243 protein-coding genes, 5 tRNA genes, 1 other RNA gene and 2 pseudogenes (1 of these 251 cut by a window edge) are annotated in these 216,484 nt (G+C 67.2%); 145 read left to right on the forward strand and 106 right to left on the reverse strand.

Going from position 1 to position 216,484, the window contains the following annotated elements:
• From V7672_RS03375 to V7672_RS03390, 4 genes are all read left to right on the forward strand, one after another.
• Positions 1–844, forward strand: an 844-nt coding sequence (locus tag V7672_RS03375) for an RHS repeat-associated core domain-containing protein (protein ID WP_335623284.1), incomplete at its 5' end; no start/stop codon positions are given.
• 539 nt (positions 845–1,383) lie between these two features.
• Positions 1,384–2,586: an RHS repeat-associated core domain-containing protein gene (locus V7672_RS03380; protein ID WP_335623285.1), complete on the forward strand. Its 1,203-nt coding sequence runs from the start codon at positions 1,384–1,386 to the stop codon at positions 2,584–2,586.
• Positions 2,565–3,095, forward strand: coding sequence for a hypothetical protein (locus tag V7672_RS03385; protein WP_335623286.1), 531 nt, complete (start codon positions 2,565–2,567; stop codon positions 3,093–3,095). The genes V7672_RS03380 and V7672_RS03385 overlap by 22 nt, the downstream gene beginning before the upstream one ends.
• 36 nt (positions 3,096–3,131) lie before the next feature.
• Positions 3,132–3,416, forward strand: coding sequence for a hypothetical protein (locus tag V7672_RS03390; protein WP_335623287.1), 285 nt, complete (start codon positions 3,132–3,134; stop codon positions 3,414–3,416).
• 176 nt (positions 3,417–3,592) lie between these two features.
• On the opposite strand, the gene V7672_RS03395 is transcribed toward V7672_RS03390, so the two are convergent.
• Positions 3,593–3,667 (reverse strand) — tRNA-Val (locus tag V7672_RS03395).
• A 22-nt stretch (positions 3,668–3,689) separates the two neighbouring features.
• Complete coding sequence (locus V7672_RS03400) at positions 3,690–4,409, reverse strand: HAD hydrolase-like protein (RefSeq protein WP_335623289.1); 720 nt, start codon at positions 4,407–4,409, stop codon at positions 3,690–3,692.
• Positions 4,410–4,473: 64 nt separating this feature from the next.
• Between V7672_RS03400 and glmU the strand changes: the two genes are divergently transcribed.
• From glmU to gor, 4 genes are all read left to right on the forward strand, one after another.
• Positions 4,474–5,838, forward strand: coding sequence for a bifunctional UDP-N-acetylglucosamine diphosphorylase/glucosamine-1-phosphate N-acetyltransferase GlmU (gene glmU, locus V7672_RS03405; protein WP_335623290.1), 1,365 nt, complete (start codon positions 4,474–4,476; stop codon positions 5,836–5,838).
• A 140-nt stretch (positions 5,839–5,978) separates the two neighbouring features.
• Entirely contained in the window at positions 5,979–6,662 is a 684-nt protein-coding gene (gene rpiA / locus V7672_RS03410; protein ID WP_335623291.1) for a ribose-5-phosphate isomerase RpiA, read from the forward strand.
• Positions 6,659–7,045, forward strand: a complete 387-nt coding sequence (locus V7672_RS03415; protein ID WP_335623292.1) for a hypothetical protein — start codon at positions 6,659–6,661, stop codon at positions 7,043–7,045. Before rpiA ends, V7672_RS03415 begins: the two co-directional genes overlap by 4 nt.
• Positions 7,046–7,277: 232 nt before the next feature.
• Positions 7,278–8,678, forward strand: coding sequence for a glutathione-disulfide reductase (gene gor, locus V7672_RS03420; protein WP_335623293.1), 1,401 nt, complete (start codon positions 7,278–7,280; stop codon positions 8,676–8,678).
• Positions 8,679–8,682: 4 nt separating this feature from the next.
• Here the strand turns inward: gor and V7672_RS03425 are convergent, their stop codons facing one another.
• The 3 genes from V7672_RS03425 to rnr form a co-directional block, all read right to left on the reverse strand.
• A complete protein-coding gene (locus tag V7672_RS03425) occupies positions 8,683–10,557 on the reverse strand; it encodes a sulfotransferase (protein ID WP_335623294.1) in 1,875 nt (624 codons plus the stop codon).
• 63 nt (positions 10,558–10,620) lie between these two features.
• Positions 10,621–11,325 (reverse strand): NUDIX hydrolase, encoded by a 705-nt coding sequence (locus V7672_RS03430; protein WP_335623295.1) that lies wholly within the window; start codon positions 11,323–11,325, stop codon positions 10,621–10,623.
• Positions 11,322–13,607 (reverse strand): ribonuclease R, encoded by a 2,286-nt coding sequence (rnr, locus tag V7672_RS03435; RefSeq protein WP_335623296.1) that lies wholly within the window; start codon positions 13,605–13,607, stop codon positions 11,322–11,324. Before rnr ends, V7672_RS03430 begins: the two co-directional genes overlap by 4 nt.
• A gap of 102 nt (positions 13,608–13,709) precedes the next feature.
• Between rnr and V7672_RS03440 the strand changes: the two genes are divergently transcribed.
• The 3 genes from V7672_RS03440 to V7672_RS03450 all read left to right on the forward strand — a co-directional run bounded on the left by V7672_RS03440 (position 13,710) and on the right by V7672_RS03450 (position 16,712).
• Positions 13,710–14,066, forward strand: a complete 357-nt coding sequence (locus V7672_RS03440; RefSeq protein ID WP_335623298.1) for a hypothetical protein — start codon at positions 13,710–13,712, stop codon at positions 14,064–14,066.
• A gap of 74 nt (positions 14,067–14,140) precedes the next feature.
• Positions 14,141–15,544, forward strand: coding sequence for a cystathionine beta-synthase (locus V7672_RS03445; protein ID WP_335623299.1), 1,404 nt, complete (start codon positions 14,141–14,143; stop codon positions 15,542–15,544).
• 4 nt (positions 15,545–15,548) lie between these two features.
• Positions 15,549–16,712 carry a cystathionine gamma-synthase gene (locus V7672_RS03450; RefSeq protein ID WP_335623300.1) on the forward strand — a complete coding sequence of 388 codons (1,164 nt, stop codon included), beginning with the start codon at positions 15,549–15,551 and terminating at the stop codon, positions 16,710–16,712.
• Positions 16,713–16,721: 9 nt separating this feature from the next.
• Here the strand turns inward: V7672_RS03450 and V7672_RS03455 are convergent, their stop codons facing one another.
• The 4 genes from V7672_RS03455 to V7672_RS03470 form a co-directional block, all read right to left on the reverse strand.
• Positions 16,722–16,949: a hypothetical protein gene (locus V7672_RS03455; protein ID WP_335623301.1), complete on the reverse strand. Its 228-nt coding sequence runs from the start codon at positions 16,947–16,949 to the stop codon at positions 16,722–16,724.
• A gap of 29 nt (positions 16,950–16,978) precedes the next feature.
• The gene (locus V7672_RS03460; RefSeq protein WP_335623302.1) at positions 16,979–17,677 is read right to left on the reverse strand and encodes a TorF family putative porin; all 699 of its coding nucleotides are present in this window, start codon (positions 17,675–17,677) and stop codon (positions 16,979–16,981) included.
• Positions 17,678–17,741: 64 nt separating this feature from the next.
• Complete coding sequence (locus tag V7672_RS03465; RefSeq protein WP_335623303.1) at positions 17,742–18,251, reverse strand: hypothetical protein; 510 nt, start codon at positions 18,249–18,251, stop codon at positions 17,742–17,744.
• Positions 18,252–18,279: 28 nt separating this feature from the next.
• Complete coding sequence (locus V7672_RS03470; protein ID WP_335623304.1) at positions 18,280–19,206, reverse strand: NAD(P)H-dependent flavin oxidoreductase; 927 nt, start codon at positions 19,204–19,206, stop codon at positions 18,280–18,282.
• Between the two features lie 584 nt (positions 19,207–19,790).
• Between V7672_RS03470 and queF the strand changes: the two genes are divergently transcribed.
• Positions 19,791–20,252, forward strand: coding sequence for a preQ(1) synthase (queF, locus tag V7672_RS03475; protein ID WP_335623305.1), 462 nt, complete (start codon positions 19,791–19,793; stop codon positions 20,250–20,252).
• A 16-nt stretch (positions 20,253–20,268) separates the two neighbouring features.
• Here the strand turns inward: queF and V7672_RS03480 are convergent, their stop codons facing one another.
• Together V7672_RS03480 and V7672_RS03485 are read right to left on the reverse strand one after the other, a co-directional pair.
• The gene (locus V7672_RS03480) at positions 20,269–21,057 is read right to left on the reverse strand and encodes an SDR family oxidoreductase (protein WP_335623306.1); all 789 of its coding nucleotides are present in this window, start codon (positions 21,055–21,057) and stop codon (positions 20,269–20,271) included.
• Complete coding sequence (locus V7672_RS03485) at positions 21,054–21,383, reverse strand: nuclear transport factor 2 family protein (protein ID WP_335623307.1); 330 nt, start codon at positions 21,381–21,383, stop codon at positions 21,054–21,056. Before V7672_RS03485 ends, V7672_RS03480 begins: the two co-directional genes overlap by 4 nt.
• Positions 21,384–21,529: 146 nt before the next feature.
• Here V7672_RS03485 and V7672_RS03490 point away from each other — a divergent pair, with 146 nt between their 5' ends.
• Complete coding sequence (locus tag V7672_RS03490) at positions 21,530–21,850, forward strand: winged helix-turn-helix transcriptional regulator (RefSeq protein ID WP_335623308.1); 321 nt, start codon at positions 21,530–21,532, stop codon at positions 21,848–21,850.
• Here V7672_RS03490 and V7672_RS03495 read toward each other — a convergent pair.
• Positions 21,847–22,545, reverse strand: coding sequence for a TorF family putative porin (locus tag V7672_RS03495; RefSeq protein WP_335623309.1), 699 nt, complete (start codon positions 22,543–22,545; stop codon positions 21,847–21,849). The genes V7672_RS03490 and V7672_RS03495 overlap by 4 nt on opposite strands.
• Before the next feature lie 125 nt (positions 22,546–22,670).
• On the opposite strand from V7672_RS03495, the gene V7672_RS03500 reads away from it, so the two are divergent.
• Together V7672_RS03500 and V7672_RS03505 are read left to right on the forward strand one after the other, a co-directional pair.
• Positions 22,671–24,284, forward strand: coding sequence for an ATP-binding protein (locus tag V7672_RS03500; protein WP_335623311.1), 1,614 nt, complete (start codon positions 22,671–22,673; stop codon positions 24,282–24,284).
• A 78-nt stretch (positions 24,285–24,362) separates the two neighbouring features.
• On the forward strand, positions 24,363–25,220 hold the full coding sequence (locus V7672_RS03505; RefSeq protein WP_335623313.1) for a DUF817 domain-containing protein: 858 nt from the start codon (positions 24,363–24,365) through the stop codon (positions 25,218–25,220).
• On the opposite strand, the gene V7672_RS03510 is transcribed toward V7672_RS03505, so the two are convergent.
• On the reverse strand, positions 25,217–25,810 hold the full coding sequence (locus V7672_RS03510; RefSeq protein ID WP_335623314.1) for a nitroreductase family protein: 594 nt from the start codon (positions 25,808–25,810) through the stop codon (positions 25,217–25,219). The two genes, V7672_RS03505 and V7672_RS03510, sit on opposite strands and share 4 nt — an antisense overlap.
• Positions 25,811–25,911: 101 nt before the next feature.
• Here V7672_RS03510 and cysE point away from each other — a divergent pair, with 101 nt between their 5' ends.
• Together cysE and V7672_RS03520 are read left to right on the forward strand one after the other, a co-directional pair.
• Positions 25,912–26,739: a serine O-acetyltransferase gene (gene cysE, locus V7672_RS03515; protein ID WP_335623316.1), complete on the forward strand. Its 828-nt coding sequence runs from the start codon at positions 25,912–25,914 to the stop codon at positions 26,737–26,739.
• A gap of 71 nt (positions 26,740–26,810) precedes the next feature.
• A complete protein-coding gene (locus V7672_RS03520) occupies positions 26,811–27,020 on the forward strand; it encodes a DUF3126 family protein (RefSeq protein ID WP_123286339.1) in 210 nt (69 codons plus the stop codon).
• Positions 27,021–27,092: 72 nt separating this feature from the next.
• On the opposite strand, the gene V7672_RS03525 is transcribed toward V7672_RS03520, so the two are convergent.
• On the reverse strand, positions 27,093–27,656 hold the full coding sequence (locus tag V7672_RS03525; RefSeq protein ID WP_335623317.1) for a hypothetical protein: 564 nt from the start codon (positions 27,654–27,656) through the stop codon (positions 27,093–27,095).
• A gap of 85 nt (positions 27,657–27,741) precedes the next feature.
• On the opposite strand from V7672_RS03525, the gene V7672_RS03530 reads away from it, so the two are divergent.
• From V7672_RS03530 to V7672_RS03560, 7 genes are read left to right on the forward strand one after another with little or no spacing between them, the layout of a single operon-like run.
• Positions 27,742–28,611: a 50S ribosomal protein L11 methyltransferase gene (locus V7672_RS03530; RefSeq protein ID WP_335623318.1), complete on the forward strand. Its 870-nt coding sequence runs from the start codon at positions 27,742–27,744 to the stop codon at positions 28,609–28,611.
• Positions 28,612–28,665: 54 nt separating this feature from the next.
• Positions 28,666–29,130, forward strand: a complete 465-nt coding sequence (locus V7672_RS03535) for a hypothetical protein (protein ID WP_335623319.1) — start codon at positions 28,666–28,668, stop codon at positions 29,128–29,130.
• 47 nt (positions 29,131–29,177) lie between these two features.
• A complete protein-coding gene (locus V7672_RS03540; RefSeq protein ID WP_335623320.1) occupies positions 29,178–30,989 on the forward strand; it encodes an aminopeptidase P family protein in 1,812 nt (603 codons plus the stop codon).
• Positions 30,974–31,969: a DUF2272 domain-containing protein gene (locus V7672_RS03545; protein ID WP_335623321.1), complete on the forward strand. Its 996-nt coding sequence runs from the start codon at positions 30,974–30,976 to the stop codon at positions 31,967–31,969. The genes V7672_RS03540 and V7672_RS03545 overlap by 16 nt, the downstream gene beginning before the upstream one ends.
• 55 nt (positions 31,970–32,024) lie before the next feature.
• Entirely contained in the window at positions 32,025–33,014 is a 990-nt protein-coding gene (locus V7672_RS03550) for an aldo/keto reductase (RefSeq protein ID WP_335623322.1), read from the forward strand.
• Between the two features lie 57 nt (positions 33,015–33,071).
• The gene (locus V7672_RS03555; protein ID WP_335623323.1) at positions 33,072–33,917 is read left to right on the forward strand and encodes a TrmB family transcriptional regulator; all 846 of its coding nucleotides are present in this window, start codon (positions 33,072–33,074) and stop codon (positions 33,915–33,917) included.
• Complete coding sequence (locus V7672_RS03560; protein ID WP_335623324.1) at positions 33,914–35,734, forward strand: aspartyl protease family protein; 1,821 nt, start codon at positions 33,914–33,916, stop codon at positions 35,732–35,734. The genes V7672_RS03555 and V7672_RS03560 overlap by 4 nt, the downstream gene beginning before the upstream one ends.
• On the opposite strand, the gene ligA is transcribed toward V7672_RS03560, so the two are convergent.
• Positions 35,728–38,070 carry an NAD-dependent DNA ligase LigA gene (gene ligA, locus V7672_RS03565; RefSeq protein ID WP_335623325.1) on the reverse strand — a complete coding sequence of 781 codons (2,343 nt, stop codon included), beginning with the start codon at positions 38,068–38,070 and terminating at the stop codon, positions 35,728–35,730. The genes V7672_RS03560 and ligA overlap by 7 nt on opposite strands.
• Before the next feature lie 132 nt (positions 38,071–38,202).
• Here ligA and V7672_RS03570 point away from each other — a divergent pair, with 132 nt between their 5' ends.
• Together V7672_RS03570 and V7672_RS03575 are read left to right on the forward strand one after the other, a co-directional pair.
• The gene (locus tag V7672_RS03570; RefSeq protein ID WP_335623326.1) at positions 38,203–39,162 is read left to right on the forward strand and encodes a M28 family peptidase; all 960 of its coding nucleotides are present in this window, start codon (positions 38,203–38,205) and stop codon (positions 39,160–39,162) included.
• A 19-nt stretch (positions 39,163–39,181) separates the two neighbouring features.
• Positions 39,182–39,766, forward strand: coding sequence for a hypothetical protein (locus V7672_RS03575; RefSeq protein WP_335623327.1), 585 nt, complete (start codon positions 39,182–39,184; stop codon positions 39,764–39,766).
• A gap of 30 nt (positions 39,767–39,796) precedes the next feature.
• Here V7672_RS03575 and V7672_RS03580 read toward each other — a convergent pair whose 3' ends face one another.
• Complete coding sequence (locus tag V7672_RS03580) at positions 39,797–40,261, reverse strand: peptidylprolyl isomerase (protein ID WP_335623328.1); 465 nt, start codon at positions 40,259–40,261, stop codon at positions 39,797–39,799.
• A gap of 64 nt (positions 40,262–40,325) precedes the next feature.
• Between V7672_RS03580 and V7672_RS03585 the strand changes: the two genes are divergently transcribed.
• Positions 40,326–41,045: an RlmE family RNA methyltransferase gene (locus tag V7672_RS03585; protein WP_335623329.1), complete on the forward strand. Its 720-nt coding sequence runs from the start codon at positions 40,326–40,328 to the stop codon at positions 41,043–41,045.
• 12 nt (positions 41,046–41,057) lie between these two features.
• Here V7672_RS03585 and V7672_RS03590 read toward each other — a convergent pair whose 3' ends face one another.
• Positions 41,058–41,597 (reverse strand): DUF2061 domain-containing protein, encoded by a 540-nt coding sequence (locus V7672_RS03590; RefSeq protein ID WP_335623330.1) that lies wholly within the window; start codon positions 41,595–41,597, stop codon positions 41,058–41,060.
• A 150-nt stretch (positions 41,598–41,747) separates the two neighbouring features.
• On the opposite strand from V7672_RS03590, the gene guaB reads away from it, so the two are divergent.
• Genes guaB through guaA form a run of 5 tightly spaced genes read left to right on the forward strand, consistent with a single transcriptional unit; the run spans position 41,748 to position 47,142 of the window.
• The gene (gene guaB / locus V7672_RS03595) at positions 41,748–43,205 is read left to right on the forward strand and encodes an IMP dehydrogenase (protein ID WP_335623331.1); all 1,458 of its coding nucleotides are present in this window, start codon (positions 41,748–41,750) and stop codon (positions 43,203–43,205) included.
• A gap of 15 nt (positions 43,206–43,220) precedes the next feature.
• On the forward strand, positions 43,221–43,619 hold the full coding sequence (locus V7672_RS03600; RefSeq protein ID WP_335623332.1) for an MAPEG family protein: 399 nt from the start codon (positions 43,221–43,223) through the stop codon (positions 43,617–43,619).
• A gap of 9 nt (positions 43,620–43,628) precedes the next feature.
• Positions 43,629–44,888: an RsmB/NOP family class I SAM-dependent RNA methyltransferase gene (locus V7672_RS03605; protein WP_335623333.1), complete on the forward strand. Its 1,260-nt coding sequence runs from the start codon at positions 43,629–43,631 to the stop codon at positions 44,886–44,888.
• A complete protein-coding gene (locus tag V7672_RS03610) occupies positions 44,885–45,586 on the forward strand; it encodes a 5'-methylthioadenosine/S-adenosylhomocysteine nucleosidase (protein WP_335623334.1) in 702 nt (233 codons plus the stop codon). Before V7672_RS03605 ends, V7672_RS03610 begins: the two co-directional genes overlap by 4 nt.
• Positions 45,583–47,142, forward strand: a complete 1,560-nt coding sequence (guaA, locus tag V7672_RS03615; RefSeq protein ID WP_335623335.1) for a glutamine-hydrolyzing GMP synthase — start codon at positions 45,583–45,585, stop codon at positions 47,140–47,142. The genes V7672_RS03610 and guaA overlap by 4 nt, the downstream gene beginning before the upstream one ends.
• Positions 47,143–47,144: 2 nt before the next feature.
• Here guaA and V7672_RS03620 read toward each other — a convergent pair whose 3' ends face one another.
• From V7672_RS03620 to V7672_RS03630, 3 genes are all read right to left on the reverse strand, one after another.
• Positions 47,145–47,939 (reverse strand): sulfite exporter TauE/SafE family protein, encoded by a 795-nt coding sequence (locus V7672_RS03620; RefSeq protein WP_335623336.1) that lies wholly within the window; start codon positions 47,937–47,939, stop codon positions 47,145–47,147.
• 10 nt (positions 47,940–47,949) lie between these two features.
• Positions 47,950–48,357 carry a TIGR01244 family sulfur transferase gene (locus tag V7672_RS03625; RefSeq protein ID WP_335623337.1) on the reverse strand — a complete coding sequence of 136 codons (408 nt, stop codon included), beginning with the start codon at positions 48,355–48,357 and terminating at the stop codon, positions 47,950–47,952.
• Between the two features lie 115 nt (positions 48,358–48,472).
• Positions 48,473–49,420 carry an MBL fold metallo-hydrolase gene (locus V7672_RS03630; protein WP_335623338.1) on the reverse strand — a complete coding sequence of 316 codons (948 nt, stop codon included), beginning with the start codon at positions 49,418–49,420 and terminating at the stop codon, positions 48,473–48,475.
• A gap of 102 nt (positions 49,421–49,522) precedes the next feature.
• On the opposite strand from V7672_RS03630, the gene V7672_RS03635 reads away from it, so the two are divergent.
• Positions 49,523–49,876, forward strand: a complete 354-nt coding sequence (locus tag V7672_RS03635) for a metalloregulator ArsR/SmtB family transcription factor (RefSeq protein WP_335623339.1) — start codon at positions 49,523–49,525, stop codon at positions 49,874–49,876.
• Here the strand turns inward: V7672_RS03635 and V7672_RS03640 are convergent.
• Positions 49,864–50,355 carry a VOC family protein gene (locus V7672_RS03640; RefSeq protein WP_335623340.1) on the reverse strand — a complete coding sequence of 164 codons (492 nt, stop codon included), beginning with the start codon at positions 50,353–50,355 and terminating at the stop codon, positions 49,864–49,866. The genes V7672_RS03635 and V7672_RS03640 overlap by 13 nt on opposite strands.
• A gap of 409 nt (positions 50,356–50,764) precedes the next feature.
• Here V7672_RS03640 and V7672_RS03645 point away from each other — a divergent pair, with 409 nt between their 5' ends.
• Positions 50,765–51,922, forward strand: a complete 1,158-nt coding sequence (locus V7672_RS03645; RefSeq protein WP_335623341.1) for an alpha-hydroxy acid oxidase — start codon at positions 50,765–50,767, stop codon at positions 51,920–51,922.
• Positions 51,923–52,112: 190 nt separating this feature from the next.
• Here V7672_RS03645 and V7672_RS03650 read toward each other — a convergent pair whose 3' ends face one another.
• Positions 52,113–52,400 carry a hypothetical protein gene (locus tag V7672_RS03650; protein ID WP_335623342.1) on the reverse strand — a complete coding sequence of 96 codons (288 nt, stop codon included), beginning with the start codon at positions 52,398–52,400 and terminating at the stop codon, positions 52,113–52,115.
• 116 nt (positions 52,401–52,516) lie between these two features.
• Here V7672_RS03650 and V7672_RS03655 point away from each other — a divergent pair, with 116 nt between their 5' ends.
• From V7672_RS03655 to V7672_RS03670, 4 genes are all read left to right on the forward strand, one after another.
• Positions 52,517–52,864 (forward strand): ArsC family reductase, encoded by a 348-nt coding sequence (locus V7672_RS03655; RefSeq protein WP_335623343.1) that lies wholly within the window; start codon positions 52,517–52,519, stop codon positions 52,862–52,864.
• 93 nt (positions 52,865–52,957) lie between these two features.
• The gene (locus V7672_RS03660; RefSeq protein ID WP_335623344.1) at positions 52,958–53,362 is read left to right on the forward strand and encodes a hypothetical protein; all 405 of its coding nucleotides are present in this window, start codon (positions 52,958–52,960) and stop codon (positions 53,360–53,362) included.
• Positions 53,363–53,383: 21 nt separating this feature from the next.
• Positions 53,384–53,926 (forward strand): RNA polymerase sigma factor, encoded by a 543-nt coding sequence (locus V7672_RS03665; protein WP_335623345.1) that lies wholly within the window; start codon positions 53,384–53,386, stop codon positions 53,924–53,926.
• Positions 53,913–54,212: a hypothetical protein gene (locus V7672_RS03670; RefSeq protein WP_335623346.1), complete on the forward strand. Its 300-nt coding sequence runs from the start codon at positions 53,913–53,915 to the stop codon at positions 54,210–54,212. The genes V7672_RS03665 and V7672_RS03670 overlap by 14 nt, the downstream gene beginning before the upstream one ends.
• Here V7672_RS03670 and V7672_RS03675 read toward each other — a convergent pair.
• The gene (locus V7672_RS03675; RefSeq protein WP_335623347.1) at positions 54,199–55,014 is read right to left on the reverse strand and encodes an endonuclease/exonuclease/phosphatase family protein; all 816 of its coding nucleotides are present in this window, start codon (positions 55,012–55,014) and stop codon (positions 54,199–54,201) included. The genes V7672_RS03670 and V7672_RS03675 overlap by 14 nt on opposite strands.
• A gap of 138 nt (positions 55,015–55,152) precedes the next feature.
• On the opposite strand from V7672_RS03675, the gene V7672_RS03680 reads away from it, so the two are divergent.
• From V7672_RS03680 to V7672_RS03715, 8 genes are all read left to right on the forward strand, one after another.
• The gene (locus V7672_RS03680; protein WP_335623348.1) at positions 55,153–55,554 is read left to right on the forward strand and encodes a DUF6249 domain-containing protein; all 402 of its coding nucleotides are present in this window, start codon (positions 55,153–55,155) and stop codon (positions 55,552–55,554) included.
• Positions 55,555–55,580: 26 nt separating this feature from the next.
• On the forward strand, positions 55,581–56,141 hold the full coding sequence (locus tag V7672_RS03685) for an RNA polymerase sigma factor (protein WP_335623349.1): 561 nt from the start codon (positions 55,581–55,583) through the stop codon (positions 56,139–56,141).
• Positions 56,131–56,550, forward strand: coding sequence for a hypothetical protein (locus V7672_RS03690; protein WP_335623350.1), 420 nt, complete (start codon positions 56,131–56,133; stop codon positions 56,548–56,550). Before V7672_RS03685 ends, V7672_RS03690 begins: the two co-directional genes overlap by 11 nt.
• Positions 56,551–56,629: 79 nt before the next feature.
• Positions 56,630–57,466, forward strand: coding sequence for a 3-methyl-2-oxobutanoate hydroxymethyltransferase (panB, locus tag V7672_RS03695; protein ID WP_335623351.1), 837 nt, complete (start codon positions 56,630–56,632; stop codon positions 57,464–57,466).
• A gap of 117 nt (positions 57,467–57,583) precedes the next feature.
• Positions 57,584–58,357 carry a tetratricopeptide repeat protein gene (locus tag V7672_RS03700; protein WP_335623352.1) on the forward strand — a complete coding sequence of 258 codons (774 nt, stop codon included), beginning with the start codon at positions 57,584–57,586 and terminating at the stop codon, positions 58,355–58,357.
• Between the two features lie 23 nt (positions 58,358–58,380).
• Positions 58,381–59,757, forward strand: a complete 1,377-nt coding sequence (locus V7672_RS03705; RefSeq protein WP_335623353.1) for an outer membrane protein assembly factor BamB family protein — start codon at positions 58,381–58,383, stop codon at positions 59,755–59,757.
• A 40-nt stretch (positions 59,758–59,797) separates the two neighbouring features.
• Complete coding sequence (der, locus tag V7672_RS03710) at positions 59,798–61,423, forward strand: ribosome biogenesis GTPase Der (RefSeq protein ID WP_335623354.1); 1,626 nt, start codon at positions 59,798–59,800, stop codon at positions 61,421–61,423.
• An 11-nt stretch (positions 61,424–61,434) separates the two neighbouring features.
• Positions 61,435–62,109: a hypothetical protein gene (locus V7672_RS03715; protein ID WP_335623355.1), complete on the forward strand. Its 675-nt coding sequence runs from the start codon at positions 61,435–61,437 to the stop codon at positions 62,107–62,109.
• Here the strand turns inward: V7672_RS03715 and V7672_RS03720 are convergent.
• The 10 genes from V7672_RS03720 to rpsF all read right to left on the reverse strand — a co-directional run bounded on the left by V7672_RS03720 (position 62,081) and on the right by rpsF (position 71,764).
• Positions 62,081–62,821, reverse strand: coding sequence for an SDR family NAD(P)-dependent oxidoreductase (locus tag V7672_RS03720; protein ID WP_335623356.1), 741 nt, complete (start codon positions 62,819–62,821; stop codon positions 62,081–62,083). The two genes, V7672_RS03715 and V7672_RS03720, sit on opposite strands and share 29 nt — an antisense overlap.
• 3 nt (positions 62,822–62,824) lie before the next feature.
• Positions 62,825–64,330, reverse strand: a complete 1,506-nt coding sequence (gene purF, locus V7672_RS03725; RefSeq protein ID WP_335623357.1) for an amidophosphoribosyltransferase — start codon at positions 64,328–64,330, stop codon at positions 62,825–62,827.
• 33 nt (positions 64,331–64,363) lie between these two features.
• Entirely contained in the window at positions 64,364–64,957 is a 594-nt protein-coding gene (locus V7672_RS03730) for a CvpA family protein (protein WP_335623358.1), read from the reverse strand.
• Positions 64,958–65,120: 163 nt separating this feature from the next.
• Positions 65,121–66,497 carry a DNA repair protein RadA gene (gene radA, locus V7672_RS03735; RefSeq protein WP_335623359.1) on the reverse strand — a complete coding sequence of 459 codons (1,377 nt, stop codon included), beginning with the start codon at positions 66,495–66,497 and terminating at the stop codon, positions 65,121–65,123.
• 74 nt (positions 66,498–66,571) lie between these two features.
• A complete protein-coding gene (alr, locus tag V7672_RS03740; protein WP_335623360.1) occupies positions 66,572–67,606 on the reverse strand; it encodes an alanine racemase in 1,035 nt (344 codons plus the stop codon).
• 48 nt (positions 67,607–67,654) lie between these two features.
• Positions 67,655–68,773: a hypothetical protein gene (locus V7672_RS03745; protein ID WP_335623361.1), complete on the reverse strand. Its 1,119-nt coding sequence runs from the start codon at positions 68,771–68,773 to the stop codon at positions 67,655–67,657.
• A 94-nt stretch (positions 68,774–68,867) separates the two neighbouring features.
• Positions 68,868–70,349, reverse strand: a complete 1,482-nt coding sequence (locus tag V7672_RS03750) for a replicative DNA helicase (protein WP_335623362.1) — start codon at positions 70,347–70,349, stop codon at positions 68,868–68,870.
• A gap of 155 nt (positions 70,350–70,504) precedes the next feature.
• Positions 70,505–71,089, reverse strand: a complete 585-nt coding sequence (gene rplI / locus V7672_RS03755; protein ID WP_335623363.1) for a 50S ribosomal protein L9 — start codon at positions 71,087–71,089, stop codon at positions 70,505–70,507.
• Position 71,090: 1 nt separating this feature from the next.
• Positions 71,091–71,378, reverse strand: a complete 288-nt coding sequence (rpsR, locus tag V7672_RS03760; protein WP_123286383.1) for a 30S ribosomal protein S18 — start codon at positions 71,376–71,378, stop codon at positions 71,091–71,093.
• A gap of 11 nt (positions 71,379–71,389) precedes the next feature.
• Positions 71,390–71,764, reverse strand: coding sequence for a 30S ribosomal protein S6 (rpsF, locus tag V7672_RS03765; RefSeq protein ID WP_335623364.1), 375 nt, complete (start codon positions 71,762–71,764; stop codon positions 71,390–71,392).
• Between the two features lie 254 nt (positions 71,765–72,018).
• On the opposite strand from rpsF, the gene V7672_RS03770 reads away from it, so the two are divergent.
• From V7672_RS03770 to V7672_RS03780, 3 genes are all read left to right on the forward strand, one after another.
• Entirely contained in the window at positions 72,019–73,392 is a 1,374-nt protein-coding gene (locus tag V7672_RS03770) for a class II 3-deoxy-7-phosphoheptulonate synthase (RefSeq protein ID WP_123286385.1), read from the forward strand.
• A 7-nt stretch (positions 73,393–73,399) separates the two neighbouring features.
• Complete coding sequence (locus V7672_RS03775; protein ID WP_335623365.1) at positions 73,400–73,951, forward strand: prephenate dehydratase domain-containing protein; 552 nt, start codon at positions 73,400–73,402, stop codon at positions 73,949–73,951.
• A gap of 237 nt (positions 73,952–74,188) precedes the next feature.
• On the forward strand, positions 74,189–74,938 hold the full coding sequence (locus tag V7672_RS03780) for a chorismate mutase (RefSeq protein ID WP_335623366.1): 750 nt from the start codon (positions 74,189–74,191) through the stop codon (positions 74,936–74,938).
• 9 nt (positions 74,939–74,947) lie between these two features.
• On the opposite strand, the gene panC is transcribed toward V7672_RS03780, so the two are convergent.
• Positions 74,948–75,808 (reverse strand): pantoate--beta-alanine ligase, encoded by an 861-nt coding sequence (panC, locus tag V7672_RS03785; RefSeq protein WP_335623367.1) that lies wholly within the window; start codon positions 75,806–75,808, stop codon positions 74,948–74,950.
• A gap of 77 nt (positions 75,809–75,885) precedes the next feature.
• Here panC and V7672_RS03790 point away from each other — a divergent pair, with 77 nt between their 5' ends.
• The 3 genes from V7672_RS03790 (at position 75,886) to V7672_RS03800 (ending at position 77,739) form a co-directional block, all read left to right on the forward strand.
• Entirely contained in the window at positions 75,886–76,545 is a 660-nt protein-coding gene (locus V7672_RS03790) for an SPOR domain-containing protein (RefSeq protein ID WP_335623368.1), read from the forward strand.
• A gap of 103 nt (positions 76,546–76,648) precedes the next feature.
• Positions 76,649–77,476: a division plane positioning ATPase MipZ gene (locus tag V7672_RS03795; protein ID WP_335623369.1), complete on the forward strand. Its 828-nt coding sequence runs from the start codon at positions 76,649–76,651 to the stop codon at positions 77,474–77,476.
• Positions 77,473–77,739 (forward strand): hypothetical protein, encoded by a 267-nt coding sequence (locus V7672_RS03800; protein WP_335623370.1) that lies wholly within the window; start codon positions 77,473–77,475, stop codon positions 77,737–77,739. The genes V7672_RS03795 and V7672_RS03800 overlap by 4 nt, the downstream gene beginning before the upstream one ends.
• Here the strand turns inward: V7672_RS03800 and V7672_RS03805 are convergent.
• Positions 77,736–78,227: an FKBP-type peptidyl-prolyl cis-trans isomerase gene (locus tag V7672_RS03805; protein WP_442888815.1), complete on the reverse strand. Its 492-nt coding sequence runs from the start codon at positions 78,225–78,227 to the stop codon at positions 77,736–77,738. The two genes, V7672_RS03800 and V7672_RS03805, sit on opposite strands and share 4 nt — an antisense overlap.
• 40 nt (positions 78,228–78,267) lie before the next feature.
• Positions 78,268–79,611 carry a D-alanyl-D-alanine carboxypeptidase gene (locus tag V7672_RS03810; RefSeq protein WP_335623371.1) on the reverse strand — a complete coding sequence of 448 codons (1,344 nt, stop codon included), beginning with the start codon at positions 79,609–79,611 and terminating at the stop codon, positions 78,268–78,270.
• Positions 79,612–80,382: 771 nt separating this feature from the next.
• Here V7672_RS03810 and V7672_RS03815 point away from each other — a divergent pair.
• Both V7672_RS03815 and V7672_RS03820 read left to right on the forward strand, forming a co-directional pair.
• Positions 80,383–81,330, forward strand: a complete 948-nt coding sequence (locus V7672_RS03815) for an IS1595 family transposase (RefSeq protein ID WP_335623372.1) — start codon at positions 80,383–80,385, stop codon at positions 81,328–81,330.
• A 232-nt stretch (positions 81,331–81,562) separates the two neighbouring features.
• On the forward strand, positions 81,563–81,859 hold the full coding sequence (locus tag V7672_RS03820) for a hypothetical protein (protein ID WP_335623373.1): 297 nt from the start codon (positions 81,563–81,565) through the stop codon (positions 81,857–81,859).
• A gap of 87 nt (positions 81,860–81,946) precedes the next feature.
• Here V7672_RS03820 and V7672_RS03825 read toward each other — a convergent pair whose 3' ends face one another.
• Entirely contained in the window at positions 81,947–82,090 is a 144-nt protein-coding gene (locus V7672_RS03825) for a hypothetical protein (protein ID WP_335623374.1), read from the reverse strand.
• Here V7672_RS03825 and V7672_RS03830 point away from each other — a divergent pair.
• Positions 82,089–82,730 carry a hypothetical protein gene (locus tag V7672_RS03830; RefSeq protein WP_335623375.1) on the forward strand — a complete coding sequence of 214 codons (642 nt, stop codon included), beginning with the start codon at positions 82,089–82,091 and terminating at the stop codon, positions 82,728–82,730. The genes V7672_RS03825 and V7672_RS03830 overlap by 2 nt on opposite strands.
• 105 nt (positions 82,731–82,835) lie before the next feature.
• Here the strand turns inward: V7672_RS03830 and V7672_RS03835 are convergent, their stop codons facing one another.
• The gene (locus tag V7672_RS03835; RefSeq protein WP_335623376.1) at positions 82,836–83,336 is read right to left on the reverse strand and encodes a hypothetical protein; all 501 of its coding nucleotides are present in this window, start codon (positions 83,334–83,336) and stop codon (positions 82,836–82,838) included.
• Between the two features lie 956 nt (positions 83,337–84,292).
• On the opposite strand from V7672_RS03835, the gene V7672_RS03840 reads away from it, so the two are divergent.
• The 3 genes from V7672_RS03840 to clpA all read left to right on the forward strand — a co-directional run bounded on the left by V7672_RS03840 (position 84,293) and on the right by clpA (position 87,610).
• Positions 84,293–84,763, forward strand: a complete 471-nt coding sequence (locus V7672_RS03840) for a phasin family protein (protein ID WP_335623377.1) — start codon at positions 84,293–84,295, stop codon at positions 84,761–84,763.
• A 180-nt stretch (positions 84,764–84,943) separates the two neighbouring features.
• Positions 84,944–85,273, forward strand: a complete 330-nt coding sequence (gene clpS, locus V7672_RS03845; protein WP_335623378.1) for an ATP-dependent Clp protease adapter ClpS — start codon at positions 84,944–84,946, stop codon at positions 85,271–85,273.
• A 15-nt stretch (positions 85,274–85,288) separates the two neighbouring features.
• Positions 85,289–87,610 carry an ATP-dependent Clp protease ATP-binding subunit ClpA gene (gene clpA / locus V7672_RS03850; RefSeq protein WP_335623379.1) on the forward strand — a complete coding sequence of 774 codons (2,322 nt, stop codon included), beginning with the start codon at positions 85,289–85,291 and terminating at the stop codon, positions 87,608–87,610.
• A 76-nt stretch (positions 87,611–87,686) separates the two neighbouring features.
• Here clpA and V7672_RS03855 read toward each other — a convergent pair whose 3' ends face one another.
• Both V7672_RS03855 and V7672_RS03860 read right to left on the reverse strand, forming a co-directional pair.
• Entirely contained in the window at positions 87,687–88,007 is a 321-nt protein-coding gene (locus V7672_RS03855; protein ID WP_335623380.1) for a CsbD family protein, read from the reverse strand.
• A gap of 96 nt (positions 88,008–88,103) precedes the next feature.
• Positions 88,104–88,547: a MarR family winged helix-turn-helix transcriptional regulator gene (locus V7672_RS03860; protein WP_335623381.1), complete on the reverse strand. Its 444-nt coding sequence runs from the start codon at positions 88,545–88,547 to the stop codon at positions 88,104–88,106.
• Between the two features lie 48 nt (positions 88,548–88,595).
• Between V7672_RS03860 and V7672_RS03865 the strand changes: the two genes are divergently transcribed.
• Positions 88,596–89,246 carry a glutathione S-transferase family protein gene (locus V7672_RS03865; RefSeq protein WP_335623382.1) on the forward strand — a complete coding sequence of 217 codons (651 nt, stop codon included), beginning with the start codon at positions 88,596–88,598 and terminating at the stop codon, positions 89,244–89,246.
• A 53-nt stretch (positions 89,247–89,299) separates the two neighbouring features.
• Positions 89,300–89,824: a dihydrofolate reductase family protein gene (locus V7672_RS03870; protein WP_335623383.1), complete on the forward strand. Its 525-nt coding sequence runs from the start codon at positions 89,300–89,302 to the stop codon at positions 89,822–89,824.
• Here the strand turns inward: V7672_RS03870 and V7672_RS03875 are convergent.
• Complete coding sequence (locus V7672_RS03875; RefSeq protein ID WP_335623384.1) at positions 89,809–90,597, reverse strand: pseudouridine synthase; 789 nt, start codon at positions 90,595–90,597, stop codon at positions 89,809–89,811. The genes V7672_RS03870 and V7672_RS03875 overlap by 16 nt on opposite strands.
• Before the next feature lie 266 nt (positions 90,598–90,863).
• Here V7672_RS03875 and V7672_RS03880 point away from each other — a divergent pair, with 266 nt between their 5' ends.
• Positions 90,864–91,361 carry a hypothetical protein gene (locus V7672_RS03880; RefSeq protein ID WP_335623385.1) on the forward strand — a complete coding sequence of 166 codons (498 nt, stop codon included), beginning with the start codon at positions 90,864–90,866 and terminating at the stop codon, positions 91,359–91,361.
• 23 nt (positions 91,362–91,384) lie between these two features.
• Here V7672_RS03880 and V7672_RS03885 read toward each other — a convergent pair whose 3' ends face one another.
• Positions 91,385–92,011: a DUF938 domain-containing protein gene (locus tag V7672_RS03885; RefSeq protein WP_335623386.1), complete on the reverse strand. Its 627-nt coding sequence runs from the start codon at positions 92,009–92,011 to the stop codon at positions 91,385–91,387.
• 216 nt (positions 92,012–92,227) lie between these two features.
• Here V7672_RS03885 and V7672_RS03890 point away from each other — a divergent pair, with 216 nt between their 5' ends.
• From V7672_RS03890 to V7672_RS03900, 3 genes are all read left to right on the forward strand, one after another.
• Positions 92,228–94,075, forward strand: coding sequence for a phosphoenolpyruvate carboxykinase (GTP) (locus V7672_RS03890; protein ID WP_335623387.1), 1,848 nt, complete (start codon positions 92,228–92,230; stop codon positions 94,073–94,075).
• A 48-nt stretch (positions 94,076–94,123) separates the two neighbouring features.
• Positions 94,124–95,092, forward strand: a complete 969-nt coding sequence (locus tag V7672_RS03895) for an NAD(P)/FAD-dependent oxidoreductase (protein WP_335623388.1) — start codon at positions 94,124–94,126, stop codon at positions 95,090–95,092.
• Between the two features lie 61 nt (positions 95,093–95,153).
• Positions 95,154–95,294: a hypothetical protein gene (locus tag V7672_RS03900; protein WP_335623389.1), complete on the forward strand. Its 141-nt coding sequence runs from the start codon at positions 95,154–95,156 to the stop codon at positions 95,292–95,294.
• Positions 95,295–95,363: 69 nt separating this feature from the next.
• Here V7672_RS03900 and V7672_RS03905 read toward each other — a convergent pair whose 3' ends face one another.
• Positions 95,364–96,104, reverse strand: a complete 741-nt coding sequence (locus V7672_RS03905) for an energy transducer TonB (protein ID WP_335623390.1) — start codon at positions 96,102–96,104, stop codon at positions 95,364–95,366.
• Between the two features lie 149 nt (positions 96,105–96,253).
• On the opposite strand from V7672_RS03905, the gene V7672_RS03910 reads away from it, so the two are divergent.
• Together V7672_RS03910 and V7672_RS03915 are read left to right on the forward strand one after the other, a co-directional pair.
• Complete coding sequence (locus V7672_RS03910) at positions 96,254–97,042, forward strand: transglycosylase SLT domain-containing protein (protein WP_335623391.1); 789 nt, start codon at positions 96,254–96,256, stop codon at positions 97,040–97,042.
• A gap of 98 nt (positions 97,043–97,140) precedes the next feature.
• Positions 97,141–98,286: a DUF2336 domain-containing protein gene (locus V7672_RS03915; RefSeq protein WP_335623392.1), complete on the forward strand. Its 1,146-nt coding sequence runs from the start codon at positions 97,141–97,143 to the stop codon at positions 98,284–98,286.
• 78 nt (positions 98,287–98,364) lie between these two features.
• On the opposite strand, the gene V7672_RS03920 is transcribed toward V7672_RS03915, so the two are convergent.
• From V7672_RS03920 to V7672_RS03930, 3 genes are all read right to left on the reverse strand, one after another.
• Complete coding sequence (locus V7672_RS03920) at positions 98,365–98,841, reverse strand: Hpt domain-containing protein (protein WP_335623393.1); 477 nt, start codon at positions 98,839–98,841, stop codon at positions 98,365–98,367.
• A gap of 62 nt (positions 98,842–98,903) precedes the next feature.
• Positions 98,904–99,686: an NAD kinase gene (locus tag V7672_RS03925; protein WP_335623394.1), complete on the reverse strand. Its 783-nt coding sequence runs from the start codon at positions 99,684–99,686 to the stop codon at positions 98,904–98,906.
• A 57-nt stretch (positions 99,687–99,743) separates the two neighbouring features.
• Entirely contained in the window at positions 99,744–100,883 is a 1,140-nt protein-coding gene (locus V7672_RS03930; RefSeq protein WP_335623395.1) for a DUF2336 domain-containing protein, read from the reverse strand.
• 180 nt (positions 100,884–101,063) lie between these two features.
• Here V7672_RS03930 and V7672_RS03935 point away from each other — a divergent pair, with 180 nt between their 5' ends.
• The 4 genes from V7672_RS03935 to V7672_RS03950 all read left to right on the forward strand — a co-directional run bounded on the left by V7672_RS03935 (position 101,064) and on the right by V7672_RS03950 (position 106,991).
• Complete coding sequence (locus V7672_RS03935) at positions 101,064–101,828, forward strand: class II aldolase/adducin family protein (RefSeq protein ID WP_335623396.1); 765 nt, start codon at positions 101,064–101,066, stop codon at positions 101,826–101,828.
• Positions 101,829–101,848: 20 nt separating this feature from the next.
• On the forward strand, positions 101,849–102,613 hold the full coding sequence (locus V7672_RS03940; RefSeq protein ID WP_335623397.1) for a hypothetical protein: 765 nt from the start codon (positions 101,849–101,851) through the stop codon (positions 102,611–102,613).
• A gap of 116 nt (positions 102,614–102,729) precedes the next feature.
• On the forward strand, positions 102,730–103,824 hold the full coding sequence (locus tag V7672_RS03945; protein ID WP_335623398.1) for an efflux RND transporter periplasmic adaptor subunit: 1,095 nt from the start codon (positions 102,730–102,732) through the stop codon (positions 103,822–103,824).
• Entirely contained in the window at positions 103,824–106,991 is a 3,168-nt protein-coding gene (locus V7672_RS03950) for an efflux RND transporter permease subunit (protein ID WP_335623812.1), read from the forward strand. Before V7672_RS03945 ends, V7672_RS03950 begins: the two co-directional genes overlap by 1 nt.
• Before the next feature lie 3 nt (positions 106,992–106,994).
• Here V7672_RS03950 and V7672_RS03955 read toward each other — a convergent pair whose 3' ends face one another.
• Positions 106,995–107,480, reverse strand: a complete 486-nt coding sequence (locus tag V7672_RS03955) for a c-type cytochrome (RefSeq protein ID WP_335623399.1) — start codon at positions 107,478–107,480, stop codon at positions 106,995–106,997.
• A 168-nt stretch (positions 107,481–107,648) separates the two neighbouring features.
• Between V7672_RS03955 and V7672_RS03960 the strand changes: the two genes are divergently transcribed.
• Genes V7672_RS03960 through V7672_RS03970 form a run of 3 tightly spaced genes read left to right on the forward strand, consistent with a single transcriptional unit; the run spans position 107,649 to position 110,455 of the window.
• Complete coding sequence (locus V7672_RS03960; RefSeq protein ID WP_335623400.1) at positions 107,649–107,927, forward strand: FeoA family protein; 279 nt, start codon at positions 107,649–107,651, stop codon at positions 107,925–107,927.
• Positions 107,928–107,935: 8 nt separating this feature from the next.
• Positions 107,936–109,783, forward strand: a complete 1,848-nt coding sequence (gene feoB / locus V7672_RS03965) for a ferrous iron transporter B (protein ID WP_335623401.1) — start codon at positions 107,936–107,938, stop codon at positions 109,781–109,783.
• Between the two features lie 12 nt (positions 109,784–109,795).
• Positions 109,796–110,455, forward strand: a complete 660-nt coding sequence (locus V7672_RS03970; RefSeq protein WP_335623402.1) for a prepilin peptidase — start codon at positions 109,796–109,798, stop codon at positions 110,453–110,455.
• On the opposite strand, the gene V7672_RS03975 is transcribed toward V7672_RS03970, so the two are convergent.
• The 3 genes from V7672_RS03975 to V7672_RS03985 all read right to left on the reverse strand — a co-directional run bounded on the left by V7672_RS03975 (position 110,442) and on the right by V7672_RS03985 (position 111,678).
• Positions 110,442–111,068 (reverse strand): TetR/AcrR family transcriptional regulator, encoded by a 627-nt coding sequence (locus V7672_RS03975; protein ID WP_335623403.1) that lies wholly within the window; start codon positions 111,066–111,068, stop codon positions 110,442–110,444. The two genes, V7672_RS03970 and V7672_RS03975, sit on opposite strands and share 14 nt — an antisense overlap.
• A gap of 26 nt (positions 111,069–111,094) precedes the next feature.
• A tRNA-Thr gene (locus V7672_RS03980) sits at positions 111,095–111,170 on the reverse strand.
• Between the two features lie 64 nt (positions 111,171–111,234).
• Positions 111,235–111,678, reverse strand: a complete 444-nt coding sequence (locus V7672_RS03985; protein WP_335623404.1) for an HIT family protein — start codon at positions 111,676–111,678, stop codon at positions 111,235–111,237.
• Positions 111,679–111,801: 123 nt separating this feature from the next.
• Between V7672_RS03985 and V7672_RS03990 the strand changes: the two genes are divergently transcribed.
• The 11 genes from V7672_RS03990 (at position 111,802) to gmk (ending at position 120,852) form a co-directional block, all read left to right on the forward strand.
• On the forward strand, positions 111,802–112,155 hold the full coding sequence (locus tag V7672_RS03990) for a phage holin family protein (RefSeq protein WP_335623405.1): 354 nt from the start codon (positions 111,802–111,804) through the stop codon (positions 112,153–112,155).
• A 55-nt stretch (positions 112,156–112,210) separates the two neighbouring features.
• Positions 112,211–112,726: a DUF2059 domain-containing protein gene (locus tag V7672_RS03995; protein WP_335623406.1), complete on the forward strand. Its 516-nt coding sequence runs from the start codon at positions 112,211–112,213 to the stop codon at positions 112,724–112,726.
• Positions 112,723–113,997 carry an Nramp family divalent metal transporter gene (locus tag V7672_RS04000; protein ID WP_335623407.1) on the forward strand — a complete coding sequence of 425 codons (1,275 nt, stop codon included), beginning with the start codon at positions 112,723–112,725 and terminating at the stop codon, positions 113,995–113,997. Before V7672_RS03995 ends, V7672_RS04000 begins: the two co-directional genes overlap by 4 nt.
• 81 nt (positions 113,998–114,078) lie before the next feature.
• A complete protein-coding gene (gene fabD / locus V7672_RS04005) occupies positions 114,079–115,029 on the forward strand; it encodes an ACP S-malonyltransferase (protein ID WP_335623408.1) in 951 nt (316 codons plus the stop codon).
• Positions 115,030–115,032: 3 nt separating this feature from the next.
• Positions 115,033–115,647: a hypothetical protein gene (locus V7672_RS04010; protein WP_335623409.1), complete on the forward strand. Its 615-nt coding sequence runs from the start codon at positions 115,033–115,035 to the stop codon at positions 115,645–115,647.
• Positions 115,648–115,679: 32 nt separating this feature from the next.
• Positions 115,680–116,420 carry a 3-oxoacyl-[acyl-carrier-protein] reductase gene (fabG, locus tag V7672_RS04015; RefSeq protein WP_335623410.1) on the forward strand — a complete coding sequence of 247 codons (741 nt, stop codon included), beginning with the start codon at positions 115,680–115,682 and terminating at the stop codon, positions 116,418–116,420.
• A gap of 181 nt (positions 116,421–116,601) precedes the next feature.
• Positions 116,602–116,841, forward strand: coding sequence for an acyl carrier protein (locus V7672_RS04020; RefSeq protein WP_092312098.1), 240 nt, complete (start codon positions 116,602–116,604; stop codon positions 116,839–116,841).
• Between the two features lie 107 nt (positions 116,842–116,948).
• Positions 116,949–118,229, forward strand: coding sequence for a beta-ketoacyl-ACP synthase II (gene fabF, locus V7672_RS04025; RefSeq protein ID WP_335623411.1), 1,281 nt, complete (start codon positions 116,949–116,951; stop codon positions 118,227–118,229).
• 1 nt (position 118,230) lies between these two features.
• Positions 118,231–119,337 carry an endolytic transglycosylase MltG gene (mltG, locus tag V7672_RS04030; protein WP_335623412.1) on the forward strand — a complete coding sequence of 369 codons (1,107 nt, stop codon included), beginning with the start codon at positions 118,231–118,233 and terminating at the stop codon, positions 119,335–119,337.
• The gene (locus V7672_RS04035; RefSeq protein ID WP_335623413.1) at positions 119,334–120,221 is read left to right on the forward strand and encodes a YicC/YloC family endoribonuclease; all 888 of its coding nucleotides are present in this window, start codon (positions 119,334–119,336) and stop codon (positions 120,219–120,221) included. Before mltG ends, V7672_RS04035 begins: the two co-directional genes overlap by 4 nt.
• Positions 120,211–120,852: a guanylate kinase gene (gene gmk, locus V7672_RS04040; RefSeq protein ID WP_335623414.1), complete on the forward strand. Its 642-nt coding sequence runs from the start codon at positions 120,211–120,213 to the stop codon at positions 120,850–120,852. The genes V7672_RS04035 and gmk overlap by 11 nt, the downstream gene beginning before the upstream one ends.
• A gap of 4 nt (positions 120,853–120,856) precedes the next feature.
• Here the strand turns inward: gmk and V7672_RS04045 are convergent, their stop codons facing one another.
• The 4 genes from V7672_RS04045 to V7672_RS04060 are packed head-to-tail and all read right to left on the reverse strand — an operon-like array spanning position 120,857 to position 122,613.
• Positions 120,857–121,285 carry a VOC family protein gene (locus V7672_RS04045; protein WP_335623415.1) on the reverse strand — a complete coding sequence of 143 codons (429 nt, stop codon included), beginning with the start codon at positions 121,283–121,285 and terminating at the stop codon, positions 120,857–120,859.
• A 17-nt stretch (positions 121,286–121,302) separates the two neighbouring features.
• Positions 121,303–121,779 (reverse strand): SRPBCC family protein, encoded by a 477-nt coding sequence (locus V7672_RS04050; RefSeq protein ID WP_335623416.1) that lies wholly within the window; start codon positions 121,777–121,779, stop codon positions 121,303–121,305.
• Between the two features lie 2 nt (positions 121,780–121,781).
• Positions 121,782–122,282, reverse strand: a complete 501-nt coding sequence (locus tag V7672_RS04055) for an SRPBCC family protein (protein ID WP_335623417.1) — start codon at positions 122,280–122,282, stop codon at positions 121,782–121,784.
• Complete coding sequence (locus V7672_RS04060) at positions 122,266–122,613, reverse strand: ArsR/SmtB family transcription factor (RefSeq protein ID WP_335623418.1); 348 nt, start codon at positions 122,611–122,613, stop codon at positions 122,266–122,268. Before V7672_RS04060 ends, V7672_RS04055 begins: the two co-directional genes overlap by 17 nt.
• A gap of 152 nt (positions 122,614–122,765) precedes the next feature.
• Between V7672_RS04060 and V7672_RS04065 the strand changes: the two genes are divergently transcribed.
• From V7672_RS04065 to V7672_RS04090, 6 genes are all read left to right on the forward strand, one after another.
• On the forward strand, positions 122,766–123,260 hold the full coding sequence (locus V7672_RS04065; RefSeq protein WP_335623419.1) for a nuclear transport factor 2 family protein: 495 nt from the start codon (positions 122,766–122,768) through the stop codon (positions 123,258–123,260).
• Entirely contained in the window at positions 123,260–123,991 is a 732-nt protein-coding gene (gene recO, locus V7672_RS04070; RefSeq protein WP_335623420.1) for a DNA repair protein RecO, read from the forward strand. The genes V7672_RS04065 and recO overlap by 1 nt, the downstream gene beginning before the upstream one ends.
• 51 nt (positions 123,992–124,042) lie before the next feature.
• Positions 124,043–125,692: a M20/M25/M40 family metallo-hydrolase gene (locus V7672_RS04075; RefSeq protein WP_335623421.1), complete on the forward strand. Its 1,650-nt coding sequence runs from the start codon at positions 124,043–124,045 to the stop codon at positions 125,690–125,692.
• 90 nt (positions 125,693–125,782) lie between these two features.
• A complete protein-coding gene (parC, locus tag V7672_RS04080) occupies positions 125,783–127,984 on the forward strand; it encodes a DNA topoisomerase IV subunit A (RefSeq protein WP_335623422.1) in 2,202 nt (733 codons plus the stop codon).
• Between the two features lie 94 nt (positions 127,985–128,078).
• A complete protein-coding gene (locus V7672_RS04085; protein ID WP_335623423.1) occupies positions 128,079–128,648 on the forward strand; it encodes a LemA family protein in 570 nt (189 codons plus the stop codon).
• A gap of 5 nt (positions 128,649–128,653) precedes the next feature.
• The gene (locus V7672_RS04090; RefSeq protein WP_335623424.1) at positions 128,654–129,667 is read left to right on the forward strand and encodes a M48 family metallopeptidase; all 1,014 of its coding nucleotides are present in this window, start codon (positions 128,654–128,656) and stop codon (positions 129,665–129,667) included.
• Here V7672_RS04090 and V7672_RS04095 read toward each other — a convergent pair.
• Both V7672_RS04095 and V7672_RS04100 read right to left on the reverse strand, forming a co-directional pair.
• A complete protein-coding gene (locus tag V7672_RS04095; protein ID WP_335623425.1) occupies positions 129,664–130,398 on the reverse strand; it encodes an arginyltransferase in 735 nt (244 codons plus the stop codon). The two genes, V7672_RS04090 and V7672_RS04095, sit on opposite strands and share 4 nt — an antisense overlap.
• 139 nt (positions 130,399–130,537) lie before the next feature.
• The gene (locus V7672_RS04100) at positions 130,538–131,437 is read right to left on the reverse strand and encodes a flagellar motor protein MotB (RefSeq protein ID WP_335623426.1); all 900 of its coding nucleotides are present in this window, start codon (positions 131,435–131,437) and stop codon (positions 130,538–130,540) included.
• 103 nt (positions 131,438–131,540) lie between these two features.
• On the opposite strand from V7672_RS04100, the gene V7672_RS04105 reads away from it, so the two are divergent.
• Positions 131,541–132,047 (forward strand): flavin reductase family protein, encoded by a 507-nt coding sequence (locus tag V7672_RS04105; protein ID WP_335623427.1) that lies wholly within the window; start codon positions 131,541–131,543, stop codon positions 132,045–132,047.
• Positions 132,044–132,910, forward strand: coding sequence for an NAD(P)-dependent oxidoreductase (locus V7672_RS04110; RefSeq protein ID WP_335623428.1), 867 nt, complete (start codon positions 132,044–132,046; stop codon positions 132,908–132,910). Before V7672_RS04105 ends, V7672_RS04110 begins: the two co-directional genes overlap by 4 nt.
• Here the strand turns inward: V7672_RS04110 and V7672_RS04115 are convergent.
• On the reverse strand, positions 132,907–133,617 hold the full coding sequence (locus V7672_RS04115; RefSeq protein WP_335623429.1) for a carbonic anhydrase: 711 nt from the start codon (positions 133,615–133,617) through the stop codon (positions 132,907–132,909). The genes V7672_RS04110 and V7672_RS04115 overlap by 4 nt on opposite strands.
• Positions 133,618–133,697: 80 nt before the next feature.
• Positions 133,698–134,702 carry a porphobilinogen synthase gene (gene hemB / locus V7672_RS04120; protein ID WP_335623430.1) on the reverse strand — a complete coding sequence of 335 codons (1,005 nt, stop codon included), beginning with the start codon at positions 134,700–134,702 and terminating at the stop codon, positions 133,698–133,700.
• Positions 134,703–134,812: 110 nt separating this feature from the next.
• Between hemB and V7672_RS04125 the strand changes: the two genes are divergently transcribed.
• From V7672_RS04125 to V7672_RS04205, 17 genes are all read left to right on the forward strand, one after another.
• Positions 134,813–135,952 (forward strand): isobutyryl-CoA dehydrogenase, encoded by a 1,140-nt coding sequence (locus V7672_RS04125; protein ID WP_286691834.1) that lies wholly within the window; start codon positions 134,813–134,815, stop codon positions 135,950–135,952.
• A gap of 8 nt (positions 135,953–135,960) precedes the next feature.
• Positions 135,961–137,022: an enoyl-CoA hydratase/isomerase family protein gene (locus V7672_RS04130; RefSeq protein ID WP_335623431.1), complete on the forward strand. Its 1,062-nt coding sequence runs from the start codon at positions 135,961–135,963 to the stop codon at positions 137,020–137,022.
• A 30-nt stretch (positions 137,023–137,052) separates the two neighbouring features.
• The gene (locus V7672_RS04135) at positions 137,053–137,847 is read left to right on the forward strand and encodes a class I SAM-dependent methyltransferase (protein WP_335623432.1); all 795 of its coding nucleotides are present in this window, start codon (positions 137,053–137,055) and stop codon (positions 137,845–137,847) included.
• A 58-nt stretch (positions 137,848–137,905) separates the two neighbouring features.
• Positions 137,906–138,676: a class I SAM-dependent methyltransferase gene (locus V7672_RS04140; RefSeq protein ID WP_335623433.1), complete on the forward strand. Its 771-nt coding sequence runs from the start codon at positions 137,906–137,908 to the stop codon at positions 138,674–138,676.
• A gap of 73 nt (positions 138,677–138,749) precedes the next feature.
• The gene (gene mmsB / locus V7672_RS04145; RefSeq protein WP_335623434.1) at positions 138,750–139,655 is read left to right on the forward strand and encodes a 3-hydroxyisobutyrate dehydrogenase; all 906 of its coding nucleotides are present in this window, start codon (positions 138,750–138,752) and stop codon (positions 139,653–139,655) included.
• A 128-nt stretch (positions 139,656–139,783) separates the two neighbouring features.
• Positions 139,784–141,010 carry a 5-aminolevulinate synthase gene (gene hemA / locus V7672_RS04150; protein ID WP_335623435.1) on the forward strand — a complete coding sequence of 409 codons (1,227 nt, stop codon included), beginning with the start codon at positions 139,784–139,786 and terminating at the stop codon, positions 141,008–141,010.
• Positions 141,011–141,032: 22 nt separating this feature from the next.
• Positions 141,033–141,191, forward strand: coding sequence for a DUF6898 family protein (locus V7672_RS04155; RefSeq protein ID WP_335623436.1), 159 nt, complete (start codon positions 141,033–141,035; stop codon positions 141,189–141,191).
• A gap of 66 nt (positions 141,192–141,257) precedes the next feature.
• Positions 141,258–142,541 (forward strand): serine hydroxymethyltransferase, encoded by a 1,284-nt coding sequence (glyA, locus tag V7672_RS04160; protein WP_335623437.1) that lies wholly within the window; start codon positions 141,258–141,260, stop codon positions 142,539–142,541.
• 7 nt (positions 142,542–142,548) lie between these two features.
• Positions 142,549–143,034 (forward strand): transcriptional regulator NrdR, encoded by a 486-nt coding sequence (gene nrdR / locus V7672_RS04165; RefSeq protein ID WP_123286476.1) that lies wholly within the window; start codon positions 142,549–142,551, stop codon positions 143,032–143,034.
• A complete protein-coding gene (gene ribD / locus V7672_RS04170) occupies positions 143,031–143,663 on the forward strand; it encodes a bifunctional diaminohydroxyphosphoribosylaminopyrimidine deaminase/5-amino-6-(5-phosphoribosylamino)uracil reductase RibD (protein ID WP_335623438.1) in 633 nt (210 codons plus the stop codon). Before nrdR ends, ribD begins: the two co-directional genes overlap by 4 nt.
• On the forward strand, positions 143,664–144,254 hold the full coding sequence (locus V7672_RS04175; RefSeq protein ID WP_335623439.1) for a riboflavin synthase: 591 nt from the start codon (positions 143,664–143,666) through the stop codon (positions 144,252–144,254).
• A complete protein-coding gene (gene ribB / locus V7672_RS04180; RefSeq protein WP_335623440.1) occupies positions 144,251–145,384 on the forward strand; it encodes a 3,4-dihydroxy-2-butanone-4-phosphate synthase in 1,134 nt (377 codons plus the stop codon). Before V7672_RS04175 ends, ribB begins: the two co-directional genes overlap by 4 nt.
• Positions 145,381–145,842, forward strand: a complete 462-nt coding sequence (gene ribH / locus V7672_RS04185) for a 6,7-dimethyl-8-ribityllumazine synthase (RefSeq protein ID WP_335623441.1) — start codon at positions 145,381–145,383, stop codon at positions 145,840–145,842. The genes ribB and ribH overlap by 4 nt, the downstream gene beginning before the upstream one ends.
• Positions 145,839–146,363, forward strand: a complete 525-nt coding sequence (nusB, locus tag V7672_RS04190) for a transcription antitermination factor NusB (RefSeq protein ID WP_322260280.1) — start codon at positions 145,839–145,841, stop codon at positions 146,361–146,363. Before ribH ends, nusB begins: the two co-directional genes overlap by 4 nt.
• On the forward strand, positions 146,363–147,352 hold the full coding sequence (gene thiL, locus V7672_RS04195; protein WP_335623442.1) for a thiamine-phosphate kinase: 990 nt from the start codon (positions 146,363–146,365) through the stop codon (positions 147,350–147,352). Before nusB ends, thiL begins: the two co-directional genes overlap by 1 nt.
• A 41-nt stretch (positions 147,353–147,393) precedes the next feature.
• Positions 147,394–147,819, forward strand: coding sequence for a hypothetical protein (locus tag V7672_RS04200; protein WP_335623443.1), 426 nt, complete (start codon positions 147,394–147,396; stop codon positions 147,817–147,819).
• Between the two features lie 171 nt (positions 147,820–147,990).
• Entirely contained in the window at positions 147,991–150,150 is a 2,160-nt protein-coding gene (locus tag V7672_RS04205) for a sodium-translocating pyrophosphatase (protein ID WP_335623444.1), read from the forward strand.
• A gap of 195 nt (positions 150,151–150,345) precedes the next feature.
• On the opposite strand, the gene V7672_RS04210 is transcribed toward V7672_RS04205, so the two are convergent.
• Entirely contained in the window at positions 150,346–150,822 is a 477-nt protein-coding gene (locus V7672_RS04210; protein WP_335623445.1) for an outer membrane protein assembly factor BamE, read from the reverse strand.
• Between the two features lie 88 nt (positions 150,823–150,910).
• Here V7672_RS04210 and V7672_RS04215 point away from each other — a divergent pair, with 88 nt between their 5' ends.
• From V7672_RS04215 to V7672_RS04245, 7 genes are all read left to right on the forward strand, one after another.
• A complete protein-coding gene (locus V7672_RS04215; RefSeq protein ID WP_335623446.1) occupies positions 150,911–151,441 on the forward strand; it encodes a ubiquinol-cytochrome C chaperone family protein in 531 nt (176 codons plus the stop codon).
• Positions 151,438–151,962: a YceD family protein gene (locus tag V7672_RS04220; RefSeq protein ID WP_335623447.1), complete on the forward strand. Its 525-nt coding sequence runs from the start codon at positions 151,438–151,440 to the stop codon at positions 151,960–151,962. The genes V7672_RS04215 and V7672_RS04220 overlap by 4 nt, the downstream gene beginning before the upstream one ends.
• A gap of 81 nt (positions 151,963–152,043) precedes the next feature.
• The gene (gene plsX, locus V7672_RS04225; protein WP_335623448.1) at positions 152,044–153,126 is read left to right on the forward strand and encodes a phosphate acyltransferase PlsX; all 1,083 of its coding nucleotides are present in this window, start codon (positions 152,044–152,046) and stop codon (positions 153,124–153,126) included.
• Positions 153,123–154,100: a beta-ketoacyl-ACP synthase III gene (locus V7672_RS04230; RefSeq protein ID WP_335623449.1), complete on the forward strand. Its 978-nt coding sequence runs from the start codon at positions 153,123–153,125 to the stop codon at positions 154,098–154,100. Before plsX ends, V7672_RS04230 begins: the two co-directional genes overlap by 4 nt.
• A gap of 74 nt (positions 154,101–154,174) precedes the next feature.
• Positions 154,175–154,477 carry an integration host factor subunit alpha gene (locus V7672_RS04235; protein ID WP_335623450.1) on the forward strand — a complete coding sequence of 101 codons (303 nt, stop codon included), beginning with the start codon at positions 154,175–154,177 and terminating at the stop codon, positions 154,475–154,477.
• Positions 154,478–154,491: 14 nt separating this feature from the next.
• A complete protein-coding gene (locus tag V7672_RS04240; protein ID WP_335623451.1) occupies positions 154,492–154,920 on the forward strand; it encodes a MerR family transcriptional regulator in 429 nt (142 codons plus the stop codon).
• Positions 154,921–154,992: 72 nt separating this feature from the next.
• A tRNA-Pro gene (locus V7672_RS04245) sits at positions 154,993–155,069 on the forward strand.
• A 193-nt stretch (positions 155,070–155,262) separates the two neighbouring features.
• Here the strand turns inward: V7672_RS04245 and V7672_RS04250 are convergent.
• The 4 genes from V7672_RS04250 to V7672_RS04265 form a co-directional block, all read right to left on the reverse strand.
• Positions 155,263–155,811: a hypothetical protein gene (locus V7672_RS04250; protein WP_335623452.1), complete on the reverse strand. Its 549-nt coding sequence runs from the start codon at positions 155,809–155,811 to the stop codon at positions 155,263–155,265.
• Positions 155,812–155,991: 180 nt separating this feature from the next.
• Complete coding sequence (locus tag V7672_RS04255; RefSeq protein WP_335623453.1) at positions 155,992–156,255, reverse strand: DksA/TraR family C4-type zinc finger protein; 264 nt, start codon at positions 156,253–156,255, stop codon at positions 155,992–155,994.
• A 79-nt stretch (positions 156,256–156,334) separates the two neighbouring features.
• Positions 156,335–156,541, reverse strand: coding sequence for a DUF2842 domain-containing protein (locus V7672_RS04260; RefSeq protein WP_335623454.1), 207 nt, complete (start codon positions 156,539–156,541; stop codon positions 156,335–156,337).
• Positions 156,541–156,792: a transglycosylase gene (locus V7672_RS04265; RefSeq protein ID WP_123286493.1), complete on the reverse strand. Its 252-nt coding sequence runs from the start codon at positions 156,790–156,792 to the stop codon at positions 156,541–156,543. Before V7672_RS04265 ends, V7672_RS04260 begins: the two co-directional genes overlap by 1 nt.
• A 133-nt stretch (positions 156,793–156,925) precedes the next feature.
• Between V7672_RS04265 and V7672_RS04270 the strand changes: the two genes are divergently transcribed.
• On the forward strand, positions 156,926–158,026 hold the full coding sequence (locus tag V7672_RS04270; protein ID WP_335623455.1) for a COX15/CtaA family protein: 1,101 nt from the start codon (positions 156,926–156,928) through the stop codon (positions 158,024–158,026).
• On the opposite strand, the gene V7672_RS04275 is transcribed toward V7672_RS04270, so the two are convergent.
• The 6 genes from V7672_RS04275 to V7672_RS04300 form a co-directional block, all read right to left on the reverse strand.
• The gene (locus V7672_RS04275; RefSeq protein ID WP_335623456.1) at positions 157,995–159,377 is read right to left on the reverse strand and encodes an alkaline phosphatase PhoX; all 1,383 of its coding nucleotides are present in this window, start codon (positions 159,375–159,377) and stop codon (positions 157,995–157,997) included. The genes V7672_RS04270 and V7672_RS04275 overlap by 32 nt on opposite strands.
• Positions 159,378–159,457: 80 nt before the next feature.
• On the reverse strand, positions 159,458–161,539 hold the full coding sequence (gene parE, locus V7672_RS04280; protein WP_335623457.1) for a DNA topoisomerase IV subunit B: 2,082 nt from the start codon (positions 161,537–161,539) through the stop codon (positions 159,458–159,460).
• Positions 161,540–161,543: 4 nt separating this feature from the next.
• Positions 161,544–162,812, reverse strand: coding sequence for an O-antigen ligase family protein (locus V7672_RS04285; RefSeq protein WP_335623458.1), 1,269 nt, complete (start codon positions 162,810–162,812; stop codon positions 161,544–161,546).
• A 108-nt stretch (positions 162,813–162,920) separates the two neighbouring features.
• The gene (locus V7672_RS04290) at positions 162,921–163,199 is read right to left on the reverse strand and encodes a type II toxin-antitoxin system RelE/ParE family toxin (RefSeq protein WP_335623459.1); all 279 of its coding nucleotides are present in this window, start codon (positions 163,197–163,199) and stop codon (positions 162,921–162,923) included.
• A 5-nt stretch (positions 163,200–163,204) separates the two neighbouring features.
• Positions 163,205–163,510, reverse strand: coding sequence for a hypothetical protein (locus V7672_RS04295; RefSeq protein ID WP_335623460.1), 306 nt, complete (start codon positions 163,508–163,510; stop codon positions 163,205–163,207).
• Between the two features lie 69 nt (positions 163,511–163,579).
• Entirely contained in the window at positions 163,580–165,889 is a 2,310-nt protein-coding gene (locus tag V7672_RS04300) for an ATP-dependent helicase (RefSeq protein WP_335623461.1), read from the reverse strand.
• Positions 165,890–166,008: 119 nt separating this feature from the next.
• On the opposite strand from V7672_RS04300, the gene V7672_RS04305 reads away from it, so the two are divergent.
• Positions 166,009–166,356: a DUF4282 domain-containing protein gene (locus V7672_RS04305; RefSeq protein ID WP_335623462.1), complete on the forward strand. Its 348-nt coding sequence runs from the start codon at positions 166,009–166,011 to the stop codon at positions 166,354–166,356.
• A gap of 66 nt (positions 166,357–166,422) precedes the next feature.
• Positions 166,423–166,641: a hypothetical protein gene (locus V7672_RS04310; RefSeq protein ID WP_335623463.1), complete on the forward strand. Its 219-nt coding sequence runs from the start codon at positions 166,423–166,425 to the stop codon at positions 166,639–166,641.
• A gap of 28 nt (positions 166,642–166,669) precedes the next feature.
• On the opposite strand, the gene V7672_RS04315 is transcribed toward V7672_RS04310, so the two are convergent.
• Together V7672_RS04315 and V7672_RS04320 are read right to left on the reverse strand one after the other, a co-directional pair.
• Positions 166,670–167,389 (reverse strand): SIMPL domain-containing protein, encoded by a 720-nt coding sequence (locus V7672_RS04315; protein ID WP_335623464.1) that lies wholly within the window; start codon positions 167,387–167,389, stop codon positions 166,670–166,672.
• A 49-nt stretch (positions 167,390–167,438) separates the two neighbouring features.
• Entirely contained in the window at positions 167,439–167,675 is a 237-nt protein-coding gene (locus V7672_RS04320; RefSeq protein ID WP_335623465.1) for a ribbon-helix-helix domain-containing protein, read from the reverse strand.
• A 75-nt stretch (positions 167,676–167,750) separates the two neighbouring features.
• Here V7672_RS04320 and V7672_RS04325 point away from each other — a divergent pair, with 75 nt between their 5' ends.
• Positions 167,751–168,518: a Coq4 family protein gene (locus V7672_RS04325; RefSeq protein WP_335623466.1), complete on the forward strand. Its 768-nt coding sequence runs from the start codon at positions 167,751–167,753 to the stop codon at positions 168,516–168,518.
• Here V7672_RS04325 and V7672_RS04330 read toward each other — a convergent pair.
• Positions 168,515–169,057: an OmpA family protein gene (locus tag V7672_RS04330; RefSeq protein ID WP_335623467.1), complete on the reverse strand. Its 543-nt coding sequence runs from the start codon at positions 169,055–169,057 to the stop codon at positions 168,515–168,517. The genes V7672_RS04325 and V7672_RS04330 overlap by 4 nt on opposite strands.
• Positions 169,054–170,919, reverse strand: a complete 1,866-nt coding sequence (locus V7672_RS04335) for a cation:proton antiporter (RefSeq protein ID WP_335623468.1) — start codon at positions 170,917–170,919, stop codon at positions 169,054–169,056. The genes V7672_RS04330 and V7672_RS04335 overlap by 4 nt, the downstream gene beginning before the upstream one ends.
• Before the next feature lie 185 nt (positions 170,920–171,104).
• On the opposite strand from V7672_RS04335, the gene V7672_RS04340 reads away from it, so the two are divergent.
• The gene (locus tag V7672_RS04340) at positions 171,105–172,016 is read left to right on the forward strand and encodes a DMT family transporter (RefSeq protein ID WP_335623469.1); all 912 of its coding nucleotides are present in this window, start codon (positions 171,105–171,107) and stop codon (positions 172,014–172,016) included.
• A gap of 8 nt (positions 172,017–172,024) precedes the next feature.
• Here the strand turns inward: V7672_RS04340 and V7672_RS04345 are convergent, their stop codons facing one another.
• Positions 172,025–172,165 carry a hypothetical protein gene (locus V7672_RS04345; protein WP_335623470.1) on the reverse strand — a complete coding sequence of 47 codons (141 nt, stop codon included), beginning with the start codon at positions 172,163–172,165 and terminating at the stop codon, positions 172,025–172,027.
• Entirely contained in the window at positions 172,158–172,343 is a 186-nt protein-coding gene (locus V7672_RS04350) for a DUF4169 family protein (RefSeq protein WP_335623472.1), read from the reverse strand. The genes V7672_RS04345 and V7672_RS04350 overlap by 8 nt, the downstream gene beginning before the upstream one ends.
• Positions 172,344–172,413: 70 nt before the next feature.
• Here V7672_RS04350 and V7672_RS04355 point away from each other — a divergent pair, with 70 nt between their 5' ends.
• The 3 genes from V7672_RS04355 to V7672_RS04365 all read left to right on the forward strand — a co-directional run bounded on the left by V7672_RS04355 (position 172,414) and on the right by V7672_RS04365 (position 173,455).
• Positions 172,414–172,815, forward strand: coding sequence for a YccF domain-containing protein (locus tag V7672_RS04355; RefSeq protein ID WP_335623473.1), 402 nt, complete (start codon positions 172,414–172,416; stop codon positions 172,813–172,815).
• A gap of 83 nt (positions 172,816–172,898) precedes the next feature.
• Positions 172,899–173,126 carry a DUF2171 domain-containing protein gene (locus V7672_RS04360; RefSeq protein ID WP_335623474.1) on the forward strand — a complete coding sequence of 76 codons (228 nt, stop codon included), beginning with the start codon at positions 172,899–172,901 and terminating at the stop codon, positions 173,124–173,126.
• A gap of 89 nt (positions 173,127–173,215) precedes the next feature.
• A complete protein-coding gene (locus tag V7672_RS04365; RefSeq protein WP_335623475.1) occupies positions 173,216–173,455 on the forward strand; it encodes a DUF2188 domain-containing protein in 240 nt (79 codons plus the stop codon).
• A 14-nt stretch (positions 173,456–173,469) separates the two neighbouring features.
• On the opposite strand, the gene fumC is transcribed toward V7672_RS04365, so the two are convergent.
• On the reverse strand, positions 173,470–174,867 hold the full coding sequence (fumC, locus tag V7672_RS04370) for a class II fumarate hydratase (RefSeq protein ID WP_335623476.1): 1,398 nt from the start codon (positions 174,865–174,867) through the stop codon (positions 173,470–173,472).
• Positions 174,868–174,986: 119 nt separating this feature from the next.
• Between fumC and V7672_RS04375 the strand changes: the two genes are divergently transcribed.
• Both V7672_RS04375 and V7672_RS04380 read left to right on the forward strand, forming a co-directional pair.
• The gene (locus tag V7672_RS04375) at positions 174,987–175,589 is read left to right on the forward strand and encodes a peptidylprolyl isomerase (RefSeq protein ID WP_335623477.1); all 603 of its coding nucleotides are present in this window, start codon (positions 174,987–174,989) and stop codon (positions 175,587–175,589) included.
• Entirely contained in the window at positions 175,586–175,969 is a 384-nt protein-coding gene (locus V7672_RS04380) for a RusA family crossover junction endodeoxyribonuclease (RefSeq protein WP_335623478.1), read from the forward strand. Before V7672_RS04375 ends, V7672_RS04380 begins: the two co-directional genes overlap by 4 nt.
• Here V7672_RS04380 and V7672_RS04385 read toward each other — a convergent pair.
• The 7 genes from V7672_RS04385 to ssrA form a co-directional block, all read right to left on the reverse strand.
• The gene (locus tag V7672_RS04385) at positions 175,942–176,349 is read right to left on the reverse strand and encodes a GFA family protein (protein WP_335623479.1); all 408 of its coding nucleotides are present in this window, start codon (positions 176,347–176,349) and stop codon (positions 175,942–175,944) included. The genes V7672_RS04380 and V7672_RS04385 overlap by 28 nt on opposite strands.
• A 72-nt stretch (positions 176,350–176,421) precedes the next feature.
• Complete coding sequence (locus V7672_RS04390; protein ID WP_335623480.1) at positions 176,422–177,180, reverse strand: C13 family peptidase; 759 nt, start codon at positions 177,178–177,180, stop codon at positions 176,422–176,424.
• Between the two features lie 98 nt (positions 177,181–177,278).
• Positions 177,279–178,175 (reverse strand): 2OG-Fe(II) oxygenase, encoded by an 897-nt coding sequence (locus V7672_RS04395; RefSeq protein ID WP_335623481.1) that lies wholly within the window; start codon positions 178,173–178,175, stop codon positions 177,279–177,281.
• A gap of 112 nt (positions 178,176–178,287) precedes the next feature.
• Positions 178,288–179,202: an endonuclease/exonuclease/phosphatase family protein gene (locus V7672_RS04400; protein WP_335623482.1), complete on the reverse strand. Its 915-nt coding sequence runs from the start codon at positions 179,200–179,202 to the stop codon at positions 178,288–178,290.
• Positions 179,203–179,323: 121 nt separating this feature from the next.
• The gene (locus tag V7672_RS04405) at positions 179,324–180,436 is read right to left on the reverse strand and encodes a hypothetical protein (protein ID WP_335623483.1); all 1,113 of its coding nucleotides are present in this window, start codon (positions 180,434–180,436) and stop codon (positions 179,324–179,326) included.
• 35 nt (positions 180,437–180,471) lie between these two features.
• A complete protein-coding gene (locus V7672_RS04410; protein WP_335623484.1) occupies positions 180,472–180,963 on the reverse strand; it encodes an SspB family protein in 492 nt (163 codons plus the stop codon).
• A gap of 79 nt (positions 180,964–181,042) precedes the next feature.
• Positions 181,043–181,406, reverse strand: a transfer-messenger RNA (tmRNA) gene (ssrA, locus tag V7672_RS04415).
• Positions 181,407–181,488: 82 nt separating this feature from the next.
• Here ssrA and V7672_RS04420 point away from each other — a divergent pair.
• Both V7672_RS04420 and V7672_RS04425 read left to right on the forward strand, forming a co-directional pair.
• Positions 181,489–182,055 (forward strand): hypothetical protein, encoded by a 567-nt coding sequence (locus V7672_RS04420; RefSeq protein WP_335623485.1) that lies wholly within the window; start codon positions 181,489–181,491, stop codon positions 182,053–182,055.
• A 25-nt stretch (positions 182,056–182,080) separates the two neighbouring features.
• On the forward strand, positions 182,081–182,950 hold the full coding sequence (locus tag V7672_RS04425; protein WP_335623486.1) for a hypothetical protein: 870 nt from the start codon (positions 182,081–182,083) through the stop codon (positions 182,948–182,950).
• Here V7672_RS04425 and miaA read toward each other — a convergent pair.
• On the reverse strand, positions 182,916–183,884 hold the full coding sequence (gene miaA, locus V7672_RS04430) for a tRNA (adenosine(37)-N6)-dimethylallyltransferase MiaA (RefSeq protein WP_335623487.1): 969 nt from the start codon (positions 183,882–183,884) through the stop codon (positions 182,916–182,918). The two genes, V7672_RS04425 and miaA, sit on opposite strands and share 35 nt — an antisense overlap.
• On the opposite strand from miaA, the gene V7672_RS04435 reads away from it, so the two are divergent.
• Together V7672_RS04435 and V7672_RS04440 are read left to right on the forward strand one after the other, a co-directional pair.
• Positions 183,862–184,935: an Mrp/NBP35 family ATP-binding protein gene (locus tag V7672_RS04435; RefSeq protein WP_335623488.1), complete on the forward strand. Its 1,074-nt coding sequence runs from the start codon at positions 183,862–183,864 to the stop codon at positions 184,933–184,935. The genes miaA and V7672_RS04435 overlap by 23 nt on opposite strands.
• Positions 184,936–185,017: 82 nt before the next feature.
• Positions 185,018–186,115, forward strand: a complete 1,098-nt coding sequence (locus V7672_RS04440) for an NADH:flavin oxidoreductase (RefSeq protein ID WP_335623489.1) — start codon at positions 185,018–185,020, stop codon at positions 186,113–186,115.
• 91 nt (positions 186,116–186,206) lie between these two features.
• On the opposite strand, the gene V7672_RS04445 is transcribed toward V7672_RS04440, so the two are convergent.
• The 5 genes from V7672_RS04445 to V7672_RS04465 form a co-directional block, all read right to left on the reverse strand.
• A complete protein-coding gene (locus tag V7672_RS04445; protein ID WP_335623490.1) occupies positions 186,207–186,527 on the reverse strand; it encodes a YbjQ family protein in 321 nt (106 codons plus the stop codon).
• On the reverse strand, positions 186,524–187,045 hold the full coding sequence (locus tag V7672_RS04450) for a dihydrofolate reductase (RefSeq protein ID WP_335623491.1): 522 nt from the start codon (positions 187,043–187,045) through the stop codon (positions 186,524–186,526). The genes V7672_RS04445 and V7672_RS04450 overlap by 4 nt, the downstream gene beginning before the upstream one ends.
• The gene (locus tag V7672_RS04455) at positions 187,042–187,344 is read right to left on the reverse strand and encodes a phosphoribosyl-ATP pyrophosphohydrolase (RefSeq protein ID WP_335623492.1); all 303 of its coding nucleotides are present in this window, start codon (positions 187,342–187,344) and stop codon (positions 187,042–187,044) included. The genes V7672_RS04450 and V7672_RS04455 overlap by 4 nt, the downstream gene beginning before the upstream one ends.
• Positions 187,344–188,198 carry a thymidylate synthase gene (locus V7672_RS04460; RefSeq protein ID WP_335623493.1) on the reverse strand — a complete coding sequence of 285 codons (855 nt, stop codon included), beginning with the start codon at positions 188,196–188,198 and terminating at the stop codon, positions 187,344–187,346. The genes V7672_RS04455 and V7672_RS04460 overlap by 1 nt, the downstream gene beginning before the upstream one ends.
• A gap of 452 nt (positions 188,199–188,650) precedes the next feature.
• The gene (locus V7672_RS04465; RefSeq protein WP_335623494.1) at positions 188,651–189,193 is read right to left on the reverse strand and encodes a DUF924 family protein; all 543 of its coding nucleotides are present in this window, start codon (positions 189,191–189,193) and stop codon (positions 188,651–188,653) included.
• Between V7672_RS04465 and ilvC the strand changes: the two genes are divergently transcribed.
• Positions 189,192–190,208 carry a ketol-acid reductoisomerase gene (gene ilvC / locus V7672_RS04470; RefSeq protein WP_335623495.1) on the forward strand — a complete coding sequence of 339 codons (1,017 nt, stop codon included), beginning with the start codon at positions 189,192–189,194 and terminating at the stop codon, positions 190,206–190,208. The genes V7672_RS04465 and ilvC overlap by 2 nt on opposite strands.
• A 58-nt stretch (positions 190,209–190,266) precedes the next feature.
• On the opposite strand, the gene V7672_RS04475 is transcribed toward ilvC, so the two are convergent.
• Positions 190,267–190,343, reverse strand: a tRNA-Pro gene (locus V7672_RS04475).
• 175 nt (positions 190,344–190,518) lie between these two features.
• Between V7672_RS04475 and V7672_RS04480 the strand changes: the two genes are divergently transcribed.
• Positions 190,519–190,592: transfer RNA gene (locus V7672_RS04480), tRNA-Gln, on the forward strand.
• 181 nt (positions 190,593–190,773) lie between these two features.
• On the opposite strand, the pseudogene V7672_RS15320 reads toward V7672_RS04480, so the two are convergent.
• From V7672_RS15320 to V7672_RS04490, 3 genes and pseudogenes are all read right to left on the reverse strand, one after another.
• Positions 190,774–191,808 (reverse strand): annotated as a pseudogene (locus V7672_RS15320) (tyrosine-type recombinase/integrase); the annotation flags it as partial.
• Positions 191,753–192,004 carry a helix-turn-helix domain-containing protein gene (locus tag V7672_RS04485; RefSeq protein WP_003167202.1) on the reverse strand — a complete coding sequence of 84 codons (252 nt, stop codon included), beginning with the start codon at positions 192,002–192,004 and terminating at the stop codon, positions 191,753–191,755. The gene V7672_RS04485 and the pseudogene V7672_RS15320, both read right to left, overlap by 56 nt.
• Positions 192,005–192,306: 302 nt before the next feature.
• Positions 192,307–194,658 carry a heavy metal translocating P-type ATPase gene (locus V7672_RS04490; RefSeq protein ID WP_054765645.1) on the reverse strand — a complete coding sequence of 784 codons (2,352 nt, stop codon included), beginning with the start codon at positions 194,656–194,658 and terminating at the stop codon, positions 192,307–192,309.
• A 58-nt stretch (positions 194,659–194,716) separates the two neighbouring features.
• Between V7672_RS04490 and V7672_RS04495 the strand changes: the two genes are divergently transcribed.
• Positions 194,717–195,016 carry a metal-sensitive transcriptional regulator gene (locus tag V7672_RS04495; protein WP_174523843.1) on the forward strand — a complete coding sequence of 100 codons (300 nt, stop codon included), beginning with the start codon at positions 194,717–194,719 and terminating at the stop codon, positions 195,014–195,016.
• Between the two features lie 181 nt (positions 195,017–195,197).
• Here the strand turns inward: V7672_RS04495 and V7672_RS04500 are convergent, their stop codons facing one another.
• From V7672_RS04500 to V7672_RS04520, 5 genes and pseudogenes are all read right to left on the reverse strand, one after another.
• Positions 195,198–195,533 (reverse strand): RidA family protein, encoded by a 336-nt coding sequence (locus tag V7672_RS04500; protein ID WP_335623496.1) that lies wholly within the window; start codon positions 195,531–195,533, stop codon positions 195,198–195,200.
• Positions 195,437–196,360 (reverse strand): 3-hydroxyacyl-CoA dehydrogenase, encoded by a 924-nt coding sequence (locus V7672_RS04505; protein WP_335623497.1) that lies wholly within the window; start codon positions 196,358–196,360, stop codon positions 195,437–195,439. Before V7672_RS04505 ends, V7672_RS04500 begins: the two co-directional genes overlap by 97 nt.
• 49 nt (positions 196,361–196,409) lie before the next feature.
• Positions 196,410–196,856, reverse strand: a pseudogene (locus tag V7672_RS04510) (acyl-CoA thioesterase); the annotation flags it as partial.
• Positions 196,853–197,476, reverse strand: a complete 624-nt coding sequence (locus tag V7672_RS04515) for a TetR/AcrR family transcriptional regulator (RefSeq protein ID WP_035285090.1) — start codon at positions 197,474–197,476, stop codon at positions 196,853–196,855. The gene V7672_RS04515 and the pseudogene V7672_RS04510, both read right to left, overlap by 4 nt.
• A gap of 363 nt (positions 197,477–197,839) precedes the next feature.
• The gene (locus tag V7672_RS04520) at positions 197,840–198,028 is read right to left on the reverse strand and encodes a hypothetical protein (protein WP_003169318.1); all 189 of its coding nucleotides are present in this window, start codon (positions 198,026–198,028) and stop codon (positions 197,840–197,842) included.
• Between the two features lie 476 nt (positions 198,029–198,504).
• Here V7672_RS04520 and V7672_RS04525 point away from each other — a divergent pair, with 476 nt between their 5' ends.
• Positions 198,505–199,758, forward strand: a complete 1,254-nt coding sequence (locus V7672_RS04525) for a tyrosine-type recombinase/integrase (protein ID WP_054765656.1) — start codon at positions 198,505–198,507, stop codon at positions 199,756–199,758.
• Here the strand turns inward: V7672_RS04525 and V7672_RS04530 are convergent.
• Positions 199,715–199,915 (reverse strand): helix-turn-helix transcriptional regulator, encoded by a 201-nt coding sequence (locus V7672_RS04530; protein ID WP_430641175.1) that lies wholly within the window; start codon positions 199,913–199,915, stop codon positions 199,715–199,717. The two genes, V7672_RS04525 and V7672_RS04530, sit on opposite strands and share 44 nt — an antisense overlap.
• 224 nt (positions 199,916–200,139) lie before the next feature.
• Here V7672_RS04530 and V7672_RS04535 point away from each other — a divergent pair, with 224 nt between their 5' ends.
• Genes V7672_RS04535 through arsH form a run of 5 tightly spaced genes read left to right on the forward strand, consistent with a single transcriptional unit; the run spans position 200,140 to position 203,164 of the window.
• On the forward strand, positions 200,140–200,475 hold the full coding sequence (locus tag V7672_RS04535; protein WP_003169314.1) for an ArsR/SmtB family transcription factor: 336 nt from the start codon (positions 200,140–200,142) through the stop codon (positions 200,473–200,475).
• A 7-nt stretch (positions 200,476–200,482) separates the two neighbouring features.
• Entirely contained in the window at positions 200,483–200,908 is a 426-nt protein-coding gene (gene arsC, locus V7672_RS04540; protein WP_003169312.1) for an arsenate reductase (glutaredoxin), read from the forward strand.
• A complete protein-coding gene (gene arsB, locus V7672_RS04545; RefSeq protein ID WP_054765657.1) occupies positions 200,905–201,993 on the forward strand; it encodes an ACR3 family arsenite efflux transporter in 1,089 nt (362 codons plus the stop codon). Before arsC ends, arsB begins: the two co-directional genes overlap by 4 nt.
• Complete coding sequence (locus V7672_RS04550) at positions 201,993–202,412, forward strand: GNAT family N-acetyltransferase (RefSeq protein WP_003169309.1); 420 nt, start codon at positions 201,993–201,995, stop codon at positions 202,410–202,412. The genes arsB and V7672_RS04550 overlap by 1 nt, the downstream gene beginning before the upstream one ends.
• Entirely contained in the window at positions 202,409–203,164 is a 756-nt protein-coding gene (gene arsH / locus V7672_RS04555; RefSeq protein WP_003169308.1) for an arsenical resistance protein ArsH, read from the forward strand. The genes V7672_RS04550 and arsH overlap by 4 nt, the downstream gene beginning before the upstream one ends.
• A 186-nt stretch (positions 203,165–203,350) precedes the next feature.
• On the opposite strand, the gene V7672_RS04560 is transcribed toward arsH, so the two are convergent.
• The 7 genes from V7672_RS04560 to lspA form a co-directional block, all read right to left on the reverse strand.
• Complete coding sequence (locus V7672_RS04560; protein ID WP_003169307.1) at positions 203,351–204,460, reverse strand: Fic family protein; 1,110 nt, start codon at positions 204,458–204,460, stop codon at positions 203,351–203,353.
• 228 nt (positions 204,461–204,688) lie between these two features.
• Positions 204,689–206,620, reverse strand: a complete 1,932-nt coding sequence (locus tag V7672_RS04565) for a cytochrome c/FTR1 family iron permease (protein ID WP_003169303.1) — start codon at positions 206,618–206,620, stop codon at positions 204,689–204,691.
• Positions 206,621–206,783: 163 nt separating this feature from the next.
• Complete coding sequence (lpdA, locus tag V7672_RS04570; protein ID WP_335623498.1) at positions 206,784–208,184, reverse strand: dihydrolipoyl dehydrogenase; 1,401 nt, start codon at positions 208,182–208,184, stop codon at positions 206,784–206,786.
• A 72-nt stretch (positions 208,185–208,256) separates the two neighbouring features.
• The gene (locus V7672_RS04575; protein ID WP_054765659.1) at positions 208,257–209,516 is read right to left on the reverse strand and encodes a cytochrome P450; all 1,260 of its coding nucleotides are present in this window, start codon (positions 209,514–209,516) and stop codon (positions 208,257–208,259) included.
• Between the two features lie 163 nt (positions 209,517–209,679).
• Positions 209,680–210,114, reverse strand: a complete 435-nt coding sequence (locus V7672_RS04580; RefSeq protein WP_054765660.1) for a MerR family transcriptional regulator — start codon at positions 210,112–210,114, stop codon at positions 209,680–209,682.
• A gap of 54 nt (positions 210,115–210,168) precedes the next feature.
• Positions 210,169–210,711, reverse strand: coding sequence for an MAPEG family protein (locus V7672_RS04585; RefSeq protein WP_054765661.1), 543 nt, complete (start codon positions 210,709–210,711; stop codon positions 210,169–210,171).
• A complete protein-coding gene (gene lspA / locus V7672_RS04590; RefSeq protein ID WP_335623499.1) occupies positions 210,708–211,232 on the reverse strand; it encodes a signal peptidase II in 525 nt (174 codons plus the stop codon). The genes V7672_RS04585 and lspA overlap by 4 nt, the downstream gene beginning before the upstream one ends.
• Before the next feature lie 157 nt (positions 211,233–211,389).
• On the opposite strand from lspA, the gene V7672_RS04595 reads away from it, so the two are divergent.
• The 6 genes from V7672_RS04595 to V7672_RS04620 form a co-directional block, all read left to right on the forward strand.
• A complete protein-coding gene (locus tag V7672_RS04595) occupies positions 211,390–212,040 on the forward strand; it encodes a cation transporter (RefSeq protein ID WP_054765662.1) in 651 nt (216 codons plus the stop codon).
• A complete protein-coding gene (locus V7672_RS04600) occupies positions 212,037–212,687 on the forward strand; it encodes a class I SAM-dependent methyltransferase (RefSeq protein ID WP_054765663.1) in 651 nt (216 codons plus the stop codon). The genes V7672_RS04595 and V7672_RS04600 overlap by 4 nt, the downstream gene beginning before the upstream one ends.
• Before the next feature lie 68 nt (positions 212,688–212,755).
• Entirely contained in the window at positions 212,756–213,085 is a 330-nt protein-coding gene (locus V7672_RS04605) for a hypothetical protein (RefSeq protein WP_066624846.1), read from the forward strand.
• 53 nt (positions 213,086–213,138) lie between these two features.
• Entirely contained in the window at positions 213,139–214,395 is a 1,257-nt protein-coding gene (locus V7672_RS04610) for a TolC family protein (protein ID WP_054765665.1), read from the forward strand.
• Positions 214,395–215,582 carry an efflux RND transporter periplasmic adaptor subunit gene (locus V7672_RS04615; RefSeq protein WP_066624849.1) on the forward strand — a complete coding sequence of 396 codons (1,188 nt, stop codon included), beginning with the start codon at positions 214,395–214,397 and terminating at the stop codon, positions 215,580–215,582. The genes V7672_RS04610 and V7672_RS04615 overlap by 1 nt, the downstream gene beginning before the upstream one ends.
• An 8-nt stretch (positions 215,583–215,590) precedes the next feature.
• Positions 215,591–216,484 carry the 5' end (the start) of an efflux RND transporter permease subunit gene (locus V7672_RS04620; protein ID WP_054765667.1) on the forward strand. The gene runs 2,328 nt beyond the window's last position, so 894 of the gene's 3,222 nt are visible here — the first part of the coding sequence; it begins with the start codon at positions 215,591–215,593; its stop codon lies off the right edge, out of view.

Genomic DNA, 216,484 nt, shown 5'->3' on the forward strand with positions numbered 1-216,484 from the left:
CGCCTCGACCTACACCAGCCGGTTCCAGTACACGGGCCAGATGTGGTTGCCGGATGCGGGGCTCTACCACTACCGCGCCCGGGCTTATGACCCCAACCTCGGCCGGTTCCTGCAGACCGACCCCATCGGCTATGCGGCGGGGGCGAACCTCTATGCCTATGTGGGCGGGGATCCGGTGAACCGGGTGGATCCTTCGGGACTGGATCCTTGTCTAGAAGTTCCCGCTACTGGCACCCTCCCGAATGAGGTTAATGGGGTCCTCTGTAACTGGATGGGCACCCGTCTAAGCCCGTATGGCCCGTCCACCGGCGGCCTTCTGAGCCGCGTGAATTGGAACCTCCCGCCGGGTTCGGGAGGGGGCAGTGGGCGTCAACCGGTGCAGTGCGAGGCGGGCAACCGAGCACGGGGCATTGCTACTGCGACCGAATATGGAGGCTACGGGCACGGAGCCATGGCAGAGTTCGCCGAGCGAATGTCCGGCCCAGAAGCCGGGCGATTTGCGGCCCGCGCATTCGCTCCGCTTTCGATTGGCCTAACGGCCACCAACACAGTATCAACGTTCTTCGCCAGCCAACAGATTGGTGAGCCTTGGGACGTCTCATTGGTCAGAGCCGCCGCACCTCTCGTCGGCAGTTTAGGTCTGGGCGCTGCGGGCGGAGTGGCCGGAACGGCACTTGGAGGCGTTGCTGGAACCGCTGTCGGTGGTCCTGTAGTAGGTACAGGAGTAGGCGCGGCACTTGGGGGTGCGGCCGGGGCGACCGGCGGCGCTTTCGTCGGAGAACGAGCAGGGAGTTTTGTTGGTGACCTCTACACTTCAGCGCGAGGCTATCAAGGCTGTGACTGAAAAACTCAGACCTATAGCGTACTACTCGCGCCTGCGAACGATCGCCTCAACACTGGTCCTTGCTGCGATTAGCTGGGGGCTTGTAGATCCACGCCTCGCAAGATATGCCGTCTACACGCGCGCGATGGACAATGAGCTCATAGTAGTCAAGTATATTATACTTATTATATTAATAGTGGGACTCATAATGTTTACTCCTGCTTTAATTAGAGCTCTAATTGGCCTTCCAGCCCTAGAGGCGTCTCCTAATAAGCTGCGAATACATGTAACTTGGACGCGCGAGGTTGATTTGTCACTGGAAGTGAAATCTCGCCTTAGATCAAGCCGCTCGTTCGGGCTGCCAATGAGTCTTTACCGAGATCGCGAGCGTGTGACGTCAGAGCTGCGCCATATTCTGCGAGAGTAAAATCGATGACACTGTCAGCCCAAACTGATTGCGGGCCGAACACGGGACCGTAGCGTCTCCGAATGGCCAACCCGACGAAACGGCAATGTCAGCCCGAACTGATTGCGGGTCCCGCCCCGCGACCGTAGCGTCCGTGGACGGCCTGAACCGGGTGACCCAGGCGGGCAGCACCTCGGTCACCTATGACACGCGGGGCAACATCACTGCGGGGCCGGGTGGCAGCTATGGCTATGACACGCAAAACAACCTGACCTCGGCGGGCGGAGCGACCTTCACCTTCGATCCGCTGAACCGGCTTGAGCGCGCGGCCGGCACCGCCACGACCCGCTTCCTCTACGACGGCTTGCAGGTGGTGGGTGAATACCCCGCGACCGGCTCGACCCCGTCGACCCGCTATGTGCCGGGCGTGGGGCTGGACGATGTGGTGGTCTCCTATGCGGGCTCGGGCACCAGCACGCGCATCTGGCTGCTGGCCGACGAGCGCCAGTCGGTGATCGGCCTGGTCGACGGGTCTGGGGCTGCCAGCGTCCAGGCCTATGATGAATACGGCGTCCGCGCCGGCGCCTACACCAGCCGGTTCCAGTACACGGGCCAGATGTGGTTGCCGGATGCGGGGCTCTACCACTACCGCGCCCGCGCCTATGACCCCAACCTCGGCCGGTTCCTGCAGACCGACCCCATCGGCTATGCGGCGGGCGCGAACCTCTATGCCTATGTGGGTGGGGATCCAGTGAACCTTACGGATCCGCTGGGGTTGGATCCGGACGCCCCCCCGACAACTCGGGTCGATGAAATCATCGTGATAGGGCCGCAAGATCCGTGCGCCCAGATTGGCGGCTGTCTAACGCTAGCGCAGTTGCAAGAGTGGGTTGAGCGGACTCTCCCTGGATACACGATCTGTCGTCCGCAACGGTTTCGAATCACAGGAATTGGTCCGACCCAAGCACCCGGAACGACCGCTATAAGCTTTCAGCCGCGAGCAGAGATTCCAAGGAACGGCGTCGCGATTAATCCAGCTCAGTTTGGAGTGCGCTTGCGCGGCAACCCAGCGGAAGCTGGAACGGTGAGGAACGTATTAGGCCGCGTTGTGCTTTATCCTGTATGGCGCGAAGCTGAGCGCCCCTCAAACAACGCGCCTGCAGTTCCACCTGGCCTGCCGACAGCAGGATGGCTTAGGCCGGTCGATTCTATTAGCCCTGTCCCATCCGAACTTTCCATCGACGTTTATGGCTATACAAGCCAAAGTCAGGCCTACGCATCCACTAGATATCTGGATGTTGTTGTAGCGATACCCCCGAACAGTGCAGGTGTAAGATGTCCCGCTGGATCCAATTAGCTGCTATTTTTGCTTGCTCATGTTCATCGGCAACTGATGAATGGATTACAGTTTTTCCAGAGAAACAATATAACATTGACCAAGGCGATTATAGAATTGGTATCCGACCTATTGACGGGATATTCAGTGAAATATGTCTATATGGATACGATCGGGTGATGTGCGAGAAGGTGGGGTTGCCTAGCCAAATTAGCCCGTATTTTTCCGGCGGGCATGTTCTCATTAATGACAGTCGCGGATCATCGCAGAGTTCTAGAGCAAAGATTTTAGCGCTTTCCGGCACCCTTGATATTCACAGCGAGGCCGCTAATGAGCCGGAGGTGATAGCGGCACTTCAAGAATGCGACCTGACTAATGACGACATAAATTCTTATATCGTTCGCTCTTCTTATCAAGAACAGGTAGTGCGGTTCTACATCGCCCCGAGACGATACTGTCCTACCTTTAGTCAAGATGGGATCGAGGTTTCGATGAGTTTGAGTCTAGATGGCACTGTCAGACCAAACTGATTGCGGGCCCGGCCCCGCGACCGTAGCGTCTCCCGCATGGCCAAATCGACGAACCCGTTCCGGTACTTTGACAGCTCGCCTGAGGTGATCCGCCTCGTGGTGATGATGTACGTGAAATACCCGCTGTCGCTCCGTAACGTGGAGGACCTGCTGGCCGAACGCGGCATCGACATCTGCCACGAAACCGTGCGCCTCTGGTGGAACCGGTTCGGCCCGATGTTCGCCGCGGCGATCCGCAGGAAGCGGGTTCAGAAGATGCGCGCCTACACACACTGGCGGTGGCATCTCGACGAGGTCTACGCGACCCGAAGGGCGGCGTAGCCAACATCAACGGCGAGATGCCCAACGTTCAGCCGCCCTGGCTGAGTGGAGGAACCTTGCCGTCCGAGGCCTGTCGTTCCCGCCCCCGCCGTTGGACTGACTGCATCGCGATCAGCGTTTCTGGGGGTATATCTGGGGAGGCAGAACCGCCTAGCTCGCCAAGTCCCTGAAAGAAATGGTGGATGCGACAGGGATTGAACCTGTGACCCCCTCGGTGTGAACGAGGTGCTCTCCCGCTGAGCTACGCATCCGACCGGTCAGGAGGCGGGGTGTTTAGCCCGCCGATCCGGCAAGGGCAAGGGCCTGTTCGGTCTCGGCCACACAGCGCGTCACCAGCGCCGGAAAGGCGTCGTAATGGTCCAGCACCGCCCACGGCCTCATCCCGGGAATCGCCATGTCGGCATAGCCGAAGCTGACTGCCACGAACGGCAGGGCCGCGGCATGGGCGGCGCCCGCATCCAGACTGCTGTCGCCGACCATCAGGGCGCGATCGGCCCGTCCGCCGCTGGCGGCGATCGCCTCGAGCAGATGGGCGGCCTCCGGCTTCCGTGCCGACACCCGGTCCGGCCCGTACACACAGGCGAACAGGCTGGTCAGCCCCAGCGCATCCGTCAGGGCCAGCGACAGGTCCGTGCGCTTGTTGGTCGTCACCGCCAGGGTAAAGCCCTCGGACTTCAACGCGGTCAGCGCCTCGACACAGCCGGGGTAGGGCCGGGTCAGATCGGCGATTCGCCCGACATACAGATCGAGGAACAGGCTAAACCGCACGTCCAGGGCCTCGGCCGAAAGCGGCGCCCCCGCCGTCTCATATCCGCGCCGCAGCAGGGCCCGCGCCCCGTGGCCGATCAGATCGCGTCCCTGCGCCAGCGGCAGGGCCGCAAGGCCATCGGTCGCCAGCACCGCGTTCAGGGTGCCGATCAGGTCCGGCGCGGAATCCACCAGCGTCCCGTCAAGGTCGAACAGCAGCGTCCATCCATTCGCCTTTACGGACATATAGCCTCCCCTTATTCCGTCTCATGCGTTATGCCGCCCGGACGACTAGACGAGGGACGATGACGTGACCACCCACAGCCATACCGGGCCCGCACGCGCGGCCGTTATCCTTGCTGCCGGGCAGGGCACCCGCATGAAGTCCCGCCTGCCCAAGGTCCTGCACCCCGTCGGCGGGCGCGCCATGCTGGACCACGCCATCGACGCGGCCGAGGCGCTGGGCTGTGAACGGATCGTCGTCGTCGTCGGCAATCACTCGCCCGAAGTTCGCGCCCATGTCGTCGCCCGGCTGGGCGAGGCCGCCATCGCGGTCCAGGATCCGCCCATGGGCACCGGCCACGCCGTCCTGTGTGCGCGCGAGGCGCTGAACGGCTTCGACGGTCAGGTCGTCATCACCTATGGCGATGTGCCCCTGCTCAAGGCCCACGACATCGCCCCCGTGTTCGAGGCCGCCGACGCCCTGTCGGTGATCGGCTTCGAGGCCCGCGACCCCGGCGCCTACGGGCGTCTGGTGATTGAGGGCGGCGAACTGACCGCCATTACCGAGGCCAAGGAGGCCTCGGCCGAGGTGCTGGCCATCCGCACCTGCAACTCGGGGGTCATGTCGGCCCCGGCCCGCGTGCTGTTCGACCTGCTGGACAAGGTCGGCAACGATAATGCCAAGGGCGAATACTATCTGACCGACGTCGTCCAGCTGGGCCGCGAGGCCGGTGTGCCCACCCGCGCCGTCATGGCGTCCGAGGATGCTGTGATGGGCGTCAACGCCCAGTCCGAACTGGCCGAGGCCGAGGCCCTGTTCCAGAAGGTCCAGCGCGAGACCTTCCTCGCCCGCGGCGTCACCATGCCCGCGCCCGACACGGTTCATTTCGCGTGGGACACCGATCTGGAAGCCGGCGTGGTGGTCGAGCCCTATGTCGTCTTCGGCCCCGGCGTCCACGTGGCTTCGGGCGCCCGAATCCGCAGCTTCAGCCATCTGGAAGGTGCCGACGTCGGCGAGGGCGCCATCGTCGGTCCCTATGCCCGCCTGCGTCCCGGCGCCCGGCTGGAGCGCGACGTCCACATCGGCAATTTCGTCGAGGTCAAGAACAGCCATATCGGCGAGGGCGCCAAGGCCAACCACCTGTCCTACCTTGGCGATGGCCAGGTCGGCCCGCGCGCCAACATCGGCGCCGGCACCATCTTCTGCAACTATGACGGCGTGTTCAAACACAAGACCACAGTGGGCGAGGGGGCTTTCGTCGGTTCCAACAGCTCGCTGGTCGCCCCCGTCACCATCGGCGCCGGGGCCATGACCGCCTCCGGCTCGGTCATCACCGAAGACGTCCCCGACGGCGCCCTCGCCCTCGGCCGCGCCACCCAGACCGTCAAGGACGGCTGGGCCGCCCGCTTCATGCAGATGATGACCGCCAAGAAGGCGAACCAGAGAAAATGATCCTCCCCCGACGCGCAGCTTCGGGGGAGGGGGACCGCCGAACGGCGGTGGAGGGGGCGAATACCAGACGCCACCTCCTGACCCTTGCCCCCTCCCCCCCTCCGGGGTCCCCCTCCCCCGCAAGCAGGGGAGGAGCTTAGATGTCCGATTCCCAAAAGCGCCTCGCTGGCGAGGCCGCCGCCCTTCGGGTCGAGGCGGGCATGAAGGTCGGGCTCGGCACCGGCTCGACCGCCGCCTGGTTCGTCAAGGCGCTGGCGGCCCGTAACCTGCCGGACTTGCGCTGTGTGCCGACGTCGGATGCGACCGCCGATCTGGCGCGCGAACTGGGCCTGCCACTCTCGACGCTGGAGGACACACCGCGCCTCGATCTGACCGTCGACGGCGCGGACGAGGTCGGACCCGGTCTGGCCCTGATCAAGGGCGGTGGTGCGGCCCTGCTGCGCGAGAAGCTGGTGTGGGAGGCCTCGGACCGCTGCCTCGTCATTGCCGACGAGGCCAAGGTGGTGAAGACGCTGGGCGCCTTTCCCCTGCCGATCGAGGTCGTCGCCTTCGGGCACAAGACCACCGGCAACCGCATCGCCGATGTGCTGGCCGACCACGACATCGCCATGCCCGCCCGCGTCCGCACCGCCGAGCGCGGTCTGGTGCGCACCGACGGCGGCAATCTGATCTACGACGCGAAATGCGGCGCCATCACCGACCCCAGCCGCCTCGCCGACGACCTGAAACTGATCACCGGCGTCGTCGAACACGGCCTGTTCCTCGACCTCGCGGACGAGGCGATCATCGGCACGGATGACGGGGTTGAGGTGCTGGTGCCGTGAAGGTTCCCACGCTCACGGGCATTACCTTCGTCACCCGCGACAAGGGAGGCTTTGCCTTGTCGCTCGATCACCCAACCCGCGCAGACTTTGAGGCGCTGCTCCACTGGCTGCCCGAGGGCTGGGAGGTGGACTTCCACGATCCCTATTTTCCGCAACTCAGTGATCCAGGGGCCTATGTCCTGATCCAGAGACGGGGTGATCGGTTTCTTCACCGGCTCGGCAACCACGGCTGGTTGAACCAGTGGACCCATCAAAGCCCTGATCTGCTGGCTGCCTATCTTCAGCTTGTCGCAGACTATCCGGGCGAGAGGACAGCTTTTGACGGGCCGATCATGGTCAAGCCCGCCTATCGCTCCGCGTGGGACGATCAAGGTCCGGACTGATCAAGGACGGGCGCGCCTTGCCCCTCCCACCCCTGATCCCTAAGTCCCTGACGCGGCGGGTGCTATGCGTACCCGACCCGTGCCTGCCCTCAGTTCGCCGGAGCGGATTTCAGACCCTTCAGACGGTTCAGACGGTCTAATTTCACCGTCTGAATTCCGGACCGCCCCCGGTTTCAGACTATTCAGACCATTCAGACGGTCTTTTTCCACCGTCTGGGTTCAGGAGCCCCGAATGCCCACGACCTACGACTACGACCTCTTCGTCATCGGTGCGGGCTCGGGCGGGGTGCGGGCGGCGCGGCTGACGGCCCTGTCGGGCAAGACGGTCGCCGTGGCCGAGGAGCATCGCGTCGGCGGGACCTGTGTCATCCGCGGCTGTGTGCCCAAGAAATTCATGGTCATGGCCTCCGAGGTCAGCCACGCGCTGGAAATTGCCGAGGGCTATGGCTGGGACATCGAGGGCGCGACCTTCGACTGGAAGCGCTTCCTCGAGGCCAAGGACGTCGAGATCGCCCGGCTGTCCGGCATCTATGTCGCCAATCTGGGCAAGGCGGGCGCCGAACTGATCCACGGCCGCGCCCGGCTGAAGGACGCCCATACGGTCGAGGTGCTGAAGAAGGACGGCTCGGTCGATCGCACGGTCACGGCCGAAACCATCCTGATCGCCACCGGCGGTCGCCCCTGGGTGCCCGAAGACCTGCCGGGCATCGAACACGCCATCACCTCGGAAGAGGCCTTCCACCTGCCGGAACTGCCGAAGAGCATCCTGATCGCGGGCGGCGGCTATATCGCGGTCGAATTCGCCGGCATCTTCGCGGGGCTGGGTGTCGAGACCACCCTGGTCTATCGCGGTCCGAATATCCTGCGCGGCTTTGACGATGACGTCCGTGCCCATCTGGCGGGCGAGATCGAGCGGCGCGGCATCAAGGTGGTGCTGGGCTGCCAGCATGCCTCGATCGAAAAGACGGCCGAGGGTCTGGTCAGCCACCTCGAGAATGACATGAGTCTGACAACCGAGGCCGTCATGTTCGCCACGGGCCGCACGCCCTACGTCAAGGGTCTGGGGCTGGAAGAGGCCGGGGTCGAGCTGACCGAGGGCGGCGCCATCAAGGTCGACCAATACTCGCGCACCAGCGTCGACAACATCTGGGCCATCGGCGACGTCACGGACCGGATCAATCTGACCCCCGTGGCCATCCGCGAAGCCGTGGCCTTCCATGAGACCCGCTACAAGGACAATCCCTCGTCGTTCGACTATGAGGCCGTCGCCACCGGCGTCTTCAGCCAGCCGCCGGTCGGCGTGGTCGGCCTCAGCGAGGCCGAGGCCCGGCGTCATTGCGCGAAGGGGGTCGATGTCTATCTGACCCGCTTCCGGCCCATGAAGACCGTGTTCGTCGGCTCGGACGAGCGGGTGCTGATGAAGCTGGTGGTCGATGCCGACACCCAGCGCGTCGTGGGCGTCCATATCGTCGGCCCCGAGGCGCCCGAGATGATCCAGCTGGCCGCCATTGCGGTGAAGGCCGGCCTGACCAAGGCCCAGTGGGACGCGACCTGCGCCGTTCACCCGACGCTGGCCGAGGAACTGGTCACCCTGAAGGACAAGCAGTCGGTCGCCGCGACCGCCGCCGAATAGGGGCTCAGAAGCCTTCCAGCCGGTCCCGGATCGGCTTCAGGCCCGCCAGCAGGGGCTCGATCTCCGCCGCATTCTTCTTCCACTTGTCGGGCGCGGGCGGGGTCAGGGTGTGGCGGGACTCCGGCAGCTTGCCGCCGGTCCGCTCTTCGAGCGCCGCGTCGAACTCAAGGTCGGCGAAGTCACAGATGCCGCGCATCACCGCCGCCGGATCGGCGACGAAGTCGGCATAGCGGACCACGTGGCGCCGGTCGGCGGGCAGGGCCGACAGGTCGTCCATGATGGTCTGGTTGGTGGTCGCCCACTGATAGGCCGCGATCTCGGGCAGGGGCTTGCCCTTCAGGCCCTGCCAGCCCTGCGGCAGCAGCAGCGACCAGGGGCCTTCCCAGCCGGGCAGCTGCGGATAGGTCACCCAGCCGCCGGCCCGCCAAGCGTCGATGATGCTGGAGACGTTCTCCTCCGGCTCGCGCCACAGGAAGACGAACCGGGCGTCCGGGAACAGGGCGTTGAAGAAGGGGATCCGCAGGGCGTTCTTGGGCGTCTTCTCCAGCAGGCGGACGCTGTCCTGATTGGCGAACGGCCGCTCGGCCCCGTCACGCAGCTTCTCGGCCAGCCGGGCCTTCATCGCCAGACCGATCTGGTCGCTGTAGTGCTCGCCCGTGACCCGGTTGGAGTCGATGCCCGGAGCGCCAGGCCGCAAGGCCTTGAAGCCCTCGACCAGCCAGTGGGCCTCGCCGCCCACCGTGTGTAGCTGGGACGTCACCGCCAGCGTCTCGAACAGGGCCGTGCTGCCCGAGCGGGGCGCGGCCACGATGATCACCGGGCGATCATAGTCCGGCGTCTGCATGACCGCCGCAGGGCGGGCTGGTGCCGGGCTCGCGGCGGCCGCTGCCGGTGCCTGCCCGACCATGCCGGTCGGCGCGCCGCCGCCCATCGGCGCCACGCCCGGGTTGACGCCATAGGCGCCGATCCGCTGCCGGACGACCGCAGGCACCGGCATCATGTTGGAGCTGACCCTCAGGTCGTCACCCAGCGCCGTCACCTGCTGCATCAGCAGATGCAGCCGCTTCTGGTAGTGGGGGATGCCCCGGTCGGTGTCGGCGAACAGCGACCACAGCTGGCGCCAGTCCTGCCGGAAGCCGTGCATCAGCCGCGCAAACTGCTGCAGATGCGCCCGGCCCTCATCGCCCTGACGGACCGACCCGGTCTCGGCCACCAGGTCGCCCAGCAGCTCGTCGACCTCGGACGGGGGCATGACGCGGTAGATGTTGTACTGCTCGACCGCCAGCGGCGCCCGCTGGCCGGGCCGGAACGGGATCGGCGTCTCGGGCAGGGACTGGGTGGCCGCGGCCTCCGCGAGGTCCCAGAAGCGGCCGTTGCCCGTCGTGTCCGCCACCAGGTGCACGCGCGAGATGTCCGACCCGTTGTCGACCTTGTGGATCCGCCAGTTGTCGAAGATCCACGCCTCCCCCGGGGCCATGTGGACCACCTCGCCGTCGCAGTGGAAGCGCACGTCTGGCGTCGTCACGATCGGCACATGCAGCCGCACCCGGTGGAACCAGTGATAGTTGATGTCGGTGTGCTCGGGCACCGAAGACCCCGGCCCCAGCCGCATCAGCCGCGAGCGGCTCCACACCACGCCGAAGTGGCTGAGCACCTGCTGGATGTAGGGCGAGGACTGCAGGTGCGGGGTCGGCGCCATGGCCCCGGCGACGTCGTCGTTCTCGGTCCCGCCGACCGTGATCAGGCGCAGGGCGCTGTTGCCCGGGATGTTGTTCGGGTGCTTGGCCCAGGCGTCTTCGGGGAAGGCCTCGACCTCGCGCCGCAGCTGGTCCACGTCAAAGCGGAAGGGCAGCTTGATGAAGGGGCGGGACAGTTTCACGCGATCAGGACCGATACTCGATGACAGGGCAAGCCCCACAGATACGCCCCGTCCGGGAGGGGGTCAAAGCCGATCGATCTTGTGCTGGCCATGCAGCTGGCGAATGAAGGGGCGCCCGGGATCCCGTCCCGTGAGCCGTTCCCGGACCTCGCCGACCACGAACCGGGTGATGGCGGGCAGGGCCAGGTCTTTCAGATCGTCCAGTGGGATCCAGGCCACGCGCTCCAGCTCGTCCCCGTGGTCGGTGCGCGCCGGCAGGTCCATGGCGTCCGCATCGGCCAGGAAGAAGCGGGCATCGAAGCGGCGCGGCCTGCCGGGAGGCGTGATTGCCCGGGCGATGTAGCGCAGACCCGCCAGATCCGCCTGATGCCCGGTCGACAGGAAGTTGCGCCACGGCCCGGCCAGACTGCGCGCCGGAGCGGGACGGCCGACGATGACGCCTGTCTCTTCATGGGTCTCGCGGACCGCGGCGAGTGCCAGGGCACGGGCGCGCCGCTCGGGCATTTCGCGCTCCAGCAAGGCCAGTTCGGCGGCAGGCAGGTCTGTGGCGAAGGGCGCAGTATAGTCACCGCGCTCGACCCGCCCGCCGGGAAACACCCACTTCGACGCCATGAAGACATGGCCCGGGGCGCGTCGGCCCATCAGGACTTCGGGACGCGCCTCCCGGGTGCGCGTCAGGATCAGGGTGGCGGCGTCCCGGGGCCGGACGCGGGCACCGATATCCGGCGAATCGGCCAGATCCGCCCGCGCATCGAACGGCTGGCTCATTTGCGACGCCGCGGCCCTTTCGGCTTGCCGGACGATGACAGCTTGCCACCGCGCGGACCCTTGCCGCCCCGGGGAGGGCCACCGCGCGGGCCGCCCCGGCCTCCGGAGTTACCGGGCGGCTTGCCCTCTTCGGCATCCGACAGCATCTCCAGCACCAGACCGCCGGTGAGGGGCGTGGCCTCCACCAGCTTGACCTCGACCGTTCGGCCCAGCGTCCAGCGGTCGCCGCTGCGCTGACCGATCAGGGCGTGGGCCGCCTCGTCGTGCTGGAAGTAGTCCCGGCCCAGCGACGAGATGGGGATCAGGCCATCGGCGCCGGTCTCCTGCAGCCTGACGAACAGGCCGAACCGGGTGACGCCGGTGATCCGTCCCTCGAAGGTCGCGCCGACCCGCTCTTCCAGGAAGGCGGCGACATAGCGATCCGTCGCATCGCGCTCGGCCGCCATAGAGCGTCGCTCGGTCATGACCAGATGCTCGGCGATGGCCGGCAGTTCCGACACCTCGCGGTCGGTCAGGCCGTCCTTGCCCAGCCCCAGTGCGCGGATCAGGGCCCGGTGGACGATCAGGTCGGAATAGCGCCGGATCGGCGAGGTGAAGTGGGCATAGCGGTCCAGGTTCAGCCCAAAGTGGCCGATGTTGTCCGGCGTGTAGATGGCCTGCATCTGGCTGCGCAGAACGACCTCATTGACGATCTCGGCGTGGGGCGTGTCGCGCATGCTGTCGAGCAGGGCGTTGAGCTTCTTGGTGGTCGGCGGCTCGCCCTTGTTCCACGGGCGGCCCAGAGTCTGCAGGAAGTCGGCGAGGTTGAAGACCTTTTCCTGACTGGGGGTGTCGTGCACCCGATAGATCAGGGGGGTGCGCTTCTGCTCCAGCGTCTCGCCCGCCGAGACATTGGCCTGGATCATCATCTCCTCGATCAGCCGGTGGGCCTCCAGCGAGACGCGCGGCTCGATCGAGATGATCTCGCCCTTCGGCGACATGTTGATCTTGCGCTCCAGGCTCTCGATGGCCAGCGGCGCGCGCTTCTTGCGGCCCTTCAGCATGGTGCGATAGGCGGCCCACAGGGGCTTGAGGATGACGTCGACGATGGGGCCGGTCACATCATCGAACCGCCCTTCGGAGGCGGCCTGCGCCTGCTCATAGGACAGGCTGGCGTGCGAGCGCATCAGGCCACGGACGAAGCGATGGCTGCGCTTCTTGCCGTCGGCGTCGAACACCATGCGCACGGCCAGACAGGCGCGGTTCTCGCCGACCTTGAGGCTGCACAGCCCGTTCGACAGTACCTCGGGCAGCATGGGCTCGACCCGGTCGGGGAAGTAGGTGGAGTTGCCCTTGTCGCGGGCCTGCTGGTCCAGCGCCGTGCCGGGGCGGACATAGGCGGCCACGTCAGCGATGGCGACCCAGACGATCCAGCCGCCCGGGTTGTTGGCGTCCTCGTCCGGTTGGGCAAAGACGGCGTCGTCGTGATCCCTCGCATCGGCCGGGTCGATGGTGATCAGCGGCAGGTCGCGCAGGTCCTCCCGTCCCTTGAGCGACGGCAGGGCCTGATCTTCCGCCTCGGACTCGACCGTCTCGGAGAAGCCCGTCGGCAAGCCATGGCTGTGGATGGCGATCAGCGAGGCGGCGCGCGGGTCATCCTCGCGGCCCAGTTTCTCGAGCACCTTGCCGCGTTTTGGGCCGTGGCGGTCGCTGCCCTTCTCGACCGCGGCCAGCACCAGATCGCCGTCCTTGAGACCCTCGACCTGGCTTTCGGGCACGATCAGTGTGTCCTTGGCGCGGCGGTCGACCGACTCGATCCGGACCTGACGCGCCGATCGGCGGATCACGCCCAGCACCCGGTCGGCCCCCGTGTCCAGCTTCTTGATCAGCCGCGCCTCCCAGCCGTTGTCGCCGCGCGCGAACCGCACCAGCAGCCGATCGCCCATGCCGGGCGCTGGCCCCCGATCCTTGCGATCCGGCATCAGCACGGCGGAGGGTGCATCGTCCGACGCATCGACCAGCCGCACGATCATCTCGCCGTCGACATCGCGCTCGACGACGTCGGCCACGCCCACCGGCGGCAGGCCTCCGGCCTCGCTCAGCCCCTTGCGACCGCGCCGACCGAGGCGACCTTCGTCCTCCAGTTCGCGGATCATCTGGCGCAGCGCGCGGCGGTCTGCACCCTTCAGGCCGAAATGCTGGGCGATTTCGGTCTTCTGGGCCGAGCCGGTCTCGCGCAGGAAGGCGAGCAGGGTGTCCTTGTCCGGAAGTCCGGCGGGGGGGCGGCGAGGGGGTTTTGTCATCATCTTTCCATAACGCGCTTCGGACCGCTTTGTCGTCAGGTTCCGATGGTATGTCGCCGGGGCGGGGCCGGGCATTCTGCGCTCACCGCTATGGAGCCAGCCATGTTCATCACCGCCGTTGCGTTGTCATTTGCCCTGTCGACCACTGCCCAGGAGCCGCAATCCCACCAGCAGGCCGTCAACTGCACCGGCGTGTTCCTGTACACTGCCGTTCTGGCAGCCCAGGCAGCCGAGGCGGATCCGTCGACCGAGAATCAGGAAACCGCCGAAATGGCCGGCACCCTGCTCAAGGCCGCTGACGCCGGCCGTCTGGCCGCTGCCGCGCGCGAAGGCTTGTCGACCGACGCCAGTGGCGCGGCCCTGAACGCCTGGATCGAAGCCACCAGCGAAGATGCCGAGGGGGTCATCGAGCGTGAGCTGGAGCCGTGCCTCAATACCTATGCCTACGCCCTCGACTAGGTGTCGGCCAGGCAGGCGGGTTGACCTGAGCGGGCGACCGGACCAGCTTCCGGTCCAAACCTCAGGAGTTCTGGATGTCGCTTGCCCCCCAACCGGTCCTTGCCGGTCCCACCGCCTCGCTACTCGACCTGATCGGCAAGACGCCTATGGTCGAGGTCAGCCGCATGGACACCGGCAAATGCCGCCTGTTCCTGAAGTTGGAAAGCCAGAACCCCGGGGGCTCGATCAAGGACCGGATCGCCCTGTCGATGATCGCGGCGGCCGAGAGGGAAGGCTGGTTGAAGCCCGGCGGCACGATCGTTGAAGCGACGGCAGGCAATACCGGTCTGGCCCTGACGCTGGTGGGACAGGCCAAGGGCTACAAGGTCCTGCTGGTCATCCCGGACAAGATGTCCAAGGAGAAGATCCAGCACCTGCGCGCCATGGGGGCCGACGTCCGGCTGACCCGCTCCGATGTGCCGCACGGCCACCCTGAATACTATACCGACATGGCCGAGCGGCTGGCCCAGCAGATTCCGGGCGGCTACTACGTCAACCAGTTCGCCAATGACGCCAACTCGGCCGCGCATTTCGAGACCACGGGCCCGGAGATCTGGGAGCAGATGGGCGGCGAGGTCGACGCCTTCGTCGCCGGCATCGGCTCGGGCGGGACCATCACCGGCATCGGCCAATTCCTGAAGTCAAAGGGATCAAAGGCCCAGATCATCCTGGCCGATCCGGTCGGCTCGACGCTGGCGGGCATCGTCAATGAGGGAGTCCCGGGGCCGGAGGGCAGCTATACGGTCGAGGGGATCGGCCAGAATTTCGTGCCGGAAACGGCCCATATGGACCTGATCGACAAGGCCTACTCCATCCCGGATGCCGAGGCGATCGCCACCGTTCGCGAGTTGCTGCTGAAGGAAGGTATCCTGGCCGGCTCGTCGTCGGGCACCCTGATCGCCTCGGCGCTGCGCTGGTGCCGCGAGCAGACCGAGGCCAAGTCCTGCGTGACCTTCGTCTGCGATACCGGGGCCAAGTATCTGTCCAAGGTCTATAACGACGCATGGCTGGCCGATCAGGGGCTGGGCGAGCGCGAACTGCACGGCGACCTGTCGGACCTGATCACCCGCAAATACGAGGACGGCGCCGTGGTCTTCGCCGGGCCGGACGACACGCTGGACACGGTGTTCAAGCGGATGCGCGGGGCGGACGTCTCCCAGCTTCCGATCTTCAGCGAGGGACGGCTGGTCGGGATCGTCGACGAGAGCGATCTGGTCCACACGATGAACACGGACGCGATCACCCGGGAGGAGCGGTTCAAACTGCCGGTTTCCAAGGTCATGACGCGCGATCTGGACACGGTTCAGGTCAATGAGCCGCTGGACGCCCTGGTGCCCCTGTTCGACCGGGACCGGGTGGCCATCGTGCTGGACGGCGAACGGTTCGTGGGCCTGATCACCCGCACCGATCTGATCAACCACCTGAGCCTGAACCGGTAAGCCCATGACTGACCGCAAGAACCGCCCGGGCTTTTCCACGCGCGCCATCCACGCCGGTCAAAAACCGGACCCAACGACCGGGGCGGTGATGACGCCGATCTACGCCACCTCGACCTATGCCCAGGAAAGCCCGGGGGTGAACAAGGGCTATGAGTATGCGCGGGGCAAGAATCCGACGCGCGAGGCGTTCGAGGCCTGTATCGCCGACCTTGAGGGCGGCACGCACGGCTTCGGCTTTGCCAGCGGCATGGCGGCCACCTCGACGGCGCTGGAGCTTCTGGATGCTGGCAGTCACATCGTCACGGGCGACGACCTTTACGGCGGCTCGTGGCGGCTGTTCGAGCGGGTCCGGCGTCGGTCGATGGGCCTGGACTTCGCCTATGTCGATCTGGGCGACGTCGCGGCGGTCGAGGCGGCGATCACCCCGAAGACGAAGATGCTGTGGGTCGAGACCCCGACCAATCCGCTGATGAAGCTGGCGGACATCGCGGCGCTTTCGAAGATTGCCAGGGCCCACGGCCTGATCCTGGTGGTCGACAACACCTTCGCCACGCCGTTCTGCCAGCAGCCGATCGCCTTGGGCGCCGACATCGTCATGCATTCGGCGACCAAGTATCTGAACGGGCACTCGGACATCGTCGGCGGGGTGCTGGTGACGGCAAACGCGGAGTTGGCGACGCAGCTGAAGTTCCTGCAGAACTCGGTCGGCGGGATCATGGGGCCGTTCGACGCCTTCCTCGCCAATCGCGGGCTGAAGACGCTGGGCCTCCGGATGAAGGCCCATTGCGAGAACGCTCTGGCGGTGGCCCGCTGGCTGGAGACGCGCAAGGGCGTGGCCAGGGTCATCTATCCGGGCCTGATCAGCCATCCGGGGCATGAGCTGGCGGCGCGCCAGATGACCGGCGGCTTTGGCGGCATGGTCAGCGTGGTCATCGACGGCGATCTGGACCGCACCCGCAAGGTGCTGGAGCGGGTCGAGGTCTTCACCCTGGCGGAGTCGCTGGGCGGGGTCGAAAGCCTGGTGAACCACCCGGCCATCATGACCCATGCCTCGGTGCCGAAGGAGGTCCGCGAGGCCGGGGGTGTCACCGACAGCCTGATCCGCCTGTCGGTCGGGGTCGAGGACGTCGAGGACCTGATCGCCGACCTGGACCGGGCGCTGGGCTAGGCCTTGGGGTTAGGCGGGGCCCTCAGCCTCGGCCGGGCCGTCCGCCTCGGCCGGCGCAGCGTAGTGCTCGCGGCACAGCTCGCGCAGGGCGGCGTTGAGGGTGCCGCCGTAAAGCGACTCGCGGATGCGCTCGTAGCCCTCGATCTTCAGCTGGATCTTGATGTCGCCGACGGTGCGGCAGCGGCCCTCGCGCGCCAGTTGATAGGCGCGCTCGAGTGTCGTGGGTCGAAAGGTCATGCCCCCTATATAGGGGCTACGGCCAAGGTTTAGAAGTAGAAGCCGACGTTGGCGACCACGGCCGAGCCGTACTGGTCGCCGAACAGGGACGGGTCGGCGTCGGTGTCGTGATAGCGGACATCGAGGTCGATCGCGGGCGTCAGCTGCCAGGTCACGCCCGCGTCCCAGCCCGTGTAGTCGACCGACAGGTCCTGTTCGCGGCGCCCGATCCCGGCCGAGATCGCGGTGGTGAGGGTCAGGTCCCAGCTGGCGCGCGCCTCGACCCAGGTCCAGGTCTCGGTCGAGCCGGTGCCGTCCGGCGAGTACTGCAGGCGCAGCTTGCCCTTGGCCGGGCCGATGGCGCGGCTGACGTCGGCGGTGAACTCCCAGGCGTCGTCGTCCGTGCCCGGATTGGCATCGACGCGCCATTTGTGCGTGGCGTTCAGGTCGAAGTCGAAGCCGCCCCACTGGGGCCGGATGCCGACGCCCGCCTCGATCTCCAGATTCGAGCCCGAGCTGTCGATCGTTTCGGCCCCCGCACCCGTGTAGAAGAAGCCGTCGCCGCTGGTCCATTCCGCGAGCGCCCAGCCATAGGCGTCCGTACCGGACTTGGAGACGTCCTTGGACCGGTTGTCGGTGCCGGCGCCGACGCCGAAGGCCCAGTCGCCACCGGCCATGCTCTGGGCAGCGGCCGGGGTCGAGACGGCCAGAAGGGTCAGGGCCGAAAGGCCGGTCAGGAGGGCGCGCATGATGGCTCCGTATAAGGACGAATCCGGGGGGAGCCGCCCCCTTAGCCGAAGTTGTCGCCGGGGTCTAATCGGCCCGGCGCAGGGTGTAACGGCCCGGCTCTGCCTGGCCGTCGGGCCCCAGATAGACCTCCGAACGGACAAGGGCACCGTCGTCCGAAGGCGAGAACGCCAGGTCGTGCTGGTAGCTTTCACCCGGGTCGAGGTCGGTCACATCGCAGTAGCCGAACCGGATGTCCGGACCGTCCGAGCCGTGTGACACGAGGCGCGGCTGGTTGCCCTGGGGGCAGTAGTGGGTCGCGACCAGGGCGTCGCCATCCATGTGATAGACGGTCATGGAGTGCAGCCCGTTCGGCGTTTCCCAGCGCTCGACGATGGTACGGCCGTTGGCCGTGCTCTCGAAGACGATGGTCAGGACTTCGGCCTCGTCCACCCGCCAGCGCCCGATCCATTGCGAGATCTGTTCGAACTGCTGTGCAGCCGAGTGGGGGTCATGAGACGGGGCTGGCGGGAGGGGCGCCGCGCCGGAACTCAGCGCCATACACACGACCCCGAGCGAAACGGTAGCGAACTTCATGGGGCCTCCGTTGCCGCGCCTGCCGGCCTCAGCCGTAGCGCTTGTGGACGTTCGAGAGCGCGGTGCTGAACTCACCGGAGAGACGCTGGACCAGCTCGGCGGCCGGCACAACATCGTGGATCGAGCCGGCGCCCTGACCGGCGGACCAGACGGTCTTCCAGGCCTTGGCTTCATCGGCCATGTCCAGCTTGTGCTCGGGCAGGGTCTTGGGGTCGATGCCGTTCTCGATCAGCGACGGGGTGAGGAAGTTCGCCGGGATGCCCGAGACGGCCGGGGTGTAGGTGATGTCCGAGGCACCGGAGTCGACGATCATGGCCTTGTACGCATCCTGCGCCATGGCTTCGGTCGTGTTGATGAAGCGGGTGCCCATATAGGCGAAGTCGGCCCCCAGGGTGATGGCGCCGGCGATGTCCTGACCCGTCGACAGACAGCCGGACAGGATGATGGTGCCGTCGAAGAAGGACCGCACCTCATTGATCAGGGCGAAGGGGTTGATGATCCCCGCGTGACCGCCCGCGCCGTTGGCCACGAGGATCAGGCCGTCGACGCCCGCCTCGGCCGCCTTGCGGGCATGGCGGACATTGGCGATGTCGTGGAACACTACCCCGCCATAGCCGTGCACCGCATCAACGACATCGCGCACGGCGCCCAGCGAGGTGATGATCAGGGGCACCTGTTCCTCGACCGAAACCATCATGTCGGCCATCAGGCGCGGATTGGTCGGGTGGACGATATGGTTGACGCCAAAGGCGGCGGCATCGGGCTTGAGGCGGGCCTTGATGTCCTTGAGCCACTCCCGATAGCCCTCGGTGGTGCGCTGGTTCAGCGAAGGGAAGGTGCCGATGACGCCGGCATTGCAGGCCTCGACCACCAGATCCGGTCCAGAGACCAGAAACATGGGCGCCGCGATCACCGGCAGTTTCAGCCCCTTTTGCAGGGACGCGGGAATGGTCATGGACGGCTCCTCCGTTGTCTTTCGCTACGGATAGACGGATGTCGCCGGGGAAGGCAACGGGGGAAGGCGCTGCCGTGAGCGCGAAAAATACCGTCTGAATCGTCTGAATGGTCTGGCATGGATCCCTCCCATCGGGGGGCAGAGGCGGGCGGGTGCATGCGGTAATCTCTCTGAAGGTTGCGGTGCCCCCACCACCCCAGCGCTGCGCGCTGCGGTCCCCCTCCCCCGGTGGGGGAGGAATAAGACCGTCTGAACCGTCTGAATGGTCTGAAATCATGGCCGCGTCCCTCCGGTGGCTTTGGCAACCGGACAGTATCGGTCATCCGCGAGCCAGGGCGGGAAGAACGGTGCGAGAAGCGGTGGGGGTGTTGATAGGGTGGGGGAATTCGGGTGCGGCTTTGATAGCAACAGCCGCTGGACCATCGTCATCCTCCGACTTGATCGGAGGATCGGCCCATCCAGACCGTCTCCCGTCGCGGGCGGCACCGATCCTCGGGTCGAGCCCGAGGATGACGAACGTTCTGTGTTCTCCATCGCCTAACCCCGCCATTTTCACGCTGCCCGCAACCCGCTAAAGGCCTCCCATGACCACCGACACCTCCGGCCTGAGCCAGCTGGGTGCGCAGACGCACCAACCGACCGATCCCGACTCCGCCCATCTGGAGCGGGTGCCCAATCCGCATGCGGACACCCTGTATGTGGCGCGCTTTTCCGCGCCTGAATTCACCAGCCTGTGCCCGGTGACGGGCCAACCGGACTTTGCCCATCTGGTGATCGACTATGTGCCGGGAGAGTGGCTGGTCGAGTCCAAGAGCCTGAAACTGTATCTGACCAGTTTCCGCAATCACGGCGCCTTCCACGAGGATTGCACCGTGGCCATCGGCAAGCGGCTGGTGGCCCTGCTGGACCCCAAATGGCTGAGGATCGGCGGCTACTGGTATCCGCGCGGCGGTATCCCCATCGACGTTTTCTGGCAGACCGGGGTGGTGCCCGAGGGTGTGTGGCTGCCGGATCAGGGCGTGCCGGGGTATCGCGGGCGGGGGTAGGACAGACAGGCCCCGGTCAGACCGTGGGGATCGTGCCGCCGTCGATCACATAGTCGCCGCCATGAATGGCCGAGGCGCGCGGGGAGGCGAGGAAGGCGATCAGTTCGGCGACCTCCTCCGGTTCGGCCGCGCGTCCCAGCGGGATGCCGCCGAGAGCCGCAAGCACGCTCTGTCGTGCGTCTTCCAGTGTGCCGCCCCTGCCGTCGGCGATCCGCTTCAGCAAGGCGCCCGAGGCCTCGGTGGCGATCCATCCGGGAGAAACGACATTGACCCGGACTCCAGCGGGGCCGAGCTCCTTGGACAGGGCCTTGCTGTAAGTGCCGAGCGCGGCCTTGGCGGCCGCATAGGCGGTGGTTGATTCGGGCAGCGGCAGGGTGCTCTGGATCGATGAGACATGGACGATGGCGCCCGATCCGCGCGCGACCATTTGCGGGGCGAGGAGCCGGTCGAGGCGCACCGCCGGCATGAGGTTTAGGTCCAGCTCCCTTTTCCAGTCGTCGTCGGTCAGCGCTGTGTAGCCACCGGCGGGTGCGGAGGAGCCGCCCAGCACATGGATCAGGATGTCGATGCCGCCCAGTCGGTCCATGGCCGCTGCGGCAAGGGCGTCGCAGCCCTCGGGCGTCATCAGGTCTGCGGGCACGAAGGTGACGCCGTCGAGGCCTTCGGGTTCCGCGCGGGCCGAGGTGATGACCCGGGCGCCGCCCGTAAGGAAGCGCGCCACGGTGGCTCGTCCGGCCCCCTTGGTCCCGGCGGTGACGAGCACACGTTTGCCCTCGAACTCGGACGGGTCGGTGCGGACGTTCACAGGGAGATCTCTAGGGCGCGGATGGTGTCGCCTTCGAGCGTGAAGCGGAGGGTGAAGCGCAGGGGGCTGCCGGGGAAATCGCCGTGCGTCGGGCCCTCGACAATCACCTGCCCGTCCGCGTGGCACAGGGTATCGGGGGTGAAGATGGCCCGGCTGGCGATCGTCGCCTGCTCGATCCATGTCCGGATGGCCGCCTGGCCTTGATGCCGGCCGCCGTCGTCACGCACGACGGCGTAGGGGGCGAACGGCTTGAGCATGCCCTCGATGTCGAGTCGGGCATTGGCGTCGATATAGTCGGCGATCGGTTTGGGAAGATCAGGGATCATGGCGCACTCCGGCGGGAAACGTTGTCTCTGATCCAAGGTGGAAGTATGCTGTCAGAATGACAAGAACAGACGAAAAAGTGCGGTACTCACCTGAAAGTAAGCGTGTCGATTACACGCCCCAAACCGCCGCACAGAGCACGCAGAACGTGATCCGCGTGCTGGAAGGGCGATGGAAGCTGGTTATCCTGTTCCAGCTGTTCGGGCAGCAGGCCCGGCGGTTCTCGGAGCTGGAGCGGGCCATTCCCGGCGTCTCCCAGAAGATGCTGGTGCAGCAGCTGCGGCAGCTGGAGCAGGATGGAGTCGTGGCGCGCATCGTCCATGCCCAGGTGCCGCCCAAGGTGGAGTATCACCTGACCGAATGGGGACAGGCGCTGTGCCCCGTGCTGGACAATCTCTTGACCTGGGCCGAGGCGGCGCCGACCGAAGTGCGGGACCGCCTGATCCCGGATGGTCAGCCGGTAGGCTAGAAGCCCAGCCCAAGGCTCAGCACCACGGCGCTGTCTTCGGTGTCGCTGTCGACCCAGGCGAGGCCGAGGGTGGCGGGGCCGATGGCGCGCTCTGCGGCCAGTTTCCAGTCGTTCTTGCCGTCGGGGGCAAAGCCGCCGTCCTCGTGGCCGACGGAGGCGCTGACGCTGACCGGCCAGGTGGTCGGGGCATAGTCGAGGCGGGTCCACATATAGGTGTTGTCCTCGTCCCCCAGACCGGTCTGGGAGGGGGCGTAGATGACGCCGAGCGTCCAGCCGGCGGGACCGATGGAGCGGCCGATCTGGACGGGGAATTCGACATAGTCGACATCGGTGCCATCGGGGTAGCGGTTGTCCCAGACGCCGATGTCGACGTCCCAGCCGCCGACGGTGCCGTACCAGCCGGCATAGAGGGTCACCTCGACCCGTGCCCCGTCGCCGTCGAGGCCGATGCCGTAGTCGTCGATGGTAGAGGCCCACACGCCGCCATAGACGCCTGAGTCATGGATGAGGGTCAGTTCGCCCTGCAGCGCGGGCTTTTCATCGGACAGGGTGTAGCCCCGGTCGCGGTAGTCGGAGACCACGGTGGCCTGACCGCTCCAGGTCCAGGGCGACTCCTGGGCCGAGGCGGCGGTCGCCATGGCCGCGAAGGGCAGGGCCAGGAAGAGGGGGACGAAGCGCAGGAGGGTGAGGCGCATGGAGGGACTCCGCATGAGGGGCGGAGCATGGCGCGCAAGGCTTAAGATCGCGTATCGCGCGTGCAAGGTGACCTTAACCATCACGGATAACGTGATTTTATACGATGGGGGCGGAAGATGCTCCCATGTCCGGGGTCCAACTGTCTCACCATCTGGATTTACGCCGCGTTCTGACCGCAGCCTTGCTGGTCGGCGCGCTGGTGCTTGTTGGAGCCATGGGCCTGTTCGCCTATGCGTCGCGCACGGTGGACCGGGTGCAACGGGAAAACGAAATCGCGCTGGCCGAGCTGCGCCTTGAGCGGATGCAGGAAAAGACGCTGGAGGATGTGCAGTCCTCGGCTGTCTGGAACGATGCCGTGGCGGGCTTTGGCCGTGCGGACCTGCAATGGGTGCAGGAGAATTTCGGCGATTACTATGCCGACTATATGGGCCACGACGTCACCCTGGCGTTTGATTCCGCGGGGCAGATGATCCTGGCCTCACGCGAGAGCGAGCCTGTCGCCGCCGAGGTCGAGGCAGAACTGACCGACGTGGCCCTGCCGTTGGTGCAGGCGCTGCAGGCCAGTCAGCCCGAGGGCTTCGGCTTTGACGCGGCCCAGCATCGGACATTGGTCGCGCGCGTCGGCGATGCGACCTATCTGCTGGCGGTGTCGACCGTGGTGCCGGAAGACGAGTCGGTGGCGCGTCCCGAACGGGACCCGGTTGTGGTCTCGGCCCGGAATATCTCGGCGGTGGTCGCCAGTCTGTCTGGTGATCTGGCGCTGAAAGACCCGCTGTTCCTCCCCGAAGCGCGAGCCGGTCAGGCGGCCCTGCCGGTCACCGACAGCACCGGCAAGCGTCTGGGCGTCCTGGCCTGGACGCCCGATCGTCCGGGCGCCCGGGTTCTGGCCCAGGCCGCGCCGCTGTTCGTCGGGCTGGCTGCCGCGCTGATCGGGGCGGCCGTGGTGCTGTGGGTGCTGCTGGACCGGATCGCTCAGAAGATGAACCGGCAACAGTCGGATCTGGCCGAGGCGCGCGACCGGGCCGAAGCCGCCAATGAGGCCAAGACGCGTTTCCTCGCCAATATCAGTCACGAGCTGAGAACGCCCCTGAACGGGGTGCTGGGCATGGCCGAAATCATGAGCCATGCCGAGCTCAGCCCCATCCAGCGCGGCCATCTGTCGATCCTGAAGGCGTCCGGCGACGACCTGTTGCGGATGATCGAGGACATCCTGCTGGTGACGCGGCTGGAGCGGGCCGAGGTTGCGGTCGAGATGGCGCCCTTCGACCTCGACGCCCTGCTGTTCGACCTGGCGGGGCAGACACGCAACGCCGTCACCGACCGCGCGGTGTCGGTCGGGGTCGATGCCGGAACCCCCGGCCTGTGGAGCGGTGACGCGGCGCTTGTACGCCAGGCCCTGCAGTGCCTGCTGACCAATGCCGTCGATTTCACCAAACGCGGCGAAATCCGTCTGGCTTCGGAGGTTCGGGGTGACGGTTTGCAATTGACGGTGGCGGACACCGGGCCGGGCATCGACCCCGCCTTCCTGCCCCGACTGTTCGAGGACTTTGCCCAGGCCGATGAGTCGATCACCCGTGGCCATGAGGGGGCGGGGCTGGGCCTGGCCATCTGTCGCCGGCTGGTGGTGGCCATGGGGGGCTCGATCTCGGTGCAGAGCGCGCTCGAAAAGGGCTCGACCTTCACGATCAACCTGCCCCTGTCACGGGCCGGGACCGTCAGGACGGAGATGGCCGCCTGACGGCTGGGCGGCCACGTTTCACCGCTTCCTCATCCTCCGCTCATGACGCTCGGCGCGGTGCCGTGATCCAAGCTGGGCATGACCCCATCCCGTCGCCCCCCGCTTGAACTGATCGGTCGCCACTGGCTGTCGGGGGCGCAGGCGTGGGCGGATCGGCGGCGGTGGCGAGCCTGTGCCTTCGAGGTTCTGATGTTCGGGATCAAACAGGGGTGGGCGTGCCTGTTCGGCGGCCTGCTGCTGGTGCTGATCGTCGCGACCTTCCTGTGGTGGCCCGAAGGCGCCGTGATCGCCCGCTATGACGCCCTGGTGGTCGGGGCGGTGGCGATCCAGGCGGGCATGCTGATCTTCAAGCTGGAGAGCTGGGAAGAGGCGCGGGTCATCCTGCTGTTCCATATCGCCGGAACCGTCATGGAGCTGTTCAAGACGGCGCACGGGTCGTGGGTCTATCCCGAGGCCTCGGTGCTGAGGATCGGCGATGTGCCGCTGTTCTCGGGCTTCATGTATGCGGCGGTCGGCAGCTATATCGCGCGGGTGCAGCGCATCTTTCACATCCGGGTGCGGGACTATCCGCCGGTGTGGATTACGGGGGTGCTGGCGGCGGGGATCTATCTGAACTTCTTCCTGCACCACTGGCTGCCGGATGTGCGGGGGGCGCTGTTTCTGATGGTCGGCGTGTTGTTCGGGCGGGGGTGGTTCTGGTTCACCCCGGACCGGCAGCGGCGTTCGATGCCGTTGTTAGCGGGCTATGGGCTGGTAGCGCTGTTCATCTGGATTGCCGAGAATGTCGGGACCTTTGCGCGGGCCTGGACCTATCCGGGGCAGGAGGCGGGCTGGGCGCCGGTGTCGCTGGACAAGCTGGGTAGCTGGTTCCTGCTGATGATCATTTCGATCGTGCTGGTGTCGCTGGTGCACCGGCCGGAACGGGAGCCGCGTTAGCGCCGCGCGATGTGCCGGTCGGGATCCGGCCGCGGCCGTTCAAGCGGCGGGGTCTCGAGCGTGCCGATGTGGATGAAGCCGGCGATGCGCTCGTCCTCGCCGATGCCGAACAGGGAAAGGGCGCGGGGGTCGTAGGCGTACCAGTCGGTGATCCAGCTGGCGGAGAAACCATGGGCAAAGGCCGCGTGGCTGAGGTTCATGGCCAGGGCCCCGGCGGACAGTTCCTGTTCCCACACCGGGACCTTGTGATCGCGGACCGGGGTCGAGACGACCATGACGGTGACGGGCGGCGCGGTCAGCTTGGCGAGGACGGCGCGGGCCTTGTTGGGATCGGCCTGGTCATCGGCGAGCGGGCTGAGCGAATGGCCCAGCGCGGCGCGGGTTTCGGTGGTCAGCACCACCAGCCGCCAGGGGAAGAGCTTGCCGTGATCGGGAGTACGCAGGCCGATCTGGAGGATCGCCTCAAGGTCGGCGTCGGACGGGCCGGGTGCGGCCAGCGCCTGGGCCGGAGCAGAGCGGCGCTGCTGCAGGTATGCGATCAGCGCGGGGTCGCGGCGGGGCAGGGCGAGGGGGCTGGCGAGCTCGGTCATGAGCTGAAGCTAGGCGCGCGACGCCGGGCCCGCCAGTGCGCGGGGTGGCGATTTGGCGGGCGGGAGCCTATCTTTCGCGCTGAACCGAAGAGTGAGGATCCATGGCCACGCCCCGACTGGAGGCTGTTCCCGAAGCGTCTGACCTGTGGGCCCAGCTGCGCCGGGCCGCCGAGCAGGCGTCTCGCGACGAGCCGGATCTGGCCTCGCAGATGAATGCGGTGATCCTGTCGCACGGCAATCTGGGCGCGGCGTTGAGCTTCCAGATTGCACGGAAGCTGGGCGACTCCGAACTGGGCGCCATGACGGTGCGCGAGGTCTGCCTGGCGGCCTTTGAGGCCGATCCGTGGATTGTCGCGGCGGCCGAGGCCGACCTGCAGGCGGTCGAGGAGCGCGATCCGGCGATCCGGTCGCTGCTGCAGCCGTTCCTCTACTTCAAGGGATTTCAGGCGCTACAGGGCTGGCGCGTGGCGCACTGGCTGTGGAGCGAGGGGCGCGAGACCCTGGCCCTGCATTTCCAGAGCCGGATTTCCGAGCTGTTCCAGGTCGACATCCACCCGGGTGCGCAGATGGGTTCGGGCCTATTCCTCGACCACGGCACCGGCATCGTCATCGGCGAGACGGCGGTGGTTGGCGATGAGGTGTCGATGCTGCACGCGGTGACGCTGGGCGGCACGGGTGCCGAGCGCGGCGACCGCCACCCCAAGATCGGCAAGGGCGTGCTGCTGGGCGCCGGAGCCAAGGTGCTGGGCAACATCACCGTCGGTGACTATGCCAAGGTGGCCTCGGGCTCGGTGGTGCTGAAGCCGGTGCCTGCCGGGTGCACGGTGGCCGGTGTGCCGGCGCGGCTGGTCAACTGCCCGACCGACGCCACGCCCGCCCGGACCATGGACCACACCCTGGCCGACATTGTGTATGACTTTGTCATCTAGGCCTGACCGGGCTTTCCCTCCCGGGCCCGCTTCTCTAGGGTCCGCGCCGAACGAACTCTGAAAGGCATGCCGTGAACGAGACAGACCAGAAGCGCCTCGAAACCTATCTGAAGCGCACCTTCAATCATGGCGGCATCAAGCTGAAGCCCCGCAAGACGGCCGACTCGGTCGAGGTCTATGTGGATGACGAGTTCATCGGCCTGGTCTTCGAGGACGAGGACGGCGACGGGTCGTTCATGTTCGAGATGGCCATCCTTGGCGAGGATCTGCCGCCCGCCTGAGGCCGCTGACAGCCGAATTGAGAACCCCCGCCGGAGCGATACCGGCGGGGGTTTTTGTTTGGGCGACGGGGATCAGCGCTTGCCGAAGATGGCGTCGAAGATCTTGCCGACGAAGCTCTTGCTCTCGGCGGGCTTGGCCGCGGGCGCCGACGGAGCCGGAGCCGGAGCCGGAGCCGGGCTGGGCGCCGGATGGACGGGCGCCGGAGTCACGGCAGCCGCCTTGGGCGTGGTGACAGGCTTGGCGGCAGCGCGCGGCGTGGCGGCCTTCTTGGCAGCCGGCGGACGCGCCGGAGTCGCGCGCGCGGCGGCGGGCTTCTTCGCGGCAGCGGGAGCCTTGGCCGCAGCGGGTTTGGCCGCCGGCTTTTTCGCAGCGACGGGCTTGGCGGCAGCGGCCGGTTTCGTCGCGGCAGCGGGCTTCTTCGCGGCAGGCGCCTTGGCGGCGGGCTTGGTGGTCGCAGGCTTGCTTACGGCCTTCGCGGGGGCCTTGGCCGGTGCGGGCTTGGCGACCGGCGCCTTGGCCGCAGCAGGCTTGGCCGTCGCTTTCGCCGTGGACTTCGGCGCGGCTTTAGGCTTGGAAGCGGCAGAAGCTGTTGCGCCCGCCTTGGACGTACTCGACTTGGATGGAACCTTGGCCATGTATTCCCCGACCCCTCGGATGGATTTGACGCGAGACGCCGCGCCGACGATGCACTCGATTCGGTATGATAGCGGCGTTTGAAAAATGTCAGAGTCCGCAGTTCAAATAATCGCACATGGGTCACGTGATGCAACCGAAGCCCGCGTTGCCGCCTGGGACGCCGATCCGCTGCTGGAGGGTGTGACCTATTCCATCCTGGAAGAGGATGAGGATCGGGGCATCTGGCGCATCGATGCCTTTCCGACCACCGAGGCCGAGGTCGAGCGGCTGGTCACGTCGCTGAAGGGCGATGGCGCCCTGACCAGCACGGTCGAGGATCTGGCCGATGCTGACTGGCTGGCCATGTCGCTGTCTGGCCTGCCGCCGGTCCGGGCCGGTCGGTTCTTTGTCTATGGCGCGCACGATCAGGGGCGGGTGCCGCTGAACACGGTCAATCTGAAGATCGATGCGGGCGCCGCCTTCGGCACCGGGCACCACGGGACGACGGTCGGCTGTCTGATGGCGTTTGATGAACTGCTGAAACGCGAGCGGTTCGAGCGGGTGCTGGACGTGGGGGCGGGCACGGGCGTGCTGGCCATCGCGGCCGCAAAGACCGGCAGCCGGGTAGCCCTCGGCACCGACATCGACGCGCCGTCGGTGCGCATCGCCAATGAGAACGCCGCGCTCAACCAGGCCAAGGCCAGCTTCGTTCACGCCTCGGGCCTGAACGATCAGAAGGTGCGGGGGCAGGGGCCCTATGATCTGGTGTTCGCCAATATTCTGGCGCCGCCGCTGGTGGCGCTGGCCCAGGACATCAAGGACTCCCTGAGGCCCCAGGGCGTGGCCATATTGTCAGGCCTGTTGCGGACGCAGGAGCGACGCGTCACCGCAGCCTATCTGTCCCGGGGATTCGCGCTGGAACGGCGCATCCATCGCGATGCCTGGAGCGCGCTGGTGCTGAGGCGAAAGGGTTAAGGAACGCGGGGGGTAGCAGGGCCGTTTCAGGTGCCGAACCTGAGGAGTTTCCGCGTGACCCACTTCAATCCCAATGACCCCGACCGGGATACGGTCATCGTCGAACCGGCCCCTGTCTATTCCGAGACGACGGAAACCGTGATCGTCCGCGAGAGCAACACCGGATGGTGGATCGCGGGCATCCTCGGCGGACTGGTTCTTCTTGCGGTGATGATCATCCTGTTCAACCGGCAGGCGCCGCAGACGGATGACCAACTGCTGGCCGCCGAGGCGGCGGCTGCCCGATCCGAAGCCGAAGCCCGTCAGGCTGCGGCCGCCGGCCAGATCGCCGGCGCCCAGGCCAGTGTCGAGGTCGCTCGGGCCAATGCCGCGCGTGCGGAAGCCGACGCGCGCGCCGCTGAGGCCCGCGCGGCAGAACCGGTGGTGATCGAGCGGGAAGTGCCTGTACCGGTGCCCTCGGAGCCCGCGAATGGCAGTGCCGCGGTGGTGACCACCACGACACCCCAGCCTCAACGCTAGTCACAGCACCTTCCCGTCCGCGCGACAGGGATGCTAAGCCACCGCGCATGAGACAGACATTCGACGAGACCACCGACCCCGGATTTGGTGCGCGCCACCTGCCGCTTCTCCGACGCGAGATGCAGGCCCAGGGCCTGGACGGCTTTCTGGTGCCGCACGAGGACGAGCACCAGAACGAGTATCTTCCGGCGGCCAATGACCGGCTGGCGTGGATCTCGGGCTTCACCGGCTCGGCCGGGGCCGGCGTGGTCATGAAGGACAAGGCGGCCGTCTTCGCCGACGGGCGCTATACGGTGCAGGTGAAGGCCCAGGTGGATCAGGGCCAGTTCGAGCTGCGCGATTTCAACGAGAGCGCGGTCGCCCGCTATCTGTCGGAGCAGCCCAGGGGGTCGGTTGTCGGATATGACCCGCGTCTGCACAGCCCCGATGCGCTGGCGCGGATGCAGAAGACAGCGAAGCGCGCCGGTGTGACGCTGAAGCCCGTCGACAGCAATCCGCTGGACAGTGCCTGGGGGGCGGAGCGCCCGGCCCAGCCGCAGGCGCCCGTGGTGCCCCATCCGATCGACTATGCGGGCGAGGATGCCGCCGACAAGCGCGCGCGAATCGGCAAGGCCATCGATGAGGCCGGGGCCGACATGGCCCTGCTGACGGCGCCGACCTCGGTCGCCTGGTTGTTCAACATCCGGGGCGGGGACGTGATCCGCTCGCCCCTCCCGCTGGGTCAGGCGTTGATCGACGTCGAGGGGCGCGCGCGGCTGTTCCTCGATCCGGCCAAGGTGACCAATGAACTGCCCGGCTGGCTGGGTGAGGATGTGACACTGGAGCATCCGGACACCCTGGCGGCGGCGCTGGATGAGACGTCCGGACGCTCGGTGCTGATCGATCCGGGCCAGAGCGCGGCCTGGTATTTCGACCGCGTTGAAGCGGCGGGCGGCACCGTCGTGCGCGGGCAGGATCCCTGCACCCTGCCGCGCGCGGTCAAGAATCCGGTGGAAATCGAAGGGTCGCGTCAGGCGCACATCCGCGACGGCGCGGCGCTGGCCCGCTTCCTTCACTGGCTGGACACCGAGGCGCAGGAGACCCTACCGGACGAGCGGGCCGTGGTCGAAAAGCTGGAGCAGTGCCGCGAAGGCACCGGGGCGCTGATGGACCTCAGCTTCGACACCATCGCCGGGTCGGGACCGAACGGCGCCCTGCCGCACTACAAGCCCGTGACCCGCACCATCCGCCGGATGGAGAAGGGGTCGCTGCTGCTGGTGGACGGCGGCGGTCAGTATCTGGACGGCACGACCGATGTGACGCGGACCATCGCCGTGGGCGACCCCTCGGACGATCAGCGCCGCATGTTCACCCTGGTGCTGAAGGGCCATATCGCCATGGCCGTGGTGCGCTTCCCCGAAGGCACGACGGGGCATCAGCTGGACGCGCTGGCGCGTCACCCGCTGTGGATGGCGGGGCATGACTATGACCACGGCACCGGGCACGGCGTCGGCAGCTATCTGGGGGTCCACGAGGGACCGCAGCGGATCGCCAAGGCGGTCAACACCCAGCCGCTGCTGACCGGCATGATCGTGTCGAACGAGCCGGGATACTACCGCGAAGGCCACTGGGGCATCCGCATCGAGACCCTGCAGGTGGTGACGGCGCCCGAGGCCCTTCCGGGCGGCGAGCGGCCCATGCATGGCTTCGAACAGCTGACGCTGGCGCCGCTGGATCGTCGGCTGATCGACGTCGACCTGCTGACGGCAGGCGAGCGGGCCTATGTCGATGCCTATCACGCCGAGGTGCTGGCCAAGGTCGGGCCGTTGCTGGACGGCGAGGTTCTCGACTGGCTGACGGTGCAGTGCGCCGCGCTCTGATCGCACTCACGGTCTGGCTGGCCGCCGGGCCGGTGGTGGCCCAGAGCCTGCCGAGGCTGCCCCGTGACGTATTCGATGTGATCCCGCCGTCCGAGCGGGTCACCGGACGGCGGGGCGCGATGCAGATCGTGCAGCCCGGATGCCGGGTCGGGCCGACCCACTGGGCGCGCAGGCGGGTCGTCGATGTGGCCGTGCAGGAATGGGGCGTGTTCGGCTTCCAGACCATCGACCTGCGCGGCGTGCGCGAGCGGCGCCTGCCGGACGGGGTGGTGCCGGATGCGCTCAATCCCGCCCTTGAGGCGCCCGAGCAGGACCGCGTGATCCGCGCGGTCGGCCGGTGGGAGCATACGCCGTCGCTTGCGGCCACCATCGCCGGCTACTGGAGCGCGACGCCGGACGGGGCTGATGTTCTGGCCCGTCAAAACCGTCAGTGGCGGGACGGCGAGGGTGAGATCAACTGGGTCGAGCCGTGGTCGGCCGCCTTCATCAGCTGGGTGATGTGTGAGGCCGGGCTGGGCGAGATGGATCAGTTCGAACGGGATATCTCCCACCGCGTCTATATCGATCAGGCCATCCGCGCGCGGGACGGCCAGCGGCCGAAGGCCGCCTATGTCGCCCATGACCGGGGCGAGGTGCCGATCCGGCCGGGGGACCTGCTGTGCAATTCGCGCGGCGGCGTCGACTATCGCAGTCTGGCCGACCGGCGGCCCGATCTGGGGCGCTATGCCGGGACGCATTGCGATGTCGTCGTGCGCATCGAGGGCGACACAGTCGCGGTGATCGGCGGCAATGTGCTGAACGGCGTCAGCCTGACCCTGCTGCCGCTGGCCCCCACGGCCGGAGGCTATCCGGCGGTGGTGTCGGCGGACGATCTGGACGAGGCGCGGACCATCTTCGCCCATCTGTCGCTGCAGGCCGACCCGGTCGAGGACACGGCGCTGGACGCCTCGCCGACGATCCGGGCGCTCAGCACGCCTTGAAACCCGGCCGGGCGCCGACCACCTGAAGGGTTCTCCAGACCAGAGGACCTTTCCCATGAAGACGCGCACACTGGGTCCGAAGGGCCCCGAGGTTTCGGCCATCGGCCTGGGCTGTATGGGCATGAGCGCCTTCTATGGTCCGCCCAGCGAGGAGGCCGGCGCCATCGCCGTGATCCACCGCGCGCTGGATCTGGGCGTTACCCTGTTCGACACGGCCGAGATGTACGGCCCGCACACCAATGAAATGCTGCTGGGCAAGGCGCTGAAGGGGCGACGCGGCGACGCCTTCGTCGCGACCAAGTTCGGCATCGGCTACAACGCGGATCGCACGGCTCTGAAGGTCGACGGCTCCCCCGCCAATGTGCGCCGCGCCATTGAAGGCAGCCTGTCGCGGCTGGGGACGGACCACGTCGATCTCTATTATCTGCACCGGGTCGATCCGGACACGCCGATCGAGGAGACGGTGGGCGCGATGGGCGATCTGGTCACCGAGGGCAAGGTGCGCTTCCTCGGCCTGTCGGAGGCCGCGCCGGCGACGTTGCGGCGGGCTCATGCCACCCACCCGATCACGGCGTTGCAAACCGAGTATTCGCTTTGGAGCCGCGAACCCGAGGACGAAATCCTGGCCACCTGTCGCGAGCTCGGCATCGGCTTTGTGCCCTACAGCCCGCTGGGCCGGGGCTTCCTGTCGGGCCAGATCCGCACGCCTGAGGATCTGGCGCCCGATGATTTCCGCCGGTCCAACCCGCGCTTCCAGGGCGAGAATTTCGACCGCAACCTGAAGCTGGTCGAGGCCGTCTCGACGCTGGCGGCCGACAAGGGAGTCACGCCCGCCCAACTGGCGCTGGCCTGGGTGCTGGCGCAGGGCGACGATCTGGTGCCGATCCCCGGCACGCGCCGCATTCCGACGCTGGAAGAGAATGCCGCGGCTGTGGACATTTCCCTGTCCAGCGAAGACCTGGCGGCCATCGAGGCCGTCTTCCCGAAAGATGCTGCCCAGGGCCATCGGTATGCCGCGGCGGCGCGGGCGGCCCTGAACCGGTAGGGCGGATTACGGAGAATTCGCTGGCGGGAGCGGGTGTCGCGCGCATAGTCTTTGCATATGCAAACACTACAGACGAGCGATGACGCGGAAGCCGGGCTGAAGGCGCTGGGGTTCACCGAGCTGGAGGCGCGGCTGTACTGCACCCTGCTGCAGGCCGGGCCGTCGACCGGTTACCGGCTGGCCAAGCTGTGCGGAAAAGCGCCGCCGAATGTCTATCAGGCGTTGGGGCAGCTGACGCAGAAGGGCGTGGTGCTGGTCGAGGAGGGAGAGCCGTCGGCCTATCGCGCCGCCGCCCCGTCCGAGGTGCTGGCCGCGCTTGAAGCCGGGTTCGAGCGGGCACGGGTGAAGGCCGACGGGGCGTTGCAATCGCTGGCCCGGCCGCAGGACGACGACCGCATCTACCAGATCGGTGAAGCCGGGCAGGTGATCGAGCGGGCGCGGGCCATGCTGGCGTCGGCGCGCGAGATCGTGCTGTTCGACCTGTTTCCGGCGCCGTTGGACGCAATGCGCGAGGATCTGGCGCGGTGCGCGGCGCGGGGCGTGACGGTCGCCGGCCTGATCTATGGCGAGAGCACCGGGATCGAGGGGGTTGTCCAGCGTCGCGCGACGGCCGAGGCGCGGGTCGCGTCCGACTGGCCCGGCCAGCAGCTGACGCTGGTGGTTGATGGGCGTGAGCATCTGGTGGCCCTGATGGCCGAGGGGCTGACAGGCGTTCACCGGGCCCTGTGGAGCGACAGCGCCTATCTGTCCTGCCTGCAGCACAGCGGTCTGTCGGCCGAAATCCGCCTGACAGCCCAGGACAGGTCTTCCCCTGATCCCCTTGCAAACCTGTCGCTTTTTTCCAGCGCGCCGGCCGGTCTGGCAGCGCTGACGCGACGATCCAATCCGGAGATGAAACAATGACACGGACCCTGATGACGACGGCCGCCTGGCTTGTGCTGGCCGGACCGCTAGCTGCGCAGGACGCAGCGGTGACCGAGGTGGTCGAGCGCTACCGCGACTGGCGCGGCGGGGCGGCCTTCGAGGCTCTGGAGGCGGTGCGGCTGGAGGGCCGGATCAAGGCTTCGGGACTGGAGGGGACGCTGGTCGTGCTGGCCGAGGCCGACGGCGACCTGCGTCGCGAACAGGACCTCGGCATCGTTCGCACGGCGACGGCCCGCCACGGGGCCGACGGCTGGGTCCTGACCAACTCCGGACAGATCGAGCCGCTGAGCCCGCATGCCGCCGAGGACCTGAGGCGCGACGCCCTGTTGCGGTTCGAGGGCGTGCTGGATGATCCGTCGCGGCTCAGCCGTCGCCCGGGCATCGAGATCGACGGGCGAACCCTGGCGGTCATCGCGGTGGATTTCGGCCCGGATGCCGATGACCACGAACTGTGGATCGACGCCGAAACCGGCGAACTCCACGCCCTGCGCATGGTGCGGGACCGCCGCGAGTCGGTGGTGACCTTCGGGGACTGGCGGGTGGTCGAGGGCGTGCGCATGCCCTTCGTTGAGCAGGTGACCGGGGATGTCGGCGAGCCCGGCGAGGTCCGCTGGTCCACCATTGATATCGACCCGGTGACCACCGCCTCAGCCTGGGATCGCCCCGAGGTCGTGGTCGCTCACCGGATGGCGAACGAGGGCGCGCCGGACAGCGGCCCCATCGCCTTCGATCTCTATGCCGGAACGCGAATCTATATCCCGGCCACGGTGAACGGCACGGCGACGCAGGTGCTTCTGGACAGCGGGGCCGAGATGACAGTGCTGGACAAGACCTTTGCCGAAAGCCTCGGCCTTGCGTTCGAGGGAGAGGTCGCGGCCGTCGGCACCGGCGGCGTCGGCGAGGCGCGCTTTGCCAAGGGGGTGACGCTGGATCTGGGCGGGATCGCCTTCGTCGACCGGACGGTGGCGGTCATCGATCTGGCGGCGATCAGCCAGGCGCTGGGACGTCCCCTGCCGGTCATTCTGGGCAAGGACGCGTTCAACGGTCTGGTGGTGGATATCGACTTCCCCGCGCGCAGCCTGACCTTCCACGAGCCTGCGGGCTATGTCCCGCCAGAAGGGGCGACCGAGCTGGCGCTGGTGTCGTCGGGGGCCATTCGCGCCGTGCCGGTGTCGATCGAGGGCCGGGCGCCCGTGCTGTTCGACTTCGACACCGGCAATGGCGGAGCCCTGATCATCTATCCGGCCTATGCCGAGGCCGAGGGCCTGCTGGAGGGGCGTCCGGCGACGACGGTGATGTCGGGCGCGGTGGGCGGCGTGCGCGAGAGCGGTCTGGCCACCATCGGGTCGTTGGAGATCGGCGGCTTCGAGGTGCGCGACATTCCGACCGTCTTCCCGCCCGCGGGCCCGTCGGCGGTCGACGCCGACCGGACAGCCGGCAACATCGGCATGGGGGTGCTGGGGCGGTTCCGTCTGGTGACCGACTTTGCCAGAAACCGGCTGTGGCTGTCGGCGACGCCCGAGGCGCTGGCCGCGCCGTTTCCGAAGGACCGGCTGGGGCTGGGTATCCGGCTGGATCCGGGCGTGATCGTGGTGACGCGGGTGTCGGCCGGATCACCCGCCGAAGCGGCGGGCCTGACGCCGGACGCGCGCATCGTGGCCGTCGACGGCCGCCCTGCCGCGGAAATGGATGCCGGGGCGCTCCGCGCCATGCTGACCAGCCCCGCCGGTCGCGAGGTGGTGCTGACGCTGGAGGACGGCGCGACCGTCAGACTGGTGGCGCGCGACTTCTACTGAGCGCCGATCAGCGCCAGCCATTCGTCCTCGGTCAGGACGGTGACGCCGTGCTTTTCGGCCTCGGCCAGTTTGGAACCGGCGCCGGGGCCCGCGACCAAATAGTCGGTCTTTTTCGACACCGAGCCCGAGACCTTGGCCCCCAGCGACGAGGCGCGGGCCTTGGCCTCGTCGCGGGTGAAGCGTTCGAGCGAACCGGTGAAGACCACGGTCCTGCCGGTCACCGGGCTGTCGGCCTCGGGGCGTTCGGCATCCTCGATGGCGGTGAGTTCGGCCTCCAGCGCCTCGACCACATCGCGGTTGTGGGCCTCGTGGAAGAAGTGGGCGATCTCGCGGGCGGCGACGGGGCCGACCCCGGTGACCGAGGCGATGCCGGTCAGGGCGAGGCCGGGACCCTCGGTGCGGGCAATGTCGGCCAGTCGGCGTATGCCGGCCCAGTCGGACGCGCGATCCGCCAGCGCGCGGCGGGCGGGCGAGGCGAGACCCGGGAAGGCGAGGCTGAGCTTCTGGTCCAGCGGCGCCTCGGGCCAGGGATCGGTCTCGGCCAGATCGGCGTCGGCCAGGATCGACAGCACGCGCGCCGACACGCCGTGCCCCTCGGACAGGCGGGTCCAGGCCTCGGTCTGGATGCCGGTCGAGGCCTCGATGCCCGCTGCCTTGAAGGCGGACCAGCTGCCGAAATGGCGGGCCAGCAGAAGTGAGGTCTGGTCGCCGATGTCGGGGATGCCGAGGGCGTAGATCATCCGCTGGAGGGTGATGGTCCGGCGGGCGTCGATGCCGGCCACGAGATTGCCGACGCTGGTCTCGCCGTAGCCGTCCTCGGCCCGCAGTTCATCGAGACGCGCGGTATCGCGGGCGAGGCGGAAGATGTCGGCGGGCTCGCGGATCCAGCCGCGCTCATGAAAGGCGGTCAGCTGTTTCTCGCCCAGACCCTCGATGTCAAAGGCTCGGCGGCTGACGAAATGCTTGAGGCGTTCGACGATCTGGGAGGCGCAGATCAGGCCGCCGGTGCACCGCCGGCGGGCCTCGCCTTCCTCGCGCACGGCCTCGGAGCCACAGACGGGGCAGTGGGTCGGGAAGGCATAGGGCTGGGTGCCGTACGGGCGCAGCTCGGGCACGATGCCGACGATCTGGGGGATGACGTCGCCGGCGCGCTGGACGATGACGGTGTCGCCGAGGCGAACGTCCTTGCGGGCGATCTCGTCCTCATTGTGGAGGGTGGCGTTGGAGACGACCACGCCGCCGACGGTCACGGGGGTCAGGCGCGCGACGGGTGTCAGGGAGCCGGTGCGGCCGACCTGGATGTCGATGGCGTTGACGACGGTGCGGGCCTGTTCGGCGGCGAACTTGTGGGCGATGGCCCAGCGGGGGCTGCGGGCGATGAAGCCGAGGCGCTTTTGCCAGTCCAGCCGGTCGACCTTGTAGACCACGCCGTCAATGTCATAGCCGAGGCGGGCGCGGTCGGTTTCGAGGCTGCGATAGACCTCGATCATGCCGGCGGCGTCCTCGACCACGCGGCGGCGGTCGTTGACGGGAAAGCCCCAGTCGGCCAGCCGGTCGATGGCGTCGCTCTGGGTCTCGGCGAAGTCGTCCGAAAACTCGCCCCAGCCATAGGCAAAGAAGCGCAACGGGCGTTTGGCGGTGATGGCCGGATCCTTCTGGCGCAGCGAGCCGGCGGCGAAGTTGCGCGGGTTGGCATAGGTGCGGCGACCCTCGGCCTCCGCCTCGGCGTTGAAGGCCAGGAAGGCGTCCGTGGGCGTATAGACCTCGCCGCGCACCTCGATGAGGTCGGGCCAGCCGCTGCCGGACAGCTGGTCGGGAATGTCGGCCAGGGTGCGCAGATTGGCGGTGACGTCCTCGCCCTCGCGGCCATCGCCGCGTGTCGCGCCGACGACCAGCTTGCCCTTTTCATAGCGCAGATTGGCCGACAGGCCGTCGATCTTGGGCTCGGCGATGAAGGCCATGGGGGTGTCGGCGTCGAGGGCCAGGAAGCGCCGGACCCTGGCCACGAAGTCAGCGATGTCGCCTTCGTCAAAGGCATTGTCGAGCGACAGCATGGGCACGCCGTGGCGCACGGCCGCAAAAGTGCCGGACGGGGCGGCGCCGACCCGGGCCGAGGGGGTGTCGGCGGTGCTGAGCTCGGGGAAGCGGGTCTCGATGGCCAGCGCGCGGTGCTTGAGGGCGTCGTAATCGGCGTCGGAGACCTCGGGTGCATCCCCGTTGAAATAGAGGGCGTCGTGCCGGGCCAGTTCGGCGGACAGGCGGTCCAGTTCTTCCCGGGCCTGATCGAGGGTCAGGGTCTCGACGTCGGGGGAGGTGGGGGAGGGAGCGTCGGTCATGGTCGGGTCCGGGAATCTACAGCCCCCTGTCTAGCATCGTCGGCCCGGCTTCCCAGCGCCGATGACAGGAAGTTAATCTGACGGCGGTCGCGCCCGCGTCTAGGGTCGCGCGGAGTGTTGTCCGGAGGATTCATGCGCCGTCTGTCGAAATCCGCATCTGCCGTGCTGGCCCTGGTGGCCGCCGGGGCCCTGTCCGCCTGTGTGCCCGGTACGATGGAGACGGCTGCGGCGCCCGAGCCGGTCGTCTCGTCCCAGCTGTGGGCCGATCTGACCACCCTGGCCGCGGACGACATGGAGGGACGCGGGGCGGGAACGCCGGGCGGCGAGCGGGCGCGCAATTACATCGTCTCGCGTTTCGAGCAGATCGGCATTGCCGCGCCGCCCATGGGCCGTCTGCAGCCCTTTACCGCCGAGGGCCGGTCGCATGAGGGGCGCAAGACCTTCAATGGCGTCAATGTCCTGGGCCTGATCCCGGGCACCCGGGTGGGCAATCGCTATATCGTCGTGACCGCCCACTATGACCATGTCGGCATGTATGGCGGCGAGATCTACAACGGGGCCGACGACAATGCCTCGGGCGTGGCGACCATGCTGGCGCTGGCCGAATACCTGAAGGCGAACCCGCCGGAGCACAGCGTGCTGTTCGTCGCCTTTGACGGCGAGGAGCGCGGGCTGCTGGGCGCGAAGCATTTCGTCGAGGCGCCGCCGTTCCCGCTGGAATCGATCGCGCTGAACCTGAATTTCGATATGACGGCGCGGGCCGAGACCGACGGCTATCTGTGGGTGACCGGCACCTATCAGAACCCGACCCTGCGTCCGCTGCTGGAGGGGATCGGGCCGATCGGGTCGGTGTCGCTGGCGTTCGGCAAGGATACGCCCCAGGACACGGGCGCGGATAACTGGGTGAGCGCCTCTGACCACGGGGCCTTCCACGCGGCGGGCGTGCCCTTCCTGTATCTGGGGGTCGACTTCCATCCCGACTATCACAAGCCCAGCGATGACGCGGAGCGGATCACCCCCACGGTGTTCCGGAATGCGACCGATCTGTCGATCCAGTCGTTCCGGGCGCTCGACACCGGCATGAGCCGCTGACGCGCAGGAGAGCCAGACGATGATGTTCCGACGGATCGCCCTTGTGGCCTGTGGGGCGGCGGCGTTTGCGCTGGCCGCCTGCGACCCGCCGCTGGAGCCTGCGGACGCGCCGGCCACCAAGGGGTCGGTGAACACGGCCAACCTGCCCGAGGGGTTCTCGAACGACCTTCAGGACGATGTCTCGGGCTATTACCGGCCGACCACCGAGGTGCGTCAGGCCAGCTGGCGGCTCGACCACGTGTTCCTCGGCCAGCAGCAGGACTTTGCCGCCTGGGAAGGCGGCACGCGCGAGGGTCAGTTCGCGCCGGTGATGCTGGAGTTCGTCGATGAGTCGAGCGCCACGGTCCAGACCGAAAACGGCGAAATCCACACCGGCCGCGTGCGCGTCTTGCCGCGCTTCTACAGCGTCGAGAACGGCATGCTGCGCTTTGTCGGGGTGTCGGAGGAAATCGGAATCGTGCAGCTGGATGCGCAGCTGAACGATGAGGCCCTGGCCACGGCACGCCGCAATCTGGGCGCGGAGGGGGCTGTGATGAACGGCACGCTCAGCCTGGGCGATGCGCCACCGCAGGCGGTGGGCTTTCGCTGGTGGGCGGGGGACTGACGTCACCCCGCCCGGTCGCGGTGTCGCAGATTAGCTGACCGTCGCCTTGACGATCTTGCCGGGGGCGCGCGGCGGCTCACCCTTGGGCAGGGCGTCGACGTGTTCCATGCCCGACTCGACCACACCCCAGACGGTGTACTGGCGGTCGAGGAAGGTGGCGTCGTCGAGGCAGATGAAGAACTGGCTGTTGGCGCTGTTCGGGTCATTGGCACGGGCCATCGAGCACACGCCGCGCACGTGCGGCTCGGCCGAGAACTCGGCCTTCAGGTTCGGCTTCTTCGAGCCCGAGGTGCCGGTGCCGGTCGGATCGCCGCCCTGGGCCATGAAGCCGGGGATGACGCGGTGGAAGACCACGCCGTCGTAAAAGCCTTCGCCGGCCAGTTCGGTGATGCGGGCGACATGGCCGGGGGCCAGGTCCGGGCGCAGGCGGATAACAACGTCACCGCCGGTGTCATTGCCGGTGTCGAGCGTGAAGGTGAGGGTCTGTTCAGTCATACGGGCTCCTTTTGTCGTGGCGGGGTCATAGCGGCTGAACGCATGGGGCGCTATGTCGGGTGTCATGAGTGAAGATGAAAAGTCTCCCCCCCGTCGCAAGATGGTGCGTCTGCCGACGGCGGGTACAGCCGCGGGCCGGGGCATGGGGACCAAGATGAGAACCGCGGACGACAAGTCCATGTCCAGCCAGCAGTGGATCAAGCGGCAGCTGGCGGACAAATGGTCGGAGCGCGCGCGGGCCGAGGGCTGGCGCAGCCGGGCGGCCTTCAAACTGCTGGAGATCGACGACCGGTTCCACCTGATCAAGCCCGGGTCGCGGGTCATCGATCTGGGCGCGGCGCCGGGCGGCTGGGCCCAGGTGGCGGTCAAGCGCGGCGCCACGGCGGTGGTCGGCGTCGATCTGCTGCCGGTCGAGCCGGTGCCTGGTGCGACCATGATCCAGGCCGATTTTACGCATGCAGGGGTCGATCAGCAGATGATCGACCTGCTGGGCGGGGCGCCCGATCTGGTGCTGTCGGACATGGCCCACAACACCGTCGGACACCGCCAGACCGACCACCTGAAGATCATCGCCCTGATCGAGATCGCGGCCGACTTTGCCATCCGCACCCTGAAGCCGGGCGGGCATTTCGTGTCCAAGAACTTCCAGGGCGGCGATGCCGGCGGGGTTCTGGCCCGGCTGCGGGCCGAGTTCGAGACGGTGAAATACGTCAAGCCGGCGTCCAGCCGGAAGGACAGCGCCGAGGTGTTTCTGGTGGCGATGAACCGGCTCCGGCCCCGCTGACGTCGCCGTAAATCAGGCCGCCGCCAGATCCTTGGCCTTCTTTGCGCGGCGGGCCTCGATCCGGCTCCAGACGTGGTCGTGAACCGTGAAGAACAGGGTCTGGACCAGCGGCTCGACGATGCCGATGGCCAGCGAGATGCGGATATCGCGGGTGATGGCAAAGGCTACCGTCACAGCCACGACGAAATGCATGACGCCGTAGGTCAGGGTCTTGAGCGCGACCTGTTTGAACGAGGACGGCAGGGCGTGACTGTGGCCCGCATGACCGTGCGAGCGAGCCTGTTCGCGGGCGTCCATCAGTTCAAGACGGGCGGTGAAGGCCTCGGCCGTTTCTTCGACGCGGGTCAGGCGCTTGCGTCGCTCGATCCGGTGCCAGACGCGGTCGTGGATGGAATAGGCGATGGTCTGGAAGAAGGGCTCGACCATGCCGACCGCCAGCGCCAGCCGCCAGTCGCGGGTCAGGGCATAGGCGACGAGAATGGCCACCACGAGGTGCATCACGCCATAGCTGGCGATCTTGAGCGCCAGGCTGCGCGCCGTATTGAGGATCATCCGCACCATCGCTCCGGAAAATGGTTGGGATCAGCAACGGTTGCAACGAGATAAATTCTATCGCCGGCATAAGCGCAGCGGTGACACGATTGCCCCTTGCCGAGTCGGGGGGCTCACCGCTATACGCGGCCCGCAAAACGGAGACTCCTCATGGAGATACGCGAAGGCCTTACCTTCGATGATGTTTTGCTCGAACCCGCTGAGTCCGAGGTCATGCCCGCCGAGACGGATGTCTCGACGCGGCTGACGCGCAGCCTGACGCTGAACATCCCGCTTGTGTCCTCGGCCATGGACACCGTCACCGAAAGCCGGCTGGCCATCGCCATGGCCCAGGCGGGCGGTCTGGGCGTGCTGCATCGCAATCTGACGGTCGAGGAACAGGCCGAACAGGTGCGCGTGGTGAAGCGCTACGAGAGCGGCATGGTCATCAATCCGGTGACCATTCACCCGGACACGACGCTCGGTGAGGTGCGCGAGATCGTGGCGCGCAAGAAGATCTCGGGCTTTCCGGTCGTGGACCACGAGACGGGCCGTCTGGTCGGCATGCTGACCAACCGGGACATGCGGTTCGACACCTCGCCCGATCGCAAGGCAGCAGAACTGATGACGCGCGAGCCGCTTTACACCGTGCCCGAAGGGGCCGGGCGTGATGAGGCCATCGCGATCCTGCGCGAGCGCAAGATTGAACGGGTGATCGTGGTGGACGGCGACATGCGCGCCACCGGCCTGATCACCATGAAGGATATCGAGAAGGCCCAGGCGCACCCCCATGCGGCCAAGGACGATCAGGGGCGGCTGCTGGTCGGCGCGGCCTCGACAGTCGGTGACAATGGCTATGAGCGGTCGCTGGCGCTGGCGGAGGCCGGTGTGGACGTGATCGTCATCGACACGGCGCATGGCCATTCGGTGCAGGTGGCGCGGGCGGTGGAGCGCATCAAGCGCGAGACCAACCGGGTGCAGATCGTGGCCGGAAACGTGGCGACCTATGACGGGGCGCGCGCCCTGATCGACGCCGGGGCCGATGCGGTAAAGGTCGGGATCGGGCCGGGAAGCATCTGCACGACGCGGATCGTCGCCGGTGTGGGTGTGCCGCAACTGACGGCCATCATGGAGTCGGCGCGCGCGGCCAAGGGCACGGGCGTACCCGTGATCGCGGACGGCGGCATCAAATATTCGGGCGACCTGGCCAAGGCCATCGCGGCCGGGGCGAGCGTGGCCATGATGGGCTCGATGTTCGCCGGGACCGACGAAAGCCCCGGCGAGGTGTTCCTGTACCAGGGCCGGTCCTACAAGTCGTACCGCGGCATGGGTTCGGTGGGCGCCATGGCCCGCGGCTCGGCGGACCGCTACTTCCAGAAAGAAGTCTCGTCCGAGAAGCTGGTGCCCGAGGGCATCGAGGGTCAGACCCCGTACAAGGGGCCGATCTCGCCGGTCATTCACCAGATGGTAGGCGGACTGCGCGCCGCCATGGGCTATGTCGGGGCGGCCACCATCGACGAGTATCAAAGGCGCGCCCGGTTCGTGCGCATCACCAATGCGGGCCTGCGGGAAAGCCACGTCCATGACGTGATGATCACGCGTGAAGCGCCCAACTATCGGCAGGGCTAGGGGAGGGTTTCGGCCATGGATATGACGCCTGAGTTTATCGTCCTGGCCGCCACTCTGGTGCTGGCGCTGGTGCAGATCCTGGCCGCAGGTGCCGCGCGTACCGCCGAACTGGGCGGCAAGTGGAATGCCGGGCCGCGCGACGGCAATCCGCCGCCTCCGGGCAAGCTGGCCGGACGACTGAAGCGGGCGCAGGACAATCTGTTCGAGACCCTGCCGCTGTTCATCGCCGCTGTGCTGATGGCGGTGGTGGCCGACAAGACCGGTCCCCTGACCGCGTGGGGTGCGCACCTCTATCTGGCGGCGCGTCTCCTTTATGTGCCGCTCTACGCGTTCGGTGTGCCCTATGTGCGTAGCCTCGTGTGGATGGGTGGCCTGGCCGGACTGGTCATGATCATCGCCGCCCTGTTTGTCTGAAAGAGCTGAATGACCCCTGCTGCCCGCCTCGCCGCCGCTGCCTCCATCCTGGACTCCATCGCCCAGGGACGCCAACCGGCCGAGGTGGTGGTCAAGGCCTGGGGCCAGCAGAACCGCTATGCCGGGTCCAAGGACCGGAAGGCCATCGCCGACCGGGTCTATAAGGTGCTGCGGGCGCGCGGCCGCCTGTCGTGGATCATGGGTGGACGCGAGGACGGGCGGGCGCTGGTGATCGGATCGCTGGCGACGCTGGACGGTCTGTCGCTGGAAGAGATCGAGGCGCTGCACACGGGCGAGGGCTATGGCCCCGGGCCGCTGTCGAAGCACGAGCGCGGACGGCTGGCCATCAAGGACAGTGAACTGCCCGGCTGGGTCGAGGCGGGCCTTCCCGAATTCGTGGTCGAGGATCTGAAGTCGACGTTTGGCGAGGGCTGGGCCGCAGAAGCCCACGCCCTGATGGCGCCACGTGCGCCGATCGATCTGCGGATCAACGGGGCGGTGGCGACCGTCGAGGATGTCGAGGCCGAACTGCGCGCCGCGGGTCTGTCACCCGAGCCCATGCCGTGGTCGCCCTGGGGGCTGCGCCTGACGTCGGAGCCGCCGCCCAACATCCAGGCTCTGGAAGGCTTCAAGGCCGGGCGCTTTGAGGTTCAGGACGAGGGCAGTCAGGTGGTGACCTGGCTGGCGGATGCCCGGCCGGAGATGACGGTCGTCGACTATTGTGCGGGCGGCGGCGGCAAGACGCTGGCCCTGGCCCAGGCCATGCAGGGCAAGGGTCGGCTGGTCGCCTGTGACGTCATTCAGAAGCGGCTGGATAATATCCGTCCGCGTCTGGCGCGCGCCGGGGTCGAGGCCGAGCTGGGACTGCTGGGCCAGAACGGCGGCGGGGCCGAAGCCCTGAACGGCGAGGCCGATCTGGTGTTTGTCGATGCGCCGTGTTCGGGCTCGGGCACGCTGCGGCGGCACCCGGAAGAGGCCTGGCGGCTGAAGCCCGACGAGGTCGAACGGCTGCATGTCCTGCAGGTCCGGATCATGGGGCAGGCGGCCAAGCTGGTGAAGATGGGCGGGCGGCTGGTCTATGTGACCTGTTCACTGCTGACCCGCGAGAATGAGGCCAGCCTCGATGCCTTCGAGGCGGCCAACCCCGGATTCCGGCCGGTGCCGGTGACGCCCCCGTGGGCCGAGGGCCCTCAGGCGCGGGTGCGGCTTTCGCCCGGGTCGACGGGCACCGACGGCTTCTTCTTTGCCGCCTATGAGCGAGGGGAATGACGGCACGGCTGGAACGCTATGGTGCGGTCACTGTGCTGCCGGTCATGGCGGCACCGGCTGAATATGGCGCGCATCTGCGGGCCCGCATCCAGCCGCTGATGACGGGCATCGGTCCGGTCGAGGCGGCGGTGTCGCTGACGGCGGCGCTGGCCCGGCTGGAGGCGACCGGCGACCGGCCCGATCTGATCGTGTCGCTGGGGTCCTGTGGATCGCGGGTTCTGGATCATGGGGCGGTCTATCAGGTGTCGTCGGTCGGTTATCGCGACATGGACGCCAGCGCGCTGGGCTTTCCGAAAGGGGTGACGCCGCTGTCGGATCTGCCGGCGATCCTGCCCCTGCCGTGCCCGATCCCCGGCGTGCCGACCGCTACCCTGTCGACCGGCGCCAATGTCGTGTCGGGCGTGGGCTATGACGCCATCGACGCCGACATGGTGGACATGGAAACCTGGGCGCTGGTTCGGGCGGCGCAGACGTTTGACGTGCCGCTGGTCGCCCTGCGCGGCGTATCGGACGGCCGGGCCGAGCTGACGGCGCTGGAGGACTGGACTTCCACCCTGCATCACGTTGACGAAAATCTGGCCACTGTCTGGGACCGGTTGAAGGCTGTGCTGGAGGCACAGGGCCTCGCCACCCTTGATCGCCCGGCGCCTGACCGACTAGACCCCGCCCCACCTGCCGCCCCGGAATCGATCGCATGAGCCAGCCCGAACACCAGAAAGTCCTGATCGTCGATTTCGGCAGCCAGGTGACGCAGCTGATCGCGCGGCGCCTGCGCGAGGCCAAGGTCTATTGCGAGATCCATCCGTTCCAGAAGGCCGAGGCCGCCATGGCAGCGATGAACCCGGCGGCGATCATCCTGTCGGGCGGCCCCGAGAGCGTGCACGAAGAGGGCAGCCCGCGCGCCCCGCAGGCCATGTTCGAGGCGGGCGTTCCAGTGCTGGGCATCTGCTACGGCGAGATGACGATGTGCGAGCAACTGGGCGGCAAGGTCGAGGGCGGCCACCATCGGGAATTCGGTCGCGCCGAGATCACGGTTCAGAAGGCCTCGCCCCTGCTGGAGGGCCTGGCGGGCGTCGGCGAGGACGAGCCGGTCTGGATGAGCCACGGCGACAAGATCGTCGCCATCCCCGCGGGCTTTGACGTGATCGCCACCTCGCCCGGGTCGCCCTATGCGGTGATCGGCGACGAGGCGCGGCGCTTCTATGGCATCCAGTTCCACCCCGAGGTGATGCACACGCCGCGCGGCGACCGGATGCTGAAGAACTTCACCCACGGCATCGCCGGGCTGAAGGGCGACTGGACCATGGCCGCCTATCGCGAGGAGAAGATCGCCCAGATCCGCGCCCAGGTGGGCGACGCCAAAGTGATCTGCGGCCTGTCGGGCGGGGTCGATTCGTCGGTCGCCGCCGTCCTGATCCACGAAGCCATCGGCGACCAGCTCACCTGTGTGTTCGTCGACACCGGCCTGCTGCGCAAGGATGAGGCGAAACAGGTCACGACCCTTTTCCGGGATCACTACAACATTCCGCTGATCCACGTTGATGCGTCGAAGGAATTCCTCGGCGAACTGGCCGGACAGTCGGATCCGGAGACCAAGCGCAAGATCATCGGCCGGGTCTTCATCGAGGTGTTCGACCGCGAGGCCGGCAAGATCGACGGCGCCGAATTCCTGGCCCAGGGGACGCTGTACCCCGATGTGATCGAGAGCGTGTCCTCGTCCAGCGGCAAGGCCCATGTGATCAAGAGCCACCACAACGTCGGGGGCCTGCCCGACTATATGAAGCTGAAGCTGGTCGAGCCGCTGCGCGAACTGTTCAAGGACGAGGTGCGGGCGTTGGGGCGTGAGCTGGGCCTGACCGACGCCTTTGTCGGCAGGCACCCCTTCCCGGGGCCGGGCCTGGCCATCCGCATTCCCGGCGAGATCACGCCGGACGCCGTCGCGACCCTGCAGGAGGCCGACGCCATCTACCTCGAGGAAATCCGGAAGGCCGGCCTGTACGACGACATCTGGCAGGCCTTTGCCGTGCTGTTGCCGGTCAAGACGGTCGGCGTGATGGGCGATGCCCGCACCTATGAAAAGGTTCTGGCCCTGCGCGCCGTGACCTCGACTGACGGCATGACGGCGGACTTCTACCCGTTCCCGTGGGAAGTGCTGGGCCGGACCGCCACCCGCATCATCAACGAGGTGCGCGGCGTGAACCGCGTGGTCTACGACGTGACCTCCAAGCCCCCGGGCACCATCGAGTGGGAATAGCCCTAGCCGATGATCCCCAGCGCCCCTGCGCTGCGGTAGAGCATATAGGCGGCGACGACGAAGATCAGGGTGGCGAAGACGGTGTTCAGCGCACCCTTGTGGGTCGAGAGGGTTTTGGCGAGGCCGGCGCCGACCAGGCCTCCGACCAGGCCGCCGCCGATGAAGACGCCGGCCAGCGGCCAGTCGACCCAGCCGGACAAGGCATAGTTGGCGGCAGTCGTGAGGCCGAAGGCGGCAACGCCGACCAGCGATGAGCCGACCGCATAGAAGATCGGCATACGGGTGGCGTACATCAGGCTGGGCACGATCAGGAAGCCGCCGCCGATCCCGAAGAAGCCCGACAGGATGCCGGTCGCGGTGCCGGTAGCGACCAGTTTGGGCGCATTGCCGGGGGTCAGGGTCACATCCGGGTCGCCGTCTCCCTCGCGACCGCGCAGCATGAGGATGCCGACGACCACCATCAGTATGGCGAACAGGGCCAGCAACTTCTGGCCGTCGACGGCCTTGCCGAGGGTCGAGCCCAGCAGGGCCCCGACGACTCCGGCCACGGCGAACAGGCCGGCGATTGTCCACTTGATCGTGCCGTGGCGGGCGTGGGGGATCAGATTGAGCGCGGCATTGGCGGCGACCGCCAGCGCGCTGGTGCCGATCGCCAGATGCGGCTCCCTGACCCCGACCAGATAGACGATGAGGGGCACGGCCAGGATCGATCCGCCCCCGCCGACGAGCCCGAGCGAGAAGCCGACCAGCGACCCGGCCGCCGCGCCGAGCCCGTACTGCAGCAGGGATAGGTCCACGAGGGACTCCTTAGAGCCGGGCGCGAAGCCCGGACAGGTCGTAGCCGGCGTCGCGGGCGGCGGCGATCAGGGTGTCGGGATCAGAGGAAGGGGCCCGGGCCAGCGCCCACAGCATGGCGGTGCGGGTGCCGGTTCGGCAGAAGCCGAAGATTGGACCGGGCAGGGTGTCGAGGGCCTCGGCCATGGCCTGGATGTCCGACGGGCCTATGCCACTGCCCGTGACGGGGATGTGGCGGAAGGCCAGGCCATATTGTTCGGCGGCGGCCTTCATCTCGGCGGCGGTGGGCTGGCCGGGATCCTCGCTGTCAGGGCGGTTGGAGATGACCGAGCGGAAGCCTGCGGCGGCAATGATCTCCAGCTCGTCCGGGGTGACCTGGGGGGAAGTGCTGAGCGTGTCGTCCAGCTTGCGTCCGGTCATGATGGGCTCCTCGTGTTGGTGTGAAATGGCCGGCGCTGCGGCGGTGTGTGAGTCGAGACCCTCCCATGCCGGTCTGGCCGATGCGAGGGCCCGAACGGCAGGTGTGGACGGCGGCTCACAGCACATCCAGGGGCAGTTTGAGGTAGCGGACGCCGTTCGATTCCGGCTCGGGCGGGCGGCCGCCGTTCATGTTCACCTGAACCGAGGGCAGGATCAGGCGGGGCACGGCGAGAGTCGCATCACGCTGGGTGCGCATGACGACATATTCGTCCTCGCTGACGCCCTCGCGCACATGGATATTGCCGGTGCGCTCGGCTCCGATCGTGGTCTCCCAGGCGAACTCGGTGCGGCCGGGAGGCGCCTTGTAGTCATGGCACAGGAACACCCGCGTCTCATCCGGCAGGGTCAGCAGCCGCTGGATCGAACGGTACAGGATGCGGGCGTCGCCGCCGGGAAAGTCGCAGCGGGCGGTGCCATAGTCCGGCATGAACAGGGTGTCGCCGGGGAAGACCGCGTCGCCGATCACATAGGCCAGACAGGCGGGCGTGTGACCGGGCACATGCAGGACGGTGGCGTCCAGTTCGCCGATCCTGAAGCGGTCGCCGTCGTTGAACAGCTGGTCAAACTGGCTGCCGTCGCGACGGAATTCGGTGCCCTCGTTGAAGATTTTGCCGAACACCTCCTGGACCGTCACGATTTCATGGCCGATGGCCAGCCGCCCGCCCAGCTTGTCCTGGAGATAGGGGGCGGCCGACAGGTGATCGGCGTGGGCGTGGGTTTCCAGCAGCCATTCGACGGTCAGGTCCTTCGCCTCGATATAGGCGATCAGGGCATCGGCCGAGGCGTGGGAGGTGCGCCCCGAGGGCGGGTCGAAATCGAGCACGCTGTCGATCAGGGCCGCCCTCTTCGTCGCCGGGTCATGCACGACGTGGCTGACGGTAAAGGTGGCTTCGTCAAAGAAGGATTTGACCACAGGGCGCTTGCGCGGATCCGCCAGGGCGGCGGTGATGACAGAGGTGGCCTGGTCGCGGGCGGTGTCGGGGGCGGGGGCGTTCGCGGACATCAGAGGTCTCCGGGCTGTGGACACTCGATATAAACAGTTTCATAATTACTGCAAGTATGTAAATGTCAGGTCGTGATGACGCATTCTTCCCCCACGGACGCCATGAGCGATGACAATCTACCCTTGGCGGATGTGGCGGCCATGGCGCGACTGAAAGCCAAGGCGCCCGAGGCTGCCGACCTGCTGCGCCAGCTGGCCAACCCCACGCGCCTGTTGATCCTGTGCCACGTCGCGCAGCAGGAACGGGCAGTGGGCGAGATGGAGCGCGACCTGGGCCTGAAGCAGCCGGGCCTGTCACAACAGCTGGCCGAACTGCGCCAGGCGGGGCTGGTCAAGACCCGCCGGGAGTCACGCTCGATCTACTACTCCATCGCCGACGCACGCGTGCAGGCCCTGATGGGCATGCTGCACGACATCTTCTGTGCCGTGCCGGACAGCGAGGATCAGCCCGCGTAGGCGGTCTCGAGCGCGGCGATGTCGAGCCGCTTCATCTCCATCATGGCGTGAAAGACGCGTCTGGCCCGCGCGGGATCCGGGTCGGACAGCATGGCCGGCATGGCGCGCGGGATCAGCTGCCAGGACAGGCCGTACCGGTCCTTCAGCCAGCCGCACTGTTCGGCCTCGGGCACGGCGGACAGGGCCGCATACAGCCGGTCCAGTTCGGCCTGATCATCGCAGATGACCTGCAGGGAGATGGCCTCAGTGAAGGTGAAATGGGGCCCGCCGTTCAGGGCCGAGTAGGGCTGACCCGCGAGGGTGAACTGGATCTCCAGCGCCTGACCCGCCTTGCCGCCCGGATAGTCGTCCGGCGCGCGCGTGATGTGGTCGATGCGCGAGTCCGGCAGGAGGGAGACATAGAACTCGGCGGCCTGCTCGCCCTGGTCGTCGAACCACAGGCACGGAATCAGGCGGGTACGCGGATTGTCATTGGTCATGGCTGCGCTCCATCGGCGGGTGCGGAGGCATCGTAATAAACCAGCAGGTTAAATGCAAGGTCTGGCCTCTGCGGTTTTGACCCAAGGCGGACTCGGCGAATGTCGGCTGTGGGTGGAAAGCGGACCTTGGAGCCCAGGACTGTGCGGTCCGCTGAGCGCCAGAAGCGGTCATTCACTGAGCGCCCGAAACCAACATTCAGTCATGCCGTCCGGGGCGGCCACGACTGCCTGGGGATTGGAGGGCAGGGCGAGTTTTGGCCACCGGCAGTCAAACTGACAGCGCTGAAATCCTTGCACGCGCTATGCAGCTGAGAACCAAAGATGTGCAGGCCCGCCGACGAAACGTCCATCGTCCAGAAGGCGGGGAAGATCGGCTTCCGATACCTTGCGCCATCCGGTACTGAAAGGTGTGCGATCCGCTGATCAGACCCATAGCGTCGACGACTTCAGAGCTCTGGCGCGCCGTCGCCTGCCTCGTCCGATATTTGACTATCTGGACGGTGGCGCCGACAAGGAATGGTCTCTGTCCCGCAACGTCGATGCGTTCGCAGATTACGAGATCGTCCCCGACGTCCTGACGGATGTGTCATCGATCCAGACGGCGACCAAAATCTTTGGACAGCCCGCCGCTTGGCCGCTGATGCTTTCGGCAACAGGCCTCACCCGGATGTTCCATGGCTCAGCCGAGCCGGCGGTGGCGCGCGCCGCCGCCGCTCAGGGCATTCCCTACTGTCTGTCGACCATGGGCACGACCCGGCTAGAGGACCTGGCTGCCGAGGTTCCCGTGCCGATGCTGTTCCAGATCTATGTATTCAAGGATCGTGGGCTAACGCGGGAGTTCGTCTCTCGATGCCGCGAGGCCGGATACGCAGGGCTGTGTCTCACGGTCGACACCCCCGTCGCGGGTAACCGGCTGCGCGATCGACGGAGCGGTTTGTCTCTCCCGCCGCGGCTGACCGCGCGCTCCCTTCTGGATTTCGCTCTGCATCCCGGGTGGTCGATCCCCGCGTTGACGGGGGCCCGGTTCGATCTGGCCAACGTCAGTCACAGGACGAATGCGCTGGCGACGAACCCGATGAGCCTGTTCGAGTTCATCGGCCGTCAGTTCGATCCCGGCCTAACCTGGCGCGACGTCGAATGGCTCGCTGCCGAGTGGAACGGGCCCCTCGCGATCAAGGGGCTGATGACGCCAGAGGACGCTACGCGCGCGATCCGTTCCGGGGCGAGCGGAGTGATCCTCTCGAACCATGGAGGCCGACAACTGGATGGCGCGCCCGCCCCGATTGATCAGGTCGCCGTCGTGAGAGACGCGCTGGGCGACGGGCCCGATGTCATATGCGACGGGGGCGTTCGGCGGGGCTCAGACGTCGTCAAGGCTCTTGCTCTGGGCGCGACGGCCTGTTCGATCGGCCGGCCGTATCTGTATGGTCTGGCCGCAGCGGGCGAGGCCGGTGTCGCCCGAACGCTCAAGATCCTGCGCGACGAGTTCGAACGCACATTGGCCCTGGCGGGGGTCCCTGACATCCAGACCGTGGGGAGACGCCACATCCGGCACAGGCCGCGGTAGCAGTGCAGCACCTCCCGGGTGCAGGTCAGGAAAGCCCTGATCTGGCATGCTGGCGGACTGGCGCGCGGACGCGAGATGTTCGACCCGGTCGGCAAGTCCCTGTTCTCAGGCCCAGAATGTCCGTCTGGCGAGCATGCTGCTCTTGACTGAAACGGTTGATCCAAGTGTCCGCTATGGGTGGGAGGCGGACCTAACCGCCCTTCACGGATTGCTGTCGGGCTCGTCTGATGATCCAGATCATTGCGACCGCTATCGGAAGGTAGAAGAGAAACGTCAGACCGATCCCGATCACGAAGAGAGGTCCAAAACCTCGAATGACCATCTCGAATATCGTGTGGGCCAGCGCGGCGGAGAATGCAGCAATTGCGCCAACTTCAAGCACTGAGCCTCGTCTGAACAGGAAGGCGGCCACTCCCGCAATGACAACCACTAGTGCGAAAAGCACGACGGGCGAGGGCGTTTCGTTGAGCGGATACATGGCGCCTCCGAAGGGCACTATCGCGCGATTGCGGGCCAAATCCAAACTTCAGCAACGGTTCGAAAGCGGACATTGGGTCTATGGAGTAAAGTAGACATTTGTTGAGGAGACACCCCATGACCACCACCCTCTACGGCATTCCCAACTGCGACACGGTCAAGAAGGCACGGGTCTGGCTGGACGGGCAAGGGCATGACTACACCTTCCACGACTACAAGAAGGCGGGGATCGAGGAGGCGCGGCTGCGCGGCTGGGTGGATCAGGTGGGTTGGGAAAAGCTGCTGAACCGGGCGGGGACGACATTTCGCAAGCTGCCCGAGGCGGACAAGGCCGAGCTGGATGCCGACAAGGCCGTGGCCCTGATGCTGGCCCAGCCGTCGATGATCAAACGGCCGGTGCTGGAGGCCGGCGACACCCTGCTGGTCGGGTTCAAGCCTGACGAGTGGAAGGCGGCGCTCGGATAAATCGCTCGGGCCTGCATCCGATACCGGGGAGGGTGGCGACTACACCATGACCGGCCCGTCGATGAGCGGCGCGGCCGATGCGGAGATCAAGAGATGGAAGACCTGTTTCGTGCCTACTGGTGGCTGATGTTCCCGATGGCGTGGTTCGTCATCAGCGGCTTTTCAAGCTGGCTGAACTATCGCAAGCAGCGCGAGACGCTGAAGCTGCTGAAGACCTATGCCGACAAGGGGCAGGAGCCGCCCGAATCCTTGCTGCGTGTCCTCGACAAACCGATTGATGCAGACAGCGGTGGCCCCGGCCGGCCGGCCAACTACTGGTCGCTGTTCGGTCTGTTCGCGGTGCTGGCCGGCGGGTTCGGCATCGCGGCCTATATGCCCGAGACCTTTGGCGTGGACATCGGGGTGCGCTTCCCCTTCACCGTGGTGGCTCTGGTCATGGGGGCGGTGTCGGTCTGGGCGCTGATCTCGGCCATGACCACACGACGCGACCGATCCTGAGGTCCATGTCGGGGCAGATCCGTGATCGACACCCGATCCGATGCCGAACTGGTCGCGGCCGCCCGCTCCGGGTCGGACGCGGCCTTTTCGCGTCTGGTCGAGCGGCATCAGGCGGCGTTGCGCGGGTTTCTGCGGCCGCTGATGGGCGGCGGCTGGGCCGAGGCCGACGATCTCGCACAGGAGACGCTGGTGATCGCCTGGCAGAGGCTGTCGGAGCTGAAACGGGCCGAGGGCTTTCGCACCTGGCTGATGGGCATCGCCTGGCGCAAGGCGTTCAGCCGCATCCGCTCGACGCGGCGCGGCTCGGCCCGCGATCTGGCCTGGCTGGAGGGGCAGGGCACGCCAGCCGGGGTGCAGCCCGAAGACGCGTTGTCGCTGGACCGGGCCCTGTCCGGCCTGTCGCCGCCGGAACGGGCCTGTGTGCTGCTGTGTCTGGCGCAGGACTGGTCGCATGCCGAGGCGGCGTCGGCCTTGAATCTGCCGCTCGGGACGGTCAAATCTCATGTCACCAGAGGCCGGGCCCGGCTTTTGTCAGTTCTGGGAGGCGCCCGTGACGCCGGATGACACGCTGAAAGCCTTCCTGACGGCCGGAACCCCCGGGCCGCGCGATGCGACCTTTGAGCTTGTCGTGGCCGAGCGCGTGGCGCGCCGCCGCTTCTGGATGAGCCAGCTGGCCCTGCTGCCGTGGGTGCTGGTGGCCTGTCTGCTGACCGTGTTCGCCCTGCCGGTCATCAGGGCTACAGGACCGGCGCTCGTGCCGCTGGTGGAGCAGATCGGCATGATCGGCGGCGTGGCGGCGCTGACGCTGGTGACAGCGGGCCTGCTGGTGCGGCGCTTCAGGCCGTCCTGAAGCGGGCCAACTTGGCAAAGTGGTCCGAGGGCCAGACCTCGCCGACCGGCTGATCGCCGACAATGGCGGCCTCGACCGGGGTGAAGGCCCCGGCCTCGTACAGGATGTGGTCGATCTGCACTGAGCGGTGGCCGAGCGCAGTGTTCAGCGTGGTGCGGTCTGCCCTGTCCGGGTGCACGGCGCGCAGGGCCTCGGAGAAGCGGGCGCGCAGCGGGGCCATTTCGGGATTGTCGAGCGGGGCGTTCAGATCCCCCATCAGAATCAGCGGCGTGGCGTCGTCGGGCAGCCAGTCCAGCAGGTGTGCGATCTGGCGCGCACGAATGGCCCCGCCCTCGGCCGTGTGGTGGAAATGGGTATTGGCAATGTCGATCACTGTGCCGTCGGCCATCCGGCAGCGGATGCGCTGGGCGGTGCGGTAGTCGTCGAGCGGCTCCAGCCGGGTCCAGTCGTGATCGAGGATCGACAGGCGGGTCAGCAGGGCATTGCCATAGCGGCGAGGCTGATCCTCGGCATCGACCGAGCTGAAGACCATTTGCATGCCCAGCCGGTCGGCGAGGGTCCGGGCCTGATTGGGCAGGGTATCGCCGTCCTGGAGCACTTCCTGCAGCCCGATGACGTCGGCGTTGGCGCCGCGCAGGGTCGCCTCGATGAGCGGCAGGCGCGCGGGCCAGTCGCCCTGGTCGTGCCAGATGTTGAAGGTGGCGATCGTCAGGTCCGAACCGCGACCGCCGATCCTGCCTGTTGCGCAGGCGGCCAGCGACAGGGCGGGGAGGGCGGCCAGCAGGCGACGGCGGGTGGTCAAGACGCGATACTCCGTACAGTCGGCGGCAACCTTACGAAGATTTCACCCGGCCCAGCGCATCTATACAACCCCGTCGTCGCCTCTTCCCCCATAGAAGCCGGGAACATTCTGTTTCAGGCCGCTTGAGAGGATCAAACCATGGACGAGGGCATTGTCGCCATTTTCATCGTCGGGACCATCTTCGCCGCTATCGTGGCGATCGTCGTCGGCCCCAGCTACCTGAAGAGCCGTGAACGTCGGGAAATCCAGACGACGGTTCGCACCGCCATCGACAAGGGCCAGCCGCTGCCGCCCGAAGTGATCGAGGCGCTGAGCAAGGACATCACCAAGAACCTGCCGTCCCGGACGCGGGACATCCGCCGCGGGGTCATGTGGCTGGCGGTCGGCATCGGTATCGCCGCCTTCGGTCTGATCAATGACCTGGGCGACCGCAACTGGAACGACCAGGTTGGCGACGGTATGCTGGCGATCGCCGTCATTCCGGCGACCATCGGCCTGGCCTTCCTGGTCCTGAGCTTCTTCAACAAGAACAAGGACTGAGGCCGGGATCGAAGGGGGACCCGACCATGACCCAACCCGGCCTGTCCGACCGGCACGATGTGGAGCTGGCCGCCCTGGCGGCGGCCAGCGACCGGCGGGCCTTCGGCGAACTGGTGCGGCGGCATTCGTCGACCGTGCGGGCGCTGCTGCGGCGGATGGGGGCCCAGCCCTCGCTGGCCGACGACATCGCCCAGGATGCCTTCATCCTCGCGTATGAGCGGTGCACCGAGTTCCGCGGTGAGGGCACCTTCGCGGCCTGGGTCAAGCGTATCGCCGCGCGGCTCTACCTCAAACGACGTGAGAAAGAGGCGCGCTATGTTTCGGAAGACGCCGCTGAAGACCAGGTGTCGAGTGTCGATCCCCTCGGTCGTTTTGACCTGGATGCGGCGTTGCAGACCCTGAGCGAGGCAGAGCGCCTGTGTGTGTCCCTCGGCCACGGGGCCGGGATGACCCATCCGGAGATCGCCGCTGCCCTAAATCTGCCGCTTGGAACGGTGAAGTCTCATGTCAAACGTGGTCTGGATAAACTCCGCCAGATACTCAATCCCGGGACTGGCGAAACAGGGAGGGAATCGCATGTCGGTTGATGAATTCGATCCCTTTATCGAACGCGCCTTTGATCGCACGCCGCCCATGCCTGACACCGCCCTGTTCGTGGCGGATCTGGGCGCCCGGCTGCAGAGCGGCGCCCGATTCAGGGCGGTCGGTCTTGGCATCGCCGGCGCCATCGGTGGGGTCGTGGCCCTGCGCGAGATGCTCACCCTCGAGATGGATCTCGGCGACGCGGAAGCCCTGCCCGGCGTGGACGCAGCGCAGTCGGCCGGTCAGTCGATCAATCTGGATGTGGCCTCGGCCCTGCAGGCGGCGCTGGAACGATGGGGCGTGGCGGATCTGGCGCTGGGCGGTCTGGGCAGTATGCAGATGTTCTGGATCGCGGCGGCCGCCGTGGCGGCCCTGGCCCTGGCCGGCGTTGTGCGCCTGTCCCAGGACGTCTGAGCCGGACGCCAGCGGCTGCGGGTGACGCGGTGTGCCGGGGGGGCTATGCTGCAATGCGAAAGCTGTCCCGGAGCCGACCATGTCCAGTCAGAAACAGGAAACCGTCCGTCGCCTTGCCGCGCCGGATATCCAGTCCCGCAAGGGCAAGGAGCCTCTGGTCTGCCTGACCGCCTATGACGCGCCGACGGCCGCCCTGCTGGACGAGCACTGCGACCTGCTGCTGGTCGGGGACAGCGTCGGCATGGTGGTGCATGGCCTGCCCAATACCGTCGGCGTGACGCTGGAGATGATGATCCTGCACGGGCAGGCGGTCATGCGCGGCGCCAAGCGGGCCATGGTCGTCGTCGACATGCCGTTCGGCAGTTATGAGGGCGGCAAGGAGCTGGCCTATCAGAACTGTGCCCGCGTGATGAAGGAAACCGGCGCGCAGGGCGTCAAGCTGGAGAGCGGCCCGACCGTGCCCCAGACCATCGCCTATCTGGTGGAGCGGGGCATTCCGGTGATGGGCCATGTCGGCCTCAGGCCGCAGGCCGTTCTGACCGAGGGCGGGTTCAAGGCCAAGGGCAAGACCGAGGACGAGCGCCTGCGCGTCATGGCCGAGGCCGAAGCGACGGCGGACGCCGGCGCCTTTGCTGTGGTGATCGAGGGCGTGGCCGCAGGCCTGGCCGGCGAGATCACCCGCGCCATCAATGTGCCGACCGTGGGAATCGGGGCGTCAGCCGAGTGCGACGGGCAGATTCTGGTGACACCCGACATGCTGGGCCTGTTCGACTGGACGCCCAAATTCGTGCGCCGCTATGGCGATATGCGCGGTCATATCCTGTCCGGCGTGGCAAGCTTTGCCGAAGATGTTCGAGCCCGCCGTTTTCCTGCCGAAGTCGAGACCTATTTCTCGCGCAAGCCGGTTGCGTCGTAGCGAGTCTTTCGCTGCGGGCAGATTGTGCGCATTTTCAATGGGGGATGTCTCGACCCGGGCCAAAAATGGTCTAGGGTCGCGCCGAACTCAGATTAACGACTTTGGGGCGTTCATTTCGTGACGGATATCTTCGAGCAGGTCGAGGAGGAGCTTCGCTCCGACCGCTATAAGCGACTGGCCAGGACATGGCTGCCCGTGGTGGGCGGGATCCTGGTTCTGGCCCTGATTGCCGCGCTCGGCTGGTGGGGCTGGCAGTCGTACCAGACCTCGCGCGCCGCCAATGCGTCCGTCGCCTATGAACGGGGCATCGAGGCCCTGCAGACCAACGATCTGGCCGCCGCGGAATCTGCCTTTGCCGAGGCCGAGCGCGAGGGCAATGGCGCCTACAAGTCCATGGCTCTGGCCCAGCGCGCTGGTCTGGCCCTGGCCGCCAACCGCGTGGACGAGGCGATCGAACTTCTCGACCAGTCGGCCAAGGCGGTCGGCGATCCGCTGCTGTCCGACGCCTCGGCGTTCAAGGCGGCGCTGCTGGCGATGGATACCGACGCCACCTATGAAGACATCGAAGGGCGCTTGACGCCGCTGACCCGCGAAGGGCGTCCGATGCGGGCCCAGGCGCTGGAGGCGCTGGCCATGGCCCAACTGCAGTTCGGCAAGAGCACCGAGGCGCGCGCCACCTTCGTCCAGCTGCAACTGGGACAGGACGTGCCCGATACGGTTCGTCAACGCGCCCAGGCGGCCATTGCCATGATCGATGGCGGCACACTCGGCTCGCTGCCGGGTATCCTCGAGGCCCAGCAGGCCCCGCCGGTGGTTGTCTCGCCGGAGCAAGCGGGTGCTTCGCCCGGGGCGCAAGCCCAGGCTCCGTCCCAGCCGGCCGCCGCCGAATGACGTCCACGTTCAGGAGTATGCCTATGAACCGGTTCGCCAGAACGCTGCTCGTCTGTGGCGCTGCCCTGTCGGTCGCCGCCTGCGGAACCGTCAGCAATCTGCTGCCCTTCAGCCTCGGCCGTTCGCCGGATGCAGGGCCGGTTGCCTCGGAAGGCGAGCGTCTGTCGGTGCTCGAGTTCGATCAGGCCATGGTGCCGTCGCCGGCGCTGGCGGGGCGCGACTTCTTCCTGCCGGGTCCCCAGGCCGTTGTGTCCTGGCCGATGCCGGGCGGCAATGCCGAGAATGCGGTCGAGCATGTGATCGCGGGCGCCGACTTCACCATCGCCTGGCGACGGAACATCGGGGCCGGCTCGGCCCGGACCCGTCAGGTGATGTCCCCGGCCGTGGCCGAGAATGGTCGCGTCTTCGCCCTCGACGGTGAGGATACGGTGACGGCGATGGACGCCCAGAGCGGCGCCGTCATCTGGCGCGCGTCGGTCAAGCCCGAGGGGCGTGAGGGCGGTGGCTTTGGCGGTGGCGTGGCCCTGGCCGGTGGCAAGGTGTTCGTCTCGTCCGGCTATCGCACCATGACGGCCTTTGATCAGACCAGCGGGGCCATGCTGTGGCAGACGCCGGTCGATGTGCCGATCCACGGCGCCCCGACGGTGGCCGGATCGCGGGTCTATGTCGTCGATCTGGACAATCAGGTCATTGCGTTCGACGTAAACACCGGGACGGTCGAGTGGTCCTATCGCGGTATCATCGAGCCCGCGCGCATCATGCGGGCCTCCAGCCCGGCCATCACCGGTGACACGGTGATCGCGCCCATGTCGTCGGGCGAGGTCTTTGCCTTCCGCGCCGCGACCGGCCAGCCGGTCTGGCAGGAAGAACTGTCGCGCACCACCCGCACCAGCGCCCTGTCGGAAATCCGGGACGTGGCCGGTCGCCCGGTGATCAGCCGCGGCTTCGTCTATGCCGCCAGCCATTCGGGCGTGCTGGCCTCCATGGATGTGCGCACCGGTCAGTCGCGCTGGCAGGTGCCGGTCGCCGCCGTCAACGCTCCGCTGCCGGTCGGCGACGTGGTCTATATCGTGTCCAAGGCCGGCGAGCTCAGCGTGCTGAACCGCGAGACGGGTCAGGTCTACTGGACCAGGGACCTCAACGAGGGCCGCGTGCGCCAGGAAGGCGGCTTCTTCGGCTTCTTCGATCGCACGGTGCGTCCGTCGTGGTCGGGGCCGCTGCTGGCCTCCAACCGTCTGGTGCTGACCAATTCGGACGGTGAGCTGGTCGGGTTGAACCCCAAGACGGGCGAAGTGATCTCGACCCTCAATCTCGGGGCCGCGTCCTATGTGCCGCCGACAGCCTTCAACGGGGCCATTCTGGTCGTCACGGATCGCGGTGAGGTGATCAGCGTCCGCTGATCCGCCTTTCCGCTACAAGAGAAACACGCTAGACGCCGCTATGGCCTTGAAACTCGCCATTGTCGGCCGCCCCAATGTGGGCAAGTCCACCCTGTTCAATCGACTGGTTGGAAAACGCCTGGCCCTGGTCGATGACCGGCCGGGGGTTACGCGGGATCGTCGCTATGCCAAGGGCAGCCTCGGCGATCTGGAACTGACTCTGATCGACACGGCCGGGTTCGAGGACATTAGCGACGACAGTCTGGAATCGCGCATGCGCGAGCAGACCGAGGCGGCGATCAGCGATGGCGACCTGATCCTGTTCATGGTCGATGCCCGCGAAGGCGTGACGCCGCTGGACCGCATCTTTGCCGAGCGGTTGCGGCGACAGCCCAAGCCCATCGTGCTGGTCGCCAACAAGTCCGAGAGCCGCGAGAGCGGGGGGGGCGTGGGCGAGGCGCATGCGCTGGGCTTTGGCGAGCCGGTGGCGCTGTCGGCCGAGCACGGCGAGGGGATGGCCGACCTGTATGCTGCGCTGGTGGCGGCGGCCGGGCAGGAGTCCTTCATCGCCGACGAAGAGGACGACGCCGACAAGCCGATCCGCATCGCCATCATCGGCCGCCCCAATGCCGGCAAGTCGACCCTGATCAACCGGTTGATCGGCGAGGATCGGATGCTGACCGGTCCGGAGGCCGGCATCACGCGCGACTCCATCTCGGTCGACTGGGAATATGAGGGCCGGAACATCCGGCTGGTCGACACTGCCGGCATGCGCCGCAAGGCCCGCGTGCAGGAAAAGCTGGAGAAGCTGTCGGTCGCCGACACCATCCGCGCCATCACCTTCGCCGAGGTGGTCGTGCTGGTGATGGACAAGGACAATGCCTTTGACATCCAGGACCTGCAGCTGGCCGATCTGGTCGAGCGCGAGGGCCGGGCCATCGTCTACGTCGCCTCGAAGTGGGATCTGGAAGAAGAGCCCCAGGCGCGCTTGGCCGAGCTGACCCGACTGGCGGACAGCAAGCTGTCCCAGCTGCGCGGGACGCCGTTCGTGGCCCTGTCGGCGCATTCGGGCTGGGGCGTGGACCGGCTGATGCCCGCCATCATCAAGGCCTATGAGACCTGGTCGGTGAAGGTGAAGACCCGCGACCTCAACGACTGGCTGGCTGTGGCCACGCAGCGGCACCCGCCCCCCGCCGTCGACGGCAAGCGGATCAAGCCGAAATACATGGCCCAGACCAAGGCCCGCCCACCGACCTTCGTGCTGTTCGCCAGCCGCGCTTCGGCCATGCCCGAGACCTATAAGCGCTATCTGATCAATACCTTGCGGGAAAGTTTTGACCTGCCGGGTACGCCCATTCGCCTGACCGTCAAGTCGGGCGGCACCAACCCCTATGCCGAGGGCGGGGCCAAGTCCGGGCCGGAGCGCTACAAGGGGGCTGCCAAGACTGCCCCGCGCCGCATCAAGAAGGCGGAGAAGGCCGAGGCCCTGTCCAACCTGCCCGGCAAGGCGCTGGAGCAGAAGAAGGCCGGCGGTCCCAAGCCGAAGATCGTCAGCGGCCTGAAGGCACGCTCGTCCAAGAAGGCCGGCCAGAGTGTCGCCGTGCAAAAGGGGGCCCGCGGCGGCGCCCGTCAGGTCAGCCGCTCCGGCCGTATCCGCACCGGCCAGAAGCACGCGCCGAAGAAGTAGGGGCGGGCGCCATGACCAGAGGTGTCGCCGTTCTGCTGACCTTGCTGGTGCTGGCCGCCGCGCTGTTTACCGGTTGGTACAGCAATCGCCGGGTTCTCTATTTCCCGCCCGAGTTTCAAAAGCAGGTCAACGACTGCGAGCTCCACGGCTTTCGCACTCGCGAACCGGTTCAGGACGACTTTCAAGCCGCCTGGTTCTCGGGTGTGCTCGCCGATCTGGAAGAGCCGTCGCTGTTCCAGCGGCGTGAGGGCTCACCGCGGTCCGTGCGCCTCACGCTCATTCCCAGCTTTCACCCCCCGTTCTCGGTCAGGGTGGACACCCGGGACGACGGTCGGCTGGTGATGACGGAAAAGCGCTTGGCGCCCTCGGACTACGACTGGAAGAAGGAGGGGCGGTTCTCGGGAGAGCGTGTCCGCCTGCTGTCTGGTAGCGAAGCTCAGGCCCTAGACTCGGTCCTGGCCGAAACGGGGCTGGCCCGGGCGCGGTCGACCGGTTGTAGCGACGGTGTGGTCGACGGAATGTCGTGGATCGTTGAAACGTCCGATCCCGAGCACGGCTATCGATATCACTATCGCCAGTGGGCACAGGATGAACCGGTTCGCGATATCGGCCTTCACATGCTGGGTCTGGCGGGGTGGGACGACCTGCCGCCGGAACTCAGGCCTTTGAAGCCTTCCATTCCCTGAACCTGACCATCCCCGGCGGCACCTGGTCGCCGCGGGCCAGATCGACGATCAGGGGCCCGATCTCGGACGGGTGGGGCAGGGTCTCCGGATCCTCTCCGGGGAAGGCCTGGGCGCGCAGGCGGGTGCGCATGCGGCCCGGATCCAGCACCGAGGCCCGGATGTTGGTCGACTCGATCTCATCGGCCCAGCAGCGCACCAGAACCTCGGCGGCCGCCTTGGTCGCCGCATAGCTGCCCCAGAAGGCCTTGGGCGCGCTGGCAAGGCTGGTGGTCAGATGGATAGCGCGGCCGGACTCCGAGGCCCGCAGCAGCGGCTCCAGCGAGCGGATCAGCCGATAGACGGCGGTCAGGTTGACCTTTTCGATCTTGGCGAACTGGCGCGGATCGGCGTGGGCCACCGGGGTAAGGCCCTCGGCCCCCATGGTCGCGGCCGTGTTGACCCAGATGTCCAGCCGCCCGAACCGCTCGTAAAGCGCCCCGCCCAGCCGGTCGATCGCGCCGCCGTCGACCAGATCGAACGGGATCAGGGTGGCGTGCTGGCCGGTGGCGGCAAAGATGGCGTCGTCCAGCTCTTCCAGCCCGCCCTGGGTGCGGGCGGTGGCAACGACATGGGCCCCGGCGTTGGCCAGGGCGAGGGCGGCTTCATAGCCGATGCCGCGCGAGGCACCCGTGACCAGGGCGATACGGTCTTTCAGCACAGGGGTATCAACCATGGATCAGGCGCTGACCAGCAGCGACAGCTGGCGCGGGGAGGCGTCGCGGCCGCCTTCCTCGATCTCGCGGTCGAGCAGACGCGTGGGATAGTCACCGGTGAAATAGTGGTCGGTGAACTGGGGATTGGCCGGGTCACGCGGACCGGCCTCCATGGCGGCATAGAGGCCGTCGACCGACAGGAAGCCAAGGCTGTCGACCTCGAGGTGAGCGCGCATTTCCTCGAGCGTCTTGTTGGCAGCCAGCAATTGCTCGCGCTCGGGCATGTCGATGCCGTAGAAGTCGGGGAAGAGGATCGGCGGGCTGGCCGAGCGCAGATGCACCTCGGTGGCGCCTGCGGCCCGCACGGCGCGGACCAGCTTGACCGAGGTGGTGCCGCGCACGATGGAGTCGTCGATCAGCACGACGCGCTTGCCCTCAATAACCGAGCGGTTGGGGCTGTGCTTCATGCGCACGCCCTTTTGCCGGGCGCCCTGGCTGGGCTGGATGAAGGTGCGGCCCAGATAGTGGCTGCGGATGATGCCCATCTCATAGGGAATGCCGCTGGCCTGGGCATAGCCGAGCGCGGCGGGCACGCCCGAGTCGGGCACCGGCACCACGACATCTGCATCGATGGCGTGCTCTTGCGCCAGGCCCTGGCCCATGCGCTTGCGCACCTCATAGACCGAGCGGCCGTTCACCACGCTGTCGGGGCGGGCGAAATAGACATATTCGAACAGGCACGGCCGGGCGGCGCGCGCCGGGAAGGGCTTGAGCGAGCGCAGGCCGTGTTCGTCGATCACCACGACCTCGCCGTGCTCGACGTCACGCACGAAGACCGCGCCCATGGTGTCGAGCGCGCAGGTCTCGGAGGCCAGAACCCAGGCGTCGCCGAGGCGGCCCAGCACCAGCGGGCGGATGCCCAGCGGGTCGCGCGCGCCGATCATCTTCTTGGGCGTCTGGGCGACCAGGGCATAGCCGCCCTCGATCCGGGCGAGGGCGTCGATGAAGCGATCCACCACCCGGGCCTTCCGGCTGCGGGCGATGAGGTGAAGGATGACTTCGGAGTCTGACGTCGACTGGAAGATGGCGCCCTCGGCGACCAGCTGGTTCCGCAGGAACAGGAAGTTGGTCAGATTGCCGTTGTGGGCGACCGCGATGCCGCCGGTATCCAGATCGGCAAACATCGGCTGGATGTTGCGCAGGAAGCTGCCGCCCGAGGTCGAATAGCGGGTGTGACCGACCGAGGCGCTGCCGGGCAGGCGGCCGGTGAGGTCCGTGCTGCCAAAGGCCTCGCCCACCAGCCCGACGTGGCGCTCGGTGTGGAAATGGGTATCGGCGACGCTGGCGATGCCGCAGGCTTCCTGCCCGCGATGCTGCAGGGCGTGCAGACCGAGCGCGACAATGGAGGAGGCTTCGTTCCCGGGGGCGCCCCAGACGCCGCAGACGCCGCACTCCAGACGCAGCTGGTCGTCGTCGCTCTCGCGCTCGGGCCAGTGGTGGACGACAGGATCGGCGAGGCGGTGGGACATCGTCGGCGGCTCCGATGACCTGGGGGGAAACAACTAGCGGGCGGTGTCGGGCGAGTTAGGCCCTGTTTGTGTTTTCGGCAAGGCGTCGTCGCCGGAAAACCCTTGGCGTACGGAGGAATCCACCACGGGGGCGAGGGCGTCGGCCCCGCGTCCGATGCCCGGCAGGACGAACTGGATGGCCCGCGCTGCGCCGGCGCTGACCCCATAAAGACTGGCCTCGCCCAGCCACCGGGGCGTGCGTTCGCCCGGCATGGCGGCCACCACGACCAGATGAATGGCGCCCAGCAGGACGAGGGCGCGGGTCAGCCCGACAAAGATGCCGAAAACGCGGTCGATACCGGCCAGATGCGGATGGGCCTGGGCCCGGCGGGACAGCGTCGACCCCACAATCCGGACTCCGAAATAGACCAGCAGGAAGGTGGCCAGGGCGGCCATCAGGGTGCCGGCCCAGTCCGGATCGATCATGGCCTTGCCGACCGGGGCCGACAGCGGCAGGGCGATCAGGGCGATGAAGGCCGCCAGCACGAAGCTGAGCAGGGTCAGCAGTTCCCGCGTGCCCCCACGAATCCAGCCCGCGGCGCCGGACGCCAGAAGGATCAGTACGGAAAAGACGTCCCAGGCGGTCACGATGCAAACCTTCCGTCATCCTCGGGCTTGACCCGAGGATCGGTCTGGCAGCCCGATAGAGAAATGGCCCGGCCTTTGGAAAGATTCCGTGTCACGCGCATCGGTCCCCATAGCGGATGCACCGATCCTCGGGTCAAGCCCGAGGATGACGACGCCAGATTCCCTAATACCGGTTTTGCGAGATTCGTTCGACCGCTTCGGCCAGGCGGCTGAGCGAGGTGGCGGCGATGTCGGTCGGCTCGTGACTGAGCGGGGGACACAGGGCCTTGTCAAAGCCCAGCTTCATGGCCTCCCGCAGGCGGGCCTCGGCCCGGCCGACGGCGCGGACCTCGCCCGACAGACCGATCTCACCGAACACCACACACCCCTTGGGCAGCGGCACATCACAGACCGAACTGATCAGGGCGGCGGCCGCGGCAAGGTCGGCCGCGGGCTCATTGATCTTCAGCCCGCCGGCGACGTTCAGATAGATGTCGCGGTCCCCGAAGCCGAGGCCGCAGCGCGACTCCAGCACCGCCAGCACCATGGCCAGACGGCCCGAGTCCCAGCCCACCACCGCGCGGCGCGGCGTGCCATAGGCGGAGGGGGCCGACAGGGCCTGAATCTCGACCAGAACCGGTCGTGACCCTTCGATACCGGCAAATACAGCGGTGCCCGGCTCACGCTCGGCCCGGTCCCCGTTCTGGTCGCCGAGGAACAGGGCGGAGGGGTTGGTCACCTCGCGCAGGCCTGTGTCGCCCATTTCGAAGACGCCGATCTCGTCGGTCGCACCAAAGCGGTTCTTGCCGGCCCGCAGGACCCGGAAGGGATAGCCGCGCTCGCCCTCGAAGTTCAGGACCGCATCAACCATGTGCTCGACCACGCGCGGACCGGCGACCTGTCCGTCCTTGGTGACGTGGCCGACCAGGATCATGGCCGGCCCCCCCGCCTTGGCCAGCCGCACCAGCTCGGAGGCGCAGGCCCGCACCTGGACGATGGAGCCGGGCCCGGCCTCGTGCACATCAGACCACAGGGTCTGAATGGAATCGATGACCACCAGATCGAACGCCTCGCGTTTCAGCGTCGCCACGATCTCGCGCAACGCCGTGGCCGAGGCCAGCGCCACATCGGCCTGCGACAGCCCCATGCGCCGGGCGCGCGAGCGGATCTGTTCTACCGCCTCCTCACCCGACAGATAGGCGACCTTGGCCCCCTTCAGGGCCGCCCGGGCGCAGACTTCCAGCAACAGGGTCGACTTGCCGACGCCGGGGTCACCACTGATCAACAGGGCCGAGCCGGGCACCAGCCCGCCGCCGCAGACCCGGTCGAACTCGCTGACGCCGGTGATCAGGCGCGCCGGTTCGGGGCTTTCGGACTTCAGATCCTCGAACTGGATGCCGCGCGCCCGCTTGGTCGCTGCCGGCTTGAGCGCCCCCGGTGGCGCCCCGCCGACCTCCTCGGTCAGGCAGTTCCACTCGCCGCAGGCCGAGCACTGACCGGCCCATTTGGCATGGACGGCCCCGCAGACGCGGCAGATGTATTGGGATGAGTCACGAGCCATGCGGTTCGCTTACACCGATTTCGGTGCCGGGCGCAGAGGGTCAGGAGTGGCCTGCGACCGATCCTGACGTAGCCTCAGCCGGTGTAGGTGCGATCCACCCGACTGCCGACCGAGGTCAGCAGCTCATAGGCGATGGTGCCGGTGTCGCGCGCGGCATCGTCGATGGGGCGGTTGGAGCCGAACAACTCGACCCGGTCGCCCTCGGCCACATCGAGCCCGGTGACGTCGACCGCCAGGGCGTCCATGGAAATCCGCCCCAGAATGGGCCGCAGATGTCCGGCCACGAAGACCTGCCCCCGGGGACTGGTGGCGCGCATCACCCCGTCGGCATAACCGGCGCCGACGGTGGCGACGGTCAGGGGCTGGTCTGCGATCGTGCCCCGGGCATAGCCGACGCTCTCGCCGACCGGCACATGTCGAACCTGCAGGATGGGCGCGCTGAAGGTGGCGACCGGCCGGATGCGGGTGTCCGGCCGTCCCTCGGGTCCGCCGCCCCACAGACTGATCCCGGGGCGTACCGCATCGAAAGCGTAGTCGGGGCCCAGGAAACAGCCGCCTGAATTGGCGAAGGAGGCGGGTATGCCGGGATAGCGACTGCGGACGGCGGCGAAGGTGTCGCGCTGCTGCCGGTTCATCGGGCTGTCAGGCTCGTCGGCGCAGGCGAGGTGGCTGATCACCAATTCCAGCCCGGGGAAGGCGGCAGGGGCCTGTTCCGGACGGAACCCCAGCCGGTTCATGCCGGTATCGATGTGCAGCCCGCACCGTCCGCCGCCGGCTTCCTGCCAGCGGGCCAGCTGGTCCCCGTGATTGATGACCGGGCGGAGGTCGGCCTCCCGCAGGGCTGCCGCGGCACCCTCGGTGCATCCGTCCAGCACATAGATGACGGGGGCCGGTCCCATGGCATCGCGCAGGGCCAGACCCTCGACCAGACGCGCGACGAAGAAGGTGCGCGCGCCCGCCTGCATCAGGCGGGTCACACAGGCCTCGGCCCCCAGCCCATAGGCATCCGCCTTAACCACCGGCTGCACAGGCCGCCCGGTCAGGCGCGCGAGACAATCATGGTTGGCGGCGAGGGCGTCGAGATCGACCGACAGGCGGGCACGGGTCATCTCGCCCTTATGCCGCACCTGCGAAGAGAACGGAACGCCCGGTCCCTACTATCGCCGTTCGCGCGCCTGTGTTCTCAGGGTCTGGAGCCGGGTCATGTAGACAGAGGCGTAGTTGATGGCATTGCCATAGTTGACGAAGGCACGCCCGTCGGCAGGGGACGAGATGTAGGACCCGGCCATGAGACCGCCGGAGAGCCGGTAGACCGTGCGCCCGTCCGGCAGGGTCTCGACAAGCTCGCTGCCCTCGCCCTCATAGCTGGGCACGTCGGTCCGGTTGAGATCCATGACGAGATAGCGCGCGGCCAGCGCGTGCGCATTGTCGATCTCGGCCCGGATCAGGCGCCCGTCGTCCTTAAGCCACTCGCGGGTCAGGAAGAACGCGATCTCGGCGTCGGTCAGCCGGTTGTCGACGGCGTCTTCCAGTTCCTTGGTCATGGCGCGATGGGCGTCGGTGCCTTCTTCGGGCAGGGCGCCGTTCTCGTCCCGCGCGCTGTTGCGGATCGAGACGACCAGCTCTTCTTTCAGCTCCGGGGTCAACACCGGGATCGGCAGCTGGCGGGACTCATAAACGAAGGTGTTTCGATAGGTCGGGCCGACCAGTTCAGACTTGGGCGGCGACCCTTCCGGGAAATAGGGCGTCGCATAGGGCAGGGACGCACTGCTGTAGGTCGAGGTCACCGTGATCCGGAGCGCGCTGGAGTCGGTCGACAGCACATAGCTGGCTGCGACCTCGATGGCGTCGTCCTCGGATGCGACCGAGGTGATGCGCTGGACGGCCGACACATCGGAAAAGGACACGGCCGCTTCGGGCGCCGAGGTCGGGACCAGCCCTGTCAGATTGCCGGTCAGGGACGACGTCAGGGCGTCGAGCGGGATGACATCGGCGACCTCGCCGGCGGCCTGCGATGCCCGACCGCTGGGCCCGTAGTTCATCATCGCGTCAATGCCTGCAGACACCAGGGCCCCGATCAGGCCGTAGGGCGCGCCCGCGACCGAGCTGTCCGACATCACCCAGCTCTTGCCGATCCCGTAGTCGTTCTCGACCACCAAGACCCGGGTCGGACCCATGGCGGCGATCTGGTCGGCATTGAGCGGTCGGGCCTGCGGCACGGGTGTCGCACAGGCAGCAAGAGACAGCGCGCCGAGCGCGACAAGCAAAATACGCATGGAATCCCCCTGGAAGAAGGGCGACCCCCCGTCGCCACTTGACCTTGATTTATTGACGGTTTTCGAAGCCTGTCAATCCGCGGTTTCGGGAATTCTACTCGTAGCTGCTGCTGTCGTAGCGGTTGTCGTGGGCCAGATTGCCGAAGCGGGTGGTGTCGGCGTCGAAGGACAGGCGGACCGTGCCGATGGGGCCGTGGCGCTGCTTGCCGATGATGACCTCGGCAACGTGCTGCAGCTGGTCCATGTCCTGCTGCCACTTCAGGTGTTCCTCTGTGCCCTCGCGCGGCTCGGAGCGGCCCAGGTAATAGCTTTCGCGATAGACGAACATGACGACGTCGGCGTCCTGCTCGATCGAGCCGGATTCGCGCAGGTCGGACAGCTGGGGCCGCTTGTCGTCGCGGCTTTCGACCTGACGCGATAGCTGCGACAGGGCCAGAACGGGGACGTTCAGCTCCTTGGCCAGGGCCTTGAGGCCGCCGGTGATCTCGGACACCTCCTGCACGCGGTTCTTCTGGTTATTGGCGTCGCCGACGGTCAGGAGCTGCAGATAGTCGACGATGATCAGGTCCAGGCCATGCTCCTGACGCTTCAGGCGGCGCGCGCGGGCGGCCATTTTCGAGATGGCCAGACCGCCGGTGGCGTCGATGTAGAGCGGGCTTTCGCCGATCTCGATGGCGGCGTCGCGCAGCCGGCCATAGTCCGAGGCGTCGATCTCGCCCTTGCGCAGGCGGTCGGACGAAATGCCGGAGGCATCCGCCAGGATCCGCATGGCCAGCTGTTCGGCGCTCATTTCCAGCGAGAAGAAGGCGACCACGCCACCCGAGACGGTCTTGCGGCCCTCGGGCGTCGGCTCCCAGCGATAGTTGCGGGCCACGTTGAAGGCGACGTTGGTGGCCAGCGAGGTCTTGCCCATCGACGGGCGCCCCGCGAGGATCAGCAGGTCGGAGGGGTAGAGACCGCCCAGCTTCTGGTCGAGGTCGTCCAGCTGTGTGGCCAGTCCGGCCAGCTTGCCGTCGCGCTGATAGGCTTCGCCCGCCATCTGAACGGCGCCGGCGAGGGCCTGGGAAAAGCTGACAAATCCGGACGAGGGCTTGCCGGTCTCGGCCAGGGTGTAGAGCGACTGCTCTGCGGCTTCGATCTGGTCGAGGGCCGGGGTTTCCGGATCGGGCGCGGCGCGGCTGATGTCACCGCCGATGCGGATCAGATCCCGCCGCAGCGCGAGGTCATAGATGACCCGGGCATAGTCGGGGGCATTGGCAGCCGGCGGGGCGCGGTCGACCAGATCGGCCAGATAGCGCAGGCCGCCGAACTGTTCGAAGGCCGGATCCTGTTTGAAGCGACCCATCAGCAGGGTCGGCTCGGCCAGCAGGCCCTGACGGATGTGGTCCTCGATCACATCATAGAGGCGCTGGTGGAACGGCTCGTGGAAATGGCTGCCGCGCAGCTTCTCGGACAGGCGTTCGAAGGCGGCATTGTCGAACAGCAGACAGCCCAGCAGCGCCTGCTCGGCTTCGAGGTTATGCGGCAGGGACTGGGGACCGGAGTCCGACAGAGACAGGGGGGCGAGGGCGTTCATGGGTTAACTCTTACCCCTCCCTGCGTCAGGCGCGGTCGCAAAGCTGTCGATAGACTGCCCGCGTTGTGGACGGATGAAATCGAACCACGAAAAAGGGGATGCACCGGCCGGTGCATCCCCTTCATTCATGGGCAGTCAGTCGGAGCGGGAGGCGATCAGGCCTCTTCGCCCAGGCCGTCTTGCTGGCCGGCGCCGCCTTCGATCATGTCCTGGGCAGCCTCTTCGGCCGCCTGGCGCTCATCGTCGAATTGCGAGCGGATGACGTCTTCACCCTTGGCCTGACGCTCGGCTTCGTCCAGCGAACGGGCGACGTTCATCTTGACGGTGGCCGAGACCTCGGCGTGCAGGCGAACCAGCACTTCGTGGACACCCAGCACCTTGATCGGCACGTGCAGAACGATCTGGCTGCGCTCGACCAGGCCGCCTTCGGCGCGGATGGCCTCGGCGACGTCGCGACCGGCGACCGAACCGTACAGCTGACCGGTTTCACCGGCCTGACGGATCATCACATAGGTCTGGCCGTCGATCTTGTCGGCGATCTTCTGGGCCTCGGCCTTGTTCTTGTCGTTGCGGGCCTCGATGGCGGCGCGTTCGACTTCGAAGGCTTTCAGGTTGGCGGCAGTGGCCCGACGCGCCTTGTCGCGCGGCAGGAGGAAGTTACGGGCGAAGCCGTCCTTGACGGACACGACGTCGCCGATGGCGCCGAGGTTCTCGACGCGTTCAAGCAGAACGACCTTCATATCACTTCACCACATAAGGCAGGAGGGCCAGGTAACGCGCGCGCTTGATGGCCTTGGCCAGCAGGCGTTGCTTCTTCTGCGACACGGCCGTGATCCGCGACGGGACGATCTTGCCACGCTCGGAGATGTAGCGTTGCAGCAGCTTGACGTCCTTGTAGTCGATCTTCGGGGCGTTATCGCCGGAGAACGGGCAGACCTTGCGACGACGGAAGAACGGACGACGGGCGGGGCCGTCGCCCACCGGGGCGCCCGGCTTGGGGGCCGCGTTGGAGGATTGGGTATCGGTCATGGGGCCGGTCCTTATTCCGAAGCGTTGGAAGAATCGTCGCGGGGCGTGCGTTCACGCTCGCGCTCACGACGGGCCAGAAGCGGCGACAGTTCCAGGTCGAGTTCCTCGACGCGGACGGTCAGCCAGCGCAGCACGTCTTCGTTGATCGACAGCTGACGCTCGACCTCGGCCATGGCGGCCGGCGGGGCATCAATGGCCATCAGCGAATAGTGAGCCTTGCGGTTCTTCTTCACGCGATAGGTCAGGTTGCGCAGACCCCAGTACTCGATCTTGGCGACAGCTCCGCCGCCTTGTTCGATAAGGCCCTTGATCGTTTCATTGAGGGCTTCGGCCTGTTGCGCGCTGATATCCTGGCGCGACATGACCGTGTGCTCGTATAGAGCCATCGTCATCTCCCATGTAGGGTTCGGCGCACGGAGGACCGGGTAGTCGACCGAACGATGGCTCCCGAAGCGGCGGCAGGGATGACTTCCCGGCCCTTTTACATTCCGATTTCGGGACCGAAGCCCTGGAAAGCGGCGGCCTATAGGGGGTTTTCGGCCAAACAGCAAGCGTTCCGGGCCCATGAGCGGCGCTGCCTGCGACGGAATGGTTGCAACGGTTTATTGTTCGGGAAGCATGGACACTCTATCTTCGCCGTATGACCCAACGCTGGACGCCTGATAGCTGGAGATCAAAGCCCGTCGTGCAGATGCCGACGGACTATCCCGACGCGGGCGCCCTGGCCGGCGTCGAGGACGAGCTGCGGGCCCTGCCGCCGCTGGTGTTTGCCGGTGAGGCGCGGCGCCTGACCGATCGCCTGGCCCAGGTCGAGGCGGGCAATGCCTTCCTGCTGCAGGGCGGGGACTGCGCCGAGAGCTTCAAGGAGTTCTCGACCGACAATATCCGCGACACCTTCCGGCTGATCCTGCAGATGGCCGTCGTGCTGACCTTTGCGGGGCGCAAGCCTGTGGTGAAAGTCGGCCGTATCGCCGGCCAGTTCGCCAAGCCGCGCTCGTCGTCGGTCGAGATGATCGATGGCGTCGAACTGCCCAGCTATCGCGGCGACATCATCAACGGCATGGGCTTCAATCCGACCGAGCGGGTGCCCGATCCGCAGCGCCTGCTGAAAGCCTATCACCAGTCGGCCTCGACCCTGAACCTGCTGCGCGCCTTTGCCGGCGGCGGCTATGCGGACCTCTACAATATCCATCGCTGGACGCTGGGCTTCGCCGCCGACAACTCATACGGCGCGCGCTATCGCGAACTGGCCGACAAGATCGGCGAGGCCCTCGCCTTCATGGAAGCGGTCGGCGTGACGCCCGAGAGCCATCCGGACCTGTCGCGCGTCGAGGTGTTCACCAGCCATGAGGCGCTGCTGCTCAATCTGGAAAGCGCCCTGACGCGCCTGGACGGGGCCAGCGGCGAGTGGTTCGACACCTCGGCCCATATGGTCTGGATCGGCGAGCGCACCCGCCAGCCGGACGGCGCCCATGTCGAGTTCGCGCGAGGTATCAAGAACCCGATCGGCCTCAAGTGCGGTCCGACCATGGAGCCCGAAGACCTGCTGCGGCTCCTGGACATCCTCAACCCCGACAACATCCCCGGCCGGATGACCCTGATCGGGCGGTTCGGCTCGGACAAGGTGGGCGAGCGCCTGCCGCGGCTGATGCGCGATATCAAGGCTGCCGGTCGCCGGGTCGTCTGGTCCATCGACCCGATGCACGGCAATACGCTGAAGGCGGGCAATGGCTACAAGACCCGGCCGTTCGAGCGGATCCTGAGCGAGGTCCGGACCTTCATCGACGTGGCCGAATCCGAGGGTGTGCACCCGGGCGGCGTGCATCTGGAGATGACCGGCCAGAACGTCACCGAATGTCTGGGCGGCGCACAGATGCTGACCGAAGACGACCTCAGCAGCCGCTATCACACCCATTGCGACCCGCGCCTGAATGCCGACCAGGCGCTGGAGCTGGCCTTCCTGGTCGCCGAGCGACTGAAATCCGGGCGGCAATCCCGCTCTGCAGCAGCCTGAGGCCGCGATGGCCAGGGGACGCGTCGCCTATCAGGGTGCGCCGGGGTCGTTCAGTCATCAGGCCTGCGCGGTGTTGCGCCCGTGGGACGAGGCCATTGGCCACGACACGTTTGAGGCCGCGATCCAGTCCGTTCATGACGGGCAGTGCGACTGCGCCCTGATCCCCGTCGAGAACTCGCAGATCGGAGACGTTCAGCCGGCGAGTCGGCTGGTCGAAGCTTCGGGGCTGGCTGTGCTGGCCGAGGTGTGGCGTCCCATCCGGCTGGCCCTGATGGCCCCACGGGGCACCCGCCTGTCGGATGTGCGCACGGTGGAGAGCCATCCGGCAGCCCTCGGGCAGTGCGTGGGTACCCTGGCATCGCTGAACCTCAAGGCGGTGGAAGCCTTCGACACGGCCGGCGCAGCGCGCGCAGTGGCCGATGCAGAGGATTCGACACGCGCGGCGCTCGCCCCCGCCGGCGCCGCCGAGATCTACGGGTTGTCGATTTTGCGCAACGACATGCAGGATTCCGCCGATAACCGCACGCGGTTTGTCCTCCTCGGGCGGGAAGGCGCTTGACGGCGCACGATTTCTGCGGGCATCACCGATCCATGGCCTCCAAGCGCGCCCTGACTGCCGCTTTTGACGCCCGCGATTTCGCGGCGTCGGCCCCCTATGCCTATGGCGTCTATTTCTACGGCTTTCGATACGCCGGCTGAGGCGTCCGGACCTTGCTCCTGACCCCTCACCGGCGACCGCTCCTGATGGAGCGGCGGACCTCGGCCTCACCGATCCTCCCCTTCGAAAGCTCTGCAGATGACCCTGACCCTTGTGAAATCCCCCGACGAAGCCGCTGAAGCGGAACGCCTGACCCTGGCGGCGTTGCGGCACGAAATCGACCAGCTCGACAACGAAATGGTCGCCCTGTTCCAGAAGCGGCTGGCCCTCGCGGACCGTGTCGGCCTGGCCAAGGACGCCCCGACCGGCGGCTATGTGAAGCTGCGGCCGGACCGCGAACAGGCCGTTCTCGCCCATGTGCTGCAGCAGGCAAAGCCGGATACCCGGGAGGCCGTCGAGGCCCTGTGGCGCGAGGTCGTCGGCCACGGTCTGGCGCGTCAGGGCCAGCTGTCGGTGCGGGTCTGGGCCCCGGTTGAGCCGGCGCGTGCCTTCGATGCGGCCCGGCTGCGTTTCGGTCGAGCCGCCGAACTGAAGACCGAGCGGGATCCGCAGGCCGCCCTGGCCTTTGCCGCAGAGGGGAAGGGGATCGCCGTTCTGGCCATCAATGCCGGAGACCCCTGGTGGATGGGCCTTCGCCGCGAGTGGGCGGCACTCAGCGTCTTCGAAGGCTTCGGCAAGGACATTCCAACGTCGCTGGCGGTCGGGCGGATCGACCCGTCGGCCCTGCCGCGCGGCGACCGGGTTCTGGTGACCGCCGGGGGTGACGCCGGTGACGGCTCGGGCGCGGGACGTCGGGGGCTCGATACCCACCACGGCTGGACCCTGTCGCTGACCTCGTCGCCGGTCGTCCCCGGTGGCCCGGAGGGCTGCGTCGGCGCGATCGCCTGACGGGGCGGGTCAGACCGCCATATTGTCGATCAGCCGGGTGCGCCCCAGCCAGGCGGCAGCCAGTATCCGCATTGGCCGGTCGGTGGCGGCCGCGAGCGGGCTGAGCGTGTCGGCATCGCGGACCGCGATGTAGTCCACGCTGGCAAAGCCGTCCGCGAGCAGGGCGGCGGTGGCCTCCTGCTCGACCGTGGCGATCGAGACGCCTTCCCGAACGCGGGCGGCGGCCGCGGCCAGCCGACCATTGAGCCGCCGGGCGATCGTCAGCTCCTCTTCGCTGAGATACGCATTCCGTGACGACAGGGCGAGGCCATGCCCGTCGCGCTCGGTCGGCACGCCGACGATGCGCGTGGGAATGTCGAGATCGGCGGCCAGCCGGGCGATGACCCGCAGCTGCTGATAGTCCTTCTCGCCGAACAGGGCGGCGTCAGCCTGCACCTGGTTCAACAGTTTGGCGACCACGATGGCGACCCCGCCGAAGAAGTGCGGGCGGTGGTCCGTCTCCAGCCCGAGGGCGGGGCCGTCCATGGCGATACGGGTGGCGAAGCCCGGGGGGTACATGGCTGACGCGGTCGGCGCGTAGAGCAGGTCGCAACCGGCCTCAGCCAGCAGGGTCGCATCGCGCTCCAGCGTGCGCGGATAGGTGTCGAGGTCCTCGTGCGCCGCGAACTGGGTCGGGTTGACGAAGACGCTGGTGACCACGCGCCGCGCTTCCATGCGGGCTTGCTCGACCAGCCTCAGGTGGCCGTCATGCAGGGCACCCATGGTGGGCACGAAGGCCACGGTCTCGCCTGCCGCGCGCCAGCCGGCCACGACGCGCCGCAGGTCTGCCGGGGTGGCGGCGTGGGGCAGAGGCAGAGCGGCTGAGTCCATGGTTGAGACCGGATTTACCTTCTCGCTTAAGCCTACTTGTGCACGGGGCTGCAACGGAGGCCGGGTAGGGTGGCCTTATGACGTCCGCAGAAGTCCTTCGTCCAGTGCAGAAGCGCCGCGTTGTACGGGCCCTGACCCTGGGTCTGGCCCTCAGCGCGAGCGGCTGTGGCTGGGTTGAGCATGATCCGCACCGCTTTGAGCAGATGGCCGAGCGCGTCGCCGCCATCCCCGTCAGCCTGGACCGGCCCGGCAAGACCCCGCTGGAAACGCCCCGCAAGGCCGCCGAGATGGGTCTGCGCGAGGGCCGCCCCGGCGCTGTCCGGGTCGAGGTGATGGATCCCCATGACCTGTGGGAAGCGCGTGACGGGGCCATGGAGGGCCTGGTGCAGGCGGCCGCTCCGGCCATCGCCGAAGCCGCCGTCGATGAGGTCGAGAAGCGGGTCACCGCGGCAGTGCCCCAGATGCGCGCCCGTCCGGTCTCAACGCGCCGGGAAGCGGAGGATGCCTCCCTGGTCCAGCTGGGCGCGTTCGGCACTGAGGCCTCGGCTCGCACGGCCTGGGCCCGTATCCGCTCCGCCGCGCCCGAGGCGCTTGCCGGCCTGACGCCGCGCTTCGAGCCGGTGACGGTCGATGGCCGCTCGCTGGTCCGCCTGAAGGTGGCCGTGCCCGCATCGGGTGCCGCCGCCGTCTGTGCCGCTGCGCGCATCCGGGATCCTTGGTGCCAAAGAGGCACGTGAGGCCCGGAACCGCACGAGCCTTCCGATGAGACGTTGACCCCGAGGGGTCTGCCCCCGATTTTGCGCCCGGGCCCCGCATGAGTCGCGGGATGGGACAGAGTGCATGAGCCAGCCGAGAGTTATCGTCGTCGGGAATGAGAAGGGGGGGGCCGGCAAGTCCACCCTGGCGATCCATATCGCCGTGGGGCTCCTGTACTCGGGCCGCAGCGTGGCGCTGCTGGACCTGGACCTGCGGCAGCGGTCGATGGCGCGCTTCTTCGACAACCGCAAGGCCTGGATGCTGGCCAACGGGCAGAAGCTGCCGCTGCCGGTCGAGCCCGACCTTGGGGACGGCAAGGCGCTGGCCAGGGCCGGCGAAGAGGAACAGCTGGCGCGTTTCGAGCAGGCCTTTGCCGAAGCGCGGCGCATAGCCGATGTGGTGCTGATCGACACGCCGGGCGGGGACACGATCCTGTCGCGGAAGGCGCACGGGCTGGCCGACCAGATCGTCACGCCGATGAACGACAGCTTCGTCGACTTCGACCTGCTGGGGCAGGTGGACCCGGTCACGCTGGACCTGATCCGGCCCTCGATCTACTCCGAGAGCGTGTGGGAGGCCCGCAAGAACCGGGCGATCGCAGGGGGCACGCCGATCGACTGGGTCGTGGTCACCAACCGCCTGTCGGTGGCGGCGGCGCGGAACCGGCAGCGGCTGACCGACCGGCTCAAGAAGCTGTCGAAGCGGATCGGCTTCCGGATGGGGCCGGGCCTCAGGGACCGGGTCATCTACCGCGAGCTGTTCCCCTTTGGGCTGACGGTGGCGGACCTGTCGAACGACATCCGGCCGGTGGCGGTGTCGCTGGCCCATGTGGCGGCGCGGCAGGAGATGCGGTCGCTGATGATGGCGCTGGGCCTGGAGGGGGCCGAGGCGGCCTTTGATGTGACGGAATGATCCTTTTGGCGGTCCTTGCGGTGGGGGTGGCCTTCTGGGCGCTGGTGCTGCTGGGCCGGCGGGCGGACGCGAACCGGCGGCAGGGGGCCATGCCGGTCGAGCAGGCCCGGTCCCTGCTGGGGGTCGGAACGGACGCCACCCCGGCCGAGGTCAACGCCGCCTGGCGCCGCCTGATGGGCCGGGCCCATCCGGACCAGGGCGGCACCGAAGGGCTGGCGGCCCAGCTGAACGCCGCGCGCGACGCCCTGCTGAAGCGGCGTTAAAGCACCGCCAGCAGCTCGACCTCGAACAGCAGGACGGAGTTCGGCGGGATCTCGCCGCCGACCCAGCGGTCGCCGTAGGCCAGCGCAGCGGGGATCACGAACTGATACGTCTCGCCCTCGCGCATCAGGGCCACGCCCTCGGTCCAGCCCTTGATGACGCGGTTCAGCGGGAACTCGGCCGGTTCGTTGCGGCTGTACGAGCTGTCGAACTCGCGCCCGTCGATGAAGGTGCCGCGGTAGTGGACGCGGACCGTGTCGGTGGCCGCGGGCTGGCGGCCGTCCGGGTTGGCGCGGCCGACGCGGCGGTACTGCAGGCCGCTGTCGGTGGTGGTCCAGCCCCGTCGACCGTCGTTCCAGGCGAGATAGGCGGCCTGACCGGCTTCCCACCCTGCCTGGCTGGGAACGACGTCGGGGGCGGGCGCGGCAGTGGCGCAGGCGGTGAGCGCCAGGGCGGCCAGCGGAATCAGGGCGATACGGTGCAGCTTCATGCGGTGACGCTATCAGGCCGGCTCAGCGAGGCAAGCGGGATCAGTCGGGGCGCACGACCATACAGGTGACATTGCGGGCCGAGAGGGTCTCGCACGCCGCGCGGGCATCCGCTTCGGTGAAGCCGGTGAAGCGCGACCGGTACCAGCCGGAGGCCTCCTCGACCGTTTGCCCGGTACCCCGGAAGGTGGTGCGGAAGCGACGGTTGACCTCGGTGAGCCAGTCGGCGGCCACGGTCCGGTCGCGGAAGGCGCCGACCTGGACGCTCCAGGTGCCGGCAGCCGGGCGGCGGGCGGGGGTGTCGCTGTTCAGGCGCGCGGTCGTATTCGACGGCAGGACGGCCGGTCCCGAGGTCAGGACGACATCCGGGTCGCGATCACCCATGGCCTGGGCGAGGGGGGCTGGCGGTGAGGCCGCCTGCGACGACGGGACATAGGGCTGGGGCGTGGTGGAGGCATAGACGACCGGCGGCGCGATCTCGGGGCCGATGCCGTAGCCCTTTTGCTCGAAGTAGAGCTGGGCGACCTCGATGCGTTCGCCGTGCGCGCGCTTCTCGGCGATCTCGAAGCCGGTATCCATCAGCTCGGCGACGTGGGCGTTGCGGGTGGCGCTGGAGCGTCCGCCCAGCACGACCGTGATCAGGCGGCGGCCATCGCGAACGGCGGAGGCGGCGAGGTTGTAGCCCGAGGCATTGATGTAGCCGGTCTTGATGCCGTCATAGCCCTGACCCGAGCGCAGCAGGCCGTTGGTGTTCCGATAGTCGCGGCCCTGATAGGTCCAGCTGGAGACACCGAAGAAGCGGTAATACTGCGGATAGTCGCGCATGACGGCGCGCGACAGGACGGTCAGGTCGCGGGCCGTGGTGATCTGGCGGCTGTCGGGCAGGCCGTTGGCATTGACGAAGCGGCTGTCGGTCATGCCGAGCGCCTCGGCCTTGAGCGTCATCATGGCGGCAAAGCGGGCCTCGGACCCGGCAACATGTTCGGCGAGAGCGACGGCCATGTCATTGGCCGAGCGGAGGGCCGTGGCCTGGATGGCGTCGGCAACCGTGATGGTCTGACCCGCAGCCAGACCCAGTTTGGACGGCGGCTGGGAGGCGGCGCGCGGGGAGACGCGGATGACATCGTCCAGCTGGATGCGGCCCTCGGTGATCGCCTCGAACACCAGATACAGGGTCATGACCTTGGTGATGGAGGCCGGATAGCGGCGGCTGTCGGCGTGACGGGCGAACATGACCTCGCCGGTCTGGGCATCGACCACAATGGCGGCATAGCGCAGGTTCTCGCGGCTGTGCGCCTCGGGCGTAAACGCGCCGGGCAGGGGCCCGACGGTCAGCAGCGACAGGGACAGGAGGAGGACGACCGTACGCCGGAAAAGGAGGGTCATGAGCGGTTTCTGCCTTACTGGATCAATACCTACGCATACTCACGCGACCCGGACGCAGAGCGGGCCGCACAGGCGGAAAGGCCTTACCCTATCATGTAGATCAGGGGTTTCATCGGGGTTAAGGCGCGATCAACAGACTTGTGATGAGGGCGGGGTGGCGAGCGGTGGTGCGTCAGTCGCCGGGTGGGGGAAACCCGTCTGAATAGTCTGGAATGCCTCCTCCCTGTTGCGGAGCAATGGGCAGGTGGCGCGGCGCATCTTGCGCCGTGACGGAGGGGTTCTGGGGCGGAGGCTGAGGGCTGTGCGCGGGGTGAAGATCCCCTCCACCACTTCGTGGTCCCCCTCCCCATCTGAGATGGGGAGGAGACGCTGCATCCTCCCGCAATTTACCGTCTGAACCGTCTGAACGGTCTGAAATCGACTCGTCGCCATACCGGTCGTCATCCTCGGGCTTGACCCGAGGATCGGTGTCATCCGTGACGTGGGCCATGGGGGCAGGGTCTGTGCCGGGACGGACGCCGACTGCCCGCTCCGATCCTCGGGTCAAGCCCGAGGATGACGGGGATTTGCCCCCGGCCAATGCGTGCGCCATCGCCTGGATTTCGGCGACCTGGGCTTCGAGGGCGTCCATGAGGGGGTTGGGTTTCGCCTGCGGTACTGCCCCCTCCACCCCAACGCCTTGCGCTGCGGTCCCCCTCCCCCGAGGGGGGGTAGTTATATACTTGACAAAGCACCGTTGAATCCGTAGGGTTTTCCTACTGGAGCAACGCAATGAACCTGACCGACCCGATCTTCACCTGTGCCGACAAGGCCCGCGCCCATCTGGAGCGCACCCGCTGGCCCCACGGCCCGGTGTGCCCGCACTGTGGCGTCATCAATGAAGCGACCGAGATCAAAGGCCGCAGCGCCCGCGCTGGCCTCTACCAGTGCAACGCTTGCCGCGACCAGTTCACGATCACCGTTGGAACCGTCTTTGAGCGCTCCAAGGTGCCGCTCAATAAGTGGCTGCTGGCCACCTACCTGATGGCGTCCTCAAAGAAGGGCATCAGCGCCCACCAGATCGGCCGCACCATCGGCGTGACCTACAAGACCGCTTGGTTCATGTGCCACCGCATCCGCGAGGCCATGACCGAAACGAACCCCGCTCCCCTTGGTGGCGAGGGCAAGACCGTTGAAGCCGACGAAACCGTCATCGGCGGCAAGGAAAAGAACAAGCGCCTGTCAAAGCGCAACCCGAAGAACATCGGCGCGGTCGGCAAGCAGATCGCCTTCACGCTCATTGAGCGCAACGGCCGTGCCCGCTCGTTCCATGTCGCCAACGTCACCGGCAAAACCCTGAACCCGATCCTTCGCACTCAGGTCCGTCGTGAAAGCATCCTGATGACCGACGAAGCGGGCCAGTATCGCAATGTCGGCACCGAGTTCGCCGCACACGGCAAGGTCAACCACGGCCTGAACGAATACGTCCGCAAGGGTGACGCCACGATCCATTCCAACACGGTCGAGGGCTTCTTCTCGCTCCTCAAGCGCGGGATCATCGGGACGTTCCATCACGTCTCAGAAGCGCACCTGTCGCGCTACCTTGCAGAGTTCGACTTCCGCTATTCCAACCGTATCGGCCTTGGCGTGAACGACACGATGCGCACCGATGAAGCCCTGCGTGGCATCGGCGGCAAGCGCCTGATGTATCGGCGGACTGACGAAGCCGCTTACGCGTAAGCAGAAGGCTCGCCGCCTGTGGACGCTCCGCAAGCGCGGCTATTGGAACAAAAAGGGAATCGCGCCAAAAGGTTAAAGCCCAGCCGTGTTCGCGCACGACCGGGCTTTTTCTCCAACCGCTGTAGGGCAGCGACCAGATGTTTCAGGACCACCAATATCAAGTGAATCGGTGTTTCGGTCAACGCTCTCCGGCAACGCATAAGGAAAGCGTTATATGGCAGTTCATTTGGTCATGATCCGCATTCAAAGCGGACCGGACTACTCAGAGCGGAGGTCCGCCACCGTCGCCAAGATTTATGAAGAGGGCGGCGGTGCGGTTGATGTGTGGGACGAGCCCACGTCGTCCTACATTCTGAAAAGCGAGAAGACAGCATCCGGGCTTTGCGACGCGATCTACTTCGATGCCCCGATCTATGAGGACCGGGACATGATCGCGGTCGTGAACCTCTCGGTGAAAGGAGCGGGCTGTTATTCGGCCCGAGGCCTCGCCTATCCCCACCTTCTTAAGAAGCTGATGGGCGCGCGATAAGGAACCAGTGATGAGGCTCCACGGGGACGCGGAGAACGGTGTGGCACACCCACAGCGCCAGCTTAAGCCGCAACTTCCGTCCTAGCGTCATCTGTCATTCTCCGGCGCGGCCTTCGGGTCGCGCCCCTCTTTCTTCTCGTGCGGCTTGTGCGGCGTGTTCACGAGGTTTCGCAGAACCCGCTCGAATTCTTCGTCGGCTTCCGGCGACTCTGGCTTAGGCTCTTCGGTCATGACAAAGCGTCCTGGAATTCAATATTGGCCCCTTGGTCGCCTCGGCCATGCGGACGAAATTCGGGAGCATTTCTCCGAAGAGGCCGCACTCATCGGCACCCTCACGATACTCTGGAACAACCACGAAATCGACCTAAGCCGCCTGTTCACATACTTGGTCGGCGGAAAGCACTCATACGCCTACGCGATATGGGCCAGACAACCCACTCACAAGGCCAGACGCGACCTGCTGGAGCTGGCACTAGAGCACGGGGATCTAGACGAGCCCCGCCGCGTCCAGCTTGCCGAAATCATCAAGGGCACGAAGGCGATTGCGGACCAGAGAAACGACCTGATCCACGCTGAGTATGTGGTCCACTCAAGAACCGACCGGCTTCATGCCAAGGTGCGCGCGCCGAACTCAGCGAAGCCGCCCACTTACCACGGAAGCTCGGTCAAAGACCTACAGCGCATCATAGACGAACTAGGCCGCCTCAACGGGATCACATCCCAGCTGATAGTGGACCTTTACGACCGGGATGGCAGCATGAGGCAGTCTATCGCTGCTGTTGCTGCCACATTGCGCGGAAAAGGCTCTTGGCCATCTCAGGGAAATCCACGAAGCGGTTCTCCCCCTCCGTCTGACCCCCAAGAGTCCTGACAAGCTCCGCAACCCCCGCCTCGATCATAGCGGGGGTCACGTCGATAGCACCGGCCTGTCCCGTCGAATCGCTAAACTGGTCCGTCTGCTTTGTCACGTATATAACTACCCCCGAGGGGGGAGGATTACCGGCTTCCGGGCCATGTCCAGCAGGGTGCGGTGCAGGCGCATCCAGCGGCCGGCTTCGGTGGCGTGGCCTTTCAGGATGGCGCGGTTGAGGCGGATCAGGGCGTGGGCGGCCATGTCGGCATAGTCGGGCAGGCCGGCCTCAAGCTCGGCGTCGAGGTCGACGGGTTCGGGTTCGGGCTGGTCCTGACGGCGCCAGCCCTCGGCGGCGGCGCGATTGCGCAGGGTTGAGACGCGCATGCCGTAGCGGTCGCAGACCACGGCGGCCGACTCCCCCGCCAGATAGTCGGCCCGGGCGCGGGCCCAGGTGGCGTCCGAGGCGCGGTGATGGCCGGAACGTATGGAAGGTTCACGCTCGGCGAAGATGCCGGCGCATTCGTCGTCGATGCTGGCCCGGTCGGGGTCGTAGGCAGGATCGTGTCCGGGCCAGTCATTGGGCCAGTAGCCCTGATCGGTGGAATTGGGGTCGTGCGGGTCCATCGGGTCCTCCCTGTCTTCAACCGGCCAGTGTGCGGGGGCGGCCGGGCAGGGCGGGGAGAATGGCGGTCAGGACGGGGAGAGTGCTGGAAAGGCTGGGGTTTGTTGCCGGAGATGCGCGGGTTTGGGGGGCGTAGCTATGCATTCCTTCTCCCCTCGGGGGAGAAGGTGGGCCGCGGAGCGGCCCGGATGAGGGGGCCGGTGGGGAGAAAACTGACGCGGCCGACTCGGCTCGACCCTCCCCCTCATCCGTCAGGCTCCGCCTGACACCTTCTCCCCCGGTGGGGAGAAGCGCGAGGTGAAGAGGGTCATCACAGCGGACACAGCGAAGGCACGGCGGTCACGGCGGGGGTGATGCGGTGCGGCCCATCTGGAGCACTGCCAGAGTGCACAATGCGAGTTCCGAGAGTGTCCGCGTGGCCGCCATCAATCTAGTGCGGTGATCGAAAAAGTTGACCGTCGGCGTTGCGATCCAGGCAGTCAAAGAGACATCTGGTCTCTGCCGATATGGGCCAGGTGTAAGTGATCAGAAAATGGCTTCTGCCCCGACCGTCGGCTACCTTTCTGGCCCCCTCAAACGAGCAAGAGTGCGCCGCAGCTTCAAACGCTGGATAGAGCGCTGGATCGCCTTCAACTGCCTCCACGATCCGATGTCCGGTGGAAACCGGTGCGCAGCCTGCCAAGAAAGCAGCACAGAGGCCTACGATCCGCTTTTGCATCTGTCCCCTCCATCTAACCGCCACGGTATCGGGAGAAGCGAATGCCGCAATTCGCTGGTGGATATTCCGTTTCGGCAAGGCGGCATCGTGAGCGGGTTCGGACCAAAATGGTGCGCTGCACAAAATTCACTTGAAATCCCTTCGCACCTGCACCATATGGCACATCAACGCCCCGGAGTTATGCGTGGGGTGGACCTTTCAGAGCGGCGCAGGCCGCCACCCGAACCAGGAGATGTGACCATGGCTGACACCGCCGAAACCACCAAGAAGACCGTCGAGAACGCCACCGCCAAGGCCCAGGCCCAGGCTGAAAAGATCCAGGCTGCCGGTGCGCAGGCCGTCCGTGAAGGCATGGACAAGTCCATGGCCTCCATGTCGGAGCTGAGCGTCCAGGCCAAGAAGAACCTCGACGCCGTGGTCGAGTCGGCCGCCGCTGCCCAGAAGGGGACCGAGGCCCTGACCAAGCAGGCCGCCGCCTATTCGCGCAAGTCGTGGGAAGACGGCGTCGCCGCCGCCCAGCAACTGACGCAGGCCCGTTCGGTTCAGGAAATGATCGAGCTGCAGACCAGCTTCACCAAGTCGGCCATCGAGCTGTACGTGGCGGAAATGAACAAGGCTGCTGAAGTCATGACCGCTTCGGTCAAGGACAGCTTCAAGCCGATCAACGAGCGCGTCACCGCCTCGGTTGAGAAGTTCCAGGCCGCTCGCTAACCCCGAGCTTCCTGACGGAACATGGACGGGCCCCGGTGGAAACGCCGGGGCCCGTTTGCGTCTGCGGCGCGCCCCGTTTTTGGCCCTTCGTCAGGATTCACAACGACGTGTGACTGGACGTCCCTTCAAATCCCGACATGATGACCTATCTGTCTGTCTCTTCCCCGATCCGGACTTCGAATGCCCAAATCACGGCCTGATGAGAATGGTGGAGGTCTCGGTGCCGCCGTCGTCACCGAAACCCGGCCCAAGCTGAAAAAGCCGTCGCTGTATCGCGTTCTGATCCTGAACGACGACTACACGCCGATGGAATTCGTCGTCTATGTGCTGGAACGCTTCTTCGGAAAGAGTCGCGAAGACGCGACTCGCATCATGCTCTCGGTGCACCAGAACGGTGTGGGAGTGTGTGGCGTCTTTACCTATGAGGTGGCCGAAACCAAGGTCGCCCAAGTGATAGAGACGTCCCGACGGCACCAGCACCCCCTGCAATGCACGATGGAAAAGGACTGAGAGGAGCCTTACCCGATGCCTTCGTTTTCCCGTCCTCTCGAAGAGACGCTGCACCGCGCGGTCTCCTACGCCAATGAGCGCCGCCACGAGTATGCGACCCTCGAACACCTTTTGCTGGCGCTGATCGACGACCCGGACGCCTCGGTCGTCATGGGCGCCTGCAATGTCGATCTGGCGGCGCTGAAGGTGGCGCTGACCCTTTATGTCGACAACGATCTGGCCGCGCTGACCACGCCCGATGGCGACGACGCCAAGCCGACCGCCGGCTTCCAGCGCGTGATCCAGCGCGCCGTGATCCATGTGCAGTCCTCGGGCCGCGAGGAGGTGTCCGGTGCCAATGTGCTGGTCGCCATCTTCAGCGAGCGCGAGAGCCACGCCGCCTACTTCCTGCAGGAGCAGGACATGACCCGCTATGATGCGGTCAACTATATCGCCCACGGGATCGCCAAGCGGCCCGGGTCTGCCGAGACGCGCCCGGCCAAGCCCGCCTCGCCCGAGGATGCCGAGGATGCCGCCGCCGCCAAGTCGGGCGGGGAGGCGCTGGAGGCCTATTGCGTCGACCTCAACGAGAAGTCGCGCCAGGGCAAGGTCGATCCGCTGATCGGCCGCCAGAGCGAGGTCGAACGCTCGATCCAGATACTGTGCCGCCGGACCAAGAACAATCCGCTGCTGGTCGGCGATCCGGGCGTCGGCAAGACCGCCATCGCCGAGGGTCTGGCCCGCAAGATCGTCAATGGCGAGGTGCCGGATGTCCTGAAGGACGCGACCATCTTCTCGCTGGACATGGGCTCGCTGCTGGCCGGGACGCGCTATCGCGGGGATTTCGAGGAGCGGCTGAAGCAGGTCGTCAAGGAACTCGAGACCCACGACAACGCCATCCTGTTCATCGACGAAATCCATACGGTGATCGGGGCGGGGGCGACCTCGGGCGGGGCCATGGACGCCTCGAACCTGCTGAAGCCGGCGCTGGCGTCGGGGACCCTGCGGTGCATGGGCTCGACGACCTACAAGGAGTACCGCCAGCACTTTGAAAAGGACCGGGCCCTGGCCCGCCGCTTCCAGAAGATCGACGTGCATGAGCCGACGGTCGAGGACACGGTCAAGATCCTGCGCGGGCTGAAGTCGTATTACGAAAGCCACCACAAGCTGCGCTATACCGAGGCGGCGATCCGCACGGCCGTCGAGCTGTCGTCGCGCTACATGTCGGACCGGAAACTGCCCGACAAGGCGATCGATGTGATCGACGAGGCCGGGGCCAGCCAGATGCTGCTGCCCGAGTCGCGCCGCAAGAAGACCATCGGCCAGAAGGAGGTCGAACAGGTCATCGCCAAGATGGCGCGCATCCCGCCGAAGTCGGTCTCCAAGTCCGACACCGAGAGCCTGAAGGAACTGAAGGGCGATCTGGAGCGGGTGGTCTATGGCCAGGAGCAGGCCATCGACCAGGTGTCGTCGGCCATGAAGCTGGCGAGGGCCGGCCTGCGCGAGTCGAACAAGCCCATCGGCAGCTTCCTGTTCAGCGGGCCCACGGGCGTCGGCAAGACCGAGGTGGCCAAGCAACTGGCGGCGACGCTGGGCATCGAGATGCTGCGCTTCGACATGTCGGAATATATGGAGCGCCATACCGTCAGCCGGCTGATCGGGGCGCCTCCCGGCTATGTCGGGCACGACCAGGGCGGGCTGCTGAGCGACGCTGTCGACCAGCATCCGCACGCCGTGGTGCTGCTAGACGAGATCGAGAAGGCCCACCCGGACGTCTACAACATCCTGCTGCAGGTCATGGACAACGGGATGCTGACCGATGCGCTGGGCAAGAAGGTCGACTTCCGCAATGTGGTGCTGATCATGACCACCAATGCCGGGGCGGCCGACAATGCCCGGGCGGCGATCGGCTTTGGCCGGGGCAAGGTCGAGGGCGAGGATGACAAGGCCATCCAGCGCCTGTTCACGCCCGAGTTCCGCAACCGGCTGGATGCGATCATCACCTTCAAGGCGCTGGGCGCGGACACCATCCGTCAGGTGGTGACCAAGTTCATCCTGCAGCTGGAAGTGCAGCTGGGGGATCGCAACATCACCCTCGAGCTGACGGACGAGGCGACCGACTGGCTGGCCAAGAACGGCTTTGACGAGCTGTATGGCGCGCGGCCTCTGGGCCGGGTGATCCAAGAGCACATCAAGAAGCCGCTGGCTGATGACATCCTGTTCGGTCGCCTGACCAAGGGCGGGCACGTCAAGGTGGCGCTGAAGGACGGCAAGATCGTCTTCGACATCTCGGGCACCGAGGCGGCGGCGAAACAGGCCGCGGCGGCCGATGCCGACGAGGATGCGACCGCCGACTGAGACCGCGGATATCGCGCATGAAAAGAGGCCCGGGGTTCGCGCCCCGGGCCTCAATCATGTCAGGCGGTGACCGTGCCTAGCGGCGGCGGCCCAGCGCGCCCAGCAGCACGGCCAGGCCGGCGATGACGCCGGTGGTCAGCAGGGGCTTGCGGCGGGCGAAATCGAGACCCTGACGGGCCTTGCCCTGATACTGGGTCGGGGCCTTGTCGACGAGCCCGTCGAGGCCGTCGATGACGCGGCCATAGGCGTCGCGCGCCTTGCCGCTGTATTCGGTCAGATGACCCTCGATCTGCTGTTTGCGGTTGCCGGTCAGGCGGCCCAGCGCGGCGCGGGCCTTCCCGACCGTCTTCTGACGGGTGCCTTCGAGGCGTTGGTCGGTCACGGGCTGATCGGTCATGGAGAATCTCCTGGTGGAATGGGGTGGGGGAGGTCCTCATCAAGCGCGTGCGGCGCAGCAGAGTTCCGTTGGCGGCCTGCGACATCGCAGCGCTGGTCAGGGTGTGGCCGTGACCTCGTTCAGCCCCGCGCGGAGGGCGGCGACGTCCGAGAGGTCGGCGTCGAGGCGGGCGTGTTCCTGCGTCCAGATCGGCAGGGCCTCGGCGAGGAGCGCGCGGCCCGCGTCGGTCAGGGCGGCCCTGCGGCTACGCCGGTCCCGGGTGTCGATCGTGGTCTTGACCAGACCTTTGCGTTCAAGCGGCTTGAGGTTGGCGGTGACGGTCGACCGGTCCATGGCCAGCAGATGAGCCACGGCACCAAGGGTCGGGGGCTCCGGACGGTTCAGGCCGTTGAGCAGGCTGAACTGGCCGCTGGTCAGGCCCACCGGGGCGAGCGCCACGTCAAAGCGCCGGGCCAGAACCCGGGCGGCCCGCTGGGCATGCAGGCACAGGCAATGGTCCCGGACATGAAGGGTGGCCTGATAGGGCATCGGGTTTGACATGCGATCACTTACATTGATATCAACATATAAGTCAAAGGGAGCGAAGCCATGCCGACCGTCACCGCCTTCAAATGGGTGCCGCCCTTTGCGCAGGGTTCGGTGCGGGACATCCGGGTACGCTGGGCGCTGGAGGAAGCGGGTCTGGGCTATGACGCGCACCTGATCGGGTTCGAGGATCAGGCGACCCCCGAGTACCGCGCGCTGCAGCCCTTCGGTCAGGTCCCGGCCTTCAGCGACGGCAAGGTCGAGATGTTCGAGAGCGGCGCCATTGTGCTGTGGATCGCCCAGAGTTCGGACGCCCTGATGCCGGCCGACGACGCGGGACGGGCCATGGTCCTGACCTGGCTGTTCGCGGCCTCAAACACGATCGAGCCGCATGTCGCCGCCCTGGCGATCATCGACCTGTTCAATGCGGAGGCCGACTGGGCCAGGGCGCGTCGGCCCGAGGTCGAGGCCGCGCTTCGCAAGCGGCTGGACGAGCTGCAGGCCGCGCTGGGCGACCGTCAGTGGTTCGCCAACGACCGGTTCAGCGCCGCCGACATCCTGATGACCCATGTGCTGCGCGACCTGCGTCACACCGACATCGTTGCCGGCTATCCGGCCCTGGCCGCCTACGTCGCCCGGGCCGAAGCCCGTCCGGCGTTCCAACGCGCGCTGGCCGATCAGATGAAGCCGTTCCGGGACTATGCACCGGCCTGACCCGACCGCCGGCCTGTTCGGCACCCGCGTAACGCTTGACTGGAGACTGCAGCATGGCCCGACTTGTGTACGGAATGAACGTCTCGCTGGACGGCTATGTCGATCACGAGAAGTTCGGGCCCGACGACGTCCTGTTTCGCCACTTCATCGAGCAGGTCCGCAGCTCGGCCGGCAGCATCTATGGCCGACGCCTGTACGAGATCATGCGTTACTGGGAGCAGGACGATCCGGAGTGGACGCCGGACCTTCGAGAGTTTGCAGAGGCCTGGCGCGCGGAGCCCAAGTGGGTCGCCTCGCGGACCCTGACCGCGGTCGGCCCCAATGCCACGCTGGTCGCCGAGGATGTGGAGGGCGTGGTGGCCCGTCTGAAACAGGAGCGGGAGGGTGATCTCCATGTCGGCGGGCCGGTGCTGGCGCACGCCCTGACCGGCCTGATCGACGAATATCGCCTGTGCGTTCACCCCGTCGTGCTGGGCGGGGGCGATCCGCTGTTCGCGGGCCCCAGGCCGCCGCTGCGCCTTGTCAGGCACCGGCGGATCGGCGGGGAAGCGATCGAGCTGACCTACGTCCCGGCCTGACCGGCGCCTGCCGCGCCCGATCCTGTGAGGGCCGCACGCTCGGCCGGGGTCAGGTGACGCCAGCGGCCCTCGGGGAGGCCGTCCAGGGTGATCGGCCCGATGTGGGTGCGCCACAGATCCATGACGCGCAGGTCCAGCATTTCGCACATGCGCCGGATCTGACGGTTGCGGCCCTCGCGCAGGACGAAACGCAGGCACAGGGGGCCGATCTGCTCGACCTCGGCGCGCTTGAGATTACGACCGTCCAGCGACAGGCCGAAACGCAGGCGGGCGATCTTGGAGTCCGTCAGGGTTCCGCGCACCCAGACCTGATAGGTCTTGGGCAGGTCGGCGTCGGGCCCGATCACGGCCTTGGCCACGACCCCGTCGGTCGAGAGGATCAGCAGGCCGCGCGAATCCTCGTCCAGCCGTCCGATCGGGGGCAGGCTGTCGCGCGAGGAGGGCAGGGGGCCTTCACCCAGCTGGGCCGCGGCCGTGAGCAGCCGGGCGGCCGGAATCTTGCCGGGCTCGGGCTGGCCGGAGACATAGCCCATGGGTTTGTGCAGCAGGATCGTGACGGCCTCGGCCAGTTTGTCCTGCGCCGCGCCGGCCAGGGTCAGGGTTTGGCCCGGCTGGATTTTGCGGCCCGCGTCGGTGACAGTCTCGCCGTCGAGCGAGACCAGACCCTCGGCGATCAGGGCGTCGGCTTCGCGCCGTGAGGAGAGGCCCGACTGGCCCATGAACTTGTTCAGGCGGACGGGCTCGGTGCCCGTATAGGTGCGGCTCAGCGACATGAGCCGGGTTTATCCTGTCGCCTGCACAGCCGCCAGCGGCGTGTGGAGCCTGAGACGTTCGGCCCCGGCGACCAAGCAGGGCGACGGCGCGGCGCGTTGACTTTGAGTATCGGCTCCCTATATCAAGACCCTACCAATTGAACCGCGCACGCTTCGCGGCCGTGATTCCAGATCACGGTCGTCGATCCTGTTTTTACTGCGGTGAACCCCTGCCCAGATTTCTGGATGCGTTCGGGTTTTGCGTGCCAACAACAGAAGGATTTGTTTTGAAAGCTCAAGCTGCCAAGAAAACCCCCTACCGCAATCGTTTCCAACGCGTTCCGACGCGGGCCCGCATTGGCCTGGCCATGCGTCGCGACATGAATTTCGGCCCTCTGGGCGATGTCGAGCCGATGATCCAGGCCGGTGGCCTGTCGATCGCGCCGATCTCGACCGGCGAGGCCAGCCTGCACGTCAACGGCGTCACCGTGCTGCCGACGGCCAAGGGCAAGGATCTGGAAAGCGGAGATCTGAAGGCGCTGGTCGTACCCGGCGGCTATTCGGATGAAGCCGGGGACAAGGCGGTGCGCGAGCTGATCGACATGGCCAAGAGTCGGGGTGTGCCGGTCATCGCCTTTGGCGAGGGCGTGGTGCATGCGACCCGCGCGGCCGGAGCAGATCCGTCCGACTATGTGGACGCGCCCGCCGTGGTGACCGATGGCGACGTCGTGACCATGCTGGCCGACCGGGATGCCCTGTCGGCGGCGACAGCCCGTATCGGCTGAACCCGTCTCGGCTGAAGGGGTGTTCAGACCGAGCGGAACAACAGTCCGAGGTTGTTGGCGGGCAGGGCGACGCGATGCGTGAGCCTCAGTCCGTTCGACCGGGCCTCTGACACGACGTCTTCGAGGGCGCGCAGACCCCAATCCGGGTCGCGCGCCCTCAGGCTTTCATGGAAGGCGAGATTGCTGGGCGCGGTCTCGACGTCGGCCTCGATGTAGGGGCCGTAGAGGGCGAGCAGGCCGCCCGGCCGCACCAGCCGCTCCCCCGCGAGCGTCATCAGGCCCACGGTCGCAGACCAGGGGCTGATGTGAATCATGTTGATGCACAGGACGACGTCGAACGTCCCGTCGGGCCAGGTGCCGGCGTCGGCGGCATCCAGTTGTGACGGCAGCAGGAAGTTGTCCGGGCCATGGGCTTTCCGCCAGTCCGCCAGCGTCTTCACCGCATCCTCACTGAAGTCGGTCGGCAGGACGGTCAGACCCGCATGACCACGGGCGAGGGCCAGCCCATGACCGCCGGTGCCGGTTGCGATCTCGAGCAGTCGACCCGTCGCCGGAAGGTGAGGGGCAAGGAACCGCAGAATATGGGGCAGGTTTCGCTCGCCCGCCGGGGTCAACAGGGCGGGATCGTGTCCGGGACCGTCAGCCGTCAAAAATATTCTCCATCACATTCCTGCCGGAGGTAACCGGTTACAGCCGCGTGGCGTGCGGGATTCCGAGGGGCTGTGTGGCACGAACGGTCAAAACTTGCAGCAGTTGACCTTTGGTTCGCGAGGATGTTTGAGCGTGTAACAGGGCGTGATCGTTGCGCCCACTGGGGGCAGTCCGGCGAAGATCGGCGCTCCCGTCTGACGTTCAGGAGCGCCGAGATGTCCAATTCCACGATAGCCGGATTGTATCCGGCCCCGACCGGCCATGCCGAACTGGTGGCCTGGGTCGAGCGGATCGCCAGCCTGACGAAGCCCGAGCGGGTGCACTGGTGCGATGGGTCGGAGGCCGAGAAGGCTGCGATCATCGCCGACCTGATCGACAAGGGCACGCTGCGCCAGCTGGACCCGGTCAAGCGTCCGGGCAGCTATTATGCCGCGTCTGATCCGCGTGATGTGGCGCGCGTCGAGAGCCGCACCTTCATCTGCCCCGCCGATCCGAAGGATGCCGGGCCGACCAATAACTGGGCTGACCCGGCCGAGATGCGCGCGCGGCTGGACGGACTGTTCGACGGCTGCATGGCCGGGCGGACGATGTATGTGGTGCCGTTCTGCATGGGGCCGCTGGGCTCGGAGATCAGCGCGCTGGGCGTCGAGATCACCGACAGCGGCTATGTCGCCGTGTCGATGGGCATCATGACCCGCATGGGCAAGGATGCGCTGGACGCGCTGGGCGACGACGGGGTGTTCGTGCCGGCCGTGCATACGCTGGGTGCGCCGCTGGCCGAGGGCGAGGCCGATGTGCCCTGGCCCTGCAATGACGACAAATGGATCGTGCATTTCCCCGAGACGCGGGAGATCTGGTCCTATGGCTCGGGCTATGGCGGCAACGCCCTGCTGGGCAAGAAATGCTATGCGCTGCGCATCGCCTCGGTCATGGCCCGCGACGAGGGCTGGCTGGCCGAGCACATGCTGATCCTCAAGCTGACCGATCCGCAGGACCGGGTGAAATATGTGGCCGCGGCCTTCCCGTCGGCCTGCGGCAAGACCAACCTGGCCATGCTGCAGCCGTCGATCCCCGGCTGGAAGGCCGAGACGGTCGGCGACGACATCGCCTGGATGCGCTTCGGCGACGACGGCCGCCTGTATGCCGTGAACCCGGAAGCGGGCTTCTTCGGCGTGGCGCCGGGCACCAGCCGGAACACCAACCGGAACGCGCTCGAGACGCTGGCCACCAACACCGTCTTCACCAATGTGGCGCTGACGGCGGACAATGATGTGTGGTGGGAGGGCCTGACCAAGGAGGCCCCCGAGGGCCTGACCAACTGGAAGGGGCAGCCGCATGACCCCGCCTCGGGCGAACCGGCGGCTCACCCGAACGCACGCTTTGCCGCCCCGGCCGCCCAGTGCCCGACCATCGCGCCCGAGTGGGAAGACCCCAAGGGGGTGCCGATCGACGCCATCCTGTTCGGGGGGCGTCGGGCCTCGGCCGTGCCGCTGGTGACCGAGGCGTTCGACTGGGAGCACGGGGTGTTTCTGGGCTCGACCGTGGCGTCGGAAGGGACCGCGGCGGCCGAGAACAAGGTCGGCGAGCTGCGCCGCGACCCGTTCGCCATGCTGCCGTTCTGTGGCTACAACATGGGTGACTACTTCGCCCACTGGCTGGCCATGGGCCAGAAGAGCGATCCGGCGAAGCTGCCGCGCTTCTACTTCGTCAACTGGTTCCGCAAGGGCCCGGACGGCAAGTTCGTCTGGCCGGGATTTGGCGACAATGCCCGGGTGCTGAAGTGGATCTCGGAGCGGCTGGACGGCGAGGCCGACGCGGACCGGACGCCGGTCGGCATGGTTCCGACGCGCGAGTCGCTCGACCTGGACGGGCTGGACCTGTCGGAAAGCGATCTGGAAACCCTGCTGGACGTCGACGCCGAGGTCTGGACCGAGGAGGCGTCGCGCATTCCGGCCTTCTTCGAGACGTTCGGCGACCGCATGCCCAAGGCCCTGTGGGACCAGCTGAAGGCGCTGGAGCAGCGGCTGTCGTCGGCGCGCAGTGCCTCGATGGCTGCCGAATAGGGTTTTTCCCGGCTTGATTTCAGGACGCGCCCGGTCGATGCACCGGGCGTGACCTCCTCTTGCGACATTGCCGTGATCGGCGCGGGCGTGCTGGGCCTCGGCGTGGCCGCGGAGCTGCACGCGCGCGGTCGGGACGTGTGCGTCATCGACCCGGGCGGGGCCAATGCCTCTTCGGTGGCCGCCGGCATGATCGCGCCGGCGATGGAGAGCCTGCTGGACCCGTGGGAGGCCGATCCGGCGGGGCGGGCGGCGGTTCTGCGCGCGGCGCGGGACCTGTGGCCCAGGTTTGCAGAACGGCACGGGATCGCGCTGGTACGCGACGGGGTGGACTGGATCGGCGAGGACCCGGACGGGGTGGTCGCCCGGCTGGAGGCGCTGGGCTTTGCGGCCGAGCGCACGGCGGCAGGCGTGTTCTGCCCCGAGGACTGGCGGGTCGATCCGGTCGCGGCGCTGGCGGCGCTGGGTCAGGGCGTCGAGCGGCGGAACGGCCGGGTCACGGCGGTGCAGCGGTCCGGGGAGGCGTGGCGGCTTACGCTGGCGGACGGTGCCGAGGTTTCTGCGCAAGCCGTGGTGCTGGCCAGCGGGACGACCTTTCCCGACCTGCCCGGGGCGGTGACGCGGGCGGTCTGTCAGGTTCAGGCGATCGGCGGGCGGCTGGCGTATACGCCCCTACGGCTGGTCGAACGTCCGGCGCGCTTTGTCGGCGGCTATGCGGTGCCACTGGGCGAGGGCACGGTGATCGGCGCGACCATGGAGGCCGGCGGCCTGATGGCCGAGGCCACGGCCTTGCAGGACGCGCTGCTGGAACGCGCGTGTGCGTCGCTGGGCCTGGCAGAGATGGGGCCGGTCGCGTGGCGGATGGGGGTGCGGGGCGCGACGACCGACGGACTGCCCCTGACGGGCGAGGTGATGCCCGGGCTACACCTTGCGCTGGCGCCGCGCCGCAACGGCTGGCTGATGGGGCCGCTGGTCGCCGGTGAGGTGACGGCAGGCCTTCAGGGTGGTGGCGTGTTCTGAAATATGCTAAGGTATCCATGACAGGTGGCGGGTTGGTCCACCCATAATTTGCAGGAATTCCATGTCCCAGATCCAGACCCCCGAGACCGATCACACGCCGCAAGCCACTCAGCCCTGGACGGCGCCGACGCTGACCCGGCTGGAGATGGAAGACGCCGAAGCGGGTGCTGCCGGCACGACGGACTCCGGAATCCTTTCCTGATCGTCTGATCAGAGTCGGATCGATGATGGAGGGGCCGCCCGGTGAGGGGCGGCCCCTTTTTCGTGGCTGCTAGTCTTCCGGCAGGGTGAAGCGGATGCCGACGGTGACGCGGGCGCCGCCGACGGCCTGACCGTCCACCGTGCGCGGGCTCATGCGGAAATCGCGGGATAGCCGGGTGGCCGCGCGACCAAAGCCGTAGCCGCCGGGGGTCTCGCTGACCACCTGACAGTCGGTGAGGCTGCCGTTGACGCGCACGGTGCAGCTGAGCGTGGCCGAGCCCGTGACGTTCGCCTGTATGGCCCGCTCCGGATAGGCCCGCATCAGGGCCTCGCCGGTCGGTTTGCGGACCCAGTCGGGGTTGGTGATGGTGGGAGGACCGGCGGGCACCGCCTCGGTTGGCGTGGTGCCGGTACCCTCGGTCGTCGGGTTGGGGATCGGCTTTGTCAAGGTGATGGCCGGGCTCGTCGCCGGGGTCGGAACGTCCGGAATGACGACGGTCAGGGTCTCGGTCGTCGGCAGGACCGTTGTCGGACGATGGATCGGCGGGTTGGGCGCCGGGGGCTCGGGCGCGACCTCAGGCTTGGGCGGAGGTGGTGTGTAGAACTCGAGCTTGATCGTGGAATCGGGCGTGGAGGGCGCGGCCAGCGGCAGTTCAAAGCGCTGGTAGTAGAGGGCAATGCCGACGCCGACATGGGCGGCCAGCACGATCGCCACTGCGGTCAGGGTGGTGGGGGTCAGTTTCCTGCGCGGCGCATCGCCATAGTCGAGGGGGCTGACCAGACCGGGGCCACCGGCGTGATTCATCATCATGGACGTCTCTCCCTTATGCCGTCCCCACAGCACACCCTGAGGTGAAGGGGGCGCTGACCTTGCGGCAAGTTTAAGGCGAGCCCGGCGTGCGACGATCACGGTTCGGTGGGTTAAGATTCAATTAACCATGTCGGCCCAGCCTCTCGCCCATGTCCATCAGCGCGATTCCCTCCCAGGGCGGTGTCGAGGCGGCCATCCGGCGCGCCTCTGCCTCGACGGGCGTGGACTTTGATTTCCTGATGAAGACGGCCCAGCGCGAAAGCGCCATGAACCCGTCGGCACGGGCGCGGACGTCGTCGGCGGCGGGCCTGTTCCAGTTCATTGAGCAGACCTGGCTGTCGACGCTGAAGCAGCACGGCGGCAAGCACGGCTATGGCCAGTATGCCGACCTGATCTACAAGGGGCAGGACGGGCGCTGGCGCGTGGATGGCGCGGCGCGGAATGTGGTGCTGGACCTGCGCTATGATCCGATGGCGGCCTCGGCCATGGCGGGAGAGCTGACAGCCTCGAACGCGGCCTATCTGCGCGGCCGGATCGGGCGGGAGCCGACGGCCGGCGACCTGTATGCCGCGCACTTTCTGGGACCGGCAGGGGCAGCCAAGCTGGTCGAGGCGGTGAACACACGGCCCGGTGCCAGTGCGGCGGCCCTGTTCCCGCAGGCGGCGGCGGCCAACCGGTCGATCTTCTATCGCGACGGACGCCCGGCCACAGTCGGTGAGGTCTATGCCAATCTGAGCAGCAAAGCCGGGCAGGGCATGCCGGCCATTCCGTCTCAGGCGCCGGTGATCGACGCCCTGTCGCCGAAGGACCGAATGGTCGCGGATCAGATGGACCGGATGCGTCAGGATCAGGGCCTGCTGGCGCTGTTGCTCGGTCAGGAGGGCGAGGACAGCAATGCCGGCTTCCTGCGCGCCTTTGTCGGAACCACGGGCGCCTGATCAGGCCGGGTTGGTAAACTGTGCATTAAGCCTGTCGCGCGCATGCTTCGGATCGGGAATCGGAGCACACCGGTTCGTATAGCCCAGCTGAGTCCGACATGACGGCCTATCGCGCCCGCCTTACCGAGTTCGACATTCGCCGACTGATCAAGTCGACCGACGAGGACGAACGCGCAGCCGCCACCCACAAACTGTGCCGCAATATGGAACGGGCCGAGCTGACGCCCGAGGACCGGGAGGCGGCCGAGAAGATCCTGCGGGTGCTGGCCCACGACGCGGCCGAGCTGGTGCGGCGGGCGATGGCGGTGACGCTGAAGTCGTCCGACCTGCTCCCGCGCGATGTGGCGCGGCGGCTGGCGGCCGATGTGGACAGCGTGGCCCTGCCGATCATCGGCTTTTCGCCGGCCTTTTCCGACGAGGACCTGATTGAGATCGTCAAGGCGGGGTCGACCAGCCGACAGGTGGCAATCGCCGCCCGACCCAAGGTTTCGCGCGACGTCTGCCAGGTGCTGGCCGAGACGGGTAGCCGCGAGGCCGTGCGGACCCTGGCGGCCAATGACAATGCCGATCTGGCCGAAGGCGCAATGGAGGTGGTCGTCGACCGCTTTGCCAACGCACCCGACGTACTGACCGCCCTGTCGTACCGTCAGGTCCTGCCGCCGGACATCACCGAGCGGCTGATCGCCCATGTGTCCGAGACGGTGCGCGAACATCTGATCAGCCGCCATGCGATTGCGCCCGAAGCGGCGATCCGCCTGTCGGCCCATGCGCGCGAGCGGGCCACGCTGGATCTGGTCGACCAGGCCGCCAGCACCCCCGATATGGCGACCTTTGTCTCGCGGCTGAATGGTCGCCGGGCGCTGACCCCGTCGTTGCTGCTGCGAGCCCTGGCGCGTGGACAGCTGACCTTTGTGGAGCACGGGCTGGCCGAACTGGCCCAGACGCCGCATGCGCGGGCATGGCTGATGGTGCATGACGCCGGGCCGCTGGGGCTGAAGGCCATCTACGACCGGGCGGGTCTGCCGCCGCGCCTGTTCCAGGCCTTCCGGTCGGGGATCGATACCTGGCGGGCGCTGCAGGCCGAGGGCGCGGACTTTACCGCCGAGACCTTCCGCCAGCGGATGCTGGAACGCTTCCTGACGCAGCGGCCCAATGTGCCGCGCGAGGATCTGGCCTATCTGATGGAGCGGCTGGACCGGGCCCCGATGCCTGCGGACGCCCAGCGGGCCGCAAACGCGGCCTGAGGCGTCTCGCAACCGTCCCTTGCAGGAAAGATCCGGGGCCCCGCTTGCGCGGGGGAGGAGCGGAGGGTGTGTGGAGTCCTAGCCGGCGTGGTCGGCGACGCGGGCTTCGAGCGTTTCGGCCAGGGTCTGGCCGACCGGGTGATCGTCGGTCTGGATCTTGTCGCGGACGACGGCGCGGATCGCGTCGATGTGGGCATCGACCAGCACCAGCGGCGCGGCCATGCGCTTGTCCGGGTCGTCCATCAGCTTGCACAGCGAACCGGCAAGACGGGTGACCAGCGGATACTGATAGGTCGTGCCGAGACCCTTCAGGTCATGGGCGCGGAAATAGAGCGCTTCGGCGGTCTCGGCCGTATAGCCGCGGTCGCGGATGTCGGCCTGGGCCTTGTCGAGCTTGGTGATCTCGTCCTGCAGCCATTGGGCAAACTGGGACGACATCGCCTGCAGGGCTTCCTCAGCCTTGGCGATGGCCTTGGCGTCAACGCCGCCGAATCCGCCGCCCGCCTTCAGACGAAGGGTGTTGGGGGGACGAATGACCTGTGCCGGACCGCTCATCGGCTGCTCCTGTAGAACTTCGGCCCGGATCATGCGCGGGTGGTCTTAAGAAGCCGTGACCGTCAACCGGTGAATTGTTCGGCCAGCACCCGTTCCTCGAAGGAGCGGCCCGGGTCGAACATCATGGTCAGATTGATGTCGCGCCGCTCGCACACATCGACCCGACGCACGCGGCGGACCTCGAAGCTGTCGGCGGTGGCGCTGACCGGGCGTTTGTCGGCCTCGAGCACCTCGAAGCTGACCTGGGCCTCGTGCGGGAGCAGGGCGCCGCGCCAGCGCCGGGGCCGGAAGGCGCTGATCGGAGTGAGGGCCAGGATGCGGGCGTCCAGCGGGATGATGGGGCCGTGGGCCGACAGGTTATAGGCCGTCGAACCGGCCGGTGTGGCGATCAGGCAGCCGTCGCAGATCAGCTCCTCCATGCGGACACGCCCGTCGACGCGGATGCGCAGCTTGGCGCTCTGACGCGTCTGGCGCAGCAGGGAGACTTCGTTGATGGCGAGGCCGCTGTGGGTGGCGCCGCTTTCGGTCCAGGCATCCATCTGCAGCGGGTGGATGACGGTGCGGTCGGCGGCCGCCAGACGGGGCAACAGGCCGTCCTCGTCATAGTCATTCATCAGGAAGCCGACCGACCCGCGGTTCATGCCGTAGACAGGGGTGCCCCGCGCGAGGTTGACGTGCAGGGTTTCCAGCATGAAGCCGTCTCCGCCCAGGGCGACAATGACGTCGGCCTCGGCCTCGGACACATGGGCATAGCGGTCGCGCAGACGGGTGAGCGCGGCCTGGGCCTCGGGACGTTCGCTGGCCACAAAGGCCAGCCGGGGAGCGGGAGAAGGGGTCACCGTCACAGGTGAGACCGGGGGTGCCGACTTGTCAAACGCCCATTGTCGGCCGGAGCGCCGGCCCTAGGCAGCCGGAGGGGTGCCGTCGCCGATCAGGGCGTGAAGGGCCCGCGCTGCCGACTGCGGCGACAGGCCACCGCGCAGCCAGGTGGCGTTGCCAGCGTCTCCCGGGGCGCCGCTGTTCAGCTGTCGGATTTCGTACAGCAGGGGCGGAAAGACCGCGCGGTCGATGCCGACGGCGGCACAGGCATAGTACAGGGCCTCCGGCGAGTTTTGCGTCATGCAGGCCCGGACCTGGGCCATGGTGAAGCCGCCGAGGACCACGAGGGCATGCTGGAACAGGCCCAGCTTTTTCTCGCGGATGGCCCGGATCAGATAGCCGGGACGCAGCTGGCCGGCGGCCTGGAGCTTTTGCACCAGACGTCGGTCCATCTCGTCGCGATCTGCCTCGACCGCCGCCGGGGTCGGGCCCCTGCCGAGGGACGAGAAGGCCGATTGCACGGCGTCGTCGACGGCGTCGTCGAGCCTGATGTCAGTAATGGCGAAGCGCTCGGCCATCGACTCGCGCAGGGCGGTGCCGATCCAGCTGTACAGCTGGCGGGCCATGGATTCGTCGAGGCGGGGATGGCGGGCGAGGGGCGCGCGCAGGGCGGCGAGCCGACGCGAGTGCTCGACCAGCCGGCGCAGGCCCTCGGCGCTGATCTCGGCAGTGGTGTTGCCGGCCAGGGCCGTCAGCGGCGCGGGGTGGGCCTGGTCCAGAATGGCATCGGCGACGCGGGCGCTGAGGTTCGGACGGCGGGCGACCTCGATCTGATGTTCCAGACTGGCCTGAACGAGCACGGCCAGCAGATCCTCATCGTTGAGGATCGGGCTTCGCGAGAGGATGGGACGGGCGATCTCGATGTCGTCCAGCGCCAGGATATTGACGAGGGCAGAAGGCGCCCAGGGGGCCGTCGCGAGGCGTTCGGACAGGGCCTTGCGGATGTCGTGCTCGGCCTGACGCGCCAGAACCAGAAAGATGTCGGTCAGGACGGGGGACAGGTCCTGGCTGGTGGCGGGGTGCTGGTCGCACAGGGCCATGACGCCCATCAGGAGACGCTGCCGATCCTCCAGCGCGCGGCTGCGGGCGAGGGTCAGCAGGTCGGACGCACCGGTATCGGAGGACGGGAAAGGGCTGGTGTCTTCCAGGGCGACTGCCGTCACGTTCGACAACTCCCGGCAAATCGGGCCGACGACCGGTCCGAAACGATGCCGATTCCAGTATCGAGCAAGGCAGTGAAGACAGGGTTAACCACATCTTGCCGAGCCCGGCCCTGCGGCGTCACGGCTTGACCGCTTGGCCATACGGCGCGAGTTTCGCTTCGAAACCGAGGAGACTGGTCCATGGCTGACGGAGCCCCCGCATCGCTGAAATCCCGCGTGTCCGAGGCCGAGTGGCAGGCGCGCGTCGATCTGGCCGCCCTGTATCGCCTCGTTGCGCTGCACGGCTGGGACGACATGATCTTTACCCATATCTCGGCGCGGGTGCCGGGGCCGGAGCATCACTTCCTGATCAACCCCTATGGGTATTATTTCGAGGAGATCACGGCCTCGTCGCTGGTGAAGGTCGATCTGGACGGCAACATCGTTCAGGAGACGACGAACTTCATCAATCCGGCCGGGTTCACGATCCACTCGGCCGTGCATGCCGCGCGCGAGGATGCCCACTATGTGATCCACCTGCATACGGTGGCGGGCGTCGGCGTGGCGGCGCAGCAGCACGGCCTGCTGCCGGTCAGCCAGAACGCCTGTCTGTTGCAGCATCAGGTGGCCTATCACGGCTATGAGGGGCTGGCGCTGAACCATGACGAGCGCGAACGTCTGGTCGCAGATCTGGGTGACAAGCCGCTGATGCTGCTGCGCAATCATGGCACACTGGCGGTCGGGCAGACGGCGGCGGCGGCCTGGGTCGGGATGTTCTTCCTCGAGCGGGCCTGTGCCCAGCAGATCGCGGCCCTGTCTGCGGGGCGCGACAATGTGCTGATCGCCCCCGACGCCGCGCAGAACGAGACCAGGGAACAGGGCAAGGGTATCGGCTTCGTCTCGGCGCTGGCCTGGCCGGGCGCGCTGCGCATGCTGGACCGCAAGTCCCCCGGTTACGACGTCTGACCATGGGGCGGGGACTGGCCATGGGTCTGGTCCTCGCCGGTGTGCTGGCGATGGCGGCGCCGGCTGCGGCCGGACCGTGGACCCGCGAGCAGGCCACGGCCCAGTTCATCCTGAAATATGAACTGATGCGGGCCGAGCGCGGGTTCGACCCGGGTGGCAACAGCCAGCCCCTGCCGGCCGAGCGGCGCGACACCAGCCTGAGCCTTTACGCCGAATACGGCCTGACCGACCGGCTGATGCTGGTATTCAAAGGAGAATGGCAGAGCGGCGCGGATGCCTTCGTCGATTATGAGGGCCGGGGGCCGCTGGAGATCGGGCTGGCGTGGCAGGTCTGGCGCGATCCGGCCAATGCCGTGGCCGTGCAGGTCAGCTATGCCGATGGCGGCGAGGGACGGAACGCCGGCTATGCCGCCCCGGGCGTGGGGACGGCCGACTGGGAGGTGCGGCTGTCGGCGGGACGGTCGGTGACGCCCGCGAAGCCGGTGCTGGGCCTGCAAACGGTGTTCGTCGATGTGCAGGGCGCGCGGCGGTTCCGGCAGGGGCTGGAAGACGAGACCCGCGTCGATGTGACCCTCGGCGGGCGATTCGGGCGGGACTGGTTGGTGCTGGGCCAGCTGTACGGGGGGCAGGTGGACAACGGCGGGCCGCGCTGGTTGTCGGCCGAGACGTCCGTGGTGCGCGATCTGGGCGACTGGAGTTTGCAGCTGGGCTGGCGGACCGCGCTGGACGGGCGGGAGACGCCGCAAAGCCGGGGCTGGGTTGTGGGGGTGTGGCGACGGTTCTGACCCTGCGACGGAACACCGCGCCGGAATCTGCAACCTCGCGCGTTCCTGATTAGTAATTGCGTCTGTCTGACAGACCGCTATGTGCTGCCCGTATTGTTGCAGGGACCTTCCGTCACGTGATCAAGCGCCACTTCCTCCTCGTCGCCGCCGGCGTTCTGATCTTGCTGATGGCGGTGGCCGTCATCGTGCGACTGTCGTTTGCGGATGAAGGCGGCGGCGGCCCCGGCGGCCCGGGCGGCGGTCGGGGCGGCGCCCAGGAAGTGGCAGCCGTCGAGACGACCGAGCGGACCTTTTCCGACACCCTCGAACTGGTCGGCGTGGCGCGGGGACAGCGGTCGGTCAATATCGCGTCCACCAATACCGAGCTGATCACGCGGGTGCTGTTCCGCGACGGGCAGACGGTGCGGGCCGGTGCGCCGCTGGTGGAACTGCAGGCGCGCGAGCAGGAAGCCGGGATGATCGAGGCCCGGGCCCGTGTCGAGCAGGCCCAGCGGGACTATGACCGCAGCAAGGAACTGGTCGATCGGGGGATTGCCCCCCGGGTCAATCTGGAACAGGCCGACTCGGCCCTGAAGTCGGCCCAGGCGTCGCTTGAAGCGGCCGAGGCGCGCCGCGGTGAGCGCGTGATCCGCGCGCCCTTCTCGGGGGTGCTGGGGCTGACGACGGTCACGCCGGGCACGCTGGTCGGGCCGGGCACGGTGATCACCACCCTGGACGACATCAGCACCATCCGCATCGATTTCCCGCTGCCCGAGCGCTATCTGGCGCGCGTTCAGTCGGGCACGCCGATCAGTGCCACGGCCGATGCCTTTCCCGGCTCGCAGTTCACGGGCCGCATCGCGCGGGTCGATACGCGGATCGACGAAGTGACCCGCTCGGCCACAGCGCGCGCGGAACTGCCCAATCCCGAAGGCCGGATCCGGCCGGGCATGTCGATGCGGGTGACGGTCCGCCAGGGCCAGCGCCAGAGCCTGGCCGTGCCGGAGTCGGCCATCCAGTACGAAGGCGAAGGCGCCTTCGTCTATCGCCTCATGCCCGCCGAAGGAGGCCGGGTCGCCCAGCGGGTCGAGGTCGAGACCGGGGTCGTCGAGGACGGCTATGTCGAGATCCTGTCGGGGCTCGACGCGGGTGAGACGGTCGTGGCCTCGGGCCTGAACCGTATCCAGCCGGGCGCGCCGGTGACCGTGGCCGGCGGGAGCCCCGGCCAATGATGCTGTCTGACATCGCCGTTCGCAGGCCCGTCTTTGCCGCCGTTGCGGCGATCGTCCTGTGCGTGATCGGTGCGGCGGCCTTCTTCTTTGTGCCCGTGCGCGAGCTGCCCGATGTGGACCCGCCGATTGTCTCAGTGACCACCAGCTATACCGGGGCCTCGGCCGAGGTGATCGAGAACCGGATCACGGAACCGGTCGAACAGCAGATCGCGGGCATCCAGGGCGTCGAGAGAATTACCTCGTCCAGTCGCGACGGGCGGTCGAACGTCCGGATCGAGTTCTCGCTGAACACGGACCTGGACGTCGCGGCCAATGACGTGCGGGACCGGGTATCGCGGGTGACCGGCCAGTTGCCGGATCAGGCCGACCCGCCGCGGGTGTCCAAGTCCGATGCGGACTCCCAGCCGATCATGATCGTCTTCCTGCGCTCGTCGGAGATGGATCGGCTGGAGCTGACCGACTATGCGGAACGGTCGCTGACCGAACGGTTTGCCACCCTGCCGGGCGTGGCCGAGGTGCGGATCTATGGCGAGCAGCGCTATGCCATGCGGATCTGGCTGGATGCCGACGCCCTGGCGGCGCGCGGCCTGACCGTATCGAACGTCGAAAGCGCCCTGACGTCCCAGAACATCGAACTTCCCGCCGGGACGCTGGAATCGACCGACAAGGACTATACGATCCGGGTGGCCCGCAACTATGCCACGGCCGAGGACTTCGCCAATCTGCCGATATTGAACGGCGGCTCCGCAGCCGGCTCCGGCATATCGGGCGCGGTCGACGGCGGCTATGTGACCCGGCTGGGGGATATCGCCCGCATCGTCGAGGCCCCCGAGGACGACCGCCGCCTGTTCCGGGGCAATGGGCTGGACCAGATCGGTCTGGCCATCACCCGACAGTCGCAGGCCAACGACCTGGCCATTTCCGAAGGCGTGCGCGCCATGATCGAGGAGGTCCGCCCGACCCTGCCCAAGGGGGCGGAACTGGTCATCGGATCGGACAATTCGGTGTTCACCTCGCACGCCATTGATGAGGTGTGGATCACCGTCGGCATTGCCCTGGTGCTGGTCGCGCTTGTGAACTTCATCTTCCTGGGAACCCTGAGGGCGGCCCTGATCCCGTCGATCATTGCGCCCATCTGCCTGCTGTCCATTTTCATCGTGCTGGCGGCCTTCGGCTTTTCGCTGAACCTGCTGACCCTGCTGGCCATGGTGCTGGCCATCGGGCTGGTGGTTGATGACGCCATCGTCGTGACCGAGAATATCCAGCGTCGCCTGGACCACGGCGAGCCGCCCCTCGTGGCCGCCGAGCGCGGCACGCGTCAGGTGTTCTTTGCCGTCGTCGCCACGACAATCGTGCTGCTGTCGGTCTTTGCGCCGCTGCTGTTCCTGCCCGGCTATGTCGGACGTCTGTTCGTCGAGCTGGCGGCGGCCATCGCCGGTGCCGTGGCCTTCTCGGCCTTCCTGGCGCTGACCCTGTCGCCGATGCTGGCCTCCAAACTGTTGCGACCCGCCAGCGGCTCGGGCTTTGTGGCGCGCAAGGTCGATGCAGGCATGGATCGGCTGAAGACCTCCTACCAGCACTCGCTGAACGCCATGCTGGGGGTTCGCAAGGCCCTGATCGGAACGATCGCCGTGGTCGTGCTCGTCGCGCTGGGTGCCGTCAGCATGTTCATGAGCCTGCCCAGCGAACTGGTGCCGCCCGAGGATCGCGGCAGCATCTTCATCCGCGTCCAGGGCCCTGAGGGCGCAGGTTACGACTATACGCGTGACATCATGATGGGCATCGAGCCGATCCTGGCGGGCTATGCCCAGACCGGCGAGGTCGAGAGCTATTTCATCTCTGCCCCGGGCTGGGGCGGGGGCAATAACGGCGGCAACGCCAGCCTGAGCCTGACCGACTGGGGCGACCGTGATCGCTCGGCCGACGAGATCGCCCAGGACCTGAACCGCAAGCTCCGCAACCAGACCGGTGCCCAGGTCAACGCCTTTGCCCGCAGCGGCCTGTCGCGCGGCGGCGGTGGCAACAGCATCGAAATGGTCATGACCGGCCCGGAATACGAAAGCATGTTCCAGTGGGTCCAGCCGATCATGGCGGCAGCCCTGGCCAACCCCAATCTGTCGCGACCGCGCCTGGATTATGAGCCCAACTCGCCGCGCCTTCTGGTCAATGTTGATCCGGAGCAGGCTGCCAATCTTGGGGTTTCGTCCCAAGAGATCGGGCGCACGCTGCAGACCATGTTCGGCTCGCGCCGGGCCACGACCTATATCAAGGGCGGGCAGGAATATGACGTCATCCTGCAGACCGACCGCGCCGACCGCACGGCAGTCTCGGACCTGGAAACCCTTTATGTCGGCACGCGGTCGGGGGGCGTCGTGCCGCTGTCGTCCGTGGTCGAGACCCAGACCTCGGGCGATACGCCGGACCGGCGCCGTCTGGACCGGCAGCGGGCGATCAGCCTCGAGGCCGACCTGAACCCCGGCTACACCATCGGTGACGCCATCGCCTTTTTCGAGGAAGAGATCGCCAAACAGCCGCCCGGCGTCGCCACGATCCAGTGGGACGGCGCGGCGCGCGACCAGCGTGAGTCGGGCGGTGCCGTCATTGCGGCCTTTGGTCTGGCGCTGTTGCTGGTGTTCCTGGTGCTGGCGGCCCAGTTCGAGAGCTGGATCACGCCGGCGGTCATCATGCTGACGGTGCCGCTGGCGGCGGCAGGCGGGCTGTTCGGCCTGGTCATGATCGGCTCCAGCCTGAACATCTATTCGCAGATCGGCCTGATCATTCTGATCGGGGTGGCGGCCAAGAACGGTATCCTGATCGTCGAGTTCGCCAACCAGCTGCGCGATCAGGGGCGTTCGGTGCGCGAGGCCATCATCGAGGCCTCGACCCTGCGTCTGCGACCGATCATCATGACCTCGATCGCCACCGCCTTCGGCGCCTTGCCGCTGATGCTGTGGCAGGGCGCGGGCGCGGGCAGCCGTCAGACCATCGGCGTGGTGATCTTCGCCGGGGCGATGTTCGCCACCCTGCTGACCCTGTTCGTCGTGCCGGTGATCTATGGCGTGCTGGCGCGCTTCACGCGCTCGCCGGAATACACGGCCCGCAAGATCGAGGAATGGGAAGCGCAGGAAGTCGCGGCCAATGACCCCATGCCCAAGGCGGCCGAATAGGGCCTAGCGCGGCGAGGTCTCGATCTTCAGCCAGGCGATCAGGTCGCGGCGGTCCTGATTGTCGGGCACGCCGGCGAAGCTCATCTTGTTGCCGGGCAGGTAGGTGCGCGGGTTGGCCAGCCACTGGTCGAGCCGCTCGGCATCCCAGGTGAAGTCTGCGGCCTGCAGGGCCTTTGAGTAGTTGTAGCCGTCATGCCGACCGGCGGGGCGACCGAACAGGCCGTAAAGGTTGGGTCCGGTCATATTGGGGCCGCCCGGGGTGACCGTGTGGCAGGCGCGGCAGCGGGCGAAGGCGCGTCGGCCATTCTCGTAATCCGCCTCGTTGTAGGGGGCGGGCAGGGCGGTGAGGGCCACGCCGATCTGTTCGGCGGTCAGCGCCGCGGGCGGCGGCGCTTTCGGTGTCGCCGGGCCCGACGACTCGCCACAGGCCGCGACGGCGAGGGCCATGAGGGCGAGGCTGACGACGCGGGGGGGCGGGGAGAGGATCATCAGGAGCTCCGTGTTGGGTCCGGCATAGGTCGAGCCGTGGAAATCGACAAGCGGACTGGACGACGCGGGGCAGCACCTGATAATCACTGTCAACTGGAAGGCGCGCCGTAAGCGGACGGTTGTGCCCCGACATTTTCCGTCCGACCCGCAACGGCAGTTCGAGTTTCCATGATCGAGATCATCAAGCTGAGCCGGGCCCGCCGGGGTCAGGAGGGCCGGGTTCACGCCGTCGAGGCGATCGAGGACAATCCCGCCGATGCGCTGGAGCTGGAGCGACGCCTGCTGGAATTCGGTCTGGTCGAGGGCGCGCGGGTGCAGATGATCCACGAGGGGCCGGTCGGCCGTGACCCGGTCGTGCTGAACGTCGAGGGCATGCGGATCGCGCTGCGGCGGCACGAGGTGCGGGGCCTGAGTCTGCAGCTGGACGGGGCGGACACCGCAGCATGAGCGCGTCGATGATGACGGTTGCCCTGGTCGGCAACCCGAACAGCGGCAAGACGGCCCTGTTCAACGCCCTGACGGGCAGCCGGCAGAAGGTTGCCAACTATGCCGGGGTGACGGTCGAGCGGAAGGCCGGCGCCATCAAGGCCCCGGACGGCACGCCGATGACGGTGCTGGACCTGCCGGGGACCTATTCGCTGCGGGCGCGCAGCCCCGATGAGGTGATCACCCGCGATGTGGTGCTGGGGCGCCGGCCCGAGGATGTGCCCGATGTGCTGGTGGTGGTGGCCGATGCCACCAATCTGCGGCTGGTGCTGCGGCTGGCGCTGGAGATCAAGGCGGTCGGGCTGCCGGCGGTCATGGCGCTGAACATGTATGATATCGCCGAGCGTCAGGGCCTGCGGATCGACCTGGAGGGTCTGTCGCAGGCCCTCGGCATGCCGGTCGTGACGACGGTGGCGACGCGCAAGCGCGGGCTGGATGAGCTGCTGGCCACCGTGCAGGGCGTGCTGGCCTCGACCGCAGCCCGGCCCTCGACCTGGCACGAACCGGATGTCGCCGAGATCCGCGCGGCGCACCGCGAGGCCAGCCGTATCCTGTCGGCGCATGTGCAGCCGCCCGAACGGCCCGACACCCTGACCGGCAAGATCGACAGCGTGTTGCTGCACCCGGTTGCGGGGCTGCTGATTCTGCTGACCCTGTTGTTCGTGATGTTCCAGGCGGTCTTCAGCTGGGCCGCGCCCGGGATGGACGCCATCGACATGGGGCTGGGCGCGCTGGGCGGCTGGGTCGCGGGGATCATGCCCGACGGTCTGCTGCAGAGCCTGGTGGTCGACGGGCTGATTGCCGGCGTGGGCAGTGTGCTGGTGTTCCTGCCGCAGATTCTGGTGCTGTTCCTGTTCATCCTGTTGCTGGAAGACTTCGGCTATATGGCGCGGGCCGCCTTTCTGATGGACCGCATCATGGGCGGGGCGGGTCTGCACGGGCGAGCCTTCATTCCGCTGCTGTCCAGCTTTGCCTGCGCCATTCCCGGCGTCATGTCGGCGCGGGTGATCGACTCGAAGCGGGACCGGCTGACGACCATCATGGTGGCGCCGCTGATGACCTGTTCGGCGCGCATTCCGGTTTACACTCTGATCATCGCCGCCTTCATCCCACGCGAGACGGTCTGGGGCTGGGTCGAGCTGCAGGGGCTGGTGATGTTCGGCCTGTACGCGGCGGGGATCATCAGCGCTCTGGTGGTGTCGTTCGTGATCCGCAAGATCTTCTGGAGGGGGGCGTTCGAGCCCTTCATGATGGAGTTGCCGGCCTACAAGATGCCGGACCCGGGCAGTGTGGCGCTCAACCTGTGGCAGCGGGCGCGGATTTTCCTCGAGCGGGCCGGCCGGATCATCCTGCCGCTGATGGTGGTGGTGTGGGCGCTGTCGACCTTCCCCGGACCGCCGCCCGACGCGACGGGCGCGGCGATCGACTACAGTTTCGCCGGGATGATCGGCCGGGCGCTGGAGCCGATTTTCGCGCCGATCGGCTTCAACTGGCAAATGGTGGTGGCGCTGGTCCCGGGTATGGCGGCGCGCGAGGTGGCGGTGGCCGCGCTGGGCACCGTCTATGCCGTGGCCGATGCCGAGAGCGCGGTCGGCACCCTGGCCGGTGTGCTGTCGTTGCAGTGGTCGCTGGCGACGGGGCTGGCCTTCCTGGCCTGGTATGTGTTCGCGCCGCAGTGCGTGGCGACGCTGGGCGTGGTCAAGCGCGAGACCAACTCGTGGATGTGGATGTGGGTCATGGTCGTCTATATGTTCGCCCTGGCCTATCTGGCGGCCTTTGTGGTCTATCGGCTGGCCGTGGCGTTCGGCCTCGGCTGAGACGGAGCGGACATGCTGGCGACGGTCGGGATCGGAGCAGGGGGTCTGATCGTCGGTCTGGCGGTGTCGCGGCTGAGCCTGTGGCTGGCGGCGCTGGACGGAGAGGTGGCGCGGGCGCCCAGCCTGAAACGGGATGGGGCGCTGAGCCTGATGGCCGGCGGCCTTGGCGTATGGGCCGCGCTCGCATCGCCAACCGTATTGTTCGCGGCGGTCAGCGCGCTGCTGGCCTGGCAGCTGCTGATGCTGGCGGTCGTGGACGGCGAGAATTTCTGGCTTCCGGATGTGCTGACCTGGCCGCTGGTGGTGACGGGGCTGTTCGCGGCGTGGTGGCTGGAGCCGGGCAGTCTGATGGCGCGCGCCATCGGGGCGGCGGCGGGGTTCGGGCTGCTGTGGGGGCTGGGCTGGCTGTACCGGCGTCTGCGCGGCCGGGAGGGGCTGGGCGGCGGCGACCCGTTCCTGATGGCCGGGGCCGGGGCCTGGGTCGGCTGGATGGGTCTGGCCAGCGTCATGCTGTGGGCCGGGCTGGCGGGGCTCAGTCTGGTGATCGCGCGGCGGGTGACAGGCAAGGCGGTCAGCGGTCAGGATGCCCTGCCGTTCGGGGTGCTCCTGGCCATCGGCATCTGGCTGACCTGGCTGTACGGCCCGCTGGGACTGGCGATCAGCGGCCGGTGATCAGGCGGACGAGGATGAGCGCCGTTGTCTCGATGATGGCCCGGTCGCTGTCGGCGCGTTTCAGAAGGTTGAAACTGGCGGCCGCGGACTCGGCGATATTGGCGACCTCATAGGAGGCGAGGCGCGGGTCGTAGCCGTCCGGGTGCAGGCCGGAACTGGCCGCCTGGGCGATGCGCCGCTCCAGCGCCAGATGCAGTCGGCGCAGGCGCTTTACGCGAGCCTCGACAAAGGCGGGATCGCCGCGATCGGCCATCATCTGCTCGACGCGGATGATGGCGCCGTGTCGGGACCACAGGTCCAGCATATGGGTGATGAGGGCGCGGGCGTGGGTCAGGCCCTGACCGGCGGACCAGTCGGCCTCGACATGATGGGCCAGTCCCTGCCAGTCGCTGGCGACCTCGTCGCAGAGGGCCAGCAGGGCTTCGTCGAGGGTATCGAAATAGGTGTAGAAGGTGGGGGCGGACGTTCCCGCCGACTGGGCCACCTCGGCGATACGGATCTCGCCGAGGTGCCGGGTGGCCAACAGGCCGCGCAGGGCCTCCAGAATGGCCGAACGGGTGCGACCGCCGCGCGCGCCGATCCTGTGTCCCAGCTTGTTGACGGCGTCGGCCATGAAACCCCGGGGGAGGGGACGGGAAATGGTGCCGGTTGCAGGAATCGAACCCGCGACCTTCGGTTTACAAAACCGCTGCTCTACCAGCTGAGCTAAACCGGCGCCGGGCGGTTATGCGCAGGCGGCGTCGCCTGTGCAAGGGGCTGTGTGCACCTGCGTAATGCCCCTATGTCGGTTCGAGGGCGGCGGCGACCTTGTCGGCCAAGGCGCGTAGGTGGTCGCTCTCGGCCATGGGGGCGTGGCCATGGCCCTTCATCGGCCGATCCGACCAGCGCGGGATGATGTGAAAATGCAGGTGAAAGACCGTCTGGCCCCCGGCCTCGCCATTGAACTGCATGATGCTGAGACCCTCGGGCTTCAGGGCCTTCTCCGCGGCGCGGGCGATGCGGTGAACGGCGCGCATGATGTGGTTCAGGGTGTCGGGATCGACCTCGAGCAGGTTGCGGGCCTGGGAGGTCTTCGAGATCACCAGCATATGGCCCTCGGACTGGGGGAAGACGTCCATGAAGACGCGCACATGGTCGTCTTCCCAGACCGTCACCGAGGGGATGTCGCCGCGCAGGATGCGGGCAAAGATATTGTCGGGGTCATAGGGGCCATGCAGGCTCATGCGGCGCTCTCCGGTTTGAATCGGGACAGCCTAACATGTCGGTCAGGGCACGGGAGCCATTGACCGGCTGATGCGCTGTGGCGGAGGGTGTGGTTCAAGACCTGCAGGAGAGGAGACGGCGTCATGGTGCGCTTCATTGTTCAGGCCCTGGTGACGATGGTCGGCCTGTGGCTGGCGGACTTTCTGATCGCGGGCGTTGAGTTTCTGTCGACCGGGTCGCTGATCGCGGCGGCCATCATCCTCGGGATCGTCAACGCCTTCGTCAGGCCCATTCTGGTCGTCGTGACCTTCCCCATCACGGTGATCACCCTGGGGCTGTTCCTGCTGGTGGTGAATGCGGCGATGATCGGCCTGACATCGATGTTTCTGGGCGGGTTTGTCGTCGACGGCCTGTGGCCCGGCATCGGCGCGGCCATTGTGACCGGCATTGTCAGCTGGATCGCGGGGGCCTTTATCCCGGACGAAGCCCGGGGCTGAGCTTGCCACGCCTGCCGGGACGGGCCATCAAGGCGGGGCATAGGCGGAGGACGCAATGATCCGATATCTGGCCGGGCTGGTGATGGCCCTTGTTCTCGCAGGGCCTGCCTTTGCCCAGGGTGCGCCGGCGGAAGACTATGCGCACCGTGAGGCGCTGGCCCGACAGGTCGTGGCCTTGATCGATCCCGGCGAAGCGATGGAGGCCGTCCTTTTGACGTTGCCTGAAGTCATCGCAGAGGAAAGCGCAGACCTGTCGCCCGAAGAGCGCGCCCTGTTCAAATCGGTGATGATGACCAGTATCCGTGAAGCCTTGCCCGCCTATATGGGCAATGTGATTGACGCCATGGTGCCGCTGTATGCCGAGAATTTTACCGTCGGTGAGCTGGAGGCCATGCTCGACTTTTACGGGACGCCCGAAGGGGCATCCGTCCTGAAGAAGAGTGTGACGCTGGGTATCGACGCCCAGCGGATATCCATGGACCTGCTGCCCGGTTTCATGGAGGACGTGGCCGTCAGCGTCTGTCGTCAAATGGACTGTGACCCGGCGGAATTCCTGGCAGGGGTGCGTTGACCGCACCCGTGAAGCCCCGGCTGTCGCTGGTCGGACCGGGGATCGTCGTTGCAGCGACGGGCATCGGCGCCGGGGACCTGCTGGCGACCCTGATCGCGGGTGGCCGGTTCGGCTATCTGCTGCTGTGGGCGGCGCTGGTCGGGACGCTGTTGAAGATCGCCCTGGCCGAGGGCGTCGGCCGCTGGACGCTGGCGTCGGGGCGGACCCTTTTCGACGGCTGGGCGAGATTGCCGGGGCCGGGGGTGAAGGTGCCGGGCGGCGGGACGCTGAACTGGGCTGGCCTCTATTTCGGCATCTACGCCATCATCTGGGGCTTTGTGTACGGCGCCAGCGCCATGACGGCGACCGGCCTGCCGCTGACGGCGCTGTTCCCGGTGCTGGACCTGAAGAGCTGGGGAATGATCACGGGTGTGATCGGCCTGATCCTGGTCTGGCTGGGCAGCTATGGCCTGTTCGAGAAGATCATGACCGGGCTGGTCGCCATCATGTTCGTGACCGTCGTCGGCCTGGCGGTGCTGGTCACGCCGGACCTGCCGCGCCTGATCACCGGCGTCTGGCCGACGCTGCCCGAAGGGTCCGGCTTCTACACCCTGGGCCTGATCGGCGGCGTGGGGGGCACGATCACCATGGCGGCCTATGGATACTGGCTGACGGCCAAGGGCTGGAAGGGTCCTGAGTTCATGCCGATCATGCGGTGGGACAACCGCATCGCCTACGGGATGACCGGCATCTTCGTGGTGGCCATGCTGATCGTCGGGGCCGAGCTGTTGCACGCGGCGGGGATCGCCCTGGCCAGCGGGGATCGCGGCCTGCTGAACCTGTCGGATGTGCTGCGGGAGCGGTTCGGCCAGCCGATTGCCATCCTGTTTCTCGTGGGCTTTCTGGCCACCACCTTCTCGAGCCTGATCGGGGTCTGGCAGGGGGTCAGTTTGATGGTCGCGGACTTCGTGGCGCACGCCGCAGGGCGGGTCGGCGATCCGACCATGACGGGATCGAAGTCGCCGGCGTTTCGCGCCTATCTGTTGTGGCTGACCTTTCCCCCGATGGCGCTGCTGTTCATCGACCGGCCGTTCGGTCTGATCGTGGCCTATGGGGTGCTGGGCAGTCTGTTCATGCCGTTTCTGGCCGGGACGCTGATGTGGTTGTTGAACGGCCGGGATCAGCCGGCGGACTGGCGCAGCGGCTGGCTGTCGAACGGGGCACTGGGGCTTGCGGCCCTGCTGTTCGCGGTGCTGGCGGGCCAGCAGCTGTATGAGATCATCGCCGGCTGAGAACGCCCCCGGCTTGCCGTCGCGGCAGGCTTGGCCTACCCCTCGGCGCGCGGAATCACTGAAACGACGGACGCTTTTGACATGACCCTCGCCTTTCTTTTTCCCGGACAGGGCAGCCAGGCCGTCGGCATGGGCGGCAGCCTGGCCGGGGCCTTTGCCAGCGCGCGCGAGGTCTTCGACGAGGTCGATGAAGCGCTGGGCCAGCGCCTGTCCATGCTGATGCGTGAGGGCCCGGAGGACCAGCTGACCCTGACCGAAAATGCCCAGCCGGCCCTGATGGCGGTGTCGGTGGCGGTCGCCCGGGTGCTGAAGGTCGAGTTCGGGATCGATATGTCGAAGGCGGGCTATGTCGCGGGACATTCGCTGGGCGAATATTCGGCCCTGTGCGCCGCGGGCGCGATCAGCCTGGCCGACACGGCCCGCCTGCTGAAGCTGCGCGGCCAGGCGATGCAGCGCGCCGTGCCGGTCGGCAAGGGGGCCATGGCCTCGCTGATCGGCCCCAGGACGGATCTGGCTCTGGCCGAGGCAGCCGCGGCGGCGGGCTCGGAAGTCGGGGTCTGTGTCGTCGCTAATGACAACAACGCCGGCAATATCGTGATCTCCGGCGACAAGGCCGCAGTCGATCGCGCCATCGAAAAGGCCAAGGAACTGGGCGCGCGCGCCATTCCGCTGAACGTCTCGGCGCCGTTCCACTGTCCGCTGATGCAGTCGGCCGCCGATGAGATGGCCGATGCCCTGGCCGATGCCAAGATTGTCGCGCCGGTCGTGCCCGTGGTCGCCAATGTCACGGCCCGGCCCGAGACCGATCCCGAGGCGATCCGTCGCCTGCTGGTCGAACAGGTCACCGGCCGGGTGCGCTGGCGCGAGTCGATGGAATGGATGGCCGGCGAAGGCGGCGTGACGCGCTTTGCGGAGATCGGCTCGGGCAAGGTGCTGACCGGCATGGCCAAACGCATTGCCCCGGAGGCCGAAAGCCTGGCCCTGAACGCGCCGGAAGATCTCGAGGCGTTCGCGAAGTCGCTTGAAGGCTGACCCATGCGCCTGTCGACCCTTCTGATCGCTGTATCCCTGATGCTCGGGCTATCCGCCTGCGCCAACTCGGGGGCGACGCCGACAAGCTTTTCGCCGCAGTCGCAGACGGCCTTGCTGGTGGTGGCGGGACCGAAATACAGCTTCGCGGCCAACACCGGCTTTCGGCGCGTGGATCTCGGGACCAACGCGTTTCTGGCCGACTATCAGGGATTCGGCACCGGCGGTTTCAACGGGAGTCAGTTCAACTCGGACGGCCCCGTGTACTTCAGCGTACGAGAGGTCGCGGCCGGCGATTATGCGCTGGTCAGCCTGTTGATGACGCCGGGCAACAGCTTCTGGACCTGCATGCCGACGGGCGGTCCCGTCTTCACATTGCGCTCCGGCGAAGTGACCATTGTCAGCACCCTGCCGTACTGGATGACCAATGCGGCGGTGCCGCGTCCCGAGCCGGTGACGGATAGCATGCTGCTCGAGTCCTTTGCCGAGGCGCGTCTGGCCCACCCCGGACTGGTCGGGGAAGCCCGCGTCGCGCGACCTGCAGCGACTATTCGCTGGCAATCCGGCGTCGGCATGACGCGGAACTGTTCGGAATCCCCGACCTTCGAGCGCCTGTCCTAGGCACTGCCCCTACTGACTTCGGAGAGACACCCATGTTCAACCTTTCAGGAAAAACCGCCCTCGTGACCGGCGCCACGGGCGGGATCGGCGGGGCCATCGCTCGCGCCCTCCATGCGCAGGGTGCGACCGTCGTGCTATCGGGCACGCGCGAGGCGGTGCTGGCCGATCTGGCGAAAGAGATGGGCGAGCGCGCCTTTGTTGCGGCCGCCAACCTGTCGGATGCGGAGTCGGTGGACGGCCTGATCGGGCGGGCCGAGGAAGCCGCCGGCGCGCCGCTCGCCATCCTGGTCGCCAATGCCGGCATCACCAAGGACGGCCTGTTGATGCGGATGAAGGACGAGGATTTCTCCGACGTCATCAAGGTCAATCTGGAAAGCTATTTCCGCCTGTCGCGCGCGGCCATGAAGGGCATGATGAAGCGTCGGTCGGGCCGGATCATCGGGGTGACCTCGGTGGTCGGGGTGACCGGCAATCCGGGCCAGACCAACTATGCCGCGTCCAAGGCCGGCATGATCGGCTTTTCCAAGTCGCTGGCGCAGGAGGTCGGCTCGCGCGGGATCACGGTCAATTGTATCGCGCCGGGCTTCATCGCCAGCCCGATGACCGATGTGCTGAACGATCAGCAGCGCGAGACCATTCTGAAGAACATCCCCGCCGGCCGGCTGGGCACGGGCGACGAGATCGCCGCCGCCGCCGTCTATCTGTCCTCGGACGAAGCCGCCTATGTCACGGGCCAGACCCTGCATGTGAACGGCGGCATGGCGATGATCTGAGCCGACAGGTTCGGCATCAAACCCCGTAACCGCCCCTTTCCCCAGCGAGCGACTGTGCTAAAGGGCAGGGGCACACGGCGGCGGCGAGTCTGGTTCAGGCTTGCGTCGGCGACTTCGCCGTCATACGGCAGGCATGTAAGACAACTGCCGCATTCAGCGGCTTATCAAGGCAGAGATACCCATGTCCGACACTCTGGAACGCGTCCGCAAGATCGTCATCGACCACCTGGACGCTGATCCCGACAAGGTCACCGAAAAGGCCAGCTTCATCGACGACCTGGGCGCCGACTCGCTCGACAACGTCGAACTGGTCATGGCCTTCGAGGAAGAATTCGACATCGAGATCCCGGATGATGCCGCCGAGCACATCCAGACGGTCGGCGATGCGGTGAAGTTCATCGACGAGAAACTGGCGGGCTGATGCCCGGCTGAAACCGGCCCGATGGCCGCCGCGGTGTGCCCCTAGCGGGCCCGCCCGGCGGCCATTAGTGTTTGTGGCCACAGTGGAATCGATAAGGAGCCGCCAAGATGCGTCGTGTCGTGGTGACGGGACTGGGCCTTCTGACCCCTCTGGGGACGGGCGTCGAGCATAACTGGACGGGTATTCTGGCCGGTCGGTCCGGCATTCGCCCGATCACGGCCTTTGATACCGAGGGCTGGGGCTGCACCATTGCGGGCGAACTGCCGAGCGTCGACGGTCGCGGCGGCGGCAAGCCCGGGGACCCCGGCGTGTTCGATCCCGACAGCATCATGTCGCCCAAGGACCGCAAGCGCGTCGACAACTTCATCCTGTACGGCATTGCTGCCGCCGACGAGGCCCTGGCCGATGCCGGCTGGAAACCCGAGAGCGACCACGACCGCGAGCGCACCGGCGTGATGATGGGCTCGGGCATCGGCGGGCTGGGCCCCATTGCCGAGACCTCGCTGGAGCTGGAGGCCAAGGGTCCGCGCCGGATCAGCCCCTTCTTCATCCCCTCGGCCCTGATCAATCTGGCGTCCGGGCAGATCTCGATCCGGCATGGCCTCAAGGGCCCGAACCACGCCGTGGTCACGGCCTGCGCCTCGGGCGTGCACGCCATCGGCGACGCGGCCCGGATGATCGCGCTGGACGACGCCGATGTGATGGTCGCCGGCGGGGCGGAAAGCTCGATCGTGCCCATCGGCATCGCGGGCTTCCTGGCCTGCAAGGCGCTGTGCACCGACTTCAACGACACGCCGGAGAAGGCCAGCCGTCCCTATGACAAGGACCATGCAGGCTTTGTCATGGGCGAGGGCGCCGGGGTGGTGGTGCTGGAGGAATATGAGCACGCCAAGGCACGCGGCGCGAAAATCTATGCCGAGGTGGTCGGCTACGGCATGAGCGGCGACGCCTATCACATCACCGCGCCCTCCGAGGACGGCGACGGCGCCTATCGCGCCATGGCCGCGGCGGTGAAGCGGGCCGGGATCCAGCCGGGCGACATCGACTATGTGAACGCTCACGGCACCTCGACCATGGCCGACTGGATCGAGCTGGGCGCGGTCGAGCGGCTGGTGGGCGATGCGGCCTCGACGGTCGCCATGTCCTCGACCAAGTCGATGACCGGTCACCTGCTGGGGGCGGCCGGCGCCATCGAGGCGGTGTTCACCGTTCTGGCCATCCGCGACCAGATCGCGCCGCCGACCATCAATCTGGACAATCCCGAGCGCGAGACGGCCATCGATCTGGTGCCGCACACGGCCAAGCCGATGAAGATCGATGTGGCGATGTCGAACAGCTTCGGCTTCGGCGGCACCAATGCCAGCCTGATCCTGAAGAAGGTCGACTAGAGTGGCGGGCAGGGGGGTGCCGTCCGACTCGAAGCGTCCGCTGGGGGCAGCCCTGCTGGCGGCCTCCGCGACCTTCAGCCTGTTCCTGATCGGGGCGCTGGTCTGGGGCTGGAGCGTGTTCTACGCCCCCGGGCCCGAGGCGCGTCAGGGCGATACGACCATCGTGGTCCTGCCCAGCGGGGCGGGGGTCTCGGCCATCGGGGCGTCGCTGAAACAGGCCGGGGTGATCCGCTCGACCGACATGTTCAAGGCGGCGGTGACCCTCACCGGATCGGACCGCAAGCTGCGCGCGGGCGAGTATGAGGTACCGTCCGGGGCGTCGTTGCGCTCGGTCATCAGCCTGCTGGTCGATGGAAGGGTGGTGCGACATTACGTGACCCTGCCCGAGGGCTGGTCGTCGGCCCAGGCCTTCGACATCCTGATGGCCGAGGACATCCTGACGGGTGAGATCGAGATCCCCGAGGAGGGCACGCTGTGGCCCGATACCTATGAAATCACGCGGGGCGAGAGCCGCGCCTCGGTGATCGCCCGGATGCAGGGCGCGCACGACCGGAACCTGGCCGAACTGTGGGCCCAGCGCAGTCCGAACACCGTGGTGAGCTCGCCGGAAGAGGCGGTGATCCTGGCCTCCATCGTCGAAAAGGAAACCGCCGTGGCCGAGGAACGGCCGATGGTCGCCTCGGTCTTCTCGAACCGGATCCGGCTGGGCATGCGGCTGGAGAGCGATCCGACCATCATCTATGGCATCACCCAGGGACGACCGCTGGGCCGGGGAATCCGTCGCTCGGAGCTGGACCGCCAGACCCGGTGGAATACCTATCAGATCGATGGCCTGCCGCCGACGCCGATTGCCAATCCGGGGCGTGAGGCCATTGCCGCCGTGCTGAACCCGCCGCGATCCGACGCCCTGTTCTTCGTGGCCGACGGCTCGGGTGGGCATGCCTTTGCCTCGACCTATGCCGAGCATCAGCAGAATGTCGCGCGCTGGCGGGCCATCGAGCGCCAGCAACAGGGCCTGCCCCCGGTCGAGGTGCCGCTGCAGGACGAGCCGGCCCCCGAGACCGGAGCCGAGATCACTATCCTGCCGCGCGGGGTGACGCCGGAATGACCGGTACCCTGTCGGGCATGACCGGCTTTGGCCGGGCAGACGGTGCACTGGACGGCTGGGTCTGGACGGTCGAGGCGCGCTCGGTCAATGGACGGGGCCTGGAGGTGCGCTTTCGTGGCCCCCCCGGCCTCGACGGGCTGGAGCGCCTGACCAAGGCGCGGGCCCAGGCCCTGATGAACCGGGGCCAGGTGACGGTCGGGGTGCAGGCACGGCGAGAGGCCGATCCGGCCACCGAGATCGCCGTGGATCAGGCGCTGCTGGATCGCTACCTCTCCCTGTCGCTGGACCTGGTCGAGCGCGGAGCGGAGCGCCCGCGCGCCGATGGCCTGCTGGCCCTGCGTGGGGTGCTGGACCGCCCGGAGGAGGCCGACAGCGAAGAACAGAAGGCCGCGCTTGAGGCGGCCATCGGTGCCAGTATCGATCAGGCGCTGGGGGCAATGGTTGCGGCGCGCAAGGTCGAGGGTGGACAGCTGGCGACGCTGATCGTCGACTTCCTCGACCAGATTGCCGTGGGGGTTGAGCAGGCCGAGACCGAGGCCGCCGCCCAGACCGAGGCGGTGCGGGAACGGTTCACCCGACGCATGGCGGAACTGGCGCCGGACACGCCGGGCCTCCAGGACAAGATCGTCATCGAGGCGGCAGCGCTGGCCGCGCGTGCCGATGTGCGTGAGGAGCTGGACCGGCTGCGGGCCCATCTGGACAGTGGCCGTCAGCTGCTGGGGCAGCCCCCGGCCGGGCGGAAACTGGATTTCCTGATGCAGGAGTTCATGAGGGAGGCCAACACCCTGTGCTCCAAATCGGCGACGGTGGAGTTGACTCGCGTCGGCCTGGCGTTGAAGGCCACGATCGATCAGTTGCGTGAACAGGTTCAGAATGTCGAATGACCGTATGCCCCGCCGGGGCGTCCTGCTGATCGTGGCCAGTCCGTCGGGTGCGGGCAAGACGTCGCTGTGCCGGCGCCTGATGGCCGATCACGGGGGTCTGGAGCTGTCGGTCAGTATGACGACGCGCCCGGTCCGCCCGGGGGAGCAGCCGGGACGGGACTATCACTTTGTCGACGAGGCCGAGTTTCAGCGCCTGATCGACGCTGATGCCTTTCTGGAATGGGCCAATGTGCACGGTAATCTCTACGGCTCGCCGCGCGCGCCGGTCGACCGGGCGCTGGCCGAGGGCCGCGACGTCCTGTTCGACATCGACTGGCAGGGCGCCCGCGAGGTGGCCCGCCGCTGCAAGGAGGACGCCGTGCGCGTTTTCATCCTGCCGCCCAGCCTCGAGGAATTGCGCCGCCGACTGGTGACCCGGTCGCAGGACGCCGAAGACGTGATCGACCGCCGCATCCGCAATGCCAAGGGCGAGATCGAACACGCCGACGAGTTCGACTATGTGCTGGTCAATGACGACTTCGACCGCTCCTATGCGGAACTGGCCCACATCTATCATGCGGAGCGGTCGCGCCGGTTTCGTAATCTCTGGGTCCAGGGCTACCAGCAGGCCTTGCTGAACGAGAGGGTCTGACGCCTCAGGCCGGCAGGTCCGGGTTGGTGTTGATCATCCAGGGGATGCCGAACTTGTCGATCAGGCTGCCGAAACCCGGCGACCAGAACGATTCGCCGAATGGCATGACCACCTGGCCGCCGTCTGACAGGGCGTCGAACCAACGACGGGCCTCGGCGACGTCATGGGTGTGCAGGGTCACGTCGAAGCCGTTTTTGGGCTTGTCGATGCCGGGGGCCCAATGGACATCCATATCGGCACCCATGATCGCCTGGTCGCCGATTTGCAGCCAGCCATGCATCAGCCAGTTTTTCATATGCTCCGGCACCTCCATGTCGGGCGGTCCGTCGCTGTAGGGCAGGGCGGCGGTGATCTCGCCGCCCAGGACCCGGGCGTAGAACTCGAAAGCTTCGCGGCATTGGCCGCGGAAGCTGAGGCTGGTGACGATCTTCATGGTGGGGTTCCTCCCGTTTAATCCCTGTTTGCGGCCAACCAGGCTTCAAGCCGGTCGGTCGTGCTGGTCCAGCCATGGCGATGGCCTTCCAGACTGCGTTGGGACTTCAGGCCCGCGTGGGTGAAGTCCATGTGGGTCTTGCCGTCGTCGGTATCGCTGAAGACGACGGTGACCAGGGTGTCGGCGGGCGGGCCGTCCTCGTGGCTCTCATCCCATTTGAAGGTGAAGACGAGGCGTTCGTGCTCGACGATCTCGCGATAGACGCCGCCCTGCCAAAGGTCCTGACCGGTCTCGGGCGAACGGAGGCATATGCGCCAGGCGCCCCCGACGCGCAGATCCTGTTCGACGCTGACGGCGGGCCATTCGACCGGCCCCATCCACTGGACGGTCATTTCCGGGCGTGTCCAGGCCATCCAGACAAGGGCCCGGGGCGCGTCGAAAACCCGCGTCATATGCAGGGTGGGTCGGGTAGCGAGATCCTCGGCGACGGCCATGGTCAGAGCGTCTTCAGCAGTTCGCCGAGCTGGTCGGCGCACTGGCCCCAGCCGTCGTGGAAGCCCATGTCTTCATGCTGCTTCATGGCCGCTTCGGTCCAGTGCTGGGCCTTCGCTGTGTATTTCGTCCGGCCGTCGGGCAGCGGCTCCATGTCGACGCGGCTGACCATGAAGGGATCGCCGGCAGGCCGCCAGTCAGAGGTCAGGCCGTCGGTGGAGATCAGACGACGATTGGGAATGACCTCCAGGAAGACCGAGGTGCAGGGAAAGCTGTTCCCGTCCGGCGCGACCATGATGAACTTCGTCAGGCCGCCGGGGCGGGGATCGCAGCTGGCTTCAGTGATGATCCAGGGCCTGGGCGAGAGCCACTGCTTCATAAGCTCGGGCTCGGTCCAGGCGCGATAGACCTTTTCGGGGGGAGCATCGAAGATGCGCTCCAGCACCAGTTCGAAATCGTGCGCCTCGCCGCTGGTGTCGCAGGGGTTCTCAGTGTCCTCGGCCATCATCTTTGCCTTTTTGCAGATTTCTCAGATAGCTATCGAGACGATCGAAAGAGGCGTCCCAATAGCGGCGGTAGTGTTCCAGCCAGTCGGCCACGCCCTTGAGCGCCATGGGCTCCAGCCGGGCGGGGCGCCACTGGGCCTCGCGGCTGCGACTGATGAGGCCGGCCTTTTCCAGCACCTTCAGGTGTTTCGACACGGCCGGGAGGCTGATGTCGAAGGGCTCGGCCAGTTCGTTGACTGTCGCCTCGCCCTCGCACAGGCGCGCCAGAATGGCCCGGCGGGTCGGGTCGGCCAGGGCGGCGAACTGGGCACTGAGCGGGTCGGGGGTCATGGCGGCTTTCGTGTATAACTGATAGGTTAAATATAGGGCGATTGCGAGTAAGTCAACCGGTTGGTTAAATGAAGCTGGTCGAGGCGAATTCGGCGGGAGACAGCCGGGCCGCATTGAGGGATGCTGGGCTGGTCCCTATGCTGGAGCGCACCATGAAAGCCCTTCTTCTCCTTCTCGCGGCCGTGACGCTCATGTCCGGTCCGGCGCGCGCCCAGAGTGGCGAACCCGGCGACGAGGCGGGCGTGGTGATCGACGCCCTGCATCAGGCCGCGCGCGACGCGGATGGAGAGACCTATTTCGCCCTGTTCACGCCGGATGCGCGCTTCATCGGCACGGATGCGACCGAGCGCTGGACCGTGGCCGAGTTCGAGGCCTATGCCACCCCCTATTTCAGCCGGGGGCAGGGCTGGGACTATCGGGTGGTCAGCCGCGAGCTGTCGATCTTGCCCCTCGATTGCCGTTGTGTGGCGGTGTTCGATGAGGTGCTGGAGAATGACAGCTATGGCACCACCCGGGGATCGGGCGTGCTGCGTCTGACCGACGAGGGCTGGAAGATCGAACAGTATGTGCTGAGCTTTGCCGTGCCGAATGACGTCGCCCGTGACGTCGTCGCCGTGATCCGCGCCGGGGAAGCCGCCCAACCCTGATGGAGTTTGAGGACGACGCCTTTGTGCTCTCCGCCCGGCCGCACGGCGATACGGGTGTGGTGGCCGACCTTCTGACCGAACATCACGGGCGGCGGCTGACCTATGTCGCCGGCGGGGCCTCGCGGCGGATGAAGCCGTTTCTGCAGCCGGGGTCGCGGGTAAGGGCGGCCTTCCGCTCGCGCGACGACAGCCAGCTGGGCTCGGCCCGGCTGGAGCCGCGGGGCGAGGACATCAGCCAGCTGTTTGACTCGCCGCTGGCCCTGGCGGGGCTGGCTGCGGCCACGGCCGTCGTCCAGGGCGCGCTGCCGGAACGGGAGCCTGAGCCCGGCATCTTTGCGGCGATGGAGGCGCTGATGTCGGCCTTTGCCCATGATGCGGTCTGGCCGGCGGTGTTCATCCGGTTCGAACTGGGTTTGCTGGCCAGTCTGGGCTTCGGACTCAATCTGGATGTCTGTGCGGTGTCGGGGGCCACGGACGACCTGGCCTGGGTCAGCCCGCGAACGGGTCGAGCGGTCAGCCGGACCGAGGGCGCGGCCTATGCCGACCGGCTGCTGGGTCTGCCCCCGTTCCTGCTGGGCCACCAGGCGGCGGTCGTCGAGGGGGATGTCGGCATGGGTCTGGCCCTGACCGGCCATTTCCTTGAGGCCTGGGTATTCCATCCGCGCGACAAGCCGTTGCCGCCCGCGCGGGACTGGATGGTCGAGCGCCTGCAACGATCCGGCTTGTTATAGGCGCGGTCGCGGGACTAGGGTCGCGCCGAAATAAATCGGGGAAGTCACACCATGAATATTCGTCGTCTCGCAGGCGTGGGCGCTGCCCTGTCCCTGCTTCTCGCCGGAGGGCTTGCCGCCCCGGTGCTGGCCCAGTCGTCCGACGATGCGCAGGTCGCGCGCCGGATGGAGGCCCATGTCACCTTCCTCGCCTCGGATGCCCTTGAAGGCCGGGACACCGGCTCACGCGGCTATGAGCTGGCGGCCCTCTATGTCGAGAGCCACTTCTTTTCGCTGGGGCTGACGCCGGCCGGGAACGCCGATCGGACCAGCTGGCGCCAGCCCGTCAACTTTGCCGAGATGAGCCTGACCGCAGGCCAGCTGAGCTGGACCGGACCGGACGGCACCGCCCACAGCTGGAGCCAGGGCGACGGCGTGGCCCTGATGCCCACCCAGGTCGGGGATGTGGCGCTGGATACCGGCTTTGTCTTCGTCGGCTATGGGCTGGATGTGCCTGACCACGGGCTCGACGACTATGCGGGGCTGGATGTCGAGGGCAAGGTGGTGCTGGCGCTGTACGGCATGCCCGAGGGCCTGCCCAGCGAACTGGCGGCCCACCTGGGTTCGGCCAAGGCGACGACCGCCTTTGAGCACGGCGCTGTCGGCTACATCATGGTCCATTCGGCCGATACGCGGAACATCCCGTGGTCGGCACTGATGGGGTATTTCGGCGAGCCCCAGACCCGCTGGGCCACGGCCGAGGGTGTCGTGCAAGGCGATGCGCCGGGCATCAAGGTCGAGGGCTTCCTGTCGCAGCCGACGACCGCCATGCTGTTCGAGGCCGCCGGTCAGGATCTGGCGGCCATCCAGGACGCCGCCGCCGCCGGAGCCTCGCCCAAGGGTTTTGAAATCCCGGGATCGGCCAGCGTCAGCCTGACGGCCGAGGCTCGCTATTTCACCAGCCCCAATGTGGTGGCCATCCTGCCGGGTTCGGACCCGTCGGTCGCCGACGAGGTCGTGGTGGTCATGGGCCACCTCGACCACGTGGGCATGTCGGACGACGAGAGCGCCGAGGATCGCATCTCGAACGGGGCCATGGACAATGCCACGGGTATCGCCACCCTGATCGAGGTGGCCCGTGCCCTGTCGCTGTCGGACGAGCGCCCGCGCCGCTCGGTGATGTTCCTGGCCGTCACGGGTGAGGAGCTGGGCCTGCTGGGCTCCAGCCGCTTCGCTGCCGATCCGACCGTGCCGCTGGAAGACATTGTCGGTGTGGTCAATCTGGACATGCCGATCCTGACCTATGACTTCATCGATGTGGTCGCGTTCGGCGCCGACCATTCGACGCTGGGCGCCATCGTCGCCGAGGCGACGGCCGAAGTCGGCGTGGCCACCGTGCCGGACTCCATGCCGGAAGAGAGCCTGTTCGTGCGCTCGGACCACTATGAGTTCGTCAAGGTCGGGGTGCCGTCGGTGTTTCTGGCCACCGGACCCGGCGGTGAGGGGGCGGTCGCCGTGGCCGACTTCCTCGAAAACCACTATCATCAGGTCAGCGACCAGGTGGACCTGCCGTTCGACTGGACTGCGGCGGCCCGGTTCGTGCGCGTGAACACCTCGATCGCCCGGACCATCGCCGACGGCGAGGCCCGGCCCATGTGGTATGAAGGCGACGAGTTCGGCGACCTGTTCGACGCCGACGGCCCGCGCGCCACCCGCCCCTGAGCCGGGCGGACGCCCGTCCGCGCCGATTTGGGCCTAGACTGAACGAAGCGGCGGGCGATTCGTCCGCCGTTTCCCTTTCGTATTGATGCCATGACCCTGCACACCCCTCCGCCGGACGGCGGCCGTATCGTTGACGAGCCGATGGGCGACGCCCTGTCGCGTCGCTATCTGGCCTATGCGCTGTCGACCATCACCAACCGCGCGCTGCCCGATGTGCGGGACGGCTTCAAGCCCGTGCACCGGCGCATCCTGTACGCCATGCACCAGATGCGGCTGAACCCGCAGGCGGCGGCCCGGAAATGCGCCAAGGTCGTCGGCGACGTCATGGGCGGCTATCACCCGCACGGCGACGCCTCGATCTATGACGCCCTGGTGCGCATGGCCCAGGCCTTTGCCCAGCGCTATCCGCTGGTCGACGGGCAGGGGAATTTCGGCAACATCGACGGCGATAACGCCGCGGCCATGCGCTACACCGAGTGCAAGTTGACGGCGGCGGCGGTGCTGTTGATGGAGGGCATCGACCAGAACGCGGTCGACTTCCGCCCCACCTATGACGATCAGGATCAGGAGCCAGTGGTCCTGCCGGCGGGCTTTCCCAACCTGCTGGCCAATGGCTCGTCGGGCATTGCCGTGGGCATGGCGACCTCGATCCCGCCCCACAATGTCGGCGAGCTGATCGAGACCTGCCTGATCCTGCTGGAGGATCCGGAGGCCACGACCGAGGCCCTGATGCAGCATATGCCGGGCCCGGATTTCCCGACCGGGGGCGTGCTGGTCGAGGGCAAGGCCTCGCTGCTGGAGACCTATGAGACCGGACGCGGGGGCTTGCGCCTGCGCGCGCGCTGGGAGGTCGAGCATATGGAGCGCGGCACCTGGCGGATCGTCGTCACCGAGATCCCGTACCAGGTGCAGAAGGGCCGGCTGATTGAGACGCTGGCCGATCTGATCGACCAGAAGAAGGCCCCGTTGCTGGGCGATGTGCGCGACGAGTCGGCCGAGGACATCCGGCTGGTGCTGGACCCGCGTGCCCGCACGGTCGAGCCCGAGGTACTGATGGAGAGCCTGTTCCGGCTGTCCGACCTCGAGGTGCGGGTTCCGGTCAACATCAATGTGCTGGATGCCACGGGCACGCCGGGCGTGATGGGGCTGAAGGCCTGTCTGCAGGCCTTCCTCGATCACCGACGCGAGGTGCTGATCCGCCGTTCGAACTGGCGGGCAGAGCGCATTGAAAAGCGTCTGCATCTGTTGGAAGGGCTGCGGATCGTCTTCCTCAATCTGGATGAGGTGATCCGGATTGTCCGCGAAGAGGAGCAGCCCAAGGCGGCGCTGATTTCGCGGCTGAACCTGACCGAGGTACAGGCCGATTTCGTGCTCGACACCCGGCTGCGGCATCTGGCCCGGCTGGAAGAGCTGGCCATCGAAACCGAGTACAAGGAACTGACCGAGGAGCTGGCCGGGCTGCGGGCGCTGATGGACTCCAAGGCGCGTCAGTGGAAGCGGATCGGCCAGGACTTGGCCGAGGTGCGCAAGGCCCTGCCGTCGCCGCGCCGTACGATCTTCGGCGAGGCCCCCGAGGGCGGCGCCAGCGCGCCGATCGAGGCCTTTATCCCGCGCGAGCCGATCACCGTCGTCCTGTCCGAACGGGGCTGGATCCGGGCCGCCAAGGGCAAGGTCGAGGACCCGTCCGAGCTGAAGTTCAAGGAGGGCGACAGCCTCGCCTTCCTCGTGCCGGCGTTCACGACCGACAAGCTGCTGGTGGCGGCGACCGACGGGCGCATCTTCACCATCGGGGCCGACAAGCTGGCGTCCGGCCGCGGCCATGGCGAGCCGATCCGCCTGATGATCGATCTGGAGGAGGGCGTCGAGATCGTCGCCCTGTTGGCGCACCAGCCGGGGGCGAAGCTGATGGTCGCCTCAAAGGCCGGCTATGGCTTCATCGCGCCGGAAGACGAGCTGCTGGCTCAGAAGCGCGGCGGCAAACAGGTGCTGAACGGCGAGATGGCGGTCTGTCTGCGCGTCACGGGCGATCATGTCGCGGTGATCGGCGACAACATCAAGGCGCTGGTCTTCCCGGTGTCGGAGCTGCCGGAGATGAGCCGCGGCAAGGGCGTGAAATTCCAGTCCTATCGCCAGGGCGGCATGGCCGATGCCACGGTCTTTGCCGAAGAGTCCGGGCCGGACTGGGTCGACGGGGGCGGGCGTCGCCGCAACTGGCCCGACTGGCGCGACTGGATCGGCAAGCGCGCCGCCGTCGGGCGTCAGGGACCCCGGGGCCTGCGCAAATTCCGCTGAGGCTGTCAGGCCGATGCCGAGATAAACTCGATTTCACTTGGGTGCGGGGCCCGGTTCGCGCGATAAGGGAGCTCGCAATCAAAGGAACCGGACCATGATCACCTGGATCGTCATCGGCGTCGTCGTCGCTCTCATCCTGCTTGTCGTCGTCGGCGGCTATAACAAGCTGGTGGCGCTGGACCAGCGCGCGGACCAGTCGTTCGCCGACATTGATGTGCAGCTGAAGCAGCGTCAGGACCTGATCCCCAATCTGGTCGAAACGGTGAAGGGCTATGCCACGCACGAGCGGGCCACGCTGGACGCCGTAACCCAGGCCCGGGCAGCCGCCGCCGGTGCGACCTCGGTCAATGACAAGGTCGAGGCCGAGAACATGCTGACCGCCACCCTGGGCCGGCTGTTCGCCGTGTCCGAGGCCTATCCTGACCTCAAGGCCAACACCAATTTCCAGCAGCTGCAGACCGAGTTGTCGGACATCGAGAACAAGCTGGCCGCCGCCCGCCGCTTCTTCAACAATGCGGTCTCCGAGTTCAACGCGGTGCGCCGCCAGTTCCCGACCGTGCTGTTCGCGGGTCTGGTCGGCTTCGGCTCGGACAAGCCGTTCTTTGATGTCGGTGAGGGGGAACGCGCGGCCATGACCGCCGCCCCGCCGTCGGTGCAGTTCTAACACCCATGCAGGCTGTCGGGCTCCAGACCCATATCTGGGCGAACAACACCCGCTCGATCGTGTTGCTGGCCATGTTCCCGGTGCTGCTCGTGCTGGTCCTGTACGGGCTGCAGCTGGTGCTGATGGGGTTCGGGATCATCCCCGGCAGCGGCGGCACCCTGGGCGACGACATGGCCCTGGCCGGGCGTATGCTGGGCTGGACGGTGCCGGCAGCGGCCGTGATGGCCGCGATCTGGTTCGCCATCGCCTATTTCGGCAGCCAGGCCATGATCGACGCCATGACCGGCGCCCGGAAGGTCGAGCGCCGCGACAATCCCGAGCTCTATAATCTGCTCGAGAACCTGGCCATTTCGCGCGGTATGCAGACGCCGACCCTGCGGATCATCGAGACGGACCAGCTGAACGCCTATGCCTCGGGCCTGCATGAGGGGCGCTACAGCGTGACCGTCACGCGGGGCCTGATCGACACCCTGACCCGTGACGAGGTCGAGGCGGTGCTGGCGCATGAGCTGACCCATGTGATTAACAAGGATGTGCGGACGATGGTGATCGCCTCCATCTTTGCCGGCATCCTCAGCGTCATGGCCGAGCTGGTGTTTCGAGGCCTGTTTTTTGCGCGCGGCGGGCGGGGCAACAAGAATGCCGGGCCGCTGATCCTGATCGGGATTGCCGTTGCCGCGATCGGCTTTGCCTTGGCGTTCGTCATCCGGATGATGCTGTCACGCACGCGCGAGTTCGTGGCGGATGCGGGGGCGGTGGAGCTGACCAAGAACCCGGATTCGATGATCTCGGCCCTGCGCAAGATCGAGGGCCGCTCGACGCTGAAGGCGCCCGATGAGGTGCAGGGCATGTTCCTGGACAACCAGCCGGAGAAGGCGGGCGTCATGGGCCTGTTCGCCACCCATCCCCCGATCTCGAAACGGATCGAGGCGCTGGTGAAGTTCGGCGGCGGACGCGATTCCGGGCCGTGGTCGCAACAGACTTATGCCCCCTCCACCTCGGTGCCGAGCGCAGGTTAGGGCAGGTCGCGCCAGCCCTCGCGGGTCAGGGCCTGAAGCGGGCGAAGCCGGGCCTTGTAGTCCATCTTGGCCGAGCCCTGGATCCAGTAGCCCAGATAGACGAAGGGCAGGGCCTGTTCGCGGGCCTGCATCAGGTGATCGAGAATGGCGAACTGGCCGAGGCTGCGACGCGCCAGCAGGGGGTCGAAGAAGCTGTAGACCATCGACAGGCCGTCCGAGAGCATGTCGGTCAGCACCACCCCGACCAGATCGCCGGGCCCGGCGCCGACGGCGGGCAGGCGGTATTCGATCAGATGGGTGCGCACGGCCGTGTCCTCGACCATGGCGACATAGTCGTCCCAGCCCATGTCACTCATGCCGCCGCCGGCATGGCGGGCCAGCAGATAGCGGCGCAGCAGGTCGAACTGCTCCATGGTGGCCTCGGCCTCGACCTGGTCGCGGGTCAGGTCGGCATTGCGGTGCAGGATGCGCTTCTGCGAGCGCGAGGCCGAGAAGCCGCAGACCGGCACCCGGACCGAGACGCAGGCGTCGCAGCTTTCGCAAGCCGGGCGGTAGGCGATGTTCTGGCTGCGGCGGAAGCCGGCCTGTGTCAGCTCGTCATTGACCCAGGCGCCGTCGCTGAACGGCAGGTTGGCGAACACCTTGCGTTCGATCCGGCCCGGCAGATAGGGGCAGGGCGCCATGGCCGTCAGATAGAAGCGCAGTTGGCGCTGCGGGACATGCTGGGTCATGACCGCGCTCCGGGCGCCCGGTCGCGGGGATGGCGTTCGCTTCCTGTCAGGCGCTTGCGCTGCATGGCGCGATGGGAAACCCATCCGTGCGTCGGCGCAAGGCCCTTCGTCACCGAGGCGCGAAGGGCGGGCGCCGCTGTCACAGGCTGGTATCGCTGGGCAGGACCGGCGCCTCGCGCAGCAGGATGATCGAGATGCGCCGGTTGCCCGCGAGGCTGGGGTCGTCGGGATAGAGGGGGTCTGACCCCGCCTTGCCATTCACCGAATATATGCGGTCGACATCGACCCCGGCCCCTTCGAGGATCAGACGGGCGGCATCGGCGCGTCTGGCCGACAGGCTCCAGTCCGCAGGAGCGCTGGCTCGATTCGATCCGGCGACCGAACTGGTGTGACCGGTGATCGAGACCCGGTTGGGCAGGGCCGTGATGATCCGCGCCACGGCCCGCAACAGGATCTGGGCGCGGGCGTTCGGGCGGGCCGAGTCCTCCTCGAACATCGACCGGCCTTCCTGATCGACGATCTGGATGCGCAGGCCCTCGGGCGTCTGGTCGATGATCAGCTGCTTGGACAGCTCGGCCAGTTCGGGCATGGACTGCATGGCCTGACGCAGGGATTCGGCGGCGCTGGCGAAATCAGCGGCCTCACGCCGGGCGATCTCCTCGCGCAGCTGGTCCTCGCTGGCGGCGGCCAGATTGCTGCTCTGGCCCGCCTGATCCGGCGCATCCGGCGCTTCGGGGGCCATCTGGGTGATGACCGACATCGAGCCCGAGCTCTTGGAGCCGTCGTCGCCCAGCGAGGTGCCGCCCAGAATGCCGCCGGAACCGGAGGTGGTGGTCGAGATGCTGGCGGGCGCGAAATACTCCGCGATACCGCGCTTCTGCTCCGGGTCGGTCGTGTTGATCAGCCACATCAGCAGGAAGAAGGCCATCATGGCCGTCACGAAGTCGGCGTAGGCGACCTTCCAGGCACCGCCGTGGTGGCCGTGTCCCGCAACCTTCTTGACCTTTTTGATGAGGACCGGACGATCACTCAGGGACATGGGCGCCTCACTGGATTCGCGGTATCCTTGGGCGATCAAGGTTAAGGCGACCTTTCCGCGTCATCCGGCTTGTATGCGCAAGCCCGGACGCTAAGGTCCGGCCGTGACCGACATCTCTTCTTCTGACCCCGACGGCGCCGACGCCCGCGCCTATCGCCGCGCCATGGGGGCCTTTGCGACCGGCGTCTGTGTCGTGACCGTCGAGGGGCCTTCGGGACCGGTCGGCATGACCGTCAACTCCGTGACCTCGGTGTCGCTGGAACCGCGCCTACTGCTGTGGTGTCTGGATGACAGCGCGGAGCGGGCCGTGGCCTTCCTGCAGGGCCGGCCCTTCTCGGTCCATGTTCTGGGCGCGGACGAGGCCGGCTGGGCGGATCGCTTCAGCCGGGGCGACTGTCGTCTTGCGGCCGGCGAGATTGATCAGGCTGAAACGGGGGCGCCGGTGATCCGGGGGGCTCTGGCGCGATTTGACTGTGTGCTGCACGAGCAGATCCCCATGGGGGACCATCAGATTCTGGTCGGACGGGTGGACCATTTCGAGGCCCGGGAGGGCGCGGGCCTGACCTTCTTCCGGGGCCGCTACGGACGCATCCAGGAGGGCGTGGAATGAAGATCGCATTTTCCGGACTGGGCGTGATGGGCGCGCCGATGGCGGGTCATCTGATTGCGGCGGGGCATCCGGTCACCGGGCATAACCGCAGCGCGGCCAAGGCCGAGGCCTGGGCGCAGAAGACCGGCGGGACGGCGGCGGCAACCGCAGCCGAGGCCGCGCGGGGCGTGGAGCTGTTCATCCTGTGCGTCGGCAATGATGACGATGTGCGCGAGGTCGTGGGCGCGGCCCTGCCGGAACTGGCGGCCGGTGCGGTGATCGTGGATCACACCACCACCTCGGCCCGGGTGGCGCGCGAGATGGCGGCGCTGTCGGAAGAGCGGGGCGTGGCCTTCCTCGACGCGCCGGTGTCGGGCGGACAGGCGGGAGCCGAGGCCGGCAAGCTGAGCATCATGATCGGCGGCGATGCCGGGGCTCTGGCGCGGGTCGAGCCCGTCCTGGCGGTCTATGCCAAGGCGATCCGCCACATGGGCCCGGCGGGCAGCGGTCAGCTGACCAAGATGGCCAACCAGATCGCCATCGCCGGGGTGGTGCAGGGTCTGGCGGAGGCCGTCCACTTCGCCCAGTCCGCCGGACTGGACACAGACGCTGTCTATGAGGCCATCTCGCAGGGCGCGGCCCAGAGCTGGCAGATGGACAACCGCTGGAAGACGGCGGCGGACGGCAAGTTCGATTTCGGCTTTGCCGTCGACTGGATGCGCAAGGACCTGGGCCTGGTGCTGGACGAGGCGCGCGCCAACGGCAGCCATCTGGCGGTGACGGCCCTGGTCGACCAGTTCTATTCCGAGATCCAGGCCATGGGCGGATCGCGCTGGGACACCTCCAGCCTGGCCGCGCGACTGCAGGCCCGCAAGCGGTCCTAGCCGAGGAATTTCACCTCGCCCGAGTGCATCTGTTTGACGGCCGCCACCACCTTCAGCGTTCCGGCCTCGAGCGCATCGGCCAGCGAGGCGTCGGCGACGCGCAGCTTGTCGGCGACCCGCTGGGCGTTCAGCTCGACGGCACGGACGGCCATGTCCGTGGCGTCCGACCGGCGGGCTTCCAGGACGGCCGGAATAATGGGCACGATCATCTCTTCCAGCGAGGGATCCAGCGGCATGGCGCCGTCGACGATGGCCTCGGCGGCCGCCACGGCGCCGCAGCCGGTGTGACCCATGACCACGACCAGTGGGCAGTTCAGGTGTTTGACCGCATAGACGATCGAGGCGAGGCCGCGGCGGTCCACCGTATTGCCTGCCACGCGGATAGAAAATAGTCTACCAAAGCCCTGATTAAAAAGGATTGTCGGGGGCGTCCGACTGTCCGCGCAGCCGACGATGGTGGCGATCGGGTTCTGGCCGCCCTGCAGCGGCTCCAGATCGTCGACCTTGACGTAGCCGAGGTTGTTTTCCCCGCGCAGGAAGGCGTCGTTGCCGGCCCTCAGCTCGGCGAGGGCCTGATCCGGCGTGGGGCCGGCAGGGGCAGCGGCGGCCGGTGGCGGGGAGGCCTCGGGGGCCGGCGCCGCCGGCTCAGCCTCGAGCACCGTCACTCCGGGGCGGGCGGATTTCCTGCCAAAGCCAAACAGACCCATGTTGTCCCCCCGAGCAAACCGACAAGGCTGGTTAACAGCGTTCGGCGTAAATCCGGTGACAGTGCGTCGCTGTCAAGCGGTCAGCGGTTGAGCCACTCGGCGACGCGGGGGGCGAAATAGGTGAGGACGCCGCTGCAGCCCGCACGCTTGAAGGCGCCCAGGCTTTCGAGGATGGCGCGTTCCTCGTCCAGCCAGCCGGCGTCGATGGCACCCTGCATCATGGCGTACTCACCGGACACCTGATAGGCGAAGACCGGAACTGAGAAAGTATCCCGAACTCGCTGGATTATATCGAGATACAGGGAACCGGGCTTGACCATGACGGCGTCGGCGCCCTCGGCTAGGTCCATGGCGACCTCGCGCAGGGCCTCGTCGGAATTGGCATGGTCCATCTGATAGGTGCGCTTGTCGCCGATCAGGGCGCGGGCCGATCCGACGGCATCGCGATAGGGTCCGTAGAAGGCCGAAGCGTATTTGGCTGCATAGGACAGGATCATAACATCCTGATATCCATTCGCTTCCAGAGCTTCCCGGATCGCCTGAACGCGGCCGTCCATCATATCGGAGGGGGCGACGACGTCAGCGCCGGCATGGGCGTGGATGAAGGCCTGTTCCGCCAGCCGCTCAAGCGAGGCGTCATTCATGATCCGGCCGTCCTCGACCACGCCGTCGTGGCCGTGGTCGGTGTAGCAGTCGAGCGCCACATCGGTGATGACGCCGATCTCGGGCACGGCGGCCTTGATGGCGCGCACCGTCTCGGGGACCAGGCCGTCGGGATTGGTGGCCTCGGTGCCGACCGCATCCTTCAGCTGGTTGTCGATATTGGGGAACAGCGCGACGGCCGGAATGCCGAGATCGCGCGCCTGTCGGGCGGCCTCGACCGCTGCGGCGGTCGACAGGCGATCCACGCCCGGCAGGGTGGCGACCGGCACGCGGTCGTCCCGGCCGTCGTGCAGGATCAACGGCCAGACCAGATCGGCGGGGGTCAGGGTGGTTTCGGCGACCAGACGGCGTACCCAGGGCTGGCTGCGCAGGCGGCGGCCCCGGGTCAGGGGAAAGCTGGCGGGAAAGACGGGGCTGGACATGGCGCCTCATAGCGCCTGCGACGCTGCGGGCAAAGCGGGGGTGGCCGGTGGGGGTTCAGTTTGCGGCGCCATGCTCTAGAAGGCCTGCAACACGACAAGAGAGGACCCCCATGGATTTCGCCCTGACCGAAGACCAGCGCGCCATTCAGGACGCCGCCCGCGCCTTTGCCGAGGCCGAGCTGGCGCCGCACAGCGCCGAATGGGACGAGACCAAGCATTTCCCGGTCGACGTCATGCGCCAGGCCGCCGAGATGGGATTCTGCGGGATCTACACCGGCGAGGAGCACGGCGGCATGGCCCTGGGCCGGGTCGAATCGGCGGTGATCTTCGAGGAGCTGTCGCGCGGCGATGTTTCGACCGCCGCCTTCATCTCGATCCACAATATGGCGACCTGGATGATCGACAGCGTGGGCTCGGCCGAACTGCGCGCCCGCTATGTGCCGGCGCTGGTGACCATGGAGAAGATCGCCAGCTACTGCCTGACCGAGCCGGGTTCGGGCTCGGATGCGGCGGCGCTGCGCACCACGGCGGTGCGCGACGGCGACCACTGGGTGCTGAACGGCTCCAAGGCCTTCATCTCGGGCGCGGGCACCAGCGACGTCTATGTGGTGATGGCGCGGACGGGGGTGGACGGACCCAAGGGCATTTCGACCTTCGTCGTCGACAAGGACGCGCCGGGCCTCAGCTTCGGTGGGCAGGAGCGCAAGATGGGCTGGAACAGCCAGCCGACCGCCATCGTCCAGTTCGATGATTGCCGCGTGCCGGCCGAAAACCTGATGGGTCAGGAAGGGCATGGCTTCCGCTATGCCATGATGGGTCTGGACGGCGGGCGGTTGAACATCGCCGCCTGTTCGCTGGGCGGGGCGCGTCTGGCGCTGGAGACGGCGCAGGACTACGTCGCCAGCCGCAAGCAGTTCGGCAAGCCGATCGGCGACTTCCAGAACACCCAGTTCAAACTGGCCGATATGGCCACGCAGCTGGAGGCCGCGCGCCTGATGGTGCTGCGCGGCGCCTGGGCCATCGACACCAACCATCCGGAAAAGACCAAATGGTGCGCCATGGCCAAGCGGCTGGCGACCGACGCCTGTTTCCAGATCGCCGACGAGGCCCTGCAGCTGCACGGCGGCTACGGCTATCTGAAGGACTATCCGCTGGAGCGCATCGTCCGCGACCTGCGGGTGCACCGGATCCTGGAAGGCACCAATGAGATCATGCGGGTGATCACCGCGCGTGAGATGATGCGGCAGTGAGCGATATCATGACCGACGAACCTGAAATCCTCGCGCGTATCCAGTCCGGTCTGGGCCGGATCACGCTGAACCGGCCGAAGGCCATCCATGCGCTGAACAAGGGCATGTGCGACGCCATGATCGCGGCGCTGCTGGCGTGGAAGGACGATCCGGCGGTGAAGTCCGTGCTGATCGACCATGCGGGCGAGCGCGGCTTCTGTGCCGGGGGCGACATCCGCATGATCGCCGAGAGCGGGGCAGGGGATGCGTCGGAGGCCAGGGCCTTCTTCCACGCCGAATACCGGCTGAACCATCTGCTGTTCGAATATCCCAAGCCGGTGACGGCGCTGGTGGACGGCATCGTCATGGGCGGCGGCGTCGGCATTTCCGAGCCGGCCGAGGTGCGGATCGCGACCGAGCGCACGACCTATGCCATGCCGGAAACGGGCATCGGCCTGTTCCCCGATGTCGGGGGCGGCTGGTTCCTGCCGCGTCTGCCGGGCTTTGTCGGGACCTGGCTGGCCCTGACCGGAGCGCGGCTGAAGGCGGCGGACACGGTGTTTCTGGGCATTCACAGCCACTATCTGCCCGCCGATGCGGTCGAGGCCTTCCGGTCCATTCTGGCCGCCGATCCGGCCCATCCGGCGGACGTCGCCGATGGGCTGGAGGATGATGCGGGCGAGGCACCGATCGAGGCCCACCTGCCGGCGATCGACCGGCTGTTCGGCTTTGATACGCTGGAAGAGATCTTCGCGGCGCTGGAGGCCGACGGCTCGGAGTGGGCGAGCGCCCAGCTGGCGACGCTGAAGACCAAGTCCCCCCAGTCGATGAAGGTCACCCTGCGCCAGCTGCGCACGGGAGCGACGCTGGACAGCTTTGCCGACAATATGGCCATGGAATACCGGCTGGGTGGCCGGGTGGTGCGCACCCATGACTTTCAGGAAGGCGTGCGCGCCGTGATCGTCGACAAGGACAATGCGCCGAAATGGTCGCCCGCCAGCATCGAGGGCGTGACCGACGAGACGCTGGACGCCCTGTTTGCGCCGCTGTCGGCCGATGAGGAATGGACGCCCCTGCCGCAACTGGCGTAATCCTGATCCGAACCGGCCGGGAGTCTGACCATGCGCACCCTTTTCAGAACCACGATTGCCATGGCGGCCGCGCTCGCGGCCTCGGGCTGTATCATCATTGCCAATGACGGCGGGGGGCAGACGGTCATCACCTCGACCTCGCCCGCCAGCGCACGGGCCGATACCCGCGTCGCCATGGCCCTGTCGGATGCGCGTCGCCCGGAAGAGGACCGCGCCCGCGACGCCCTGCGCATGCCGCTGCAGGTCATGGTCTTTTCCGAAATCAGCCCGGGCGACCACGTGGCCGACATCCGACCGGAGGAGGGCTATTACACCCGCCTGTTCGCCCCCGCCGTGGGTGACGAGGGCCGGGTCTATGCCTTTGTGCCGACCCGTACGGCCGAGCGCGAGAAGCCCTATGCTGATGCTCTGGCCGAGACCTATGGCAATGTCGTGCCGGTCGTCGGCCTGCTGGACGAGATGCGCTTCGACACCCCGCTCGACGTCGTGTTCATGAGCCAGGAATATCACGACTTCCACATTCCGGCCTTTGGCGTGGACGTCGCCCGGATGAACCGCGCCGTCTATGACGCGCTGAAGCCCGGCGGCCTCTATGTGGTGATCGACCACTCGGGCCGCGCCGGAACGGGCAACACCGAAGTGCAGAGCCTGCACCGGATCGAGGGCGACTTCCTGAAGGCCGAGGTTGAGGCCGCGGGCTTTGTCTTTGAAGGCGCCAGCCAGGCCCTGGCCAACCCGGACGATGACCGCACCGTCAGCGTGTTCGACGAATCGATCCGCGGCCAGACCGACCAGTTCGTCTATCGCTTCCGCAAGCCGGGCTGACCGCCGTTCGATAAGCGGTTAAGCTCGCCCTCGCGCCATGCATAGCGCGGGAGGAACGATGATGCGGAAAATCACCCTGCTGGCCGCCTGCGCGGCTTTGGCCCTGTCGGCCTGTGGCTCGATGGGCATGTTCGGACCGTCCGACGCCGCGCGCGTGGCGGTGATCGAGGCTGCGCTGGCCGGCCCGCCGCGCACCGATGAGGACCGTGCCCGCGATGCCAGCCGCATGACCGCGGAAACCCTGGCCTTTGCCCGGGTCGAACCGGGTGACCGGGTCATCGACCTGATGATCGGTGGCGGCTTCTTCACCCGGGCGTTTGCCGCGGCGGTCGGCCCCGAGGGCCATGTGACGGCCTGGCAGCCGGATGAGTTTGTCGCCTTCAGCGCGGACTATGGCGTGGCGCTGACGGCGGCCGACGCCCTGCCGAACGTGACCGGGGCGGCCTCGGCGATCAATACGCCGGACTGGCCGGGCGGCGCGGATGTGATCTTCACCGCCCAGAACTATCACGACCTGCATCTCGACGCCTTTCCCGAGGGCACGGCGGCACGGGTCAATGCGGCGGCGTATGCGGCGCTGAAGCCCGGGGGCTACTATGTGATCGTCGACCATGCGGCCATGGCGGGCGCCGATGCCTCGGTGGCCGACACCCTGCACCGGATCGACCGCGACCAGGTGGTGCGGGAAGTCACGGCCGCAGGCTTCGTGCTGGACGGAGAGTCCGATGCGCTGCTCCGTCCGGCGGACCCGCTGACCGCCAGTGTGTTCGACGAGTCGATCCGCGGAAACACCAGCCAGTTCATGCTGAGATTCCGCAAGCCGGGCTAAGGCCACGCTGGCCTTGCGGGGCCTGAACGGCTAACCCTCCGCGCAAGAAACGCGACCACAGGGAGACGCCGACATGACCGAGACCATTGCCTTCATCGGACTGGGAAACATGGGCGGGGGCATGGCCGCCAACCAGGCGAAGGCGGGCCGTCGGGTCAAGGCCTTCGATCTGTCCGAAGCCGCGGTGGCGCGTGCGGTCGAGGCCGGCTGCGAGGCGGCCGGCTCGGTCGTGGAGGCGGTCAAGGATGCGGACGTGGTCATCACCATGCTGCCGGCCGGGCCCCATGTGCTGAAGGTCTATTCGGAGCAGATCATCGGCGCCGCGCCGTCCAGCGCCCTGCTGCTGGACTGCTCGACCATCGACGTCGACACCGCGCGCAAGGTGGCGGGCCTGGCCAAGGAGGCGGGCTATGCCTTTGCCGACGCGCCGGTCTCGGGCGGCACCATGGCGGCGGATGCCGGCACGCTGGCCTTCATGGTCGGCTGTGACGAGGGCGACTTCGCGCGGATCGAACCGGCGCTGGAGCCGATGAGCCGGGCGACCTTCCGCGCCGGAGACCACGGGGCGGGGCAGGCGGCCAAGATCTGCAACAACATGATCCTCGGCATCACCATGCTGGGCACCTGCGAGGCGATCGGTCTGGCCGAGAAGCTGGGGCTGGACCCGGTCAAGATGTTCGACATCGTCTCCAAGTCGTCCGGCCAGAGCTGGTCGACGACGACCTATTACCCGTGGCCCGGCCCGGTGCCGACCGCGCCGTCGAATCGCAACTATGACGGCGGGTTCGCCACGGTGATGATGCTCAAGGACCTGAAGCTGGCCCAGGACGCGGCAGCCAAGTCCGGCGCCTCGACTCCGCTGGGCGCCCAGACCGAGGCGCTGTTCCAGATGTTCGACCGCCTGGGCTACGGCGGGCGGGACTTCTCGGCCATCCTGCAGCTGCTGCGCGGCAAGCTGGATGAGCTGCCGAAGGGCTGATACGGGCTATTGAGAACCGTTATCAATTAAGGGGTTGCGACCATTTCACCGCACGGTGAACATGGACTTTTAACCCTGTGGGGCGCACAAGGACGCGTTCGAAACCCCCTGGCGAAAGACCGCGAGACTTGTTCGACTATAAGGCTGCCTTTGGAAACGCCGTGGATCAGGTGCGCGCCGAAGGCCGTTACCGTGTCTTCGCCGACCTGAAGCGCGTTCGCGGCGAGTTTCCGCGCGCCGTCTGGCGGCGGGATGACGGGACCGAACAGGACGTCGTCGTCTGGTGCTCGAATGACTATCTGGGCATGGGCCAGCACCCCGAGGTTCTGACGGCCATGCAGGCCGAAATCGATCAGGCCGGCGCCGGGGCCGGGGGCACGCGCAACATCTCGGGCACGACCCGCTCTGCTGTGGACCTTGAGGCCGAGCTGGCCGCCTGGCATCACAAGGAAGCGGCCCTGCTGTTCACCTCGGGCTATGTGGCCAATGAGGCGACGCTGACGACGCTGCAGCGGATCATGCCGGGGCTGATCATCTTTTCCGATTCGCTGAACCACGCCTCGATGATTGCGGGTATTCGCAACGGCGGCTGCGAGCGGCACATCTATCAGCACAATGATCTGGCGCACCTCGAGGCCCTGCTGGCGGCGGCCCCTGCGGATGCGCCCAAGCTGATCGCCTTCGAGAGCGTCTATTCCATGGACGGCGACATCGCCGACCTGGCGGGCACGATTGCCTTGGCCAAGAAATATGGGGCCCTGACCTATCTGGACGAGGTCCACGCGGTCGGCCTGTACGGCGAGGCCGGGGCCGGCATTGCCGAGCGCGACGGTGTGCTGGACCAGATCGACATCATCGAATGCACCCTCGGCAAGGCTATCGGCGTGATGGGCGGCTATATCGCCGCCGATGCCCTGATCATCGATGCCGTGCGCAGCTGGGCCGCCGGCTTCATCTTCACCACCAGCCTGCCGCCGGCCCTGACCGCCGGTGCCCTGGCCTCGGTCCGTCACCTCAAGGCCCACCCCGAGCTGCGCGCCGCGCATCAGGCCCGGGCCCAGGCGCTGAAAGAGCGGTTCATGGCGGCCGGGATCCCGGTCATGCCGTCGGAAAGCCATATCGTGCCGGTGCACGTGGGCAATCCGGTGCACTGCAAGATGATCTCGGACATGCTGCTGGAAGAGCACGGCATCTATGTCCAGCCGATCAACTATCCGACCGTCCCCAAGGGCACCGAGCGCCTGCGCTTCACCCCTTCGCCGAACCACGACGACGGCATGATGGACGCGCTGGTCACGGCGATGGACAAGCTGTGGACCCACTGCAACGTGGCGCGCCTCCCTGCCGTCGCCTGACGACCGGTCTGTCCCCGGCGAGGTGATCGTCGAGTTTGTGCGCAACGGCGCCTATCTGAAATGTTCAGTCGTGCATGTCGCGAGCGGGACCGAGGTCTCGGCGGTCGGGCCCGTGACCGAGCGCAACGGACTGGAACGCATTGCGCTGGCCAAGCTGAAACGGGCGCTGGCGGCGCGCTGACCACAAGATGTTGTGGTCTCCCCGTGTGAGGCCTAGATAGGTTCATCATCGAATTCGGGGACTGCCGTGACTGCTCACACCCATGACGCCTTCTTCTCGCGCGCGCTGGCCGAGGCCGATCCGGACATCTTCGGCGGCATCCAGGGCGAGCTGGCGCGCCAGAAGGAACAGATCGAGCTGATCGCGTCCGAGAACATCGTCTCGAAGGCGGTGCTGGAGGCACAGGGGTCGGTCCTGACCAACAAATATGCCGAGGGCTATCCGGGGCGGCGCTATTACGGCGGCTGCGAGTATGTCGACGTCACCGAAAATCTGGCGCGGGAACGGGCCAAGGAGCTGTTCGGCTGTGCCTTTGCCAACGTCCAGCCGCACTCGGGCGCGCAGGCCAACCAGGCAGTGTTCATGAGCCTGCTGCAGCCGGGGGATACCTTCCTCGGCATGGATCTGGCGGCGGGCGGACACCTGACCCACGGGTCTCCGGCCAACCAGTCGGGCAAGTGGTTCCGGCCCGTGACCTATACGGTGCGGCAGGACGATCACCTGATCGACTATGACCACGTCGCCGAGATGGCCGAGCGCGAGAAGCCCAGGCTGATTATCGCCGGGGCCAGCGCCTATTCGCGGCATATCGACTTTGCGCGGTTCCGAGAGATCGCCGACAGCGTGGGCGCCTATCTGATGGTCGACATGGCCCACTATGCGGGTCTGATCGCCGGCGGGGTCTATCCCGATCCGCTGCCCCACGCCCATGTGGTGACCACGACGACGCACAAGACCCTGCGCGGGCCGCGCGGCGGCATGGTGCTGTCGAACGACGTCGATCTGGGCAAGAAGATTAACTCTGCCGTCTTCCCGGGCCTTCAGGGCGGACCGCTGGAGCATGTGATCGCGGCCAAGGCCGTGGCTTTCGGCGAGGCGCTGAAGCCCGAGTTCAAGGCCTATGCACAGCAGGTGGTCGATAATGCGCGGGCGTTGGCGGCGGTGCTGGTCGAGCGCGGCGCGGCCATCGTATCGGGCGGCACCGACAGCCATCTGATGCTGGTCGACCTGCGGCCCAAGGGCGTGACGGGCAAGGCCACCGAGGCGGCGCTGGAGCACGCCCTGATGACCTGCAACAAGAACGGCGTGCCGTTCGACACGGCGCCGTTCACCGTGACCTCGGGCGTCCGTCTGGGCACGCCGGCGGGCACGACGCGCGGCTTTGGCGTGGACGAGTTCCAGCAGGTTGGCCACTGGATCGCTGATGTGATCGACAGCATGAAGGGTGGCGACGAGGCCGACTCCGGCGTGACGCAGCGGGTCGCAGGCGAGGTGCGCGAGCTCACGCGTCGCTTCCCCATTTACGGATAACCGTCTGATGAAATGTCCCTTCTGCGGTCATGCGGATACCCAGGTGAAGGACAGCCGGCCGTCCGATGACGGGGCCGCCATCCGCAGGCGCCGGTCGTGCCCGCAGTGCAGCGGCCGGTTCACCACCTTCGAGCGGGTGCAGTTGCGGGAGCTGGTGATCCTGAAGCGGAACGGGCGGCGCACGCCGTTCGACCGCGACAAGCTGGAACGGTCGCTGGGGATCGCCCTGCGTAAACGGCCGGTCCAGCCCGATCAGATCGAACAGATGGTCAGCCGCATCGTGCGCCAGCTGGAGAGCCTCGGCGAGACGGAGATCCCGTCCAGCGTGGTCGGAGACTTCATCATGAAGGCGCTGAAGGGCCTCGATGAGGTGGCCTATGTCCGCTATGCCTCTGTTTACAAAGACTTCCGGCATACGGGCGACTTCGCCCGCTTCCTCGGCGACGAGGGCTATAATGACGACAAGCCGGGTGGCGACGGCGCGCCGGAATGACCGGCCGTCCGACCGTGACGCTGAAGCTGGCCACCTCGCTGGATGGCCGTATCGCCATGGCGTCGGGCGAGTCTCAATGGATCACTGGCGAGGCGGCGCGGCGTGAAGGGCACGGGCTGAGAGCCCGTCATGACGCCATTATGGTGGGTATCGGCACGGTGCTGGCGGACGACCCGGCGCTGACGGTCCGGCTGCCTGACCACAGCGGCCCCCAGCCGCTGCGCGTGGTGCTGGACAGCCGGCTGCGAACCCCGGAAACCGCACAGGTCGCATCGGGCAACAGCCTGATCTTCACGACGGCTTCGGCGCGCCCGATCGGCAAAGCCGAGGTCGTAGAGGTTGTCGATGCCGACGGTCGCGCGAACCTGCACGCCGTCCTCGATGTCCTCTATGCGCGCGGCGTTCGCTCGGTCCTGATTGAGGGCGGGGGAGAGGTCGCGGCCGGATTCCTGCGGGAAAACCTAGTCGATCAGATGGAATGGTTTCGCGCGCCGATCCTGCTGGGCAGCGAGGGACGGCCCTGTGTCGCGGCCCTGTCGCTTGCAAAGCTGGCGGATGCCCCCAAGTTTCGGCTCAAGGCCATCCAGGTCGTCGGTGACGATCTGTGGGAGCGGCTTGAAAGGATCTGAATGTTCACGGGCATCGTCACAGATGTGGGTCGGGTGCGCCGCATCCAGGCCACCCCGCGCGATCACCGCTATGAGATCGAGACGGCCTTCGACACGCCCACGATCGATCTGGGCGCCTCGATCAGCCACGCAGGCTGCTGTCTGACGGTGACCGAGACGGGCCCCGGCTGGTTCGCGGTCGAGGTGTCGGGCGAGACCCTGTCGAAGACGACGCTGGGCGACTGGGCCGAGGGCACACGCGTCAATCTGGAGCGGGCCGCCAAGCTGGGCGATGAACTGGGCGGCCACATCGTTTCGGGCCATGTCGACGGGCTGGGCACGGTCGTGTCGATCACCCCCGAGGGCGGCTCACACCGGATGGAGATAGAGGCGCCGGCACCCCTGCATCGCTATATCGCGGCCAAGGGGTCGATCACGGTCGACGGGGTGTCGCTGACGGTCAATGCGGTCGAGGGCCGGACCTTTGGCCTGAACATCATCCCCCACACCTGGGAGCACACGACGCTGGGCGGGCTTCAGGTCGGAAATTCCGTCAATCTGGAGATCGACATGCTGGCGCGTTACCTTGCCAGATGGCAGGAGACGCAATGATGCAAACCGCCCACCAGACCGACACCCCGATCAGCCCCATCGAGGACATCATCGAGGACGCCCGCAACGGGCGGCCCTATATCCTTGTGGACGCCGAGGACCGTGAGAACGAGGGTGATGTCATCATCCCGGCCCAGTTCGCCACGCCCGACCAGATCAACTTCATGGCCAAGCACGCGCGGGGCCTGATCTGTCTGGCGATCACCGCCGACCGGGCGCGGCAGCTTCGCCTGCCGCCCATGGCCGCCGAGAACCGCGAGAGCATGGGCACGGCCTTCACCGTCTCGATCGAGGCGAAGGAGGGGGTCACGACGGGCATTTCGGCCGCCGATCGCGCGCGCACGGTGCAGATCGCGGTCGATCCGAACCGGGGCGCCGAGGATCTGGTGTCGCCGGGCCACGTGTTTCCGCTGGTGGCGCGCGACGGCGGCGTTCTGGTCCGCACGGGGCATACGGAGGCCGCAGTCGACATCAGCCGCATGGCCGGCCTGACGCCCGCCGGGGTGATCTGCGAGATCATGAACGACGACGGCACCATGGCCCGCATGCCGGATCTGGTGGCCTTTTCCCAACTGCACGGCATCAAGATCGGCACGATTGCCGACCTGATCGCCTATCGCCGTCGCACCGAGACCTTTGTAGAGCGGGTGCTGGACACCGACCTGGACAGCATCCACGGCGGGCCGTTCCGCATGGTCCTGTATCGCAACACGATCGAGGGCGTGGAACACGTCGCCCTGGTCAGCGGCAAGGTCGATCCGTCGAAGCCGACATTGGTGCGCATGCATCAGGTGGATTTCGCCGCCGATCTGCTGGGCCATGTCGAGGGCCGTCAGGACTATGTGCCCAAGGCGATGAAGACCATCAGCGACCATGGCGGGGCCGGCGTTGTCGTCTTCCTGCGCGATCCGGAGCTGCATGGTCTGGCCGAGCGGCTGATGGGTGCCCCCCGGCCCCAGGCCGTTGACCGGTCGATCCGGAACTATGGCGTGGGTGCCCAGATCCTGAAGGACCTGGGGGTGCGCGACATGATTGTGATGAGCTCGACCCGCCCCAATCCGACGGCGCTGGAGGGCTATGGCCTGCGCATTGTCGGCTGGCGTGACATGGATGGAGAACCGGTGGCGTGAAGGATCCCTATCGTATTCTGGTCGTCGAGGCGCGCTTCTACGATGAGCTGGCCGATGCCCTGCTGGAGGGCGCGAGCGATGCCCTGAAGGCGCAAGGCGCCGAGTTCGACGTCGTGACCGTGCCCGGTGCGCTTGAGGTGCCCGGTGCCATCGCGGCCGCCGAAGAGGCCGGGCGCTATCCGACCGCGCCGCGCTATGACGGCTATGTGGCGCTGGGCTGTGTGATCCGGGGCGAAACCTATCATTTCGAGATCGTCTCGGATCAGTCGGCGGCCGGTCTGATGAACCTGAGCATCAAGGGGCTGTCGATCGGCAATGGCATATTGACGACCGAGGACGAGGATCAGGCCTGGTCCCGGGCCCGCCGCAGCGAGGGCGACAAGGGGGGCGGCGCCGCCCGTGCGTGTCTGGAGATGATTGCCCTGAAGAAGCGGTTGCGCGTAGGACTGCACGGGTGACCGAACCAACCAGCCTCAAATCCATCCTCGACCTCCTCGACGGCGCCCAGGGCTCCGGCGATGGACCGACCCTGACCTCGCGCCAGCGCCGGGCGCGCACGGTCGCGCGTCTTGCTGCCGTTCAGGCCCTCTATCAGATGGAGCTGGCCGGAGAGGGCGTCGATACCGTCATCGAGGAGTTCTCGCGCCACCGTTTCGACGGGGACATCGAGGGCCAGATGCTGGCCGAGGCCGATGAGGCCTGGTTCGCCGATGTGGTGCGCGGCGTGGTGACCGAACAGAAGGCCGTGGATGCCGCCATTCGCGCGCGACTGGCCTCGAACTGGAAGATCGAACGGCTGGACGCCACCCTGCGCGCCCTGCTGCGCTCCGGGGCGTGGGAGTTGATGCGCAAGCCCGAGGTCGCGCTGGAAATCGTCATCGATGAATATGTCGAGCTGGCCAAGGCCTTCTTCGACGATGCCGAGGCCAAGTTCGTCAATGCCGCCCTGGACGGGGTGGCGCGCGACACGCGGTCCTGATGCCGGCGGTCGACGTCGCCGACGAGTTCGAGACCATCCGACGACTGCTTGCGCCACTGGCCCACCCCGAATGGGGGCGGGGACTGACCGATGACGTCGCCCTGATCCCCTTTCGCAAGGGCCACGATTTGGTCTTGACCAAGGATGCCCTGGTCGAGGGTGTGCATTTCCTCCCCACTGACCCGCTGGATACGGTGGCGCAGAAGCTGTTGCGGGTGAACCTGTCGGATCTGGCCGCCAAGGGCGCCGAGCCGTTTGGCTATCTGCTGGCCTGCCACTGGTCGGAGCGCTGCGGCTGGCCGGAACGCAAGGCCTTTGTCGAGGGCCTGGCCCGGGATCAGGCGGAGTTCGGCGTGGCCCTGCTGGGCGGCGATACGGTGTCGACGCCCGGACCGGCCTCGTTTTCGATCACCCTGATGGGCTGGGCGGCAAAGGGCCGGATCGTCGGCCGCGCGGGGGCCCAGCCCGGGGATCTGGTGTTTGTCACGGGCACGGTCGGCGACGGCTGGCTGGGGCTGCGGGCGGCGCGCGAGTTGCTGACGCTGGAGCCGGAGCGTCTGAGCGCCCTCGTCGAACACTATCGTCGCCCCATGCCGCGCACGGTCTTCGCCCACGCGATCCTTGAGCACGCCAGTGCGGCGCTCGATGTGTCGGACGGACTGATCGCCGACCTCGGACATCTGGCGGGCGCCAGCGGAGTGGGGCTGGACCTGCACCTGGAAAGCCTGCCGCTGTCGCTGGCGGCCCAGGCCTGGTTCGACGGGCGGGCCGATGCGGTCCAGGCCCTGTCGCAGCTGGCGACCGGCGGCGACGACTATGAGATTGCCTTTACCACCAGGCCCGGCCACGAATCGGCCCTGCGGCGCGAGGCCGAGCGACTGCATCTGCGCCTGACCCGCATCGGTGAGGTGAGGGCGGGAGAGGGCGTCCGCGCCCGCTATCTGGGCGAGCCCGTGCCGGTCGAGCAGGCCGGCTGGGTTCATCGCTAGCGCGGCAACGGAATTCTAACCTCGGCCGGTTAGGCAGGGTTATGGATCGCAGACATCTTCTTTCCCTGATGGGCGCCGGCCTCGGCATGAGCGCCGCCGGACCGGCGCTGGCCGGGGGCGACGACAAGCCCGCCGCCGCCGTCGTCAATCTGCAGGGCGTGGGCCTGCCGGTCATCGCGGGCGGGCGCATTCGCAACTATGTGTTCGTCAGCCTGCGGCTTCACCTGTCGGCATCGGCCACGATGGAGACCGTGCGGGCCAAGGATGCGCATTTTCGCGATGCCCTGGTAAAGGCGGCCCACCGGACGCCGTTTACCGTGGCGGATGACTGGTCCCGGCTGGATGCGACGGCGTTGTCGCGCAGCCTGATGGCTTCGGCGGCGCGGATCGCCGGACAGGGCAAGGTCAGCCGGGTCGAGGTGCTGAATCAGGCACCGCGTCGCCGCACAGGTATCCCCACCGGCTGATCAGCGTTCTCCTGTTGCGCTTCGCCCGGGCATTTGGCACGTTTCCGCCGCAATCCCGAAGGACGCATTGTCGCGTCCATCGCGCACGGGGGGACCGGAAGGCGGACAGAGGCGAAAAGCCCGCCGCGCCAAGGGTCCGGGCGCCTTGCATGAACAGGGTACGGAAACGCCATGACAAACTATCTGTGGCTGGTCATCGCCGCAGGCGGGCTGGGGATCCTTTACGGACTCGTCCAGACCGCCGCGCTGATGAAGGCCTCAACCGGCAATGACAAGATGCGCGAGATCGCCGCTGCGATCCAGGAAGGGGCCTCGGCCTATCTGAAGCGCCAGTACACCACCATCGGCATGGTCGGGATCGTGATCCTGATCGCCGCCTATTTCCTGATCGGCGAATGGGCCGCCATCGGCTTCGTCATCGGGGCCGTGCTGTCGGGCGCGGCCGGCTATGCCGGGATGCTGATCTCGGTACGGGCCAACGTACGCACGGCCCAGGCCGCGTCGGAGAGCCTGTCGAAGGGCCTGGACCTGGCCTTCCGGTCGGGCGCCATTACCGGCCTGTTCGTGGCGGGCGGCGCCCTGATCGGGGTCGCGGGCTATTATGCGGTCATGACCGAGATGATGGGTCTGGAGCGTACCGGCCGCGAGGTGATCGACGGACTGGTGGCGCTGGGCTTCGGCGCCTCGCTGATCTCGATCTTTGCCCGTCTGGGCGGCGGCATCTTCACCAAGGGTGCGGACGTCGGCGGCGACATGGTCGGCAAGGTCGAGGCGGGCATCCCCGAGGACGATCCCCGCAATGCCGCGACCATCGCCGACAATGTGGGCGACAACGTCGGTGACTGCGCCGGCATGGCCGCCGACCTGTTCGAGACCTATGCGGTGACCACGGTCGCCACCATGGTGCTGGCGGCGATCTTCTTCCGCGACCAGCCCTATGTCGATGTGATGATGCTGCTGCCGCTGGCGATCTGCGGCGTCTGTATCGTGACCTCGATCATCGGCAGCTTCTTCGTCCGTCTGGGCAAGTCCAACAACATCATGGGCGCCCTGTATCAGGGACTGATCGTGACCGGCGTGCTGTCGGTGGCGGCGCTGTGGTTCGTGGTCGACCAGATGGTCGGCGGACCGGTGACGGCCCTCGGCGGTCAGGCGGGTGAGCGGATCATCGAGCCGATGAACCTGTTCTGGGCCGGTCTGGTCGGTCTGGCGGTTACGGCCGCGATCGTGGTGATCACCGAATACTATACGGGGTCGAACTTCCGCCCCGTGCGGTCGGTGGCCAATGCCTCGGTTTCGGGCCACGGCACCAATGTCATCCAGGGTCTGGCAGTTTCGCTGGAATCCACGGCCCTGCCGGCGCTGACGATCATCGTCGGCATCGTCACCAGCTATCAGCTGGCCGGTCTGTTCGGCATCGCCATTGCCACCACCACCATGCTGGGTGTGGCGGGCATGATCGTGGCGCTGGACGCCTTTGGTCCGGTCACCGACAACGCCGGCGGCATTGCCGAGATGGCGGGCCTTCCGGCCGAGGTGCGTCATTCGACCGACGCGCTGGACGCCGTGGGCAACACCACCAAGGCTGTGACCAAGGGCTATGCCATCGGTTCGGCGGGCCTTGGCGCGCTGGTGCTGTTTGCCGCCTACACCTCTGACCTCGACTACTTCTCGGCCAATCCGGAGCTGTATCCGTTCTTTGCCGGGATGGGTGAGATCAACTTTGGCCTGACCAACCCCTATGTGGTCGTCGGTCTGCTGTTCGGGGGGCTGCTGCCCTTCCTGTTCGGCGGCATGTCGATGATGGCGGTGGGCCGCGCGGCCGAGTCGGTCGTGGCCGAGGTGCGCCGTCAGTTCCGCGAGAACCCGGGCATCATGACCTATGAGACCAAGCCCGAGTATGGCCGTGCGGTCGACATCCTGACCAGGGCGGCCATCAAGGAGATGATCGTGCCGTCGCTGCTGCCGGTGCTGTCGCCGATCGTCCTGTTCGTCGGCATCCTGGCGATTTCGGACAAGGCCACCGCCTTTGCCGCCCTCGGCGCCATGCTGATGGGGGTGATCGTCACCGGCCTGTTCGTCGCCATCTCGATGACGTCGGGTGGCGGCGCCTGGGACAACGCCAAGAAGGTCATCGAGGAGGGCTTTACCGACTCGAACGGCGTGCTCCACGGCAAGGGCTCCGAGGCCCACAAGGCTGCGGTGACCGGCGATACGGTCGGCGATCCCTACAAGGACACGTCCGGCCCGGCGGTGAACCCGATGATCAAGATTACGAACATCGTGGCCCTGCTGCTGCTGGCGGTGCTGGCCAGCGGGAATATCGGCTAGCCGTCGCGTCTCCTCCCCATGCCCATGGGGAGGGGGACCGCGAAGCGGTGGAGGGGTTCTGCGGCTGGCAAGAACCCCTCCGTCTCTTCGCTACGCTTCGAGCCACCTCCCCATCGCTGCGCGACAGGGAGGAGACAAAGGAAAAGGCCCCGGAGATTGCTCTCCGGGGCCTTCTCACATCGTAATGGTGAGGCGTTAGTCCGGGCGGCGCTGGCCGGGGACGTTGTCTTCGGTGCGGGGCAGCTGGCCGCGGCCGACGTTGCCGAGCAGCTGTTCGATGATGGTCAGTTCGCGACCGCGGGTTGGGGTCTCGTTGCGGTTCATGGCGACTTCCTGACCGTCTTCGAGGCCCAGGGTGCGCACGCCCGCGACATTGCCGGCATCGTCAAAGGTGATCTCGGTCACATTGCGCTGGGCCACGAAGGCCCGGTTGAAGGTGTATTTCCGCGTCGTCTGGCTGATGTAGTACCAGACGCTGTCGTCCTCGAAGACCGAGGTGGCCGACGGCGAGCCCAGCTGGGCCAGCACGGTTTCCTTGGTGTCGGTGCCGACGGCGATGTCGGCAGGCTTGACGTCTACGGCCTGAAAGCCATGCACACCCACAACCGGGGCACAGGCGACAAGCCCGGCAGACAGGAGGAGAGCGGCGACGAGGGACTTGGAACGGTTCATGGACAGCGCCTGCGACAATACAAGGTCTTTGACCTAGACCCTGCTGCGTCCTAGTTCAACGTCGCGGCGGAAAAGGGGCCGTCTGATCATGCTGAAAAATCTTCTCGGGCTCAGGGAAAAGGCCACGCCGGGCCGCGACGCCTATGGTCTGGCGGTCTCCCAAGCCCGCGCGCGTGAATTCTATGTGGATCATGGGGTCGAGGATCGGATCGATGCGCGATTCGAACTCTACACGCTGCACGTGCTGTTGCTGGTGCTGCGGCTGCGCGACGAGGACACGCCCGAGGCCCGGGATGCGGCCCAGGACCTGTTCGACACCTATGTCTCGGCGCTGGACAATGCCCTGCGCGAGCTGGGCGTCGGTGACGTCGCGGTGTCCAAGAAGATGCGCAAGCTGGGCGAGGCCCTGTATGGCCGCATGCAGGCCTATGAGACGCCGCTGCGCGGGGGCGATGCCGCCGGTCTGGCCGAGGCGCTGGACCGCAATGTCTATGCGGGCGCCGGCGCGGACCATGCGCCCTGGCTGGCCGCCTATGCCCTGGAATGCCGCGCGCGTCTGGCGGCCCAGCCTGTCGTATCCTGTCTGAATGCCCCCGATTGGGCCGGAGTGTCCGCATGAGTGCCCAGCCGCCCGTCCTGCTCGAGGCCGTCCGCATCAACCAGATCGGCGAGAAGCGCACCTTCAGCCTGGCGCCTGACGCCGAGACCCGCCGCGCCATCGCCAAATGGCTGAAGATTCTGGACCTTCCGCAGTTCGAGGCCGAACTGACGCTGGTTCCGGCGCGTGTCGGCTGGCATCTGTCGGGCCGGCTGACGGCCCAGGCCATTCAGGCCTGTGGCCTGACGCTGGAGCCGGTCGAGGAACAGATCGACGAGACCTTCGGCCTGGATCTGGTCGAGGCCGATGAGGACGCCGACAGCACCGAGGTCGAGGTCAGTCTGGAGGAGGATGCGCCCGATCTGGTGACCGATGGACGTATCGACGTCAGCCGGCATGTGCTGGAGCACCTGTCGCTGGCGCTCAACCCGTTTCCCCGCAAACCCGGTGCTGTGTTCGAGGCCCCGGAAGAGACGGCCGAGATTTCGCCCTTTGCCGTGCTGAAGGGCCATGTAAAACCGCGCGCAGATACGGACGACTGAGTCCGCAGGACGGTTGCATCCGCCGGGCCGGGCGCTATCGTCCGCCCCCCGAGGCCCACCGGCCCCCAGGAGTTTTTCTGCTTGTCGAAGACGCTCGTCATCTCGCTGGACGCCATGGGCGGCGACCACGGCCCGTCCGTGGTTGTGGGCGGAGTTGCTGACTATCTAAAGGCCCATCCCGGTTCGGACCTGCGGTTCGTGGTTCACGGCGATGCCGAGGCCATCGAGGCCCAGGTTCGCGCCCACCGGCTGCCCGCCGACCGCATCGATATACGCCACACCGACAAGGTGGTGGCCATGGACGAAAAGCCCGCCCAGGCCCTGCGGCGGGGCAAGGGCTCCAGCCTGTGGAACGCCATCGAATCGGTGAAGTCCGGCGAGGCCGCCGCCATCGTCTCGGCCGGTAACACCGGCGCCCTGATGGCCATTTCCAAGCTGCAGCTGCGCATGGCCGCGCCGGGGCTGGAACGACCCGCCATCGTCGCCAGCTGGCCGACCCTGCGCGGCATCACCGCCGTGCTGGATGTGGGCGCCAACATCGACTGTGATGCGGCCCAGTTGATCGAGTTCGCCATCATGGGCGAGGCCTTCCAGACGGCAGTCCACGGCACGAAACGCCCGACCATCGGCCTGCTGAATGTCGGCTCGGAAGACATGAAGGGCCACGAACAGGTGCGCGAGGCCCACCGGCTGCTGCGCAGCGGGGCGTTCGATCTGGACTATCACGGCTTTGTCGAGGGCGATGACATCGCCAAGGGCACGGTCGATGTGATCGTCACCGACGGCTTTACCGGCAATGTCGCGCTGAAGACGGCCGAGGGCACGGCGCGCTTCATCTCGGCCCTGCTGAAGGACGCGCTGATGTCCGGCCTGCCGTCGCGGCTGGGGGCCATGATGGCCCTGCCGGCGCTGAAGAGGATGCGCAACCGGATCGACCCCAACGCCATCAACGGCGGACCCCTGCTGGGCCTGAACGGGATCGTGGTCAAAAGCCACGGCGGGGCCAGCGCCTATGGCTTTGGCAATGCCATCCGCGTGGCTGGCGACCTGGCCCGCAGTGATTATATGACCAAGGTCAGCGCCAATCTGAAGCGCATGACCACCGTCCTCGAGGAGGACGATGCCGGATCGGCATCCGGGACCGGTGTGGAGGCTGTTCAGTGACTGTAGTTCGTAGCGCCGTGACCGGCGTCGGTGCCTACCTGCCGGAAAAGGTCGTGACCAATGCCGATCTGGCCAAATTCGTCGATACGTCCGACGAATGGATCATCGAGCGCACCGGCATCCGCCAACGCCATCAGGCAGCACCGGACCAGCCGACCAGCGATCTGGCGGTCGAGGCGGCGCGCAAGGCCCTGGCCGAGGCCGGAAAGTCCCCCGCTGACGTCGATCTGATCATTGTCGCGACCACCACGCCGGACATGACCTTCCCCGCCACGGCCGCGATCGTGCAGCGCAAGCTGGGCGTGCCGGTCTGTGTGGCGTTCGATATCCAGGCGGTCTGCTCGGGCTTTGTCTATGCGCTGAGCGTGGCCGACGGCTTTGTCGCGCGCGGCACCTCGAAATGCGCGCTCGTCATCGGCGCCGAGGAAATGACCCGGCTGATGGACTGGGAAGACCGCACCACATGCGTCCTGTTCGGCGATGGCGCCGGTGCGGTCGTGCTGGAACCGGTCGAGGGGCAGGGGACATCGGCGGACCGCGGCATTCTGGGCTCGGCCCTGCGTTGCGACGGCACCAAGGCCGACCTGCTTTACGTCGACGGGGGCCCGGCCACGACCGGTCAGGTTGGTCATCTCCGCATGCTGGGCAATCAGGTCTTCCGCCACGCGGTCGTCAACATCGCCGAGGCCATCACCGCTGCGGCCAAGGCGGCCGGGATCGAGATCGCCGATGTCGACTGGTTCGTGCCCCACCAGGCCAATCAACGCATCATCAAGGGCGTCGGCGACCGTCTGGGTCTGGACGAGAACAAGGTCGTCTCGACCGTCGCCATGCATGCCAATACCTCGGCCGCCTCGATCCCGCTGGCCCTCGATTCGGCCATCCGTGACGGGCGCATCAAGCGCGGCGATCTGGTTCTGCTGGAGGCCATGGGCGGCGGTCTGACCTGGGGCGCCTGCGCACTTCGCCTGTAAAACGAATTTACGCCTTTCCATTTCAACGTCTTTCAGCCTTTATTGGGGACTGAAACTTCGGAAGGGAGGGACGCTTGGACGAACACCAGACACTGACGCGGGCTGACCTGTGCGATGCCGTGCATGAGGCGCTGGGTCTGTCGCGCAACGAATGCGCGACGCTGGTCGAGCGGACGCTGGGCCTGATCGTCGAATCGCTGGAACGCGGCGAGACCGTGAAACTGTCCGGATTCGGTGTGTTTCAGGTCCGCGAGAAGCGGGCCCGCATGGGCCGCAATCCCAAGACCGGCGTGCCCGCCGCCATCAACCCGCGCCGGGTCATCAGCTTCCGCGCCTCGCAGATCATGAAAAGCCGCGTCCACGGCGCTGCTGGCTGAACGGAGGGCCGCGCGTGGCCAAAAGCCCCGAAGCCTTTCGCAGTATTTCCGAAGCCGCCACCGAGGTGGGCGTCCCCCAGCATGTGCTGCGCTTCTGGGAGACGAAGTTCGCCTTTGTGGCGCCGGTCAAGCGTGCCGGCGGGCGTCGCTTCTACCGCCCCGAGGACATCGACATCCTGAAGGGCGTACGGCGCCTGCTGCATGAAGAGGGCCTGACCCTCAAGGGCGTCGCCCGCCTGCACAAGGCCCAGGGCATCAAGCGCATTCTGGGCAAGGAACCGATCGGGACCGGGCCCGAGGCCCCGCTCGCGGAGATGCCGGTAGGCCCCGCAGCCCCGCCGGCAGAGACCGGCCTGTCACCCGACCAGCGCCAGCGCCTGGCCGAGGTGCTGCGCGACATCGAGGCCGCGCAAAGCCGACTGGAAGCCGCCCTCAGCCGCTGACAGCTTTATTGTGCGGTCCAGCCCCGATTTGGGTTTACGACGCAACGGCTCCCCGTCTATAGGGAGCGCCTTCGGAGCGTGGCGCAGCCTGGTAGCGCACTTGACTGGGGGTCAAGGGGTCGCAGGTTCGAATCCTGTCGCTCCGACCATCTTCCGCAATGGAGACGGTTGGTTGAAGGGGTCGCTCTCGGGCGGCCCCTCTGCAATTGGGGCGGTTGACGGGGGCGTTGTTGCAGGCGTCTGCATTGGCTGCTCCAGGGTCCGCAATCTGGCACGGCGTCGATGAGCGATTTCGACCCCTTGCGACCATGACCCAGGCCAGCCGCATATCAGTCTCTCGTCCTACTTTCCCCGGAGGACGACTTCAGGACTGGCGGTACCGTCCGCTGTTTCGAAAAGATCCAGAAACCCTGCGATGCTGGTAAATCTCGTGACGTGCGCCCGTGCGTAGCTCCCATCACAGAGGGCGTCATAAACCCTCTGGTAAACAGCAAAGTCGCTGAAGGGAGCATCGACCGGCATGGCACTTAGAAGGGTGCCGGCTCGATTATAGCTGAGGTTGGCGACTATCCGGTGGCGATGCCTGTCGCATTCAATTTCGATCACTTGCGACGTGGCATCAAAAGGACTGCCTGCCGGGTGTCTTTGAATAAGGATAGTCTCGGCAAATATTTTATCAGGCTGGGTAGCGGAGACTTGGATATCGATCAGACCCAGGCGACCACCGGGACCGACTTCAAGAAGCGCTCCGTCAAACTGCACTCGCGATGAAGGTATGAATTCTCCGATGGAGTCCGGCGGTGGAGATCGCTCAGGCGCCTCTTCGATATTCGAGCAGGCCCCTGCTGAGAGTGCCATCCCTAGCAAGGTCGCGACCCCGATCTTTGTCATCCCGACCTTCGTCATCCCGCTTCGGTTCATCGCAGCCTAGCTTGGATCGATTTACAACGCATCAGGATCGGCGGCACGAGATGGTGTCCGCTGTCCCCGGTCCCAGACCTCCCGGGGGTCCGTTGGCTGGTAACTGGCGGCATTCCGGACTTTCCAGCGGGTCCATGTTCATCGGGCTGCCTACCGCAGCTGGCTGTCCTTGCTGCCGCGGCGGTTTATGGCGGAGTGGCGGATGGTGGCGTCGCGGCCGGACTGGCACTGGACGCAGGTGGTGACGCCGGGCAGGGCCAAGCGGCGGCGCTCGGGGATGACCTCGCCGCATTCGACGCACTCTTCCGTGCCGGGACCACTGGGCAGGCGGGCGCGGGCCGACGACACGCCATCGCCGACCGTATCCTCGATCTGGTCAAGAACCGCGCCGTCGCGTGTCCAGCCGCCTGCCATCGTGTCGTCACTCCATCCGGTTCGTTCCGTATGGATATGGAAAGCCGGCAGGAATTTTAAAGTTCCCGAAGAACGCGGGTCAGCGGGGTGGCGGCTCCTGCTCGGCCCATTTCAGCAGGGGGAACAGGGGGATGCCCCAGGCGACGCCCGCGATCGGATAGAAGATCAGGTCGGTCCAGAAGGAGCGCGGCAAGAGGGCGTGGATGGCCAGCACGGCCCAGATGTAGAAGGCCAGAAAGGCGATGATGCCGATCATGGCCACCAGACGCCGCACGCGCACCGGCATCAGCGGGTATTCCGGAACAGGAAGTGGGCCCCCAGCGCCAGCGCCGCGCCGACAACCGACCAGATGACCCACGGCCACTGATCCATGGTCGCCACGCCAAAGACCCGCACGGCCAGGAAGCCGCCGCACAGGGCCCCCGTGAAGGCCACCAGCAGCGGCGCGGCCAGGCCCCGCCGTCCGGTGACGGCATCAAACCCGAAGGCGAGGGCCGCTGTCAGGATGACGGCCACCGCGATGTCCAGATTGCCCATATCCGTCTCCGATCCTGTGTGACGGCATGACCGTCAGAAGCGACTCGATCTTGCCGTCATCGACAGGCATATCGCCTGTATCGAGGTCGGGTCCATCGGCCTTTCACTGTAGTGTACCCGTGGCGAGCTTTGAATGAACCGATTTGGTCAGCCCGAGCGTAGCGTTTCCGTGGCCGTGTGGCTGTTTCTGGTGGCGGCATTGGTGTTCGCCATGGTGGTGGTGGGCGGCATTACCCGCCTGACCGGCTCGGGCCTGTCGATTACGGAATGGAAGCCCCTGATGGGCGCCATCCCGCCGATGAACGCGGCCGACTGGCAGGAGGCCTTCGACAAATACAAGGCCATTCCCCAGTACCAGCTGGTCAATGCGGGCATGAGCCTGTCGGAATTCCAGGGCATCTTCTGGTGGGAATGGATCCACCGCCAGTTGGGCCGGCTGATTGGTCTGGCCTTTGCCCTGCCGTTCCTGGTGTTCCTTGCGGCCCGCCATATCACCGGACTGAAGCGTCTGGGCCTGCCCGCCCTGCCGGACCGGCTGGTGTGGCGGTGCCTAATCCTGCTGGTGCTGGGCGGGATGCAGGGCGCCGTCGGCTGGTGGATGGTGTCGTCCGGGCTTGAGGCGCGGGTGGATGTGGCGCCCGAGCGGCTAGCCTTTCACCTCGGCCTTGCCCTGCTGATCTTCTCGGCCCTGATCTGGACCGGGCTGGAGGCGCTGAACGGGCCCGAGCGGTCCGAGTCGCCGTCCGGCTGGACCGTCGGCGCCAGCCTGCTGCTGGCTCTGGTGTTCGTGCAGTGCCTGCTGGGGGCCCTGGTCGCCGGGGGCAAGGCGGGACTGCTCTATACCGACTGGCCGCTGATGAACGGGGCCTTTCTGGCGCCGGTCGACTGGGGGCAGGGGGCGCTGGCCTTCCTGCACGATCAGGCCCTGACCCAGTTCAATCACCGGATGACCGCCTATGCCCTGATGCTGGCCGTGGTCGTCTATGCGGTGCAGGCCTGGCGCTGGCGACTGGCGGAGGGGGCGGGGGCCTCGGCCTATGTCGTGCTGGCGGCCGTCATGATGCAGGCCGGGCTGGGCATCGCCACCCTGATGCAGGCCGTGCCGGTATGGCTGGGCGTGCTGCACCAGGCCGGGGCCGCCGTGGTGGTGGCGGCCACGACGGTCAATCTGTGGCTGGTGATGCGGTCGCGGCCCCGGCGGTTTATCGCCGGACCGAGGTCCATGGGCCTCTGATCGCCAGCGTCATGCCCGGGTACATGATGTTGACGAACAGCACCTGGCCGTCCGGCGAGAAGCAGGCGCCGGCGAACTCCGAGTTTCCGGTGAAGACGTTGCGGGCGATCGTGTAGAGCTTGCCGTCCGGGGTCACGCCCTTGATGTGATTGCGGATCTGGCTGGAATAATTGTCCTCGCACAGGATCAGGTCGCCCCACGGCGCGATGGTCAGATTGTCGGCCATATTGACCATCTTCTCATCGGTGCTCTCGACGAACAGCTGAATCCGGTCGGGCCCGCCGTCGACGTTCGGCTGCAGACGCATGACCTGACCGCGGCGGATCGGCCCGCCCGAGGTCGCGGTCATGTAAAGCTCATCTGTGCCCCACCACAGGCCTTCGCCCCGGGCGACCAGGGCCGCGCCCGCCGCATGTCCGCGCTGGCGCAGATCGTCCCTGGGCGACTCGACGTCCTCAAGGTCGATCCAGTCGACCTCCAGCCAGTCGCCGACGTTCCATGTCCGGTCGTCCTGATTGCGGGTGTCGGCGCCGGCCTGGCCGCGGATGGCCATGGCCTGCAGCTTGCCGCCCTGGGCCAACCTGTCCGGGACGTTGGGGATGAAGCGGTAGAACAGGCCGTCGTTCATATCCTCGGTGAGATAGACAATGCCCGTCCGGGGATCGATGCAGACCGCCTCGTGGTCGAACCGGCCCATGGCCTTGAGCGGCACGGGCTCGACCAGCCCCTCGGCCGTGGCCGGGACCTCGAAGACAAAGCCGTGCGGCTTCGTGACGTCATCCGTTTCGGGGAGTTCGACGTTCTCCTCGCAGGTCAGCCAGCTGCCCCACGGCGTGATGCCGCCGCAGCAGTTGGTCGAGGTGCCGATCAGCGACAGATGTTCGCGGACCGTCTGGCGGCGCTCCAGATCGTACACCAGCGTCGTGGTGCCGCCGGGCAGGGGGCGCCCGTCCTTGTAGGTGTCATAGGCCCGCGACGCGTCCACGCCGTTGATGCGCTCCTGGTGCAGGCCGCCGGGCCCGAGATTGCGGTGCAGGGCGCTGGAGCCCTTCAGTTCATGATTTCGGACCAGCGCCACGCGTCCGCCACCGAGGTCGAAACATCCCATGCCGTCCGGCTGGCCGGGCACGAACAGCCCGTCGTCCATGGTGTCGCCGCTCTGGGAGATGACCTGATAGGTGAACCCCTCCGGCAGATCCAGCAGCCCGCCGGGGTCGGCCTTCAGCGGGCCATAGCCCTCGACCTGGTTGATATAGGTCTCCGCGGACTGCGCATGGGCGACGCGGGCGAGGCCGGAAAAGGCCAGGCCGGCGGCACCGGCGGTCAGCAGCTGGCGGCGGATCAGGGACATGGGGAGCTCCTTGCGCGCCGTATATGCCGCCTCAACATGCCCGGATCATCACCGTTCGATGACGTTTCGGGGACGGATCGTCACAGGTCCAGATCGGCCTGGGCGAAGCGGGCATTCTGCTGGATGAAGTCGAAGCGCGGTTCGGCCTTCTTGCCCATCAGCCGCTCGACCAGATCGGCGATCTCGTCCTCGGATTCCGGCAGGGTGACGCGCGCCAGGGTCCGCTTCTTCGGATCCATGGTCGTCTCCTTGAGCTGGGACGCCATCATCTCGCCCAGACCCTTGAAGCGGCCGATCTCGACCTTGCGGCCCTTGAAGGTGGTGGCCAGCAGCTCGTCGCGGTGGGCGTCGTCGCGCGCGTATTCCGACAGGCTGCCCGCCTGGATCCGGTACAGGGGCGGCAGGGCCATGAACAGCCGGCCCTCGCGGACCACCTCGGGCATGACGCGGTAGAAATAGGTGATCAGCAGGGCCGCGATGTGCGCCCCGTCGACGTCGGCGTCGGTCATGATGATGACGCGCTCATAGCGCAGATCGCCGAGGTTGAAGCGGTTCCCCGGCTGCACGCCCAGCGCCAGCGCCAGATCCGACAGCTCGATATTGGCGCGCAGCTTGTCCGCCGTGGCCGAAGCCACGTTCAGGATCTTGCCCCGCAGCGGCAGGATGGCCTGGGTCGCCCGGTCGCGCGCCTGTTTCGCCGAGCCGCCGGCCGAGTCGCCCTCGACGATGAACAGCTCGGTGCCCTCGGCGGCCTGACGCGTGCAGTCGGCCAGCTTGCCCGGCAGGCGCAGCTTGCGGGTGGCGGCGGCGCGCTGGACTTCCTTGTCCTTGCGGCGCTTCAGCCGGTCCTCGGCCCGGTCGATGACAAAGCCCAGCAGGGCGTTGGCCTGTTTCGGGCTTTCGGTCAGCCAGTGGTCGAACGGATCGCGCAGCAGGGCCTCGACCAGCCGCTGGCCCTCGGGCGACGACAGCCGGTCCTTGGTCTGGCCCTGAAACTCCGGATTGCGGATGAAGACCGAGATCAGGGCGCCGGCATTGGCGATGACATCCTCGGCCGTGATGATCGAGGCGCGCTTTTCGTTCGACAGCTCGCCATAGGCCTTCAGGCCCTTGACCAGGGCGGCGCGGAAGCCGGCCTCATGGGTGCCGCCGTCGGGCGTGGCGACCGTGTTGCAGTAGGACTGGACGAAGCCGTCGGCCTCGCCAAAGCCGATCGGGCTCCAGGTCACGGCCCACTCGACGGCGCCGGCCTCGCCCTTGCGCTCGACCCGGCCGCTGAAGGTCGGGGTGACGGTCTCCAGCTCGCCGATCCGCTCGACCAGGGCATCGGCCAGACCATTGGGGAAGTGGAAGACCGCCGTCTCGGGCGTCGCATCGACGATCCGCTCGGACGCGCAGGTCCAGCGGATTTCCACGCCCCGGAACAGATAGGCCTTGGACCGCGTCATCCGGAACAGGCGCGCGGGCTTGAAGGCCACGCCCGTCCCAAAGATCTCGGGGTCCGGCCGGAAGCGGATCAGGGTGCCGCGCTTCTTCGACGGCTGGCGCTTTTCGAGCCCACCCTGCGGCAGGCCGCGTGAGAAGCTCTGGTGCCACTCATGGCCATCGCGCCAGACGGTGACCTCCAGCCGGTCCGACAGGGCGTTGACGACGGACACGCCCACACCGTGCAGGCCGCCTGACGTCTCATAGGCCTTGCCCGAGAATTTGCCGCCCGAGTGAAGCACGGTCATGACGACCTCGAGCGCCGACTTGCCCGGATGCTTGGGGTGGGGGTCGACCGGAATGCCGCGGCCGTCGTCCTGCACGGACAGAAAGCCCTCGGCGTCCAGCTCGACCTTGATCAGCTTGGCATGGCGGGCCACGGCCTCGTCCATGGCGTTGTCCAGCACTTCGGCAAACAGGTGGTGGAGCGCCCGCTCATCGGTGCCGCCGATATACATGCCGGGGCGCTTGCGGACGGGCTCCAGCCCCTCCAGCACCTCGATCGAGGAGGCGGAATAGCCCGTCGTGCCTGCAGCTGCCTGTACGGGCTCGGTGGGCCTGGGCGCTGCCACAGGGGCGGCGACAGGTGTCGCGGCCGGGCGCACGGGCTCAGCCGCCGGCTTTTCAGGCTCGGGCTCGGGCAGATCGAACAGGGACGGCGCGGAGATGGGAGGCATGACCTCAGTTTGGAACGATTCGAGGGGAGGTGAGGTAGGCCCCTCTACGGCGTCGGGCAAGCGGAACCGTGGCAGTGTGGCGTCGCGGCATCGGGTCAGGCGTCAGCGCCCGCGCCGTCAGGGCCAGAAACAGCGCCCACGGAAGGTTGGCGTGGCTGAGCAGCACGCTTTCCGACGCGCTCAGCACCGCGAACACCAGCAGATAGGCCAGCGAGAAGCCCCCCTCGCGAAAGCCCTGTCCGCCCAGCCGGATGACAAGGGCAAACAGGGTGATCGCCATCACCGTGCCGACCAGGATCGCGCCCGGCCAGCCGACCTGGACCAGCAGGTCGATCCAGCCATTGTGCGCCGACGGCACCAGCCAGCCGGTTTCAAGCCGCACATAGTGAGCAGGGACCGATTCCTTGCCCCAGAAGGCGCTGTAGCCAAAGCCGGTCCACGGCCGCTCGGCGACGCGGCGCATCAGGCTTTCCCAGATATCGGTCCGCCCGGTCAGGGTCGGGTCCTTGCCCAGCAGTTCGAGGATCAGCGCCGAATTGTCGGTCCAGACCCAGGCGGCGATGCCGACAGCGGTCACCCCGCCCCAGACTGCGAAGACCGACAGCACCGGTCCGCCCCGGCGCATGATCCACAGGCCGCCAATGACTCCCAGCCCGGCCATCAGACACAGCAGGGAGGTCTTGGACTGGGTGCCCAGCATCAGGCCGACGCTGAGCGCCAGTGTCAGCAGGGCTGTCCAGACCGTCCGTTCGTGCCGGTCGGGGGCGGCCAGCACGGCGGCCGAGGCCACGGCCGTCGCGACCATGACGATGCCCATCTGGTTCTTCTCGTACCAGAGCCCCCGCCAGAGGCCGGCGTTGTCCGCCTGATGGATGCCGATGGCGGGAACGGCCAGGACCATGACCAGACTGCCGACCGCCATCACCAGGCCGGTGTGCATCAGCAGGCGCGGCAGCTGGGCCCCGGTGAAGGCGACGCCGAGATAGACGGCAAAGGCACTGGTCATGAACAGGGCGATCACCCGCCGGTCGGTCACCCCCGGATCGATCGACCAGTAGCGCGAGGCCAGCGCCAGCAGGGTCAGAAGGCCGAGGATGATCCACGCCGGCCAGGCCGAGGCCATCCGCCCGAGACGGTTCAGTATCAGGCCGAGGGTGATGGCATAGACCGGCAGCCAGATCAGCCTGAGGATCGGCGTCTCCCCCTGGTCGGGCGCAAAGACGGGGCCGATCAGCGCCCCGGTCAGCATGACGACCACAAACCCTGCCGCCACCTGTTCCCACAGGGGCGGCGCGGGCAGGGATGAACCCGAATCTCTCGGTGATGCGCGCACCCCTGGAAGGTGAGCGGTCGGCGTTAACGAAGCGTTGGGGAAGCGAGTTCAGTCGCGGCTCTGGCGGCTGTGGAGGATGCGGCCGACGACCACCCGATCCGTTTCCACCCTGTAGATGACGACGAATCCGTCGCGTCCGAACGGGATCACCCATTTCCGCTCCGCCGTATTGATCGATCGACCGGCCTCCGGGAAGACGGCCAGAGTTTCCAAACCAGTCCGGATGACGGTTTCGGCGTGCAGGGCGGCCGAAGGCGACAAGCCGATCAGCCAGTCGATCTGGGCGATCAGGTCCAGATTTGCCCTTTGGCTCAGGACGACCTTCAAGCGGGCTAACGCTTCAGCCGACGGTGCAGCTCGGTGCTGAAGCCGTCCAGAGCTTCGTCCAGATCGACGAAAGGGCCTTCATAATCTTCAGGCGTTGTTTGCTGGGCGGATTCGCCTTGGTCCGGGCTCGCATCTGCCCAAGCCCGGCCCGGTTCGGCCAGTCCTCTGGCCACCGCGAGACGGTCAAGGGACAAGGCCCACGCCTCGAGCGCTATCTCGGCCATACGCTCTGGGGGCACGCCTGCTTCACGCGCCGCCTCGATCAGCTTTCGGAGCGTGTCATCGCTCAGTTTGAGAGTGAGGCTCGCCATGTCGGGCAGTGTCGCACAGCGCCGGGTCGCAAGCCAGAAGGTGCTACCCCGGATTGCAGAAGGGCCGCCTCACGCCTTTTCGACGAAGCTGTCGATGACCTTCTTCTCGCCGGCCTTGTCGAAGGCGACGCGCAGCTTGTTGCCCTCGACGCCCTGGATGCGGCCATAGCCGAATTTCTGGTGGAAGACCCGCTCGCCCCGGCTCCACTGGCCTGAGGGCGCGGCGGTCGCCGGACTCTCGACCCGGCGGGCGACCCCTTCGATGGGCGGGGTGCGTTGGGCCGAGCCTGAGGTCGCCCTCTGCTGGGCGCGCTTCCAGCCGGGGCTGTCATAGCCGCCGCCAAAGGTCGTGCCCTCTGACCAGCGATCCTGGACCTGGCGGGCGCTGGGGGCGGCCCCGTAATAGCCGGTCTCGCTTTCCGGCTGGACGTTCTCTATCGGCAGTTCGTCGACGAAGCGGCTGGGCATCTGGGCGGTCCAGCGGCCATAGACCTGCCGGTTGGCGGCAAAGCTGATCCGGGCGTCGCGGCGGGCGCGGGTCAGGCCGACATAGGCCAGCCGGCGTTCCTCCTCGAGGCCCTTTTCGCCCTTTTCGTCGACGCTGCGCTGGCTGGGGAAGACGCCTTCCTCCCAGCCGGGCAGGAAGACCAGCGGGAACTCCAGCCCCTTGGCGCCGTGCAGGGTCATGATCTGGACGGAGTCGTCGCCCGAGGCCCGCTCCATGTCCATCACCAGGGACACATGCTCCAGATAGGCCTGCAGGGTATCGAAGGCCTGCATGGCCTGGACCAGTTCCTTGAGGTTATCCAGCCGCGTCTGGCCGGTCAGGCGGTCGGCCTTCTGCATGTCGGTATAGCCGCTCTCCTCCAGAATGACTTCGGTCAGCTGGGGGTGGGGGGTGTCGGCGGCGAGGGTGCGCCAGCGGTGCAGGTCGCGCGCAAATCCGGCCAGGGCGGTGCGGGTGCGGGCCTGAAGCTCGTCCGACTCGATCAGCCGGTGGACCGCCGCCATGGCGGAAATGCCCGCCGTGCGCGCGAGGTGCAGGATCTTTTGCACCGAAGTGTCGCCGATGCCGCGCTTGGGCACATTGACGATCCGCTCGAAGGCCAGATCATCGTCCTCGGACTGGATCAGCCGCAGATAGGCGTGGGCGTCGCGGATCTCGGCCCGTTCAAAGAAGCGCGGCCCGCCGATCACCGTATAGGGGATGGCCAGCATGACGAACCGTTCCTCAAACGCCCGCATCTGAAATGATGCGCGAACAAGGACGGCCATGTCCTTGTAGTTCATGCCGGTCTTGCGCGCCGTTTCGATCTCGTCGGCGATCAACCGGGCCTCGGCCTCACCGTCCCAGACGCCGCGCACCCGGACCTTGTCGCCGCCTTCATCCTCGGTCCACAGGGTCTTGCCCAGCCGGTCGCGATTGCCGGCGATCAGGCCCGAGGCGGCGCCCAGAATATTGCCGGTCGAGCGATAATTCCGCTCCAGCCGCACCATCTTCGCGCCCGGAAAGTCCCGCTCGAAGCGCAGGATGTTGTCGACCTCGGCCCCGCGCCAGCCATAGATCGACTGATCGTCATCGCCGACGCAGCAGACATTGCCCGTCGAGGACGTCAGCAACCGCAGCCACAGATACTGGGCGACATTGGTGTCCTGATATTCGTCGACCAGGATGTAGCGGAAGCGTCGGCGGTATTCCTCTGCGATATCCGGATGCTCGGACAGGATCGTAAGATTGTGCAGCAAGAGGTCGCCAAAGTCGCAGGCGTTCAGGGTCTTCAGCCGGTTCTGGTAGGCGGCATAGAGCGACTTGGCCTTGCCGTTGGCGAAATCCTCCGTTCCCGGAAGTTTGGCCGGAGTCCAGCCGCGGTTCTTCCAGTGGTCGACCAGACTGGCCAGGGTGCGGGGCGTCCATCGCTTGGTGTCGATCCCCTCGGCCTCCATCAGCTGTTTCAGCAGCCGCTCCTGATCGTCCGTGTCCAGAATGGTGAAACTGGACCGCAGGCCCACCAGCTCGGCGTGACGGCGCAGGATCTGGGCGGCGATGGAGTGGAAGGTGCCGAGCCAGCGCAGCCCCTCGGCCGAGGGCCCGATCAGGTGGGTGATCCGCTCGCGCATCTCGCGCGCGGCCTTGTTGGTGAAGGTGACGACCAGCAGCTCCCACGGGCGCGCCTTGCCAGTCGCCAGGATGTGCGCCAGCCGCGTCGTCAGCACCCGCGTCTTGCCCGTGCCGGCCCCCGCCAGCACCAGCACCGGCCCCTCGGTCGTCTCCACCGCCTCGCGCTGCTCGGGATTCAAACCCTGCAGATAGTCGGGCAGGGGGGCTGCGGCCCGGGCCAGATCGGAAATACGGGGCGGGAGGGGGAGCGAGTCGGACATGAGCGAAACATAATAGGAACCGGCGCGCGCCAAGGCCACCGCCAAGGCGCACGGGTTTTGACAGACCCTGAGTCGGTGCCCCACACTCTTCCGGTTGTAAATCCGAGGGAGGGCTCATCATGAGCATGGAAGGAACACCGGTACCGCCCCAACAGGACGGCGGCTTTCAAGAACTGATCAAGCGGTTCTGGGGGTTTGACCACCTGATCGGCAGCGCCCTGATCAAGATCATCTACTACATCGGCCTGGTCGTGATCCTGATCACCACGGTGCTCGCCATGTTCGGCGGCGGCATCATGGGCGCGCTGACGGATGGAGGCGGCGGGGGCTTCTTCATGTTCATTCTCGCGCCGATCGGAGGGATCATCTACCTCGTCTTCTGGCGGTTCATCTGTGAGATGTGGCTGCTGATGTTCCTGATGTACAACCGGATGGGCGAGATCCGGGACCGCCTTCCGCCGCGCTGACCGGTCTGCATCGGGAACCTGTGCCGTTCGCCTCCGTTTGTGCCTCAGGCTTAACTGGAGGACTACATGTCGGATCAATCGAACAATACGGGTGGCAACAATGGCGGCGGCGGCGGTAACGCCGGGCTGGCCTTCATCGTCGGCGGTGTCGTCGTCGTTCTGGCCATCATCGCCTATTTCGTCTTTGCAGGCGGCATGGGCACCCAGGACAAGAACGTCGATGTCGACGTGAACCTGCCCGAAGTTTCGGCTCCGGACGTCCCCACGCCCGCCCCGGCGGAATAAGACTATCGGATCGGCCGTTCGCTATCGCCTAACGCAGGCTGTAGCGGACGGTCGTTACCACCCGCACCTTCTTGTCGGGGGACTGGCTTTCGTCGCCGGTCTCATCCCGCGACAGGATCTGGAACGACCCCTGGGTGGCCTCGCGGATCGGGCCCAGCGGCGTGCCCGAGTCCTTGGCGAACTGTTCGGCGCCCGTGCGGGCCGAAGCCGTGGCTTCCGCGATCATTTCCGGGCGCACATCGTTCAGCCGGGTAAAGAGATAGGTCGGCCCGTTGTAGTCCTGGATCACCACCCCCTGCCGGACCAGATCGTTCAGCGACCGCGTGGTCGTCTGCACCCGTGCCACATCCGTCGTGCGCACGATCACCGTCTGCGCCAGGATGAACCGCGGCCCGTTGTTCTGGCCGCCGTATTCGCGCGACTGCATGTCGGTGACCTCCAGCCGCCCCAGCGTGATGGCATCCGCCGGATAGCCCTGGGCCGCGAGGAACTGCCGGATCGTTGCCAGGTCGGCGTCGATACGCGCCTGCACCTCGGACAATACCTCGCCGGTCGCTGTAAATCGCACGGGCAGGATGGCCAGATCTGCCACGACGTCCCGTTCTGACAGGCCGCGTACCGTCACGACCCGGTCGCCGACACGGGCGTTGACCACCCCCTGACCGATCAGCGCCCCGGCGCCGATCAGGCCGACAGAAAGCACCCCGGCCACAATGACTGCGGGGACAAGGCGGGGATCGATTTTCATGGGAGCGTCCTGTGAATCTCGCCGCAGAATGCGCTCATGTCCCGGCGAGTCAAACCCTATCGGAAACGGGATTCGCCGGTGTGGATTGCGCCACCCATTCCAGCGCCCGCACGCGGCAGGCCGAGGCCAGGGGCCGGCGTCCCCGCGTGGCGTCGATCTCTTTCAGCAAGCCTGCGAGGCTCATTTCGCGGCGGGAAGCCTCATCGTCCAGCACCGCCCAGAATTCGGGCTCCAGGGCGATCGAGGTGGCATGGCCGGCCAGCAGCACCGACTTCTTCTTCAGCATGGCCCCTCCTGATCGGGCGTGACGTCCGGACGGGCCGAGGGTATGCTAAAGCAACCGTCCTGTCCGGAACCCGCCATGACCGATCTTGTCACACATATCCCCGGGATCGACAGCTTCAATCCGGTCCGGGCCGAGCGTCTTCGCCCCCTGACCGCGTTCCGGGCCTTCCGGCGGCTGGTGCGCGACAAGGAAGACACCACCCAGGTGTTCGAGATCATGAAGGCCCTCAACGGTCGCTCGACCACGCGCGGCTATCAAAAGCTGCTGCGCACCTTCGAGGGCGGGCGTCAGGCCTATCTGCGCGAGGAACTGGCGCACAAGCTGGACGACGCCGTCTGGCTGGGCCGCTTTCCGGAGGAGTCGGTCGGGGCCGCCTATCGCGCGTTCCGGGACGCGCGCGGCTTTACCGCCGAGGGGCTGGCCGACGAGGCGCGCAAGGCCACCCCGCTGATCGACGCCGAACATCCGACGGTCTGGTATTCGCGTCGCCTGCGCGACGTGCACGACATCTGGCATGTGTTGACCGGGTTCGAGACCGACGCTCTCGGAGAGGCCTGTGTGGTCGCCTTTTCCTACGGTCAGACGGGTAGCCTGGGCTTCGCCTTCATCGGCTGGGGGGCGGCGCGGGAAATCCAGCGCGAGAACCGCAGCGTCCCGGCCCGCCGGGCGGTCTGGCAGGCCTGGCAGATGGGACGGCGGGCCAAATGGCTGCCGGGTCTGGACTATGAGGCCCTGTTTGCCCGCCCGCTGGACGAGGCTCGACAGCGTCTCGGCATCGGCACGCCGGACATCTATCTGTCGGTTCCTGCCGAGGTGCGCCAGTCGCTGAAGCTGCGCGGCTAGGCGCCGTCGCGCCTAGCCGCGGCCCGGATGTCGACACGGCGGTTCTGCATCGGACTGGCGGCGGTTTCCGGACCTGCCTCGGGCTCGCCCGCTGCGATGATCGCAATGCGGTCCGCCGCAATGCCCTTGTCGACCAGATAGGCCCGCACCGCTTCGGCGCGTTCGCGCGCCAGCCGCTCATTCGTCTCCGGATCGCCACTGGCGTCGGTGCGACCGGTCAGCGTCAGGTGCCAATGGCCGTCCGTCAGTGCCTTGCCCTCGATCAGGGCATCCAGCATGGCGCGGGCCTCATCCGTCAGGCTCGTCTCGCCCAGTCCGAACAGGACCCTGGCCTCAACGGGGTCGGGCAGGGGCGCAGGCGGGGCGGCCTCGGACTCGGCCAACACCTCGGGGCGCATGATCGAGGCGCCTTCAGGCGGCGCGTCAGCCTCAACGCGGGGTGCGGGCGGCTCTGCCGACTCCGGTGCCGGCTCGGGTCGGTCCTGACAGGCCGATACGATCAGCCCGGCACCCAGCAGGGCGGGATAGAGGGCTCTCATGTGCCTGACGGCGAAGGAAGCGGGATCATGCCTTCGTCTCCTTTCGGGGGCGGTGTCTTCTTGGCGCGGGCCAGAGCCGGCTCGCGCGGCGGGGCGTAGGATACCACGGTGTCGCCGGGCTGGGGTTTGGGCCGCGAGGCGTGGCTGAAGAAGTGCAGCTTGCCCCCGTCGCGCACCAGCACCAGCAGGTCCGCCTCGGCCGGCAGGTCGGCCCGCGCATCGTCCAGACCGTATTTGTCGGTCAGCCGGGTCTTGCGGAAGTCCCAGCCCGCCCGTTCGCGCCGCGCGATTTCCTCGACCCCCAGACCCGAGGCGAACAGGGTCCGGCCGCGCAGGGTCGGGGGCAGGGCGCGCGGATTGTCGTCCGAAGTGTCGCCCAGCTGGAACACCGCATGACGCCCGACCTCGGGGGCCAGTTCGTTGCAGACCAGAGCGTTGTAGGCCTCATTGTCCGTGGTCGCGACCAGGGCCTGGAATTCGCTCATGTCGACATGATCCTCGGTCACCTCGGACAGGATCTCGCCGTGGAAGACCGGCATGCCGCGCTGCCGGGCGGTGGCCAGACGCTGCCAGCTGGTGTCGGCGATCAGCACCGGGATGTTCAGCGACTTGAGCAGCTCCGCCAGCGACAGGCTCCACTGCGTCGTGCCGACGATCAGCACGCCCTTGTCGCCGGATCCGGTGACCTTGAGCCAGCGGGCGGCCAGCCGGGCGGTGAAGCTGTGCGCGAGGATGGTGGCGATCACCACGGCGAACGACAGGGTGACCAGGGTGCCGCCGTCGGCATAGCCCAGCTCGCCCAGCTTCAGCGCGAACAGGCCACTGATGGCCACCGCGACGATCCCGCGCGGGGCGATCCAGCCGATGAACAGCTGCTCGCGCATCGGGACCCGGCTGAAGGCAAGGCTGAGCAGGACGGTGGCCGGACGAACCAGAAACAGCAGCACCAGCAGGAAGGCCAGGAAGCGCCACTCGAACTGGCGCAGCACCTCCAGATTGAGCGAGGCCGACAGCATCACGAACACGCCGGACACCAGCAGAACGGTGATGTTCTCCTTGAAGTGCATGAAGTCGCGGAAGCTCGCCAGCTTCATATTGGCGAGCGCCACGCCCATGACGGTAACGGTCAGCAGGCCGGATTCTTCCTGGATCATATTGGCGCCGACGAACACGCCGATGACGGTGATCAGCAGCACGGGGGACTTCAGGAATTCGGGTACATAGCCGCGGGGGAAGGCCCAGGCGACGATCCGGGCCGCGCCCCAGCCGATCAGCCCGGCGACGGCTGCGGCCAGCAGCAGCGACAGGACCACGCCGACGACGGTATCGCCCTCGCCGGCACGGTGCAGCACCTCATAGGTCAGCACGGCGCACAGCGCGCCCAGCGGATCGTTGACGATGGCTTCCCACTTCAGGATGGCGCGCGGCCGCTGGGCCAGATTGGTCTGGCGCAACAGGGGCAGGATCACGGTCGGGCCGGTGACCACCAGGATGCCGGCGAACAGGATGGACACCGGCCAGATCAGCCCGGCGACATAATAACAGGCCAGCGCCCCGAGAACCCAGGCGATCGGCACGCCCAGAAACACCAGCCGGTGAACCGCGCCCTCGGCGTGGCGCAGTTCCCGGAAGTTCAGGTTGAGGCCGCCCTCGAACAGGATGATGGCGACGGCCAGGGCGATGATCGGCTCCAGCAGGGGACCGAAGACCTCCTCGGGACGGATGAAGCCCGTGACGGGCCCGCCGATGATTCCGGCCAGCAGCATGAGGGCGATGGCGGGCCACCCCGTCTTCCAGGCAACCCACTGCGCGCCGATCCCCAGCACGCCGATCGCCGCCAGCACCAGTGCCTGATGTTCCATTGTCCCCCGCTCTGAGGCGTCGCGTTCGGGTCTCTAACGGCCCAGACCCCCAAGCGTTGCAGGAAAAGTCCGCGGCTGAAACCGGATGGAACCGGATGTGACCGCCAGACACCGGGCAGCGCTCGCAATGGCGGGCGATTCGGCGCAAGTGTCCGGGCCATCTCCCGCGTCCATGGTTCTAGCCCGTGCCTGCTCCGTCTGCCGTTCCTGCTGCCACCCGCTGGCTGATCGCGGGCATTGTCGTGTGCGCCCTCATCTGGGGCACCACCTGGTATGCGATCACCCTGCAGCTGGGATCGGTCGCGCCGACCGTCTCGATCGTGTGGCGCTTCGGTCTGGCGGCGCTGGCCCTGTTCGTCTTCTGCCTGGCCACCCGGCGTCCCGTACGGCTGAACCGGGTCCAGCATCTGGCGGCGCTGGGGCAGGGGGCCTTCGTCTTCGCCATCTCCTATGGCTTCGTCTACGCCTCGGAAGAGCGGGTGCCGTCGGCCGTGGTCGCGGTGATCTTCGCCGGTCTGGCCTTCATCAATCTGGTGCTGTTCCGCGTCATCGCCGGGCAAAAGGCGTCGCGTCTGGCCTGGGGCGGGGCGGCGTTGGGGCTGGTCGGGGTGGCGGTCCTGTCAGGCTCGGAGATCCTGGGCAGCGAAATGACGAGCGCCGCGGGCCTCGGCGTCGGCATGGCGGCTCTGGCGGTGCTCAGCTCGGCCTTCGGCAACTATTTTGCCTGGAAGGGACAGGTCGCGGGCTCGGCCGTCATGCCAGCAACCGCCTGGGCCATGGCCTATGGCACGGCGATGCTGGCAATCTTTGGGGTGACGCAGGGGGTCGAGTGGCGGATCGAGCCGACCGTCAGCTACATCGGCTCACTGCTCTATCTGTCGCTGCTGGGGTCAGTCGTGGCCTTCGTCATCTATTTCACCATCGCCCGCAGCCGGGGCTATGCGCTGGCCAGCTATATCTCGGCCCTGACCCCGCCGATCGCCATGCTGGTGTCGGTACTGTTCGAGGGGGCCAGCTTCGGTCTGACGGCGCTGTTCGGCCTCGCCCTCGTGCTGGCCGGCCAGGTGCTGCTGATCCGCGCGCCGAAGGTCAGCTAGCCCCAAGCCTAGCGACGGTCGTCGTCGTGCTCGTCATCCGGCGCGGGTTTGCCCTCGCGCGCGGCCTTGCGCTTCGCCTCCAGCCGCAAGGCGACCAGCAGCGGGATCAGGCCGCGGCGGACGCGCTTGTCCTTGCGGGGGTCAGTCATGGTCGTCCTCCCGTTTGTGGCCCTCGATATGCCGGTCCGCGCGCTCGCGTTCGCTCTTCCGGGCGTCACGGTCTGCCCGGGTGCGGCCGTGCAGGACCCGGTTCGTCTCCGCGACAGCCTTTGCTGCGGACTTCTGACGGGCTTTTCGCGCACGATTCAGATTGATGATCTCGGCCATGGGCTGAGCCTACTCCAGGATGTCAGGAAATTCACTCGGCCCCGACCCCGTGCGCCCCTATGATCGGCGCATGGACCTCATTCGACTTATTCTCAATGTTCTCTGGCTGATCTTCGGCGGCCTGATCTCGGCCATCGGCTGGTTCGTTGGCGGGGCGCTGCTGGCGCTCACCATCGTCGGCCTGCCCTGGACGTTCGCCGCCTGGCGCATCGGCGCCTATACACTGTGGCCGTTCGGGCGTGAGGTCGTGTGGCGCGATCCCGACGCGACCGACATCGGCGCAGGCCCGGTCGGCGTGGTCCTGAACGTCATCTGGTTCATCTTCGCCGGCTGGTACATTGCGCTGAGCCACCTGATCGCGGCCTTCTTCGAGGCCATCACCATCATCGGCATCCCGTTCGCTCTCAAGGATCTGGAGCTGGCCAAGCTGGCCCTCGCCCCGGTCGGCCGTACCATCCGCGACAAGCCCTGACGCGCTTTCCAGCGCTACCGTATGCAACGGCTTTCCGAGCCTTCCCGTTGATGGATTACATCCAACAGACAGGGAGAATCACCATGCTGGAAGCCATCAAGGAACACATGGACGTCATCGGGTCCGACGGGGGCCGTATCGGCCGCGTCGACCACGTCAAGGGGAACCAGATCGAGCTGGCCAAGCTGGATCTCGACACCGGGTTCAAGCACCGGATGATCCCCATGGACTGGGTGACCCGTGTCGATGAGCACGTCCACCTGAACCTCACCGAGGACGAGGCCAAGGCCCGCTGGACCGACAAGCAATAGGTCGTCCAGTCACAGCGATTGATGAGGGCCCCGCTTTCACAGGCGGGGCCTTCTGCCTATCTGAAGACAAATCAACCCGGGAACACGTCATGACCGAAGTCATCTACAAGATCGTCCAGCACGACGGCGGCTGGGCCTATCAGGTCGGAGAGACCTATTCCGAGACCTTCCCTGACCACGACACGGCGCTGAAGGCGGCCCGCACCGCCGCCGCCGAACAGCAGGTCGGCGGCCAGACCCGCACCATCAGCTGGGAGGACTCCTCCGGCCAGTGGCACCGCGAGGTATCGGAAGGCGGCGACCGCCCCGAAACGACCGTCGTCGACTAGGCCGGCGTCGTGGCTCAGCCCGGGGCGATCATCGTCTCGGGCCGCACGATGGCGTCGAAGTCCTCGCCCGGGATGCCGAGGGCGATGGCTTCCTCGCGCAGCGTCGTGCCGTTCCTGTGCGCGGTCTTGGCCACTTTGGCGGCCAGGTCGTAGCCGTACTTTTCCTTGAGCGGCGTCACCAGCATCAGCGAGTTCTTCAGGCCGCGCTCGATGTTGTCGAGGCGCGGCTCGATGCCGACCACGCAGTTCTCGGTGAAGCTGACCGCCGCATCCGCCAGCAGCCGCACCGACTGCAGGAAGTTGTAGGCCATCATCGGATTGTAGACGTTCAGCTCGAAATGCCCCTGCGACCCGGCAAAGCCGATCGCGGCATTGTTGCCGTGGATGTGGGCGCACACCTGGGTCAGGGCCTCGCACTGGGTCGGATTGACCTTGCCCGGCATGATCGACGAGCCCGGCTCGTTCTCCGGCAGGGCCAGCTCGCCCAGGCCCGAGCGCGGGCCCGAGCCGAGGAAGCGGATGTCGTTGGCGATCTTGAAGCACGACATGGCGACCGTGTTGATCGCGCCGTGGGTCATGACCATGGCGTCGTGCGCGGCCAGGGCCTCGAACTTGTTGGGCGCCGAGGTGAAGGGCAGGCCGGTGATCTGGGCGATCTTGTCGGCGACGCCTTCGGCGAATCCGACCGGGGCCGACAGGCCGGTGCCGACGGCCGTGCCGCCCTGCGCCAGCTGCATCAGGTCGGGCAGGGTCGACTGGATCCGCTCGATGCCCTTGGCGATCTGCTGGGTATAGCCGCTGAACTCCTGGCCCAGGGTGATGGGGGTGGCGTCCTGGGTGTGGGTGCGGCCGATCTTGATGATGTCCTTCCACGCCTGCGCCTTGTCGTTCAGGGCGTTGTGCAGGGTCTGCAGGGCCGGCAGCAGGCGGTGCACGACCTCCTCGGCACAGGCGATATGCATGGCCGTCGGATAGGTGTCGTTCGACGACTGGCTCATGTTCACATGGTCGTTCGGGTGAACCGGCGCCTTGGAGCCCATCTCGCCGCCCAGCATTTCGATGGCGCGGTTACTGATCACCTCATTGGCGTTCATGTTCGACTGGGTGCCCGAACCGGTCTGCCACACGACCAGGGGGAAGTGGTCGTTCAGCTTGCCCTCAATCACCTCATCGGCGGCCTTGAGGATGGCCTGGCCCAGTTTCGGGTCCAGCTTGCCCAGCGCCATATTGGTCTCGGCGGCGGCCTTCTTGACGATGCCCAGCGCGCGCACGACCGGCAGGGGCTGCGTCTCCCAGCCGATCTTGAAATTGCCCAGGCTGCGCTGCGCCTGCGCGCCCCAGTAGCGGCTGGCGGGCACATCGATCGGGCCAAAGGTATCGGTTTCGACGCGGGGCTTCTGGGTATCGGACATGAGCGGCTTTCCGGGTGCGGGGATCAGGGGCTTGGCGCAGGAATGGGCGCGGGTGTAGCACGAAGTGTCAGGGGGGCAAGCGGCCCCGGGGGCGGGAGCTCAGGATGCGATATTTGGCGATGATCACCCTTGCCGCGGCGGCCCTCGCAGGCTGCGCAACCGAGGCCACCGTGCCCGGCGAGCCGGTGCGGGGCGATGTGGTCACCGAGCGGGGCGTGATCACGCTGGAGCTGGCGACGGACAAGGCGCCGCTGACGGTCTGCAACTTCCTGTCCTATGTGACCGATGGCCACTACGAGGGGGGCAGCTTCTTCCGCACCGTCGTCGCCGCGACCAATGACAATCCGAACCCGATCAGCGTCATCCAGGGCGCCACGCCGCGCGGTTCGGATGACGACCTGAACCCGCCGGTTGCGCTGGAGCGAACGCGCGACACCGGCCTCAGCCATATGGCCGGAACCATCTCCATGGCGCGCGACGGTCCCGACACGGCCACCTCCAGCTTCTTCATCGTGGTCGAGGACGCGCCCAGCCTCGACTATGGCGGCGCGCGCAATCCGGACGGGCAGGGTTTTGCCGCCTTCGGCCGGGTGACTGCCGGCATGGATGTGGTTCAGGAGATCCACCGCAGCCCGGCCGACGCCGAGGAACAGCTGACGCCGCCGGTTAAAATCCTGGCCGCGACCGTGGTGGGCGAGGTGCCCGCCCCCTGTCGTCCATGAGCGCCGACTGGATCGGGATCGGCAAGGTCCGGGCGCGCGAGGCGGGGCAGGGGGTCGAGATCACCATCGACGGCCTGACCACCCAGGCCAAATACTACAAGCCGCTGGTCTATGAGTTCATGCGCAAGGAATGGCGCGGCGCCCGCCCGTCATGGGGCGACCACGTCGTCGAGATCGACATGGAGCATGTGGGCGAGCCCCCGCACATGGACCTCGACAATCTGGCCAAGGCCCTCCTGGACGCCATCAAGGGCTATCTATTCCACGACGATGCCCAGGTCGCCCGCCTGCTGGTCCAACGCCACGAGGGCGAGCGCGAGCGCATCACGATCCGGGTCTTTCCGCGGTCAGATCAGGCGTCGGGCCCGATCGGCGGATAGCGTTCGAACGCCGGGATCTGGTCCAGCGTCGCCATCCAGCCGATGCGCTCGGCCGTCTGGATCTGGGCCTGGATCGGCAAGGCGTCGGGGTCATCCAGCGTGGCCCCCTGGATATCGGTCATGCCCGGGAAGATGACCTCATTCGTGTAGAACAGACCCGTTCCGCAGGTGACACAGAAGGACCGCCGTCCATGCTCGGACGAGGCGTACGTCCGGGTTTCGCCCGTGATCGTCAGGCTGTCGGTTGGCACCAGACACCAGCTGACCGCCGGCGCGCCCGCCGATTTCCTGCAGTCGATACAGTGGCACAGCGCATGATGTTCAACCTTGCCATCGGTTTTGTAGCGCACGGCGCTACAGTGGCAGCCCCCCTCGAGCATGTCGTCCTCCCCGGCTCAATGTTCCGCAAACGTTCCACACTCCACGGCGCAGGGCAAGCGGGGAGAACCGCCTCAGCGGCGGAAGGCGTAGGTGGTGCTGAGCAGCGGTGCGATGTCGACGCCGACCACGGTCTGCGGCTCCGAGGCCGGGCGCAGCCCTTCTTCCCGCTCGCGACGCTGGACGCACAGGGCGGCCTGATCCGCCAGTGCGAGGAAGTTCGGCGAGGTCGGCAGGCTCTCGAGGATACAGCCGTCGAAATAGGGGTAGGTCGCATCTTCGGAACAGCCGAATGAAGACCGGTCCCGCCGCGCGGCGCTCATGATCATGCGGTTCGGGGCCGCCAGCCGCTCTGTGAACACGCCGGAGAAACAGGCCGAGACGATCACCACAGTCGGTCGTGTGCCGCACCAGCCGTCGATCCGCCGGGCCATCTCATCCGGGCTCATCAGACGGTTCGGCCCGAACACGATCCCGCGCGGCGACCCGTGCGAGGTGAAATACAGGAAGCAGCCGCGCGTCGCCTGTTCGGCATTCTGTCCGATCGCCTCCAGCGCCTGATCGGCCGAGGTCGGATCGGGCACATCGGGGCGCAGGGAAAAGTCGACCATGTCGGCCCGTGCAAAGCCGACGTCCTGGAACCCCGCCACCAGATCGCGACGCGCATTGTCAAAGGCCTCGATCGGCGTGCCCCGGCTGGTGGTCCAGTCCGCCGCCACGATCGAGGCGGCCCAGCCGTCGAATGCGCCCTCAGGTGTCTGACTGCTCGAGGTCGTGGCACAGGCCGCCAGTGACAGTCCGGCGATGAGTGTAAGGACGGCACGACGGATCATGATGCAGCTCCCCAGCCCGATCAGCGTTATCCGCCATTGATCCCGGCGAAATGCCGAGGGTCAACCCGTCAGGACCTGATTCCGGGTCATCGGCTGGATCAGCCCGGCGGACGCCATTTTCCGGGAGGCTGCCAGACGGGGGCCTGTCCGCCGGGGGACAGGATCGACAACGGATCGCGGGCCGGGCTGGCCTGGGGCTTGGCCAGGATGGCGGACAGCGGCTGGGCCGGGGTCGGAGCGGGGGTGCCCTTTCCGGTCTGGGGATACAGCTCCGGATAGATGTGGGCGTCGGCCTTGCGCTTATCGAAGGTGTAGAAGGCCGGCATGGTGATGCGGCGGCCCTTCGTGACTTTCAGCACGCCGTGCTCATGGTGATAGCCGGCGCTGAACGCCACCAGCATGCCCCGCTGCGGCTTCAGCACCCGGTCCTTGGCGGTGAAGTACAGCTCGCCGCCCTCATAGTCGTCGTTCAGATAGACGATGCTGGAGAAATCGCGCCACGGGGTGCTGTGGGCCGTCCCGTCGGGATTGCTGTTGTCCGTATGGGGCGGCAGGCACGAGCCCTGCTCCCAGATGTTCAGCTGCACCGTGTCGGTCCACAGCGGCCGGGTCAGGGCATAGAATTCGCCGAGCATGGCGGTGGCCCGCTTCTGGAAGCCCCCCATGATCTCTGCTGCCGAGGCGTCATTGCCCGCGACATCACCCATGTAGACGATCCGGCCTTCCCAGAAGTCGATGCCGATCCGGCGGTGCTTCACCAGGCCGTGCAGGCGGTCGAACATAACCAGCAGGCGGTCACATTCCGCCGGCGTGAGAAAGTCCGGGACGATGATGAAATCCTGGTCGCCATACTGTTCCGGCGTGATCGGCGCTGTGGCCGCCGACGGGGTCAGAACGCCATCGACGACGCGCCTGCGGCCCGCGTAGTTAGCCTCGGTCTGACCGGGATCGATGGTCGCCATCCGGCTGTCCGACGCCCACGCCCTGCGATCCACGCGTTACACTCCTTCGGCGATTTCAAAGCCTTCTTCGGGCACCGTGCATTGCAAACGAGAACATATCAAGCGGCTGGATCCCGTTCGCCTCTCCAGCAAGCCGGGGGTGGCGTCAGCCCTCGCAGCGCGCCTGCGTAAGGTCTTCCGCGGCCCTGAATCGGGCGCGAACCGGCTGATGGTCCGAGTGACGAAATCCCATCTCCACGCCAGCCACGGACACGACGTCGACGCCCGGAGAGACGATGAAGCCGTCGATCACCGTCGTGTAGTTTTCGCCGGGCCGGTAGGCCCGCTCGTTTGTGCGGACAGAGGGCGCCGCGCCATCAGCGACCACGCGCCAGCCCTCGGGCAGAACTGCGGGATCGAAGTCGTGGATCCAGCTCAGGTACTCATCTTCTGTTGTGTGCGGGAAGCTGGTGGCCACCAGTCGGAGGTTGAAGTCTCCGCCCAGCACCACGCGATAGCCGCGGGCCTGCGCGGCTACGGCGCGCTCCAGAAGCGTCGCCACCTGACGTTTGCGCAGGGCTCCCCCTTCATCAAAGGCCGAGGTGTGCACATTGACCATGACCCAACACCCGCCGGGACCGTCGACATAGGTCGCCAGTGCGCCATAGCGCCGTCGGATCAGACCGTCGTACGGGTCACCGTCGCTGGGCATGGGCCAGATTTCCGATCGCACCCGCCCGTGCCGCACATAGGTCGCCATGCCGTTGCTGATCCGCAGCGGGGGCGGCAGGTAACGGGTACGGAAGTCGTCGTGAAACTGGGCCTCATAGTCCGCCAGCGCCCGGTCCGTGCGCCCCTTCAGATCGGTCCAGTAGTTGACGACGCTGGCCCGCGCATTTTCCTGCGTCAGGATCACGTCGGCGCCGCTGTCGCCCAGCCAGGTGGCGATCGCATCGGCGGACTCGCGCGTCGTGCCCGGCCCGGGGGGCAGCCAGGATTGCCCGCCGTCCGCGAAGAAATCCGATCCGCGGCCCAGCCCGCTATAGCCCAGATTCCAGGTGATGACGCTGATCGTGTCCATGGACTGTGGCCACTCCGGGCGGGCGGGAAAGGAACGCGGCGTAGCGTCTTTCATCGGCGCCGAACAGGCATGCACGGCAAACAAGCCGACGCAGGAGGCCAATACGATTGCCAGCGCGGCCCTAACCCGCATTGGGCCGGAACCGCGCACTGGGGAGGCGCACCGGCGCGGCCGCTTCCTTCTTGTCCGAAATTTTGTCGAGCGCGAACTGCACGCCCCAGGCCAGGATGGCAAAGCCACCCCCTTCGCCCGCGATCATCCGGACGAAGCCGAACAGATTGATGGAATTGGCCAGCGCGGTCACCATTTCGGCATGGCGCTGGGCGATTTCCCAGTCGCCGAGGGCGGGCGGCGGCGTGAAGGCACGGACATCGGCCAATACGCCCTCCATCAGGGCCTCGTACGATCCCATGTAGACCGCCAGGGCAAAGATGCCGATAATGGTGAGCGGCCCGTAAGTGAAGATGGCCGTCATAAGCACGGCTTCCCCCATGAACATGTGCTTCAGCGGCGTGAAATTGATCAGCATATTGATACCGATCAGCAGGCCGGCGAACACGAACAGCGGGTTGAACTGGCTCTGCAGCAGCTTGGCGGCCAGCGCGATCCGTCCGAAGCCCGTCTCCGCCAGCGTCATGGCCTCGACATAGCGGTCCTGCAGTCCGGCGCCCGGCTCAGCGCCCGAGAGGGCCGTCACCCGGGCCAGGTCGAAGATGTCCGCGATCACGCGCGCCTCGGCCTGGAAGGCCGCCCCGTCGCTCAGATACTGCGCCGCCAGCATCAGCAGGACCATCGCGCCCACGCCGAACAGACAGACGCTGTAGAAATTATAGGTGGCGTACGCTGCACGCAGGCGCTTGCAGTACACCGGCTTGCGCCCTTCCAGCACGGCGGCGCGGATGACCATGGTGGAATAGACCTGCACGACCCCCACCACGAGGAGCGTGGCCAGCATGGCCTGCCACCACCATCGCACCAGAAGGCCGACCAGCGAGATGTCGGGTGTGAAATAGGCGATGGCCAGACTGGCCGCGGCGGCCAGCGTCAGGATTACGGCCTCGCCGATCCAGCCTTCGACCCAGGCGCGCTGCGACGGCCGGCGTGCGTTCGGAACCACGATGCAGTGCCGCAGAACCCAGACCCGTCCGCTGCGCTGGTAGGAGGCGCGCAGCAGCGTCAGGGCGATGGCGTACACGACCCCGATCAGCAGGGCATCGGCGGCCAGTGAAGGCAATGGCGGGCTCCGTCAGCTTGTCCGCCGAACCTTAGCTATTTTTTCCGGAACTGGTCCAGAGAGACGACCTTGGGGCCGTCGTCGCCGGTGGAGGGTGGCGGGGTGGCGGGCTCGGCCGGGGCTTCCTCGACCTCGTCCTCGACCACCTCTTCAACCACGGTTTCGAACTGCAGCAGGAACTGCACCGACGGGTCGAAGAAGCGGGTGATGGCGCGATAGGGGACGGTCATCGCCTTGGGCACGCCACCGAAGCGCAACATGATGCTGAACTGGTCGGCATCGACCACCAGATCCTCATATTGATGCTGCAGCACCACGGTCATCTCTTCCGGATATTTCGCCACCACATCGGGCGGCAGCTGCACACCCGGCGCCCGGGTCTGGAAGGTGATGTAGAAATGGTGGCCGCCGGGCAGGCCCTCGGGCTCGGCCGCGCGTTCCAGCGCCGCACGGATCACGCCGCGCAGAGCATCCTGCGCCAGGCGTTCATAGTGCATTTCATCGACGGGAGGGGTCGGGTTGGTCATGCCTGCCTCTGTGAGGAACGCCTCCTGATAGCCCCGCAGGCCCATCAGCGGAAGGGGCGCCTTGCCCTCAATGCAGGAAAGCGCCGGGATTCTGTTGCCAGGCTCCCGACAGGCCCCGCCTGAAGATCTGAACCTCCAGGAGTTTAGTCTGGAATTACTGGAACCGCATTACGCGGCGACAGCGTATTCCCCAGCGAAGTTATCGTTCGCAGTTACAAAATGGCCCGATAACGATGGGCCAGTACGAGCGAAAGCAATCTTCTTTACACGTCCGTCGATGCTAGTCGGCCCCATACCTTCCGCCGATAACGCGGGGGAAAATGGTGGAGCCGCCGGGAATCGCACCCGGGTCCGGTCCGCTTATTACAAGCGCCTTTATCGCCATAGTCCGGGCGAACCCGGACACCCCCAATATAGGGGCGAAGGGATGAAAATCCAACAACCTGATGACGTCGCCCGTTTGCACTGGCCAGAGTTGCGGACGTGGGGCAATCATCAGCGGTCATTTTGTCGAGGAGCGTCCCCGTGTTCACCCGTCTTGCAATGATCGCCGTGGTCTTGGCACTCGGATCCGGACTCGCCGCCGCGCCCGCCCTCGCCCAGGACACGCCGAAGGCCACCCTGTCCGCCGCCGACCGCGCGGGCCTACACGCCCGGATCGATCAGATGAGTGCGATGGTCGATGCGGGCGAGTACTCGGCCATGGTCGAGTTCCTGCCGCCAAAGTTGATCCAGACAATCGCCGACACCTTTGGTGTCACGGCGGACGAGGCCCGCGAGGCCAGCCTTCTGGCCGTTGATGAAATCATGAGCGAGGTGACCATCCTGGTCTTCGACATCGACAGGGCCGGGGCCCGGACCTTCGTCACGCCGGACGGCAGCCGGCAATATGTCATCCTCGACCTCAACATGCTGCTGGAAAGCCAGGGCATCCGGGTCAAGGCCGTATCGCCCAACCTCGGCTTCAAGGACGAGGGCATCTGGTACATGATGGACGTCAACGATCCCGCCCAGGCCGAGTTCTTGCGCAAGGCCTATCCCGAGTTCGAGGGCGTGACGTTCGAGCCCGGCACCATGGACGTAATCGAGTAGGCCTTAGCGAGGGGGGAGGGCCGTCGTGGCCGTGATACAGGGTCCGTATCGTCTGCTTCTGGTTTATGGCGCCCTGAGCCTCGCGACCGTGGGGCTGGGATGCGTGATCTGCGCGCTGGCGGATGTGCCGGCCGCCTTGTGGGTGCGCAATCTGATCGCCTGGGGCGTGGTTCTGGCCGCCGCTCTCGGGCTCGCCGCCTTTGCCGGCAAGCGGACCGCGACCGTCCTGCTCGGACTATCTGCGGTGCTTGTGGCGGCCAGTCTGTTCGGCCCGGCGCAGCAGGGGGTTCACCGCTGGCTGGCGCTCGGGCCCCTGTCCATCAACCTTGCCCTCTTGATGCTGCCGATGGCCGTGGTCGCGCTGGACTGGACGCGGGAGCGCGCGACCAGCTGGGGGCTTGCCTTCACTATCTTGGGCTTGCTGGTGCTCCAGCCCGATGCCTCACAGGCGACGGCGCTCGCCGGGGCAATGGCCCTGATCGCGCTCACGACGCGGCGTTCGGCGCCTGTCCGGCTCGGCCTTGTCACGGTGGCCGCTGGGCTGGCCGCCTTCAGTTGGCTGAGACCCGATCCGCTGGCCCCCGTGCCCGAGGTCGAGGAGATTGTCGCACTGGCCTGGAGCATCACGCCGGTCCTGGCCGTTGCGGCCGTCGTCCTGATCGTCGCCACCTCGCTGGCTCCGATGCTCGGCACCCGGCTGGCGGGGGCGAGGCCCTTCGGCATAGCCGTGCCCCTGTCGGCGTACGTCCTGCTGACGGCCGGCATGACCCTCTTCGGGGCCTTCCCCATGCCCCTGCTGGGGATCGGCATGAGCCCCATTGTGGGCTTCTGGCTGGGCGTCGGCCTTCTGGCGGCTGAGGTCAGACCCGCTCCCAGTCCGGCATCTGGTTCCTGAACCAGGTCAGTTGGCGTTTGGCATAGTTGCGGGTGGCCTGACGCATCTGGTCCAGCGCCACCTCCCGCGAGGTCTCGCCGCGCAGGTGGGCCGCCAGTTCACGCACCCCGACCGCCTTCATGACCGGCAGGGCAGGGGACAGGCCCTTGTCCATCAGGGCCCGCACCTCATCCAGCGCGCCCCGCTCCAGCATGACGGCGCAGCGTGCGTCGCAGGCGGCGTAGAGGGCCTCGCGGTCGGGCATCAGCACTTGTCCGGTCCAGCTGCCGGGCGTCAGGACCGGGCGGGTGTCCGCCTGCCAGTCCGACAGGGCGCGTCCGGTGTGCGTGGCCACCGCCATGGCCCGGATCAACCGTTGCCGGTCATTGTCCTCGATCCGCGTGGCGGCCTCAGGGTCGACCGCAGCCAGCCGCTGTCGGAACGCCGCTTCGCCCACCCGGCCATAGTCCGCATCGATGCTATGCCGCACCCCGTCGGGCACCGACGGAATATCGGCCAGCCCCTTGGTCAGGGCGGTAAGGTACAGGCCCGTGCCCCCCACCAGCACGGCGGGCCGCCCGTCCAGTCCGGCCAGCAGGTCCTGCACCGCCCGCACCCAGCGCCCGACCGACCACGGGTCATCCCCCGCCGCCACGCCGTACAGCCGGTGCTCGGCCCGCGCCTCTTCGTCGGCATCCGGCCGGGCGCTGAGTACGCGCAGTTCGGCATACAGCTGCTGGCTGTCGGCATTGATGATCACCGCTCCGGTGCGCTCGGCCAGCTCAAGCGCCCGCGCCGACTTGCCCGACGCGGTCGGCCCCCCGATCAGGGTCAGTCTGGCAGCCTCGCCCTGGGACAAATGGAACCTCGCGCCGATGCGGTCAGGGGGATAGAAGGCCCGGTAAACCCCCTCGCGCGCCAAGGAGCAAGCCGTGCCCGACAGACAGGCCGTCATCGATCTGCTGAACCGCCTGACCGACCCGGTCACGGGCGGGGGCCTGATGGACGGCGGCAAGGTCAAGGGTCTGGTGGTCGCCGAGGATCGCGCGGGCTTTGTGCTCGAGGTCGATCAGGCCGAGGTCGCCCGCTATGCCCCCATCCGCGATCAGGCTGAGACCGCGCTCAAGGCCCTGCCGGGCATCACCCGTGTCTCGGTCATCCTGACCGCCGAGACGAGCCCGGCGCCGCCGCGGCGCACCGCCGGCCTGTCGAAAGAGGCGGTGGATCAGGGTCGCCCGAAGGCCCCGGTGCCCACCGACCGTCCCGACCATGTGCGCCGGGTGATCGCCGTCGGCAGCGGCAAGGGCGGGGTCGGCAAGTCGACCGTCGCCGTCAATCTGGCCGTGGCCCTGTCGCAGCAGGGGCTGCGCGTCGGCATCCTCGACGCTGACGTCTATGGCCCGTCCCTGCCGACCATGCTCGGCATCTCGGGCAAGCCCGACTATGTCGACGGCAAGATGGAGCCGCACCGGGCGCATGGCCTCGCTGCCATGTCGGTCGGCCTGCTGACCGAGGCCTCCGACGCCATGGTCTGGCGCGGGCCCATGGCCTCCCAGGCCCTGACCCAGATGCTGACCCAGACCCGCTGGGGCACCGAGGCCGCGCCCCTCGACGTTCTGGTCGTCGACCTGCCGCCCGGCACCGGCGACGTCCACCTCAGCCTGATCCAGAAGACGCCGCTGGACGGCGCGATCATCGTCACCACCCCGCAGGAGGTCGCCCTTGCCGATGCCCGCCGCGCCCACGCCCTGTTCGGCAAGGTCGGCACCCCGGTGATGGGCTTGGTCCAGACCATGAGCGGCGACATCTTCGGCACCGACGGCGGCCCTGCCGAGGCCGGGCGGCTGGGCATTCCGATGCTGGCCGACATCCCGCTGGACGCCGCCGTCCGCCGGGCGGGCGATTCCGGCACGCCGCTGCTGATCGCGGTGAGGGACGGCGAGGTGGCCGAGGCCTTCGCCGCGCTGGCCACAACGGTCGCCGCCGCCCTCAACCTCAGCGCCTGAAGAAAAAACCTCCCCATGGGTTTTCAAACGCAACCTTAATCGCCACCTTGGCGGTTCCAGTCCTATGAACCGCGAGCCTGCCATGTCCGTCGATGCCCTGTTCCAGCCGTTCCAGATCAAGTCGCTGAAACTGCCCAACCGCATCGTCATGGCGCCCATGACCCGGTCCTTCTCGCCGGGCGGAATCCCGACCGAGGACGTGGCCGGCTACTACCGCCGCCGCGCGGAGGGTGACGTCGGCCTGATCATCACCGAGGGCACGGTCGTCGAGCGCCCCGCCGCCCGCAATGACCCGAAGGTCCCGGTCTTCCACGGCGAGGCCCTGCCCGAATGGAAGAAGGTGGTGGACGAGGTCCACGCCGCCGGCGGCTTGATCGCGCCGCAAATCTGGCACGTCGGCTCGGCCCGCGGCCAGGGCGAGGACTGGAAGCCCCTCGGCAAGGTCGACAGCCCGTCCGGCATGACCACCCCCGGCAAGCGCAAGCTGGAGCCGATGACCGAGGAGGACATCGCCGACACCATCGCCGCCTTCGGTCGCTCGGCCCGTGCCGCCCGCGAGCTGGGCTTTGACGCGGTCGAGATCCACGGTGCCCACGGCTATCTGATCGACCAGTTCTTCTGGAGCGGCCTGAACGACCGCAATGACCGCTGGGGCGGCCCGACCATCGCCGATCGTGCCCGCTTCGGCGCCGAGGTGGTCAAGGCGGTGCGCGAGGGCATCGGCCCCGACATGCCCCTGATCCTGCGTCTGTCCCAGTGGAAGTCGCACGACTTCACAGCCAAGAACGCCCACACGCCCGACGAGCTGACCCAGTGGCTGACCCCGCTGTCGGACGCCGGCGTCGACGTCTTCCACGGCTCGCAGCGCCGCTTCTGGGAGCCCGAGTTCGAGGGCTCGGACCTGAATTTCGCCGGCTGGATCAAGAAGCTGACGGCCAAGCCGACCATCACCGTCGGCTCGGTCGGTCTGGACGGCGAGTTCATCGCGGCCTTCGGCGGCGCGGGCTCAAGGCCCGCCTCGCTGGACGGTCTGATCGCCCGGCTGGAGCGCGAGGAGTTCGATCTGGTCGCCGTGGGCCGGGCCCTGCTGGCTGATCCGTACTGGGTGCAGAAGATCCGCGACGGCCGTCACGACGAGCTCAAGGACTTCGAGCGCAGCGCGATGGCGACGCTCAGCTAGAAAGTGGCGAGTGCCGCGTGATGAGTGGCGTGTAAGACAGACGGCCGGACGTTCAGGCTTTCCTCGTCACTCGCCACTCGCCACTCGTCACTCACTCGGCTTCGACCACCACGACCGTGCCATAGGCGAGCACCTCGGTGATGCCCGGCATGATCTCGTTGGCGTCATAGCGCATGGCGAGGATGGCGTTGCCGCCCATGGCGCGCGCCTCCTCGATCAGGGCCTCATAGGCTTCCTTGCGGGCGCTCTCGGCCAGTTTGACATAGGCGCCGACGCGCCCGCCCACGATCGACTGCAGGCCGCCGAGGGCGTCCGACACGATGTTGCGCGAGCGTACGGTGATCCCGCGTCCCATGCCGACGACGCGCACCACGCGGTGGCCGGGCAGGTCATTGGTGGTGGCGACGATCATTTCGGTCTCCGGTCCAGGGTGCGAAACACATAGGGGTGGTCGTCCTTCTCGCCCGCATCATGCGCCTCGGACGCCACCTCGACAAAGGCCTCGTCGTCGAAGGCCGGAAAGTGGGTGTCGCCCTCGGGTTCGGCCTCGACCTCGGTGAGGTACAGCCGGTCGGCCCGGTCCATCACCGCCTCGTACAGCTGCGCCCCGCCGATCACGCAGATCTCGTCGACCCCGTCCTCGCGCGCCTGCTCGCGCGCCATCTCCAGCGCTTCCGGCAGGCTGGTACAGACGACCGCCCCCCTGGCCTCAAAGCTCTCGTCGCGGGTCAGGACCAGGTTCAGCCGGCCGGGCAGGGGTTTCAGCGGCAGGCTCTCCCACGTCGCCCGCCCCATCAGGCACGGCTTGCCCATCGTCACGGCCTTGAACCGCTGCAGGTCTCCCCGCAGCCGCCAGGGCAGATCGCCCTTCATCCCGATCACGCCATTCCGCGCGCGGGCCGCGACGAGGGACAGACGAGGGCGGATCATGCGGGGGCCTTCTCAAGCCAGTGCAGCCATTTGCGCTGCATCGCGGCTTCCAGATCGATGCCGGCGCTGTCGCAATAGATCAGCAGCATGCCCAGCACATCGGCGGCCTCATCGCCCAGCTTTGACGCGTCCGCCTCGCCCCGGGCCCGTCCGCTCATCCGCAGATGCTCGGCCGTCAGCTCGCCCAGCTCCTCCTGCAGCTTCAGCAGCGCCCAGTCGCGGTCGCGAGCGATCCCGTGCTCGGCCGCATAGATGTCGGAAATACGCAGGACGTCGGCCTGCAGGGCCTTGAGGTCCATCACACCGCGACCACGGCCTTGATGTGGGGCCAGGGGTCGTATCCCTCCAGCGTCACATCCGACAGCTCATAGGCGAACAGGTCGTCGCGCGGGGCCAGGGTCAGGGTGGGGAAGGGGCGCGGCGCCCGCGACAGCTGCTCCTCGGCCTGATCCATATGGTTCAGATACAGGTGCACATCCCCGAAACTATGGACGAATTCGCCGGGCTCCAGCCCCGTCGCCTGGGCGATCATCAGGGTCAGCAGCGCATAGCTGGCGATGTTGAACGGCACGCCGAGGAAGATGTCGGCCGAGCGCTGGTACAGCTGGCAGCTCAGCTTGCCGTCGGCGACGAAGAACTGGAACAGGCAGTGACAGGGCGGCAGGGCCATGTCGTCGACATCGGCCGGATTCCAGGCCGTGACGATGTGCCGGCGGCTGTTGGGATTGGTCCGGATGCTCTCGACCACCTTTTCGATCTGGTCGATCACCCGGCCGTCGGGCGCGGTCCAGCTGCGCCACTGCTTGCCATAGACCGGGCCCAGCTCGCCCTCGGCATCGGCCCATTCATCCCAGATGCGGACGCCGTTTTCCTTCAGCCAGCGGATGTTGGTCTCGCCGCGCAGGAACCACAGCAGTTCGACGATGATCGAGCGGGTGTGCAGCTTCTTGGTCGTCAGAAGCGGAAACCCCTTCGACAGATCGAACCGGATCTGCCGCCCGAATACGCCCAGGGTGCCGGTGCCCGTGCGGTCCCCGCGCTGGACGCCATTGTCCAGAATGTCCCGCAGCAGGTTCAGATACTGATATTCGGGATGCGCCGGATCGGCCGCCGGTCCGGCATGGTCGGTCAGGATCGGGGCGAGCGCGTTCATCCCGCCACTTTGACGCTGATTCGCGAAACGCCAATGCGTGGCGGTGGATAGCTTGCCCACCCACCTGTGGACTCAGTCGCGCCGGCGTCTCCTCCCTGCCGCGCAGCGGTGGGGAGGGGGACCATGGAGTGGTGGAGGGGTTCTTGGCCTGCGCACGCCCGCTAGAACCCCTCCGTCTCGGCTGCTCCGCATCCGAGCCACCTCCCCATCTTCGATAGGGAGGAGACGGGAACTGCGATAGCCGCCGCCGAATTCGCGAACGCCTTCAACGCCTGCGCGCCCGGACGGACCGTTCTTCCCGCCCTGGTCCGCGCCTGTCCCATACTGTCCGGTTGCCGAAACCCGGTCCACGGAGGCGCCCCCATTTCAGACGATCCAGACCATTCAGACGGTTCAGACGGTCTTTTCGCCGTCCCGATTCCAGACCATTCAGACCCTTCAGACGGTATTTCTCACCCGTCGAACCCGCCCGCATCCAGAAAGGCCTGCTCCTCGGCCGTGGTCTCGCGGCCCAGAACGGCGTTGCGGTGCGGGAATCGACCGAAGCGCACGATGATGTCGCGGTGAATCCGGGCCCATTTCAGGTCCTCCGGGTCGTCCCCGATCAGGTCCATGAACCGATCCTGGTCTTCCAGCCGCTCGGAATGCTCGAACGGCAGCAGCAGGAATTTCCGCAACCCCGCCTCGGTCCGCTCCAGATGGCCGCGGGCCACGGCGTCCTTCGTCAGGCTCAGCGCCAGCGGGTCGGTGGCGAACTGGTGCGCCGTGTCACGAAAGGCATTCCGGGGCAGCTGGTCCAGCAGGATGATCAGCGCCAGCGCCCCCTCCGCCGTCGCTATCCACCCGTCCAGCTCGCGCCGCGCGCCGGCCATGTGGGCGTCCAGAAACCGGTCCTTGAACGCGGCATCGAAGGCCTCGTCCTTGGCGAACCATTTCTCGGGTCCGGCGGCTTTCCAGAAGGCGATCACGTCAGAAGGGGCTATGTCTTGGGTCATGACCCAGACCCTATCCTCCCCGCTGCCCGTTTTCCACGACCGCGACTGCGACCTGTCGATCATCCGCGGCAGGCGCGTCGCCGTAATCGGCTATGGCAGTCAGGGGCGGACCCATGCGCTGAACCTGCGCGATTCGGGGGTGACCGACATCGTTGTCGGCCTGAAAGCCGGCTCGAAGAGCCGGGCGGTGGCCGAGGCGGACGGCTTCGAGGTCCGGACCGCCGGCGAGGCGACGAAAGGGGCCGATGTCGTCGCCATCATGGTCTCGGACGAGGCGCACCGCGATCTGTGGGCCGACGAGATCGAGCCCGCCATCAAGCCGGGTGCCGCCCTGATCTTCGCCCATGGCCTGTCCGTGCGGTTCGGACTGGTCCAGCCGCGCGCCGACCTCGATGTGATTCTGGCCTCGCCCAAGGGCATCGGGCCGCGCATCCGCGACCTCTATGAAGAGGGGCAGGGGGTCTTCTGCCTGTTCGGTGTGCACCAGGACGCATCCGGCGCCGCCCATGCGCTCGGCCTGTCCTATGCGGCGGCGCTGGGCTGTGGGCGCAAGGGTATTCTCGAGACCACCTTTGCCGCCGAATGCGAGAGCGACCTGTTCGGGGAACAGGTGGTTCTGTGCGGCGGGGTCAAGGATCTGGTCGACGGCGCCTTCTCGAAGCTGGTCGAGGCCGGCTATCCGCCCGAGGTCGCCTGGTTCGAGTGCTTCTATGAGCTGAAGCTGGTCACCGACCTGATGTTCGAGAAGGGAATCGCCGGGGCCTTCGGCCGGATTTCGAACACGGCGGAGTACGGCGCCTATCTGACCGGGCCGCGCGTGCTGGGCGAGGCGTCAAGGGCCGCCATGGACGAGGTGCTGGCCGAGGTCCGCTCGGGCGCCTTCGTAAGGACGCTGATGGCCGACTATGACGCGGGCTCTCCCGACCTGCTGGCGCGGCGCAAGGCCCTGGGCGAGCGGCCGATCGAGGCCGTGGGGCGGCACCTCGCCGAGGTGGCTGGCAGATTTAAGGAGTAGGGAAGGGGAAGGGGCCGGAAAGCCCCCGATCAGCGCCCGGGTCGCGCTGCAGATAAAATGGTCGGAGTGAGAGGATTCGAACCTCCGACCCCTGCGTCCCGAACGCAGTGCTCTACCAGGCTGAGCCACACTCCGACTTGAGGAGGGGGCTTATACCGAGGCCGGACAGCCCCCGCAAGCCGGGATCGCGGCTATTTCGCAGGAAGGTGGAAACCGCTGCAAAGAAGCGAAAACGGGGTGTTGCATCGCCCGCGGCCTTGGCGTATCTCGGCGCCTCTCGCGAGCCCGCCTCGCGACGCACCGGCCCTGCTGGGGAATGGTGTAATGGTAACACTACGGTTTTTGGTACCGTCATTCTAGGTTCGAGTCCTAGTTCCCCAGCCACCGCCCTCACTGCATTTGAGCCCTTTTGACCTCTCCTGAGGGAGGTGGGTTTTACACTGGGTTTTACAGTTGGCCTTCTGTTCTGCCCTTCCTGAAGCCGGGCGATCATACCCAATCCGATAGCTTCCCCTGTGACGTAGCGCCGGGCGATCTCCTTCACACGCTGCAACTCCCACCCCAGGATCGTGGCCACGTCGTCGAGCGGCAGGCCGGCGAGGATGTAGTTCGTCGCCGCGGTGCCTCTCAGGTCATGGAAGCGCAGTCCATCCAGACCGGCGGTCGCTTCCGATCCTGAACGCGTCTGCGCCGCTTCCTCAGCATCATTGCGGGCGCGTTGTACGCCGCTGTCCAGACCGCGGCCTGGCGGTGTCCACGGTTCACCGTCGGAGGTGGACAGCACGGTCGGGCAACTGCCGCGCTCAAGGGAGCCCAGTACCTCCCGGACAGCGTCCGTGATCGGAAGGACCACGCTCTTTCGGCCCCGGCTTTTGCCGGTTTGCCAGATGATGGCGTTCTCCTTCACCGCCGCCCAAGGCAGGGCGATGAGGTCGTTCTTGCGCAGACCCGTGACCGCAGCCAGTCGGATCGCCGCCGCGATTGGCGGGTCAGCGTAGGCCAGGATGGTCTCCAGATGCTGCGGCTCCCAGATTATGTCGGCCCGGTTGACCTTGTAGATGCGCGGAAAGTTCGCGACGGGATTCGTAGCCAACTCACCCCGGTTCACGGCCCAGTTCAGAACCAGTGACAGCGCGCCCAGAAGCTCGTCGGCGGTCTTGGGCGTGTTCGCTCGCTTGTCGCGCCAGGTGAGCAAGAAGGATCGCGCCTTAGGTGAGGTGAGGGCGGCCAGCGTTAGATCACCCAATTCCGTCCGTACGAGGTCAAGATGTTTGCGGCGATCCGTCTTGGTTCGAAGAGCCAGTGATTTGTCCTGGTTCATCAGGTCGAGGTAGCGCGTGATCAAGCCGTAGAGTGTCGGCTCGTCGGTCGCGCTTTTCTCGGTCTTGATCTGCGCGCGATAGGCCTCCATCGCCGCCGGCGCCTTTCGGGCGACCTCTCGCGCGAGGGAGCGCAGGCTGGAAGCTTGCGCCGCCAGGATTTGCGGACCGCCGCGCCACGCGTACCAGTATTCAAAAACCCGGTTCGCCTTGGCGCGCTTGATCCTATGGACCCCGGGCAGCATCCGGGTGATCGGCAATGAAGCGGGCGAGTTCGGCATCGGCCTTGTTCACGTTCAGTTCCGCAGAAGAATCCAGTCCGGCCAGCCGGTCAAGATGGGCGTCCAGAACCTTGCGGTCGTATCGATGTCGTGTTCCGAGCCGCACGTGCCCGAACGATAGTTTGCGGACGCTGGCCGCTGGCAGGCCCAGGTACTCTGCGGCCTCCTTTTCAGTGAAGAGCCGAGGCTCGGTCATGTGACGCCTCCTGAGCCGCTGCGCGAGGATCGCGAGAAGCTGAGTCGAGCGCGATGTGCAGACAAGCGCTACCCGTAGGTTTCCGGTAGCCACAGACTTTTACGAGCCTGACCGTTTGACGCGTGCAGCCAGACGCCTTCCTTGCGACCTGTGGTGACGGGACTGAGCTTCGGGTGATCGTCGCGTTTTAGGCCTCGTCGAACCCGCCGCGCAGAATGCTACAGGCGCCAGACGTCACTCCGCGTTGACTGGTCGTCCGATGGCGGGCCGATCGGCAAGCAGGACTTTCGGCGCTCTGCCTTCTACAGCCGGACGCCCTTAAGCCGTAGGGCGTTGGAGATGACGCTGACAGACGACAGCGACATGGCCAGGGCGGCGATCATCGGACTGAGCAGCAGGCCGAAGGCCGGATAGAGGACGCCCGCCGCCAGAGGCACGCCGAGCGCATTGTAGCCGAAGGCGAAGCCGAGGTTCTGGCGGATGTTGCACACCGTGGCGCGCGACAGGCGTCGCGCCCGGACGATGCCGTTCAGGTCGCCGCTGAGCAGGGTGACGCCCGCGCTCTCGATCGCCGCGTCCGAGCCCGCGCCCATCGCCACCCCGACGTCTGCGGCGGCCAGGGCGGGCGCGTCATTGACCCCGTCGCCGGCCATGGCGACGCGACGGCCTTCAGCCTTCAGGGCTTCGACCACGGCGGCCTTGTCGGCGGGGCTGACGTCGGCGCGGACCTCATCAATGTTCAGGCGGGCAGCGATGGCACGGGCCGTGGTTTCGTTGTCACCGGTCAGCATCAGGATGCGAACGCCCTCGGCGTGCAGGGCCGCGACCGCCTCGGCCGTGGTCGCCTTGACCGGGTCGGCCACAGCCAGCAGGCCCGCGGGCGCGCCGTCCACGGCCACGATGACCACGGTCGCTCCATCGGCGCGCAGGGCGTCGGCCGGGGCGGACAGGCCGGAGGCGTCGACGTCTTCGTCCTTCAGGAAGCCGACTGAACCGATCAGCACGCGGCGGCCCTCGACCAGGCCCAAGGCCCCGCGCCCGACGGGGCTGTCGAAGTCCTCGGCGGCGGCGGGCGTGATCCCGCGCGCGGAAGCGCCCTCGGTGATGGCGCGGGCGATGGGGTGCTCGCTGGCCCGCTCGACCGCGGCGGCGAGGCGCAGCAATTCGGCCTCGTCGAAACCGGGCGCGGGCTGGACGGCGGTCAGGGCGGGGCGGCCCTCGGTCAGGGTGCCGGTCTTGTCGACCACCACTGTGTCGACAGAGGCGAAGGTTTCCAATGCTTCCGCGTCGCGGATCAGTATGCCCGCCTGGGCGCCGCGCCCCACCCCGACCATGATCGAGATGGGCGTGGCCAGACCCAGGGCGCAGGGGCAGGCGATGATCAGCACGCTGACCGCCGCGACCAGCGCATAGGCCAGACGCGGCTCCGGCCCGATCACAGACCAGACGATGAAGGCCGCGACCGCCGCCAGCACCACGGCGGGCACGAACCAGGCGGAGACGCGGTCGGCCAGCCGCTGGATCGGCGCGCGGCTGCGCTGGGCCTTAGCCACCAGGGCGGCGATCTGGTTCAGCAGGGTGTCGGCTCCGACCTTCTCGGCCTCCATCACGAAGCCGCCGGTGGCGTTCAACGAGCCCGCGATCAGATCGTCGCCGACCTGCTTCGTCACCGGCAGGGATTCACCGGTGACGAGCGACTCGTCCAGCGATGCCCGGCCTTCGATCAGGCGGCCATCGACCGGGACTTTCTCGCCCGGCCGCACGCGCAGGCGGTCGCCCACGGCAATGTGTTCGACGGCGATCTCCTCGTCCGTTCCGTCCAACCGGATGCGCAGGGCCTGTTTTGGCGCCAGGTCCAGCAGGGCTCGGATGGCGCCGGAGGTACGTTCGCGGGCGCGCAACTCCAGCAGTTGGCCCAAGAGCACCAGGGTGACGATGACGGCGGCGGCCTCGAAATAGAGGGGCGGCTGGCCGTGCATGTCCTTGAAGGCGTCGGGGATCAGGTCGGGCGCGACGACCGAGGCCGTGCTGAAACCCCAGGCGACCAGGGTCCCGAGCGCGATCAGGGTGAACATGTTCAGGTTCCAAGTCCTGACCGAGGTCCAGCCGCGCGCGATGAACGGCCAGCCCGCCCACAACACCACCGGCGTCGCCAGGGCGAACTGGACCCATCCGCTCCAGCCGTGGGGTAGGGGAATGTGCAGACCGAGCAGGTGCGAGCCCATCTCCATCACGAACAGGGGGACCGTCAGGACGGCGCCGACGACGAACCGGTGGGTGAAGTCGGCGATCTCGGGATTGGGGCCGGCGCCGGCCGTGGCGTCTTCCGGCTCCAGCGCCATGCCGCATTTTGGACAGGCTCCCGGGCCGATCTGGCGCACTTCGGGGTGCATGGGGCAGGTGTAGATGACGCCGGGCTTGACGGGTTCGGGCGCGGCGGGCGTCAGGTATTTCGCCGGATCAGCGACGAACTTCGCTCGGCAACCGGCCGAGCAGAAGTGGAACTCGTGCCCGTCGTGCGTCGTATGGTGGGTCGTCTTCGCCGGATCGACCGTCATGCCGCAGACGGGATCCTTCGCTGTGGCGTTGGTCGAGGATTGGGCGTCGGGGCCCTGGGAATGACGGTGATCGTGCGGGCTATGGTCATGCGACATGGGCGATCCTCGACCTTAACTATGGACCGCAATTATACCCCCATAGGGTATTTTGCAAATGGGTGATCCACGCTATGATCCGACCATGCATCACCACGACAAGCCCGCGCTGACCAAGCGTTTGAACCGCATCGAGGGCCAGGTGCGCGGCGTCTCGCGTATGGTGGAGGACGGCCGCTATTGCATCGACATCCTGACCCAGGTCCGGGCCATTAAGGCCGCCTTGGGCCGGTTCGAAAACGAGATGCTGAAGGGGCACCTCAGCCACTGCGTCGAGGACGCCATCGTCTCGGGTGACCCAGCGGAGCAGCGTCGCAAGATCGAGGAGATCATCGCCCTGTTGGATCGGGTAGGTTGATTGGCGCAATGCGCGCCGTTAGCGCACACTTTGTTCCGGCTCGGCTGTCTTCTGACGCATCCGATACGAGCGCACTTTTCGAATGCCGAAAGCGCGCGACCCGGATGTTTTCCGACGGTCACTGAGGTCCTGAAGACGGAGATATCGGCCCCTTAGAGCCGATATCCGATCCGCAGGGCTATCAACAGGGATGTGAAATGCCGGGGTCAGCCTTGGGGAAATCCCCTGGCACGCGGGCAATCACCTTTATCTCGAAATCGAACCCTGCCAGCCAAGTGGCTCCGATGGCGGTCCAGTTGGGGTAAGGCGGTCCGCCGAGAAGCTCTGCTCGGACAGCCATCACCGTCTCCAGTTGGGCGTCTGGGTTCGTGTGGAAGGTGGTCACATCGACGATGTCGTCGAACCCGCAGCCGGCGGCGGTCAAGACTCCTTCGAGATTTGCGAACGCCCTTCTGACCTGATCCTCAAACGAAGGCTCGGGCGAGCCGTCTTCGCGACTGCCGACCTGTCCGGACACAAAGACGAGGTCAGCCTGCCCTTGTCGATGTAGTTTTCCTTCAGCCAGGCGGCGAGCGCGCGGGCGCGGGCGTCGCCCTGCGACAGGATGTTGTAGGGCGTGTTCAGGCCGATGACGTCGTACATCTGGAAGGGGCCCATCGGCGCGCCCGTCGCGATCCGCCAGACCTTGTCGACATCGTGGGGATCGGCATAGCCGCCCGCCGCCAGATCGGCGGCGGCGTTCAGGAATGGTGCCAGGAGGGAGTTGAGGATGTAACCGGCCTTTTCCTTGCGGATCGGGATCGGCTCCATGCCGATGTCCGCAGCGAACTTCAGGACGGTCTCGAACACCGACGGATCGGTGTCGTCCGTTCCCATGACCTCCGCGGTGTTGAACTTCCAGATGTTGTTGGCGAAATGCAGCGCGAGAAACCGGTCGGGTCGGCCGGTGAACGCCTTTAATGCGCTCGGCAGAAGGGTGGAGGAGTTGGTGGCGAAGATCGTCCTGGCCGGCGCGAGCGTGGCCAACTGTTCATAGACCGCCTGTTTGAAAGCCAGAACCTCGGGCACGGCCTCGATCACGAGATCCGCATCGGCGACGGCGGCCGCCAGATCCGTCGACAGCGTCAGACGCCTTATGGCCTCCGCCTCCTTTCCGCCGACCGCGCCCGGAACCTCCTTCCGGTACGTCTCGACCAAGGCCGCCAGTCGCAGGCGCGCCTTGGCGAGGACGTCGTCGCTGACGTCGCAGGCAATGACGTCGAAGCCGCTGTAGGCGGTCTGAAAAGCGATCTGGCTTCCCAGGACGCCCGTCCCGATCACGACCACCTTCTTGATTTCGCCCATCGTCGGATTCCTGTTTCAGTTGTCCTGGAGAAGGAAACGGCGCCGCCATGTCAGGCACGACGCGAACAAGCTTGTGGGTGCATCGATCGATCACGGCCCATTCGGCCAGGCCCGCGACGACGACCCGGCCCTTGACGTCAATGAAGTCGATCCGGCGCCGGTAGCGCGCGCCGCGGAGCGAGTCCTCGACCCAGGTGACGGCGGTCACCGCCTCTTCGGCCGCGATACTGCCGCGGTAATCGACCTGATGACGCAGAACCACCGAGACGTAGCGGTCCACATCGCCCGGGGAGGCCATGGCGAACCAGTGCGCCACCGAGGCGTCCTGGATCCAGACGATCCAGACCGCATTGTTCACATGGCCGAGTTCGTCGATGTCCTCGTCCTGCGCCTGGAAGCAAAGGTGGAACCGCCGCTGTTCGTCCACCTCGCCCTTCAGGGGCGCGCCGGACGGATGACAGCCGATTCGACGATGCCTCGGCAGGACGGAGGTCATCCCCGGACGCTTTCGAGAGGGCTGGCCTGCAGGCCCGCGGTGGCGCGAAAGAAGGCCAGCAACATGGCGTCCCGGGCGGCGGCTCCTTCGATATCCCCCTGGACCGCCAGCCCCATCCAGAGGCCGTAAAGACCGATCCCGGCCTGGAACGGCGGCAGGAGAGGGCGCAGGTCGAACCTTTGAGCCAGTTCCTCTATGAGGTCGCCGAACAGTCGATAACAGGACGCCTTGCTCTCGCGATGTCGTTCGGCGAAGTCGGGATCCCGACGGGCGTGTAATTGCAACTCCACGGACAGCAGGGACCATTCGGGTTGGGCCGCCAGATCGGACAATCGGCCCGCCAGACCAAGCAGGGTCCGTTCGATGTCGTCTCCATCGGCGCGGCGGATCAGATCGCGGAGGAACATCACCTCGTCATGGATGTGCGTCTCCATGATCTCGACGAGCAGGTCGTCCTTGGTGGCGAAGTTGGAATAGAAGGCGCCCTGGGAATGACCGGCCGCGCCGCAGATGTTGCGGATCGACAGGGCGGCTACGCCCTCCTCGACGATCGAGGCGTGGGCGGCCGCCAAGAGGCGACGTCGGGTCCGCCCTTGCGCTTCCTTCCGGTTGACCCTCATAGCGTCGTGACCTTTGCCGTCGTCGTGGAACATCAACTCACATATCACACGATATTCGAGTCGCATATCGTGTGATATTTGAAATATGGCAGCCAGGAGAGTGTTTCGCCCGGCGTCCGGGCCGCCGGGCCTGGACAGGTTCAGGCGTTCCTGCCGGCGGCTATTCATTCATCGATGAACGAAGCTTGCACGATGCTGCGCTGCAACATAAGTTCGGTGTCGCCCTTCCTGGGGCGTTTTCCTCCCTATGAACTTCGGGGCCGCATGACGGCCCCTTTTTTCTGCCGAGAAACCATCGCGGGCCTGTCCGCCTGCTCCGGACGTCGCCTCCAGGCCGATCGGGCTCGCGCCGATTGGCGGCGGTTACTGGGGCCGCCTGACGAGCGCCACTTCCATTCCGCGTCGCGTCACCAGGATGCTGAACAGGTCCGGACTGGCTGCGAAGCGCAGTTGCGCCAGGAGTTGCGCTTCTGCGGGGTCGACCGCCTCAACGGTTTCGGCCATCAAGTCGGTGCTGCGTCCGTCGTCTAGGATGAGTTGATATTCAGCCATCCGCCCCCTCCATCGCCTTCCACGGTCATCCAGGCGAACAGCCTATGAAGAGGCGCGGCCGGTGTCTTTGACTTTTTTGAACCGAGAGGGCGGCGCTCCTGTTTCGTCATACCCGGACATCTGCGGTAAGCATCGCCGCGGGCTCCTCAGTTGGACCCGTCGGCCCAGGCGGAGAGTCAGGGAATGATTCAGAGCTTTCGGTGCCTTTCGACGCCACTTCCGAATCTACCACTAAAACACTGACTTACAAGAAAAATATGTTCGCTGCCTCTCGGTATCTATCGAGGGGCAGCGAACCCGTGTGTCGGTATGCCAGACGGTCTTTCTCCCGTTGCCTCTCGACCCCCCGATTCATACCCTCATAGGGCTGAGGGCGTCCTGACGGTCTTTTTTCTGAAACAAGCCTATGAGTTTCTTGAAGAAATCGCTGCCGAAGACCCCGAAAACGCCTGACGGTCTTTTGGAGTAAAATTCGCATGCTAACCGACGCAGAATTGCGAAATACGCGAGGGAAATCAAAAGCGTACAAAAAGACCGACAGGGACGGTTTGTACGTGCTCGTAACACCGACAGGCGGCATCGCTTTCCGGTACGACTATCGCTTCAACGGGCGGCGCGAGACGGTGACCTTCGGTTCCTACGGTCCGGCGGGACTCTCCCTGGGGGAGGCGCGGGAAAAGCTGCGTGAAGCGAAGCGCCTGATCGCCGAGGGCGTTTCACCGGCGCTGGACAAGCAACGCGTGAAACGCAGGCTGAGAGAGGCCCAGCGGTTTGAACAGGTGGCGATCCGGTGGATGGACCACGCTCCGATGGCCGACAGCACGCGCCAGATGCGACGGTCGATCTTCAACCGAGAGGTTTTGCCCGAATGGCGAAACCGGCTCCTGAACGAGATCACGCCGAACGACCTGAGAGCGCACTGCATGACCATTGTGGATCGCGGCGCCCCGGCGACGGCCATCCATGTTCGCGACATCGTCAAACAAATCTACGCCTACGCCATCCTGCACGGCGAGAAGATCGACAATCCCGCCGACGGGGTCGGGCCGGCGTCCATCGCGACCTTCCGGCCGCGGGACCGGTCGCTGTCGCCGAGCGAGATCCGGATCGCGCTGAACCTGCTGGGGGAGGTGGCCACCCTGCCGACCATCCGTCTCGGGCTGAAGTTCATCCTGCTGAGCATGGTGCGGAAGAGCGAATTGCAGGACGGGACCTGGGACGAGGTCGATTTCGAGAACGCAGTTTGGTCGATCCCGAAAGAGCGGATGAAGCGGTCGCGGCCGCATAACGTCTACCTGTCGACCCAGATGCTCGACATCCTGATCGCGCTGAAGACCTGCGCCGGGAACTCTCGCTACATCCTGCCGTCGCGCTATGACGCCGACGCGCCGATGTCGCGGGCGACTTTCAACCGGGTGACCAGCGCCATCGCCGAGCTGGCGCGCGAGCGCGATCTGCCCCTGGAGCCCTTCACGGTTCACGACCTGCGCCGGACGGCCTCCACGCTCCTGCACGAGATGAGTTTCAACTCGGACTGGATCGAGAAATGCCTCGCCCACGAAGAGCGATCTTCCCGCGGCGTGTACAACAAGGCCGAATTCGAGGCCCAGCGGCGCCACATGGCCCAGCAGTGGTCAGACGCCGTGGACGCCTGGGAGGCGGGGCGCGGATTCACGCCGGATCTGACTATCCCGGAAACGGCCGGCCCTCGTTTCGATCCGCGGCTCTGACCGGGCGGGTGATCCGCTTGCGGACATCGGGCGGCGGCGCCCGGCGGATCGGCTTGGCCCGCCGAAGCGCCAGCCAGGCTTCCACCTCGGCCAGGTCCCAGACCACGCAGCGCGGGGTCAGCAGGAAGCGCCGGGGAAACTGGCCGCGCTGCTCCATCTCAGATGGTGCTGTCCGCCAATGGCACCATCTGACGGAGCTGCGGCTTCTTGATCGTGCGCCTCAGCGGCGGGTCGGCCTGGGCCATCGAAGATCTCCATGTTGTCATGGGAATCGAACTCGAAAGGCTGCGGCAGGCCAACCCGCCAAACTCTCCACCGTAAGCTTACGGCCGGCTGCAGAGCGGGGATTGCACATTTCTATAGTTCGACTAGTTCGGAAATATGGAAACCGCAGCCTCGATTCTTGCTCTCGCCGCCCTGGCGCAGTCGACGCGGCTGGAGGCGTTCCGACTTCTCGTGCGGCACGAACCGGCCGGTCTGCCGGCCGGTGACATCTCCAACCATCTGGCCATCCCGGCCAATACCCTGTCGTCGCATCTGGGGGTGCTGTCCCGAGCGGGACTTATCAAATCGGAGCGTCGCAGCCGGTCGATCATCTACCGGGCCGATCTGGACCGGCTGCGCGACCTGGTCCTGTTCCTGCTCAAGGACTGCTGCGGCGGCCGGGCGGAGCTATGCGAGCCTCTGCTGGCCGAACTGACCCCCTGCTGCGCCTGAGGATCCCGTGGACGTCATCATCTATCACAACCCGGCCTGCGGGACGTCGCGCAACGCTCTGGAGCTCATTCGCCACGTCGGCATCGAGCCGCACGTCATCGAGTATCTGAGGTCGCCGCCATCGCGCGTCATGATCGCCTGGCTGGCCGAACGAACCGGCAAGCCGCTGCGCGACCTGTTGCGCGACAAGGGCACGCCCTTCGCCGACCTGGGCCTCGGGGACCCGGGCCTGACAGACGATCAGTTGCTCGATGCGATCGAGGCCCATCCGATCCTGCTCAATCGCCCGATCGTCGTCAGTCCTCTCGGCGTCGGCCTGTGCCGACCGTCCGAGGCCGTTCTGGACCTCCTGCCCGCCGATGATCTCAAGCGGTTCACCAAGGAGGACGGCGAGGTCGTCATCGAGGCGGCTGGCCTTCGGGTGGCGCGATGATCGATACGCCGGTCACCGACGCGGCCCCGCCGCGCCGCCTGTCCTTTCTCGACCGCTGGCTGACGGGATGGATCTTCGCCGCCATGGCTTTGGGCGTCGCACTGGGGACTCTGGTTCCCGGCCTGCCCGCCTGGGTCGACGGCCTCTCGGTCGGGACCACCAACATTCCGATCGCCATCGGCCTGATCCTGATGATGTATCCTCCGCTGGCCAGGGTCCGGTACGAGGAACTGCCGCGCGTCTTCGCCGACAAGCGGGTGCTGGCCCTGTCCCTGTTCCAGAACTGGGTGCTGGGCCCTGTGCTGATGTTCGCCCTTGCGGTCATCTTCCTGCGCGACCAGCCGGAATACATGACCGGCGTGATCCTGATCGGGCTGGCGCGCTGCATCGCCATGGTGCTGGTCTGGAACCAACTGGCGCGGGGCGACGACCAGTATGTCGCCGGTCTCGTCGCGTTCAACTCGATCTTCCAGATCCTGTTCTTCAGCCTCTACGCCTGGGTCTTCCTCACCGTCCTGCCGCCCCTGTTCGGCCTGCAGGGCAGCGTGGTGGACGTCAGCGTCTGGACCATCGCCGGCGCCGTTCTCGTCTACCTCGGTCTTCCCTTCCTGGCCGGCTTCCTGACCCGGCGCAGCCTGATCGCCCGCCGCGGGGCCGACTGGTACGAGCGGCGCTTCCTGCCGCGCATCGGACCGATCACCCTGATCGCCCTGCTGTTCACCATCGTGGTCATGTTCAGCCTGAAGGGCGGCGAGGTGGTGGCCCTGCCGCTGGACGCCCTGCGCATCGCCATTCCCCTGACCATCTACTTCCTCGTCATGTTCGTGGTCAGCTTCCTCATGGGCAAGCTGATCGATGCCGACTACCCGCGCACGACCGCCCTGGCCTTCACCGCCGCCTCGAACAATTTCGAGCTGGCCATCGCGGTGGCCATCGCGGCCTTCGGGCTGACCTCGCCGGTCGCCTTCGCTGCGGTCATCGGTCCGCTGGTCGAGGTGCCGGTGCTGATCCTTCTGGTCTCGGTCGCGCTGTGGATGGGCCGACGCTGGTTTCCGGACACGGCCCCGCCGGCGGACGCCGCCTGATGGTCGTGCTGCATCTCCTGGACGCGGATGACGCCGGCCTGATCGCGGCCCTGCAGGGCGAGGGCCTGCCGGAGCCCGGGGCCGGCCGCTACTTCCGAGCCGACGACGACAGCGCCCTGGCCGGCTACGTCGGCCTGGAAGGAGAGGGGCGGGACCTGCTGCTGCGCTCCCTGGTCGTACTCGCTGGCCTGAATTCGCGGGGGCTCGGGAGCCGGATCCTGAGCGCCGCCGAGGCCGCGGCGAGCGAGCTGGGCGGAGAACGGCTCCACCTGCTCACCACGACGGCCGAGCCCTTCTTCGCCCGGCGCGGCTTCGCCGCCGCAGATCGGGCGGCCGCGCCCGCCGCGATCCGGCGAACCCGCGAGTTCGCAGACATCTGCCCGGCCTCGGCCGCCTATCTGACCAAGGATCTCGGATGATCTTCGCCCGCCTGCGGCCGCTGCCGGATCCCGATCATCTGCCGGCCCTGGACGCGGCCTATCTGTCGAGCAACCCGGCCGCCGGCCTGGGTCCGCACGACCACCCGCCACGCATCCTTCTCCTGTACGGGTCGCTGCGCGAGCGCTCCTATTCGCGGCTCTGCGTCGAGGAAGCGGCCCGCTTGCTGCAGCGCATGGGATGCGAGACCCGCATCTTCGACCCCTCCGACCTGCCTCTGCCGGGCTCGCCCGGCGACGACGACCATCCGGCGGTGCGCGAGCTGCGCGAGCACGCCCTGTGGTCGGAGGGCATGGTCTGGTGCAGTCCGGAACGGCACGGCCAGGTCTCCGGACTGATGAAGCTGCAGATCGATCACCTGCCATTGAGTTTGGGCGGCATGCGCCCGACCCAGGGCCGCACGCTCGCGGTGATGCAGGTGTCGGGCGGTTCCCAGAGCTTCAACGCCGTCAACACCCTGCGCCTTCTGGGCCGCTGGATGCGGATGATCACCATTCCCAACCAGTCGAGCGTGGCCAAGGCCTTTCAGGAGTTCGACGAGGCCGGCCGGATGAAGCCTTCGGCCTACTATGAGCGCATCGTCGATGTGATGGAGGAGCTGGTGCGCTTCACTGTCCTCACTCGACCGCACGCCACCCAGCTCGTGGACCGCTACTCCGAGCGCAAGGCGGCCGGCAGTCCGGTCGAGGCCGCAGCGGATCTCTCCGCCATCGCCATCGCGCGTCAGGCGTGAGGCCGCGTCGGCGGCGCCTTGCGGCGTCGCGCGCCTGGCAAAGGTGGTAATTCGCCACTTCTGGCGAATTAGGCGGGTTGTTGGCGGTAACTCGCCAGATGTGGCGAATTGCGATCCTCCCTGTTGAGGCTCGGGTCTTGAGCGACCGACCTGGCGAAGTGCCGTGCCGGCGTCGTGCGGTCCCGCCTATCCTCGATCGACCAGCGAATAGCTTGTGCTGCGCCCGCCGCCTTCATCCTTCACGAGGATGCCCCGCCCCACCAGATCGTTGATGTCGCGCAGGGCCGTGTCGGGCGAGGACCTCGTCAGCGCCGCCCATTTGGTCGAGGTGAGCTTGCCTTCGAAGCCGTCGAGCAGCCGGTTGATGACCGTGCTCTGGCGCTCGCTCAACGTCTGACCTGCTAGCGCCTCCCAGAAGCGCGCCTTGCGCATGACATGCGTCAGGGTGGTTTCCGCGCCATCGAACGCGCGATCGAGGCAGCCGAGGAACCAGTCCAGCCAGAGGGACACGTCCAGCGCGCCTTTCTGGGTCGCCTCCAGGGTGGCGTAGTAGTCCTTGCGCTCCAGCCTGATCTGGGCGGACATGCTGTAGAAGCGTTGAGCGCTTTTCTCGGAGCGGGCGAGCGCCATGTCGGCGATCGCCCGCGCGATCCGGCCGTTCCCGTCGTCGAACGGGTGGATGGTCACGAACCACAGGTGGGCGATCGCGGCCTTGAGGACCGGATCCGTCCGCGGCTCGTCATTGAACCAGTCGAGGAACGCCCGCATCTCGTCCTGCAGACGGTCGGCAAGGGGCGCTTCATAGTGCACGCGCTCTCGTCCGAAGGGGCCCGAGACGACCTGCATCGGGCCGGAGCTCTCGTTGCGCCAGGCGCCGACGACGATCCTCGTCATGCCGCTGCGCCCGGTCGGAAACAGGGCGGCGTGCCAGGCGAACAGCCGTTCCTCGGTGAGCGGAGACGCAAAGTTCTGGGTCGCGTCGAGCATCATTTCGACGACGCCTTCGACGTTGCGATCCGCGTCGGCGAGGGCCCCGATATCCATGCCGAGGCGGCGGGCGATGGAGGATCGCACCTGATCCTTGTCGAGCAGCTCGCCTTCGATTTCGCTGGATTTCAGGACATCTTCGGTAAGGGTCTCGAGGACGGCTTCAGCGCGGAGGTCGAAGCCGAGCGTGTGCATCCGGCCAAGCAGAAGGCCCTGGCGATGACGGACGGCTGCGAGGCGATCGGCAAGCGCGTCAGCGCGCCAGTCCAGACGCGGCCAGCCTTCGATCTCATGGATGTATTGCGCCATTCCCCGCACTCCTTGCGGAGAATATGGGCGCTATTCGCCGCAAGAGCAAGGTTATTCTCCGCGCGAAGTGCGGAGAATAGGGCGCCTAATCTCCGCACCAAGGGTGGTCTCCGCACGCTATCGGCTGCGGCCCCGCACCTTGGGTATCCGCGGACTGCGCGGCTATCGGCGCCCAAGCAGCTCCGAAACCCTGCCAACGGGTCGCAGTTGAGGGCCTCAGACGCCCGCTCAAGAGGCTGGGCGCGCGCCTTTCGGCGCCGCATGCCGGGAGAAGCCGACCACGAGGATAGCGATCGTCAGAAGCTGAACGGCGACGCCTTCGACCGTCGGATAAAGACCGAGGATCTCGATGCGGGGGATCCACGCCAGCGGATGGACATCGAGCCAGCCCGCCTCCTGCAGCGCCGCCACCCCCTTGCCGACGAGGACGACCGACAGGATGGCCATCAGGATCGAGCTCAGGGAGAAGAACCGGCCGATCGGGAGGCGCTTGCTGTAGGCCAGCAAGGCCCAGGCCACCACGGCCAGGATCGCCACCGCCGTAAGGGCGCCGGCCAGCATGCCGAGATGGCCGCCCTGGCTCCAGATCGCCGCATAGAACAGGATGGTCTCGAACACCTCGCGGTAGACCACCACGAAGGCCAGCAGGAACAGGAACCAGGCCGACCGTTTCGACAGGGCGTGAGAGAGCTTGTCGCGGATATAGGTCTGCCAGGCGTCGGCGTGCGACTTGCCGTGCATCCAGATGCCGACCGAGACGAGCACGACGGCCGCCAGAAGCGAGCCGAACCCTTCGGTCAGCTCCCGGCTGGCGCCGCTGATGGAGATGAAGAAGGTCGCGGCCGCCCACGTGGCGCCGCCGGCGACCAGCGCGGCCACCCAGCCGCCGTGGACGTAGCGCAGCACCTCGGGACGTTCGGCCTTCCTGAGGAAGGCGATCATCGCCACCACGATGAGGATGGCTTCCAGACCTTCGCGCAGCAGGATGGTGAAGGCGCCGAGGAAGCTGGCGAGATTGTCCGCCTCCTGGGGCGCGAGTGCGCGTTCGGCCGTGTCCAGCAGGGCGTTCGCGCGGGCGACCCGGTCCGCGACCTCCTGGGCCGGCGCGCCCCTGCTGATCGAGACGCGCAGGTCGGTCATGGCCGTCTCGACCCGCCGCAGCAAGGCGCCGTCGCGGGCGCCCAGCGCCGGCTCCATCGGTTCGACGCCGTCGAGATAGGCCGACAGGGCCAGGTCGGTCGCGGCCCTGCGATCGCCCCGGCGATAGGCGGCCTCGCTTTCGGCCAGTCGCGTCCGGGCCAGGGACAGGGTCGATCCCTCGGCGCGGACCGTCGCCTCCGGGTGGCGGCGCAGGTAGGCCGTGACCGCCCGTGCCTTCGTCTCGCCGATCCTTGTCGCCAGCTCGGCCGGCGTCGCCTGGGTGAGGGCGGCCAGGTCCGGGAAGACGGCGCGGATCGCCGGGTCGCTCTCCCAGAGGCGTCGACCTTCGGCGGCTTCGGCGTCGGTGAAGGCGAACCGGCCCACGTAGAAGGCCAGGGCCCAGCGGTCCTCGGCCGGCAGATGGGCGAAGCTGGCCATCGCCGTGCCCTCCAGCCCCTGATCGATGACCTGGTAGAGGCCGAACACGCTGCGCTGACGGGCGCGCTCCACATCCGCGAAGGCGATCGCGGGCGGATCAAGCCCCTCGGCGCCCGGGCCGTCGGCGCGTCCGGTCACGCCATGGCAGACCGAGCATTGCTCGGCATAGAGCGTCGCGCCGCGGGCCAGATCAGGCGGGAACGAAGGCGCCAGCGGGCTCGGATAGGCCGTCAGCACCGCGCCGGCGAGCGCCTTGGCCCGGTCGCCAACGACGCGCGGATCCGCCTTGTCCCTGATGGCCGCCTGCAGGGCCTCGGCGTCGCGGACCAGACCGGCCTTGGCCGGATTCGGCGGCAGGGCGTCCAGGCGGGTCCGGATCTGGCCGCCGAACTCGATCATCTCCCCGTATTCGGCCGGATTGGTCACCTGACCGTCGGCCACCGCGCCGGCGTAGTCGACCGCTACATAGTCGAGCAGCCGCCAGGCGACCTGGGCCTCGGAGGCGGACGGCGTCTGGGCCAGGGCGGGCGCGGCCAGCCCCAGGGCGAACAGCAGGGCAAGCAGACGGAGCAGAGGACGCATGGTCAATCCAGATGTGAACGGCTCGCATTAGCATTCAGGCGGCGACGCTGTCGCGCTTTATTCGCGACGCGGCCGGGCTCGTAGGCGGCTACGGGTCCTCTACGCCCGCCGGGACGCCTCGGCGCCGCGCGGCCAGCCCGGGCAGCCACGCGACGGGCGGTCGTTACAGGTGGATCGTGCGGTCGGCCACAGCCAGGCATGCCTCGCGCAAGGCTTCCGGAAGCGTCGGATGCGCATGGCTCGTCCGCGCCACGTCTTCGGCCGCCGCGCCGAATTGCATGACGGCGACCGCTTCATGGATCAGGCTGCCCGCGTCCGGCCCCAGGATGTGCACGCCGAGAATCCTGTCCGTGCCGGCGTCCGCCAACACCTTGACCAGCCCGTTCTTCTCCAACCGCGCCTTGGCCATGGCGTTTGCCGAGAACGGAAAGCGCCCGACGCGATAGGCCACGCCGGCCGCCTTGAGGTCGTCCTCGGTGCGCCCGACTGAGGCCAGTTCCGGCCAGGTGTAGACGACGGCCGGGATCGTTCCGTAGTCGACATGGCCCGCGGCGCCGGCAAGGCGCTCGGCAAGGGCGATCCCTTCTTCCTCCGCCTTGTGGGCCAGCATGGCGCCGCCGATGACATCGCCGATGGCGTAGACCCCTTCGGCGCTGGTTCGAAAGCCGTCGTCGACCGGAATATAGCCCCTTGGGTCCGGCTTGATGCCGACCGTCTCCAGATCGAGTCCGTCGGTGGCGGGACGTCGGCCAATGGACACGAGCACGACATCGGCCTTGATGGTTCCTCGCGCGCCGTCTCCCATGGGCTCGACCTCAAGGACGACGTCGTCCGCCTCCATTCGCGATCCGACCACCTTGTGCGCCAGGCAGAATTGGAAGCCCTGGGCCTCGAGCACCTTGTGCAGCGCCGTCGACATCTCTGAATCAACGCCGGACGCGATCCGGTCGAGCACCTCGACGACGGTGACCTCGCTGCCGAGACGGCGCCAGACGGAGCCCAGCTCCAGTCCGACATAGCCGCCGCCGATCACCGCCAGATGGCGCGGCGCCGCCGTCAGGCTGAGGGCGCCCGCCGAGGTGACGATCCGCTGCTCGTCGATGGGCAGGTCCGGCAACGTCGCCGCTTTCGGTCCGCTGGCGAGCACGATCGCCTTGCGGACCTGCACCTCGAAGCTGCCGTCCGGGGCGCTCACTTCCACACGGTCGCGCGACAGCAGCCGGCCGCGGCCCTGCAGGCGGGTGACCTTGTTCTTGCGCAGGAGGTAGGCGACCCCTTCACCAAGCTCCGTCACGACCCTGGCCTTGTGCCGCATGACGCCTGCAAGGTCGGCCCGCACATTGTCGACCAGGACGCCGAAAGCCTCGAGATTGCGGGCCATCTCCAGCCGCTCTGTGGCCTGCAGCAGCGCCTTTGACGGAATGCACCCGATGTTCAGGCAGGTTCCACCGAGGAGTTCCCGGTCGTCGATAACCGCCACCGACATGCCGAGCTGGCTCGCCCGGATGGCGCAGGGGTACCCGCCCGGCCCGCCGCCGATTATCACCAGGTCATAGGATGTCATCGAAGCCATCGCGTCAGCCTTCGCTGTAAGTGAAAGAGGGACGAAGGCGCCGGCCACCCGCATGAGCAAACATCAGGCGCCGCCCTCACGCGGGGAAGTCCGACGCGTCATCATTCGGAACCCGCTCCTGGGGAGGGCCGGAAGGCGGCGGAAGTCGATCTCCAGATCCTGAGCCGGCAGCCGGTAGTTCAGGCCGGCGAGCAAGCCGAGGGCCCGCTCCATCAATTCGACGACGATGCTTTCGCCGGGACAACGGTGACCGGTCAGGGCGTTCCCGCCGCCTTGGGGAATCAGGCCGAACGCGTCCCCGGAGCCGTCGATGAAACGCTCTGGCCGGAATTCGTCGGGATCGGTCCAGACGGCAGGATCGTGATTGGAGCCATAGAGATCGAGGATCACCTGCCGACCCACCGGGAAGTCAAGGTTGCGCCAGCGAAACGGCGCGCGCACACGCCCGATCACCGCCGGGAAAAACGGATAAAGGCGTCGCACCTCCTGAACGAAGGCGCGGCGGCGGCCGGCGTCCGCGGTGGCCAGACGGGCCGCCGCGGGGTGCGCCTGCATCGCGTGCGCCACAAACACGATATAGACCGAGGTCGCCACGGTCGGCCTCAGCACATTGGCCAGTTCGACCGCCGCCGTCCGGGCCGCCAACGGTTCGCCATCATCCGCGCTCGCCCAGGCCCAGGCGTAGGCGGCGGTGTCTGGATCCGGCGCCAGTCGTCCGGCGCGAATGCCCTCGATGATCGAGGCCAGCCAGGCGTCGACGCGTCGCCGCGCGTACCTCGACCACAGGTGGCGAGGCCCCCGCGATCCTGCCGCGTCAAACAGCGCCCTGAGGTGACTGACCCGTTTCGCTTCGTCGTCGGGATTCAGCGGCACCCCCGCCCAGCGGCAGACGGCGCGGGTGAGCACCGGCTGCAGGGCGTCGTACAGCACGATCTCTTCCTGGCCAGCCCATTCAACGGCCGCGCGTCGCCATTCCGCCTCGAACAGGTCGCCCAGCCGCGCGATCCGTTCCGGCGACATAAGAGCCATGAACACGCGTTTGCGGGCGCGGTGCGCTTCGCCATCCAGGCCCTGGACGCCGCCTTCGCCGAGCAGTGTGCGTCGGACAGGCGCCGGCATGGCGCCCGCGCGCGAGATGCGGGTCTCGTCGTAGAAGACCTGGGCCGCTTCGCGCCCTCTCAGACAGGCCGTCTCCTTCAGCGCCAGACGGGTCTCGATTGCGTCCGCGCCGGCCTGCTCGAACAGGCGGGAGATGCGCCTGTACGGGTCCGTCAAAAGGGCGAACGTCTGATCGGCGTGTCGCTGTGTCGATCGATGCGCCATCGAAGTCCTCCATGGACGAAGGGAGCGCGACGAGGGCCGCGGGATTACTCAAAACGTCGCGGTGACCCAATGGCTCCTGCATCATCCCGGGCCCGTTCTGACCTTCAGCGCCGACCTGCACGGCGAAGCCGAGGAGCGGTGCAAACCCGGGTCGGGTTCGTCTTCAAACCGGCGCCGAGGGATCGTGCAGGGCTTCGATCACCTTGCAGGCGGACACGCGGCCGCCGGCACATTCCGCCGTCATCCGCGAAAGCTCGCGTTGCAGGGCCCGGAGTCGGGCGATCTTATGCGTCACCTCCGCCAGATGACGTTCGGCGAGGATGCTGGCTTCGGCGCAGGGCCGATCAGGGTGATCGGACAGATCCAGCAGGGAGCGGATCGAGTCCAGATCGAAGCCCAATTGCCGTGCATGCCGAATGAACGACAGGCGGCGTTCCGCCGCGTCGTCATACATCCGCCGGTCGCTGGCGGTGCGCGGGGCGGCGGGAAGCAGGCCGATCTCCTCGTAGAAGCGGATGGTCGGGACCTTGACGCCGGTGGCCGCGGCGAGCTTGCCGATAGGGCGCAGGCCGGACGAGGCCGGGGAGGGCAGGGTCATCGCATCATCTCGCAGCAGCGGGCTGAAGGGCGGCAGGCGCAGGACGGAAAAGGATCATCGGCCCAGCCCCATGAGGACGATGGCGGCGCCGAAGGCGGCGATCGTGGAAGCGCCGGTAAGGGCCATGCCGAAGGCCCTGGCCGCCGCGCCCCGGGCATAACCGTGGGCGAACAACACGCGGCCGATCAGATAGAGGGCGACCAGCACCGGCAGCACGACCATCTCCTCGCCGCGCAGCACGGTGGCGAGCACCAGGTGGGCGCCCACCGCCAGGACCGTCTGCTCCAGGGTGTTCTGAAGCACGGCGGCAGGCACGGCGAGCCTCGAGCTGGGCGCCGCATAGGCGGAACCCGGCCGGTCGGCGTCGGACCGGAACCGGATGCTCGCCACGGCCCTCAAACAACCGGCGAGCCACAGGAAAACGAGGAGGTCCGCCTTCAGGGCGTAGGCCAGCCGATCAGCTGTCGCCATGTCCGGCGCGGCGCCCAGGAGACGTGGCGAAAGCCATAGCCAAGCTGACGCCACCGCCGCAGCGGTGATGAGAATCGCCAACCCCGAACGGACGGCGATCGCCTTCTGTTCGGCGGAAAAGGTCATCGCGCCGCCCGTCCCAGGGTCGACGTCGCCGGGCGGCCGTCCGAGCCCCGGACGGTCAGGAGGAGCAGCGCCACGCCGCAAACAATGGCCGCATCGGCGAGGTTGAAGGTCGGCCAGTGCGCGTCGCCCCAATGAAGATCGATGAAATCCGTCACCGCGCCGGAGCGCAGACGATCGAGCAGGTTCCCGAGCGCTCCACCGGCGATGAGGCTCGCCGCGACCGCCGTGACGGCGCTTCGCGTACGCCAGATCCAGGTCAGCAGGACGCCGATGATCAGGAATGCCACGGCGCTCAGGGCCCATCGTCCCACCGCGCCCGAGTCTGCGAACAGGCCAAAGGTGACGCCGGGATTGAATCCCAAACGCAGCGCGAGGAACGGCGTGAGGTCCACCGGGCTCTCGAGTCGGGTGCGAGCCGCGGCCTTGGCGGCCTGATCCAGAGCGGCGATCAGCATGAAGAACGAGAAGGCGATCGCCCGCATGCGGCTGGGACCGCGTCGCGACGGGTGCATCGTGATCATGAGGCCTCCTGTGGATTTCGTCCGATTGTGCGTCCTCTAGCTACTAGAGGATCAAGTCGGTTCCGCCAAACCGCGTCTTTTTGGGCGAGGCATCCATTTTTGTTCTTGATCCTCGAGCGACTGGAGGATGCATTCTCGTGGTGAAAGGCGGACTTCGATGACTGACTCCCTCTCGTCCCCCGAACCGGCGGCCGCCGGCTGCGGCTGCGGCGCGGCCGTCAAGTTCGACGGCGCCACGCCGGCCTATCGCCGCATCCTGATGGCGGTGATCGCTATCAACGGCGCCGCCTTCCTGGCCATCGCCGGCGGCGCGGCCCTGCAGGGCTCGGCCTCGCTGGGTGCCAACGCCCTCGACTTCCTGGCCGACGCCGCCACCTACGGCATCAGCCTGGCCGTGATCGGGCGCTCGGTCGCCGTGAGATCCGGGGCCGCCATCATCAAGGGCGCCAGCCTCGCGGCGCTGGCGCTGTTCATCCTTGGCTACGCGATCTGGCGGGCGACCTCGGGGGCGCCCCCGGAAGGCGTCGTCATCACCGGCCTGGGCGCCCTGGGCTTTTTCGCCAACGCCCTGGCCGCGCTGCTGCTGGTCCGCCATCGCGAAGGCGACGCCAATGTCCGTTCGGTCTGGCTGTGCACGCGCAACGACCTGATCCAGAGCCTGGTGGTCGCGGCCACGGGCGTGGCCGTCTGGTTGACCGCCTCTCGCTGGCCCGACCTGATCGCCGGCGCGATCCTGGCGGTGGTCTTCCTGCAATCCGGCTGGTCGATCATTCGTCAGTCCCGCGAAGAACTGAAGGCCGCCGCGTGACCGCGAACTTCACCCCCGCGCTCGGCCATACAGCCCTGAGCGGGCTGTATGATCCGGCCATCGCGCTTTTGACCCGGGAACCGCTGTGGCGGAGCCGCCTTCTCGAACAGGTGGCTCCGTCCCCTGGCGAGACGATCATCGATCTTGGATGTGGAACCGGCTCATTCGCGATCGCCATGGCGAACCGGGCGCCGGACGCGCGCATCTTCGGCCTCGATCCCGACGGCGACATCCTCAGGCGGGCCGAGACGAAGACGGCCGCTGCAGGTCAGGCCGTCCGTTTCATCCAGGGGTTTTCGCGCGATGTGGCGGCGCTCCTGGGCGAGGACGCCGCCGACAAGGTGGTCTCCAGCTTGGTCTTCCATCAGCTGCCCATGGCCGAGAAGCGAGCGGGCCTCGCCGCGAGCCTGCGGGCGCTCAAGCCGGGCGGAACGCTGCATGTCGCGGACTACGGCCGCCAGTCGGGTGCGATGCGCGTGCTCTTCCGCCTGGTGCAGTCTCTGGACGGCTACGAAAACACCCAACCGAACGCCGACGGCGTTCTGCCTACGCTGATGGCCGAGGCCGGCTTCACACAGGTTCAAGTGCTCGATGTCATCCCGACCGCCACCGGATCCATCTCTCTGTATCGGGCGGTGCGACGATGAGGCGATTGATGTCGCGGCGCACCGTGTTATGGGACGGCATGGGGTTTCCCTCGACTAGGCATGGGTGGATGGCGGCGCTGCTCGCGTCGTTCCTGGCCCTGTTCGTCCTGGTTTCCGCAGCCGACGCCTTCGCCTGCGCACCCGAGACCGGAAGCTTGCAAGGCCTGGCCGCGTCGGACGTCGTCGCTGTGTCCGATACAGGTCACGGCGAACGCAAGGACGCAGCAGGTCAGGTCGCCTGCGCCCACGGCCATTGCCACCATTGCGGCATTACCGCGCCGCCGGCGATTGACGACATGAGGTCGATGGCCCTCGATCGCGCGCCCTTGGCGCCATCGCTCGATCAGGCGCCGGCCTCCCGGATGCCCGCCGGTCCCATGCGCCCGCCCAGAACCTGACGTGACCTCGCGTTCGCGCGCGCCCTTCACGTCAACCTTCCGGGACATGAGACATGCCATCCCCTATTCGCCGCTTGCCGCCTTTCGCGGTCGGCTGCGCTGTGGTCGCCCTGACGACCGCCTTGACCGGCCCGGCCTGGGCCGATCCCGCGCCATCCTTCCGGACCCTGCTTGAGCGCATAGGGGCCAGCCCCTCCGCGGCCGAGGCCGACGCCTTGCTCGAAGCGGCCGAGGCCCGGGTGCGCCAGGCGCGCGTGCGGCCCAACCCGACCGCCGCCCTCGAGGCGGAGAACGCCTTCGGCAGCGGTCCCTTTTCCGGCTACGACAACGCCGAGACCACGCTCTCGCTCACCCAGGACCTCGAACTGTGGGGCCGGCGCGGCGCCCGGGTCGAGGTGGCGCGGGCGGAGGCCGGAACGGCTTCGCTGCGTCGCGATCAGGCGGTCGTCGACGCCGCCGGACGGCTCGCACTCGCCTACGCCGAAGCGGAAGCCGCCGAGCGGCGCTTCGCCCTGGCCGAGGAGGCGCTCAGCCTGACCATCGCGGACGCCCGCGCCGCCCTGGTGCTCGTGGAGGAGGGACGCGAGCCCATGCTGCGCGGCATCCAGGCCGAGAGCGAGGCGGCGGCGGCCCGCGCGACCCGTGACGAGGCGCAGGCCGAGCGGGACGCGGCGTTCGCCCGCCTGACGGCTGTCGCGATGCTGCCCGCGCCGGTCACCTCGATCGTCGACAGCCTGCTGGACGACGCGCCGACCCGGACGGCCATCGAAGCCGCTCCCGGGGCGCCGGCCGTTCGCGTCGCCGAGGCCGAACGCGAAGCGGCCGAACGGCGGATCGCCGTCGAGCGAGTGCGCGCGCGGCCCGATGTCAGCGCCAGCGTCGGCGTTCGGCGTTACGAAGCCGAGGATGCGACAGCGCTGACCTTCGGCATCAGCATGCCGCTGCCCCTGTTCGACCGGAACCGCGGCAATATCGACGCGGCCCAGGCCGAGTTCCGCGCCGCGGACGCCCGCCTGGCCGGCGCGCGCCAGGAGGCCGAGGCCGACGGTCAGGCCGCGGTCGCCCGGCTGAACGCCTCGGTGAGCCGCGTCGCGGCCGCCGACGCCGGCGTGACCTCATCCGAGGAAGCCTATCGCCTGTCCCGGATCGGCTTCGAGGCCGGCCGCATCTCGCAACTGGAGCTGCGCGGAACCCGCGCCGCCCTCATCACCGCCCGCAACGCCGCCGTCGACGCCCGCCTGGCGCGCGTCCGCGCCGAAATCGATCTCGCGCGCCTGCAAGCGCGCGCACCCTTCGGAGGGGTCCAATAATGCGCAAGCCGCAATCCAACAGAACGCTGCTCATTGGCGGCGTCGCCGCCGTCGTCCTGCTCGGAGGCGGCGGGCTGTTCCTGGCTCTCAATCGCGACGCGCGGCCGGCCGCCGAGGGCGAGGCCGGTCACGCGGAAGAGGAGGGGCACGCGGAAGGCGAGGGCGCCGAGGCCCCCGAAGGCGTCGTGGCGCTCACGGCCGAACAGATCCGCGCCGCCGGCATCGCCGTGGTCGCCGTCGGCGCCGGCGGCGGGTCAGAGACCCGGCTGGCGGGACGCGTCGAGCCCATGGTCGATGCGCGCGCCGCCGTGGCCGCCTCGGTCGGCGGCCGGGTCGAGCGCGTGCTCGTCGCGCCGGGGCAGTCCGTGCGCGCCGGTCAGGCCCTCGCCACATTGGTCAGCGGCGACGCCGCGACCTTCCGCGCCGACGCCGACGCGGCGGTGGCGCAGGCCGAAGCCGCGCGCCAGGCCTATCACCGCGATCGCAACCTGGCCGACCAGGGCGTGGTGGCCCGGCAGGAGGTGGAGACCTCCCGAGCCCAGTCGCTCAGCGCCGAGGCGTCGGCGCGCGCCGCCCGCGCCAGGGCTTCGGCGGCCGGATCGCCAAACGCTTCGGGACGGCTGAGCGTGACCAGCCCGATTTCGGGCGTCGTCACCTCGGTGCAGGTCGGCCCCGGAGGCTTTGTCCCCCAGGGCGGCGTCGTCGCCGAGGTCACCAACCCCGCGCGGATTGAACTGGTCTTCAACGCGCCGCCGGCTCTGGCCGCCCAGGTCCGCGCCGGATCGCGCCTGAGGGCGACCGGGCCCAACGGGGAATTCGAAGCCGTCGTCACCGGCGTGGCGCCCGGCGCCGGCGCCGAGAGCGGCGCGACGATCATTCGCGCCCGGCCGTCGGGCGTGTCGCTGCCGCCGACGGGATCCGCCGTCACCGGCGCCATCGTTACGGGCGATGCCGTCCCCGGCGGCCTGACGGTCCCCAGCGAAGCCGTGCAGACCATCGAAGGCGCGACGGTCGTGTTCGTTCAGGTCCAGGGCGGCTTCCGGGCCGTCCCGGTGCTGGCCGGTCGTCAGGCGGGAGGGCGCACGGAGATCCTGCGCGGCCTCGACGAGGGTGAACGCATCGCCGCCGCCAACGCCTTTCTCTTGAAAGCCGAACTCGCCAAGGGCGAGGCCGGCGATGACGACTGAGGCGCGGCATGTTCAAATCCATCATTGAAGCCTCGGTGCGCTTCCGCTGGTTCGTTGTGTTGGCGACCGCGCTGGTCGCCGCGCTCGGTCTGTTCGAACTGACCAAGCTGCCGATCGACGCCGTTCCGGACATCACCAACCGGCAGGTCCAGATCACCACCGTCGCCCCGGCGCTCGCGCCGGAACAGATCGAGCGGCAGGTCACCTATCCGCTCGAGACGGCCATGGCCGGCATTCCCGGACTGACCAGCACTCGCTCGTTGAGCCGCAACGGCTTCAGCCAGATCACGGTCATCTTCACCGACCAGACGGACATCTATTTCGCGCGCCAGCAGGTGGCCGAACGCCTCGCCCAGGCGCGCGAAAGCATGCCCGAGGGCGTGGAGCCGGCATTGGCGCCGATCACCACCGGCCTCGGCGAGGTCCTGATGTGGACCGTGGACTATCTGCCGTTCAACAGCCGCAACCTCGCCCGGCCGGGACAACCCGGCTGGCAGCCAGGCGGCGTCTACCTGACCCCCGAGGGGGAGCGGTTGACCACGCCCGAGGCGCGCGCCACCTACCTGCGCACTGTTCAGGACTGGATCGTCGCGCCGCAGATGCGGACGACGCCCGGGCTCGCCGGCGTCGACACCATCGGCGGCTATGTGAAGGAATACGCCGTCCGCCCCGACGCCGCCCGCCTGTCAGCGTATGGGCTGGGGCTGGGCGACCTCGTCACGGCCCTGGAGCGGGCCAACACCCAGGCCGGAGCCGGCTACGTCCAGCGCGGCGGCGAGGCGCTGACCGTCCGGACCGACGCCCTGGCCTCCACCGTCGAGGATCTTGCCCAGGCCCCGGTCGTCAACCGGGGCGGCCTGGTGGTGCGCGTCGCCGATGTGGCGACGGTCGAGGTCGGGCAA

This window comes from Brevundimonas sp. (assembly GCF_036963785.1).
Classification (GTDB): Bacteria; Pseudomonadota; Alphaproteobacteria; order Caulobacterales; family Caulobacteraceae; genus Brevundimonas.

Coding starts and splice junctions, on each gene's coding strand:
- fabG (WP_335623410.1), top strand. CDS start 115,680: ATGTTCAACCTTTCAGGAAAAACCGCCCTCGTGACCGGCGCCACGGGC.
- V7672_RS03750 (WP_335623362.1), bottom strand. CDS start 70,349: ATGAACGCCCTCGCCCCCCTGTCTCTGTCGGACTCCGGTCCCCAGTCC.
- ribB (WP_335623440.1), top strand. CDS start 144,251: ATGATGCAAACCGCCCACCAGACCGACACCCCGATCAGCCCCATCGAG.
- V7672_RS03705 (WP_335623353.1), top strand. CDS start 58,381: ATGAACCGGTTCGCCAGAACGCTGCTCGTCTGTGGCGCTGCCCTGTCG.
- V7672_RS04265 (WP_123286493.1), bottom strand. CDS start 156,792: ATGGGCAATCTGGACATCGCGGTGGCCGTCATCCTGACAGCGGCCCTC.
- V7672_RS04035 (WP_335623413.1), top strand. CDS start 119,334: ATGACCGGTACCCTGTCGGGCATGACCGGCTTTGGCCGGGCAGACGGT.
- V7672_RS03505 (WP_335623313.1), top strand. CDS start 24,363: ATGACCCCATCCCGTCGCCCCCCGCTTGAACTGATCGGTCGCCACTGG.
- thiL (WP_335623442.1), top strand. CDS start 146,363: ATGCCGGCGGTCGACGTCGCCGACGAGTTCGAGACCATCCGACGACTG.
- V7672_RS03960 (WP_335623400.1), top strand. CDS start 107,649: ATGATCGAGATCATCAAGCTGAGCCGGGCCCGCCGGGGTCAGGAGGGC.
- V7672_RS03790 (WP_335623368.1), top strand. CDS start 75,886: ATGACGTCCGCAGAAGTCCTTCGTCCAGTGCAGAAGCGCCGCGTTGTA.
- V7672_RS03530 (WP_335623318.1), top strand. CDS start 27,742: ATGTCAGAGTCCGCAGTTCAAATAATCGCACATGGGTCACGTGATGCA.
- V7672_RS03640 (WP_335623340.1), bottom strand. CDS start 50,355: ATGACCAATGACAATCCGCGTACCCGCCTGATTCCGTGCCTGTGGTTC.
- V7672_RS04345 (WP_335623470.1), bottom strand. CDS start 172,165: ATGACTGACCCCCGCAAGGACAAGCGCGTCCGCCGCGGCCTGATCCCG.
- V7672_RS04400 (WP_335623482.1), bottom strand. CDS start 179,202: ATGGACACGATCAGCGTCATCACCTGGAATCTGGGCTATAGCGGGCTG.
- V7672_RS03860 (WP_335623381.1), bottom strand. CDS start 88,547: ATGTCAAACCCGATGCCCTATCAGGCCACCCTTCATGTCCGGGACCAT.
- V7672_RS04260 (WP_335623454.1), bottom strand. CDS start 156,541: ATGCCGGTGCGCGTGCGGCGTCTGGTGGCCATGATCGGCATCATCGCC.
- V7672_RS03905 (WP_335623390.1), bottom strand. CDS start 96,104: ATGATGATGAATCACGCCGGTGGCCCCGGTCTGGTCAGCCCCCTCGAC.
- V7672_RS03825 (WP_335623374.1), bottom strand. CDS start 82,090: ATGACCGAAGAGCCTAAGCCAGAGTCGCCGGAAGCCGACGAAGAATTC.
- V7672_RS04305 (WP_335623462.1), top strand. CDS start 166,009: ATGAGCATGGAAGGAACACCGGTACCGCCCCAACAGGACGGCGGCTTT.
- V7672_RS04515 (WP_035285090.1), bottom strand. CDS start 197,476: ATGAGGGTCAACCGGAAGGAAGCGCAAGGGCGGACCCGACGTCGCCTC.
- V7672_RS04380 (WP_335623478.1), top strand. CDS start 175,586: ATGAGCGCCGACTGGATCGGGATCGGCAAGGTCCGGGCGCGCGAGGCG.
- gor (WP_335623293.1), top strand. CDS start 7,278: ATGCCCACGACCTACGACTACGACCTCTTCGTCATCGGTGCGGGCTCG.
- V7672_RS03570 (WP_335623326.1), top strand. CDS start 38,203: ATGCGCCGTCTGTCGAAATCCGCATCTGCCGTGCTGGCCCTGGTGGCC.
- V7672_RS04365 (WP_335623475.1), top strand. CDS start 173,216: ATGACCGAAGTCATCTACAAGATCGTCCAGCACGACGGCGGCTGGGCC.
- V7672_RS04410 (WP_335623484.1), bottom strand. CDS start 180,963: ATGACCAACCCGACCCCTCCCGTCGATGAAATGCACTATGAACGCCTG.
- V7672_RS03655 (WP_335623343.1), top strand. CDS start 52,517: ATGACCACCACCCTCTACGGCATTCCCAACTGCGACACGGTCAAGAAG.
- V7672_RS04200 (WP_335623443.1), top strand. CDS start 147,394: ATGGATCGCAGACATCTTCTTTCCCTGATGGGCGCCGGCCTCGGCATG.
- V7672_RS03445 (WP_335623299.1), top strand. CDS start 14,141: ATGTCGCTTGCCCCCCAACCGGTCCTTGCCGGTCCCACCGCCTCGCTA.
- V7672_RS04505 (WP_335623497.1), bottom strand. CDS start 196,360: ATGGGCGAAATCAAGAAGGTGGTCGTGATCGGGACGGGCGTCCTGGGA.
- feoB (WP_335623401.1), top strand. CDS start 107,936: ATGATGACGGTTGCCCTGGTCGGCAACCCGAACAGCGGCAAGACGGCC.
- V7672_RS03805 (WP_442888815.1), bottom strand. CDS start 78,227: ATGAAGCTGCACCGTATCGCCCTGATTCCGCTGGCCGCCCTGGCGCTC.
- V7672_RS03890 (WP_335623387.1), top strand. CDS start 92,228: ATGTCCAATTCCACGATAGCCGGATTGTATCCGGCCCCGACCGGCCAT.
- V7672_RS03995 (WP_335623406.1), top strand. CDS start 112,211: ATGATCCGATATCTGGCCGGGCTGGTGATGGCCCTTGTTCTCGCAGGG.
- rplI (WP_335623363.1), bottom strand. CDS start 71,089: ATGAAGGTCGTTCTGCTTGAACGCGTCGAGAACCTCGGCGCCATCGGC.
- V7672_RS03400 (WP_335623289.1), bottom strand. CDS start 4,409: ATGTCCGTAAAGGCGAATGGATGGACGCTGCTGTTCGACCTTGACGGG.
- V7672_RS04325 (WP_335623466.1), top strand. CDS start 167,751: ATGACCGATCTTGTCACACATATCCCCGGGATCGACAGCTTCAATCCG.
- V7672_RS03525 (WP_335623317.1), bottom strand. CDS start 27,656: ATGGCCAAGGTTCCATCCAAGTCGAGTACGTCCAAGGCGGGCGCAACA.
- V7672_RS03680 (WP_335623348.1), top strand. CDS start 55,153: ATGGACGAGGGCATTGTCGCCATTTTCATCGTCGGGACCATCTTCGCC.
- V7672_RS03390 (WP_335623287.1), top strand. CDS start 3,132: ATGGCCAAATCGACGAACCCGTTCCGGTACTTTGACAGCTCGCCTGAG.
- ilvC (WP_335623495.1), top strand. CDS start 189,192: ATGACCCAGACCCTATCCTCCCCGCTGCCCGTTTTCCACGACCGCGAC.
- alr (WP_335623360.1), bottom strand. CDS start 67,606: ATGACCCGTGCCCGCCTGTCGGTCGATCTCGACGCCCTCGCCGCCAAC.
- fabD (WP_335623408.1), top strand. CDS start 114,079: ATGACCCTCGCCTTTCTTTTTCCCGGACAGGGCAGCCAGGCCGTCGGC.
- der (WP_335623354.1), top strand. CDS start 59,798: ATGGCCTTGAAACTCGCCATTGTCGGCCGCCCCAATGTGGGCAAGTCC.
- V7672_RS03495 (WP_335623309.1), bottom strand. CDS start 22,545: ATGCGCCTCACCCTCCTGCGCTTCGTCCCCCTCTTCCTGGCCCTGCCC.
- V7672_RS04110 (WP_335623428.1), top strand. CDS start 132,044: ATGAAGATCGCATTTTCCGGACTGGGCGTGATGGGCGCGCCGATGGCG.
- V7672_RS04495 (WP_174523843.1), top strand. CDS start 194,717: ATGGGTGATCCACGCTATGATCCGACCATGCATCACCACGACAAGCCC.
- V7672_RS04295 (WP_335623460.1), bottom strand. CDS start 163,510: ATGGCGAGCCTCACTCTCAAACTGAGCGATGACACGCTCCGAAAGCTG.
- guaA (WP_335623335.1), top strand. CDS start 45,583: ATGAGCCAGCCCGAACACCAGAAAGTCCTGATCGTCGATTTCGGCAGC.
- V7672_RS03465 (WP_335623303.1), bottom strand. CDS start 18,251: ATGAAGTTCGCTACCGTTTCGCTCGGGGTCGTGTGTATGGCGCTGAGT.
- V7672_RS04450 (WP_335623491.1), bottom strand. CDS start 187,045: ATGATCCGCCCTCGTCTGTCCCTCGTCGCGGCCCGCGCGCGGAATGGC.
- V7672_RS04065 (WP_335623419.1), top strand. CDS start 122,766: ATGAAAGCCCTTCTTCTCCTTCTCGCGGCCGTGACGCTCATGTCCGGT.
- V7672_RS04520 (WP_003169318.1), bottom strand. CDS start 198,028: ATGGCTGAATATCAACTCATCCTAGACGACGGACGCAGCACCGACTTG.
- V7672_RS03815 (WP_335623372.1), top strand. CDS start 80,383: ATGAACCTGACCGACCCGATCTTCACCTGTGCCGACAAGGCCCGCGCC.
- ribD (WP_335623438.1), top strand. CDS start 143,031: ATGACCGGCCGTCCGACCGTGACGCTGAAGCTGGCCACCTCGCTGGAT.
- V7672_RS04095 (WP_335623425.1), bottom strand. CDS start 130,398: ATGACCCAGCATGTCCCGCAGCGCCAACTGCGCTTCTATCTGACGGCC.
- V7672_RS04140 (WP_335623433.1), top strand. CDS start 137,906: ATGATGCGGAAAATCACCCTGCTGGCCGCCTGCGCGGCTTTGGCCCTG.
- V7672_RS03920 (WP_335623393.1), bottom strand. CDS start 98,841: ATGAGCGGTCCGGCACAGGTCATTCGTCCCCCCAACACCCTTCGTCTG.
- V7672_RS04390 (WP_335623480.1), bottom strand. CDS start 177,180: ATGATCCGTCGTGCCGTCCTTACACTCATCGCCGGACTGTCACTGGCG.
- cysE (WP_335623316.1), top strand. CDS start 25,912: ATGGCCACGCCCCGACTGGAGGCTGTTCCCGAAGCGTCTGACCTGTGG.
- V7672_RS03900 (WP_335623389.1), top strand. CDS start 95,154: ATGTCCCAGATCCAGACCCCCGAGACCGATCACACGCCGCAAGCCACT.
- V7672_RS03910 (WP_335623391.1), top strand. CDS start 96,254: ATGTCCATCAGCGCGATTCCCTCCCAGGGCGGTGTCGAGGCGGCCATC.
- V7672_RS04255 (WP_335623453.1), bottom strand. CDS start 156,255: ATGGCAGGCGGCTGGACACGCGACGGCGCGGTTCTTGACCAGATCGAG.
- V7672_RS04595 (WP_054765662.1), top strand. CDS start 211,390: ATGACTGACTCCCTCTCGTCCCCCGAACCGGCGGCCGCCGGCTGCGGC.
- panC (WP_335623367.1), bottom strand. CDS start 75,808: ATGGACTCAGCCGCTCTGCCTCTGCCCCACGCCGCCACCCCGGCAGAC.
- ligA (WP_335623325.1), bottom strand. CDS start 38,070: ATGACCGACGCTCCCTCCCCCACCTCCCCCGACGTCGAGACCCTGACC.
- V7672_RS03455 (WP_335623301.1), bottom strand. CDS start 16,949: ATGACCTTTCGACCCACGACACTCGAGCGCGCCTATCAACTGGCGCGC.
- V7672_RS03770 (WP_123286385.1), top strand. CDS start 72,019: ATGACCCAACGCTGGACGCCTGATAGCTGGAGATCAAAGCCCGTCGTG.
- V7672_RS03605 (WP_335623333.1), top strand. CDS start 43,629: ATGACCCCTGCTGCCCGCCTCGCCGCCGCTGCCTCCATCCTGGACTCC.
- V7672_RS03660 (WP_335623344.1), top strand. CDS start 52,958: ATGGAAGACCTGTTTCGTGCCTACTGGTGGCTGATGTTCCCGATGGCG.
- V7672_RS03875 (WP_335623384.1), bottom strand. CDS start 90,597: ATGTCGCTGAGCCGCACCTATACGGGCACCGAGCCCGTCCGCCTGAAC.
- V7672_RS04250 (WP_335623452.1), bottom strand. CDS start 155,811: ATGACAAAGATCGGGGTCGCGACCTTGCTAGGGATGGCACTCTCAGCA.
- V7672_RS03955 (WP_335623399.1), bottom strand. CDS start 107,480: ATGATCCTCTCCCCGCCCCCCCGCGTCGTCAGCCTCGCCCTCATGGCC.
- V7672_RS04100 (WP_335623426.1), bottom strand. CDS start 131,437: ATGTCCCTGAGTGATCGTCCGGTCCTCATCAAAAAGGTCAAGAAGGTT.
- V7672_RS04300 (WP_335623461.1), bottom strand. CDS start 165,889: ATGTCCGACTCGCTCCCCCTCCCGCCCCGTATTTCCGATCTGGCCCGG.
- nrdR (WP_123286476.1), top strand. CDS start 142,549: ATGAAATGTCCCTTCTGCGGTCATGCGGATACCCAGGTGAAGGACAGC.
- V7672_RS04310 (WP_335623463.1), top strand. CDS start 166,423: ATGTCGGATCAATCGAACAATACGGGTGGCAACAATGGCGGCGGCGGC.
- V7672_RS03990 (WP_335623405.1), top strand. CDS start 111,802: ATGGTGCGCTTCATTGTTCAGGCCCTGGTGACGATGGTCGGCCTGTGG.
- V7672_RS03780 (WP_335623366.1), top strand. CDS start 74,189: ATGACCCTGACCCTTGTGAAATCCCCCGACGAAGCCGCTGAAGCGGAA.
- queF (WP_335623305.1), top strand. CDS start 19,791: ATGACCACCGACACCTCCGGCCTGAGCCAGCTGGGTGCGCAGACGCAC.
- V7672_RS03500 (WP_335623311.1), top strand. CDS start 22,671: ATGTCCGGGGTCCAACTGTCTCACCATCTGGATTTACGCCGCGTTCTG.
- V7672_RS04335 (WP_335623468.1), bottom strand. CDS start 170,919: ATGGAACATCAGGCACTGGTGCTGGCGGCGATCGGCGTGCTGGGGATC.
- V7672_RS04455 (WP_335623492.1), bottom strand. CDS start 187,344: ATGGACCTCAAGGCCCTGCAGGCCGACGTCCTGCGTATTTCCGACATC.
- parE (WP_335623457.1), bottom strand. CDS start 161,539: ATGCCTCCCATCTCCGCGCCGTCCCTGTTCGATCTGCCCGAGCCCGAG.
- V7672_RS04010 (WP_335623409.1), top strand. CDS start 115,033: ATGCGCCTGTCGACCCTTCTGATCGCTGTATCCCTGATGCTCGGGCTA.
- V7672_RS04220 (WP_335623447.1), top strand. CDS start 151,438: ATGAGTGCCCAGCCGCCCGTCCTGCTCGAGGCCGTCCGCATCAACCAG.
- arsB (WP_054765657.1), top strand. CDS start 200,905: ATGATCGATACGCCGGTCACCGACGCGGCCCCGCCGCGCCGCCTGTCC.
- V7672_RS04490 (WP_054765645.1), bottom strand. CDS start 194,658: ATGTCGCATGACCATAGCCCGCACGATCACCGTCATTCCCAGGGCCCC.
- V7672_RS04135 (WP_335623432.1), top strand. CDS start 137,053: ATGCGCACCCTTTTCAGAACCACGATTGCCATGGCGGCCGCGCTCGCG.
- V7672_RS04535 (WP_003169314.1), top strand. CDS start 200,140: ATGGAAACCGCAGCCTCGATTCTTGCTCTCGCCGCCCTGGCGCAGTCG.
- V7672_RS03510 (WP_335623314.1), bottom strand. CDS start 25,810: ATGACCGAGCTCGCCAGCCCCCTCGCCCTGCCCCGCCGCGACCCCGCG.
- recO (WP_335623420.1), top strand. CDS start 123,260: ATGGAGTTTGAGGACGACGCCTTTGTGCTCTCCGCCCGGCCGCACGGC.
- V7672_RS04610 (WP_054765665.1), top strand. CDS start 213,139: ATGCCATCCCCTATTCGCCGCTTGCCGCCTTTCGCGGTCGGCTGCGCT.
- V7672_RS03600 (WP_335623332.1), top strand. CDS start 43,221: ATGGATATGACGCCTGAGTTTATCGTCCTGGCCGCCACTCTGGTGCTG.
- V7672_RS03970 (WP_335623402.1), top strand. CDS start 109,796: ATGCTGGCGACGGTCGGGATCGGAGCAGGGGGTCTGATCGTCGGTCTG.
- gmk (WP_335623414.1), top strand. CDS start 120,211: ATGTCGAATGACCGTATGCCCCGCCGGGGCGTCCTGCTGATCGTGGCC.
- V7672_RS03585 (WP_335623329.1), top strand. CDS start 40,326: ATGAGTGAAGATGAAAAGTCTCCCCCCCGTCGCAAGATGGTGCGTCTG.
- V7672_RS04060 (WP_335623418.1), bottom strand. CDS start 122,613: ATGACCCCCGACCCGCTCAGTGCCCAGTTCGCCGCCCTGGCCGACCCG.
- V7672_RS03610 (WP_335623334.1), top strand. CDS start 44,885: ATGACGGCACGGCTGGAACGCTATGGTGCGGTCACTGTGCTGCCGGTC.
- V7672_RS04605 (WP_066624846.1), top strand. CDS start 212,756: ATGGCGGCGCTGCTCGCGTCGTTCCTGGCCCTGTTCGTCCTGGTTTCC.
- V7672_RS04360 (WP_335623474.1), top strand. CDS start 172,899: ATGCTGGAAGCCATCAAGGAACACATGGACGTCATCGGGTCCGACGGG.
- V7672_RS04585 (WP_054765661.1), bottom strand. CDS start 210,711: ATGACCTTTTCCGCCGAACAGAAGGCGATCGCCGTCCGTTCGGGGTTG.
- V7672_RS03865 (WP_335623382.1), top strand. CDS start 88,596: ATGCCGACCGTCACCGCCTTCAAATGGGTGCCGCCCTTTGCGCAGGGT.
- V7672_RS03470 (WP_335623304.1), bottom strand. CDS start 19,206: ATGACCATTCCCGCGTCCCTGCAAAAGGGGCTGAAACTGCCGGTGATC.
- V7672_RS04270 (WP_335623455.1), top strand. CDS start 156,926: ATGAACCGATTTGGTCAGCCCGAGCGTAGCGTTTCCGTGGCCGTGTGG.
- V7672_RS04090 (WP_335623424.1), top strand. CDS start 128,654: ATGCAGGCTGTCGGGCTCCAGACCCATATCTGGGCGAACAACACCCGC.
- V7672_RS03745 (WP_335623361.1), bottom strand. CDS start 68,773: ATGCGTATTTTGCTTGTCGCGCTCGGCGCGCTGTCTCTTGCTGCCTGT.
- fabF (WP_335623411.1), top strand. CDS start 116,949: ATGCGTCGTGTCGTGGTGACGGGACTGGGCCTTCTGACCCCTCTGGGG.
- guaB (WP_335623331.1), top strand. CDS start 41,748: ATGGAGATACGCGAAGGCCTTACCTTCGATGATGTTTTGCTCGAACCC.
- V7672_RS04350 (WP_335623472.1), bottom strand. CDS start 172,343: ATGGCCGAGATCATCAATCTGAATCGTGCGCGAAAAGCCCGTCAGAAG.
- lpdA (WP_335623498.1), bottom strand. CDS start 208,184: ATGACATCCTATGACCTGGTGATAATCGGCGGCGGGCCGGGCGGGTAC.
- V7672_RS04130 (WP_335623431.1), top strand. CDS start 135,961: ATGACCGACGAACCTGAAATCCTCGCGCGTATCCAGTCCGGTCTGGGC.
- rnr (WP_335623296.1), bottom strand. CDS start 13,607: ATGACAAAACCCCCTCGCCGCCCCCCCGCCGGACTTCCGGACAAGGAC.
- V7672_RS03950 (WP_335623812.1), top strand. CDS start 103,824: ATGCTGTCTGACATCGCCGTTCGCAGGCCCGTCTTTGCCGCCGTTGCG.
- V7672_RS03830 (WP_335623375.1), top strand. CDS start 82,089: ATGACAAAGCGTCCTGGAATTCAATATTGGCCCCTTGGTCGCCTCGGC.
- V7672_RS03935 (WP_335623396.1), top strand. CDS start 101,064: ATGGCTGACGGAGCCCCCGCATCGCTGAAATCCCGCGTGTCCGAGGCC.
- V7672_RS03485 (WP_335623307.1), bottom strand. CDS start 21,383: ATGATCCCTGATCTTCCCAAACCGATCGCCGACTATATCGACGCCAAT.
- clpA (WP_335623379.1), top strand. CDS start 85,289: ATGCCTTCGTTTTCCCGTCCTCTCGAAGAGACGCTGCACCGCGCGGTC.
- parC (WP_335623422.1), top strand. CDS start 125,783: ATGACCCTGCACACCCCTCCGCCGGACGGCGGCCGTATCGTTGACGAG.
- V7672_RS04580 (WP_054765660.1), bottom strand. CDS start 210,114: ATGACCCTGCCCTCCCCGGCCTCGTCCGGCCTGCGCCCTATCGGCAAG.
- V7672_RS03840 (WP_335623377.1), top strand. CDS start 84,293: ATGGCTGACACCGCCGAAACCACCAAGAAGACCGTCGAGAACGCCACC.
- V7672_RS03540 (WP_335623320.1), top strand. CDS start 29,178: ATGAGACAGACATTCGACGAGACCACCGACCCCGGATTTGGTGCGCGC.
- V7672_RS04530 (WP_430641175.1), bottom strand. CDS start 199,915: ATGGAGCAGCGCGGCCAGTTTCCCCGGCGCTTCCTGCTGACCCCGCGC.
- V7672_RS03775 (WP_335623365.1), top strand. CDS start 73,400: ATGGCCAGGGGACGCGTCGCCTATCAGGGTGCGCCGGGGTCGTTCAGT.
- V7672_RS04205 (WP_335623444.1), top strand. CDS start 147,991: ATGACAAACTATCTGTGGCTGGTCATCGCCGCAGGCGGGCTGGGGATC.
- rpsR (WP_123286383.1), bottom strand. CDS start 71,378: ATGACCGATACCCAATCCTCCAACGCGGCCCCCAAGCCGGGCGCCCCG.
- V7672_RS04330 (WP_335623467.1), bottom strand. CDS start 169,057: ATGAGAGCCCTCTATCCCGCCCTGCTGGGTGCCGGGCTGATCGTATCG.
- purF (WP_335623357.1), bottom strand. CDS start 64,330: ATGTCCCACCGCCTCGCCGATCCTGTCGTCCACCACTGGCCCGAGCGC.
- V7672_RS04045 (WP_335623415.1), bottom strand. CDS start 121,285: ATGAAGATCGTCACCAGCCTCAGCTTCCGCGGCCAATGCCGCGAAGCT.
- V7672_RS03440 (WP_335623298.1), top strand. CDS start 13,710: ATGTTCATCACCGCCGTTGCGTTGTCATTTGCCCTGTCGACCACTGCC.
- V7672_RS03560 (WP_335623324.1), top strand. CDS start 33,914: ATGACACGGACCCTGATGACGACGGCCGCCTGGCTTGTGCTGGCCGGA.
- V7672_RS04385 (WP_335623479.1), bottom strand. CDS start 176,349: ATGCTCGAGGGGGGCTGCCACTGTAGCGCCGTGCGCTACAAAACCGAT.
- V7672_RS03580 (WP_335623328.1), bottom strand. CDS start 40,261: ATGACTGAACAGACCCTCACCTTCACGCTCGACACCGGCAATGACACC.
- V7672_RS03720 (WP_335623356.1), bottom strand. CDS start 62,821: ATGGTTGATACCCCTGTGCTGAAAGACCGTATCGCCCTGGTCACGGGT.
- V7672_RS03575 (WP_335623327.1), top strand. CDS start 39,182: ATGATGTTCCGACGGATCGCCCTTGTGGCCTGTGGGGCGGCGGCGTTT.
- V7672_RS04440 (WP_335623489.1), top strand. CDS start 185,018: ATGTCCGTCGATGCCCTGTTCCAGCCGTTCCAGATCAAGTCGCTGAAA.
- V7672_RS04460 (WP_335623493.1), bottom strand. CDS start 188,198: ATGAACGCGCTCGCCCCGATCCTGACCGACCATGCCGGACCGGCGGCC.
- V7672_RS04465 (WP_335623494.1), bottom strand. CDS start 189,193: ATGACCCAAGACATAGCCCCTTCTGACGTGATCGCCTTCTGGAAAGCC.
- arsH (WP_003169308.1), top strand. CDS start 202,409: ATGATCTTCGCCCGCCTGCGGCCGCTGCCGGATCCCGATCATCTGCCG.
- V7672_RS04315 (WP_335623464.1), bottom strand. CDS start 167,389: ATGAAAATCGATCCCCGCCTTGTCCCCGCAGTCATTGTGGCCGGGGTG.
- V7672_RS03820 (WP_335623373.1), top strand. CDS start 81,563: ATGATCCGCATTCAAAGCGGACCGGACTACTCAGAGCGGAGGTCCGCC.
- V7672_RS03690 (WP_335623350.1), top strand. CDS start 56,131: ATGTCGGTTGATGAATTCGATCCCTTTATCGAACGCGCCTTTGATCGC.
- V7672_RS04550 (WP_003169309.1), top strand. CDS start 201,993: ATGGTCGTGCTGCATCTCCTGGACGCGGATGACGCCGGCCTGATCGCG.
- V7672_RS04375 (WP_335623477.1), top strand. CDS start 174,987: ATGATCACCCTTGCCGCGGCGGCCCTCGCAGGCTGCGCAACCGAGGCC.
- V7672_RS04525 (WP_054765656.1), top strand. CDS start 198,505: ATGCTAACCGACGCAGAATTGCGAAATACGCGAGGGAAATCAAAAGCG.
- radA (WP_335623359.1), bottom strand. CDS start 66,497: ATGGCTCGTGACTCATCCCAATACATCTGCCGCGTCTGCGGGGCCGTC.
- V7672_RS03870 (WP_335623383.1), top strand. CDS start 89,300: ATGGCCCGACTTGTGTACGGAATGAACGTCTCGCTGGACGGCTATGTC.
- clpS (WP_335623378.1), top strand. CDS start 84,944: ATGCCCAAATCACGGCCTGATGAGAATGGTGGAGGTCTCGGTGCCGCC.
- V7672_RS03630 (WP_335623338.1), bottom strand. CDS start 49,420: ATGTCCGCGAACGCCCCCGCCCCCGACACCGCCCGCGACCAGGCCACC.
- V7672_RS04075 (WP_335623421.1), top strand. CDS start 124,043: ATGAATATTCGTCGTCTCGCAGGCGTGGGCGCTGCCCTGTCCCTGCTT.
- V7672_RS03810 (WP_335623371.1), bottom strand. CDS start 79,611: ATGACCCTCCTTTTCCGGCGTACGGTCGTCCTCCTCCTGTCCCTGTCG.
- V7672_RS03915 (WP_335623392.1), top strand. CDS start 97,141: ATGACGGCCTATCGCGCCCGCCTTACCGAGTTCGACATTCGCCGACTG.
- V7672_RS04615 (WP_066624849.1), top strand. CDS start 214,395: ATGCGCAAGCCGCAATCCAACAGAACGCTGCTCATTGGCGGCGTCGCC.
- V7672_RS04565 (WP_003169303.1), bottom strand. CDS start 206,620: ATGCGTCCTCTGCTCCGTCTGCTTGCCCTGCTGTTCGCCCTGGGGCTG.
- V7672_RS03800 (WP_335623370.1), top strand. CDS start 77,473: ATGATCCTTTTGGCGGTCCTTGCGGTGGGGGTGGCCTTCTGGGCGCTG.
- V7672_RS03835 (WP_335623376.1), bottom strand. CDS start 83,336: ATGGACCCGCACGACCCCAATTCCACCGATCAGGGCTACTGGCCCAAT.
- V7672_RS04575 (WP_054765659.1), bottom strand. CDS start 209,516: ATGGCGCATCGATCGACACAGCGACACGCCGATCAGACGTTCGCCCTT.
- V7672_RS04085 (WP_335623423.1), top strand. CDS start 128,079: ATGATCACCTGGATCGTCATCGGCGTCGTCGTCGCTCTCATCCTGCTT.
- rpsF (WP_335623364.1), bottom strand. CDS start 71,764: ATGGCTCTATACGAGCACACGGTCATGTCGCGCCAGGATATCAGCGCG.
- V7672_RS04215 (WP_335623446.1), top strand. CDS start 150,911: ATGCTGAAAAATCTTCTCGGGCTCAGGGAAAAGGCCACGCCGGGCCGC.
- V7672_RS03715 (WP_335623355.1), top strand. CDS start 61,435: ATGACCAGAGGTGTCGCCGTTCTGCTGACCTTGCTGGTGCTGGCCGCC.
- V7672_RS03450 (WP_335623300.1), top strand. CDS start 15,549: ATGACTGACCGCAAGAACCGCCCGGGCTTTTCCACGCGCGCCATCCAC.
- V7672_RS04275 (WP_335623456.1), bottom strand. CDS start 159,377: ATGTCCCTGATCCGCCGCCAGCTGCTGACCGCCGGTGCCGCCGGCCTG.
- panB (WP_335623351.1), top strand. CDS start 56,630: ATGTCCAGTCAGAAACAGGAAACCGTCCGTCGCCTTGCCGCGCCGGAT.
- V7672_RS03975 (WP_335623403.1), bottom strand. CDS start 111,068: ATGGCCGACGCCGTCAACAAGCTGGGACACAGGATCGGCGCGCGCGGC.
- miaA (WP_335623487.1), bottom strand. CDS start 183,884: ATGACGGCCTGTCTGTCGGGCACGGCTTGCTCCTTGGCGCGCGAGGGG.
- V7672_RS03650 (WP_335623342.1), bottom strand. CDS start 52,400: ATGTATCCGCTCAACGAAACGCCCTCGCCCGTCGTGCTTTTCGCACTA.
- V7672_RS03635 (WP_335623339.1), top strand. CDS start 49,523: ATGAGCGATGACAATCTACCCTTGGCGGATGTGGCGGCCATGGCGCGA.
- V7672_RS04125 (WP_286691834.1), top strand. CDS start 134,813: ATGGATTTCGCCCTGACCGAAGACCAGCGCGCCATTCAGGACGCCGCC.
- fumC (WP_335623476.1), bottom strand. CDS start 174,867: ATGTCCGATACCCAGAAGCCCCGCGTCGAAACCGATACCTTTGGCCCG.
- V7672_RS03460 (WP_335623302.1), bottom strand. CDS start 17,677: ATGCGCGCCCTCCTGACCGGCCTTTCGGCCCTGACCCTTCTGGCCGTC.
- V7672_RS03795 (WP_335623369.1), top strand. CDS start 76,649: ATGAGCCAGCCGAGAGTTATCGTCGTCGGGAATGAGAAGGGGGGGGCC.
- V7672_RS04050 (WP_335623416.1), bottom strand. CDS start 121,779: ATGGCCGTCGCCGAGGATCTCGCTACCCGACCCACCCTGCATATGACG.
- mmsB (WP_335623434.1), top strand. CDS start 138,750: ATGACCGAGACCATTGCCTTCATCGGACTGGGAAACATGGGCGGGGGC.
- V7672_RS03550 (WP_335623322.1), top strand. CDS start 32,025: ATGAAGACGCGCACACTGGGTCCGAAGGGCCCCGAGGTTTCGGCCATC.
- V7672_RS03385 (WP_335623286.1), top strand. CDS start 2,565: ATGTCCCGCTGGATCCAATTAGCTGCTATTTTTGCTTGCTCATGTTCA.
- hemB (WP_335623430.1), bottom strand. CDS start 134,702: ATGTCCAGCCCCGTCTTTCCCGCCAGCTTTCCCCTGACCCGGGGCCGC.
- V7672_RS03685 (WP_335623349.1), top strand. CDS start 55,581: ATGACCCAACCCGGCCTGTCCGACCGGCACGATGTGGAGCTGGCCGCC.
- V7672_RS03855 (WP_335623380.1), bottom strand. CDS start 88,007: ATGACCGATCAGCCCGTGACCGACCAACGCCTCGAAGGCACCCGTCAG.
- V7672_RS04560 (WP_003169307.1), bottom strand. CDS start 204,460: ATGGCGCAATACATCCATGAGATCGAAGGCTGGCCGCGTCTGGACTGG.
- V7672_RS03555 (WP_335623323.1), top strand. CDS start 33,072: ATGCAAACACTACAGACGAGCGATGACGCGGAAGCCGGGCTGAAGGCG.
- V7672_RS04320 (WP_335623465.1), bottom strand. CDS start 167,675: ATGCTGAAGAAGAAGTCGGTGCTGCTGGCCGGCCATGCCACCTCGATC.
- V7672_RS04445 (WP_335623490.1), bottom strand. CDS start 186,527: ATGATCGTCGCCACCACCAATGACCTGCCCGGCCACCGCGTGGTGCGC.
- V7672_RS03985 (WP_335623404.1), bottom strand. CDS start 111,678: ATGAGCCTGCATGGCCCCTATGACCCCGACAATATCTTTGCCCGCATC.
- V7672_RS03590 (WP_335623330.1), bottom strand. CDS start 41,597: ATGATCCTCAATACGGCGCGCAGCCTGGCGCTCAAGATCGCCAGCTAT.
- V7672_RS03430 (WP_335623295.1), bottom strand. CDS start 11,325: ATGAGCCAGCCGTTCGATGCGCGGGCGGATCTGGCCGATTCGCCGGAT.
- V7672_RS04175 (WP_335623439.1), top strand. CDS start 143,664: ATGTTCACGGGCATCGTCACAGATGTGGGTCGGGTGCGCCGCATCCAG.
- V7672_RS04115 (WP_335623429.1), bottom strand. CDS start 133,617: ATGGGTCTGTTTGGCTTTGGCAGGAAATCCGCCCGCCCCGGAGTGACG.
- V7672_RS04355 (WP_335623473.1), top strand. CDS start 172,414: ATGGACCTCATTCGACTTATTCTCAATGTTCTCTGGCTGATCTTCGGC.
- V7672_RS03625 (WP_335623337.1), bottom strand. CDS start 48,357: ATGACCGGACGCAAGCTGGACGACACGCTCAGCACTTCCCCCCAGGTC.
- rpiA (WP_335623291.1), top strand. CDS start 5,979: ATGTCCGATTCCCAAAAGCGCCTCGCTGGCGAGGCCGCCGCCCTTCGG.
- V7672_RS04055 (WP_335623417.1), bottom strand. CDS start 122,282: ATGGCCGAGGACACTGAGAACCCCTGCGACACCAGCGGCGAGGCGCAC.
- V7672_RS04020 (WP_092312098.1), top strand. CDS start 116,602: ATGTCCGACACTCTGGAACGCGTCCGCAAGATCGTCATCGACCACCTG.
- V7672_RS03940 (WP_335623397.1), top strand. CDS start 101,849: ATGGGTCTGGTCCTCGCCGGTGTGCTGGCGATGGCGGCGCCGGCTGCG.
- V7672_RS04210 (WP_335623445.1), bottom strand. CDS start 150,822: ATGAACCGTTCCAAGTCCCTCGTCGCCGCTCTCCTCCTGTCTGCCGGG.
- V7672_RS04485 (WP_003167202.1), bottom strand. CDS start 192,004: ATGACCGAGCCTCGGCTCTTCACTGAAAAGGAGGCCGCAGAGTACCTG.
- lspA (WP_335623499.1), bottom strand. CDS start 211,232: ATGATCACGATGCACCCGTCGCGACGCGGTCCCAGCCGCATGCGGGCG.